Source organism: Nocardia aurantiaca, from assembly GCF_009708175.1.
Taxonomy (GTDB): Bacteria; Actinomycetota; Actinomycetes; order Mycobacteriales; family Mycobacteriaceae; genus Nocardia; species Nocardia aurantiaca.
The window spans coordinates 172677-403362 of the sequence record NZ_WMBB01000007.1; the positions used below are offsets into that span (position 1 = coordinate 172677).

A 230686-nucleotide genomic window follows, 5' to 3' on the forward strand; every position below is an offset into this window, starting at 1 on the left:
CCCTGATCACGACAGGCGAGCACGACGGTGGCGTCCGCGGTGGCCAACTGCCGGGCGATCTCGAGCCCGATGCCGGTATTGGCGCCGGTCACCACGGCGACGCGGCCGGCTTGACTCCCCGCCTCGGACACCGTCCATGGCCGTGTTCGTTCTGACATCGAATCTCCCAGTCTCACTTCCGCTTTCCCGCTGACCCGCGTGAACGGTAGCACGCGAACTGGAACGTGTTCTAGACATGAGTCCGGACTATCGCCCGCATGCCCGCGGCGCAACCGAGTCTTGTCGCACGCCGAGTACCGTAGTACTGTCCGGACACATGTCCATCATGTGTCTGGACAGATTTTCCGGGAAGGATTTCGAATGACACTCGTCAAGCCGCAGCGCGTGTCCGGGGGCCAGGACGAACACGGGCATCTGGAAGAGTTCCGCACCGATCCGATCGCGTTGATGCGCCGGGTTCGCGCCGAGTGCGGCGATGTGGGCACCTTCGAGCTCGCGGGACGCGATGTGATCCTGCTGTCCGGACCGGAGGCCAACGAGTTCTTCTTTCGCGCCAGCGACGAGGACCTCGACCAGGGGGCGGCCTACCCGTTCATGAAGCCGATCTTCGGCGAGGGCGTGGTCTTCGACGCTCCTCCCGAACGCCGTAAAGAGATGCTGCACAATCAGGCGCTGCGCGCGGACCACATGCGCGGCCACGCCGCGACCATCGCGCGCGAGGTGGACCGGATGCTCGGCCGCTGGGAGGACGAGGGCGAGATCGATCTGCTCGACTTCTTCGCGGAGCTGACCATCTACACCTCCTCGGCCTGCCTGATCGGGGTGAAGTTCCGCAATCAGCTCGATTCCCGCTTCGCGCACCTGTATCACGAGCTCGAGCAGGGCACCGACGCGCTCGCCTACGTCGATCCCTACGCGCCGATCGAAAGCTTCCGCCGCCGCGACGAAGCCCGCGCCAAGCTGGTCGAATTGGTGCAGGCGATCATGGATCAGCGCGAGGCGAATCCGCCCACCGGCAAGGACGACCGGGACATGCTGGACGTGCTGATCTCGGTGAAGGACGAGAACGGCGTCTCTCGGTTCTCCGCCAGTGAGATCACCGGCATCTTCATCTCGATGATGTTCGCCGGCCACCACACCACCTCCGGCACCGCGGCCTGGACGATCATCGAATTGCTGCGCCACCCGCAGACATTGGCCGCGGTCGTCGCCGAGCTGGACGAGCTGTACGCCGACGGGTCGGAGGTCGGTCACAACGCGCTGCGGCAGATCCCCAATCTGGAGGCGACGCTCAAGGAGACGCTGCGCCTGCATCCACCGCTGATCATTCTGATGCGTATCGCGCAGGGCGAATTCGAGGTGTGCGGTCGCCGGATCGCGCCGGGTGACATGGTCGCGGCCACGCCCGCGATCTCGAACCGCATTGCGGAGGACTTCCCCGAGCCGGACAGCTTCGATCCGGGCCGCTATATCGATCCGCGGCAGGAGGACATCGTCAATCGCTGGACCTGGATTCCCTTCGGTGCGGGCCGCCACCGCTGCGTCGGCGCGCCGTTCGCGCTCATGCAGCTCAAGGCGATCTTCTCGATTCTGTTGCGGGACTGGGAATTCGAGCTGGCGCAGCCGTCGGATTCCTATCACAACGACCACTCCAAGATGGTGGTGCAGCTGCAGCAGCCGTGCCGCGTCCGTTACCGCCGCCGGCGGCGGTAGTTCCCAGACATCCACTGTCCACAACGATGTCGGACTTTCAGGAGGAAGCTGTGCCAGCGCCGTCCATTCCCGCGGGATTCGACTTCACCGATCCCGCGCTATGGGAGACCAGAAACCCGGTCCAGGAATTCGCCGAGCTTCGCCGGACCGCGCCGGTCTGGTGGAACGCCCAGACCGACGACAAGTCCGGCGGATTCCGCGACGGCGGCTACTGGGTCGTCACCAAACATGAAGACATCAAGGAGATCTCGCGCAAGCCCGAGCTGTTCTCCTCGCAGCAGAAAGGCGCCGTCATCCGGCTGCCCGGTCAGATCACCCTCGAACAGATCGAGGTGACCGGCGCGCTGCTGGTGAACATGGACCCGCCCAAACACACCAAGCTCCGGCGCATCATCTCCAAGGGCTTCACCCCGCGTGCGGTGGAAGGGCTGCGGGCCGCGCTGGCCGAGCGGGCGAAGGCCATCGTCGACGCCGCCAAGGCGCAGGGTGGCGGAGACTTCGTCGAGCAGGTGGCATGCGAGCTGCCCTTGCAGGCGATCGCCGAGCTGCTCGGTGTCCCGCAGGACGACCGCCGCAAGCTGTTCGACTGGTCCAATCAGATGCTCAACTACGACGACCCGGAATACGGTGACGCCACCACCACCGACGCCTCCACGAACGCGTCGATGGAAATCCTGGGTTATGCCTGGAACATGGCCGAGCACCGCCGCGCCGACCCGCTCGACGATATCGTCAGCCAGCTGGTGCACGCCGGTGTCGACCAGGAGGCGCTCGGCTCGGACGAATTCGGCTTCTTCGTCATTCTGTTGGCGGTGGCGGGCAATGAGACCACCCGCAACGCGATTACGCACGGCATGAAGGCGTTCATCGATCACCCGGATCAGTGGGAGTTGTACAAGCGACAGCGCCCCCGCACCGCGCCCGACGAGATCGTGCGCTGGGCGACTCCGGTGACCGCGTTCCAGCGCACCGCGACCGAGGACACCGAGCTCGGCGGACAGCTGATCCGCAAGGGTCAGCGGGTCGGATTGTTCTACAGTTCGGCCAATTTCGACGAGGACGCCTTCGAGGAGCCGTTCACCTTCGACATTTCGCGTGACCCCAATCCGCATCTCGCGTTCGGCGGCACCGGCGCGCACTACTGTGTCGGCGCGAATCTCGCCCGGTTGGAGATCGATCTGATGTTCAACGCCATCGCCGACGCGATGCCGGACCTGGCCCAGTTGGGCGAACCGGAGCGGTTGCGCAACGGCTGGATCAACGGCATCAAGCGCTGGCCCGTCCGGTACGGGTCATGAGCGAAGCCGACTACGTCGTCATCGGGGCGGGCAGCGCGGGCGCCGTCATCGCGAGTCGTCTGGCGGAGTCCGGGGCGAGCGTGGTGCTGTTGGAAGCCGGACGCAGCGACGATACGCGACTGGTTACCAGTCCCGGGCTGATCACCATGGTCCACACGATCCCGCGGTTGAAGCAGCGGGTCTGCTGGAAGCAGTATTCGGTACCGCAGAAGAATGCCAATGACCGCACGATTCCGATGACCCGCGGCAAGGTGCTGGGCGGGTCCAGTTCGGTCAACGGCATGCTGTTCGTGCGCGGCAATCGCGCCAATTTCGACTCCTGGGCTGCCGAGGGCAACGCGGGCTGGAGCTACGAGGAGGTCCTGCCCGCCTACAAGCGTCTGGAGAACTGGCAGGACGGCGCCGATGACTATCGCGGCGCCGGCGGCCCCGTCGAGGTCACCCGCCAGCAGAACCTGACCCCGATCACCCAGGAATTCATGGTCGCCGCGGCCGAGACGCTCGGCGCGCCGATCATCGACGACTACAACGGACCGTCGCAGGAAGGCATCTCGATCTTCCAGCAGAGTGTCCGCAACGGCCTGCGCTACAGCTCTTCTCGCGCGTATCTCACCGATCGGCCGAACCCGGGCCTGCGGGTGCTGACGCGGGTGCAGGTGACCCGCGTCGTCATCGAGAACGGCCGGGCCACCGGTGTCGAGATCGCGGAAGCCGGGGGCGCTCGCCGCGTGGTCCGCGCGGGCAAGGAGGTCATCGTCTCCGGCGGCGTCGTGGGCTCGCCGCAAATCCTGATGCTATCGGGGATCGGCCCCGCCGCGCACCTGCGCGAACTCGGTCTCCCCGTGCACGCGGACCTGCCGGTCGGCCAGAACCTGCACGATCACATGTTCGTGCCGATGACGTTCGTGTCGAAAAAGGCCGTGCACCGCGGCATTCCGACCTACTTCGCCCGTGCCCTCGCCCGCGAACTGCGCCGGCCGGGCAGCTCCTGGATGGGCCGCACCGTGTTCGAAGCCGTCGGGTTCGTGAAGACCGGCTTCGCCGAGGGCGACTATCCGGACCTTCAGATCCACAGCCTGCCCTGGAGTTATCCGGTACCCAATCAGGACGAGGACAAGATGTACCTCGTGGAGCGGCGGCCCGCGCTGACCGTGCTGCCGAGCCTGATCTATCCGAGGAGTCGCGGCGAACTGCGGCTGGCCTCGGCGGATCCGTTCGCCCCGCCGCTCATCGATCCGGGCTACCTGACCGAGCCGCGCGACGTCGATTTCCTGATCGCAGGCGTCGAGACGGTACGGGAGATCATGGCGCACAGGATGATCGCCCCCGACATCATCGAAGAGTACGCACCGGGACCGGATTTCGCGGACGAGAGCGCGTTGCGCCGCGAACTCCCGAACCGGGTGCACTCCATCTATCACCCGGTCGGCACCTGCCGCATGGGTGTCGACGAGCGAGCGGTCGTGGATCCCACGCTCCGGGTGCGCGGGATCGAGGGTCTGCGCGTGGCCGACGCCTCGATCATGCCGAGCATCACCGGCGGCAATACGAACGCGCCGGCGCTCATGATCGGCGAGAAGTGCGCCGAACTGCTGACCGCGTCGAGCTCGTAGCGGCTCGCGCGTGAATCGACGTCGGCGCTCCACCGAAACCGCTTGGCAGATAGGCAGAATCATGACCGAAGCCGACTACGGTGACGTAGCCGCGCGTGACTTCCGGAACATGTCCGGGGGGCGAGGTGACCCGATGCGTATAGCGCTGCTGTCCTACCGCAGCAAGACCCATTGCGGTGGGCAAGGGGTCTATGTCCGGTATTTGAGTCAGGGGCTGGCGGAGCTCGGCCACGAGGTCGAGGTGTTCTCCGGCCAGCCCTATCCGGAGAACCTCGATTCGCGGGTACGGCTCACCGAGGTGCCGAGCCTGGATCTGTACCGCGACGAGGACCCCTTCCGCATTCCGCACCCCCGCGAGATCCGCGACAGGATCGATCTGCTCGAGGTCGCCACCATGTGGACGGCCGGATTCCCCGAGCCGCGCACGTTCAGTCTGCGCGCGGCCACACTGTTGCGTTCGCGCGCAGGCGATTTCGATGTCGTGCACGACAATCAGTGTCTCGGCTACGGCCTGCTCGATATCGCCCGGCGGCTGCCCGTGGTCGCCACGATCCACCACCCGATCACCCGCGACCGCGCGGTGGACCTGGCCGCCGCACCGTGGCGGCGCAAGCCGTTCGTGCACCGTTGGTACGGATTCCTCGGCATGCAGCAGACGGTGGCGCGGCGGATTCCGGACCTGATCACGGTGTCGTCGTCGTCGGCCGCCGATATCGTCGCGGACTTCCGGGTGTCGCCCGACCAGTTGCACACCGTGCCGCTCGGCGTGAACACCGAGCTGTTCCGGCCACGGGAGACGCCGCGAACCCGCGGGCGGATCGTCGCGGTCGCCAGCGCCGACAAACCGCTCAAAGGCATCGCGTATCTGCTGAAAGCCGTTGCCCGGCTGCGGCTCACCCACGATGTCGAACTGCGGCTGGTCGCCAAGCTCGAGCCGAACGGGCCCACCGAGAAGCTCATCGCCGAGCTCGGGCTCGCCGATATCGTCACCGCCGTCAGCGGATTGAGCGACGAGCAACTGGCCGAGCTGCTCGCCTCCGCGGAAGTCGCCTGCATTCCCTCGATGTACGAGGGGTTTTCCCTCCCTGCGGTGGAGGCGATGGCCAGCGGGACACCCTTGGTCGCCAGCCGCGCCGGAGCGCTGCCCGAAGTCGTCGGCGACAGTGCGGTCCTCGTGGAGCCCGGCGACGTGGAGGACCTCACCGTGGTGCTCGGCGACCTGCTCCACGATAGGCAGCGCCTGCGCCGCATGAGCATCGCGGGACGTACTCGCGCGCTGGACACTTTCAGCTGGCACGCGGTCGGCGCTCGCACCGCCGAGGTCTACCAGCGGGCGATCCACCGCCACGGCCGCCCCTCCCCGCCGCGGGCAAAGGCCCGGCTGTGAATCATCCCTTCCCTACCGGCACGCAGGAGGCCACATGCTGACCGTCGACTTCGACCGTCTGAACGTCGGGCCCGCGGCCCGCGTCATCGATGTGGGTTGCGGCGCGGGCCGGCATTCGTTCGAGGCGTACCGTCGCGGGGCCGACATCGTGGCCTTCGATCGGAATGCCGCGGACCTGGCCGACGTGGAGGTCATGTTCCACGCCATGGCCGAGGCCGGCGAGGCGCCCGAGTACGCCAAGGCGGAGACCGTGTGCGGCGACGCTCTCGAGTTGCCTTACGGTGACGGCGAATTCGATGTCGTGATCGCCTCGGAGATCCTCGAGCACATCCCTCTCGACGAGCAGGCCATCGCCGAACTGGTGCGCGTGCTGAAGCCGGGCGGCGCGCTGGCCGTCACGGTTCCCCGCTGGCTGCCCGAACGCATCTGCTGGGCGCTGTCGGACGAGTACCACGCCAATGAAGGCGGCCACGTCCGTATCTACCGCGCCGACGAGCTGCTCGACAAGATCACCGCCCGGGGCGTCCGCTACACGCATCAGGAGTTCGCGCATGCGCTGCACTCCCCCTTCTGGTGGCTCAAATGCGCGGTCGGCGTCTCGGACGAGCGGCACCCTCTGGTCCAGGCCTATCACCGAATGCTGGTGTGGGACATGTTCTCCGCGCCGGCTCTGACGCGCGTGAGCGAACGCCTGCTGAACCCGCTCATCGGGAAGTCCGTCGCGCTGTACTTCACGAAACCGGGCGGCGGCCGGTGAGCGCCGCCGACCTGCCGGTCATCCCGGGAGTCCTGACCCGCGGGGATATCGCGCGCACCGCTGAATCCATCGCGGCCGCACAGGAACCCGATGGCGCCATACCCTGGTTCGCGGGCGGTCATATCGATCCGTGGGACCATGTCGAGTCGGCCATGGCGCTGACGGTGGCGGGCCGGTGGGACGTGGCGCGCGACGCGTATATCTGGTCGGCCAAGAATCAGCGTGACGACGGCTCCTGGCCCATGCAGTTCCGACAGGGCGTCATCGAGAACCACGACGCCGACACCAACTTCTGCGCCTATCTGGCGACCGGCATCCTGCACTTCCTCAGCATCACCGGCGATTCCGAATTCACCGCCGAGCTGTGGCCCGCGGTGCGCGCCGGCATCGACTTCGTCCTCACCCTCCAGCTCGGTGATCACGGCGAGATCCATTGGTCCGCCGATGATTCCGGCAGTTCCGGCGAGGCGCTGCTGACCGGCTGCTCGAGCATCTTCCACAGCCTCGGCTGCGCGATCACGCTCGCCGAGCGCCTCGGCGATCCCCGGCCCGAATGGCGCCGGGCTCGCCGGCGGCTCGGTCACGCCCTGCGCGACCATCCCGGCGCCTTCCTCGACAAGAGCCGCTACTCGATGGACTGGTACTACCCGATTCTCGGCGGCGCGGTGCGGGGGACGGCCGCCCGGGCGCGCATCGATCGCTACTGGGACCAATTCGTCGTGCCCGACCTGGGCATTCGCTGTGTCTCCGACGCACCGTGGGTCACCGGCGCCGAAACCTGTGAACTGGTCCTGGCTCTCGACGCCATCGGCGACACCTCGACGGCGACCACGCTGTTCACCGACATCCAGCATCTGCGAGAACCGGACGGATCCTATTGGACCGGACTGGTTTTCACCGATGGCAAACGCTGGCCCGAGGAACGGACCACGTGGACCGCCGGCGCCGTCATACTCGCGGCCGATGCCCTCACCCGAACCAGTAAGGGGAACGGGATCTTCCGTGATGTCCGCCGCGACTGAGGGATGTCCCGTCAGCCTTGTGAGGGGGCGGTCAGGGCGAAAGGGCCGACCGGTAGCGGTCGGCCCTTCGTCAGCCGCGAACGTGCTCGCGCCGCAATATCCGAAGCGACCCGGTCACGGAGAGCATGCGGAACATGCCGGACTCCAGAGCGCGCCGGTAGATGTGGTACGGGGCTTGCCCACCGTCTGCCGGGTCGGGAAACACGTCGTGGATGGCCAGGATCCCGCCCTCCGCCACCCGGTGCGCCCAGCAGTCGTAATCGCGCTGCGCCGCTTCCTCGGTGTGGCCACCGTCGATGAACAGCAGGCGCAGCGGGGCGCCCCAGATGCGCGCGACCGCCGCGGAGGAGCCGATGACGCCGATCACGATGTCGGTCAGCCCGGCCCGAACGATACTGCGGCGGAAGGAGGTCACGGTGTCGAAGACACCGGTCTCGGTATCCACCAACGAGGTGTCGTGGTACTCCCAGCCGGGCTGATGCTCCTCGGAACCACGATGATGGTCGACGGTGAAGACCGTGGCGCCCGTCTCCCGCGCGGCCGCGCCGAGATAGATCGCGGATTTGCCGCAGTAGGTACCGATTTCGAGGATTACGCCGTCACCGGCGAAGGTGCGCGCGGCCTCGTAGAGAGCCAGGCCCTCGTGCGGCGGCATGAAACCAGGCACCTGTTCGGCGAGGGTGAACAATGCCTCGACGCCGCGTTCCTCGACTGGCTCCGCGTCCACCGTCACAGCACGACCACCGATCGCAGCACCAGGCCGGATCTCATGGTGCCGAACGCCTTCTCGACCTGGTCGAGGGCAATGCGTTCGGAGACGAACAGATCCAGTGGCAGCCGGTCCTGCCGGTAGAGTTCGAGCAGGGTGGGGAAATCCCGCTCCGGCAGGCAATCCCCGTACCATGACGACTTCAGTGCCCCGCCGTGGGAGAAGAAGTCCAGCAGCGGCATATCGATGCGCATGTCCGGCGTCGGCACGCCGACCAGCACGACGGTACCCGCCAGATCACGCGCGTAGAACGCCTGCCGCCAGGTCTGCGGCCGCCCGACCGCGTCGATGACCACGTCGGCTCCGAAACCCGCTGTGTACTCGCGAATTCGCTCTACCGCATCCTCGGCCGCCGCGTCCAGCACGATCTCCCCCATCAGGACTCCTTGTGCGGCACGGCCGTCACCAGGCCGCCGTCCACGACGAACTCCGAACCCGTCGCATACGAGGATTCGTCGCTGGCCAGGAAGAGCACGAAGGTGGCGACCTCCGCCGGCTGTGCGGGACGACCCAGCGGGATGGTGACCAGATCGTCGGGAATCCCCGCCGTCATCGGCGTGCGAATCAGGCCGGGGTGCAACGAGTTCACGCGAATGTTGTGCGGCGCGAGCTCGAGTGCGGCCGACTTGGCCAGGCCGCGCACACCCCACTTCGAGGCCACGTACCCGTGCGCCCAGGGAGCTCCCCGCAGACCCTCGATCGAGGAGACATTGATGATCGAGCCACCGCCCGCGGCGATCATCGGCTCCACGACGGCCCGCATCCCCAGGAAGGTGCCGGTCAGATTGACATCGATGATGTGGCGCCACTTGCCGAGATCGAACCTCTGCAGCGGGCCGCCATTGACGATCCCGGCATTGTTCACGAGTACGTCCAGCTTCCCGAACTCGTTCACCGCCGCGGCGACCGCGGTTTCCCAGTGCACCGGCTCGGTCACGTCGAGATGCACGTAACGGGCTGCGTCACCGAGTGATTCGGCAAGCGCCTTGCCGTCGTCGTCGAGGATGTCGCCGATCACGACCCGCGCCCCCTCGGCCACCAGTAATTCGGCGTGGGCGGCGCCCATCCCGCGTGAACCGCCGCTGATGAGTGCAACTTTGCCGTCTACACGTCCCATGGCGGCCACGCTAACATACCGACTGGAAACTGATCCAGACTACTGTCCAGAATTATGATCAGACTTTGGAACAGGCCCTTCGGTCTGGATCGAAACCGCGATCCACGAGGAGATTTCATGGCCATCCGCGTCGCTCATGTCGGCACCGGGAACGTCGGCCGACTGGCCTTGGCCGGACTGATCGAGAGCCCCCGCTACGAGCTGACCGGGGTGTGCGTCTCGACGCCCGGCAAGGTCGGCAAGGACGCGGGCGAGCTCGCGGGACTCGACGTCACGACAGGCGTCCGCGCGGTCGGCGACCTCGATACCCTGCTCGCCGCCGCACCGGACTGTGTCGTGTACTGCGCTATGGGCGATACCCGGATGCAGGACGCGATCGGGGATTGCCGCCGGATCCTGGCCGCCGGAGTGAATGTCGTGGGCTCGGCGCCGGGATTGCTGCAATATCCCTGGCAGGTCCTGCCCGAGAAGTACATCGCGCCGGTGGAAGCCGCTGCGCGAGAGGGCGGTTCGAGCCTGTTCATCACCGGCGTCGATCCCGGATTCACCAATGACCTGCTGCCCTTCGCACTGGCCGGAACCTGCCAGACGGTCGAACAGGTCCGCTGCATGGAGATCGCGGACTACGCCACCTACGACGGCGCGACCGTCATGTTCGACGTAATGGGGTTCGGCAAACCGCTCGACGAGGTCCCCATGCTGCTCCAGCCGGGCGTACTCAGCCTCGCCTGGGGTCCCGCCATCCGGCAACTGGCCGCCGGACTCGGCATCACCCTCGAGCAGATCACCGAGGACTACGAGCGCGTTCCCGCGCCGGAGGCGTTCGATATCGCGGCGGGCCACATCCCCGAAGGCGGCCTGGCCGCACTGCGATTCGAGATCCGCGGGATCGTGGACGGGCGGCCCGCGATCGTGATCGAGCATGTCACCCGGCTGCGCGAGGATCTGCGACCGGAGTGGACCCGGCCGGCGCAGGCGGGCGCTTCCTATCGTGTCGAAATCACCGGCGAGCCTTCGTATCTCGTCGACATCTGCCCCACCAGCCGCAAGGGTGATCACAACCACGCGGCCATCGTCGCCGCGGCGGGCCGCATCGTGAACGCCATTCCCGCCGTCCTCGGGGCCGCACCCGGCATCCGCACGACGCTGGACCTGCCACTGGTGACCGCGCCCGGCCGCTTCGCCGCGGCGGCTCCGCGCTGACGACTATTGCCGACGACCGGTGGCTAGAATAGCATTCGGACATATGTCCGATCTCTTGTCCAGTGCAGGGCGTACGCCGGAGCATCACGACCCCCGCGAGGCCGGCACGCTCGACCGGATCCTCGACTCGGCCCGCATCCTCGTCGCCCACCGTGGCTTCGAACGCCTCACCGTGCGCGACGCCGCCGCGGCGGCCGGGGTGACGGCCTCATCCGCCTATGTCTACTTCGGGTCCAATGCCCAGCTGATCTCGGAGATGTTGTGGCGCGGGCTGATCGCCTTGCCGACGACGCGCTCGGCGGCCAGGCGGCGCAAGTCCAAGAGCAGAGCCGACCTCCGGACCGAGGCGCTCCAGATCCTGGGCCTGCGGTCGCGCACCGCGCGCGAGGTCCAGCACCGCATCCACGCCGCGCTCGGCCCCGACGCGGACAACGCGGCCGTCCACCAGCTCGAAGCGCTGTACACGGCCGCGCTGTTCGATGCCGGAACAGGGTATGCCGCGGACTCGTTCGACGCCCGCTCCCCCGAGCAGGTGGTGCTCCGGATACTCGGCCGGCGCTGACCGAAGTAACGTCGGAACCACATCACGAAGGAGATAGCCATGAAGACACGCCTCAACTGCCCGTGCGGCGAGCACATTCGCGGGACCGACGAAGACGACCTGATCGAGAAGACCCGGGCCCACCTGGCCGAAAAACACCCCGATCACGACTACACCCGCGACGAGATCCTCTTCATCGCATACTGATTCGATCGAGGTGAGGCCAGCGCGCCTGCCCCGGATTCCGCATCGCGCGGAACCCGGGGCAGGGTGGTCCTACTTCGTCGGCAGCGCGTTCTGCAGGCCGCCCACCTCGGTGATCTTCCAGCCCGAGTCGCGGTCGATGACAAGCGAATAGGTGACGGTCGTCTGCGCGCCGTCTGGGGTCTGAGAACTGGTCGAGACCACGCTGAGGTAGGCGTTGACCTTGTAGATCCCACCGGACTCGAAAACGACGGCGGACGACAGCGGCGTCGCCTTCGAGGTCCACTGCAGCGGCAGGAGGATCTGCTCCAACTGCGGCTCGGTCGCCTCGAACTTCGCCGAAAGCTGCGGTGTGGTGGCGGATTTGAGCCGACCCAGCCAGGCCTTGATATCACGGTAGTCGATCGTCGACGCGCCGAGCGCGTAGTCCGACGCGATCTGTTCCGCGTGCCGGTCATCGGCAGCCTTGGACTCACCGACCGCGATCGTGGATCTGGCCGAGGTGTACAGCCACGCGAAGGTCACCGTCGACGCGATCAGAGCGAGGATGGCGACGCCGGTGAGCACGGTGGACAGCCGGATCGACAGCGTGCGAGGCCGCGGATCGCGGCGCTGCCGGTCGGTTTCGGCGGCACCGTCCGGCGGAGTATCTGTCCCGCACTCGCCTGTTGATCATCCGGTCGAATCGAACCGCCACCGGTGGTCGCCGAACCGCGTTGTTCGTCCGTGTCGCCGCGTCTCGGGGTGTGCTGGATCGTCGCCACAGGCGCTCCCCTCCGGTCCACACAGCCGCCTTCTTCCCGTGCCACGCGGGCGAGGCTATCATATGACGTGTACCACATTACAGACACCAGTCCAGAATTCTGCTCAGTTCGAGGGGCGCACCGCCACACCCCGGCGATCCGCGTCGTAGTGCTGAGTCAGACTCTCCCGCAAGGAATCTCGGGAGGCGATCGGAACGCCGGAGCGATCAGCTCTTGAAGCGTCCGGCGAAACTGCGCAGGGGTAGATCGGCGCTGGTGATGATGCCCGGACGCGCCGCGACGACCGATCGGAGCGCATTGAGGGCCGGGAGTCCGGTGACGGTCATGCCGATGGACGCGAAGTTCTCGGGGTTCGACAGGTCGAATCCCTTGGGCGGAAAGATCATGTGCTTGCTGTAGATGCTCGGGTCACCGGTGATCTGGGTGATGTAGCAGCCCTTGATGTTCCACGCGGGGTCGGTGTGGGGCGTCATCTGCCATTCGAGGTGGGACTCCACGCGCGCGACACCGTCGACCATGCCCTGGTATTTGATGTAGTTGGCCCCCAACGATCCCTTGGGCAGGACGTACCAGCCCAGATCGACGTCCTTCGTGCAGGCGCCGAGCTCGTAGCTGAAACGCACCTCGTCGAGGACGAGCCCGAACGCGTCGGCCATCAGATGGACCGAATCGGCGAAGACCGCGGTGTATTTGTAGAGCGAGTCCGGAATGGTCGGGTCGTCGATCGGGCGGCCGTATCCAACCGCCTTCCAGGTGTCGACCGAATGGTGGCAGGACACGTCCACCGATTCGGTGACCGTGACGTTCTCGATGTCGGCCACGTCGGCGGAGTGCACGATGCCGAGGATCTGGCATAGGCCCGGATTCATACCGGTGCCGTAGAAGGTCGACTTGCCACGCTCGCAAGCGGCCTGGATGACCTCGCTGACCTTGCGGCCGGACGGGTGCGAGTGGTTGGTGTCGCGGTGGAAGCCGGTGATCCAGTCCGCCGTGGTCACCACATTGATTCCCGCCTCGAGTACCTGCTCGTAGAGCGCTTCGTCCGGGAACACGCCATGGAAGGTGAGGACATCGGGACGGGCATCGATGATCTCGCGCACCGAACCGGTCGCGGTCACGCCGATCGGGCCGATGCCGACGATCTCGCCCGCGTCGCGGCCGATCTTCTCGGGCGAATAGCAGTGCAGCCCAACCAGTTCGAGATCGGGATGGTTGCGGATGCGGCCGATCATCTCGGTGCCGAGGTTGCCGGTCGCGACCTGGAAGACCCGGATCTTGTCGGAGGTGCTCATCAGTTGTTCCTTTCGGTGGGGTAGAACTGCCGTGCCCAGTCGCGCAGTGCGGTGAAGCCCTCGAATTCCTTGCGCGACAACGCCGGCGGATCCGAGTACCGCTGGTGCGCCCAGATCCGGATATCGGCCTCGAATTGTTCGATCACATACTCGGCCATGGCCTTGCCGTAGGTGGTGATCTCCGGACTGTCATCGCCGGGTTTGCGCCCGATCCACACGGTGAACCGGACATCGGAGGTGTACTCGTCGACCGGTGTCACCGCCGGCATCGTCCGGTTGTCGACCATGCCCCAGCTCTTGGTGATGGAGCAGCCCAGTCCGGCATTGATCGACTCCACCCCACTGTTGATCTCGTCCTCGGCCACGCCCGCGTCGAAGGCGATGGTGAAGTCGACGAACGACACCGGACCGGAGAAGTCGTGGCGGGTGAACTCCGGCACGAACGGCGTCTTGTGCACGAACGTGAAGTGCGCGAAGTCGACACCGTTCTCCAGCACGTACTGCGGATGCAACTCCAGATTCGGGCGGTACAGGGTGGCCGCCGGAACAGGCGGATAGTAGTCGGCGGCGGTCTTGCCGTCGCCGAACGCGGCGAAGAGGTCCGGTACCTCGAAATGCGGTGGGCGGCCGTCGATGTCGAACCAGATCCAAATTGCTTCATTGCGTTCCACCACGGGGTAGCTGCGGATGCGGCGGCCCTTGTTCGGGTGATTCTCGTAGGGAATGCACACATTCCGGCCCTCGCGATTCCACTCCCACCCGTGGAACGGGCACACCAGGTGCTCGCCGTCGACGTGACCGCCGTAGCCGAGGTGTGCTCCCAGATGCTCGCAGTAGGCGTCGAATACCGCGAGGCGGCCCGACGCCGATCGCCAGGCGACCATCTCGCGTCCGAAGTACTTCATGGTGTGCACCGCACCGACCACGATCTCGGTGGACCAGGCCACTTGGAACCAGCCCGTCGGCTGCATCGACAGGGGTGGTTTCGCCATCTCGATCCTCCTGGGCTGTCAAGGGCGACTCGACCGCGGTGGCGCGGCGATCCCTCGGCATCGGCGGCATCGAACACACGCGGCCACATCACCGTAGAACCGGCGCCACAGAAATACAAGAGCCCTCTTTGAAACTTGATCTCGCTGGTAGCCACTACAATCGGACCTCGTGACAGAGGCGGCAGTCGGCGGGCGCCGCGCGAACAGGCGCGGGATACAGTCGCGGGAGAGCATGCTCGAGGCGGCGATCGCCTCGTTGGCCACCGGCGATCCGGCCGCGGTCTCGGGCAATCGGATCGCCCGCGACATCGGCGCGACCTGGGGTGTGGTCAAGTACCAGTTCGGCGATATCGACGGACTGTGGGCGGCGGTGCTGCAGTACACCGCCGACAAACGCGGCGACCTGCCCGCCGCGATCGCCCGCGAGGGAACGCTGCGCGAGCGGGTGGGCGCATTGATCAACACGATGGCCGCGGGGTTGCGCAGGCCGGAGTCGCTGGCGATCGAGACGCTGCGGGCGGCGCTGCCACGCGACCACGTCGAACTCGAACGGGAGTATCCCCTCACCGCCGCGGAGCTCGCGTCGTGGAAGCCCAACTGGGACAAAGCCTGTCAGCGGGCCTTCGCCGACCTGGGATGCGATCCGGACAAGGTCCGCAAGGTGGCCGCGCTCATCCCCGCGGCCATGCGCGGCATCACCTCCGAACGCACCCTCGGCACCTACGGCGACCTCGATGACGCGCTGGAAGCGCTCATCGGCGGCATCGTCGCCTACCTGGAGAGCTGACCCGGGCTCAGGACAGCAGACGCCGCAGCAGCCGGTTGCCGAATCCGTAGCGCAGCAGGCCGTCGAGATCGCGAATCGTCTTCTCCGAGTACGGATACCAAATGCTCTCCCGCTTGGGCTGCCAGCGGTCGATGAGGATCGGCTGGGCGTGGGCGAAGCCGCGCAGCGCGTCGGTGCCGTTGACATGTCCGACACCACTGTCCTTGCGCCCGCCGAAGGGCGCCTCGGGGACGCCGTAGATCACGGCGGCGTCATTGTGGACGACCGAACCCGTGGTGAGCCGGGCGGCGATGCGGCGGGCCTTGGCCGCATCCCTGGTGAAAACCGATCCGCTGAGACCGTAGCGGGAGTCATTGGCGAGGCGGATGGCCTCCTCCTCGTCGCGTACGCGCATGATGGCCGCGACCGGACCGAAGGTCTCCTCGGTCATGAGGTCCATGGCATGGTCCGCGCCGACGACCACCGTCGGCTGGTAGTACAACCCATTGCCCGCGACGGGCGCGCCGCCCACGGGGATGTCGGCGCCCTTGGCCTTGGCGTCGTCGACGTGGCGGGTGACGATATCGAGCTGGCGGTCCCAGAACAGCGGGCCCAAGTCGTTATCGCCCGGACCGTAGGTGATCTCGGCGGCCTTGCGGGTGACCAGGCCGATGAATTCGTCGGCGACGGCCTCGACCACGTAGATCCGCTCGACGCTCATGCACACCTGGCCGGTGTTGAACATCGACAGGTACACCGCGCCGGCGGCGGCGCGTTCGAGATCGGCGTCGGCGCAGACGATCATGGCGTCCTTGCCGCCGAGTTCCAGGGTGCAGGGCAGCAGCCGTGCGGCGCAGGCGGCGGCGATCTTGCGCCCGGTGCCGACGCTGCCGGTGAAGCACACCTTGTCGATGTCCGAATTCACCAGGGCGGCACCGGTTTCCCCGTCACCGCGCAGGACCTGGACGACATCCTCGGGCACACCCGCCTCGTGCAGCACCCGGGCGACCCAGGCCCCGGACTCCGGCGTCACCTCCGAGGGTTTGAAGACCACGGCATTGCCCGCGAGCAGTGCCTGCACAACCGGATTGAGGGTCAGGACGAACGGGGCGTTCCACGGCGTGATGACACCGACAACGCCCAGCGGCTGATAGTGGATGTAGAGCTTCTTCACCGGACGCAGGTAGCCGTGCAGGCGCTGCCGGTGCGGGCGCAGATCGCGGCGCGCCCGGGCGGTCCAGTAGTTGAGGAAGTCGCAGGCGGGCACGATTTCCACGCCGAGGGCCTCGGCCCGCGGCTTACCGGTCTCGGCTCGGACGGTGTCGGCGATCTCCCCGCGGCGCGCGACGATCACGTCGATGGCGGCACGCACAATGGCGGCCCGCTCCCCGACATCGCGTGCGGCCCAGGCGGATTGGGCCGCTCGAGCGCGAGCGACAGCGCTGTCCACCTCGCCCGCGCCGTCGACGTCGAGTTCGCCGATCGGACTGCGGTCCACCGGACTGTCCAGTGCCAGCCTGCGGCGTCCCGCCTCGGTATCCGGGATTGCGCGAACGATGGCCATGTCATTCTCCTACATCGCAATTCGGCGTCCGAGACCAAACTGGACACTTGTCCGGACGGTACTACTGATACGTTGCCGCAGCAAGACCCCGTGCGCGGAGCATCGGCCGACCACGGTTTCAGGCTCGATCGATGCCCGCACCGGGCTGCGGAGCGCAGTACGTACGGATGACATGCTCCAGCCAGCGTTCCCTCGAGCGGATGGCTCGGCGGCTCACCTCGGCGGTGGAGACCATCCGATCGAAGCCGTGCCGGCATCCGGGATAGATCTCGAATTCGACCGGCACACCCAGGATCGGAGCCGCTCGAAGCCCAGACTCCTCTCATCGCGGAACGGCTCGAGATCGCCGACGTGGGTGAACGTCGGCGGCAACCCCCGCAGGTCGGTGGCCCGCGCGGGCGCCGCGTACGGAGGAACCCGGTCGGTGCCGTGGCGATCGCCGAGATGCTCCCATGCCGAGATCAGCGTCGTCGTGTCCCCGACGGCTGCGTCGTTGTCCCGCGCCGACTCGGTCGCCATCCGGTCGTCGATCATCGGATAGATCGGCATCGGGAAGGCGATGTTCACCTCGCCTCGGTCGCGGGCGAGGAGCGTGAGCGCGGTGGTCAGGCCGCCGCCGGCGCTCTCACCGGCGACGGCGATTACAGCGATCGCAGATCGGCGAGCTTGCCACTGAGCCGATCCAGATACCGCAGCACTTCCTCGGTGGAACGATCAGGAAGCCCGTAGAGCACGTCGGTGACACCGTCCGCCGCCCAGCGTGCGAGCTTGTCGGGATCCGGTGTGAAGTCCAGCGCCACGACTCGCGGTGATCCGGATCGCCCTGCGTCGGACCAGATCTTGCGCAACGACTCCAGCCGAGCCGAGATATCGGTTTCGGTCGGTGTGGTGATCCAGCCGTCGCCGGTGCGCGCGATCCACTGGAAGGTCTTCTCGGTGCCCGCGGCGCCGATGAGGACCGGGATATGGGACTGCGCGGGTTTCGGCCACGCCCAGCTCGGCCCGAAGCTCACGTGGTCACCGCTGTAGCTCGCTTCGTCCTGGGTCCACAGCTGCCGCATGGCCTCGACGTACTCGCGCAGCACGGTGCGCCGCTTGTTCGGCGGCACGCCGTGATCGGCGAGTTCATCGGTGTTCCAGCCGAATCCCGCGCCGAGGGTGACGCGACCACCGGACAGGTGGTCGAGCGTCGCGATGGTCTTGGCCAGCGTGATCGGGTCGTGTTCGACGGGCAGGGCGACGGCGGTGGACAGCTCGATGCGCTCGGTCACCGCCGCCGCCATGGCCAGTGACACCCATGGGTCGAGGGTGCGGGTGTAGCGGTCATCGGGCAGGGAGGCATCCCCGGTCGAGGGATGGGCGGCTTCGCGCTTGACTGGAATGTGGGTGTGTTCCGGTACGAAGAAGGACTGGAAGCCGCGCTCCTCGGCGGCCGCGGCCGCGGTCGCCGGGGCGATGCCGCGGTCACTGGTGAAAAGGACGATTCCGAATCGCATACGGGCACTATCTCTTTCGTGTTCGTTTCTCGCCCGGCTCAGCTCAGCGCCGCGGCCCGGCCCGCGCGGCGGCCGTAGAAGCTGCTGTCACCCAGCGAAGCGCCGCTGGCGTAGCCGCCGGTGCAGATGCCGGCCGTGCACCGACCGGCCGCGTACAGTCCGTGGATCGGCTTGTCCGCGATGTCGAGAACTCGGCCGAAGAGGTCGGTTCGCAGACCGCCCAACGGGAATCCCGCCGTGAATCCGCGCATGTCGAAGGCCGCGACCGGCGATCCGATCGGTTTCAGCCATTCCGGCTTCTTTCCCAGCAGCGGGTCCTCGCCGTTGCGGGCATGCTCGTTGTAGAACGAAACCGTTTGTTGCAGAGCGCTTTCCGGTAACCCCATCTCGTTCTCGAGTTCGGCGACCGTTTCGGCGACCCAGGTGGGCTGTGTCCGGAAGAACGGCGTGGCGGTTTCGGTCTCGCGGGCAGCCTCGTTGCCCTCGTCGTCGATGATCAGGTAGGCCTGATTGTCCTGCTCGATGAGGGTGGCCTGCCCGATCCGCCCCGGGTAGGTGTCCTCGGCGATGTAGCGCTCGCCGCGACCGTTGACCATGATGCCGCGGGCCAGCATCTGCGGGTCGCCGAAGAAGGCGACCTCGGTGGCGTCCATGGCCTCGACCTGCGCCCCGACCGCCTGCGCGACGCGGATGCCGATCCCGTCGTGTTCCTCGATCGCCGCCGCCGGACGCCCGATCAGGCGTGGCGCGTGGGTCGCGACCATCTCCTCGTTGTAGGCGAAACTTCCGGTGGCGAGCACGACGCCGCGGTGCGCGCGAATCGTCACCTCCTCTCCGTAGCGGCGTGCTACCACACCGACCACCCAGCCGGTGTCGTCGCGGATGAGACGCTGGATGCGGGTGTCGTATTCGACTCGCACACCGAGCTTTTCGGCGGTTTCGACCAGTGGCTTCATCAGCATGTAGCCGCCGCCCCGCTGACCGGTGCGCTTGTTCTGCATCTGCGGGACGTGACCGCGCGGCGCCGGCGCCACGATCGTGTTGAACGGTGCGGCGTTCTCACCGCCGGAGTACATCAGTCCCTCGTCGTGCGGAGGTTCCCAGCCGGGTTCGCCCCAGAACTCCTCCTTGAACCGCACCCCGCAGTCGACGAGCCACTGATAGTGGTCGATGCTGCCCTTGCAATAGTCGGCGATCCGAGCGTGGTCGGCGGTGGGCCCCACCGCGGCCAGGAGGAACGCCTCCATATTCTCCGGGCTGTCGTCGAATCCCAGCGCGCGTTGCAGCGGGGTGCCGCCGCCGAGGTAGACGAAGCCACCGGCCAGAGCCGCGGCGCCGCCCCAGCCGCCCGTGCGCTCGAGGAGGAGGACGTCGGCGCCGGCGCGGGCGGCCTCGATCGCCGCGCACACTCCGGCGATGCCGTACCCGGCGATGACGACATCCGCGCCGTCGGTCCAGTCGGAGACTTCCGACGCTGGTGTGGGCTCCACGTCTTTCGCGTCGACCATGGTCAGTTGCTGCCTTCTCGTTCGAGGGTGAACGTGATTCGCGCGCTCACGACTTCTTGCTCCGCTGCTGCGCCAGCACGGTGCCGACGGCGGTGTCGAGTTTGGTGCCGGCCGCCCATCCGATGTAGTGGCACAGGAAGATCGCGACCTCGCGCAGCTGCTCCTCGGACAGTTCGCCATTGCGCAGCGCCGCGCCGATCTGGATCTCGGCGACGTCGATGTGTCCCTGCGCCGACAGCGCGCCGAGCAGCAGCAGTCGCCGTTCGCGCACGGTCAGCGCGGGCCGCGACCAGATCTCGGCGAACAGGTGGTCCGCGGTGAGGGCGAAGTAATCGCCGGGACCGTCGGCGAATTCCCAGCCGTAGACTTCGCTCATCTTCGCGAGCCCCCGCGCGCGGGGGCTGTCGTCGGTAGCGGAATTTCCGGTCGCGGTCATGAGGGCTCCTTGTCGAGCAGCGGTCGGCCCACGCCGAGTCCGTCCGCCAGCCGGGTCAGTGCGAGTTCGGCCAACGGCAACGGCAGGTCGAGGCGCTCGCCGAGTGCGAGAGCGAGCGACAGGTCCTTCTCGCCGAGATTGCGCACGTGGGTGAGAATCGGCAGCCAGAAGTCGCCCGACGGGATCGGGGCGGTGGTGTCGCGCAACATGATCGAGCCCGGGCCGCCGGTCACGGCATCGGAATGCCGCACGACCTTCCCAAGATCGGTGATGCTCAGCCCGGCGGCCTCGGCCAGACACTGGGCCTCGGTGGCGGCGGTGAACGCGACGAAGTGGAGTAGGTTGCGCGCCAGCTTCATTCGCGTGCCCGCGCCAACCGGCCCGGCGTGCACGATCAGATCGGAAAAGCGTCCGAACGGACCTCGGACGAGTTCGAGCGCGGCGTCGCTGCCGCCGACCATGACGGCCAGACCACCGCGGGTGGCGGCGGCCGCGCCGCCACTGACCGGAGCATCGACGAATTCGACTCCGCGATCGGCGCATACGGCGGCGAGGTTCTCCGCCGTCCGGTCGCTGATGGTCGAGTGCACCGCGATGACGGTGCCCGGCCCGGCGGTGTTCAGAATCCCGGCCGGGCCGGTGACGACATCGATGACCTGAGCGTCGTCGATGACGGTGACGCTGATGAGCCGGGCGCGCGCGGCGAGCGCGGCCGGATCGGCGGCGCGGCTCGCACCCGCCTCGGTGAACGGCAACGTCGCCTCGGTGCGGACATCGCAGACCACGAGTCCGCCGGACCAGTCGAGCAACCGGCGCGCCATCGGCGCACCCATATTGCCCAAACCGATGAATCCGACCGGGGCGGAGGGTGATTCGGTCATCGGATGATCTGCCCGCCGTCGACATTGAGGATCTGGCCGGTGACCCATCCCGCGTCGTCGGAGAGCAGATACAGGCAGGCGCCCACCAGATCCTGCGGGGTGCCCATCCGCTTGATCGGAATGCGGGACACCATGTCCTTCACGATGCTCCCGGGGGTGACGGTCTGGGTGGCCTCGGTATCGATCGGTCCCGGCGCGATGGCGTTGACCCGGATCTTCGAGCCGCCCAGCTCGGTGGCGAGCTGCTGGGTGAGGCCGTTGATGCCGACCTTGGCCAGACCGTAGAAACCCGAGTACAGCCAGGCGGCCGTGGAGGACTGGTTCACGATCGAGCCACCGCCCGCGGCCACCATGGGCTGCCACACCGCACGCGTGACATTGAGCGCGCCGTCGAGGTTCACGCCCATGAACTTCTTGTAGTAGTCCCACGGCACGGTGAGCAGCAGGTCCAGTTTCATGTCGCCGTAGATGGCGGCATTGTTGACCAGATGGTTGATGGCGCCGAACTCGGAGACGGTGAATTCCGCCAGGGCCGTGGCGGATTCGGGATCGGAGACGTCGACCCGGCGGAAGACGGCGGTGCCGCCGGCGGCGGTGATCCGCTCGGCCGCCTCCTCGCCGCGCTCGGCGTTGAGATCGGCGACGACGACATTGGCGCCCTCGGCGGCGAGCGCGGCGGCGTAGGCCGCGCCGATGCCCTGTGCGGCGCCGGTGACGATGGCCGTACGCCCGGTGAAACGTGCCATGGTGGGTTCAACTCCTCGTAGTGGAATGTGGTGAATTCAGGCGGGGGTCGCGACCAATTTGGTCTCGAGGTACTCCTCGAAGCCCGCGACGCCCATTTCCCGTCCGATGCCGGAGTGCTTGTAGCCGCCGAACGGCGCGTCGGCGTGGTACCAGAGCCCGCCGTTGACACTCAGGGTTCCGGTGCGCACCCCCGAGACCACCCGCTCGATCCGCTCGGGATCGGTACCCCACACCGAACCCGACAGGCCGTACGGGGACTCGTTGGCCAGCCGGATCGCGTCGTCGTCGCCGTCGTGCGCGATCACGACGAGCACCGGGCCGAAGATCTCCTCCTGGGCGACGGTGGCGGTGTTGGCGACCCCGGTGATGAGGGTCGGTTCGACGAAGTACCCGCGTGCGGCGTTCTCGGGGCGGCCGCCACCCACCGCGATGTGGCCGCCCTCGGCGCGCGCGATCTCCAGATAACGCTCGACCCGCTCCCGCTGGCGCGCCGAAATCAAAGGCCCGCAGACGGTTCCGGGGTTGGTGGGATCACCGGCCCGCAGGCCGGACAGCGCTTCGATCGCGGCGGCGACCGCGTCGTCGTAGGCCGCCCTGGGCACCAGCAGCCGGGTGGTGAGCGCGCACCCCTGTCCGGCATGCACCGCCACCGAGAACGCGGTGTAGCTCGCGGCCGCGGCGATATCGGCGTCGTCGAGGACGATGGCCGCCGACTTGCCGCCGAGTTCCAGGAACGTGCGCTTGAGGGTGGCCGAGGCTGCGGCCATGACCGCTCGCCCGGTCTGGGTCGATCCGGTGAAGGTGATCATGTCGACCCGCGGATCCTCGACCAGCCGCGCGCCCAGACCGTGGTCGTCGGAGGTGACGATGTTGACCACGCCCGCGGGGATATCGGTGTGCTCGGCGATGAGCGGGCCGAGAACCGCTGCGCACCACGGGGTATCGGGCGCGGGCTTCAGCACGACGGTGTTCCCGGCGGCCAGCGCCGGGCCCAGCTTCGCCAGATTGATCTGGTGCGGGAAGTTCCACGGCGTGATAGCCCCGACGACGCCGACCGCCTCGCGGCGGATCACGCGGCGACTGGCGATGCCCATCTGCACCGCGGAGCCGAGATCGGTGTCCCACGTGTAGGTTTCGGCCAGGTCGGCCGCGAAGGACAGATCGGCGATCGGCCCCTCCAGCTGCGGTCCGCCGGTCAGCATGACCGGCGCGCCCACCTCGGCGACGGTGATCTCGCGCAGTTCCTCCACGTGCGCGCGCATCGCGTCACGCAGCTGCCGCAGGCAGTGCGCCCGAAAGGCATGGTCGCGCGACCACCCGGTCTCGTCGAAAGCGGCTCGCGCCGCGCCGATGGCCGCGTCCATGTCCGCGGCCGAGGCATTGGCCGCGTAGCCGAGAACCTCCTCGGTGGCGGGATTGATCGTCGCGAAGGCGCCCGAGCCGCCGGGCGACAACGTGCCACCGATCAGCAGGGACGTGCCCTCGGGAGGGACGAGGCCGTTCATGAGCAGACTCCGATACATGTCTGGACAGGTGTTCGGAATATAGTTTGGAAATCAGATCGAGCGCAAGCCACCGGAGACAACCGCGCCCCGCCGACGCCGATCGAAACCACGTTTCAACCTGCCCCGCAACGACATTCAGGGTTGCCGTTGTGGTGTACTACAGTCGGTGATACCGTCCAGACACATGTCCAGCTATGTGTCTTCCCGGCGAGCTCGTTCGGCCTGGTCACGGAAGTGCGCGCGACCGAAAGCGAGATATGCGTGATGACTTCGGCCTCCCTGGAACCGTTCACGTTCGACCCCTACGACTACCGCTTCCACGACGACCCCTACCCCACCTACCAGCGACTGCGCGCCGACGCTCCGCTCTTCCACAATCCGGAGCTCGACTTCTGGGCGCTGTCGCGCCACTCCGACGTCATCGCCGGTTTTCGCGACAATGGACGACTGTCGAGCGCGAACGGCGTCTCGCTGGATCCCGCGGCCTGGGGGCCGCACGCCCACCGGACCATGTCCTTCCTGGCCATGGACGACCCGCGCCATCTGCGCATGCGGCGGCTGGTCTACAAGGGCTTCACACCGCGGCGGGTCACCGAGATGGACAACCGCATCCACGAACTGACCCTCGAACACCTCGAGCCGGCCCTGGCGCGCGGAACCTTCGACTGGATCGAGGATTTCGCGGGCAAGCTGCCGATGGACGTCATCTCCGAACTCATGGGCGTACCCGGCCCCGACCGTGCCGAGGTGCGGCGGCTCGCCGACCTGGTCGTGCACCGGGAGGAGGGCGTGCTCGACGTGCCGGTGCCCGCCATCGAGGCGGCGCTGAACCTGATCACCTACTACGGCGACATGGTCGCCGACCGGCGGCGCAGCCCCACCGAGGATCTCACCTCCGCCCTGCTGGACGCCGAGATCGACGGCGACCGGCTGACCGACGAGGAGATCATCGGCTTCATGTTCCTCATGGTGGTCGCGGGCAACGAGACCACCACCAAACTCCTCGGCAACGCGCTGTATTGGGCGGCGCGCAACCCGGCCGAGTACGCCAAGGTGGTGGCCGACGCGGACCTGGTGCCGGATTGGGTGGAGGAGACTTTGCGCTACGACACCTCCAGCCAGATCGTCGCGCGCAGCGCCGCGACCGATATCGAGATGTACGGGCGCACAATTCCGGCCGGCGCGAAGGTGCTGCTGCTGATCGGCTCGGCCAACCGCGACGCGGACGTGTTCGAGGACGGCGACAGCTACCGGATCGACCGCGCCGACAAGGGCAACCTCGCCAGTTTCGGTGCGGGCGTGCACTTCTGCCTGGGCGCCCACCTGGCCCGGCTGGAAACCACGATCGCCTTGCGCGAGTTCGTCTCCCGCGTCCGCGACTACCGTCTCGTCGAGAGCGGTATCGAGCGGGTGCACTCGACGAATGTGCGCGGATTCGCCACACTCCCCATGACCGTCGAGGTCCGCTGATGCCACGATTCGAACCCCATCCCGACCGCCGGCCCGTTCTGATCGCCGGCGCGTCTTCCGGAATCGGCGCGGCCACCGCCGAGGCGCTCGCCGAACTCGGTTATCCGGTGGCGCTGGGCGCGCGCCGCGTCGAGCAGTGCGAAGCGCTGGCCGCGAAGATCGCCGGCAATGGCGGTGAAGCGTTCGCGCACCACCTCGACGTCACCGACACGGCCTCCGTCGATGCCTTCGTCACTGCGGCCGAATCCGCCCTGGGCGCAACGGAAGTCGTGGTGTCCGGCGCGGGTGACCTGTCATTCTCGCTGGTCCACGAAATGGACCCGGATCAGTTTCTGCGGCAGGTCAACGTCCACCTGATCGGTGTCCAGCGCCTGGCCCACCGCGTGATTGCGGGCATGATCGCCAGGCAGCGCGGCGATTTCGTCATGATCAGCTCGGACACCGCGAACAATCCCCGGCCGCGGTCGGGCGCCTACCCCGCGTCCAAGGCCGCCGTGGAAGTCATGGCGCGCCAGATGTGGATGGAACTGGAAGGCACCGGCGTCCGCGCCTCACTGGTCCGACCCGGTCCGACCATGACCGGCATGGGAATGGATACCACCGCCGAGATCATCGGGCCGGTGCTCGAGGATTGGGCCAAGTGGGGATTCGCGCGCCACCCGGAGATGCTGCGCGCTGCCAACCTGGCCGCCGCCATCGTCGCGGTCGTCTCCGCACCCCGCGGCGCGCACATCCAGCTCATCGAGGTGCAACCCGAAGCCCGAGTCCAGGCCACGAATTCCGGGAGCAACCGATGAAGATCATCGCCGATCTCGATCTGTGCCAGGGCCACGCCGCGTGCGAGGGCGAGGCGCCGGAGGTCTTCACCGTGCCCAAGCACGGCAAGGTCGAAATCCTCGACCCGAATCCAGGCCCCGAGGCCCGCGCCGCCGTCGATATGGCCATCCGTTACTGCCCCACCCGAGCGCTGTCGATCACCGACGGCGACGACTGACCACTCCGCGACCCCAGACCGAAAGGAAACTGCCATGGCCGATTTCGACCGCGCCGAACTCGACGAGATGGTGCGCCGCTGGCTGCAGGCCAACAAGGACTGCGAAGAGAAGGGCGACTGGCGACCGCTGGCCGACTTCTACACCGAGGACGCCACCTATGGCTGGAACTACGGGCCCAAACAGGAATTCATGGCCGTCGGACGCGACGAGATCCGCGATATCGCCGTCGGTTTGGAGATGGACGGACTCGAAGGCTGGACCTACCCCTACCAGGACTGGGTCATCGACGAGCGCACCGGCAACCTTATCGGCCTGTGGAAGCAGGTCTGTGAGAAGAAACGCGCCGACGGCCGCAACTACTCACCGGAAGGCATCGGCGGCAGCTGGTTCCGCTACGGCGGCGACTTCCAATGGTCGTGGCAGCGAGACTTCTTCGACTTCGGCAACGTCAGCGCGCTGTTCCTCGAGATGATCACCGACAACGCGCTCTCCGACGGCATGCACAAGCGCATCCGACGCGCGACCTCCGGCGAGAAGCTGCCCGGCTGGTACACCATCGGTGAAGCGCCGGTGCCCCTGTGGTGACCCCCGAATCCGGACGTCCCAGCGGTTTCGCGGACCTGACCCGGGACCAGCTCGCGGTCCTGGTGCCCGAACTGCTGCTCAGCGGGCACCTGATCGACCGCTCCGGGATGGCGCACAGCATCGCGGCGTTCGGCCGGGAGGGCATGGCCGCCGTGGCCATCGAGGAGTGGCAGGTGGCCAGCCCCGTCTACACCCGGCGGATGCAGCGCGCGCTCGGCTTCACCGGCGACAGCGTCGAGACCATCTTCAAAGGGCTGCAACTCGATATCGGCGCACCGCCGCAGTTCATGGACTTCCGGTACCGGGTGCGGGACCGCGACCACGGCGAGTTCTGGCTCGACCACTGTGGCGCGCTGGCCGACGTGGAGCCGATGGGTGAGGCGTTCGTCCGGTCGATGTGCCATGACATCGAGGACCCGACCTTCGACGCCACCGCGCTGGCGACCAACCCGCACGCCCAGGTGCGGCCGATCCACCGGCCGCCGCGGGTGCCGGCGGACCGGCATCCGGTATGCGCGTGGACCGTCACGATCGACGAGGCTCATGTGCCGCCGCCGACACCGGCAAACGCCGAGATCGCGGCCAACTCCCGGGCCGCGGGGGTCGAGCTCGACCCGATCGATCCCCTCGACCCCGGGATGGCGGACTACACCGGTCCCCTGCTGAGCGATTTGCGCTTCGCCGACTTCTCCCGGTCGGCGCTGATCCGCATCGCCGACGAGGTCTGTTTGCAGCACCACCTGCTGAACCTCGCGTTCCTCATCGCCGTCAACAGCCGCACGGATACCGATGCGGCGACCGAAATCGGCCGCAAGCAGTTCACCGGGATCGCGGGCCTCACCTCCGAACGCATCCGCAAGGCGCTCGGTCTCGGCGATGACGACGCCGCGCTCGCACGCGTGCTGACCTTGCATCCGGCATGGAACCCGTTGCGCTACACCGGAGCTCGTATCGACACCGGCGACATCGGTGTGCGGCTGCGCATTCCGAAGCAGAGCGGAGCCGCACAGGACCGGACCTGGCCCGCGCTCATCGACGCGACGCATCTCGCACCGCTCGAGGCCATGGCGCGCGGCGTCGATCCGCGCTACGCGGCACACGTGATCGGTGAGGACGAGAGCGAACTGAAGGTCTGCTTCCTCCGCGCCGACCAGCCCTTCGACGAATCCGGCGAGGTCGCCATCACCCGGTTCAGCACCGGCGCCGACTTCCGTTTCACCGATCGCGGCATTCCGCTGCCCTTGACCGTGATCTGACCCTCGAGAGACGAACTGCTATGGCCTGCAATTTCGCTGACCTGTTCGAGCACTCGGCCGACGCGATGCCCGATCGCATCGCGTTGATCCACGGCGACCGCCGGATCACCTACGCCGAACTCGACGCGCGAGCCAACCGATTCGCCGACCATCTCGCCTCCCTCGGACTCGGGGCCGAGGCGCATATCGGTTTCCAGATGCACAACAGCATCGAGACCATGGAAACCCTCATCGCCTGCTTCAAGCTGCGGGCGGTGCCGATCAATGTCAACTACCGCTACGGCGTCGAGGAACTGCGCTACCTCTACGACAATGCCGATCTCGCGGCCCTGGTGTACCACCGCGGCTATGAGCAGACCGCGCGGCAGGCGCTGACGCTGACGCCCCAGGTGCGTCACGCCCTCGTCGTCGACGATGATCTGGGCAGCGGGCACCTCGACAGCCGGGCGCAACCCTACGAAGCGGCCCTGGCCGATCGCTCGTCCGCCCGGCAGTCGGTCGACCGCAGCGGCGACGACCGATTCATGATGTACACCGGCGGCACGACCGGCGTGCCCAAGGGCGTGATATGGCGCCAGGAGGACATGTGGCGGGTGCTCGGCGGCGGCATCGACTTCTACACCGGTGAGCCGGTCGCCGACGAATTCCAGCAATCCCGGGTCGGCGCGCAGAACGAGCCCGGGACCTGGCTGATCCTGCCGCCGCTCATTCACGCCGCGGCGATGATGCCCACCTTCACGGCGCTGTGGACCGGCAATACCGTGGTGTTCGAATCGAAATTCGATGCGCCGCAGGTGTGGCGGACGGTGGAGCGAGAGCGTCCACAGGTCATGGTGATCACCGGTGACGCCATGGCCCGGCCGCTGCTCGACGCCTACCGCGACACACCGGCGGACGCGAGTTCGCTGGGGGCCATCGCCTCCGGTGCGGCGCTGCTGTCCCAGCCGGTGAAGAACGCTCTCCTGGAGCACTTTCCGTCGGCGGTGATCTCCGATTCCATCGGTTCGTCCGAAACCGGTTTCGGCGGCATCGGTTTCGCGACCAAGGACGACGATCCCGGACGCGGTCCGCGTGTGCGAACCGGCCGGGGCGCGGTCGTCGTCGATGAAACCGGACAGCCTGTCGCGGCCGGGCAGGAGGGCTGGCTGGCGAAGACCGGGTCCGTTCCGCTGGGCTACTACAAGGACAGCGCCAAGACCGAGCGCCTGTTCAAGACGGTCGACGGCAAGCGGATGGTGGTGACCGACGACCGCGCGCGCGTCGAGCCGGACGGCTCCATCACCCTCCTCGGCCGCGGCAACATGGTGATCAACACCGGCGGCGAGAAAGTGTTCGTGGAGGAGGTCGAAGGCGTGCTCAAATCGCACGAATCCGTCTTCGACGCCGTCGTCATCGGCATCACGCACGAACGCTGGGGACAGCAGGTCGCGGCCGTCGTCGCCGGAACCGGTGACGCCGCACCCGACTTCGAGGCGATGACCTCCCACGTGCGCCGCCACCTCGCCGGGTACAAGGTGCCCAGGACCATCTGGGTCGCCGAAACGATCGTCCGATCACCCAGCGGCAAACCCGATTACCGGTGGGCCAAGGACTACGCCTCGACACGGGAACCCGACCATCGGGTCGGCTCGTCCCGTTGATGCGTACGCGGCGCTCCCCGACCCTCGATCCGGTGCCGACAATGCCGCTCACCGACGCCGAAGCGGTCGCCGGGCACGGTGCGGGGCCGGATCGTCGTCCGTCGTGATCGGTAGCGGCGGCCTCGGCCAAGCCGCGATCCGGTTGCCGCGGCATCCGTCTCCGACCCTGGTCATCGCCCTCGACGTCACCGAGGACCCGCCCGACTTCGCGAAATCCGTTGGGGCACATGAGGCCGTGCTGTCGAAGGATCTGGCCGCCGAGGGTGCCCGAACCGGCCATGCTCACCGGTGCGCTCATCCTCTATAGAAAGTCCGAACGATCACCGGGTCCGGCGGCGCGCCTGGCACCGGATTTCGTCGGTTGCCGGCCGACCGTCGATAGCCATAGCGGTGGCGGGGCTGGAGTGCGACGTCACCACGCCGTCATCGTGCCCTGACTCCCGGCACCGGTTGGGCGTGGCGGCGTCCTGGGCGTGCGGGCTCCCGCCCGGTGGCGGAGCCCGCGCCACACTCGCGGACTACTCTCCCGCGGTCAAATACACCGGCAGAGAAGCGTGTCCGTTGGAGATGAAGCTGGGCAGGGCCGGGAGTTCGGCGGCGGGAACGGCCAGGCGCAGGTCGGGGAAGCGGTGGAAGAGCCGCGGGAGAGCGAGGTTCGCTTCCAGGCGGGCCAGCGGCGCGCCGAGACAGTGGTGGACGCCGTAGCCGAAGGCCATGTGGCTCTTGTTCTCCCGGGTGAGGTCGAACTCGGGGGCGGTGTCGCCGTGCACCTTCGGATCGCGGCCGGGGGCGGCGTAGCAGACGATGATGGGGTCGCCCTTGGCGATGCGCACGTCCTCGTATTCGATGTCCTCGACGGCGAAGCGCAGCGGCGCGTGCACAACCGCGGTGTCGTAGCGCAGTGATTCCTCGACCAATTCCGGCCAGGCCACCTCGCCGGCGCGCAGGGCCTTCAGCTGCTCGGGGTGGCTCAGGGCGGCAACGATGGCCTGGTCGAGCAGGTTGATGGTGGTCTCATGGCCCGCGCTGATGACCAGCAGCAGGGTGTCGACCAGTTCCTGCTCGGCCAGGGCCGAGCCGTCCTCGTCGTCGCGGGCGGCGATGAGCGCGCTGGTCAGGTCGTCGCCGGGCTCGGCGCGCTTGCGGGCGACGAGTTCACCGAGAAGGCGGTACAGCTCGAAGTAGTTGGCCGCCGCCTCTTCCGGACCGAGGGTGGTGTCGAAGAATCCGTCGGCGCAGACCCGCAGGCCGGGGAGCAACTCGTCGGGCACGCCCATCAATTCGGAGATGACGCCGATGGGTAGCCGATAGCAGAAGGCCTCGCGCAAGTCGACGACCTCACCGGCGGGCACGGCGGCCAGCGTGTCGAGCAGTTCCTCGGTGATGGCCTCGATCTGCGGCTGCAGCGCGGCGCTGCGGCGCGCGGTGAAAGCGGGGGCGACGAGCTTGCGCAGTCGCCGGTGGTCGGCGCCGTAAGCGGTGAACATGTTGTTCACCGCCACCCACGCGAACAGCGGCCAATCCGGCTGCACCTCACCGTTCATGAACGCGGGCCAGTGCTGGCGCGCGTCCTTGGAGACCCTGGAATCGGTGAGCAGCAGTTCGAGCAGATCGGTGTCGGTGATCGACCACGCGCGCACGCCACCGGGCAACTCCACCAGGGTGGCGGGTCCGCGCTCGCGAAGTCGTGCGATCTCGCCCTGGGTGTCGACCCCGGTGGTGTCGAGGGTGATCGGTTCGGTGATCATGGTGTTCCTCAGTTCACGCGCAGGGGCGGGGTCGGCGGGAAAGCGACTGGAAGTGCGGTCAGCGCTCGATGGAAAGGGCCAGGTCGCCAGATCAATTCGGCGTCGGGCACCCCGAGCCGCAGCTCCGGCAGCGCGTCGAGCAACTGGTCGATGGCATCCTGTGCGATGAGGTAGGCCGGGGACCTGGCCGGGCAGGCGTGCGGGCCGACACTCCACGCCAGATGGGCGCGGTTGTCGGTGAATTCGCGCGCACCGACCGCCGGATCGTTGTTGCAGGCGGCCATGCTCACCACCACCGGTTGATGGGCGGGCAGCCACACGCCGTCGACGAGAATCGGGTGCCGCGGGTAGCTGACGCAGTAGTTCGCGCCCGGCGGATCGGTGAAGAGCACCTCGTCGAGGGCGTCGCGCGTGGACAGGCTGCCGCCCAGCAGGTTTCCGGCGAACCGGGTATCGGTGAGCATGAGGCGCAGGGTGTTCACGATGAGGTTCTGCTCGGGTTCGATGCCCGCGCCGTAGAGGGTGACGATCTGGTGGATCATCTCCTCGTCGCTGAGTCCCTCCGGGTGCGAGACCAGCCGCGTCACGATGTCGTCGGCCGGCTCGGCGCGTTTGAGCAGTACCAGCTCCAGCACCGCCGCGGTCATCATCTGATTGCCGGCCTCGGCGTCGACGCCCTCCCAGATCGCCGCCTGCCCGGCCGCGATGCGCTGCCCGATATGCGGCGGGCAGCCGAGCATAGCGTTGATCACATGGAAGGCCAGCGGAAACGCGTACTGCGACACCAAATCAGCGCTGCCGGTCGAGCAGAACGTGTTGATCAGCGGCACCGCGACCCGCTCCACGGTGGCGTGCAGGGCGTGCGGATCCACGGCGTCGAGCGCGGTCACATTCGCCGTCCGATACCGCCGATGATCGGATCCGCTGCTGCGCAGCGCGTTGGGCCGCCACTCGAGCATGGGCATGACCGGGCTGTCCGGTGGCGCGGTGCGCTGCCACATCCGCGGGTCGGCGGGAAAGTTCTCGGGATCATTGAGGATTCGCAAGGCGGTGCGGTATCCGATCACCAGCGTGGCCGGGACCCCCGGCGCCAGCTCCACAGGGGCCAGCGAGCCGAAACGGGCGCGCAGCTCACGATAGATACGGTGAGGATCCGCCGCGAATTCCGGCGAGTGCATCGGCACGCGCGGCTCTGCGCCGGCGGCTCGTGCAGCATCGACAAAGCCGCCATGCGTCATGACCAGTCAATTCTCCTGTACTCCAGCCGATTCCGAGATCGGCCTTCGTCACCGTAACAGAACCGTCGATTCACCGAATGGCAATCGCGGCGAAGGCCGCCCGTTCGACAGGTCGGGCGGATTCAGCTCAGGTTCAGGCCGACAATCGGTATGGTCGTCGGCTGATCCGAGCCGCCCGCCGGCTCGACCGTGATGGCCAAGGTGTCCGCGGGGCCGAACTTCGTGACGAGAGGGCGGCTCGGAAGAGCCTCCAGAATCGAGGCCGAGCGCGGATCGCCGCCCACGGCGACGAGCCATACCTGATAGGCGCGGCCGAAAGGCGGTGCGGCGACGTCATCGAACGCGATGGACACCGCGCCCAGCGAGGGCGACGATTCGATCCACAGCTCGCCACCGCCCTCGACCGCGGCGGTGCGAGTCACCTTATCCGGTTGCGCGGCAATGACGGCGGCGCTCACCTCGGCGGGCTCATCATTGCCCGCCCGAGGCGTAGCGATCGGGAGACCAATGCCGAGCATGACAACGAGCAGGCCACTCGCGGCCAGCAGACCCCACCCGGAGGGGGCGCCGATGCGGAATCTGCGGTGGCCGTCAGGTCGAATGGCACGATCGAGCGCTCGCAGCAGCCTCGCCTCCAGTTCGGGTGGCGGCCTGCACGCATCGAGGACACTGAGTTCGGCCAGGGTCTCGCGGACCGCCGCCACGGTGGAGTCGAATTCCGCTGCCACCCGACCGTCCGCCGAGCAGCGTCGGCGCTCGATGGCGTCGCGTTCCTCTTCGGTGACGGCATCGAGAGCGTACGGATAGGCGAGATCGGTCAGCTCGGTGTCCGATCGGTCGGTAGTGGTCATCGTCGATCACCTCCTCCTGTCAGACATACCCGCAGGCGTTTGAGTCCATCTCGGATCCGGGTCTTGACCGTCGCGATGGGCACGTCCAGGTGGTCGGCCACGTCGGTGTAGGTGAGGCCGCCGTAGTAGGCCAGGTCGATGGTCTCGCGCTGCAGGTCGGTGAGGGTTTCGAGGCATCCGAGCACGGCGCGCCGATCGTCTCGCTCGCCGACCGTCTCGAAGACCACGTCGTGCTCGCGTTCCACATTCCTTCTGCCGTAGGCGATGTCGCGCGTTTCGAGGGCGTGATCGTGCCGCACCCGATCGACGGCACGCCGGTGGGTCAGCATCATCAGCCAGCCGATCGGAGTCGCACGGCGCTGGTCGTAGCGCGCGGCGAGAGACCAGGCCTGCAGATAGACGTCCTGGGTGATCTCCTCCGCGGTCGCCTGGTTGTCGAGCATGCGCAGGGCCAGGCCGTAGACGCGGTGGCTGGTCATTCGGTAGAGCTCCGTGAACGCACCACGGTCGCCGCGCGCGATCTCCGCGATGAGCCGGGCCGCCATGCGAGCGTGCTCGGAAGCCTGCGGGGGCCGTACCGGGCAGGACGCGAAGCCAGTGCCGTCCTGATTGACCCCCATTCGGAGCACGATCGGGTTCTCGTCGTCGGTCAACGTCCCACCTGCATTCCTCCGAGCTCGCGGATACCTGGGGAATTCGCACGTGTCAGGCTTAGAACCGCCTGTCGAAATCGAGGTGCGGCACAAGCGAGTCTGAAACGTTGTCATCTGCAATTTCGTCCAAACAACGCTACCATTCAGCAACTCGACATCCCCTGAACACCGTCAAAACTCGCATTCGAGACGATTTCGAACGACGTGGGATCTTTTCGGCAGGATCGGTGGGCGAATGTCCGACACCAAGCCCGACGCCGAACTCCTCGACCTGGCTGCCCATACGCTCTCAACGCCCCGTCAAACCAGGACTGTGAGATGGTCGAGCGTCTGCTCGGGCAGGCCGGGCGAAGCAACCGCCGCCGCCCTCCTCACCACGGTCCACGATCTGCGCGAGACGCCGGGCGAGCATGACCACCGTCCCCGCTCGGCCGAGCGCGGAGGCGCGGCGCACACCGGACGAGCGAGTTGGCAACTTTTAGGCAACCGCTACGAGCCGATCGCGGGTGGTCCGCTGTCCGGTCGGTTACCCGATGATCAGATCGGCGGCATTGCGCAAGCCCGCCACGGCGAAATCGGGGATCCGGGTGTCGTCGAGGGCACTCTCGATTTGGTTTCGACGGTGCCGGATCATCCGTTCCACTTCGAAACGCGCTGTGACGGAAAGGATGTCGCGGCAGATCGCGGCACCGGACTCGTCCAGGCGCGTATTGCCGACGAATCCGGTCAGGTCGTCTCGGCGCTCGGGGGTCGCATGACGCAGGGCCAGCGCGAGCAGGACGGTGTGCCTGCCCTCGCGCAGATCGCGCAGGCCGAATCGGCCGACCGATTCGCCATCCTGGAAGACGCTGCGCAGCTCGTCCTGGAGACGTGCGACCTCGCCGACCGGCCGGGCGTAGGCCGTCAGCGACCTCAACACGTCCGGGTCGGCAGCGGCCAGGGCCGCGCCGACATGCAGTGGCCGCTCCACCATGCACGCAACAGTCCGATAGCGGACGATCTCCCACGCCTGATCCAGGTCGGGCGTGGGGCGACCGCTGGTGACCAGTTCCAGGTATCGGCCGTAGTTCACCTCGGTGCGCAGGGTGTCGAGCACCGCCGAGACCGCCGCGCTCCGCGCCGGCGAGAGTCCCGCCCCGTGGATCAGTTCCTGGGCCCAGCCCAGACCGCAGTCGCCGAGGATGACGGCACTGCGCGCACCGAATCGTTCGGCCGCGCGCCCGTTTCTGACCCGTCGGCTGCGATCCGCGGCGATGCGATGCACCGTGGGTCGCCCGTCCCGGCTGTCGCGATCGTCGAGCAGGTCGTCGTGGATGAGCGTGGCGGAGTGGAAGAGTTCGACCGCGGCCGCGGTGCGCACCACCTCGTCCGGAAGATCGATGCCACCGCCCGCGTACCAGCCGAGGACGCAGAACAGGGACCGAATCCGGTTCCCGCCGGCGAACAGGAACGAGCGGACCGCGCCGACGACGTCCGCGGGCAGCCGGCACGCCGCCGCGGATTCGGCCTTGCGGTCGAGGAATTCGTGGAGGGCGGCATCGATCCGCCGGCGGATCGCGCCATGGTCCACAGGTGAATTGGCAACGGCCGACACCGTCATCACAGTCTCCGATCCCACGCGCCGAAGAATTCGAACACCTCCCCGCGTCCGGCCGGGCCGAACGGGACTGAAACCAAAGAGAGTGTAATGGATATTATGCAGACGGGTAAATGTCGCCCATAGCTCGCGGCATTGCCCGCAGTCGTGCGATGTCATGAATCCCTGTGTTGCGCACGGGAATAGACGAGCAACCAGACGCCCATTGCTCGCGGACCGGAACCCACGACCGCGGGGGCGATGTGAAGCACTCGATCATCGAGGTGCAAAATCGGGCATATGCCGCACTCCAATCCGATCAGCGCGTGGAAATCCCTTCGCGAAGGCAACGAGCGTTTTGTGCGGGGCTCCCAGGTCCACCCCAGTCAGGGCGCCGGGCATCGCGCCGAGCTCGTCGGCGGACAGCACCCGACCGCCATCCTCTTCGGATGCGGCGATTCCCGGGTCGCCGCCGAGATCATCTTCGATCAGGGCCTCGGCGACATGTTCGTGGTCCGCACCGCCGGGCACGTCATCGACAGCTCGGTCCTCGGCTCCATCGAATACGGCGTACACGTGCTCAACGTTCCGCTGATCGTGGTCCTCGGACACGACAGCTGCGGCGCGGTCAAGGCCACCCTCGACGCCCTCGACGGCGGCGCCGTCCCCGGAGGGTTCATCCGCAGCGTCGTCGAGCGCGTTACCCCGTCGATTCTGCTCGGCCGCCGCGAGGGTCTGAGCACCGTCGACGAACTCGAGGCCCGCCACGTGGCCGAGACCAGCCGCGTGCTCATGGAGCGCTCCCTGATCATCTCCCAGGCCGTCGAGGCCGGCCGCTGCGCGATCGCCGGTGTCACCTACCAACTCGACGACGGCCGCGCCCATCTCAATCAGGTCATCGGCGATATCGGCGAACAGCCTTGAGCGTCACCGCGCGCTGGTGATCTCACCCACATCGTGAGCGCACACCGCCGTGTTCTCGTTACCCTGACCGATATTGCGGCGGTGGGGCTCGCCGCTCCGGACTCACGGAACAACTGCGGCGAATCGGCCGCCAACAGTCCCTACCCCACCTCGACACCTCTCGGGTGCGCTGGAGTAGGAGAACTGTGTGACCGGTGACCTGGACTCGACCGACGACATCGAGATGATCGAACCGGTCGACTCGGATATCGATCTGCACCGACCCGAGCAACGGCAGGAACTGCTGCGGTCGCCCGGCGCGACCCTGGCCGTCGTCTCGATCGGCGGCGCGGTCGGCGCGCTGGCGCGGTACGGTCTCGCGCTGGCGTGGCCGACGCCGGCTGCCGGATTTCCCTGGACCACCTTCGCCACCAATGTGATCGGCTGCTTCCTCATCGGTGTGCTGATGGTGGTCGTGACCGAGATCGTCACCGCGCACCCGCTGGTGCGCCCGTTCCTCGGTGTCGGCATCCTCGGCGGATTCACCACCTTCTCCACCTACGCCAACGAAACCCGAGGTCTGATCCAACCGGGCACCGTCGCAACGGCATTCCTCTACATGGCCGCCACGCTGGTCTGCGCCCTGCTGGCCACACTGCTGGCGCTGCGCGTGACCCGCGCCGTGTACTCCCACCGGATCACCCGAGCCCGGGAGGTTTCCGCATGACCCCGCTGCTCGTCATCCTCGGCGCGATGATCGGCGCTCCGATGCGCTACCTCACCGACCGCGCCATCCAGACTCGCCACGACAGTGTCTTCCCGTGGGGCACCCTCACCGTCAATCTCACCGGCTGCCTCATCCTCGGCGCGCTCTCCGGCGCCGCGGTCTCCTCGCCCACCTACGCGCTCATCGGCACGGGATTCTGTGGCGCGCTCACCACGTACAGCACCTTCGGCTATGAAACCGTGCGGCTGGCCGAACAACGCGCCTACCTCTACGCGACGCTCAATGTCGCCGTCAGCCTCGTCGCCGGGCTCGGCGCGGCGTTGCTCGGCTACACCACCGCCCACGCTCTCGGCTGACTCCGGTCGGGACTGATCGATTCGGAGCGAGGCCGGGATTTCCGCGGGACCGTCGATGACGAGCAGGTGGCCCCGGTTGGGCACGACGTGCACGTGGGCGCCCCGGACGGACGCGGAGCATCGTCGGCGGCAATTGCCGTCGACCTCGCCGTGCCAAACCCGCACCGGCACGGTCACTTCGGCGCGCTCGAAACCCACGCGCGGGTGAAGACCAGGCGGATGTCGGTGGCGAAGCCGCGACTGCCCTGCTCGAAATCGCGGCGGTCGGACTACCTCGCCCCACATGAGCCGAGTTCGCGACATGGCGAAGTCGTCATCGCGGTTCGAGAACCACCATCGGGATGACCCGCCCGCATGCTGTGGGCAGAACGCGAAATCCGGCACCACGGCCACCAACTCCGCCCACAACCGCTCCCGTTCGTCCGGATTCGCCGCCCGCGCCCGCACCGCGCGAACCTGTCCACCGACCTGCATCACGGTCTCCGGCCGGGCCGCCAGATTGTCGAGCCACGCCGGATGCTCCGGCAGCCACGCCTCGGCCGCCGCGACAGCCACCGCCTCGCCGGCCGCCACATACATCGACGGCCGCGTCCGGCGATTTTCCGGCTACGAGCCCAACGCCTCTGACCAGTGTCGTTGCCAGAATCCCGAAACGACTGGACTATCGATGGGGACGGGCTCGACCTGGTCGAGAAGCGTTGGGGCAGGGTGGCCCACAGGCGCCATGAGGCGAAACTCGAGGAGCCGCCTCGCGTGTCGCGCTTGCGCCACACTGCCGGGCTGCCCCACAGTGAGACGGTCGCCGCCTGATGAGCGAATACACGGCAAACGCTGTGTGCGGTGTCGGTCACCGCTTCGCTTCGCGCCCGACACCGAGCCCGGCAGTGGAATTCGGCACGGAAGGATCGAAGGCGATGACCGACATGATGATCGACCCGGCAGCCGCCCGGACCCAGTTCGCCCGACCGGCGGCGGCTTCGGCACTACACGGCGGCCGCTACTCGGGACCGGCCGCCGTGTGGCAGGAGGCGAAAACGGTTCTGGTGACCAGAGCCACCGGACCACGGCAGCTGGCCACCGCGGCACGGCTGGTGGTTCCCATCGGCGACAACGGTCTCGCCTTCCGGGTCTCCTCATTCTCCGCCGAGGCAGAGCAACTCGCCCAGGACGGCCGAGTGCTGGTGCAGCCCGGCGACTGGCGCGGCAATCCGAAACTCGGCTCCCGGCAGTTGCAGGGACACGCCCGGCTGGTGAGCACCGGCGCCTTCGTGCCATGGGTGCAGGCCGAGATCGAGGCCAAGTACCGGTGGCGGATGTCGCTCGCGCGGGCCGCGCACCGAATGGCCAATGGGAACGCGCCGTACGGCAACCTCGTCGTGCTCGTGACCGTGTTCGAACCCGGTCCGCTCGCGCTGCCGCCGTATGACTAATTTTCCGCCGCAGCGGGTTTCACGACCGACCACTGAGTGACCGGCAGCTGTGGACGCCAGGCGGTGAACCCGCCCAACGGCTCGGCCCGGTACACCTGGAAGCGGCGCAACGCGCCACCGTGATGGTCGGCCAGGTGCAGCAGCAGCGCATCGGACTCCGCGGTCACCGCGCTCGCGACCAGACGCCCACCGGGACGCAGCCGTCCCCAGCAGGCATCGAACATGCCGTCCTGGGTGAGGCCGCCACCGATGAAGATCGCATCCGGTGCGGGCAACTCCGCGAACGACTCGGGGGCCACGCCGCGCACGTCGACGGCAGGCACACCCAACGCCGTCGCATTGTCGGCAATCTGCTTGCGGCGACTCTCCATTCGCTCGAAGGCGATCGCGCGGCAGGCCGGATCGGTGCGGCACCACTCGATGGCGATGGTGCCCGAACCGCCGCCGACATCCCACAGCAGCTCCCCCGGCGCGGGCGCGAGCGCCGACAAAGTCAGCGCGCGCACCTCGGACTTAGTGAGCTGACCGTCACCGCCGTAGACCTCGTCGGGCAGCCCCGGAATTCGCGTCAGACGCTGCGATGCCGGATCCGCGGCACAGTCGATGGCCACGATGTTCAAGGCATCCCCGGCCGGGTGATCCCAGTGCGCGGCAATGCCGTGCACGATCCGCTCGTCCGGCCCACCGAGCTGTTCCAGAACGGTGAGAGCCGACGCGCCGAAACCATTGCGCGCCAGCAGTTCCGCGATCCGGATCGGCGTGTGCTCGTCGGAGCTCAGCATGAGAACCCTGCGCCCGTCCGACAATTCCGGAAGGACCGTCTCCACCCGCCGCCCGACCGCGCTCACCACCGGTGTCTCATTGAGCGCCCACCCCAGCCGCGCACACGCCAGCGATGCGGACGACGGCTGCGGCAGCACCCGCAGGGCATGCGCCCCAACCAGTTTCGTCAAGGTCACGCCGATACCGAAGTACATCGGGTCACCGCTGGCCAGCACACCGAGCCGACGCCCCGCATACCGTTCCAGCAGCCCGGTCAACGCGGGCACCAGCGGCGAGGGCCACGGCACCCGCTCGGCCCTGGTCTCATCCAGGGGAATCAACGCCAATTGCCGTGCGGAGCCGAGCAATACCTCGCACGCGGCGATCTCGCGCCGCGCCACGCCGCCCAGGCCGTCCCAGCCGTCGGCCCCGATCCCGATCACCGGAATCGGCGCCGACGACAGTGGGGTTGCGTTCATCGCGGCATCCGGCGCCAGACCGAGTACGGCACATAGCGCATGGCCAGGAACAGCAGGCGAATCCGCCGCGGCACCGCCACATCCCGCACCCGCCGGTACAGCCCCGACACCACGGCGTCGGCCACCTGATCGGGTGTGCTCGATAGCGGGGCGGGTTCCATACCGGCCGTCATCCGCCCGATGACGAATCCGGATCGCACCATGAGGAGGTGAACTCCGCTGCCGTGCAAGGCCATCTGCAACCCGGTCGCGAATCCGTCGAGGCCGGTCTTGGCCGCACCGTACACGTAGTTCGCACGCCGTACCCGCACACCCGCGATGGAACTGAACACCACGATCTGACCGTCGCCCTGCTCGCGCAGCAGATTCGCCAGACTGGTGAGGACGCTCACCTGGGCGACGAAGTCGGTCTCCACGATCTCGACCGCGTGCGCCGGATCCTTTTCCGCCCGAGCCTGATCCCCCAGGATCCCGAACGCGACCACCGCCACACCGATACGCCCGTGCTCGGCGATGATCTTCTCCAACAACGGCTGATGCGACGCCATATCGTCGGCGTCGAACTCCACGCAGTGCACCGCCGCCGCCTCGGCGATCAGTAACTCCTTCGTCTGCTCCTGTAGCTGGTCACTGCGGCGCGCCGCCAGAATCACCACCCGGCCGGGCGACAGCCGTCGGGCCACCTCCAGCCCGATCTCACTGCGCCCGCCCAGCACCAGCACGACGCCCTTGTCGACGTCCCGCGATCCGAAACCCATGGCCCACAGTTTGCCACCCGGGCACCGCTGTTCGGTGCGCCCGAGTCCGGATTGCTAGCGTCGGGTCATGACCAGCACCGCCGCACGCCCCGAACTGTCCCCCGCCGCCGCCGACTTCGTCACCGAGCGCCACCTGGCCACCCTCTCCACCCTGCGCGCCGATGGCACTCCGCACGTGGTCGCGGTCGGGTTCACCTGGGATCCCGAGGCGGGGATCGCGCGCATCATCACCAATGACGGCTCGGTCAAGGTCAACAATGTGCGGCGCTCCGGCTATGCGGCGGTGAGCCAGGTCGACGGCCCGCGCTGGATAACCCTCGAGGGCCCGGCCACGGTGCTCGACGACCCGGACTCGGTAGCCGATGCCGTCGAGCGCTACGCCGGTCGCTACCGCCGGCCGCGCGAGAACCCGACCCGCGTCGTCATCGCCATCCAGGTGCGGCGTGTCATGGCCAGCAGCGTCTTCAAGGGCGACGTCCCCGCCGCGGGCCACTGACCTCGGCGCCCGATCCCGGCGCGGCCTGGATCGGGGCGACCGATTAACCTTCCGGCACACGGAACGTCCCCTCTCGAGTGCGGACGAGAGGATGGAAACGCGGCGGCCGGTGCGCCCGCGGTGGTCGCGGTTACCCCAAATCCGGTAGGCGGGTGAGTCCGTGCGGACGCTTGTTCATCGACTCGCAGCCGTCCTCGGTGACGATGACGATGTCCTCGATGCGTGCCCCCCAGCTTCCCGGGAAGTAGATGCCCGGCTCGATGCTGAAGGCCATACCCGCCTCCAGCACCAGGTCATTACCCGCCACGATGTAGGGCTCCTCATGCACGGACAGGCCGATGCCGTGGCCGGTCCGGTGCACGAAGTGGTCGGCGAGATCGGCCGCGGCCAGCACATCACGGGCGGCGGCATCGATGGATGCGGCGGTGACACCCGGACGCACGGCGGCCACCGCGGCGGCCTGGGCGCGTTCCAGTTCCGCGAACTGCGCGGCCACTTCCTCACTCGGCTCGCCGAGCACGTAGGTGCGGGTGGAGTCGGAGAAGTAGCCGGGCTCGACCGGGCCACCGATATCGACGACCACCACGTCACCTGGCTCGATCACCCGGTCCGACACCATGTGGTGGGGGTCCGCGCCGTGCGGGCCGCTGCCCACGATGACGAAATCGGCCTCGGTGTGGCCCTCCTCGACAATGGCGGCGGCGATATCCGCGCCCACCTCGGCCTCGGTGCGGCCTGGGCGCAGGAACTCGCTCATGCGGGCGTGCACCCGATCGATGGCCGCGCCGGCGCGGCGCAAAGCCTCGATCTCGGTGGGATCCTTCAGCATTCGCAGTTCCCGAAGCAGCGGGGTGGCCGAAACCGGTAGCGAGCCAAGCTGATCGGCGATGGGCAGCAGATGCAGGGCGGGCATGACATCGGCGACCGCCACGCGCGCACCGGCATTGAGCACGTTCCTGACAATGCGATACGGGTCCACCCCGTCCACCCAGTCCACGATCTGCAGCCCCAGTTCACCGGCCGCCGACCCCTTCAGCGAGGCCAGCTCCAGCTTCGGGATCACCACCGACGGCGTCTCCCCGCTGGCCGGGATCACCAAACACGTCAGCCGCTCGAAGGACTGCGCCCGCGATCCCATCAGGAACCGCAGGTCCGGACCCGGCGTGATGAGCAGCGCGTCCAGATGAGCATTGCGCGCCAACAGTGCCGCCCGCTCCAACCGCGCCCCGTAGACCTCCGCCGCGAACCGTGACTCGTCATGAGAGCTCATGCCCACCGACGCTACTCCCCAACCCCGCCACCCTCCAGCCACCGACCAACTTCGCACCCCTCGCGCCCTCACCACCGGCACGTCCCGATCCGACCCCGTTGCTGCCCATCATCTTTCGCCACACCGCCGCGCCGTCTGTGGCCCCATCCACGCCGGCGAGCCCCACCAGCGGCACCACCGGGCGATTCCACGGCGCACACGCGGGCCAGGCGCGGAGCAGAAGTCCCGAGCCTCACCGCCCCGGCCCGGACTGCCGTAGGAGCAGGCCAGAGTCTCGGTGGGTCCATGCGTCGCATATCTGCGACTCTCCTCCGGGTTGGACCATTTCGGCCACCGACCGGACGGACAGCACGCGACGGCGGCCCGGCGTCGCCCCCGCGACGCCGCGCGGTGATGTCGATGCCCACTCGGCCGGATCCGAGACGCCAATGTGTGGATCCCGCTGCGCCCCGACTCCCCCGGTCGCTGTGCGCCGACCTGTCGGCCGTGCCCGGTAGGGTCGAGCGCTATGAGCACCCCTGCCGCCGGTCCGCTGCTGCTGCTCGATGGGGCCAGTCTGTGGTTCCGGGCGTTCCATGCGATCCCGGAGAAGATCACCGCGCCCGACGGGCGGCCGGTGAATGCGCTGCGCGGGTTCACCGACATGGTCGCGGCGCTGGTCAGGCGGCATTCGCCGAGTCGACTGGTGGTGTGCCTGGATCTGGATTGGCGGCCGCGGTTCCGGGTGGATCTGCTGCCGTCCTACAAGGCGCATCGCGTGGCGGGGGGTGCGGGTGCGGCAGCCGCCGGGGTGGTGGCCGAGGAGGTGCCGGATGCGCTCACGCCGCAGGTCGACATGATCATGGAGGTGCTCGAGGCCGCCGGGATCGCGACGGCCGGAGCCGAGGGGCTCGAGGCCGACGACGTGATCGGCACGCTGGCCACCCGGGAGAGCGCGGACGAGGTGATCGTCGTCAGCGGTGACCGCGATCTGCTGCAGCTGGTGCGCGACACCCCGGCTCCCCCGGTGCGGGTGTTCTACGTCGGCCGCGGTCTGGCCAAGGCCGAGCTGTGGGGGCCCGCCGAGGTTGCCGCCAAATACGGTGTGCCGGAAGAGATCGCGGGATCCGCATACGCCGATATGGCCACTCTGCGCGGCGACGCCTCCGACGGTCTGCCGGGGGTGGCGGGCATCGGTGACAAATCCGCCGCCCAGCTCATCGCCCGATTCGGTTCGGTGGAGGCCCTGCGCGCCGCGGCCACCGACCCGGAGTCCGATCTCGCCAAGAGCGTGCGCGCGAAACTCGTTGTCGCCGATGACTATTTGAAGGCCGCGGCCCAGGTCGTCCGGGTGGTCCGCGACGCGGACGTCGAATACTCCGGCGCGGACCTGTTGCCCTTCACTCCCGCGGACCCGGATCGGCTCGCCCGACTGGCCGCCGGCTACAACGCCGAGAGCCCGGTCAAGCGGCTCGTCACCGCCCTGGCCGAGCGCTGATCAGCGCCGCGGCGGGCTTACCGGCCAGGTTTCGGGCTTGCCGTCCAGATCGGTGATGGCGGCCTCGGTGAAGTAACCGTCCTGCGGCTTGCGCAGGGTGATATGGGTGGTCGCGGTGGCGGTGCGGCCGGCCGCGCAGCTCGGCTGGCACACCCGCCGATGCTCGGTGCCGTCACCCTCGGCGCTATCGCGACCCCAACTGCTCCAGGTGATGTCGCGAACGCTGAGCCCGCCGTCGCCGCAGGCCAGCAACATGTCGGCAGGCTGCACCTCGGCCTGATTGGTGAGGCAATCGTTGACTGCCGGAGCCGTTGCGTCGGCCCCCGCGAACGGCGCGGACGCCAGCCCGGCACATGTCACAGCCACCACGGTCGCGGTCCAGCCCACGATTCGAACAGTCGGATTCACGATTCCCCCAGATCTCGATCAGCCAGAGAATTTCGACCCACTGTACCCGTCTCGAGCGATTAGCCAACCCCCGGCAAACGCGAAGGCCCGGACGCGATCTTCCGATCACGCCCGGGCCCGACACATGTGCCCCGAAACGAGTGCCCGAAAAGGATTCAGCTCGGGCGGCCGACCTCGTAGGTGCCGTCATCCTTGGTGATCTTGATGGTGACCTTCTTGCTCTCGCCACCCACCTTGAGAGTGCAGTCGAAGGTCTTGTCGACCTCGACCTTCTGGCCCGACGGGCAGCTCACATCCTGGACGTCGTCGATCCCGTAGGAGTCCTTGAGCACCTTCTGCACCCCGGACTGTACGGCCTTGTTGTCCAACTGGTCCTTGCTCAGCAGCCAGGCCAGGCCGCCGCCGGCCGCGGCCAGGACCACCACGACGGCGGCCACGATCCCGATGATCAGACCGGTCTTCTTCTTGCCGGGGGCCGGCTGCTGGGCCTGCGGCCACTGCTGACCCGCCTGGTTCCAGTCCTGCTGCCCGGGCTGACCCTGCTGCGGCCACTGCGGCTGCGACTGCCCCCACTGCTGGCCACCCTGCGGCTGCTGCCACTGCGGCTGACTCTGCCCCCACGATTGCTGCACGGGTTGCTGCGGCTGCGACTGCCCCCAGGGCTGCTGCGGCTGACTCTGCCCCCACGGCTGGGCCGGCTGCTGCTGTTGCGACGGGTCGCCCCACTGCGTGGTCGGCTGGGCCGGCTGCTGGCCACCCCACTGCTGAGTCGGTCCGGCGCCGGGTGCGGGCTGCTGGCCGCCCCACTGCAGCGTCGGATCGTTGCCTCCCCCTTGGCCAGGGGCGTCATTCGGTCCGTACGGGCCGCTCATCTGCTTGCCTCCAATAGCAATCCGTTGTACTCACGCTAGCCCCCCGAGCGGGAACACGCTCGTATTCCCACTGCGGTCGGTACATCCAAGAATCAAAGCACAGTCGTATCTACTACGCCGCGTCCACGGCTACGACACCCCGGCGGATGGCCCGCACCGCCTTGTTCGCGGTGGCCGCCACCTCGACGTCGTCGGCGGTGTTGTGAATCTGGTCCAGCAGATCGATGACCTGACGGCACCAGCGCACGAAATCGCCTGCGGAGAGCGGGTTTCCGCGATCACCGCTGGCGAGCAGGGCATCAGCGAGGTCGTCGCCGCGGGCCCAGGTGTAGACGCCCGTGACGAACCCGAGGTCGGGTTCGCGGGTGGGCTGCACCCGATGCCGCGCCTCATCCGAGCGCAGCTGCGACCACACCCCGATGGTGGCGTCGACGGCCCGGCGGATGGGCGCGGTCGGTCCCGAAGCACCCAGGTAGCCGCCCTCCTGACGGGACTCGTACACCAGGATCGACACCACCGCGGCCAGCTCGGCCGGGCCGAGCCCGCGCCACAATCCCTGCCGAAGGCTTTCGGCCACAACCAGATCCGCTTCGGCGTAGATGCGAGCGAGGCGGCGGCCGTCCTGGGTCACCTCGCCGTTCTCGACGTAGCCGCGCTCCTCGAGCAGCCCGAGGATGCGATCGAAGGTACGCGCGAGGGAGTTGGTGGTGGCCGCCACCTGCTGACGCAGGTGCTCGGTCTCGCGCTCGACCCGGTTGTAACGTTCACCGATGCGCGCCAGCTGCTCTCGATCGGGCCGCGAGTGCGCCGGGTGGTTGCGCAGCGCCCGCCGCAGGGTCTGCAGTTCGCGGTCGTCGGCGGCCTTGGACTTGCCACCGTGCCGCCCGCGCCGGGCCGCGGTGATACCGGTGGAGCGCAGCGCCGAAGCCAGGTCCCGGCGCACCCGCGCGGTGCGGTGGTCCACATGCTTGGGCAGCCGCAGCCGGCCCAGCGATTCGGCCGGAGTCGGGAAGTCGGCGGCCGAGACGCGGCCCGCCCACTTGTCCTCGGTGAGCACCAGCGGACGCGGATCACCCGGTGTCGCGTCGGGTTCCAGGATTACGGCCAGTCCCTGACGGCGGCCCGACGGGATCACCACCACATCGCCGCGCCGCAGCGCGGTGAGCGCCGCCACCGCCGCCTGCCGACGGTCGGTGCGACCCTGGCGTTCCAGGTGGCGTTCGCGTTCCCGGATGCGTTCGCGCAGCTGGATGTATTCGAAGAAGCTCTCGTCGCCGAGCTGCGAGCGCAGCTTGCGCAGCTGGCCCTCATTGCGTTCGATGCCCCGCACCAGGCCCACGACCGACCGGTCGGCCTGGAACTGGGCGAAGGACCGCTCCAGCAGCGCCCGCGACTCCACCGCGCCCATGCGATCGACCAGGTTGATCGACATGTTGTAACCCGGCCGGAACGACGACCGCAGCGGATAGGTCCGTGTCGAGGCCAGACCCGCCACCGCACTGGTGTCGACCTCCGGCTGCCACAACACCACGGCATGGCCCTCGACATCGATGCCGCGCCGCCCGGCCCGACCGGTGAGCTGGGTGTACTCCCCCGGTGTCAGCTCGGCGTGGCTCTCGCCGTTGAACTTCACGAGCCGTTCCAGCACCACGGTCCGCGCGGGCATATTGATGCCGAGAGCCAGTGTCTCCGTGGCGAACACGGCCCGCACCAGCCCGCGTACGAACAACTCCTCGACCGTGTGCCGGAAGGCGGGCAGCATACCCGCGTGGTGTGCCGCGAACCCGCGGTGCAGCGCCTCACGCCACTCCCAGTACCCGAGCACCTCGAGGTCGCTGCGCGGCAGGTCCCCGGTGTGCTTGTCGATGATGGCGTCGATCTCCTCGCGATCGTCCTCCCGCGAGAGGTCCAGCCGCGAGCGCACACACTGAGCTAGCGCGCCATCGCAGCCGGCGCGGCTGAAGATGAACGTGATCGCGGGTAGCAGTCCCTCGTCGTCGAGCCGCGCGATCACCTCCGGCCGCGGCATGGGCCGGAACGCGCCCCGCGGCCTGCCCCTCCCCCGCCCGGGCACGGCCCAATTGTCCATCCGGTCGACAGCTTCGCGGTGCTTGATGTAGCGCTGCAGGTCCTCGTCCACGATCACCTTGGTGTCACTGGACTTGGGGTCGAACAGGTCGAACATGCGCTTGCCGACCATGACGTGCTGCCACAACGGCACCGGCCGCGTCTCGTCCACGATGACCGCGGTGTCGCCGCGCACGGTCTCCATCCACGCGCCGAACTCCTCGGCGTTGGAGACCGTGGCGGACAGGCTGACCAGGCGCACCTCCGGCGGCAGGTGCAGGATGACCTCCTCCCACACCGCACCGCGGAAACGATCGGCAAGGTAGTGCACCTCGTCCATGACCACGTACGACAGTCCGCGCAGCGCATCGGAACTCGCGTAAAGCATGTTGCGCAGCACCTCGGTGGTCATGACCACCACCGACGCAGCGGGGTTGATGGACTGATCGCCGGTCAGCAGTCCGACCGTGTCGCGACCATAACGTTCGGTGAGATCGGCGAACTTCTGGTTCGACAGCGCCTTGATCGGCGTGGTGTAGAAACACTTCCCGCCCGAGGCCAGGGCCAGATGGACGGCGAACTCGCCGACCACGGTCTTGCCGGCGCCGGTGGGCGCGCAGACGAGCACGCTGTGCCCGCCCTCGAGCGCCTCACACGACTGCCGCTGGAACGGATCGAGCTCGAATTTCAATTCGGCGGCGAATGCCGCCAGTTCGCCAGTGAGCGACCTTGATGTCACTTCTCAGAGAGTATCGGAGTAATCCGACACGCCTCGCGTGGTTTTCTCCAGCGGTGTGGCGCTCACCGCTTCGGGCGTCGGAACCGGGGTCGGGGCGTCGACGCCGCCGGGCATGGTATCCAGCGGGGATGCTTCGTCGTCGGCGAGCTTGTCCCAGTTCTCGGCATTGCGGGCCCGGCGCTTGTCGTTCAGACGCGCGAACTGCACCGCGATCTCGAACAGCAGCGTCAGCGCGAGCGCCAGCGCCAGCATGGAGATCGGGTCCTGTGGGGTCACGATGGCCGCGAACACGAACAGGCCGAAGATCAGGCCGCGCCGCCACTTGGTGAGCCGCTGATAGGTCAGCACCCCGAGGAAGTTCAAACCCACGATGAGCAAAGGGGTTTCGAAGCTGACGCCGAAGATGACCAGCAGCTTGATGATGAAACTGAAGTACTGCTCACCGGACAGCGCCGTGATCTGCACGTTGTTGCCGATGGTCATCAGGAAGCTGAGCGCGTGGGCGACCACCCAGTAGGCCAGCACCGCGCCCGCGACGAACAGGGCCGCGCCCGCCGCCACGAACGAGATCGCGTACTTGCGCTCCTTGGCGTACAGGCCGGGGGTGATGAACGCCCACAGCTGATACAGCCAGAACGGGCTGGCCACCACCACACCCGCGGTGGTGCCGACCTTCAGGCGCAGAGTGAACTGCTCGAAGGGCGCGGTCGCGAGCAATCGGCAGGCGCCGTCGGGGCTCAGGCTGGCCCGCGAGGAGGCGGGCAGATCACAGTAAGGGCCGCGCAGGATCTCACCGAGACTCTCGATCCCGAAGATGGAATGCGAGTACCAGAAGAACCCGAACAGCGTTCCGACCGCCACCCAGGCCAGGGCGATGAGCAATCGCCTGCGGAGCTCCGAGAGGTGCTCCACCAAGGACATGGTGCCGTCGGGGTTCGTGCGGCGCTTGCTGCGCCGGGGATCGAACGGGATGCGCATGTGTGTGTGACTGCCTCCGCCTTGCGGCCAAAGAAGACGCGGGCGCGTGAACACGCCCCGGGCACTGCCTCACCCGGGATGAGCGGCGCTCATCCCGGACTATCGTGGCCTCAGGCCTTCTGCTGGTCGTTCGGCTGCGGCGCGGACGCGGGCGGCTGCACCGGCTGGGCGGGCGGCAGCTGAGCCGGCGGCTGCACCGGCTGGGCCTGGGCCTCGGGAGCGGCCTCGCCCGTCTTGCCCTCGTTCTGCATCTGGCTGACCTCGGTCTTGAAGATGCGCATCGAGCGACCCAGGCTGCGGGCCGCGTCGGGCATGCGCTTCGAACCGAAGAACAGCAAGAAGATCAGCACGACGATCAGCAAGTGCCACGGGCTGATGGCGCCTGTCATTCCATTACCTCCAAAGACTCTGGTGAGTCCGATGCTACCGGACCCGCATAAGGCGAACCTTGTTGTCAACCCTTTTCGCCGCGACGTCACGCGCGGCGTTCGTGAGCTGTTCCAGCAATTCCGGGCCCGACCAGGTGCGCTGGTCGCCCTTCTCAGCGGCTGTCACGAGATCGATCAGCTTCTGGTTCACCGGCGTGGGTATTCCTACCATGGCCCCGAGACCCACGATTTCGCCGCACAGCCAAGGGATTTCGGTTTTGCGTCCGGCGGCCAGGTCGTCGGCCATGGAGGAGCGGGCCACCGGATCGACTGCCAGCACCTTTCCGGCAACCCTGCGGAAGACGCCATCCGGCATGGTCAGCAGTCGCGCCATCATCTCGGGCGGCAGGGGTGTGAGCCGGGCCGGGCGGATGCGGGCCGCCGCCATGACCTCGAGGGCCTCGCGCTGGGCCAGGGCCAGGCAGCGGCGGTAGTCGCGGGTGCCGAGTTCCTCGCGCAGCGGGCGGCCGGAGAGCGCGTTGATGGGGTTGTTCAGGTTGAGCAGCAGTTTGGCCCACTGGATAGGCAGCAGGTCGGGGTGCCGTTCGAAGCCGAGCCCGGACTTGCGGAAGATCGCGCCGAAACGGTTGAGCGCCGAATCGTCGGCGATATCGACGGCGCCCGCGGTGCCGCGGTGGAAGCGGCCCTGGCCGCGGTGGACGACATTGAACATGACCATGCCGGGCAGCACCACGCAGGCGGGCAGGACCTCCCGGAGCACCACGTCGTTGCCGATGCCGTTCTGCAGGCTGATCACCACTGTGCCGGGTTTCACCAGACCGGCCAGTTCGGTCGCGGCGGCGGTGGTGGCCGCGGACTTCACCGTGATCAACACCAGATCGGCGTCATCGGTGGGTTCGGTGACCGCGCGGAAGGCGTTCGGCTCGACCCGCCCGTCATTGCCGTCCAGGTCGGTCAGCCGCAACCCGAAGGTGCGTAGCTCCTCCACCACGCGGGGTCGGCCGACGAAGGTGACCTCGGCTCCCGCCACGGCGAGCCGACCGCCGACATAGCATCCGATGCTGCCCGCGCCCAGCACCGTCACCCGGAAACTCAAGCCGGACCGACCTCCTCGAGCCCGGCGTAGGCGGCCAGGGCCGAGCCGGAGCGCTCGCGCACCGCGGTCACCAGTTCGGCCGGGCCGAGCACGGTGACCCCGGCGCCGAAGCCGAGCAACAGCCGCGCCATCCAGTCCAGGGTGGCGAAGCGCATGGTGGCCTCGACGCTGCCGTCCGGGTGGGTGGTGACCTTGTGCATCGGGTACTGCTCGAGCACCCAGGCGTAGTCGGGGCGAATCCGCAAGCGCGCCAGCGGAACCGCGGGGTCGTCGACGAACAGGTCCAGGGCCGCCGTCTCATCCGCGGCGGCCTCGGCGGGCGGGCGGGCCGGTTCGTCGAGTGCGGTGGCCTCCTCGATGCGGTCGAGGCGGAACAGGCGCACGCCCTCGGCCTGGCGGCACCATCCCTGCAGATAGCTGTTGTTGTCCACCAGCACGATTCGGATCGGGTCCACGACGCGCTCGGACACCACATCCCGGCTCGCCGAGTAGTAGACCAGGCGCAGGGCGTGATCGTGCTCCAGGGCGGAGCGGACGGTCGCCACGGCGGGGGCCTCCACCGGCACCGGCAGTGGTCCCGCGAATTCCCGTCCGGAGATGGCGGATTCGATCTTCGCGATGGCCGCGTGCGCCGCGCTGGGATCCACCATGCCGGGCAGATCCGCGATGGAACGGAGCGCTACCAGCAGTGCGGTGGCTTCCAGGGAGGTGAGCCGCAGCGGGCGGTCGATGCCCGCGGAGAAGGTGACCTCGATGCTCTCCTCGGAGAAGGACAGGTCGATGAGATCGCCGGGTCCGTAACCGGGCAGGCCGCACATCCACAGCTGATTCAGGTCGGTCATCAGCTGCTTGGTGGACACGCCGAGTTCGGCCGCCGCCTCGGCCGCGCTGATGCCCGGATTGGCCTGGAAGTACGGAATCATGTTGAGCAGCCGGGCCAGCCGGGTCGAGAGTCGGCTGGTGGTGGCCGTGCTCCCCCGCCGATCCTTCGCACCGTCCGAAGCCCGTGCACCGTCACCGGTTCCGCCATTGCGGGCGCTGTCGCCGTCGATCACACTGTCTCCCCGGCGTTTCCGTGGCGTGGTATCGCTCACGCCGACACCTCCGTCCGCTCCAGCACCGACTTCAGGCGCGCGATCACATTGTCGCGCAGGTCTTCCGGTGCCAGTACCAGGGCGTCCGCGCCGAGCCCGGTGATGAGCCGGGCCAGCCAGTCGCGGGATCGGATGGGCACCTCCACGATCGAACCCGGGCGGCCGCTCACGGTCCGCTCCTCCATGACCGGTCCTAGACGGCGGATCTCCTGACCGCGCCCCTCGGCCACCCACACCGTGGCCGAGCCGCTGATCGGCGTCTGAGCGGTGACATCGGCGACCACTGCCCGCAGGTCCAGGTCCTCGGGCTTGTGCACGGCATTGGCCGGGCCGTACTCGATGACATCCTCGTCGATGCGGGAGATGCGGAACACTCGCTGAGCGGCGCGCACATTGTCGTGGCCGACCAGATACCAGCGGCCGTGATGGGTGACCACGCCCCACGGCTGCACATCGCGCTCCACCGGATCCCCGTGGGACTGGCGGTGTTTGAACGTCACCGCCCGCCCCGCGTCGATGGCAGCGAGCAGTTTGCCGAGCACCGGCTCCGAGCCGCGGGTGCGGGCCGGGACCGCGGGCACCGCCGACACCCCGGCGTCGGGTTCCACGTGAACACCGGCCGCGCGCAGCTTGAGCAGCCCGCCCTCCGCGGCCGCGGCCAGCTCCGGCGACTCCCACAGCTGCACCGCCACCGCGACCGCGGCGGCTTCCTCGCTGGTCAGATCGATATCGGGCAGTTCGTACGCATCCCGGTTGATGCGGTAGCCCTCGACGCTCGAGTACCGGCTCACCGGACCGATTTCCAGGGGTATGCCCAGATCGCGCAGCTCGTTCTTGTCGCGCTCGAACATCCGGCTGAAGGCCTCGTCGCTCGCGGACTCCTCGTACCCGGCGACCGACTCCCGGATGCGCTCCGCGGTCAGGAACTGCCGAGTGGACAGCAGCGCGATAACCAGATTCATCAACCGCTCGACCTTGGATATCGCCACCCGATAGAGAGTAATGGGAGCGTCGCGCATGTGAAGCACGGGCAGTCGCTATTTCGCCCCGATGTTCTCCGAAGATACCGGACGGGGCGGGGCCGGACACGGCACGGGCCGCGAACCGTGGGGTTCGCGGCCCGCCGACGCGAGGATTCCGGGTTTCTCAGGGGTTCGGGGGCGAATCCTCGAGGGTCCCGAGAGTGGGTTCTCCTACATCGAGGCGATGAGGCGATCCACGCGCTCGTCGACCGAGCGGAACGGGTCCTTGCAGAGCACCGTGCGCTGGGCCTGGTCGTTGAGCTTGAGGTGGACCCAGTCGACGGTGAAGTCGCGGCCCGCCTCCTGGGCGGCGGTGATGAAATCGCCGCGCAGCTTGGCGCGGGTGGTCTGCGGCGGCGTGGTGACCGCCGCGTCGACCGCCTCGTCCTCGGTGATCCGCTTGGCCAGACCCTTGCGGGCGAGCAGGTCGAAGACGCCGCGGCCACGCTTGATGTCGTGGTAGGCCAGATCCAGCTGGGCGATCTTGGGATCGGACAGCTCCATGTTGTAGCGGTCCTGGTAGCGCTGGAACAGCTTGCGCTTGATGATCCAGTCGATCTCGGTGTCCACCTTGGCGAAGTCCTGCGCCTCGACGGCGTCGAGGGTGCGGCCCCACAGATCCACCACGGCGTCGACCTGCGCGTCGCGGTCGCGGTTGCGCAGATGCTCGACGGCGCGGGTGTAGTACTCGCGCTGGATGTCGAGCGCCGAGGCCTGCCGACCGCCGGCCAGCCGCACCGGGCGACGACCGGTGAGATCGTGCGACACCTCGCGGATGGCGCGAATCGGGTTGTCCAGAGCGAAATCTCGGAACGCGACGCCCGCCTCGATCATCTCCAGCACCAGCGAGGCCGTACCCACCTTGAGCATGGTGGTGGTCTCGCTCATGTTCGAGTCGCCCACGATCACGTGCAGGCGCCGGTACTTCTCGGCATCGGCGTGCGGCTCGTCGCGGGTGTTGATGATAGGCCGCGAGCGGGTGGTCGCCGAGGAGACGCCCTCCCAGATGTGCTCGGCCCGCTGCGACAGGCAGAAGGTCGCCGCCTTCGGCGTCTGCAGGACCTTGCCGGCACCGCAGATCAGCTGGCGGGTGACCAGGAACGGCAGCAGCACATCCGAGATGCGGGAGAACTCGCCGGCGCGCACCACGAGGAAGTTCTCGTGGCAGCCGTAGGAGTTGCCCGCCGAGTCGGTGTTGTTCTTGAACAGGTAGATATCGCCGCCGATACCTTCCTCCGCGAGCCGCTGCTCGGCGTCTATGAGCAGATCCTCCAGGACCCGCTCACCGGCCCGATCGTGAGTGACCAGCTGCACCAAGCTGTCACATTCGGCCGTGGCGTACTCCGGATGGGAACCGACATCGAGGTAGAGCCGGGCACCATTACGAAGGAACACGTTCGAGCTACGGCCCCAGGAAACTACCCGGCGGAACAGATACCGGGCCACCTCGTCAGGACTCAACCGACGGTGACCGTGGAACGTGCACGTCACCCCGAATTCGGTCTCGATCCCCATGATTCGTCGCTGCACCCTATCGACACTACAGCGGAGTTGTCCCCGGTAACGGGCTTGTCGGACAGCTGATGCAAACGTATTCACAACGATTTAGCACGGCGTGCAACGTGGCACGCACTCTACCCTGCGAAAAAGCAAGGCACTGCGTCCAATTTGCCTACGCTCCCGTTCCGGCCGGTTGGCGGCCCTGAAGGTCTCGTTCTCCCCTCCTCCGCTCCTCCTTTTCGCTCCCGCGAGCGTGGGAGACGGAGCGCGGTCCAGCACGACTCGGGCCGCGAACCGGAGAGGTCCGCGGCCCGAATCGGGAAATATATTCTCCTATGCCCAGGAGGGATCTCCAGTGCCTAGGAGGGGTCTCCGGACGAAGGTTTGTCCGCTTCCGCGGCGGCTATCGCGTTCGGGACCTGGCCGGTCACCAACTCCTGCAGTGCGGCGCCAAGGATGCGGCGAAACGCCCGCCGCGGGCGTGACTGCTCCAGGGTTGCCACCTCGAGCGAGGCGGAATTCAGGCTGCGCTGCTTGTCCTTGTCGGCCTCGGGGCCGGCCTTCTGCAGCGCGGCCACCGCCGTGGCGACGGCCGAGTGCAGGTCCATGCCCGCCTGATAGGTACCCTTGAGCGCGGTGACGATCGGGTCGGTGTTGCCGCCCATCACCACGAATTCCCGTTCGTCGACAATGGATCCGTCGAAGTTGATGCGGTAGAGCACCGAGCTCGACGACTGCTCCGGATACCCCACCTCCGCGACGCAGATCTCCACCTCGTAGGGCTTGAGCTGGTCGGTGAAGATGGTGCCGAGGCTCTGGGCGTACAGATTGGCCAGGAAACGGCCGGTCACGTCGCGACGGTCGAACTGGTAGCCGCGCAGGTCCGCCTGGAGGATGCCGCCGCGGCGCAGCGCCTCGAACTCGTTGTACTTGCCGACCGCGGCGAACCCGACCCGGTCGTACAGCTCACTGATCTTGTGGAGGGTGGCCGAGGGGTTCTCGGCCACGAACACCACGCCCTTGTCGTACACCAGCACCACAACGCTTCGGCCCCGTGCGATGCCCTTGCGCGCAAGTTCGGTCTTGTCGCGCATGATCTGCTCGGCCGACGCGTAATACGGCAGTGTCATGCTTCGCCGATCCCCTCTGCCGCCAGCGCGGCCCGCTCGTCCACCATGGCCGCCGTGATCTCCTTGAGGCGGGCGTCGGTGACCTCCTCGGCGCCCTCGGAGTCGATGACGATGGCGGTCGGGTAGATGTTGCGCATGGTGTCCGGCCCACCGGTGGCGGTGTCGTCGTCGGCGGCGTCGAAGAGCGATTCGATCGCGATCCGCAGCGCCCGGTCCTGGTCGATACCGCGCTGATAGGTCTTCTTCAGCGACGACTTGGCGAACAGCGAGCCCGACCCCACCGCGGTGTATCCGAAGCGCTCCTCGCTGCGGCCACCCACCACGTCATAGGACACGATGCGCCCGGCTTTGTCCGGATCCTGGGCATCCGGATCGAAGCCGACCAGCAGCGGCACCACCGCCAGGCCCTGCAGGGCTGCGGGAAGGTTGTCGCGCACCATCTTCGACAGCTTGTTGGACTTGCCGTCGAAGGTGAGGGGCACGCCCTCGATCTTCTCGTAGTACTCCAGCTCCACCGCGAACAGGCGGATCATCTCGATCGCCATGCCCGCGGTGCCGGCGATGCCGGCCGCGGAGTAGGTGTCGGTGATGTACACCTTCTCGATGTCACGGCTGGCCAGCAAGTTGCCCTGGGTTGCGCGGCGATCGCCGGCGATCAGCACACCGCCGCGGTAGCTGACCGCGACGATGGTGGTGCCGTGCGGAGCGATGTCCGACGGCACACCCGGATTCGGGTGCGTGCCGTCGGATCGGATTCCGTTGCCGGGCAACAGTTCCGGAGCGTGTAAACGTAGGTACTCGGAGAAAGAGGATTGGGCGAACCCCAACTGGAGCCGCAGGGGGTCACCTTGGGTCACTGGCCGCCCTTCTGCACGTAAGCGCGGACGAAGTCCTCCGCGTTCTCCTCGAGCACGTCGTCGATCTCGTCGAGCAGGTCGTCGGTTTCCTCCGCCAGCTTCTCGCGACGCTCCTGTCCCGCCCCACCGTCGCCGATCGGGCCCTCGTCCTCGTCGCCGCCACCGGCGCGCTTGGTCTGCTCTTGTGCCATAGCAGCCGACCTCCTCTGTGATCATCGGCGAGCATCGGAGAAGATCCGATGCTCGTCCCCCAACACTACCTATCAGCGCTGACAACGTGCCGGATTAAGCGTCATTGTGCTGTTGCCGCGATCTCCCGGCTGCCATGTCGCGGACACCAAAAAGGGGCACGGGGTTCAATTCCCGTCCCCCTTTCGCGTCGGCTAGTGGGTCAGCTGCTGTACCAGTTCCGAGGCGGTGTGGACACCGTCCAGGAGTTTGCCGACGTGGGACTTGGTGCCGCGGCGGGGTTCCAGGGTGGGGATGCGGACCAGGGAGTCCCCGCCGAGGTCGAAGATGACCGAATCCCAGCTCGCCGCCGCGATATCCGCGCCGAAACGGCGCAGGCACTCACCGCGGAAGTAGGCGCGGGTGTCGGTGGGCGGGTTGGTCATGGCATCGGTGACCTGCTGTTCGGAGACCAGGCGCTGCATGGAGCCGCGCGCCACCAGGCGGTTGTAGAGGCCCTTGTCCAGGCGCACATCCGAGTACTGCAGATCGACGAGGTGCAGCTTGGGCGCGGCCCAGGACAGGCCCTCACGGCTGCGCATGCCCTCGAGCAGGCGCAGCTTGGCGGGCCAGTCCAGCAGGTCGGCGCATTCGAGGGGGTCGCGCTCGAGCAGGTCGAGGACGTGGGCCCACTTCTCGATGACGTCCTTGGTGCGCTCGTCGTCGCTTCCGGTGCGGTCCATGAACTTCTCGACCCGGTCGAGGTAGATGCGTTGCAGCGCAAGGCCGGTCAGTTCGCGGCCGTCGGAAAGGGCAACGGTGGCACGCAGAGTCGGGTCGTGGCTGATGGTGTGCACGGCCGTGACCGGGCGGGCCAGCTGCAGATCCGAGAGGTCCTCGCCGGCTTCGATCAGGTCCAGTACCAGGGCGGTGGTGCCGACCTTGAGGTAGGTGGACCATTCGGCGAGGTTGGCGTCGCCGATGATGACGTGCAGGCGGCGGTACTTGTCCGCGTCGGCGTGCGGCTCGTCGCGGGTGTTGATGATGCCGCGCTTGAGGGTGGTCTCCAGGCCGACCTCGACCTCGATGTAGTCGGCGCGCTGCGAGAGCTGGAAGCCGGGCTGGTCGCCGGACTGGCCGAGGCCGACGCGACCGGAGCCGCACACCACCTGACGGGAGACGAAGAACGGGGTGAGACCCATGATGATCTGGTTGAAGGGGGTCTCACGGCTCATGAGGTAGTTCTCATGGGTGCCGTAGGAGGCGCCCTTACCGTCGACATTGTTCTTGTACAGCTGCATGCGCGGCGCGCCGGGCACGCTGGAGGCGTAGCGGGCGGCCGCCTCCATGACGCGCTCACCGGCTTTGTCCCAGATGACCGCGTCCAGCGGGTCGGTGACCTCGGGGGCGGAGTATTCAGGGTGGGCGTGGTCGACGTAGAGGCGGGCTCCGTTGGTGAGGATCATATTGGCCGCGCCGACCTCGTCGGCGTCGATCACCGGCGCGGGTCCGTTGAGCCGGCCGAGATCGAAACCGCGCGCGTCGCGCAGCGGCGATTCCACCTCGTAGTCCCAGCGTGTGCGCTTGGCGCGCGGCACGCCCTCGGCCGCGGCATAGGCGAGCACCGCCTGTGTGGACGTGAGAATCGGGTTGGCCGACGGCTCGGTAGGCGTCGAAATGCCGTACTCGACCTCGATTCCGATGATGCGCTGCATGCGTTCGAGCCTAGGCGAAGGGCACGCCCGGACGCGGGTGGACTGTCCGGGTTGGGGTCATTCGCGAGTCGTACGCCGGATCGTTCTCCCGGGCGATCCGTGCCGAACTGCGGCGACGGCACAATGACCGGCATGGTCGACTCGGCTTCCTCACCGCCTCCGGCGGCGATCTGGTCGCCTTCCGCTGGGATCACGTGCTGCTGTTCCGGCTGGAGCCGATCTTCATCTTCCCGATGTCCATCGCTCTTTTCCTGCTGGGCGCGCACCTGTTCCGCGCCGGGGTCTTCCAACCCGAGGGCGCGCGAATCCGCAAGCGCCTCTTGGTGATCGGGTTCGCGGTCGCCGCACCGATCGATCTGATCCTCGGCATGGTCGGCGGCGACCTCATCCTGGTGACCCGCTACGGCACCGCTCCGCTCGTCTCGCTCGGCATTCTGGCCCTGGTCGCGGAGTTCTACGCGCACCGCCCGGCTCCGGGCTTCGTGGCCCGACGCTTCGCCGAGGTGGGTCGAATGGCGTTGAGCTGCTACATCCTCCAGAACCTGGTGACGGGATTCCTCTGTTTCGGGTGGGGTCTGGGTCTGGGTCTGGTATCGGCGAATGCGCGGGTGCCGTTCACCGCCGGGATCTATGTGCTGGTCTGCGCGCTGATGCTGTGCGTCGCGCACCTCTGGCTGCGCCGCTTCGACCGTGGGCCGGTCGAGTGGCTGTGGAACCTCTCCTATCGTGCGCTCACCCGGCGCGGCGGCCGCTGATCGCGGATCGGATGCCGCCGGAGCCGGCGCCGGACACGGCCTGCGCGCGAGACAGTAGATCGCTCGCCACGGTGTCGCGGGTGAGCGGGACGTCCAGGCTGCGGGCATTGCCTTCCAGCAGGGAGAGGACCGATTCGGTGAGGATGCCCTCGACCTGCTCGGAGGACAGGGTGGGGGCGGCGCGCCAGCTGTCGACCACGCCGTCGACAAAGCCGACGATGCCGAAGGCCATGGGGCGGGCGCGATTCCGGTCGACGCCGAAGCGCTCGAGGGTGTCGGCGAACAGGTCCGCCAGCCGGCTGCCGATGCGGTCGCGGACGCCGGCCAGGGAGGTGGCGGATTCGCCGCGCGAGTCCGCGGCGGCGAGGAAGCGGTGCAGGTTCGGGTGGCGTTCGACCCAGCCGACATAGGCGCCGACGGCGCCGCGCACCAGATCGCGGACCGTCCCCTCGGAGTGCAGACGCGCAAGCACCTCGGCTGTCAGGGATTCCAGGATGCGGCGGCGGATGGCGTCGTCGAGGTCGGCGCGGCCGTCGAAATGCCGGTACACGACCGGGCGCGGGACGTGCAGGCGGTCGGCGATCTGCTGGACGGAGATCTCGGCGCCGTTCTCCTCGATGACCACCAGCGCGGTGTCGAGCATGTCGGCGCGGCGCTGGGCCTTGTGGCCGTCCCAGCGGGTGCTGCGCCCGTCTGCGGAGGGCTGCGCGGGTCTGCGTCGGGTGCCGGTCACGTGCGTCACGATACTCACCTCACCGTTGGCCGAGACGGCATGTACCACTAACCGGTTTCGGACTTACTTCGGCAGTCCGATGAGATCGGCCATGGTCTCCACCGAGTAGGCGAAGAACGGCCCGGCGGGATCCATCGTATTGTCCAGTTGACCGAACAGTTCGAAGGTCACCGCGCCGAACAGCTGGGTCAGGCCCACCATGGCGCGCGCCACGGCAGCCTCCGGCATCCCGGAGTTGAGAAACGCTGCGATCAAAGCGGATTGGGTCTCGAGTTCGGGAGTGAGCGTTTCCGCGGGCGTGGCCAGGGTGCCCGCCTGCCAGGCCCCGTGCACGATGCCGAGGGCGGCCAGCGGTCCGCGCGACGCGGGTCCGACCGTGGTCTGCGGGGCGCGGTAGCCCGGAACCGGGGATCCGTACACCAGCGCGTACTCGTGGGGGTGCGCGATCGCCCAGTCCCGTACGGCGTTCGACAGGGCCCGCCACTGCGCTCGGGGTGCGGTCCGGCTCGCGACCGCCTGTTCGACGGTATCGCCGAGGGCGTTGTAGGCCTCGATGATCAGCGTCGTCAGCAGCTCGTCGCGGCTCGGGAAGTACCGGTACAGGGCCGAGGACACCATGCCCAGCTCGCGCGCGATGGCTCGCAGCGACAGCGCGGGGGCTCCGGATTCGGCGAGCTGCCGCCGCGCGGCGTCGGTGATCTCGCGGGTGATCTCGGCTCGGGCCCGTTCACGGGCGGTACGGGGCACGCTCATTCCGACAGTGTGCCACGAATCGGATCGCCGCCATATTTCGAGAGCACCGCTCTTGACAGCGCGTGGCCGAACGCGCACACTGATCTCAATAGAGAGCACCGATCTCGCTATCGAGAAGGAAAAGCACATGGACGCCGAAACCGCCGCCACCCGCTACATCGGCCCGAAGGGCCTGGACCCGTACATGAACCGCTTCTTCAACATGCTGCCCAAACTCGGCATCAGCATCGCCGGCTCGCGACTGCTGGCGGTACGCGGCCGCAAGTCGGGTGAATGGCGGACCACCCTGGTCAATGTCCTGACCACCGACGATGGCGCCCGCTACCTGGTCGCGCCCCGCGGCCACACCCAGTGGGTCCGTAACCTGCGCGTCTCCGGCTCCGGCGAACTGCGCCTGGGCCGCAAGACCGAGCCCTTCACCGCCACCGAACTCCCCGACGCCGAGAAGATTCCGGTGCTGCGCGCCTACCTCGACCGCTGGGGCTGGGAGGTCGGCCGCTTCTTCGAGGGCGTCACCAAGAACGCCACCGACGCCGAATTGGCCGACATCGCACCGGGATTCCCCGTGTTCGCGCTGGCCTGACCACTATTCCGCGAAACCTGGCCAGGCCGTCGACGGCTCGGGCCACGACGACGCGAGCGGCGGCATCGACGCCGCGGCGGCGGTCCGCCCGACACCGCGCTGTCGCGTCCGGACATACTGTTCGGCCGCCGCGTCGTCTCCGGAGTCGGGCGCGAATTCCAGCTCAGCGCAGCTTGTTCAGCGCTTCGACGTCGCGGGCCAGGAACGCGCGGCCGTCGGCGGTGAAGACGATAGGGCGCTGGATCAGCCGCGGATGCGCGGCCAGGGCCTCGATCCAGCGGTCACGGTCCGCGGGCGTCTTGCCCCAGGTGGCGACGCCCAGTTCCTTGGCCTCGGGTTCGGCGGTGCGCGTGATGTCCCACGGCTCGAGGCCCAATTTGCTCAGGGCGGCGCGGATTTCGGTGGCCGAGGGCGGGTTGTCGAGGTAACGGCGCTCGACGTAGTCGGTGCCGGTCTCGTCCAGCACCCCCTTGGCCGTACGGCTCTTGGAGCACTTCGGGTTGTGCCAGATTTCGGTCGCTGCCATGAGCTCAGCCTAGGCGGCGGCCGCCGGACCAGCGATCACCGGCGCGTCAAACCCAGTCCACGACCCAGCGGTAGGGGCGCATCCAGTACAGGCCGCCCTCGGAAACGGGCGCGCCCCAGCGCTGTTCGGCCTGGGTGAGCTGCCAGCGGTATTCGGGGGCGGGTTCGCCGCCGTGGATCTCGTAGAGATGGCGGCGCCAGGTGTTGATCATGGCGGGCACGGCCTGCCGATCGTTCTCGTAGGCCCACTCCACGTTTCGCATCATGAGGTTGTCCACGGCGTGGTTGGCGGCATTGGGGTCGCCGGTGCTCAGTGAGTGCAGGAAGGCGGCCACCAGGTTGTAGGCGATGGCGTCGTGCACCGAGGTCTGGCCGTTCTCGAGCGACCAGATGCCCAGGTAGGTGGGCCCCTGCTCGTCGATCCACACCGAGTGCGCCTCGCCCACCCGATTGTCGAAGATGAGCGCGGTGAGCAGGCCGAGTGTGGCCTTGCCCATGATGAGCGGATCAGGCCGCCCGGTTCCGACGGCGTCGTCGATGAGCGCCCGGTAGGCGGCCGCGGCGATGCCGGGGCGGTTGGCGTCCATGAGCGCGTCGGCGGTCTCGCCGCCCGCGAGCTGCTCAGCGGGCGGCTGGGTGGGTCCCGTGGTGGCCTGGGGCCCGCCGTCGCCGACGCGCAGGTACCGGGTCTGCATGGCGTCGAGGCCGGCGGCCGGACCGGGCTGCGGCAGGCCGGGATCCGGCAGCGCCGCGTCGGGACCCGGCAGGGACGGGCCGAGATCCGAGAGCGGCATGCCACTGCCCAGCGGATCGTCCAGATCCAGGTTGACCGCGAGGGGTTCCTGCAAAGCGGGTGCGGTTTGCAGGTATTCCAGCGCCACCCGCGCGAATTCGTTGTCCTGGGTCTCCAGCCATTCGCGCCCGGCGCGCAGCGTGTCGATCAGGTGGCCGCCGACGCCCTGCTCGATGGCGGCGCACAGCGCGTAGTAGCCGTAGCCGCGGTAGTCGTCGTGACCGACGCCCTCGGTGATCAGCAGTTGCGCATATCTGCTTGCCAGATCGTGTCTTTCGACATCGCCGAGGAGCGTGCAGGCGGTCATGGCGGCCATCAGCACCTCGGCGTGTTCGCCGTGGGCGCGGCGCAGCTCGATGCAGCGGTCGGCCATGATGACGGCGCTGTCGGACAGGCCCTGCTGGGTGGCGGCCTCGACGGCCATGGAGTACATGGTGGCCAGGGTGGCGGGCGGAATGTCGGCCGGGTAGCGGGCCGGGCCGTGTTCGGCCAGGTGCAGGGCCTGCGCGTAGTCGCCCGCGGCGAAGGCGGCTCGGAAACGGTAGGACACGATCCAGCCGTATTCCTTGGGTTCGGGAGCCGCGTCGAGCCCGTCGTCGAACGCCGATAACCGAGCCAGCGCCTCGTCGGCTCGACCGGCCTCCAGCATGCCGCTCGCCTCGTTCATCACTTCGACGAACGCATTTCGATCCATGGCCTACTCGCCTTCCCGCATATGTCAGCCCCGGATCGTATGACCGTGCCACCACCCGGCGTGGCCAGTGAGGTCAAGGTCATAGTTTGACTCCACCCCACATGACCACGCGTCGTCGTTCGCGTGGCACGTTGTGTCACAACGATATTCCCGCACCCCACCGCGAACCCGCCTCCCTGCGGGCCATTCTCGCGGCGCGGCCGATCCGTCCGGACCCAATCTAGCGACAACACGCCAACCCGCCACGCAACTCACCCTCGGCGCGTCGAGACGGGGAAATCGATGTCCCCGTCTGGCACAGAGGCCGGCACCCGCCTGTTCTGGTTCATCGACGTCGGGCAGCGGGACGTGTTGCCGGGCGTCTTCGCCGAGGAGGTCACCTTGGACGGGCGGACAGAGTCCAGCCATAAGGATTCGGAGGGGAAGGAAGCAATGGAGAGGATTCCTTGTCCTCTCCCTTTCAACGTATATCGCAGTGGGGGGCTTGCGGCAAGGCCCGGGTCTCGGCGCACAATCGCTGGCCGAGGGCTGCAACCTGCGCGGATGGCGCGCGAGCGGCGACGGGGATCGGCTAGGCGGGAAGGTGTGGTGGTGCCGGTGTCGGATCAGGGATACGAGAAGGAACTGCGCGCGGAGCAGGAGTATGTGACCGGGCTGTACGCGCGGCTGGATGCCGAGCGCGCGCGGGTGAAAGGCCGCTACAGCGAGACGCTGCGCTCGCGCGGCACCACGCTGGTGGAGCGCGATGCCGAGGCGCGGGCGCTGGCCAAGGAGATCAAGCGCCTGGATGTGGCCGACAACGGGCTGTGTTTCGGCCGGCTGGACAGCGTGACCGGTGCGCGTTCGTATATCGGGCGCATCGGAATCTACGACGACGCGAACGAATTCGAGCCGCTGCTGCTGGATTGGCGGGCGCCGGCGTCGCAGGCGTTCTACATCGCGACCGCCGCGAGCCCGCAGCGCATGCGGCGGCGTCGCCAATTCCGCACGCGCGGGCAGCAGGTGGTGGATTTCACCGACGAGGTCTTCGGCCATCCGGGTGACGGCGAGCGCGGCGACGCGGCCCTGCTGGCGGCGGTCAACGCACCGCGCGGCGAGGGCATGCGCGACATCGTGGCGACCATTCAGGCCGAGCAGGACCGGATCATCCGGCTCGAGCATCCGGGCGTGCTGGTGATCGAGGGCGGGCCGGGCACCGGCAAGACCGTGGTGGCGCTGCACCGGGTCGCGTATCTGCTCTATACGCAGCGTGAACAGATGGAGCGCAATGGTGTGCTGGTGGTGGGCCCGAATACGGCCTTCCTCAGGCACATCGGGCGTGTGCTGCCGTCGCTCGGCGAGACCAACGTGGTGTTCACCACCGCCGGGGATCTCGTGCCCGGACTGAGCGTCACCGCGGAGGACGGACCGCAAGCGGCACGGCTCAAGGGTTCCCTGCGGATTCTCGAGGTGCTGAAGGCCGCGATCGCCGACCGTCAGCGGGTGCCGGAGGAGCCGGTGTCGATCGAATTGTCGGATGTGACGGTGCGCGTCGGCGCGGATATCGCCGACTGGGCGCGGGAGGAGGCGCGCGGTAGCGGGTTGCCGCACAACCAGGCTCGCGCGACGTTCCTCGAGGTCCTCACGTGGGCGCTCACCGAGCGCGCCATCAAGCGGATCGGCGAGGGCTGGCTGACCCGCGAGGACCGCGAGGCGTGGGAGAACATGCGCGCGGACCTGCGCACCGAACTCGCCGAGCACGAGGGCTTCGCCGAACTGCTGGACGAGTTGTGGCCGGTGCTGACGCCGGAAACGCTACTGGCGGAACTGTATTCATCGACAGACCGGCTCCGGGCAGCCGGCGCCGACGAGGCGCTGTGGCGAGCTGACGGCGACGCATGGACGGTGTCGGACGTGCCGCTGCTCGACGAACTGGTGGATCTGCTGGGCCGCGACACCTCCGCCGAGGAGGCCGCGGCCGAACGGGAGCGCAAGGCGCAGGCCGCATATGCCGAAGGCGTGCTCGATCTGCTGGTGAATCGTGCCGACCACATGGACGATGAGGATCACCTCTTCGCCACCGACCTGCTCTACGGTGAGGACCTGGCCGAGCGCTTCGTCGAACGCGACACTCGTGAACTCGCCGAACGCGCTGTCGCGGACCGGGATTGGACCTACCGGCACATCGTGGTCGATGAGGCGCAGGAGCTGTCGCAGATGGATTGGCGGGTGCTGATGCGCCGCTGCCCGAGCCATTCCTTCACCGTGGTCGGCGATCTCGCGCAGCGCCGGTCCGCGGCGGGCGCGACGTCGTGGGAGGCCATGCTGGAACCGTACGTGCCCGGCCGCTGGCTGTACCGGTCGCTGACGGTGAACTACCGCACCCCGGCCGAGATCATGGCCGTGGCCGCCGCCGTGCTGGACGACTTCGCGCCCGAGGTGAAGCCGCCGGAGTCGGTGCGCTCCTGCGGCGTCCAGCCGTGGGCGCGACAGCTCACCGTCGATGAGATGCCCTCCGCCATTGAGGAATTCGTCCGCGACGAGGAGTGCCGCGAGGGCACCAGCATCGTGATCGGCCCGCCCGGCATGCCGGGCACGGTCCCCGCCTCCGAGACCAAAGGCCTCGAGTTCGACGCGGTGCTGGTGGTGGAGCCCGAGCACATCCTCGCCGACGGCCCACGCGGCGCGGCCGAGCTGTACGTCGCGCTCACCCGCGCCACCCAGCGCCTCGGCGTCCTGCACGAGGGCCCACTCCCGCCGGCCCTCGCCGGTCTCTACACGTCGAAGTAGAGCTCGAATTCGTAGGGGTGGGGGCGGACGTTGATCTCGGCGATCTCGCAGTCGCGCTTGAGGCGGATCCAGGTCTCGATCAGGTCGTCGGTGAAAACCCCGCCCTGCGTGAGGTATTCGTGGTCTGCCTCGAGACGGTCGATGACCTGTGCGAGGCTGTCGGGGGTCTGGGTGAGCCCTGCGCTCTCCTCCGGCGTCAGCTCGTAGAGGTCCTTGTCGACCGGCAGGGCGGGCTCGATCTTGTTCGTGATGCCGTCGAGCCCGGCCATCATCATGGCGGCGAAGGACAGGTACGGGTTGCCCGAGGAGTCGGGGCACCGGAATTCGAGGCGTTTGGCCTGGGCGCTGGCGCCGGTCACCGGAATGCGCACGGCGGCGGAGCGATTGCGCTGGCTGTAGACCAGATTCACCGGCGCTTCGAATCCGGGCACCAGGCGCTTGTAGGAGTTCACCGTCGGATTGGTGAAGGCCAGCAGGGACGGCGCATGGTGCAGCAGGCCGCCGATGTAGTGGCGGGCCAGGTCCGAGAGTCCCGCGTAGCCGGCCTCGTCGTAGAACAGCGGGGAGCCGTCCTTCCACAGGGATTGGTGCACGTGCATACCGGAGCCGTTGTCGCCGAACAGCGGTTTCGGCATGAACGTGACGGTCTTGCCGGACTCCCAGGCGGTGTTCTTGACGATGTACTTATAGAGCATCAGATCGTCGGCGGCGGCGAGCAGGGTGTTGAATTTATAGTTGATCTCGGCCTGCCCGGCGGTGCCGACCTCGTGATGCCCCTTCTCCAATTCGAATCCGGCGCGCTGGAGATTGGTGCACATGCGGTCACGCAGGTCCACGTCGGCGTCATAGGGCGCGACCGGGAAGTAGCCGCCCTTGGCCCGGACCTTGTAACCACGGTTCGGGGTGCCGTCGGGATTCACTTTCTGGCCGGTATTCCAGTCCGCCGATGACGAATCCACCTCGTAGAAGGCCCCATTCATGGTGGTGTCGTAGCGCACCGAATCGAAAATGTAGAACTCGGCCTCGGGCCCGAAGAATGCGGTGTCGGCAATACCGGTGGAGCGCAGGTATTCCTCGGCCTTGCGGGCCACATTGCGCGGATCGCGACTGTAGGCGGCACGGGTGTGCGGGTCGTGGACGAAGCAGTTGATATTCAGGGTTTTGGCGGTGCGGAACGAATCCAGTTGCGCGGTGCGCAGATCCGGTAGGAGCAGCATGTCGGACTCGTGGATGGCCTGGAAACCCCGCACCGATGAACCGTCGAAGGCGATGCCGTTCTCGACCAGATCCGCGCCGAACATCCTCGCCGGGATCGAGAAGTGCTGCTGGATACCGGGGACGTCGCAGAATCTGATGTCGACGTATTCGACTTCCTCGGCGTCGATGTAGTCCTGTACTCCATGGGTGGTAGGGGTGATCACCGCTCGCTCCTCGTGGCCGCGCACGCCTACCCGATCGGACGGCCCGGTCGGGGTCCGGCGGTCCTGCTCGTGCTACCACGATACGTCGCGGGCATACGTGAGGGACACGAATGAGTTTGTCCAACAGGAGCGATACCGACTCCCCGAGCCCTCAGCGCATCTGCCTGCGCCGGACACGTTCTCACCAGTGCCCGGGACGGCCGCGGCACCGCCGGTGCCGCGGCCGTCCCCCGGTGCGCGCGAAGCCGCCGCCATCATGACCGCGTCCAGCAAGTTCGGTACTCGCCGCCGCCCGATTCGGCGGCCGCCACAGCGCGCGACCGCGCGATCTATACTGGGCACCGATATGACTGCCGCACAACGCGTTTCAGCGAAGGAGTCCGGCGTGACCGAGCAAATCCCCGACACCAATCCGTACGGGACCCCGAGCACCAGCGGCCCGGAGCCGATCCGCTCGTATCAGAACCTGGTCAACACGTTCATTCGCAGCCTGCTGAAGGTGCCGGTGCTGTCCGCGCAGGTCGGCAAGCGGCTGTGCGTGCTGCACGTGGTGGGCCGCAAATCCGGCAAGCCCTACGACGTGCCCGTCGCCTACACCCGCTACGAGGGCGACATCCTGGTGGGCACCGCCAAGCGCCCGTGGGTGAGCAATATCCGCAAGGGCGTGCCGATCGAAGTGTCGTTCGGCGGCCCGAGGCAGACCGCCGACGCCGAGGTGCTCACCGACGCCGACTCGGTGGTGCGACTGTCGGAGGTCATCGCCCGCGACAACAAGCAGTGGGCCAAGTTCAACGGCATGGGCACGGACGCGGCGGGCAATCCGAACAAGGCCGACGCCTACCAGAGCTGGCAGCAGGGCTGCGTCATCATCCGGCTCACCGTGCGCTGAGCCAGTCAGTCGGCGCGCCGGGCCTGGACGTAGTCCTCGGCGTTCAGGCCCACCAGCACCTGCCGCACCAGTGGCGGTGCCCAGGAGGCGGAGGCATCGTGCCCGACCACCGGATCGGTGAGGGTCACCGTGCGCCCGCGCGTCTCCAGCTCGAAACGCCCGGCCGCGCGAATGTTCTTCAGCCAGTCCACGTCCCGTCCGTAGGTCAGCGCGATGCGGTAGCCGCCGTCGCGCTCGAAGACCATGACCGGGGAGCGGTACTCCCGCCCGGACTTGCGGCCGCGGTGGATCACGATGCCGAAACACGGCGCCACCCGGGCCGGCACCCCCAGAACGGGGTTGCTGACCCGCCGATTGATCCTCGCGAATGCCCGCGGCAGCGGCATGGTCTCGTCCTCCCTGACGAAAACGTTTGCGCCCCTGAGGCTACGCCGACCGCGGTGTGCCTGCCCGGAATCGCTACTGTTCACAGCAGGGCGCCGGGTCCCGCGGCGCGGTCGGAAGGAGAGCCCGGGTCCATGTCGGAGATGATCGCGGTGTACGACGCCGCCGGCCGCGAGATCGGCGCGCAGGAGCGCGCGGTGGTGTACGCCGAGGGCCTCTGGCACGCCAGCGCCGGCGTGCTGGTGCGTTCTCGCGACGGTTCGAAGGTGTATGTGCACAAGCGCACCGACACCAAGGCGGTCTTCGCCGGCATGCACGACTGCCTGGCGGGCGGGGTACTGGCGCCGGGAGAGGATCCGGCCGCGGCGGCCGTCCGCGAACTGGGCGAGGAACTGGGCATCGAACTCGGCGCGCATGACGACCAGCCGCTGCCGCTGGCCAGCGCGTCCTGGGACGGCGAGTGGGCGGGTCGGCCGATGCGCTGCCATCTGTTCGCCTACGAGCTGCGCTACGACGGGCCGATCCGGCATCAACCGGAGGAGATCGTGGACGGCTGGTGGTGGACCGACGAGGAGCTGCGCTCGCATCTGGAGAATCCGGCCTGGCCGTTCGTGCCCGACACGCGCGTGCTGATCCCGGATCTGCTGCGCTGACAACGCCCTCCGGAAACGCCGACGGCCCATCGAATCCCGCGCGATTCGATGGGCCGACGTGCTACTGCGGTTCAGGCGGTCGGTGTGGTGCCACCGGCACTGCCGCTGAACAGACCCTGGATGGTCTTGATCAGAACCGACGCCAGGAAATCCGAAGCGGATCCGGACACGTGCAACTCCTCATCTTTCAAATGACATGTCGGGCATGTGAATCATGCACGGTTCACATTCGATGGAGGCCATTTCCTGGGGAAATTTTTCCCAACCCGACGGGAGCTACACGGTAGAACGTGTTTCAGCTGGTTTTATATCAGTTCGATTAAATTGTGACTTACATCACAACCCCCCTGGGGCGGCGCTACCTTCCGCCTTCGGCGAGGGCGACCGGCTGTGCGACGTAGGAACTCCCGGTGACATCGACGCCCTGGGACCTCAGCAGGTCCAGCGCCTTGGTGACGTACTCGACGGTGTAGTCCGCGGCGTCGGGGTCCTTGGTGAGGACCGTCTTGCCCTCCTGGTTGCGGGTGTTCTTCGCGATGTTCACCGTTCGGTCCCACGCGGTCTTGTCGATCATCCCGATGCCGTCCGGGGACGGCCAGATCAGCTTGTTCACCTCGGTGATCTGCCACTGCTGATGGCTCGCGCCGAGAGTGGAGCCGGCGGCCACGGTGAGGTCGCGGCATTTCTCGACATTGTCGCGGCAGTACGCCCAGCCCTTCAGCGAGGCGGCGATGAACTTCACCGTCTGATCGGCGTACTTCGAGTCCTTCAGCTTGTCGGTATTGGCCCAGATGGCGTCCTGGAGCATGGCCACGCCCTGGTCATTCCAGTCGATGGTGGCGAAATCGTTTGCGGTGTACAGCTTTCCGGTGGCCGGGTTCTTCACCTCGAGCAGCTGCGCGTACTCGTTGTAGGACATGGCCTGGGCGGCGTCGATGTCGTGAGAGAGAAAGGCGTTCATGTCGAATTGCTGTTGCACCAGAGCGACGTCCTTGGCCGGGTCCAGGCCCGCCTTGGTCATGCCCGCGAAGAGTTCGAACTCATTGCCGTAGCCCCAGTTTCCGACCTTCTTGCCCTTCAGATCGGCGGGGCCGTCAATGCCGGCGGTCCTGAACGAGACCTGTTTGGTGCCGGAGCGCTGGAAGATCTGGGCGACATCGGTGATGCCCGCACCGGCCTCACGGGAGGCGAGGGCCTTGGGCACCCAGGCGATGGCGTAGTCGGCCTGACCCTGGGCGAGAACGGTCTGGGGCACGATATCGGTTCCGCCGTCGAGGATTCGAACGTCGAGGCCCTGTTCCCTGTAGTAGCCCTGGGACGCCGCGGCCAGGTAGCCCGCGAACTGGCCCTGCTTGAACCATTGCAGCTGGAGCTTCACCTTGGTGAGTCCGTCGGCGGTGGTCGAGGAGTTGTCGGTGGTGCTGCATCCGGACAGCGCCGCCACCGCCAGGGTGGCGGCGGCCAGGACGGCCCGGATCCGGAATCTGTGGGTGGTGGTTCTCATTTCGATCTCCCAGGGAGGGTGCGGGGTCTGCGGGTGAGCTGTTCGAGCAGCAGCACGACGGCCAGGAACACCAGGCCCAGGACCATGGCGGCGACCACGTAGGCCCAGGCACGCGGGTAGGCGGTAGTGGCGGCCGCGGAGGTGATGCGGCTGCCGAGGCCGTGCTGCAGGCCGCCGAAGTATTCGGCGATGATGGCCGCGATCACCGCCCCGGGCGCGGCGATCCGCAGCCCGGTGAACAGGTGCGGCAGCGCGGCGGGCAGTCGCACGGTGCGGGTGATCTGCCAGCCGGTGGCGGCGTAGGCGGTCATCAGGTCGGCATGCACACGCGGGACCTGACGCAATCCCCGTGCGGCGCTGACGAAGACGGGGAAGAACACGACGATGGTGGCCACCAGCCGGCGCGGCAGCTCGGTGGTGGTGGAGTACATGGAGTTCAGCAGCGGGGCCAGCGCCACGATGGGCACGGCGGCCGCGCCCGCCGCCAGCGCGCCGAGCACGCCGTCGACCACCCGGAAGCGGACGGCCACCATGGCGGCGGCCACGCCGAGCACCGCGCCCGCCAGCAGGCCGGCCAGGGCGTTCTCGCCGGTGGCGACGTCGGCCTCGAGGATGGCGTGGTGGTTGTCGGCGAAGGCTCTCCCGATGGCGCTGGGTGCGGGCAGCAGGAACGACGGGACGCCCGCCGCGACCGTCAGCACCTGCCACAGCGCCAGCAGGACGCCGCCGAAAAGCACCGGCGGCAACCAGGATCGGAGTATACCGGTCATCGCAGGTCCTGACCGGCGGTGCGCTTCGGCGTGCCCACGCGGCCATGCCCCTCATGCAGAGCGGCGCGAACCTCGGCCACGGCGGTGAAGAATTCGTCGCTGGAGCGCACATCGTCGTCGGTGTCGCGGTCCCAGCCGCCGGTGGACAGCACGGCGGTGAGGTGACCGGGGCGCGGGGACATGACAGCGACGCGGTCGGAGAGGAAGACCGCCTCCGGGATGGAGTGGGTCACGAAAAGCACTGCGGCACCGGTATCTTCGGCGATGCGCAGCAGCTCGCCCTGCATGCGTTCGCGGGTCATCTCGTCGAGCGCGCCGAAGGGCTCGTCCATGAGCAGCAGCGGCGGCTTGCGGGCCAGTGCCCGCGCGATGGCGACGCGCTGCTGCATGCCGCCGGACAATTCGGCGGGGAAGCGACGCGCGAAGTCGGTCAGACCGGTGATCTCCAGCAGTTCCGCGCTGCGGGCGCGCCGCTCCCGTTTCCCTACCCCGTGCAGTTGCAACGGCAGCTCGATGTTCTCCTGCACGGTCCGCCAGTCGAGCAGTCCGGCCTGTTGGAAGGCGATGCCGTAGTCCTGATCGAGCCGAGCTTGTCGCGCTGTCTTCCCGTGCACCACAACGGTTCCCGCGCTCGGATGTTCCAGGTCTGCCACGATGCGGAGCAGAGTCGATTTGCCGCACCCGGACGGGCCGATGAGCGAGACGAATTCACCGGCGATGACGCGGAGGGTCACATCCTGCAGTGCGTTCACCGCACCGGCGCTGTATTTCTTTCCGACACCGCGTAACTCGATGGCGGACACAGTCCCGGCCGGGGCCGCATCCTGTGCGGCATCGGATGTCTCGACGGTCACGGGGCACCTCCGAACGAAAGGGGCAGAGTTGAATTCACCGCGCGGACCCCGCGGAAAGACCGGGCCGGGCATAGCGCCGCAGCAGCACTTCGGCGAGCGACACCAGCCCGGTGAGAACCACACCCAGCAGTGCCGCCGCGATCACCGCCGCGTACAACCGCGCCGCATTGCCGGTGGACTGCTGGGAGAACACGATGATCTGCCGTCCGATCCCGCCCGCGGTGCCGGTCGAGATCTCCGCCACCACACTGCCGATCACCGCGGCGGCGGCCCCGAGCCGCAGCGCCGGCAGGATGTGCGGCACGGCCGCGGGGAGCCGCAGATGCAGCAGGGTGGCCCACCATCCGGCGGCACAGCTGTGCAGCAACTCCACCGACGCCTCGGCCGGGGATTGCAGTCCGCGCAGGGTGCCGATGGCGACCGGGAAGAACACCAGGTAGGACGCGATCACCACAATGCTCATCCACGGCTGCCAGGGTTGCCCGGCGATGACGATCTTCCCGCCCCAGCCCGCGACCAACGGAGCCAGCGCGATGAGCGGGATAGTCTGGGACACAACCACATACGGCATCAGCCCGCGTTCCACGAGCTCGAATCGCTGCATGAGCACCGCGAGCGCGATACCCACCAGCGTACCCAGACCCAGTGCCAGCAGCGCGAGTTCGAGCGTGAAACTCGCGGTGTGCGACAGAGTCGCGCCGACGGTGGTCCTTCCGTCCGGCTCCCTCAGTACGGTCAGCACCGCCCAGGAGTGCGGCAGTGCGCCGTCCGACGTGCGCGGGAGGACTCGCTGGCTTCCGACGCTCACCCCGTTCGCGGGAACCACGGCCTTCACCAGTTCCCAGACGGCGATGAGGAGCGCGAAAGCAGCGATCGGATACAGCAGCCGCCAGATGCGACCACCGGCCGCCGGCACCGATCGAGGCATCGAAATACTCTGCGGCTCGGTCACATTCGCGGACGATGCCGGAGCCGAGGTCGTCGTCAGGCTCATGACCCGGTCACCGTCGCCTCGATCGGGGGCGCCAGGCGGGGCAGCACGGACTCGCCGTACGCCTCGAGGGTCGAGGTCTTGGCGTCGTGCTGCAGGTAGACGGCGAACTGGTCGACGCCGAGAGCTTCGAGCTCGCGCAGGCGGGTCAGGTGCTCATCCGGCGTGCCGAGAATGCAGAATCGGTCCACGATCTCGTCGGGCACGAACTCGGCGTGGGTGTTGCCCGCGCGGCCGTGCTCGTTGTAGTCGTAGCCCTGCCGCCCGGCGATGTACGCGGTCAGCGCCTTGGGCACGCCGGAGTCGGAACCGTATCGGGCGACGATGTCGGCGACGTGGTTGCCGACCATGCCGCCGAACCAACGGCACTGCTCCCGTGCGTGTTTCAGCGCCGCGACGGTGCCGTCGGTGATGTAGGCGGGGGCGGCCACGCAGATGGTCACCGCCGCCGGATCGCGGCCCGCACGTTCGGCGGCCGCGCGCACGCGGGCGACGGTCCAGGCGGTGATGTCCGGATCGGCGAGCTGGAGGATGAACCCGTCGGCCACCTCACCGGTGAGATCCAGTGCGCGCGGACCGTATCCGGCAACCCACACCGGCAGCCGGGACGCCTGCGCCCACGGGAAGCGAACGGTGGTGTCGCCGACTCGCGCACTGCGGCCGTTGCCCAATTCTCGGATGACAGCGATGGATTCGCGCAGCCTCGCCAGCGTGGCGGGCCGTCCGCCCAGGGCGCGCACGGCCGAATCCCCGCGCCCGATACCGCAGATGGTGCGGTTTCCGAACATGTCATTGAGGGTCGCGAAGGTGGAGGCGGTGACCGTCCAGTCGCGGGTGGACGGATTGGTCACCATCGGGCCCACCACGACTCTCCGGGTCACGGCGAGGATCTGGCTGTAGATGACGTAGGGCTCCTGCCACAGCAGGTGCGAGTCGAAGGTCCACACGTGCGAGAACCCGTGTGTCTCCGCGATTCTCGCCAGTTCCACCACCCGCGACGCGGGCGGCGTGCACTGCAGCACCACTCCGATGTCCATGCGGCACTCCCCTCGTTGCTCGGACCGGTCAGATAAGGTTCTGGGACAGTCCGCGTTTGACGAACCGGCCGTGGCCGGCGCTGCCCAGGTACTGCCCGGCATCGACGAGGACCCGCCCGCGCGAGAGCACGGTGTCCACGTGGCCGTCGATTTCGAAGCCCTCGTAGGCCGAGTGGTCCATGTTCATGTGATGGGTCCTGCCGAGGCCGATGCTGGTGTGCCCGTCGGGGTCGTAGATCACCACGTCGGCATCCGCGCCGGGGCTGATCACGCCCTTGCGCGGGTAGAGCCCGAACATGCGGGCCGGGGCCGTGCAGCACACCTCCACCCATTTCTCGAGGGAGATGCGGCCGTCCTTGACGCCCTGGAACATCAGGTCCATGCGGTGCTCGACGCCTCCGATCCCGTTGGGGATCTTGCTGAAATCGCCGAGGCCGAGTTCCTTCTGGTCCTTCATGCAGAACGGGCAGTGGTCGGTGGCCACGGTGGTGACATCGCCGGTGCGGATGTAGCGCCAGAGCTCGTCCTGGTGGCCTTCCGCGCGGGCGCGCAGAGGCGTCGAGCACACCCATTTCGCGCCCTCGAAACCCGGGGCGCCCAAATTCTCTTCGAGCGATAGGTACAGATACTGCGGGCAGGTCTCGCCGAAGACGTTCTGCCCCTTGCCTCTTGCCTCCGCGATTTGTTCCAGAGCCTGTTTCGCCGAGACGTGCACGATATACAGCGGGGCACCCGTCAAGTGCGCCAGCATGATCGCGCGGTGGGTGGCTTCCTCCTCCATCTGCCAGGGGCGTGTGACACCGTGGTGGTACGGCGCCGTCTCGCCTCGCGAAAGCGCCTGCTCCACAAGCACATCGATGGCTATCCCGTTCTCGGCGTGCATCATGAGCACCGCGCCCAGATCGCCCGCGGTCTGCATGGCGCGCAGGATCTGGCCGTCGTCGGAGTAGAAGACGCCCGGATACGCCATGAACAGTTTGAAACTGGTCACGCCCTCGGACACCAATTCGCGCATACCCTCGAGGGATTCGCCGTCCACCGAGCCGACGATCTGATGAAAGCCGTAGTCGACGGCGCACTTCCCGGCTGCCTTCTCATGCCACAGCGCCAGGCTGTCCTGCACCCGCTCCCCTGGCTTCTGCACGGCGAAGTCGACGATGGTGGTGGTGCCGCCCCACGCGGCGGCGCGGGTGCCGGTCTCGAAGGTATCGGAGGCCTCGGTGCCGCCGAAGGGCAGCTGCATATGGGTGTGGCCGTCCACCCCGCCGGGAATCACGTACTTGCCGGTGGCATCGATGACGGTGGCGGCGGTGGCGGCCAGGTCGGCGCCGAGCGCGGTGGAGCCCGGCCGCACCACGGCGGCAATGGTCTCGTCCTCGATGAGGACATCGAGGGGTTGGGATCCGGTGGCGGACACCACGATTCCGCCGTGGATGAAGGTTGTGCTCACGGCTCCACCAGCTTCCCGTAGGCGTCCGGACGCCGGTCCCGATAGAAGGCCCAGCGGTCGCGCACCACCTTGATCAGGTCCATGTCCAAGTCGCGCACCATGAGTTCGGCGGCGGTGTCGGAAGCGACCTCACCCACGAACTGGCCCTCCGGGTCGACGAAGTAGCTGGTGCCGTAGAAGTCGTCGTCCCCGTACTCCTCGATGCCGACCCGGTTGATGGCGCCGATGAAGTACTCGTTGGCCACCGCGGAGGCGGGCTGCTCCAGCTTCCACAGGTAGCTCGACAGGCCGCGCGAGGTGGCGGAGGGATTGAACACGATCTCCGCCCCGGCCAGGCCCAGTGCCCGCCAGCCCTCCGGGAAGTGCCGGTCGTAGCAGATGTAGACGCCGATCCGGCCGACGGCAGTATCGAACACCGGCCAGCCCAGGTTCCCGGGCCGGAAGTAGAACTTCTCCCAGAACCCGTTGACGTGTGGAATGTGGTGTTTGCGGTATTTGCCGAGGTAGCTCCCATCGGCGTCGACCACCGCCGCCGTGTTGTACAGCAGCCCCGGCTGCTCCTGCTCGTACACAGGCAGCACCATGACCAGGCCCAGCTCCCGGGCCAGCGCCGCGAACCGCTCGACGGTCGGCCCGGGCACCGATTCGGCGTAGTCGTAGAACTTGGTGTCCTGGAGCTGGCAGAAGTACGGCCCGTAGAACAGCTCCTGGAAGCAGATCACCGTGGCCCCGGCCGCAGCCGCCTGGCGCGCATAGTCCTCATGCGCCTTGATCATGGACTCTTTGTCGCCGGTCCAGTTCGTCTGCACCAGCGCCGCTCGAACAATCGCCATCTAGAGATGTTGCACGCCAGATCAATGCGACCACGTTAAAAACGGCGACGAACAGGAAACAATTCCGCGAGTCCTCCGCTCGCCAGGCGAGCGGATTCCTGGCACACGCCGCCGCTCCGCCTGTCGGGCGGTCCACTCTTCCGCGATCAGCGGCGGCCGGGGTGAAACCAGCCCGGAGAAACGCCATCTCGCCACCGCCGCGAAGGCCGCGACGACCTATCGCCGGGCACGGCCGCGACCGAGGACCGGTCTCACCCAGCGGACGACCACACGTCCCGCTCGGCCGGGGGTACTACAAACGATCGTGACCCGTCATATCGAGGAGACCGCATGGACCACCTGGAAACCCGGCTCGCCCTACGGGAGCTGATCGAGCGCTACGCGTCGTATGCCGATCGCCGCCGCGACGCGGATATTGCCGAACTGTTCACCGAGGACGGCACATTGGTCATCGAGCGGGGTGGCGAGCAGCCCACCAGCACGATGCGGGGCCGCGCCGAGATCGAAGCGGCCATGAAGCCGCTCGACCGCTATCGCGTCACCCAGCACGTGGTCGCCAATCAGCTGCTCGACTTCTCCGGCGATACGGTGCGGGGCGAAACCTATTGCACCGCTTCCCATGTCTACGACGACGCCAACGGCCCCCGGGTCCTCGTCATGCACATCCGCTACGCCGACACCTTCGCCCACGAGAGCGGGAAGTGGCGGTTCCGACAGCGCCGGCTCCTCGTCGACTGGACCGAGGATCGCCCCTCCCGTCTGTGATCACGGCCACCGGTCCGTTACAGTCGCCCCGCAGGCAGCAATGCCTTCATCGATGCTCACTGTCAATCGACGTTCCATGGAGGGGTACATGAACACGATCACCCGCAGCGTCAGCGGCCTGGCCTCCGCGGCAGCCCTCACCGTAGCCGCTCTCGTCCTCGGCGCCGGCCCCGCCGCGGCCGACGATTGGCCGGTCCAGCAGCCGAACAGCCCGATCTACGTTTTCGAGACCCACGACTTCCTCACCCCCGGCGACGTCGACTTCTGGAACCCGCTGATCAACCGGGCCCGCCTGACCTCCCCGTACGGCAACTCCACCCGCATCGTCTGCGCCGGATTCCACGGTGTCACCACCAACTGCGTGCAGGCCGACGCCGACGGCAATCCGCACGAGCTGAAGCGGCTGCCGTTCAACTTCCCGAACGTGAGCGGCTCCGGCGCTCCGGGTGGCGGCGTCAGCCACTGGGTCTACCCCGGCTTCATCCCCGGAATCAGCTGACCGGCAACAGCTTCCACGCGAGCGAAGAGGCTCGCATCCGAAAGGATGCGAGCCTCTTGCCGTTTTTCCGGGCGCCGCCGGCCTTATAGGTACTGGCCGGTGTTCGACTCGGTGTCGATGGCGCGGCTGGCGCTGGCGTTCTTGCCCGTCACCAAGGTGCGGATGTAGACGATGCGCTCGCCCTTCTTACCCGAGATGCGGGCCCAGTCATCGGGATTCGTGGTGTTGGGCAGGTCCTCGTTCTCGGAGAACTCGTCAACGATGGAATCGTAGAGATGCTGGATGCGCAGACCCGGATTGCCGGTTTCGAGGACGGACTTGATGGCGTACTTCTTGGCGCGGTCCACGATGTTCTGGATCATGGCACCGGAGTTGAAGTCCTTGAAGTAGAGGACCTCCTTGTCACCGTTGGCGTAGGTGACCTCCAGGAAGCGGTTGTCCTCGCTCTCGGCGTACATGCGGTCCACCACGCGTTCGATGGTGGCCTGCACGCACTTGCCACGATCGCCGTCGAACTCCTGCAGATCCTCCGAGTGCAAGGGCAGCGTCTCGGTCAGGTACTTGGAGAAGATGTCCTGCGCGGCTTCGGCGTCGGGGCGCTCGATCTTGATCTTGACGTCGAGGCGACCGGGCCGCAGGATCGCGGGGTCGATCATGTCCTCGCGGTTGGAGGCGCCGATCACGATCACGTTCTCCAAGCCCTCGACACCGTCGATCTCCGAGAGCAGCTGCGGCACAACGGTGGTCTCCACATCGGAGGAGACACCCGAACCGCGGGTGCGGAAGATCGAGTCCATCTCGTCGAAGAACACGATCACCGGGGTGCCCTCGGACGCCTTCTCACGCGCCCGCTGGAAGATGATCCGGATGTGGCGCTCGGTCTCACCCACGAACTTGTTGAGCAGCTCGGGACCCTTGATGTTCAGGAAGAACGACTTGGCTTCCTTGGCATCCTCGCCGCGCGCCTCGGCGATCTTCTTGGCGAGGGAGTTGGCAACCGCCTTGGCGATCAGGGTCTTACCGCAGCCGGGGGGACCGTAGAGCAGTACGCCCTTGGGCGGGCGCAGCGCGTACTCGCGGAACAGATCCTTGTGCAGGAACGGCAATTCGACGGCGTCGCGGATCTGCTCGATCTGGCGGGAGAGGCCACCGATGTCCTCATAGCCGACATCCGGCACCTCTTCGAGCACCAGGTCCTCGACCTCGGCCTTGGGAACCCGCTCGAAGGCGAACCCGGCCTTGGTGTCGACCAGCAGCGAATCACCCGGCCGCAGTTTGCGAATCGGCCGATCCGGATCCTCGAGATCGTCGACATCGACCAGCGCGGACAGCGGCCCGGACAACCAGACCACCCGCTCCTCGTCGGCATGCCCGACGACCAGCGCACGACGGCCGTCGTCGAGAATCTCACGCAGCGTGCCGATCTCACCGATGGAGTCGAAACCGCCCGCCTCGACCACGGTCAGCGCCTCGTTGAGACGCACGGTCTGCCCGTAGTGGAGAGTGGTGGTGTCGATATTCGGCGAACACGTCAGCCGCATCTTGCGCCCGGAAGTGAACACATCGACCGTCTGATCGTCGTACACGCCGATGAGCACGCCGTAGCCCGAGGGTGGCTGGCCGAGGCGATCCACTTCCTCGCGGAGAGCGACCAGTTGCTGGCGCGCTTCCTTCAAGGTGTCCATCAGTTTGGTATTGCGAATCGTCAGCGAATCGATGCGCGCTTCCAATTCCCGTGTGCGATCTGGCGTATCGGCGAGTTGCCTCCGGAGTGCAGCTGCCTCGGCACGTACTGCCTCGAGTTCCCTCCAGGCTGCCGAATCCGAATGTTCGATGGGGCTCATGATGCTGCTCCTCCCAGTCCCGGTCTATCAACGCTACCGGGCTCTAACCGTTCCCGCTTTCCGACATGGTTTCGTCGTGATCACATCTAGGCTGCGGCCGACAGGCCGGACGGGCATGTTAGCCTGCCCTAATCTGTTTCCGGCGAGTTAATCGCCGGCCGAGCCGAAAGGCGCCGTTGATGCTCCTTCCCACCAGTCGTACTCCTGGTATACGCAACGTCACGCGGACGCTTCGTGTTTCCGTGGCTACCATCGCGGCCCTCACGGCCCTTATGGCAACTGTGACCGGCTGCGGCTCCGACGACAAGGGTTCTTCGTCGTCGAAAACCACCGTCTCGGCTACCGCCGCCGCGCCCGCGCCGACCGCGGAAGCCCTGCAGCGCGTCCTCACGGCCTTCGCCGACCCGGCCGAACCGACTGCCGACAAGGCCAAACTAGTCGTCGACGGCGACAAACGTCTCGGAAATATCGACACTATGAATCAGGGGCTGGCGCATTACCAGGTCAGCTTCACCGTCGGTGAGATCAAACAGGACGGGACCAAGGCCGACGCCAAAGTATCGGTGACTTCGCCGCACGGCGCCATGCCCGACGTCCCGATGACCTTCCAGTACACCGACGGCGCATGGAAGCTCTCCGAGGCGGGAGCCTGCACCATCCTCGGCATGGCCCGCGCCGCCTGCCAGTAAACAGCCATCACGAAAAACCCGAGCGGCACACCGACGTCGGCTGGCAGCTGTCGGCGAACACCGGCCGCGCCATCCTGGCCATGGGAAAGACGTCCCGCCGACCGGGCGAAACCGCACCGAGACCGACTGAAGTCGCCGGCGCGCCCCCGCCCCCGCCCTTCAGGGCGGGGGCGCGTTCGTATCGTGGCCGGATCCGGCCTCGAGAGATGCCTTTCGGCGCGCGCTAGCCCTTCGAGGGACGGCGCTGCGGCTTCGGGGCCGTGACACCGTCGGCGAGGCGGCGGGCCTTGACCAGGAAGGCGGTGTGGCCCTGCATGCGGTGTTCGGGGCGAACGGCCAGGCCGACCACGTGCCAGGGGCGGACCATGGATTCCCAGGCGGTGGGTTCGGTCCAGCAGCCCTGACGGCGGAGTGCCTCGACCACCTCGGAGAGCTGGGTGGTGGTTGCGACGTAGGCGAGGAAGACGCCGCCGGGGATCAGGGCCTTGGACACCGCTTCGAGGGCATCCCAGGGCTTGAGCATGTCGAGGACCACGCGGTCGACCTGTTCGCCGGAGTAGTCGGCGACGTCGCCGAGGGTGAGTTCCCAGTTGGCGGGGCGTTCGCCGAAGAAGCGCTCGACATTCTTGACGGCGTGCTCGGCGTGGTCGTCGCGGATCTCCCAGGAGATGACCTTGCCCTCGGGGCCGACCGCGCGCAGCAGCGAGCAGGTCAGCGCACCCGACCCGGCGCCGGCCTCGAGGACCTTCGCGCCGGGGAACATGTCGCCCTCGTGCACGATCTGGGCCGAGTCCTTGGGGTAGATCACCGCCGCGCCACGCGGCATCGACAGCACGTAGTCGGTCAGCAGCGGGCGCAGGGCCAGGTAGGGGGTGCCCTTGGCGGAGTTCACCACGCAGCCCTCGTCGGCGCCGATGAGGTCGTCGTGGTTGATGTGGCCGGCGTGGGTGTGGAACTCCTTGCCCGCCTCCAGGATCACCGTGAACTTGCGCCCCTTGGCGTCGGTCAGCTGTACCCGGTCACCGATCTGGAAAGGGCCGGTCCGTCTGGCCGTCATGAAACTCCGTTCTGCGTGGTTCGTGGTTGTGGTGAAGTCGTGCGTCGCCGCGATTGTGCTGCGCCGGATTCGTGCGCACCTTGTCGGTGCCTGCGTTTAGCCTGCCAGGTATGTCGGTTGACGTGATCAGTACCCCGGAGACAGAGCGGTTCGCTCCGCGTGGTCCCGCCCTTTCCCCTTCTCGCGCAATCGATTTCAAACAGTGTCCGCTGAAGTACCGGCTGCGCGTCATCGATCAGATTCGGGAGCCTCCCTCACGGGTGGCGGTGCGCGGCACGGTGGTCCACGCCGTGCTGGAGGCGCTGTTCGGGCTGCCCGCCACCGAGCGTGGTATCGAGGCCGCGGCCGCGCTCATCGAGCCCGCCTGGGCCGGGGTGCGCGAGTCACGGCCCGAGGTGGAGGCGCTGATTCCCGAGGCGGAGCTGCACGCCTTCCTGGCCGAGGTGCGGACGCTGGTGGGCGTCTACTTCCGACTGGAGGATCCGACCGGTTTCGATCCGGAGTCGTGCGAGACCTATATCGAGGCCGAGCTGCCCGACGGCACGCCCCTGCGCGGGATCGTGGACCGCATAGACCGCTCGGACGATGGAGAACTGTATGTCATCGACTACAAGACCGGCCGCGCGCCGGGCCTGACGTATGAGACCCGGGCCCTGTTCCAGCTCAAGTTCTACGCCCTGGTCCTGCTGCGCACCCAGGGCCGGGCCCCGGCGGAACTGCGGTTGATGTACCTGGCCGACGGCGTCACCCTCACCTACACGCCGGACCCGGAGGAGCTGCTGCGTTTCGAGCGGATCCTCTCGGCGCTGTGGGCGGCCATCGTGACCGCCGCCGAGACCGGGGAGTTCCCGCCCAGTCCGAGCTGGCTGTGCGAGTACTGCGATTTCAAGCGACTATGCCCCGAATTCGGCGGCACCCCACCGCCTTTCCCGTCCGGCGAGGACGAGGCCGACGCGATCACACCGGAGCCCACCGCATCCTGACCGGGACGCGCCCGCCGCGGATGGCGGCGGGCGCCCGGAATCAGAATGCGCGGCAGGACCGGATATCGGTGGCCAGGATGGCCTTCGCGCCCAGATCGGCGAGCTGGTCCATGAGCTCGTTGCCGTTCTTGCGCGGCACCAGAGCGCGCACCGCGACCCACTCGGGATCGGTGAGCGGGGACACGGTCGGCGACTCCAGGCCCGGGGTGATCTTGACGGCCTCTTCCAGCAGCGCCTTGGGGCAGTCGTAATCCAGCATCAGATACTGCTGGGCGAATACCACGCCCTGGATGCGCGCGACCAGTTGGTTGCGAGCCTTGTCGCGCTGGTCGGCGCCCTTGGCCTCGATCAGCACGCCCTCCGAGTGGCACAGCGAGTCGCCGAAGGCGACCAGGTTGTGCTGGCGCAGGGTACGGCCGGAGCCGACCACATCGGCGATGGCGTCGGCGACACCGAGCTGAATGGAGATCTCGACCGCGCCGTCGAGTCGGATGACTTCGGCCTCGATGCCGCGCTTGGCCAGATCGGTCAGCACCAGGTTCGGGTAGGAGGTGGCGATGCGCTTGTCGTAGAGGTCCTCGACCTTCCATTCGCGCCCGGCCGGGGCGGCGTAGCGGAAGGTGGAGCGGCCGAAGCCGAGCGCGAGCCGTTCCTGCACGGGCGCACCGGAATCCAGGGCCAGGTCGCGGCCGGTGATGCCGAGGTCGAGCTCGCCGGAGCCGACGTAGATGGCGATGTCCTTGGGCCGCAGGAAGTAGAACTCGACCTGGTTGACCGGGTCCAGCACGCTCAGCTCGCGGGAATCGGTGCGCTTGCGGTAGCCCGCCTCGGCCAGGATGCCGACGGCGGATTCGGACAGTGCGCCCTTGTTGGGGACGGCGACGCGAAGCATGGGAGGTCCTTTCGGAACGGGGAGGGAAGACGTGTCGACACGGGGATCGGTGAACGGTGCGCCGCAGGTCAGTGCGGCGCACCGGCACATCACAGATGTCGGTACACGTCCTCGAGCCGCAGCCCGCGGCCCACCATCAGCACCTGCACCCAGTAGAGCAGCTGCGAGATCTCCTCGGAGAGTTCCTCATCGCTCTGGTACTCGGCCGCGATCCAGACCTCGCCGGCTTCCTCGAGCACCTTCTTGCCCTGCGCATGCACGCCGGCGTCCAGGGCGGCGACGGTGCCCGACCCCTCGGGGCGGTTGGCGGCACGGTCCTGCAGCTCGGCGAACAGGGCTTCGAAAGATTTCACGGGGAGTGATTCTCTCAGACGGGCGCACACTCCCCGCAATCGGTTATACGGTGAGCAGTTCTGCGAGTTCGGCCACGGCTCCGCGTAGCTGGTCGGCGAAGTCGTGCATCTGCTGGGCGACATGCTTGGGCGTGGCCAGGTAGAGATTCCAGCGGTCGGGCAGCAGCACGTAGGCGATGCCGATGCACTTGGGGCTGGTGGAGCCGAAACCGAAGTACTGGATGTTCACCGACGGCGCGGAGCTGGTGCTCAGGTAGTCGTCGCGGGTGATGGTCCATCCGGGGCTGTCGTAGAACGGCATCGGGGCGGTGGCGCCGAGCTGTTCGCCGCGGCGGCGCTGGATCCACTGCAGTTCCCACAGGTGCTGCTCCGGGGCCTCGCCGCGCTGGCATTCCTGGGCACGGCGCACATGCGCCTCCGCGGCGGTGCGCAGCGCCACCAATTTGCGGTCGCGGTCCACGGCCGGATCCTCCATGGCGGCAACGAAATCCAGCATCTCCTGGGTGATCACGCGCATGGCCTCGGTGCGGCCGTTGCGGTACTGCCGGGTGGCGATGGATTCGTAGGTGGCACCGTTGAGGCCCTTGCTGCGCCGGTGCGCGAGCTGATAGCTCAGCTGCGCGAAAGCGTCCGGGGAGATGCCCAGGCGCTTGGCGCGGTTGGTGCCGAAGTCGAACGACACCGTGGTGGTCGCGTTGTCGGCGGCGTACTGCGCGAAAGAGGCCGCGGCGGAGGCGATCTCTGTCTTCGATTCCGGGCCGAGAGTGAATTCGACGGGCTCGATGGCGGGCAGCCCCTGCGGCTGCGCGCCGGACTGTTCGGCGTGGTCGGTGACCGGCGCTTCGAGCAGGGTGTCGACGAAGGACAGAATGGTGGTGCCGTCCAGGCCGCAGTGCTCGACATTGATGCCGGCCTCGCCGTCGGCGAAGACGATGAACGACACCGACTTGTCGAACCAGCGGTTGCCGCTGTCGCCATGCAGCAGCTGGTCGCAGGCGTGCAGGGTGTCGCGGGGCGCGAAGTCCTCGAGGCACAGACAGAACAGCGCGGTCTCGATGGTGTCGAAGGCGGCGGCATTGGCGGGGCGCAGGGCGGCGTAGACCGGCGCCCAGTCGGCGCGGGCCAGGGTGGTGAGGTGTCCGGGCGAGACATTGGTGGCGGCGCGGCGCGCACCGGCCTTCATGACGGCGCGCAGCCCGTCGGCGAGGTCCCCCGGGGTGTGGGGTACCCCATTGGGGCCGATGACGTCCATGCGGAACATATTGCCGCGGTAGAAGACCACGATATGGCGGGCGTCCGAGGGTCCGGGCCATTCGTCGCTGTAGGGTACCCGCACAGTGTCCTGCGGCGCGCCCGGAATGCGGGTCTCGGAGAACAGGAACTTGTTCTGCGCCATATTGAGTCGCGTCCCGCGCTGGATGGCGGGCGGGATCTCCTCCTTGTCCAGGCGCAGCTTGTAGTTGACCGTCGCGGCGATGAGGGCGGCGGCGCGTTCGCTCTGGTCGGCGCTCGTCGAGGAGGCCAGCGCGGTGTCATCGCGGAACAGGAAGAAGAAGTTGGCGTTCAACGCGATTCGGTCGCGGCGGCCCAGATAGCGGGACGGCCAGAACTCATCGAGCCAGCTGCCCACGCCCGGGGTGTTGTCGAACCGCTCCAGATCGGCGTGCAGAACGCGGGCGGGGCTGTCGGGGCGCAGCAGGTCCTCGACGGCGGCCTCGGTGGCGGCGTACTCGTCGGGGGTCAGCAGGGGCGCGCACCAGTGCAGGAAGCGGGTGCAGCTCTCCTCCAGGGTGGGCAGCGGAACGCGGGGCAGCTGCTCGTCGAAGGCGAAGGTGCTGTCGCTCAAGGGGTGTCCTCATGGGTCGATGGGTAGGGGCAGCCTGGCTTTTGCACACATGTGACCGTCCCCCGTCCGATCACGGCACCTATTCTTGCCGTCGAAACCGTCCGCGCGCCAGCCTTTCGCTGGAAACCACACGGTCGGACGGGATGTGCATTTACTGCGCTACAACAGTTTTCATGCGAGTGCCGAGGTCAGTCCGGGTCACCGAGCCCCTTCAGGACCCGAGGGACCTCGTCGGCCCGCAGGTAGCAGCCGGACTGTTCGAAGCCGCCGATGGTGTGGGTCTTGTAGTCGCCGTAGCCGATGCGCAGGAAGTCGTCGCCGCTGAGCCCGTGCACGGTCCAGTCGAAGGCCACCCGGGCGCGGGCGACCGCGGTGCGCAGGGCCATCAGGTGGTAACCGCGGGCGACGAACTGCGCTGGGACACCGCGCAATCCGATGCCGAGCGGGCGGGCCAGCGCGTCCCGGCCGCCCAGGTCGACAACCATGCCGAGATCGGGATGCCGGTAGGGCTCGGGCCGCCCGCCGCGCAGGGTCGCCAGGAGGTTCTTGCCCATATGTCTGCCCTGGCGCATGGCGTGCTGTGCCGTGGGCGCGCACACCTTGTCATCGCCCTCGGCGACATCGGGCACCGCCGCCGCGTCACCCATGGCCCACACGCCCTCCAGGCCCGGCACGGACAGATCGGCCTCGGCGACGATGCGGCCCTTGACCGTTTCCGCGCCCAGGTGCGCGGCCAGCGGGCTCGGGGTGACACCGGCCGTCCACAGCACGGTCCGGGACGGGATGAATCTGCCATTGGTGAGTTTCACCCCGTTCGCGGTCACCTCCGCCGCCGACGTCCCGACGATCAGTTCGATACCGCGTTCGGCCAGAATCCTTTTCGCTTCCGCGCCGAGCCGCTCCCCCAGTTCCGGCATGATGCGGTCGCCGTGAGTGACCAGATGCCAACGCACCATACCCGCCTCGATCTCGGGAAAGAATCGCTCGGCCGCGGCCTTGCACACCTTGTTCAGCACCGCGGCGGTCTCGGTCCCGGCGTATCCCGCGCCGATAGTGACGAAGTTGAGCCGCTCCCGATCCTCCTGCAGCCCGCCCCGCAGGGCGGCGACATCGAGCTGCCGCAGGACGTGGTCACGCAAATACATGGCCTCGGGCAGGGTCTTCATGCCGAAGCCGTGCTCCTGGAGCCCGGGCACATCGAGGACACGGGTGATGGAGCCCGGGGCCAGGACCAGATGGTCGTAGTCGAGGGCGAGTTCGCGCCCCGGGGACCGGCGCACCACCACCCGCCTGGTGTCGTGATCCACGCCGATCACCATGCCCGGCACGATCTCGGTGCGCCGCAGCACCCGCCGCAGCGACACCGAGACCGACCGCGGGTTGAGGGTGCCGGAGGCGACCTGCGGCAGCAGCGGCAGATACAACAATCCGGCGTCGGGGGAAACAAGTTGGATGAACGCCTCGTCCGGCCTTACGCGGCGCTCCAGATACCGGGCGCACTCGACGCCCGCGAAACCACCGCCGATGATCACGATCTTCGCTGGTGCCACCGATTCACCGTAACAATCGCGGGCAGTTTCGAGGTGGATCCCGCCTGTGAATTCCGGGCTCGACGGTGATCAGTCCTCGGTCGCGATGCCGAATTTCGGCCGTGACAGATACAGCTGGGCGTAGAGCCACCCGTCCGATTCGTGACCGGCGGTGTCGATGCCGCCGTCCGCCAAGGTGTTCAGCACCCGCGCCTGCTCGTCCGCGGAGGCGAAGCGTCGCTGCCGGAAGCAGCCGGGTGCGCGTTCGGTCTGGTAGCCGAGGGTCTCGAGGTGAGCGGCGATGGGGTCGAAGGAGAACATGCGCAGCACGAAATGCGCCATCCAGGGCAGTTTTCCGCCATGGGCGCGGGCCACGCGCAGCAGGGTGCGTTCGGTGATGTAGCCGACGCAACCGGTGGAGATGACCAGGTCCGCGGCGGCCAGGGTGCGGCGCTGAGCCTCGGTGGGCTCAGCGGATTCCAGGTCGGCGTGCACGGTGTCCTGGAGGAGTCCGGCGGCGCGGGCGTAGTCGAGGGCGGGGCGCGAGGCGTCCATGCCGATGAACCGGACACCGGGGAGCTGGTCGTGGGTGCGCAGGAGGTGCCGGTCGCGGTCGATGAGCGCGGCGGTGTCGTCGCCGTCGCGGCCGCGGTATCGCTCGGCCAGGTCGGGCATGGTGGTATCCAGGCGCAGGAGGGCCGCGTTCACGCCGTAGGAGCAGCCGATATCGAGGACGGCGGGGGTGGCGATGCCGGTGGCCGACCGGTACTCCGCGAGCAGCCGCTGGAAATGCGGCTTCGCCAATTCCGGTATCTGATAGTCCAGTTCGGCCATGCGCGCGTAGTACTCGCGTGGATCGGGCCGATCGTAGATGTCGTCGAACGAGGCTTTTCCGGTGGAACTGTGTAACGAAACCGGCACGCGCTGGTCCCCTCTCAGTCGAGCAGTCGATCGCCGCGGGCCTCGCCGACGGCCAGATGATCCGGCAATACCCGCCCGAACAGCTGCCGGGTCCGTTCGGCGGTGCCGATCAGTCCCGGGGTGTCGCTGTAGGCGAAGATCGCCGAATGCCGTTGCACCGTGCCGCCTACGGGCGAGACCCGGTGCAACGAGAATCTCCCCTGGAACAGCTGCAGATCCCCCGGCCGCAACTCCAGCCGCCGGATTAACCGCTCCCCGTGCCCCGTCAGCACCGCCCGCACGTCCGCGAAGTTCTCCGCCTCCCGTGAACGGATGCTCGGGCAGTATTCGAACACCCCGCCGCATTCCGGCTCCTGGGTGAGCATGCTGACGGTGAACTCGTTGGTGTCGAAGTGCCAGGGATGCGACATCCCCGGCGCGACCACATTGAGGCACAGCCCCGCCAGCGGATCGGTGTACTCGTGCAATTCCGCCAGCCCGAAGCAATCCGCCACGAACCGCTGGAACCGGGCATCGGTGTACAGCCGCTGGATCAGTGCCTCGGCCGGAATGAGATCCCTTGCCACGAAGGCGTTCCCGCGCCGCAGAACGATCCGTCCCGGATGGTCGGGCGGTAGATCGGCATCGAGGGGAATGTTGTAGGCGTTGACGTTCTCGACCGTGTAGTACGCGTGCGGTGCCAGGGCCACCCCCTCGTCGCGCAAGGTACTCACCAGCTCAGGTTTGATGAACCCGCGCAGCACGCAGCATCCTTCGGCCGCCAACTCGGCGCGCGCGTTCCGCACGGCGGCCAGCCACCCCTCGTTCCCCGGCGTATCCAGCGGGTACTTCCCGACGTCCACCCCGGGCACGGGCTGCCAGCCCGCCACGCCGTCGGCTTCACACGCGTCTGCCCGACCCCCGACCGCAACCATGAAGCCCATTCTTGCCGCCCGGACGCCCGACACGCCCGAGATCATCCGCGATTGTGAATACTCACTATTCCTGCGCCTCAGCAGGTCTCATGCGGTAGCGGTCGCCCGCTTCGGAGTAGACGCTTCAGCCGTCGCGGCCGTACGCCATCCGGATCGGCCCGTATCCACGGCCCGGCCGGGTCCGTCGCCCACCTCGGCGACACGACCATCCGGCGGTCGATTTCGGATGCGCTACAACTGGATTCATGAACGGTGACAATGTTCCTCGACCGGGGGCGCGGTCGTGAGAGGACCGACAGCATGGGCGGTCGGGGATCGTGGGAAGCGTCGCCCAGACGCCGAATCGCGTATCCGGACCGGCGAACTCGCCGGGCCGCTTCCGCGTCACCGCGATGCCAACCGCCGATCCGCCTCCGCCACACGCCGTTTCGCCGCCACCATTCGATAGGCGTCCTCGACGATCTCGGCGAGCTCCGTCCAATCCAGCGCCATATCCACATAATTCCAGCACGCTCTCCACATCGGCAGGCTGGACGACGAACACGCGGCAGCCTTGGACGAATGGGAACCGTGATTCAGGAATTCGCGCGCACCCGCACCAGGCGCGCCAGATCCGCGACGCTCAACCCGACGAGGCTCTCACGGAAGGTACGGTCCGGCGCATCCGGAACGGCAACCTCGCACGGCACCACCAGGAGCGCGCAGCCCGCCGCCTGGGCGGCGATCGAGCCGGTGGGCGAATCCTCGATGGCTACCGCGTTCTCCGGGACGATATCGAGGAGTTCGGCGGCGCGGAGGTAGACGTCCGGAGCGGGCTTGCCGTGGGGCACCTCGTCGGCGCACACAGTGGCTCCGAAGAATTCGCGGCCGATGGTGTCGAGGCCGTACTCGGTCAGCGATCGCTTGGTGTTGGTCACCAGGGCCATCGGGATTCCGGCCGCGCGCACCATCTCCAGGGCTTCGCGGGCGCCGGGACGCCAGGGCACCGGGCCGTGGAACAGCTCGGTGACCCGGCGCTCCATCCACTCCGACGCCTCGGCGACGGCCTCGGGGGTGTGTTCGATGCCCAACCCCGCGAACAGGATCCGGAAGGCATTGGGGCCGGATGCCCCGATGAGCGCGTGCCGGACCGGATCGGTCAGCTCGCGACCGTACTCCTCGGCCAGTTCACGCAATGCCATGTCCCAGAGCTTTTCCGAGTCCAGCAGCGTCCCGTCCATATCCCACAACACCGCGTCCAACCGCGCCACCGGCTCGAACTCCTTCCACACACCCCGACCATGAACAAACCGGCTCCGCCGCGGGGCGGAGCCGGTTCAGCCTATCGGGGGCCGATTACAGGCCGGAGGCCGCGATGAGGAGATGGCCGGTCGAGGAGTCGACCTGGATCCAGCGGTTCTCGGTGGACACCTGGCCGTTCTTGGAGACGTAAGTGAGGGTGACGACCGCCCGGTTGTCGCCATTGGGGGTGACCCCGCCGACGCTCACCGAGGAGATGCCGCCCCAGAACTGCGCGTAATTGTTGTAGCCGCCGGTGGATGCCTGGTAGCTCGGCGACAGCATGGACCACGCGCCGCCGACATTGCCGGGCAGCATGCCGTAGTAGCCCTGGATGAACGAGGCTACGGAGGTGGCGGCCGGCGGGCCGAAGGGCGTGGTCGAGGCGGGCGGCGTCGTGCTCGGGCGTGCCGAGGAGCTCGGAGCGGCCGAGGACGATGGCGCGGGCGTGGTGGTCGGGGCGTGCGTGGCCGCTCCGGCCTCGCCGCTGCGCGCGGGCTGCTGGCCGCCGCTGTCGGCCTGGCCCATATTGTCCGGCGACGTCGCCGGACCGGGTGCGGCCGAAGCTGTGACCGAAGCCCCGTTGTCCGCCTGCGGCGTAGGACCGCTTCCGCCATTGCGGCTGACCGCCAGGGCGACCACCGTGACCACGATGAGGACGCCCACCACGCCGACCGCCGCCAGCATGAGCTGGCGCGGATTCCGATCCCCGCCACCGGCTTTCGCCCCGGCGGGCCCGCCCGGCGGCGGCGTGTTCGGCACCGTGCCGCGCGGCGTCGACGCGCCCTCGGACATGTCGACGTGCACGGTGGCGTCGGCGGCATTGCTGGGCGCGCCGCTGCGCGAGCCGGCCATCACCGTGGTGGCGGCCGAACCGTCCACGACGGCAGCGGCGTTCATCGAAGGCAGCACCTTGGTGGGCTGGATCGGCGCGGCCGGGGCACGCCCCTCCGCCACCGCGTGCAGCCGTTCCGCCGCCTGCACCATGGTCGGCCGATCCGCGCCATCGGCGGCGAGCAGGTCCATGAGGACCGGCCCGAGCGCCGCGGCATGCGTGGGCCGCGGCACCTGGGCGCGCGCGACCGAATGCAGCACGGCGAGAGGATTGTCGCCCTCACCGAATGGCGGCTTGCCCTCCACGGCAGCGTAAAGCGTTGAGCCCAGGGCGAATACGTCGGAGCTGGGCTCCGGGTTCTCGCCGCGCGCGACCTCCGGCGACAGATACGCGGGCGTGCCCGCGAGAAATCCTGTCGAGGTGACGGTCACGTCCCCGGTGGCCCGGGAGATACCGAAGTCGGTGATCTTCACCGTCCCGTCGTCGGCCACGAGGATATTGGCGGGCTTGACATCCCGGTGCACGATCCCGGCCTTGTGGGCCGCGGCCAGCGCCTCGGCGACCTTGGCCCCGATCCGCGCCACCTCGACCGGTTCGAGCCGGCCCTTCTCCCGCATGAGCGCTGCCAGGCTGACGGCGTCCACGTATTCCATGACCAGCCAGGGCTGGCCGTCCTCCTCCGCCACATCGAAGACGGTGACGGCATTGGGGTGATGCAGCCGCGCCGCGATGCGCCCCTCGCGCATCGCGCGCATCCTGGCCTCGACGGCCTGAGACCGGGTCAGCCCCGGTGTCAGGAGCAATTGCTTGACCGCGACCGTGCGCCGCAGTCGAACGTCGGTCGCGCGCCACACGACCCCCATTGCACCGGTGCCGATCGGATCCGTTAGTCGGTATCGCCCCGCAATCAGCCGGTCTGCGCTCATGTGGTTGTGCCCCTCCTGCTGGCTTTCGCGCCGAGCACCCCTGCAACTCTGCGCGAAAGCCCGGAAATCTGGTGAAAATATTAGGCGTTGAAGTACTTGGCTTCCGGGTGCAGCAGCACGAACGCATCCGTGGACTGCTCCGGATGCAGTTGCAGCTCCTCCGACAGCATCACTCCGATCCGGCCGGCGTCCAGCAGCTCCACGAGTTTGGCCCGATCCTCCAGATCCGGGCAGGCGCCATAGCCGAACGAGTACCGTGCGCCACGGTATCCGAGTTTGAAGTAGTCCAGCACATCGGCGGGATCCTCGTCGGCGACCGAATGCCCTTCCAGTGTGAGCTCTTCCCGGATCCGGCGATGCCAAAACTCGGCGAGGGCCTCGGTGAGTTGCACGCCGATGCCGTGCACCTCGAGGTAATCGCGGTAATTGTCCCCCGCGAACAGTGCATTGGCGAAGTCGGCGATGGGCTTACCCATGGTGACCAGTTGGAACGGCAGGACGTCCACCTGACCGGTTTCGGTCGCGTGCTCGCGCGAACGAATGAAATCGGCGATGCAGAGGAACCGGTCGCGTTGCTGACGCGGGAATGTGAACCGGAAGCGTTCCGGCGCATCGGGTTTCGGTTCGGTGAGAACAATCACATCATCGCCCTCGGACACCGCCGGGAAGTACCCGTACACCACCGCGGCGTGCTGCAGCACGCCCTCGGCGGTGAGCCGGTCCAGCCAATACCGCAGGCGCGGACGGCCTTCGGTCTCCACCAGCTCCTCGTAGGAGGGCCCGTCGCCGCCGCGCTGTCCGCGCAGGCCCCACTGGCCCAGGAACAGCGCGCGCTCGTCGAGCAGAACGGAGTATTCGTTGACCGACAGACCCTTGACGATGCGCGAACCCCAGAACGGCGGCGTGGGCACCGGCAGGTCCGCCGCCACGTCCGAGCGCTCCGGCACCTCGACGGGCACCTCGGCAGCCTTGCGCTCCCGGGCGATTCGTTTGGACCGCTCATGCCGCGCCTTGCGCTCGGCGGCCTTCGCCCGGGCCTCGATAGCCTCCGCGGAATCCGGATCGAGGCCGCCGCCGCGCTTGACGGTCATGATCTCGTCCATGAGCCGCAGGCCCTCGAAGGCATCGCGCGCGTAGTGCACCTCACCGTCGTAGACCGCGGTGAGATCGTTCTCCACGTAGGCACGGGTCAGCGCCGCGCCGCCGAGGAGCACCGGGAACTGCTCCGCGACGCCGCGGGTGTTGAGTTCCTCGAGGTTCTCCTTCATGACCACGGTGGACTTCACCAGCAGCCCGGACATGCCGATGACGTCGGCCTTCTTGTCCACCGCCGCGTCCAGGATGGCCGAAATCGGTTGCTTGATACCGAGATTCACGACCTCGTAGCCATTGTTGGACAGGATGATGTCCACCAGGTTCTTGCCGATGTCGTGCACGTCGCCCTTGACGGTGGCCAGCACGATGCGGCCCTTGCCGGAGTCGTCGGTGGCCTCCATATGCGGTTCCAGGTAGGCGACCGCGGTCTTCATGGTCTCGGCCGACTGCAGCACGAACGGCAGCTGCATCTGACCCGAACCGAACAGCTCGCCAACGGTTTTCATGCCCGACAGCAGGGTCTCGTTGATGATCTGCAGCGGCGGGACCTCGGCCATGGCCGCGTCCAGATCGGCCTCCATCCCGGCCTTCTCGCCGTCCACGATGCGCCGCTCGAGCCGCTCGAACAGCGGCAGCGCCGCCAATTCCTCGGCACGCGAGGCCTTCGACGAGGCCGCGGACACGCCCTCGAACAGCGCCATGAGCTTCTGCAGCGGGTCGTAGCCCTCGGTGCGCCGGTCGTAGACCAGATCCAGCGCCGTCTGCCGCTGTTCCTCCGGGATCCGCGACATGGGCAGGATCTTGGACGCGTGCACGATGGCCGAATCCAGGCCCGCCTCGACGCATTCGTTCATGAACACCGAGTTGAGCACCTGCCGCGCGGCCGCGTTCAGGCCGAAGGAGATGTTCGAAAGACCCAGCGTGGTCTGCACATTCGGGTGCCGCTTCTTGAGTTCGCGAATGGCCTCGATGGTTTCGATGCCGTCGCGGCGCGACTCCTCCTGGCCGGTGCCCAGCGTGAAGGTCAGCGTGTCGATGATGATGTCGGACTCTTCAAGTCCCCAGTTGCCGGTGATGTCGGCGATGAGCCGCTCGGCGATCTCCACCTTCTTCTCGGCGGTGCGCGCCTGGCCCTCCTCGTCGATGGTCAGCGCGACCACGGCGGCGCCGTGCTCGGCCACCAGCGCCATTGTCTGCTGGAACCGCGAATCCGGCCCGGCGCCGTCCTCGTAGTTCACCGAGTTGATGGCGCAGCGGCCACCCAGGTGCTCCAAACCGGCCTTCAGCACCGGGGTTTCGGTGGAGTCCAGCATGATCGGCAGCGTGGACGCGGTCGCCAGGCGCGAGGCCAGCTCGGCCATGTCGGCGGTCCCGTCACGGCCCACGTAGTCCACGCACAGGTCCAGCATGTGCGCGCCGTCGCGGGTCTGGTCCTTGGCGATGTCCAGGCACTTCTGCCAGTCCCCGGCCAGCATGGCCTCACGGAATGCCTTGGAGCCGTTGGCATTCGTACGCTCGCCGATCATGAGGATGGAGGCGTCCTGCTCGAACGGCATCGAGCTGTAGATGGAGGACACACTCGGCTCGTGGACCGGATCCCGCTTGGCCTGCTCGACCTCGCGCACCGCCTCGGCCACCTGCCGGATGTGCTCGGGCGTGGTGCCACAGCAGCCGCCGACCAGCGACAACCCGAACTCGGACACGAACTGGCTCAGGGCGACCGCCAGCTCCTCCGGAGTCAGCGGGTACTCCGCGCCCTTGGCGCCGAGAATCGGCAGACCGGCGTTGGGCATGACCGACACCGGCAGCTGGGCATGCTTGGACAGATGCCGCAGGTGCTCGCTCATCTCGTCCGGACCGGTGGCACAGTTGAGCCCGATCATGTCGATGCCGAGCTTCTCCAGCGCGGTCAGCGCCGCCCCGATCTCGGAGCCGACCAGCATGGTGCCGGTGGTCTCCATGGTCACGTGCGTGATGATCGGGATCCGGCGACCGGCCCGGTCCATGGCCCGGTGGCTGCCGGTCACCGCGGCCTTGACCTGCAGCAGATCCTGGCAGGTCTCGACCAGGATGGCGTCGGCGCCGCCGTCGAGCATGCCGAGCGCGGCCTCGGCGTAGGCGTCGCGCAGGGACGCGTAGGGCGCGTGGCCCAGGGTCGGGAGCTTGGTGCCCGGGCCCATGGACCCCAGCACGTACCGCGGCGTGCCGTCGGCCGACGGGCCCATGTCATCGGCGACCTCGCGGGCGAGGCGAGTGCCGCGCTCGGACAAATCACGAATTCGATCGGCGATGTCGTAGTCGGCCAGGTTGGGCAGATTGCATCCGAAGGTATTGGTCTCGACGGCGTCGGCGCCGGCCTCGAAATAGGAGCGGTGAATATGGCGCAGCACGTCGGGCCGGGTTTCATTGAGGATTTCGTTGCATCCCTCGAGGCCACGGAAATCGTCGAGCGTGAGATCCGCGGCCTGCAGCATCGTGCCCATCGCACCGTCCCCGATCACGACACGCCGTCTGAGCGTGTCCAAGAGGGTGGTGTCGAATTCGGCGCGGCTGCGTACAGACATGTACTCAAGAGTAGTGGGAAGGCACGACAATCCCCGCGTCGGTGTGGCTGTATCCGATCTGCCCTCCGCTTCGCTCCCCCGCTCCCAGGCGGGGCCTATCGAGCCGCATTCCAGCATCGAGACGGTCGCGAACCGACCCGGCCGGCGCTCTTGCGCGTCGGCGATACGCGTGTGGACCGCACCCCGTAGGCTGACCGGGTGAACGCCAGTGAATCCCCGGTGCCACCCGAATCGGACCTGCCTACGCTGCGGGATCCGGTGCTCGTGGCCGCCTTCGAAGGCTGGAACGATGCCGCCGACGCCGCCAGTGGCGCGGTCGAGCATCTGGAACTGATCTGGGACGCGCAGCCGCTGGCCGAGCTCGACTCCGAGGACTACTACGACTATCAGGTCAACCGGCCGACGGTGCGGCAGGTTGACGGGGTGACCCGCGAGATCCAGTGGCCCTCGGCCATGCTGTCGGTCTGCTCACCCCCGGGCAGCGATCGGGACGTCGTGCTCTTGCGCGGAGTCGAACCGAATATGCGGTGGCGCAGTTTCTGCAATGACATCCTCGAATTCGTCGAACAACTCGGGGTGTCCACGGTGGTGATCCTCGGCGCGTTGCTGGCCGATACCCCGCACACCCGCCCGGTTCCGGTCACCGGGACCGCCTATAACAAGGAAGCCGCGGAGCGCTTCAACCTGGAACAGACCCGTTACGAGGGACCGACCGGAATTACCGGAGTGCTGCAGGACGCGTGCGTGCGCGCGGGTGTCCCGGCCATCTCCTTCTGGGCCGCGGTGCCGCACTATGTCTCTCAGCCGCCCAACCCCAAGGCCATCATCGCCCTGCTGCACCGGGTCGAGGACGTGCTCGATGTCGAGGTGCCGCTCGGCGGCCTGCCCGAACAGGCCGAGGAGTGGGAGGGCGCGGTCAACGAGATGACCGCGGGCGATGAGGAGATCGCCGAGTACGTGCGCTCGCTCGAGGAGCGCGGCGATGCCGAGGTCGATATCAACGACGCCATGGCCAAGATCGACGGCGACGCCATCGCCGCCGAGTTCGAGAAGTACCTGCGCCGTCGCGGCCGCGGCGGCTTCGGCCTCTGATAACCGACTCCGGCATCGAAACCTTTGTCGCACCTGCGTTTCGGCGCAGGTGCGGCGTCGTTTCGACGGCTAGTGCTCTACGGCCCAGATCTTGGCGGAGGCCTCGTGCGCCAGTTTCGCGATCAGAAGGTCGCGCGGAATGGTCTGGCCCGCAAGGTGATCGAGCGACGGCACCACGACGTGGTGGGCGTCGGCACGCTTGAGTTCGGCGGTCAGCTCTGCGAACGCGGTGCCATCGCCAGGGGTCGATTCATGGAACGTCGCGGCGAAGCAGAGGCCGGCGGATCGAGCGAGCCCGCACATGGCGTTCTCCAGCTCTTCGCTGCGGCCGTCGGCCAGATCGTCACGCACATACCCATAGATCAACGCTTCCACCCGAACCTCCGTTGGATTGGGGATCGCTGCCATAAGTGTGCCCTGCCAAACAGCTTGGCGTAGTCACGAATGCGATTGCAGATGTCAACCCACTGACATCCAGATGCCCTATCCGGGTCCGTCCGGCGTTAACTGGTGAGATACTACAGAGCGTGTCCGCCGGTGACGATCGACCTGTTTGGGCTGTCCGAATGCGTACCGAACGTGATGCTCGGGGGTGGTCTCAAGCGGATGCGGTGCGCGCCATGCGGTCCAAGTCGAGCCACAATCTGCCAACCGACAGCACACTTTTGCGCAACTGGCGGCGCTGGGAGTCGGGTGAGTCACGGCCGGACGATTTCTATGCCCCGATCATCGCGGCGGCTTTCGACACTGTGGCGGCGGCCTTCTTTCCCAAGTCCCGGCCCAATAGGGATGACGAGATGCTCTCGGCGACCGGGATGGACACGCTGGAATTCATTGGGCGGCTACGCATGTCCGATGTGTCCGCATCCACACTCGATGCCATCCACATCACCGCCGATCGGTTGTGCTCGGAGTATCCGTGCGCGGACCCCCACGAGTTGCACACCGAAGGCACGGCGTGGCTACGGCGCATCACTTCCCTACTGGACGGTCGCTTGACGCTGGCGCAGCATCGGGAGGTGCTGGTCCTGGCCGGATGGGTCGCCCTCCTGGTCGGCTGCGTCGACTACGACCTGGGCTGGCGTACCGCCGCCGAGGCGACCCGCCGGGCCGCGCTGTCACTGGGCCGGGAGGCCGAGCACGCCGAAATCATCGGCTGGGGAGCCGAAATGGCCGCCTGGTTCGCGTTGACGCAGGCCAACTACAAGGGCGCGATCGAAACAGCCGAGGCCGCGCACGCGACCACCGCAAGGCTGGGCGTCGGCGTCCAGCTGGCGGCACAGCGGGCCAAGGCCTGGGCACGGCTGGGCAATCGCCGCGAGGTGGAAAAGGCCCTCGCTCAGGGCCGTTCGATCCTGGACACCATCGACCACCCGTCCAATCTGGACAATCACTTCGTGGTCGACCCGCAGAAATTCGACTTCTACGCCATGGACTGCTGCCGGGTAGCCGGTGACGACCGGCTGGCGGAAGACTATGCGCGCCAGGTGATCCTGACCTCCACCCGCCCGGACGGCAGCATCCGCAAACCCATGCGCGTTTCCGAGGCGCATCTGACCCTGGCGGTGGTCGCCATTCGCGATCGCAATCTCGAACTCGCCCTCGACGAGGGCATGCGCGCCTTCACCGGCAAGCGCCGCTCGCTGCCCTCGCTCATGTGGATCGCGGGCGAGACGGCGCGGGAGATGATCGAGCGCTTCCCTGGCGATCCGCGCACCCGAACCTATCTGGACCAGTTGCGCGCACTGGCCGCGGGCTGAGACACCCGGCCGCGGGGCGACGCCCGCGTCGCCTCCCCCGGTCCGCGCCCACCGGTTACGCTCACGCGCATGGACTTCAGTCTGTGGACCTGCGCTGCCCGAGGTCACGAGACCTATGCCCCCACCGAGCCCGAGCTCGCGGCACGCCTCCACGTCGCCACTCCGGCGGGCGAATCCTGGCGGTGCCTGCGCTGCGGTGATTTCGTACCGGGCGAGCCGCGCCGCAGCGGTCCCGCCGACGACGCGCCCGAGGTGCCGCGCGGACATCTGCTGCGCGACCGGATCATCATGCGGCTGCTGGCGGCCGAGCGGGTCGGCCGCGCACTGGTGCTGATCCTGCTGGGTGCGGGAGTGTTGAAGCTACGGGGTTCGCGTGAACACTGGAAGGCCGACTGGGACAAGGATCTTCCGCTGATCCGTCAACTGGCGGACCAGATCGGTTTCAACCCCGACCATTCGAAGATCATCCGTGGCATCGACAAGGCATTCACGCTCTCGCCGAACATCCTGATCTGGATCGCCGTCGCCCTGTTCGCCTACGCGGCGATCCAGCTCGTCGAGGCGGTCGGCCTGTGGCTGGTCAAGCGGTGGGGTGAGTATTTCGCGGTGGTGGCGACCAGCATCTTCCTGCCGCTCGAGATCTACGAGCTCACCGAGAAGGTCACGTTCCTGCGCGCTGCCGCGCTCGTGGTCAACCTGGCCGCGGTGATCTGGCTGCTGTGGAGCAAATCCCTGTTCGGCCTCAACGGCGGAGCCGCACGGTATTACGCGGAGCATCACTCCGAGAGCCTGATGACCGTGGAGCGGGCCGCGGTGGCCGAGCAGGTCGAGGAGCCCACGCAGCGCATCGTCACCCAGCGCCGGCACTGAGCGCGGGGTTCACTCGGGCAGGCCGAGGCCGGGCCAGGATTTGATCAGCTCGTCGCCGAAGGCGACCCGGGCGTGCGACCCTCGAGATGGATGGTGAGGTCGAATCTGCCCATACCGGGACGCCACATTCGTTCACCTATGTCGCGGCGTGATGCCCCCGGCGACTCTCGTCACGCCACGACGATCCACCTCGCCGACTACGGGGTAACGATATTGAAGCTCGGGTCCGGCTTGTCCATCACGTTCTCGAGCTGCTTCAGCTTGGTCGGATCGCCGGTGACCTTGACCGCGCCGGACTGAATCTCGTTCACGATGGCCTTGGCGCCGGTCATGATGGCGATGAGTTCCAGCCGTGACAGGGTGAAGGTGGCGTCCGGGGCCGGGCCTTTGAAGCCGGCCGGGACCACGTAGTGGATGAGCACGCCATTGTGCAGCTCGGTGCGGTAGGTCTTGTTCTCCTCCGGGATGATCCAGTCGTTCACCAGGTGCACGTCCCATGCCTTGGGCCCATTGATCCGGAAGGCCGCCGAGTCGAAGACCTGGTCCACACTCAGCGCGCTGATCATGTCGGCGGAATTGGCCTTCGTCGGCGTGCCGAAGGTGCCGTTGCGCAGCTCGTAGGCGCCGGAGAGGAAGAAGTTGCGCCAGGTGGCGTTCTCCGAACCGTAGGCCAGCTGCTCGAAGGCGCTGGCCTGCAACATCTTCGCCTTCTCATTGCCGGGGTCGGCGAAGATCAGGTAGTTGAGAACCTGGACGCACCAACGGTAGTCGCCGTCGGAGTAGGCCCTGCGGGCGACCTTCAGCACGCCGCTCGCGCCGCCCATGGCGTCCACGTGGCGCTTGCCGGAATCCACCGGCGGGTGCTCCCACAGGTGTGCCGGGTTGCCGTCGAACCAACCCATGTAGCGCTGGTACACGGCCTTCACGTCGTGGCTGACCGAACCGTAGTAGCCGTGGTTGTACCACTTCTGCTCGATGGCCGGCGGCATCTGGATCATCTCGGCGATCTCGATGCCGGTGTAGCCCTGATTCAGCATGCGCAGGGTCTGATCGTGCAGATAGGCGTACGTATCCCGTTGCAGCGACAACCATTCGGTGAGCTTGTCCGAACCCCAGGTCGGCCAGTGGTGCGAGGCGAAGGCGACATCGGAGACGCCGGCGAACATCGTGATGGTCTCGGTCAGGTACTGCGACCACACGTGGGCGTCACGCACCAGCGCGCCGCGCAGGGTGAGCACATTGTGCAGTGTGTGGGTGGCGTTCTCTGCCATGCACATGGCACGGAAGTCGGGGAAGTAGAAGTTCATCTCCGACGGCGCCTCGGTGCCCGGGGTGATCTGGAAGACGACGTGCACGCCGTCGATGGTCTCCTCCTGCCCGGTGCGGGTGACGTCCTTGTTCGGCGGGATGAGGCTCACCGTGCCGGTCGAGGTGGTCATGCCCAGACCCGCGCCGACCTGACCCTTCTCGCCACGCGGCAGCGCGGCGCCGTACATGTAGGCCGAGCGGCGCGCCATGGCGGTACCCGCGAAAACGTTCTCGGCCACAGCGTGTTCCATGAAACCCTGCGGCGCGATCACCGGAATGCGGCCGGAGGCAGCGTCTTCGGCGGTGATGACACCCAGCGCGCCGCCGAAGTGGTCGACGTGCGAGTGGGTGTAGATCATGCCGGTCACCGGCCTCTGCCCGCGATGGGCGAAGTACAGGTCCATGCCGGCCTTGGCGGTCTCGGTGGAGATCAGCGGGTCGATGACGACGACACCGGTCGCGCCCTCGATGATGGTCATGTTCGACAGATCGAGGCCGCGGATCTGGTAGATGCCCGGAACCACTTCGTAGAGGCCCTGTTTCACTACCAGCTGCGACTGCCGCCACAGCGACGGGTGCACCGAGTTGGGGCAGTTGCCGTGGAGGAAGCCGAAGGACTCGTTGTCCCAGATGACATTGCCCTTGGCATCCTTGACCAGGTCGGGTTCGAGTTTGGCGATGAAGCCCTTGTCGGTGTCGGCGAAGTCCTGGGTATCGGAGAACGGCAGCGAGGACCGGGCCTGCCGCTGCTGGTCGACGATGTGGGCGCTCGGATCGACCGGATCCTTGCCGGTCCTCTCGGCGTCCGAGCCGTCGTCGCTTCTGCTGTCGCATCCCGTGACGGCCGCGCCCACTCCGGCGGCCACCAGCGCGGCCGCACCCGCCCCGAGCACCCCGCGCCGGGACACCGTGAAGCCGCCGGGCTTGCGGTTGCCGCCGTTGTTCGTGAGGTCCTCGTCGGTCATCAGCGCTCTCCTGTCTCCGTGCGATCGACGTGAGTGGCAGAACCGAATAACGATCGTTCGCCGCCATTCCGCCGCGGCTGCGACAATACCCACTATTGCAGTACTACTGCAATATAATCAGTGGGTGACACCGCCGTATCGCCCGAGAACCCCCCGGACCTGCGTGCGCGGGCTCCGGCCAGATGTGATCGGATTCTCGGTATGAGCGAGGGAAAGGGCGACGGCCCACGGCGGCGGCGCAACCCGGAACAGACCCGCAAGGCGATCATCGAGGGTTTGCTGTCGGCGGTCCACGACGGGGAGTTCGACCCCACCACCCGCAGCATCGCCGAGCGCGCCGGCGTCTCCGAACGCAGCATCTTCGTGCATTTCCCGACCCGGACCGCGCTGATCACGGCCGCGGTGGACCAGCAATCCGAGCAGGTGGAGGCGCTCATCGCCGATGTCGACCCGGAACTGCCGCTGGACCAGCGCATCGACGCGGTGGTGCGGCAGGGCGAGGCCATCTTCGCGTTGCAGCGCGAGCCGCGCGTTCTCGGCCTCATCGAATCGCTGCGCACCCCGGCCGTCGACACCCGCATGCGGTTGACCGACAAGCGGATTCGCGCCGCCCTGGCCCGCGTCTTCGCGCCCGAACTGGACCGCAACGAGGGCGAGCAGTTGCTCGATCTCATCGACGCCACCATCGGCTGGCCCTACCGCCATCACCTGATGGACCGGCGCGGACTGTCCAAGCGCGCCGCCTCCGAGGCCGTCCGCCGCGCGCTGACCGCCATGCTCAGCCGGCAGCGCTGAGCGCGCCGCCGTACGGCGCAGACCGGCGTGAGGATTCCTCTCATGAAACGGGCCGGGCGGCGCTGAACGAGCCGTGCCTGATCACCGCGCAATGGAATCACGGCGGCCCACCCGCTTTCGGCGCTCGCCCATCTCCTGAATCTCGGCAAGTCTCGAGCTGATCGACTTCCCCTCGCTTGGCACGCCGGTGCCACTGGGCGTAGGCAACACCTATTCGGCGGGTCGGCAGTGAGACCGGCCCGACCCCATCGGCCATCAACTGCGGGCATTTGCCCGCAATTGATGGCCGCCGTCCCGTACCATCCCGGTTTACCTGCCGAACAACAGACTTCATGCCGGAGGCACCCATGCAGTATCAGCCCACGGCACCGGAGTTGCTGACGGCGCTCGCGGAGCTCCTGGAGACAACCCTCCTCCCCGCTTTACCTCCCGAGCTGCGGCATCAGGCCCGCGTCGGGGCTCATCTGGCACGGATGCTGGAACGGGAACTCACACTCGAAACGCCGCCCCCGCACGTGCCCGACCCGTCCGACGACGAGGTGCTGTGGGCGGCCCTGGTCCCGATCGTCCGCGCCGACCTGGCCATCGCCAAACCCGGCTACGACGTCTGGGAGAAAGAATGACCGGCGATCTCGCGGCCGGCCTCGCCCGATTTCTGTCCGAGGACATCGGCCGGACGGTGATGATCTCGGACATCCAGCCGCTCTCGGCGGGCGCGCGGCGACGCAATATCGCCTTCGACGCCGATCTGGGCGGCTGCGTGTTGCGCCTGGTCGCCACCTTGGTGCCGGGCAGCATTCAACTGCTCCCGGTCGACGTCGAGGCGGGCGTGCGCGAACTCGCTCGCGAACACGGGGTCCCGGTCCCCCACGTGCTGGCGGTGTGCACCGACACCGGATACGTCGAGGAACCGTTCATGCTGTCCGAGCGTCTCGACGGCGAGACCGTGCCACGTCGAGTCCTGCGTCTGGTACAGGAAACCGGCATCGGCGACCTCGTCGGCGAGCAATTGGGTCGCGCCATGGCCTTATTGCACGCGATCGATCCCGAGAAAGGCTCCCCCGACCTGCCCGGCAGCGCCGAGGACGATCCCGCCGAATCGTTTCTGCGAGAGGCCGAATCAACGGTCGCGCACTTCCTCCCCGACCGCCCCGTCTTCGCCCTGGCCCTGCGCTGGCTGACGCGCCACCTCCCCGCGCCGCCGGACCGACTCACCTTGATCCACACCGATATTCGCAATGGCAACCTCATAGTCGGCCCCGACGGCATCGAGGCGATCCTGGATTGGGAAGGCACCCAACGCTTCGGGGACCCCATGCGCGACGCCGCCTGGCCTGCCCTGCGCATGTGGCGCTTCGGCGTCGACGACCGCGAATTCGGAGGCTTCACCGACCGCGCCACCTTCGTCCGCGGATACACCGCTGCCGGAGGCGATTTCGACGAGGACCGCTTCCGCTGGTGGAAGGTGGCCTGCACCCTCGCCTGGGGCACCATGCTGGCCGCGCAGGCGGCCGCGTTCCTGGACGGCACCGTACCCAGCATCGTCATGGCCGCCAGCGGGCGGCGTATACCCGAGATCGAATGGGATCTGCTCATGCAGATCCGCCCGACTGGATCGAGATGACCGCCATGGATTTCGAGCTACCCGACCATCTGCGGAAGTACCTGGCCGAACTGGACGAGTTCATCGAACGCGAAATCGTCCCCTTGGAACAGAGCGATGACAATATCCGCTTCTTCGACCACCGCCGCGAGGACGCCCGCACCGACTGGCACCGCGACGGCCTCCCGAACGCCGACTGGGAAGACCTGCTGACCGAGGCCCGCCGCCGCTCCGACGCCGCAGGCCACCTCCGCTACGCGTATCCGGCCGAGTACGGCGGCCGCGACGGCTCCAATTTGGACATGGCCGTCATCCGGGAACATCTGGCCCGCCGCGGCCTCGGCCTGCACTGCGACCTGCAAACCGAGCACGCCATCGTCGCCAACAATGTCGGTCTGCTGCTCATGCACGAATATGGTTCGCCCGCACAGAAATCAGAGTGGATCACCGACCTGGCCACCGGCGAGAAGTTCTTCGGCTTCGGCATCACCGAACCCGACCACGGCTCCGACGCCACCTTCATGGAAACCACGGCCATCCGCGACGGCGATTCGTGGATCATCAACGGCGAGAAGACCTTCAATACCGGCATGCACCGCGCCGACGCCGACCTGATCTTCGCCCGAACTTCGGGCAGCCCCGGAGATGGCGCGGGAATCACCGCCTTCCTGGTCCCGGTCGGCACGCCCGGCTTCCGGATCGCCGAGTTCCTGTGGACGTTCAATATGCCCACCGACCACGCCCATGTCGTCCTCGAGGATGTGCGGGTGCCCGCCGCGGCGATATTCGGCGACGAGGGGCGCGGGCTGGCGGTCGTCCAGCACTTCTTCAACGAGAATCGGCTCCGGCAGGCAGCGTCCAGTCTCGGAGCGGCCCAGTACTGCATCGACCGATCGATCGCATATGCCAAGGAGCGCAAGACCTTCGGGACTGCGCTGGCCGCGAATCAGGCGATCCAGTTTCCGTTGGTGGAGCTGAGCACTCAGTGCGAGATGCTGCGGAGTTTGATCCACAAGACCGCGTGGGCCATGGATCGCTATGGGCCGTTTACGCAGTCGGCCCAGGTGTCCATGTGCAACTACTGGTCCAATCGGCTGTGCTGTGAAGCGGCCGACCGGGCAATGCAGATCCACGGTGGACTCGGCTACTCGCGACACACGCCGTTCGAGCACATCTATCGACATCACCGGCGATATCGGATCACCGAGGGCAGCGAGGAGATTCAGATGCGGCGGGTGGCCGGGTACCTGTTCGGTTTCATGCGACAGGCTGCGCCCAAAGGGCTGTGAAAACAACGACGAGGCGAGGAATTCACATCGACAGGCGGTGTACATCGGCGACAGCAACCGCCGCAGCTCGATCATCGACGCCACCGCGCCCGGCGCCTGCGTTCAGGACAACCTGTTCCTCGCGGCCGGCGCTCCCGTGACCGCCAAGGGTGGCGCTCCGATCGCGGACATCGGTGTCGCGCGGGCGCTGTCCAACTCGGCCTCGCCGCGGCCGGCGATGGACGCGCCGATGGCGATGTCGGCTCCGAGCGGGAAGTTCGCGCAGGCAGGTGTGGCCGCGCTCGGTAGCTGAGCAGCAGCCGTGAGTCCCGGAATCGGCCACCGGGGGCCGGATCGGGCGCGCCGACACTCGACACCATTCCGAACCGGTCGGCAGGGAGTACTACCCTTCTCCCGGTGACCGAGTCAGCTGACGGATTGCTGCCCGACCCGAGGGGGGTCGGGTCCGAGGAGATTCCGCATGCCGACCGGCTGCGCCTGTTCTCCTTCGCCACCGCTGAGAAACGGGCCGATTACCTGTGGGTGTTGCGGGCCTTCGACGCCGCCCGGGCCGCCTACGTGGTGCTGTTGCACGCCTCCGACGTCGCCGACACGCTCGATCGTTGCCCGGGCGCACCCGCGCTGACCGCCACCGAGGTCGGTCCGCTGCTGGAACAGTTGCATCAGTGGGGTGTGCTGGAACGGAGCTACGACGGGACCCGGGCGGCCACGCTGGCCGAGTATCGGAACCGGCATTTCGTCTATCAGTTCTCACAGGCGGGTTATCAGGCATATCGGGCGGTTTCGGATGTGCTGGAGGCGCGGCTCGACGAGGCGGCGCTGTCCCGGCTGGTGTTGCCCGAACTCTTGGCCGATCTGCACGCGCTCGCCGAGGCGAACAAGAGCGGGGACGCGCCACGTGTCTACCGGGTGCTGAACCGGCTGGACCGGGCGCTGTCCGACCTCGCCGAGCGGGCGGCGCACTTCTATCTCACACTCGGCGATCTGGTGCGGACCACCGAGGCCACGCCAGAGGCATTTCTCGCGCACAAGGACGCGCTGCTGGCGCACATGCGCGAATTCTCCATGGACCTGGCCCGTTTCGCGCCGCGACTGGCCACGGCCATTCGAGAGGTCGAGGCGACCGGAGTCGAGGATCTCATCGAGCGCGCGACCCGCTGCGACGAGCGCGTGCTGCTGAACACCGTTGAGCGCCAAGCGGATTGGCGGGCACGCTGGCAGGGTCTGCGCGGCTGGTTCATCGGTGACGGCGAGGGCGGGCTCACCGAATGCGAGCGACTGCGCGAGGCCACGATGAGCGCGATCGCGGCCGTGCTGTCGCTGCTGCGGCGCGTGACCGAGACACGCAAGGGCGGCGTCAGCCGGGAATCGGCACTGCGACATCTGGCCGGGTGGTTCACGGCGGCACCGACCGCCGACGCGGCCCACGCCCTCTATGACGCGGTGTTCGGCCTGGGCCGTCCCCGCCATCTGGCCATGCATCACCCCGACGCCGATGTCATTCCCGCCATCCGATCCTGGTGGGACGCACCGCCTTTGGAGATCGCCCGCACGCTCGCCGAGACCGGGCGACCGCCGACGCCGGGTGCGCCCGCGCGGCTGCAACGCAATGACGCCGGGATCCGTCGCCTGCGGCAGACGCAGCTCGACGCCCAACGCGCCCGCGCCGAGGCCGCGCGGTCGCTGGCCGCCGCCGACCTCCACGGCCGAGAACTCGACGAGGGCGAGACAGAGGTGCTGCTCAAATTGCTCGACGCCGCGTCCACCGCCTGGGTGCCGGTCAGCGGAAGGGTGCCGGGGACCTCCGGCTCCGACAGCGGTGTGACGCTCACCGTGTCCGAACACGACGGCTCCACGCTGGTCCGCACGTCCAAAGGCGTGCTGCACCTCAACAACCGACGCCTCGAGGTTCGCGAGACCGCCCCTCTCCGCGGCCGTCGATCGCCTGCCGCGCAGCAGAATCGCGCCGACGAGTCGACAACAGCGGCCCGACCCTCCGATGACATCGGCGAGGAGGTCGGCTGATGCATGCGCGAACCATCGATTCACTGACCCGGGACAGTTACCAGCGCGCGGCGCGAGTCATCCTCGCCAATCACCTCGTGACCCGCACCTACCCGGATCGCATCGCGCTGCCGCTGCTTCGACGGTGGGCGACGGAACTGCGCGAGGATCTCGCGGAGCTGTTCGGGTATCGGCTCGAAGTCACCGAGACCACGGCGCGGCTGTTCCCGGTGCTGGACCAGCTCGATGCGGGGCGACCCGCGCGAACCACCGGCGACCGGGTCTTCGACCGCCGCCGCTACGCCTATCTCGCGCTGGCGCTGGCGGCGCTGGGACGGGCCGGGGATCAGATCACCTTGTCGGAGTTGGCCGATCAGGTGGCCGCGTACACCGAGCGGGTGGACGGGCTCGAGCTCGCGCCCGACCGAGCCGCGGACCGCGATGCCTTCGTGGACGCGGTCGGCTGGCTGGCGGCCCGCGGCGCGGTCACCCTGGCCGACGGTGACGCTGGAGGCTGGGCGAGCGATCCCGAGGACGGTGAGGCGCTCTACGACATCGACCGGTCGGTGGTGTTCGCGCTGTTCCGGCCGCCGCGCGCGCTCCAGCACCTCCAGAGCGTCACCGGCCTGCTGGGCGAAGAGGCAGGCGGATCCGATACCCGCTCCCCCGCAATGGCTCTGGCGGCCCGGAAGGTGCGGCGCGCGCTGGTCGAGCGGCCGGTCGTCTACGCCGACGACCTCGACGAGCCGGAGCGGTCGCTCCTGGCGCAGGAGAAGCTCGTCACCGAGGTCGAGTGCCTCACCGGCCTGCGGGCCGAGCGGCGCGCGGAGGGCGTCGCCCTGATCGACAGTTCCGGGCGCTTGTCGGATGTGCGCTTCCCCGGCACGGGCACCCTGGCACAGGTCGCGCTGCTGCTGGCGGGTGAAATCGCCGATCTCGTCCTGGATATCGACAATCCGATCGACCGCAGACCTCGGCCCGAGCGACCGCTCACGGATCTGGTGGAGCAGCTCGACACCGCTATTCCGGCGACGACCGTATTCGCTCCGCTGGCCGATCCGGCGGAAATCCTCGGGCCGCACGAGGATTCGGACGAGCAGGCCGCGGAGTCCGGGATCCCGGACTTCCCGTTCATCGAATCCTGCTGGATCGGCGACACCGTCGAGATGCTCACCGGCCGCTACGGCAATACCTTCGCCGCCCAGTGGCAGGCCGACGTTCCGGGCTTGACCGCCGAGGTCGTGTCCCTGCTGGAGCGCCTACGGCTCGTCGAGCTGGTGGACGGCGGGCTGCTCGTCCTGCCCGCACTGGCCCGCTATCGGGGCGCCATCGTCACCATTCGCACGCGCGCGGAAACCGAATTGTTCATCTCCCCCACGCAACTCGGCGCGGACGACGCGGCAGAGCCCGCGGACAGCTCGACACAGAAGGGATCCGGGAACTGATGGCCGACCACATTCACGGTGGAGTGCGCTTCGTCCCCACCCGGGCGGGCATCATCAACCTCTGGGACTACCGCGACCAGGAGTTCTGCTTCGCGGACGGGCGCCTGGTGCTGCGCGGGCCCAACGGCTCGGGCAAGACCAAGGCCCTCGAGGTGCTGTTCCCGTTCGTCCTCGACGGGCGGATCGAGCCGCGGCGACTCAACCCGTTCGCGGGTGAGGAACGCACCATGAAGTCGAACCTGCTGTACCGCAAGCAGGAATCGGCCTACTCGTATGTGTGGATGGAGTTCGCACGCGGCAGCTGGGCCGAACCGGAGACGGTCACCATCGGCATCGGCATGCGCGCCACCCGCTCCAACGACAAGGTGACGCGCTGGTATTTCGTCGCCGACGGCCGTGTGGGCGTGGACTTCTCGCTGCTGGGCCCCGACGACCGGCCGCTGACCCGCAAGCAGCTGGCCGAGCAGATCGGCTCCGACGCCATCGTGGACCGGCCCGTGGAATACCGGGCGGCCATCGACGCCCGCATGTTCGGGCTCGGGCAACAGCGCTACGACCAGCTCATCAATCTGATTCTGACGCTGCGCCGCCCGCAGCTGGCCAAGAACCTGGATCCGCGCGGGCTCTCGCAGGCGCTCACCGACGGCCTGCGGCCGCTGGACGAGCAGCTGATCCTGGATGCCGCGCGCTCCTTCAGCGATATGGAGGAGGTCGGCCGCACCCTCGAGGGCCTGGTCCAGGCCGACACCGCGACCCGCGACTTCGTCAACGTCTACCGCAAATACCTTGCCGTGCAAGCGAAGACGGATATCGACCAGGTGCGCGTGCGCCTCGACGCGGTCACCCACTCCAGCACCGCCCTGCACGCGGCCGCCGCCCTGCGCAGGCGCCGCGACGCCGAGCGCGCCGCCGCCGAGACCCGCGCCGAGGACGCCGACCGCGCCTACGAGCAGGCTCTCGCCGACCGCGAAACCCTCCAGCGCTCCAGCGCCTACGAGGGCAAGCAGCAGCTCGACGACCTCGCCGACGCGGTCCGCCGCCTGGAGACCTCCGCCGCCGTCCACACCGACAAGGCCCTCAAGTCCCGCCAGACCGTCGACCAGCGCCTCGAAGAAGCCGAACGCGCCCAGGCCGCCGTCGTCAACGCCGCCTCCGCCCTCGCCCGCGGCGAGGACGAACTCCGTTCCGCCGCCGAAGAAGCCGGCATCGCCTGGACCTCCCTCCCCGAATCCGCTCGCGCCGACCATCTCACCGCCACGGTCCGCTCCCACGCGGAGGAACGCGATGCCGATGTCCGTGCCGTCCGCCGCGCCCTGACCCTGGTCGACCAGGCCGTCACCGAACGCTCCCGCGCCGAACGCGCCGCCCAGCGCGCCATCGAACTCCGCGATTCGGCCGCCGCGGAACTTGCTGAAGCGGAAGCCGCAGTGGCCCTGGCCCGCTCGGACACCGCCGCTTCTCTCCGCGACTGGTGGGACACCCATCGGCAGGTTTACACACCCATCCGCACCGGCCTGTTCGAGGCGCTGAACGACGCCCTCGGCCGGGTGGGAACCGAGCACGCCCCCCACCCGCGTCGCGGCGACGACAAGTCCGCGAAGGCGCGCACCGGCGGCGATGCGAAGGGGCCGGACGCGACCGGCGCGGTGAGCGGAAAGCGTTCGGCCGCAACCGGACCGGATGGCGGCGGCCAACTCCGCAGTGCCGTCCCGGCAGGTCAACGGTCCACGAACGCCGTCGAGGATGGGTCCGTCCCGGCCACGCCCTCCGAAGTGCTCGCCGAACGCGCCGAGCCGCTGACCGAGGAGATCCGAGCGCGCCGTCAGGAGGCTCGCGCGCGCGTGGTTCAGGCCGAGGCGCGAGCCGATGAGCTGCGGGCCGAACGGGAGCAGGTCGCGGCCGAACGGGATGACGCGCCACCGCCTTTCGCGGCGCGCACCGACGCGCGGCCGCCTCGATCCGGCGCTCCGCTATGGCGATTGGTTCGATTTGCCGACGATGTCGGGGCGAGGGAGGCCGCCGGGATCGAGGCGGCATTACAGGCCGCGAACCTCCTCGACGCGTGGGTGAGCGCGGATGCCGAACTGCCGGAGCATACTTCGGACCAATTCCTGGTCCCACTACCGATCGCGGAGCGGCCGACGGGGCCGACGCTCGCGTCCGTGCTCGACGTCGAGGAGGACACCGACGCGCTGACGGTGCCGCGCCGGACCGTGGCCGATGTACTCGCTTCCATCGCACTGCACCGAGCCGCTCCATCGGCCGCCGAGGCGGACTCCGCCGCGGCAGGAATCGGGCAAGGCGCCCGGCGGCGCGCCCGCGCCGAAGGCGAGTCCGCAGCCGACACCGGCGCGCGTAGTGCGCCGAATGCCGGGGCTTCCGGCGCGGACGCACAGCCGGTCGCCGTCGGTGGCGGCGTGACGATCGCCACCGATGGCCGGTATCGGCAGGGCGTGCAGGTCGGTCGTCATCTCAAGGCCGACGCCGAGTTCATCGGCGCCACCGCTCGCGCGCGGCGTCGCGAGTTGCGGCTGGCTGAATTGGCCGCTGCGATCCGCAAGGCCGAGAGTGAGGCCGAGACAGCCAGGACCGAGGAACAGGCCGCTACCGAGGAACTGGGGCGAATCTCGGCTGCCGCCAAGGCGCTTCCCCGCACCACCGCGGTGACCGCCGCGCTGCGGAGCGTGGCCGAGGCGGCGGGCATGCTGCGATCTCGGGCCGAGGCCGCCTCGCAGGCCGAGCGCGATCTGGATCAAGCCGTGGCGGAATACACCAACGCGGACAAGAAGGTTCGGGCCATCGCGGCCGATCATCGAGCGCCCCGGGATCCGGCCGAACTGGATGCGTTGGCGGCCGCTGTACGGCATTTCGAGAATGTGGGGACGGCGCTGCTGCGGTTGCGCGGCGATCATCAGCGCGAGCACGAACGGGCCCGCGAAGCCGGGGACCGCCTCGAAGAGTCCAAGGGTCTGGCCGAGGCGTTCGCGGAGGAGGCAGAGGCCGCGCGGACCGGATACGAGGAGCAGCTGCGCAAGCTCGAGACGCTGCGCGAGGCGCTCGGCGCCGGTGCCGCGGATATCGATCGCGAGCTGGAAGCGGCCCGCGAGAAGATCGATGCGGCGCGCGCCGAGCAGAAGGCGGCCCGCAAGGCGGCCGCGGAGGCCATCGAGGCCGTCGGTACCGCTGAGGGCGCGCATCGCGCCGCGCACGACGCCCTCGGCACCGCGCTGACCGAATTGCTGGCCGACGTACGCCATTTGGCCCCCTACGCGCGCCCGGACCTGCTGAGCCTGCTGGGAGCGCCCGCCGACGGCCGCTGGCCCAGCAGCGACGCCGCCTGGTCGACGCCGGAGCAGCTGCTGTACCGGATCGAGAACGCCGATCCGGAGCAGCAGCCCACCGTACTGCCCGACGAGGTGTCGGCCCTGTTCGAGAACCTCGCCGCCGCAACCGGTTCGGTGCGCGCGGGCGAGGCGGCCCGCAAGTCGACCCGCAGCGCGGTCACCGCCGCACTGCAGGAGTTCGACGCCGCCCTGACCGCCGCCCGCCAGGACTACCGCCTGCACTGGGATGCCGCCGACGGCCTCACCGTGGTGCAGGTGCACGATGACCACGGCCTGTCCGCGCTCGCCGATTTCGCCCAGCGCATCGGTGCTGCCCGCCGCGATCAGGAGCTGCTGCTCACCGACGCCGAACGCCGCATCCTCGAGGACGCGCTGCTCACAGGTCTGGCCCAGCAGATCCACGAACGCACCTCCGACGCGCGCGATCTCATCTCCCGCATGGGCGCCGAGATGAAGCAGCGTCGCATGTCCTCCGGCAACACCATCGGCGTGCACTGGGTCCTGGCCGACCACCTCCCCGAGTCGGCGCGTGCGGTCTGCAAGCTCCTCGACCGCGACTCCTCCGATCTCACCCCCGAGGACCTGTCCGCCATCCGCGCCTACTTCGCGGCGGAGATCCGCGGCGCCCGCGCCGCGCACCCGGAGCGCTCGTTCCCCGAAATCCTCGCGGCCACCCTCGACTATCGCACCTGGCGCGTCTTCTCCTTCACCATCGTCACCGCCGACGGCACCGAGGACCGTCTCACCGTCGCCCGCCACAGCGCTCTCTCCGGCGGCGAGCAGTCGGTCTCCCTGCACCTTCCGCTCTTCGCGGCCGCCCACGTCATGCTCGACTCGGCGGACCCCCAGGCGCCCCGCCTGCTGGCCCTCGACGAGGCCTTCGCCGGCGTCGACGACAACGGCCGTAGCGAACTCCTCGGCCTCTCCGTCCAATTCGATCTCGACCTCTTCATGACCGGCTACGACCTCTGGATCACCTACCCCCACGTCCCCGCCTGCGCCCACTACGACCTGGCGCACTCGGCGGCCGAGAACACCGTCAGCGCCACCCTCCTCGTCTGGGACTCCGGCGACCTCCTCGCCGAGCACGACGGCACCGACCTCACCACCGCCCTCGGCTCCCCCAACCGCCGCCGCCTCCCGCACGGCCTCGAGGGCGCCGTGCCGCTCGACGAAGAACTCGAGCTGACGAACTGACATCGGCTCCCGGACAAGCCGTCCAGCGAATCCCGGCACGTCCGCCCGCGAGAGCATGTGCGCAAGATCCCACCGGTCCGATCCGCAATCGGATTGCGCCCGAATCGAGGTCGGCAACCCCGCTGGACGGCTGGTCGGAAGGGGTACCCGTACTGCCCTGACGGACACCTTGTTCCGCGTGTCGCAGCGCGGCACGCCGTAAGGATTGGACCCATGGCAAATGAACAGTTTCGCGGTTGGGCGTGTATCGACTAGAAATGTTCTCCGTGCCTACCGGAATCACCTGTCAGCCATCGGGACTCCCTGGACGGGGGACCAATTGACGATCGAACATCCGCGCGAGGACGAGGTCACCCAGCTGGCGCAGCGGGTCGAGAAGGCCCGGGGACGGCTGGCATACCAATACGATCCCGCTCTCACCGACGCGCTGTCGGAGACCGAGCTCGTCGCCGAACGCGAACTAGCCGAGCGCATCCGCGAGCAGGAGCGAGCGCAACGCTGGAAACAGGCCGAGGCCGCGGCATCCGCGGCCGATCGCGCCCGGCAGACCTCCGAAGAGATTGAGAAGGCCGACATTCGCGACTTGCTGCTGGCCCGCAAGGCGATCGCCGCACAGCGGCGGGAATCGAGTCCGCACGCCAAACTGGCCTCCCTGTACAAACATCGGGCGTGGAGTCAGCGCGCGCTCGCCGGTGTCGTCGCGGCCGGCATGCTCTGGTCCGCGGTCAACGTGCAGCACAATATCGCCCCGGGCGGGGCGAGCGATCCGCTGTACTGGTTCAGCTATCTGCTCGAAGGCATGATCAGCGTCTGCCTCGTGATCATCATGATCGGCACCAACAAGGTCGCCGAATGGGGTGTGATCGACAGCCGCAGGCAGGTCGTGGTGGCCGAGGCGGCATTGCTGGCCCTGACCGTCATGCTCAACACCTACCCGTACCTGAAGAACGGCAGCTGGTACGAGGTGGCCGTACACGCCATCGCGCCGGTGATGATCGGTGTGGCGCTGCTCATCCACAATGCCGCGGCCGGCCGGTACGGCCTGGCCATCGTGCGCGCCACGGACCAGATTCGAGATCTGCCAGACCCGGGCGAGCAACTGCGCCGCTCCATGCCGACCGTCGTGTCCTGGCCCGGCCGCCCTTCTCCCTCGTCGGTGCCGACTCCGACCCCCGCACTTCCCGCGGCTCTCGCTGAGCCCGAGAAGACCGTCGACGCCGAAGCCCAGGTGGTCGAACCCCACCTCGCCAAGGCCGAAACCCAGTCGGACACCGTGAAACCCGCCGACCAGGAGCGCCGCTCCGCCACCGGCAAAGCCCGCAAGACCGAGGAGGGCGACCGTTCTCCCCTGGCCGATCTGGCCGACCCGGTCCCGCCGCTCAATGTCTACGACACCGGCCAGTTCCGGATCGCCGAGACCCTCGAACAGGAACTCGCCGAACTGCAGGCCGCCCGTCGCCGCGCCCGCGCCGCGTCGCGCTCCCGCAACGGCAGCTCCCTCGACGACTGACAATCCAACATTCCGAACCCGAATCGGCCGCCGCTCCAAGAGTTTCGGCCGATCCGCCCGCTGGCACCCCGGTGTCCCGCAGCAGCCAGCGGCACCGGGGTGGCAACGTCGTACGGGCTTCTTCCCGCACCGCCGCAGTCCGTCCGGGATGCGAGACGCTATTCGCTCACGGGCGCGCATCGTGCGCTGCATCGGTTTCCGGGGCGGTATCGCCACAGGTCCGGCAAGTTCGCCGCAGGTCCCGAAAGACGCCGGGCCCGTGCGGAACCGAGTCAGTGGCCGCCCGGCCCAGCGGTTTCGGCGGGCGCCACCACCGCCGACCGCGGCTGGGCCGGCGTGCCCGCGTGCTGGAGGTAGCCGAGCCAGCCGGTGCCGACGAAGACTGCCAGCAGGACGGCGGTGGGTAGGTCGAAGATCAGCCACCCGGTGGCGACGAGGACATCGTGGGCCGGGTCGGCTGGACGGCGGGTCACGCGGACGGGCGGGCGCTGGTGCTGGAGTGTGCCGTGATTCGAACGGTACTGCCTGGCCTGCCTGCCCACCATGCCTCCGTTGTCAGAGAAGTGCCGAACCCAGGATGCCGAACCGCGGCGCGCACCGCGCCGAATGAGCGGACACCGTGATGTCCGGTCGGGCTGCGGTGATTCGCCAGGAGATCCGGCGCGCGCTCGCACCAGGCAGTATGCCGAACAGGACGTACATCGGGGTCGTATTGACCCGACACACCGGCCTGGCAACCGGTGTGTCGCTGATCAACGCGCTGACGGCTCCGCGCGCAGGCCGGAGAAATCGCGCCGGACAACATGATTGCGGTCGACGCAGCTGCCCAGTGCGTGATCCGGGTGCAGTCCCAGATATTGACTGCGGGTTCGCGTGCTCCAGCGGCGCGCCGCCTCCGACCGCGTCTTGTAGAAGTTGACCATGTATCCGCCCTCGTGGACACGCAACAGGGTGTATCCGCCCGGATACTCCTTGACCGCGCCCACCTCGAGGAACTCCACGCCGATCCCGGAATCGGGGCGGCTCAGCCGGTTCCGGTGCGTGTGCCCGCTGTGGTGCAGGAACACCCCGGGCGCGGTCGCGTACAGGGCGTGCAGCGCGGCCGCGTTGAACCGGTCCAGCACGAAGCCGGGCCCACCCGGATTGCTGACCGCCGCGTGCCGGGTCACCGGATGGTGGCCGAAGATCAGTGTCGGCCGGTCAGGTTCGCCGCGCAGCAGTTCGCGCAAGTACGCCAACTGCGGCGGGCTGATGGTGCCGCCCGCCCCACGCGGACGAGTGGTGTCGAGCCCGATCAGCCGTAGGCCGCCCACGAAGTATTCGACGAGCCGCTCCCGGGCGTGGAACACCTCGCCCCAGTGGTCGGTCCCCTCCTGCGAGCGGACATCGTGATTTCCCCTGCACACGAAGTAATCCCGGCCCAAACTGCCCCATTCGTCCAGACTTCCGCGGACTCCGCGCGACTGCTCGGCCGTGCCCGAATCGGTCAGATCACCCGCCACCACCAGGTGGTCCGCAGCGCGATCGGGTAGCCGCAGATCCTCGAGCATGGCGCGCAGCATGAACTCCGGGTACTGGTCGGTATTGTGCCGCAGGCCTTCGAACAGTCCCGCGAACAGACCACTGGCCGGTTCACCATAGTGCAGGTCGTTGGCCAGGGCGATCGTCCGGAGGAGGCGGCCCGGTGGCGGCGTCGCAGTAGTGAAAACACCGGTGGATTCGGGGGTTCCGGACCGCCGCGTGACCAGGGTCCGCGCGGGCACCGCGCGCTGCCCGTCCGAATACGCCTCGAACCGATAGGCCCGCCCCGGTTCCAGATCCCTCACCTCCGCGTAGTGGTACGGCGTCCGCAGCCCCTCGAAGACCCAGGTGCGCGCCTCGCCGCGCCCGTCGGCGGGCGCGATCCGCACCTCGGTGTCGGCGGGCGCCGGCCGCAGCCGCCCGGCCCGGTTCCGGGTCCGGGTCGTCCAGGTGATGACGGCCGAATGATCGGTCACCGTCACGACTTCCAGATCCGACGCCACCACGGTCTCGCGTTGCGCCCGCCGCACCTCGGCGGCGAAGACAGGGCGCGGCGTGCGCACGGCGACGGCCGCCGCCCCGCTCGCCGCATTGGCCAGCCACATGGTCCGAAGTCGCGGTTCCAGCATCACATCTCCGTCCGCCGTGATCCCCCCGGGCGCGACGGTACGGTGACCAGTTGAACCCCCAGGTTCCCGAACATGACCGATCAGCTTCCGATTCCGGACATTCAGATCGTCCCCGGACGGACCGGGCGTCAGAACTGCTTGGCGGGCAGGCACTTTCCGTCCAGGGTGACGACCGCGCGCTCCCCACCCTCCGGATCGACGACCTTCCTCACAACAGGGCATTCAACGTGGCGCCGTAGACTGGCGCATCTCGTGGAAGCGGTAGATGGCCGGTCCCGCTGGGCCCAGCCCGCCCCCTCCCGCCGCACCTCCGCTGCGCAGACCCCCGACGACACCACCGGCTGCTCGATACAGGCCGCCAACGCCGAACGCGCCTTCGTCACCGCCTGGAATCCCCCGGCCACCGCCGACAATCTCCCGACCGGATGGCGGGCGATAGCTGAATCGGCCTCAGCGCGTGCGGAATTCGGGTTCGACGGAGCTCAGCGGTCGCTGGCGTCGGGGAGGCGGGCCGGGCAGGGGGCATCGGGGGCGGTGGCGAGTTCGAAGTGCCACCATTCGTTGTCGTACATGCGGCACAGGCCCCAGTGATTGCCATTGGCTTCCAGCCACGCCGCGCCCTCCTGGGGGCCGACGTCGATGGCTCGGCCGGTGACGTGGGTGGATTCGTTCGGGGGGAGGACCCAGCGGCGGGCGGCGTCGGGACTGCCGTAGGTCTGCAGGCCGTCCTCCCAGAGGGCTTCCTGCTCGGCGGGGGTTCGGTAGCCGGAGGTGATCCACAGGGAGACACCGGCATTGTGGGCCTCATCGGCGGCAGCGCTGTAGGCGGCGGCCAGGTGCGGGTCGAGGCCGTCGGTGCCGGCGGCGATCGCCTTGGCGGTGGGGACGCCCTCACCATTGCGGGTCGAGTCCGAAAGCTGCTGGGCGGCGGCCTGGGCCGCGGACACGACGGCCAGGGAGCCGCCCACCAGGCCGGCGCTGGCCAGGACGGCCACCGCGGCCGCTCTGCGCGTTCCGTGGGGACGCCGCCAAGCGGGCGACGGGTCGGGGCTGACGGTAGGCATGGACTGGCCTCCTGGCTCGAAGTTCTCTGTCACCGGCTGCTGGCGTCGGGCCGGCGAGCGGGGCAGGCGAAGCCGGGCAGGGTCGCCAGCTCGAAGTGCCACCATTCGTTGTCGTACATGCGGCACAAGCCCCAGCGATTGCCCTCGGCCTCGAGCCACGCCGCGCCCTGCTGGGGGCCGACATCGATGGCCTGACCGGTGACGTGGGTGGACTCATCGGGCGGCAGCACCCAGCGGCGCGCGGCGTCCGCACTGCCGTAGGTGCGAATCCCGTCCTCCCACAGGGCTTCCTGCTCGGCGCGGGTGCGATACCCCGACACGATCCACAACGGAACACCCTGGCCCTGCGCTTCGGTCAGCGCGAGATCGTAGGCCAGGGCGAGCCACGGATAGAGGCCGTCGGTCTCGGACGCGACCGCCGTGGCCGAGACAGCGGGAGGGGCAGCCGAAGCGGGCGCCGCGGAAGACTCGGGTGCGGTGATGACGGCGACGGTCGCCATCACCGCCACGGCCGCGCCCACCGCGGCCGTGATCCTGCGCATCGGTTCGCGGTGGTCCGCCCGCATCGACTGGCCTCCTGAGTCAGACGCGCTCCTTCGAGCGGGTACGCACCCGCAGCGCGATCGGCTTCTGGGTCTCGGCGAAGAAGTCGCTGCCCTTGTCGTCGACGACGATGAAGGCGGGGAAGTCCTCGACCTCGATCTTCCACACGGCTTCCATGCCGAGTTCAGGGTATTCGAGGACCTCCACGGACTTGATGCAGTCCAGCGCCAGTCGCGCGGCGGGACCGCCGATGGAGCCGAGATAGAAACCGCCGTGCTCCTTGCACGCCTTGGTGACCTGCGCGGAGCGATTGCCCTTGGCCAGCATGACGTGCGAGCCGCCCGCGGCCTGGAACTGGTCGACATAGGAGTCCATGCGGCCCGCGGTGGTCGGGCCGAAGGAACCGGAGGCGTAGCCGTCGGGGGTCTTGGCCGGACCGGCGTAGTAAACAGCCATGTCACGCATGTACTGCGGCATGGGCTCGCCCGCGTCCAGGCGCTCCTTGATCTTGGCGTGCGCGATGTCGCGCGCCACGACCAGCGGACCGGTCAGCGAGAGACGGGTCTTCACCGGGTACTTCGACAGCTCCGCACGAATCTCCGACATCGGCCGGTTGAGGTCGATCTTGACCACGTCGCCGCCGAGGATCTCGTCGGTCTGCTCCGGAAGATACTGCGCCGGTTCACGTTCCAGCTGCTCGAGGAACACGCCCTCGGGGGTGATCTTGGCCAGTGCCTGGCGGTCGGCCGAGCACGACACCGCGATGGCGACCGGGCAGGAGGCGCCGTGGCGCGGCAGGCGGATGACGCGCACGTCGTGGCAGAAGTACTTGCCGCCGAACTGCGCGCCGATGCCGAAGGACTGGGTCAGTGCGAAGACCTTTTCCTCGAGCTCGAGGTCACGGAAGCCGTGCGCGGCCATCGAGCCCTCGGTCGGCATGTTGTCCAGGTAGTGCGCCGAGGCGTACTTGGCCGTCTTCAAGGCGAATTCGGCCGAGGTGCCGCCGATGACGACCGCCAGGTGGTACGGCGGGCAGGCCGCGGTACCGAGCGAGCGGATCTTCTCGTCCAGGAACTCCAGCATGCGGTCCGGGTTCAGGATGGCCTTGGTCTCCTGGTACAGGAAGGACTTGTTGGCCGATCCACCGCCCTTGGCCATGAACAGGAACTTGTAGGACGGGTGGGCGGGATCGCCTGCGGCGGAGTACAACTCGACCTGCGCGGGCAGGTTGTTGCCGGTGTTCTTCTCGTCCCACATGGTGATCGGGGCGAGCTGCGAGTAGCGCAGGTTCAGCTTGGTGTAGGCGTCGAACACACCGCGCGAAATCCATTCCGCGTCATCGGCTCCGGTGAGCACCCCCTCGGACTTCTTGCCCATCACGATGGCGGTGCCGGTGTCCTGGCACATGGGCAGAATGCCGCCCGCGGAGATATTGACGTTCTTCAGCAGATCCAGTGCCACGAATCGGTCGTTGCCGCTGGCCTCCGGATCGTCGATGATCTTGCGCAACTGGGCCAGGTGCGCCGGCCGCAGGTAGTGGCTGATGTCGTGCATGGCCTCAGCGGTGAGCATGCGCAGCACCTCGGGGTCCACCTGCAGGAACGTCCGCCCGCCCGCCTCGAACGTGCGCACGCCCTCGGTGGTGAGCAGCCGGTACGGCGTCTCGTCCTTGCCGATGGGCAGCAGATCCGAGTACAGGAAATCAGGCGCGGTCACGAATCGCACTCCTCGAGCAGGGGCTGGGGGCTGGTCAGCCGACGGTTCAAGCAGAGTGACTGTACCGAGCCGCGCCTGCGCGCCGATGGGCAGGCCGCGCACGTTCGCTCATCGGCATCGGCATTCGGTCCTGCGCACGGCGCGCCGACGGGCACCATGGGTCGTGGTCGAGGACAGCGATCGCGTCCGATATCCCGGGCGGCCGAGCGCAATGCGCAACAGGCCGCCGCGAACGGGCGCCGGTTGCACCTTCAACGACCAGGTGTTATCCATGATGCGCTTGTCGGCGGCGGGGAGGACTCAGCATGACAACGGAACCCGGGAGTGGAACTGTGACCGAAACCCGTTGGCTCGATGACGTCGAGATGCGCGCGTGGCTGGGATTCGTGTTCACCCGCGACCTCATCGCCGCCGCTGTCGGGCGCGACTCGCTGCGCGAGTCCAATCTGACCTATGTGGAATACACCGTGCTGGCCCGCCTCGCCGACGCCCCGGACCACCGCCGCAGCTTCGCCGAACTCGCCGCCGTGCTGGAGTGGTCGCAGAGCCGGCTCTCGCATCAGATCACCCGGATGGAGAAGCGCGGTCTGGTCGCCCGCCAATCCGTTCCCGACGACGCCCGCCGCACGGCCGCCGTGCTCACCGGCAAAGGCGCGCAGGTGCTCGATTCCGCCGCGCCCTCGCATGTCGAGAGTGTGCGACGTCACATGATCGATGTGCTCGATCGTGGCCAGCTCACGGCTCTGGCCGATATCTACGACACGCTGTTGGCCCACCACCGAAGACCGGAAACCCGCGACGAGCACATCTCATAGCGAATTCCCAGCCCACCTCGGTTTGGGTTTGGCACCCACCGGGTACTGGGTAAGACTAGGCTCGACACCGGCTTCCGACGGCGGTCGGCACCGAGCGCACGGCGGTGATCGGCCGTCGAAGTTGAGCACCCGACCTGGCCTTAGAAAGGGGCAGGAGTTTTCATGTCCGACGTGTCCATCGGTCTCTCGGCGGATTCGCTGCCCGTGGGTTCCGTCGACAACCTGCTTCCGCAGCTTGTCGAGCACCTGCGGCAGAACCGCACCGAACTGCGCGAGGAGTGGGCCCGTCGCATCACCGATGCCCAGCTGCTCACCGCGATGACCCCCGAGGAGATCTTCTCGGAAGCCACCTCCGTCTACGACAACTACGTCGAGGTACTCGAGACCGGTAGCGTCGAAGCCCTGCAAACCTATGCCCGCGACCTCTCCGAACGCATCATCCCCAGAGGCGTCGAGACCGACGAGGTCGTCGGCATCGTGCTCCTGTTGCGAGACGTGCTGGCGCGCAGCCTCTTCGAGAAGTACCAGTCCGACTTCGAGCTGCTGAAGCTGGTGCTCGACGCCTACGAACCGGCCGCCAACCGCATCGCCAACACCGTGTCGGTGTCCTTCGTGCAGGAGCGCGAACGCGTTATCCGCCAGCAGCAGGAGGCGATTCGCGAGCTGTCCACCCCGGTTCTGCAGGTGCGCGAGCAGCTGCTGATCCTCCCCATCATCGGCGTGCTGGACTCCCAGCGCGCGCGTCAGCTCACCGAGCAGCTGCTGCGCGCCATCCGCGCCAACCGCGCCAAGGTCGTCGTCATCGACATCACCGGTGTGCCCGCGATCGACTCCACGGTCGCCAACCACTTGGTGCAGACGGTCGACGCGTCCGGACTCATGGGTGCGAATGTCATCATTACCGGCCTGTCGTCGGAGATCGCGCTTACCCTGGTGACCATCGGCCTGGATCTGTCGAAGATGAATGCCGTCGGCGATCTCCAGGGTGGCATCGAGGAAGCTGAGCGCTTACTCGGCTACGAGGTGTCGCGCGTCACCGACCGCGACGGACGGTAATCAGGGCGGGGCAGATGCCGGTACCCATTCTGAAGCAGGGCACCTACCTCATCGCGTCGGTGCAGTCGGCACTCACCGACGCGGATACCGAACGCCTGCAAGACGATCTGATGACCTACGTCAGCAGATATCGCGCCCAGGGCATCATCGTCGATGTCACCGCAATCGACGTGATGGACTCCTTTGCCGCCAGATCGCTACGTACCATCGCCCACATGACCAAGCTGCGGGGAGCGGAAACGGTCATCGTGGGCCTGCAGCCCGAAGTCGCCTTCGCCATGGTGCAATTGGGGCTCACCTTCGAGGACATGCACACTGCGCTGGACCTCGAGGAAGGCCTGGCCTGGCTGAACAAGAAGACCCAGAGTCGCAGCCAACGAGACGGTCGTGATCGTGGCCGCTGACGACGTGGTGATCGCGGTGAACGTGTCGAACGACATCGTGACCGCTCGGCAGGCGGGGCTGGAGTTGGCTGCCAAACTCGGCTTCTCGCTCTCCGATCGCACCATGATCGCGACCGCCATTTCCGAAGTGGCGCGCAATATCACGAGCTACGCCGGCACCGGGGAGATCCGGCTCGCCGTGCAGGATCGTGACGGCCGGCGCTCGATGGTGGTGCAGGCCAAGGACAATGGGCCCGGCATTCCCGACATTCCGCGCGCCATGGAGGACGGGTTCTCCACCGGACGCGGGCTGGGTCTGGGTCTTCCGGGCGCCAAGCGACTGATGGACGGCATGGTCATCAATTCCCAACCGGGGCACGGCACACTCGTCGAAATGTGGAAGTGGGTGCCCACCGGTGCGTGAGGACGGTTTCGTCGGCGCGGTCGAATGGGCCGTCGCCGGTCGCGCGCTGCCCGGGCAACGCGTTTCGGGCGACCGGTCGGTCGTGCTCGACGCGGGCGGAGGCTCCGTGCTCTTCGCCGTGCTGGACGGTCTGGGACACGGCGCGGCCGCGGCCGACGCCTCGGATCGGGCGGCGCAGGTGCTGGCCGAGAACCGCGCCGAGCCACTGGATGTGCTGTTGCTGCTGTGTCATCGCGCCATGTCCGACACCCGCGGCGCGGCGGTGTCCCTGGCGCTGTTCGATTCTCGTGACCGCGTGCACTGGTTGGGCGTCGGCAATGTCGAATCCCGCATCGTCGCAGCCGCTCCCGGCAAACCCGCCGTTCGCGCAACGGCCCTGCTGTCCGGCGGCATCGTCGGCTATCTGCTGCCGCCGAACCTGCAACCGCAGACCGTGCCGGTGCGTCCCGGCGACCTGCTGCTCATGTCCACCGACGGCATCACCAGCAGCTTCGCCGATGGCATCGACCTGTCCAAGCCGACCGCGGAGATCACCGCCGAGATCCTGGCCCGCCACGCCAAGGACACCGACGACGCGCTCGTCCTGGCCGCCCGCCATCGCGGGCAATCCCATTCCTCCCAACCCATTCCGAGTGTGAAGCCATGAGCGAGATCACCGGCTCGAGGGGGCGAGGTCCGCAGGCGCCGCTTCGTCTCTGTGCGCTTGCCCGCGCAACCACGGACAGCCTCCGCACACGCCGATGGAGCAGAGCGTGAGTGCGGTACTGGCCGCTTTTCGCGAGGCGTACGCCGCCGCGCTCCGGCTGCACCTGCGCGCCCCCAACCAGAACACCCTGGCCGAGGGCTACGAGCTCGGACGGCGGGCGCTGGTGGAGGGCGTGAGCATTCTCGACCTCACCGAGCACCACTTCCGGCTGCTCGAACTCGAGGGTCTGGTGCCCGCCGCCGATGGCACCGACCGCACCGAGGCGGCGCTGGAGTTCCTGCTGCAGACCATGGCGGCCCTCGACGTCGCCACCCGTGGCTTCCTCGACGGGACCCGCCGCTACGAGCAACAGCGTTCCCGCGCCGACGATCTCGAAGGGCGCGACGCCTTTCGCACGGCGCTGGTGGAGTCGCTGCAGGACGGGTTCTTCGTCGTCGATTCTCAGGGCACGCTGATCGAGGTCAATTCGGCGTTCGGGGCGCTCACCGGCTATGGGCCGGACGGCATCCCGTACGCCGTCCCCCACCCCTGGACCATTCCCGAAGCCCCGCGCTACCCGGATCTGGGCACCGATGCGGCGCGCTTCGTCATGCCCATCCGCCACCGCGATGGGCGACAACTGTGGCTGGCGGTGTCGACCTCCTCACTGGTGAAACCCGAGGACGGCGAACGCATCTTCGTCGGCACGCTGCGCGATGTGACGGCCGAGCACGATGCCCAGGCCCGCGACCAGGCCGTCTCGCGTCTGGCCACCGCTGTCGGCGCGGCGACCAGTGTCGTCGAGGTGCTCACGGTCGGTCTCGAGGAGCTGCGGCGGGCCGTGGGCGCGGAGGCCGCCGTGGTGTCGGTCTGGCCCAATCACCACACCGGGCCGGAACTGTATGTCTCCGAAGACAATCCGTACACCGGCGCGGGCCTGGCCCCGCACGACACCCAGCCCATCCCGCGGCGCGGCAAACCCGAGCCCGATGGCGGTCGCGAATCGCGGCGGGTCCTCGATGCCCGGGCTCGCGCGCTGCTCGATCGCGCCCGATTGCAGCCGGGTCGCACCATGTTCGCCATCCCCGAAGGGGTTTCCAGCTCGGAGGGCATCGTCGCGCCGCTGGGCGAGAGCGGAGATGCGGCGCTGTGGCTGCGCTTCGCGGCGCCCCGCGTGATCACGCCCGGCGACTGGGCGCTGTTCTCGCTGCTGGTCGGGCATCTGAGTCTGGCGGTGCAGCGAGCCCGTAACTTCGATCAGGCGCGCTCGACCTCGCTCACCCTGCAGCGCGCCATGCTCGGCCCGATCGAACTGCCGCCGCGCTTCTCGGTGCACTACGAGCCCGCGCTGCCGCCGCTCGAGATCGGCGGCGACTGGTACGACGTAGTGCGCCTGGAGGACGGCACCATCGGCGTGGTCGTCGGCGACTGCGTCGGCCGTGGTCTCTCGGCCGCGGTGGTGATGGGCCAATTGCGCACGGCGGCACGGGCTTTACTGCTGCGCGGCGCGGGGCCCGCGCAGTTGCTGGCCGAACTTGACACCGTCGCCTCCCGTATTCCGGGAGCCATGTGCACGACCGTGTGCGCCGCCATTCTGGATCCGGTGCGGGGGCTGGTGCGCTACTCCAATGCCGGGCACATGCCGCCGGTCCTGGCCGATCCCGGCAAGCAGGGCAGGCTGCTGGAGGGTGGACGCGCATTCCCCCTGGCCACCTTCGACATTCCACGCCGCCCGGAGGCCACCACCGCCATGGCCCCCGGATCCACACTGGTCCTGTTCACCGATGGCCTGGTGGAGCAGCGCGGCGTCGATATCGGCGACCGCTTCATCGAACTCGCCGATGAATTGGCGCATGTCGCCGGGAAATTGCCGCGTGAGGTCGCCGATTCGGTGCTGTCACGACTGCGGCCCGCCGCGGGTTACGACGACGACGTGGCCATGGTGGTGTACCGGCAGCCGCCCAAGTCCCTGCACGTGGACGTGCCCGCCGAGGCCCGTGAGCTGTCCGGTATCCGGCGCGCGCTGCGCGCCTGGCTGAGCGCGGCGGCGGTGCCGCACGATACGGCGGTGGACCTGGTGTCGGCCGCGAACGAGGCATGCAGCAACAGCATCGAGCACGCGTATCTCGGCGGCGAGCCGGGCCGGGTGCGGCTCACCGCCGATTGCGGGCTGGACAGCCTCACCCTCGAGGTGTCCGACACCGGCGTGTGGCGGCCGCTGCCCGCGGATCCGGGTAACCGCGGCCGCGGCATCGCGATGATGCGCGCGCTCACCGACCATCTCGACATCGACAGTTCGGGCCCGGGCACACGGGTCCGGATGTCAGTGCGACTGATGGCCGTTTCATTTTCGGCGGCCGGGCGCATGTGAATCAGGGTCCGCCGGGACGAGTTCGGCGGGCGGTTTCGGAGGACTCCGAAAGGGTACGGTAGCTGCGGTTTTCCCGGTAACGCCACTACCGAACCAGTACCGATGTGGTAGACGATGCAGCACGAACGGACGGAGCGTGGCAGATTTGACAAACGTGACCAATACTTCCGGAGACGGCTACCCATTCGCCGACACGATGACCACCTCGGTCACCCAGGCCGACGGCGCGACCGTGCTCACCGTGGCCGGCGAGGTCGACCTCGCGACGGCTCCCGCACTGGAGAACGCCATCGACGCGGCCCTGGCGGGCAAGCCCGCCGCGCTGGTGATCGATCTGACCGCGGTCAGCTTCCTGGCCTCGGCGGGTATGGCGGTACTGGTCGGCGTCCACAAGCGCGCCGGCGAGACCCACCTCATGGTGGTGGCGGACGGGCCAGCCACCAGTCGCCAGTTGAAGATGACCAGCCTTGACCAGGTGTTCTCGCTGCATACCACGCTGGCGGAGGCGCTCAGCGCCCTGCGCTGACGCCCGGGGTTCCGAAGACGACGAAGCCGAGTCCGGTACACCCGGACTCGGCTTCACGATGTTGAGGCTCGGTCAGATGAGCTCGCGCAGCTGCTCGATCAGCTTCACCCGCTCGGCCGGGGTGCCGGCCATCGGGACCACGTTCAGGACGGTGACACCGGCCTCGCGGAAGGCCGCGACCCGCTCCTTCACGAACCCGGCCGACCCGATCAGGTTCGTATCGCGGACCAGGTCGTCCGGAACCGCCTTGGCGGCCTCTTCCTTCCGGCCCGCCAGGTACAGCTCCTGGATCCGGTCGGCCTCGGCGCCGTAGCCGTACTTGGTGGCCAGCGCGTGGTAGAAGTTCTTGCCCTTGGCGCCCATGCCGCCGATGTAGAGGGCCAGGTGCGGCTTGACCCCGTCGCGCCAGCTGTCGACATGGTCGCCGATGGCCAGCGCCGGACCGGCGAACACCTCGAGGTCGCCCAGCGCCGGATCACGCTTGGCCAGACCGGCTTTCACCGAATCGCCCCAGACCAGGTCGGCCTTCTCCGGGAGGAAGAAGATGGGCTGCCAGCCCTCGGCCACCTCGGCCGCCAGCTCCACGTTCTTCGGGCCCAGCGCGGCCAGCAGCACCGGAATGTTCTCGCGCACCGGGTGATTGATGAGCTTGAGTGGCTTGCCCAGGCCGGTGCCCTGCCCCTCGGGCAGCGGGATGTTGTAATACTTGCCGCTGTGCTCGAGGCGCTCGCGCTTCCACACCTTGCGGCAGATCTCGAGCACCTCGCGGGTGCGGCCGATCGGAGCGTCGTAGGGCACGCCGTGGAAGCCCTCGATCACCTGCGGGCCGGAGGCGCCCAGGCCCAGGATGAAGCGGCCGTCGGAGACGTAGTCCAGGCCCGCCGCGGTCATGGCGGTCAGCGTGGGCGTGCGGGTGTAGAGCTGCAGGATGCCCGAGGCCAGCTGCACCCGTTCGGTCTTCGCAGCCAGGTAGCCGAGCGCGCTCACGGCGTCGAACGAATACGCCTCGGGCACGAACACGATGTCCAGGCCCGCCCGTTCGAGGTCGGCGACCTCGGCGGCGATCTCCTTGAAGCCGTCGGTGTAATTGATCGACAGTCCGATACGCATGTGCGGGACCTTACCCACCTATTGGCACAACGACAGCGGGCGGGTTGCCGGTGACGGCCCAGGGACCGGTACGGTAGGCGGCGAAATCACCCGAATTCCCCGTACTGCCAAGGGAGGCCACCCCTCATGACTCAGGACAGCACCACCTTCGGTGACTCGACACTGCGGGGGTACCTGGGTGAACTGGCCGCCAAGGTGCCCGCCCCCGGCGGCGGCGCGGTCGCGGCCCTGCACGCGGCTCAGGGCGCGGCGCTGGTGGCCATGGTCGCGCGCTACACCACCCGGGCCAAGGACGCCGACAATCGCCCGGTCATCGACCGGATCATCGAGGCCGCCGATACCGCCCGCGAGCGCTCGCTGGCCCTGGCCGACGCCGATGCGGCCGCCTTCACCGCGGTCGGCAATGCCTACAAGCTGCCCAAGGAGACCGAGGCCGAGCAGACCGCGCGCGGCGAGGCCATCACCGCGGCACTGCTGCGGGCCGCCCGGGTGCCCGCGGCCGTGGTCGCCGAGGCCGACGAGATCGTCTCTCTCGCAATGGAACTGCTGCCCATCGGCAACCCGAACGTGGTCACCGATATCGGCGCGGCGGCCGACTGCGCACGAGCGGCGGCGGCCAGCTCGCAGCTGAACATCGCCATCAATGTCGCGGCCCTGGACAGCGCCGCGGGCGCGGAGTTCGCGCCGGTGCTCGAGCAGATCGAAAAAGTCATCGCCCGGGCCGACGCCCTGCACGACGATGTGGTCGCGGCCATCGCCCGCTGACCGTCGTGAATCGGACCTGCGCTGTGCCCCGTTCCGTTATGGAACGGGGCACAGTCAATTTTCCGCCCTCTACCTGGCGATACGAAGTACGCAAAGCTCCCACGCCGGGACAATGGTTACGAACCGGGTACATTTCCAGATGGGACTGATGATCAAGCCATAGTCTGTGGAACCTAGCCCTACACCCCCTCGAAGGGATGCAAGAATGCGGAAAGCGATCCGCTCCCTGTTCGTCGCGAGCGTCGTCGTCGCGGCGGCCGCGTTCGGTACCGGAGCCGCCGGCGCGGCCTCCGTGACACCCGATCTCCCAGCGGTACAAGCGATTACGCCAGGCCCAGGCCAGGTGGTGGGCATCGCAGCCCCGGTGACCGTGCAGTTCGCGTCCGCCGTCACCGACCGCGCGCAGGCCGAGCGCACCGTCGACGTCCGCGCGGAGAACTCCCTCGCGGGGCACTTCACCTGGCTCGACGACCGCCAGCTGATGTGGCAGCCGACCAAGTATTTGCCCGCCTCCGCACCGATCAGCGTCTCCGCCGGACGCGAGCACATCAAGTTCCAGACCGACGGCGGCACCTCGGCCGACGCCGACATGTCGGCGCACACCTTCACCGTCTGGGTCAACGGCGTCGCACGGACCATGCCCGCGTCGATGGGCAAGCCGGGGCGCGAAACTCCGGTCGGAACCTTCCCCGTCCTGTCTCGTGAGCGCTCGGTCACCTTCGACTCCCGGACCATCGGCATCCCGCTGAACGATCCGGAGGGCTACCTGATTACCGGTGAGTTCGCCGAGCGCCTGACCTGGGGTGGCGTCTACGTCCACTCCGCGCCCTGGTCCGTGGATTCCCAGGGCGTCGCGAACGTCAGCCACGGCTGCATCAACCTCGCCCCCGCCGACGCCGAGTGGTACTACGACAACGTCAACGTCGGAGACCCCGTCACCACGCACTGGTGAGCACGGGATCAGGGAGCTCTCAGCGTCAAGAATCGGATTCCGCGCCGAGAGCTCTCTGATCTTGGTTGTCAGCGGGCGGATTCGGCAGCCTGGACCACGTGACGCATGAGGAGCGCGGTGGTGACGGGGCCGACGCCGCCGGGGACGGGGCTCAGGGCCGAGGCCTTGCCGGTGACCGAGTCCGCGTTCACGTCGCCGGTGATGTTGCCGTTCTCGTCCTCGTTCGTGCCGACATCGATGACGACCGCGCCCTCGCGGACATGGTCGGCGGTGATCAGACCCGCGCGGCCGACCGCGGCGACGACGACATCCGCGGCGGAGGTGACCGCGGGCAGGTCGATCGTGCGCGAGTGGGCGATGGTGACGGTCGCGTTCTCGGCGAGCAGCAGCTGAAGCAGGGGCTTGCCGACCACGTTCGAGCGGCCGACGACCGCGACATGCCGACCGGCGAGCGGGATTTCGTGGAATTTCGCCAGTTCCACCACGGCCTCGGCGGTGGCGGGCGGGAAACCGGGCAGACCCGCGGCGAGCAGGCCGAGGGACAGCGGGCTGACACCGTCGACATCCTTCGCGGACGCGATGGCCGAGCTGACGTCGTCGAGGCCGACGCCCTTCGGGAGCGGGGTCTGCAGCATGATGGCGTCCACCGACGGGTCCAGCGACAGCTCGGTGAGCTTGGCGCGGATCTCCTCGGCGGTGGCGTCGACGCCGAGATCGACGTTCTCGCAAGCGATTCCATTGCGCTCGGCGGCGCGGTTGAGGGACTTCACGTACCAGGCGCTGGCCGGGTCGTCATTCGGGATCACCAGGGCCAGGCGGGGCGCGGCGCCGGTCTCGGCGAGGGCGGCGGCGCGCTGCTTGGTGTCGGCGTTGATGGCGGCGGCGAGTTCCTTGCCGATGAGCGAAGTCGTATCCACGGATGCACAGCTTATCCCGAGTCCCGAGTGCGCCCTCCGTGCGCACACCAGCGGACGTCCGGTGATGCGGCCGAGAGGCCGATAGGCGACGCGGCACGCCTCACGCGCGTTTCACTATGACTTCGATCAAACGCGAAATCCGTCCGGCAAATACCCGACAAGTGCCGTGGGCAGTCGTATCGTGTCTCCATCCAGTACTGGGACAATAGCCAGCTAATTCCATGGATAGCCGGCAACAGCAATGCGTGACACGCCCCGAAAGGTCGACAGCAGTGCAGATCGCCAGGCGTTTTTCCACCCTGCTCGCGGCGGCGGCCGCTACCCTCGCCATCCTCGGCACCGGCACCGCGCACGCGGACACCGCGGCGCTGTACAACTCCGCGCAAGACAATTTCACCAGTGGCGATGAGGCTGCCGGGCTCGCCGATCTGCGCCAATTGCTCGCCGAATCACCGGATGACGCCCAGGCGCTGGCGCTGCAGGCCATCTGGTCGGATTACACCGGGGACGTCATCACCCGCGAGATGGCGTTGAACCGGCTCAATGGCGTCGACGGTCGGCTCGCCGACCGGACGCGGAGCGTCTTCCGGGCCATCGGCGCCGCGATCGGCACGCTGCCCAACCCGATTCCGGCGATCGCCGGGCCGCAGACCGGCATCGCGGTGCTCGGCTATGGCCTGCTGCCCGACGGATCCATGCGGCCCGAACTGGTGAGCCGGCTGCAAGCGGCGTGGCTGCAGGCGATCGCCTCGCCCATGTCGCCGATCCTGGTGACCGGCGGCAATCCGCAGAACGGGATCACCGAGGCGGCCGCCATGCAGGGCTGGCTGGTCGGCCACGGCATTCCCGCCGATCGCATCCTGGCCGAACATCGCGCCGATTCGACCGTGCAGAATGCGCTGTTCGGCGCGCAGATGCTCAGGGACGCGGGCGCGACCAGCGCCATTGTGGTGACCTCCCCCAACCACATTCGGCGGGCGGTGGCCGACTTCATCGTGGCCGGTATCCCGGTCATCGGCGCGACCACCTCCCTCGAACAGCTGGTCTCGCAGCTGCCCCCGCCGGCCCGCAGCGGCCAGCGCGGCATCTATCTCGACACCATCCGCACCCTGCGGCTCCCGACCGAACGCTGATCTCACCACGCCCGGACCCGCCCGCATCGGGCATTTGTCCGGGCGTGCACAATGACGCGGTGAGTTCTTCCGGTACGGATGTCCTGGTCGTGCGGCTCCGCGCGGCCGGATGCGTGTTCGCGGAGGAGGAAGCCGCGTTGCTGCTCGGCGCGGCCACCGACGCCGACCACCTGGAATCGCTTGTCACGCAGCGCATTGCCGGGTTTCCGCTGGAACATCTGCTGGGGTGGGCGGAGTTTCGCGGGCAGCGCGTCACGGTCGCGCCCGGGGTCTTCGTGCCACGGCAGCGGACCGGATTCCTGGTCGAGCAGGCAATCGAGCTGGGGCGCAGCGTGATCCGACAGCGGAATGCCGACGCGGGCGCCAGCCCTGGAGCACCGCGGGACGATCTCCGCGCCCCCGAGAATACGGCGCCCGATGTGCCACCGCGGGACGGCTTGCCGCACACGCCTTCGGATCGCAGCGGTATGCCTTCAACCCTTGCTGCCGAGCCCTCGGCCCCGTCTCAAGGCCCACTAATCGCGCTCGATATGTGTTGCGGCTGTGGGGCTTTGGGATTGACGCTGACGAAGGAATTGGGGGACGAAGGGATTCGGGTCGAGTTGACGGCGGCCGATATCGAGCCGGCGGCCGTGGTCTGCGCGCGCGAAAATCTCGCGGGGGTCGGGGGGCGGGTTTTTCAAGGCGATCTGTTCGAGGCGGTGCCTTCGGATCTACTCGGGCGAGTGGATGTGCTGCTGGCGAATACGCCGTATGTGCCGTCGGCGGAGATCTCGTGGATGCCGCCGGAGGCGCGAGAGCATGAGCCGCGGCGGGCGCTCGACGGCGGGGCCGACGGATTGGATGTCCTGCGCCGGATCGCGGCCGTCGCGGGTGAATGGCTTGCTCCGGGCGGGCGGCTGCTCGTCGAGGAGAGCGAGCGGCAAGCGCCGATCGCGGCGGAGATCATGCGGGCGCACGGGCTGGCGGCCCGGATCGCGGAGTGTGAGGAGATGGGGGCCACCGTGGTGATCGGAACACGGGCATGACGATTCGCGGTGTGCTGTTCGACGTCGATGACACGCTCATCGACTATTCGGCGACGGCGCGGATCGGGCTCCTGCGGCATCTCGCGGCCGAAGGGCTGCTGGACCGGTTCGAGTCGCCGGATGCGGCGGTGGCGCTGTGGCGGGCGATCGAGGAGGAAGAGTATCCGCGGTTCCTGGCCGGCGAGCTGACCTTCAAGGGGCAGCAGCGGGTGCGGACCGAGCGATATCTCGCGCACATGAGGGTGGCGGCCGAGGACCCGGTGGCGTGGTTCGCCCGCTATGCCGTACTACGGGACGCCGCGTGGGCCGCGTTCCCGGACGCCGCGCCGGTGCTGCGGCGATTCGACGGGCGGATGGCGCTCGGGATCGTGTCGAACGCCTCGCTGCCGTACCAGACCCGGAAACTGCGCACGGTCGGGCTGCTGCACCACTTCGGGGAAGCGATCCTGTGCTCGGACGAATTCGGTGCGTCCAAACCTGATCCGGCGATCTTCCTCGCGGGATGCGAGATGCTCGGCCTGCCGCCGGATCGGGTCGCCTATGTCGGCGACCGGTACGACTGGGACGCGCTCGGCGCGAGAAATGCCGGGCTGCGGGCGTATTGGCTGGTCCGCAATGGACACAGCGGCATGCCGGACGATGGAATCACCGTCATTCGCTCACTGGCGGAACTGGATACGCCCGCCGGGTGACCCGCTGCGGTCGACCTCGCCACTGCCTATCAGCTCGATCGAGCGTATGACGAGTTTCTTCGCCTCCTCGTTGTCCGTCACGATCCCCTCCGGGCCTCGACACAATGGTTTGCTCACGCGGTCGGCGTGCTCACCACGGGGATCGCAGCGGTTCCCGGCCTCAGCTCGCCTCGAGGGATCTGCGGATCTCGGCCTGGATCTCGAGCTGCGCGCGCGCCGCCGTCAGGCCCGCGTTCACGTCGGCGGCGGTGCGCTGCGTCGCGGCCGAAACGTACTGCGCCACCGCACCTTCGATGGATTCCACCGCCTTGGTCGCGGTCGCCAACTGGTCCCGGCGGGCAGCCACGGGCAGGGCGGCCATGGCCACCAGACGGTCGTCCCAGGCCAGGGCGGCCTGCTCGAGTTCGGCGCGCAGGACGATGGTGGTGCCGTCGTCCAAAGAGTCGGCGGTGTGCAGGGCTCGCACGGCGTCGCGCAGGCGGCGGTGCAGGCGCGGCTCAGGGTCGTGCGAGCCCGCCCACGAGGCGGGGGCACGCGTCGCGATACCGGGAACGACCTGGTTGGCGGCGGCCGTCGCGCTCTTCTGACGGGAGGACAGCAACAGGACGCCACCGACCGCCGCCGCCACCAGGATCACCACGATCAGCACGAGAATCAGCACGGTCGGATCACTTTCGTCGGGCGGTCATCGATGGCTGGTGGGGCGCGGCGGGGCGACCGTGGAGTGGGCGGGGCCGCTCGGATGGGCGGGAGTGTGATGGCCGTGCAGCTTGCTGTACACGAGGACCACCGCGAGGATCACGGCGAGCACCGCCAGGATGGCGGCGATGATCTTCACCTTGCTCCACGGGCGGTCGCCGGACACCTGGCCGGTGAGGCCATTGATGTACACCTGATAGGTCGTGTCCATGTAGACGACCGTCAGCAGCCAGATCGGCAGCAGCAGATGCTTGTACGCCAGCCAGTTCCAGTTCGTGTTCAACTGGTGGATGCGCTGGTGGTCACCGCCGATATCGGACCGCACCGTCGATTCGATGGCCGACTCGATCCGCTGCTGCGCTTCCGGAAACGATTCCTCGGCGTCCTTGTCGTAGGTACGGCACAGGTGTCCCGCCACGAATTCCGGCGAATAGGCCCGTGCCTGCTCCACCGGCCACGGCTCCAAGGCCCGAATCCGATTGCGGTTCAAATTGTCATTGGCCAGCACCGGCAGATCGGCGAAATCGTTGGCGACCTCACCCGCCACCGGATACCAGCGAGTCCTGGTCTCATAGATCGGCTCCCCATCCGAATCCGTCCCGACCCGAACCTGATAGTCGTCCCCGCGCTCCCCCTGATACCAGCTCTGGGTGTCCGCGTCATAGGTGAAATATGCCGTATACAGGCTCGAGAACGCCCCGATCCGCCGATACTTCCGGAAATTCGACGGCGCGAACCACCGCTTCGAAACCCACTTCTCGACCAGCTCCCGAGCCTGCTTCTCTCCGATCTGGAAAGGCAGCACTCCGTCCACCGGCAACCGAGCCGGCGCATTGTGCACATCGTCGCGCTGAATAGGTGTAGCGCAATACGGGCACCGAGTAGCGGTGAGGCTGCCATTGAATCCGGTTGTCCCACCACAATTCTGGCACTTCACCTCCCACTCCCCCGTCACCTGCGGCCCCGACGCCTGCGCCTGCGTCTCCCGCAGCGCCGCGATAGCGGGACCCAGTTCCCGAGCCTCCACGGGAACATTCGGCGCGGCAACCGCCGACCGATTCCCGCAACTGGGACACAACAAATCCTGCCCCACCGGATCGAACACCAACTGCGCCCCACATGAGGAGCACGGATAGGTCCGAGTCGACTCGGTCTGATGCACCATCGCCCGATCCGGCACCCCCGCCTGCGCCTGCGGCACAGGGTTTTCCGCGCCCGCACCCCCGACATCCGTGCCCGGCACAATCACCGGAGCCACGATGACCGGCGGCCCCTGCACCGGGAGCGGCGGCGGGGTCGTCCCCTGCGGCGGCATCGCATGGCCGGAGCCGGAGTTCGGAAGTGGCGGCGGCACGGCCGTTCCCGCACCAGAAGCGACGGGCGGCGGCCCGACGATCTGCGGCGGCGAACTCGATACGGCTTGCGGCATCGGCGGCACTCCGCCTTGTCCACGTCCGGCGGCTGGAAGTGGCGGCGGCCCCGAGGCAGCGCCGGTTCCGGAAAGCTCGGATGGCGCAACGGTTCCAGGTCCGGCGGCGGTGAAAGGCGGCGCGGCGACCGATGCTCCACCCGGCAGCGGCGGCGGGGTCGCACCGGGCGGCGGCATGGCCGGAATTCCGCTCTGGGCGGGTCCGGCAACCGGAAGCGGCGGCGGGATAGGGGATCCCGCGGTGGGGCCGCCGGGGAGCGGGGGTGGCGTGGACGGCAGACTGCCTCGGGCCGGATCGTGGCCGGCCGTCTGCGGCGCGGGCTGGTCGGTACCCGGAAGGGGCGGTGGACCGGAGGGGTGCTGGGGCTGGTTGTCGTTCATCGGGGCTCACTCGGTGCGGCGGACTCGACGGTCGTGCCATTGCGGTGGAAGGAGATTCGGGACGCACCGAGTTGTCGGGCGTTCGGCGAGGGCCGGGGATTCGGCGGAGGCGGGTACGGCACCGCACCCGTCGGCGGCCGGGTGGGCGCCGACGAGTGTGGCCTGGCCGGGCTCGGACAGACCGGATGTACTCTGGCGGCGCTACTGCGGGGGCAGGGGCGGCGGGGTGCCGGGCAGCGGGGGCGGGGTGGCGAAGAGCGGCTGCAGGGCGGGGACGGAGTTGGCGGGTTGCCAGCCGGGCATGCCCTCGGTCCAGACATTGGTCTCGCGGGTCAGCTGGCCGGCTGAGATGTATTGGCGCAGTTGGTCGATGGGGAAGGGACCCGCGGGCTGGCCGCCGTTGTCGAAGTGGAACTGCTGCTGGCCGGGCAGCGGCGGTGGCGCGGGCTGCTGGGGGGCGGCGGGTTGCTGCGCGTAGCCGCCCTGCTGGGGCTGGCCGTAGCCGGGCTGCTGCGGCTGGGCGATGCTGCCCTGCATGGCGCCGGCCATCTGGCCGCCGAGGACCACTCCCATGCCGGCCTGCATGGCGGCTCCCATGCCGCCGCCGGGGTTCTGGGCGGCGGCGAGCATGGCGTCGGCGGCCTGCATCTGCTGGTAGCGGTTGAGGTCGACATTGTTCATGAAGCCGCCGGCTTCGACACCGCGCGCCACACCGCGGGTCATGGCCTGCTGGATTTCCTCCGGCAGGGAGATGGTCATGGTGACGCCCTCGACGCCGACGCCGAATCCGGCCAGGCGTTGGCCCACGAATTCGCGCAGCTTGTCGGAGAGTTCGACCTGGCGGCCCTGGAGATCGATGGCGCCCAGGCCGGAGGCCAGCACCATGTCCGAGAAGGCCAGTGCGACGTTGGCGCGCAACTGCTCGCTGAGCACCTCGGCGTCGACCTCGGCATTGGTGCCGATCATCTGGCGCAGGAACACCTCGATATCGGTGACGCGCACGTTCGCGGTGCCGTTGGCGCGGATCTGCACCATGCGGAAGTCGGGGTCGCGCACGGTGACCGGCTGCGGTGTGCCCCAGCGCATGTCGGTGACCGCGCGGGTGTTCACGAAGTACACCTCGGACCGGAACGGGGAGTTGAAGCCGTGCCGCCAGCCCTGCAGGGTGGACATGATCGGCATGTTCTCGGTGGTCAGCTGGTAATGACCGGGCCCGAACTTGTCGGCGAGCTGTCCGCGGTAGACGAAGACGGCCTGCTGCCCCTCCCGAACGATCAGCTCCGCGCCGTTCTTGATCTCGTTCTCGTAGCGGGGAAACCGCCACGCCAGCGTGGTGCGGGTGTCATCCAACCATTCGATGATGTCGACGAATTCGCCGCGGATCATGTCGAACAGGCCCATTGAGTTCTCTTTCCTCCCTCGGGCGCTGCGCTCGCCCGGGCCGAGTATGGCACAGGTTTGCTGGCGTGCGCCGTCACCGTCACGTGGCTATCGAGCCAACCGCAGGCAGCGTTAATCGTTCATGAACGACCATGGCCCGCACGAGGTTTGCCGCGCGGGCCATATCAATTCGCTACTACGACTCCGCCATGCCCCGAAGTCATAGCCGCCATCCCGCCGCCGAACGGCGGGTCGACGCTGGCTTTGGTGTCCGTGCTTTTCGCCGGTGCGGGTCCTGTCCAGTCCGGGCGAGAACGCCACGATCGCGGCGGGCAGGGGCACGCCTGCGTCGCGGGCCGCGAGACACGTGGTGACAGTCAGGCCGCCGCCGGCGGAATCGCCGGCCAATACGATCGCCGAGGGATGTTCACCGCTGTCGAGCAGGGCTCGGCAGGCGCTCAGGGCGTCGTCGATCGCGGCAGGGAAGGGACGCTCGGGCGCCAGCCGGGAGTCCACCGAAAAGGCGCGGAAACCACTGCGGGTCACCAGATTCGCGGTCGGTGACGTCGCTGTCCGGGGTGAGCCGTAGACGAAGCCGCCACCTCCGGCGGTGGCTTACCGAGGCGTCGACCCGCTCGACACGTTATGTGACACCTATGGTTTGGCCGAGGAGGTGATCGGCGTTCCGGCCGGTGTCCCGGAGTCCGGCACCCCTGCGTAATCGGGCAGCTCGATGCCGTTGATGGCGCGCTCGATCAGCTCGGGGAGCCACTCGACGTCGGGCTCGGTGCTCGGCTCGGCGCCCGGACCGGGGACGGAGCGGCTGTGCGCGTGCAACCGGCCGATCTCCTGGTTGGCCTCGACGAACGAACGCATTCGAGCCTCGTAGCCGGCGAACCCGGCCTCCGGGTCCCACCCGGCGGTGGCCAGCTCTCCGGCCAGCAGGTAAGCGCCGACCAGGGCCAGCCCGGTGCCCTGCCCGGACATCGGCGACGAGCTGAAAGCCGCGTCCCCGAGCAGCCCCACCCGCCCGCTCGACCAGCGGTCCATCACCACCTGGGCGACCTGGTCGAGGTAGAAGTCCGGGGTGTCGTCGAGGTGCGCGAGAATGCGCGGAGTCAGCCAGCCCATGCCGGTCATCCGCTCGCGCAGCAGGCGCTTCTGGGCCGCGACGTCGCGGTAGTCGACATCGAGGTCGGCCGAGGAGAAGCAAAACATGGCCATCGCCCGGGTGGTGTCCTGGATGGGCCGCAGGCCGGCCGAGCGCCCGGACTCCTGGTAGTCGATCAGCCAGCGGTCCAGGCCGAACTCGTTGGGCACGCTGTAGAAGGCCAGCACATGCCCGAGGTGGCGGACGAACCGCTCCCGCGGCCCGAAGACCATCGCCCGCAGCGCCGAGTGCAGTCCGTCCGCCCCGACCACCAGGTCGAAGCGTCGGCGGTCGCCACCCGCGAAAGCCACGTCGACCCCGTCCGCGTCCTGAGTGAGCTCGTCGATCCGATCACCGAAGACATACTCGACACCGTCGCGGGTGTCGTCGTAGAGCACCCGGGACAGGTCCCCGCGCAGGATCTCGATCTCCGAAATGTACCCGTCGCCGCCGTCATCGTCCGCGCGATAGGTCTCCAGCACCTTCCCGTCCACGTCCACGGTGTACGCGCCCGCGGTTTCGGTGCGCGCCACTCGCACCGCCGCGTCCAGCCCCATCCGCCGGATGACCTCCTTGGCAACCCCGCGCGCATCCACCGCCTGCCCACCGGGACGCAACTCGGGGGCCCGCTCCACCACGGTCACCTCGGCCCCCCGCCGACACAGCCAGTGGGCCAGCGCGGGCCCCGCGATACTCGCTCCCGCCACCAACACCTTGGTACCGCTCACCGCGCCTCCCGCTCACCCGGATCACTGCCCGGATCGATTGTTTCTGCTCTGGCCCACCGCTGTCGGTGTATCCAGAGGTATCGACGACGGATCCACCCAGAATTCATCGGTGCGGCCGAGATCGTGTCCACGCTCCTGCGAACACCCTGGACAGGGACTGTCGGAGTTGAACCGACACTCCGCCTAATGGGCTGGCCACTCCGATCTCCCGGCCATCGGCATGAAGGCGCCTCCGCCCCGGATCGGCACGGCCGGTTGATCTTCGGCTGCCCCGCGCTGGCCGGTTCGGACAGCGCGATCAGCGGTATCACCGTGCGACCCGTCACGTGCGCGACCTGGGTGCGCATCAGCGCTTCGGCGACAACCAGCCCGCGCGGATCAACTGCTGTGCCAGCTCGTCTGCCTGGCGAACGCCCATTTGGAACGCTACCGGCCAGCTCGCGAGAACGTCCGGATCGGTCGCGAACGCCTTGAAAACGTCGATCGTGGCCCCGTCCGGGCCGAACCGCACGACGGTATCGGCCACCGTCGTCGCGAGTTCGGTCCGAACGTGTTCGGGCGGGACCCGGTGCGCCAACGGCTCAACGATCAGAACGAGGTCCGCGTCCGCGGCGAGATCCGCATTGGTGGGTGACCACACCCCGCCATCAATGTAGTAGCGGTCTCCGACGACAACAGGCGGGAAGGCTCCCGGAAAGGAACGGCTCGCGGTGACAGCGGTCGCGAGGGGCACACCGCTGCCGCTGTCCCAGACCTCGCGCTGACCACTGGCCGCGTCCACGACGACGATCCGCAGCCTGTGATCCGGCCAGTCGTTGCCACCGACCAGCCACTCCATCGGTTCGATATGCGCCGGTTGCGCCGGCTGCTCGGCCATCGCCATTCGCCCCAGCTTTCGCCGCGCCGTATCACGATCCAACGTCCGGTCGAACAGCACCGAGAAAGCAGTGGCAAGCAGCTCGGGCTTCACCACCGACGGTGGTTGTGTGCTGCCGGGGGGACGTGGATCGTCGGCGAACGAGTACAGATCCCGCCCCGTTATCAGCGCGGCCCCGACGACCGCGCCTGCGGACGTGCCGACTATCGTGTCGGCAGAGCCCAAATCGATTCCACGGCGGCGTAATTCGGCGGCCAAACCCGCCATCCACGCCGAACCGGGTACGCCGCCCCCCACCCAAGACAACCGAACGCCGAACGGTCTCACCAGACGTTCGATCGACAATGCGACTCGCCATGCCGCGATCCTAACGATACTCACCATCGTCGCAGGCCTTATGACGCTCTGCCCGTTGATCTTTCGCAGTCCCGCGCTGATCGCTCCGAATCGCATGAGTAGCGGCGTGGCCCGACGTGCGAAGCCGGTCCAAGTCGGCCCTGATGCTCAGGGTCCCGCAACTGGCAATCGGTTACCGAGTCACGGGGCCGATACGACCAGGATGCTCTCATTCGTCCTCGTCCTCGTCGTAGTCATAGCAGGAGGCGTTCGACTCGCCCCTCCATCTTTGATCGAGGGGATTGAGAAGACGGGTCGGGCTGCCGAGTCCGACATCCAACGGAAGCACTAGGCTGGTCACCGGGGTTTCAAGTCGCTTGCTTCGCAACGGTATTCGGAGGGGTCGTGATCCATCGTCGACGGATCGGCAGGACGATTGGGTCCATCGCCGCATTGCTTTTCGTCGCCTATCTGGACGCGGGCTGTGGCACCGACGCCGATTCCTCGGCGTCGGTGCCACCGATCGGAGACGTGACGACCTTGGATCCCTGTGGATTCATCGCACCGAGCGCCTTCGCCGATCTGAAGGCCGTCGATGCCGCGATCACAATCGAACCGGCGGACTTCGTCAGGTGCAACCTCAGCCTGAGCCTCGTGGGCAAGGATCAAGGACGCATAGCGGTCTGGACGATCCTCGGGGCCCACACTGCCGACCTCGCCTCATCGGATGCGGTGTCGACCGACCGCGGGCCGATACACATCACCAAGGGCACATCCCGGAACGGCGCCCGGTGTGACGCGACGGTTCGGCTGGCCGGCGGCGAGGGAGTTCTGCTGCACGCGAGCACCGACCGAAATGGTCAGCGCCTCAACGATGTCGATCCGTGCCCGGCACGAGATCATGCGGTCGATGCCATCGTCGCGACCATGAAGAGTGGGCGGTATTCGCACATCGCCTACCCGAGCGACTCACTGCGCGGATACGACCTGTGCGGCTCGATATCCCTGCCGGAGGTCGAGACCGCATTGAATCTGACCGGCCTCGCCGACAAGTCCACGCCTTCCGAACAGGACTGTCAGTGGCGCGCCGACGACGGTTCCGACACTCCTCCCGGAGCGATGGTGTCGGTCATGATCAACGACCCGAACCTGTTCATGGGTAAACGCTCCACCATCAACGGATTCCCGGCACGCGTGTGGGATATCAGCAAGACGAGCGGGCCCGGCCGATGCGTCATCACCACAACGACAAAGCGCTGGGACACCTGGCCCGGCCAACATCGTTCGGACACCGGCGAGGCGTTCAGCGAACTCCTCTACACCCAGGTCATCCTCCCGACCCAGACCGAACCCGGACAGGCCTGCCAAGCCGCGACGTCGGTCGCGACCCTGGCTCTGTCCCATCAGTCTCCGAACCAGACGGTCTCGGAGCGTCCCGCCGATGTGCCCTCGCAGGATTCGAACCTGCAAACGCAACCCACACCGGCACCGCGCCCATAGAAATCGCCAGCGCCGACGAGTCTCGTCATCGACTGTCCCGCCACGGCGATCGCCAGCTCAGCAACGCCCTGCACACGATCGCGTTGACGCAAGTGCGCATGCCGGGCAACAGAGGACGGATCTACTACGACGGCAAGGTCGCCTTTCACCCAACGTTGGGACCATTCCGCCGCAATCACACTCGGCGCAACGGATATCGACACCACGGCGCTTCGCGTGGCGTCGCCCGGGGCGCCGTCGAGGGTGATGCAGCTGTCGTCTCCCTCATGGCTCCAATAGGTGCCTCCGCAGCTCAGCGAGCGTTCGGCCAGGCCGAGTCCGTATCAGCCGAGGGCCAAAGCTGTTGGAGCTCCGTGTTCACCGGGACGGTCTGCTTCATCTGAGCCAGCTGCGCTGCCGGTAGCAGCCGAATGCCGAGCAGCGCGCGCAAGAAGATGTTCTCGTCGCGCGTGGTCGTGATCCACGAACGTTACGTAAGTCGGATCTACTTTGCGGTGCTCGAGTCCATGAACCAGCGCACGGCCAGGGCGGTTCCGCCGATGCCGGAACCGTTGTGGTCCACCGGGCCCACATCGGTGATCGAGGCGTCGACGCCGCGTCGGCGCAGCGCGGTCTGGCAGTCGACGCTGTTGTTCGCGGAGACGTCGCGGTCCTGGCTGCCGGTGTAGAGCCGTACAGGCATTCGGGGTGTCCAGTCGCTGCAGGTGCTATCAGCGATGTTCATGGCGGCGGCGAGTGGGCCGGTCGGATTGCGCAGCATATCGATGCCGTGCGGGGTCAGCAGGTGATCGACATCCGGCGCCAGGGCCCCTGCGATGTCCTCGAAGGAATGCAGGCCATCGAACAGTTGCTCAACGGTGTCGTCGTAGGGTGCCTGGAACACCTCGCTCGGCGAGCTGTACAGACCGTGTGGGCGATTCCAGGACACCAGCAGGTACGCGCTGTAGAAGGAGCCCGCGCCCGGGTCCAGGGTGCCGTCGAACACTGCGGGCAGTTCGCCGTTTCGCAGGTCGAACGGTCCGCTGATCGCGGCGACCGCGGTTGCCCGGAAGTCGGTGTCCGCGCCGCTCTGCAGTGCGCGCGCCAGTCCCATCGCGGCCGGTCCGCCCTGGGAGAATCCCACGATGTCGACGTCGTTGCCCAGCCGGCGGCCGAGGGTTGCGGCCTGGGTGCGGGCGGCGCGCAGCATGTCCACCGATGCGGTGGTCTCGGAGGGCAGGTCCAGGTACGGGTGCGGGTTCGGTCCCGATCCCAATCCGAGGTAGTCGGGTGCGACGCCGGCGAAGCCAGCGGCCGCGTAGGTGATTGTCGCGGCGCGGTCGCCGCTGTCCTCGGCCACCGATGGGGCTTCGGACTTGGTGGGCTGGGTGCCGTGCTCGTAGGCCACCGTGGTCAGGTCGCGTTTGTCGTTGCGGGGTAAGGCGAGCAGTCCGCTCGCTGTCGTCGTCCGACCGTCTGTGCCGACCGTGTCATAGGTGAGTCGATACGTGTCGATGCCGAATTCCACTGTACTGGAGTCGAATTCGCTGGCGGTGAGTTCCCTTCTGACATCATCGGGTGCGTATGTGCGCAGGTGCTCGGCCTTCACGAGTCGTCCGCGCTCGGCGTCTGCCGGGGCCGGTGCCGGTGCCGGTGCCGAGTGCGTCGACTCCGGTGAACTGCCGCACCCCGCCGTGAGGGTCGACGTCCCGAACAGCAGTGCGGCGCCCGCGACTGCGGCGGTCACCCGGATTCGTCGGGCTCGCGGAAGACGGTGAGTCACTGTGATCATGCAGAAAGCTCATCGCCGAAGACCAGATTGGATCAATCACTCCTGAGAGTGATCACTCCCCGAACCCTCACCCAGTGGTATGAGTCCACCTGAAACACGCGAGCGCACGGATTGTCGTCACAGCGACAACCCCCAGCCGACCGACACCTGGGCGAACCGCAGTACCCAAACGCAGCCATCTCCATCGACCTCCCGTCTGTCGCTGACCCGCACGCCGGAATCCCCAACAGAGGTGCGACCGGAATACGGCAGAAACCTGCCGTCAAACTGTAGGGGTCTGTCCAGCTAACGGCTCTGTCCCTCTTTCGGCGGTAGCGGATAGCCGGCTATGCCAACAGGATTCGATGTCGGGGTAGCCCTGGAAGCCGGCCCTGCCATACATCTGCCGCTTGACCAGCTTGGTTTTCGTGTTCACGCCCTCGATCGGGCCACTGCTGTAGGGCAGGGTCAGGCCGGCGACGGCGGCGTCGTGGTCTTGATCGAGACCGGTCAAGAAGGGCGCGAGTTGGGGTAATTCGGCCTCGCGGACCTGTTTCATCCAGCAGTCGAGCTCGCTGCCGCGGCGGTTGCTCATTTTGTCGATTGGAGGCGCGGTGTTCCCGAACGACCGGTATGCCGGCAATACAGTGCGTTCGCTGCCCATTGGCGATCGACGGGGAAAACTTTCCGAACTCATCTGGGATTTTGAGGGATGCCCCGTTCGCGATCAAGCGATCGACAACGCTCCGCAGATGGGCTTGGTAGTCGGTGATTGTCCAAAAACCAAGCACTTGTTAGGGTTTCGGGATGGAGCTTTCCGGTCCGGTGGCTGGTCCGATCAACCTGATCACAACATTCTTCCCACTGTCCGATGTCGGTTATGTCGCCGAGGAGTACTTCCTGTCCGGTACGGCTGGGTCCTACCGCCTGACCGGCTCGGCCGGTGACGACGGGGAGTGGGCGACCGAGCCGGACGGCCTCGCACCGTTCACGACCAGATTCGTGGTGTACCGACCGGTCGAGGGCTACTGCGGAACCGCTGTCGTGGAGTGGCTCAACGCATCCTCCGGTGCGGACGCGCCGCCGATCTGGCTGCTGGCACACCGGCATCTCGTCCGGGCCCGGATGGCCTGGATCGGGGTTTCCGCGCAGTACGCGCCGATTCACGGCGGCAGCGTCATGGCCGCGGCGGCCGAGGGGGACGACACCTGGAACTCGGTCTTGCTGCCGCCGCTGAAGCAGGTGGATCCGGTGCGCTATGCCGATCTTTCGCATCCTGGCGATGCCTACTGCTACGACATCTACCGGCAGGCGGGAGAGGTGATTCGAAGACTGCAGCCGGGGACCCGGCAGCTGCTCGCGGCCGGGCAGTCGCAATCCGCGGCCACGCTCGTGACATTTGTGAATGCCATTGCGCCGCATGGCTCGCCGTACGATGCGTACCTCATCGACGGGCGGCCGGGCCGCCCTGCCACGCTGACCGGCTTGGTGGACCCCGAGGCGCTGGACGGCGGTACGCGGGTGCGTGCGGATTCGACCGCGCCGGTGCTCGTGCTCCAAACGGAGTTCGAGGTCGTCGGTCTCATGCGCTCGATTGCCGCCCGCCAGCCCGACTCCGACCGGTTCCGGCTCTGGGAGCTGGCCGGCGCCGCGCACGCGGACTCGTACACCGTCGGCGCATCGTTCACCGACTCGGGTTCTCTGACCGCGGAGGAACTGGCCGAGCGGATGGCACCGCGACGCAATCCACTAGGCGTCGAATTCCCCGAGCCGATCAATTCCGGTCCGCAACATCACTACGTCGTGCAGCGCGCCCTCGCGGCGCTGTCCCAATGGGCTGATGGCGGACCCGCTCCGGCGCACGCCGATCGGCTCACTGTATCCGCCGGGGAACTGGTGCTGGACGCAAATGGCAACGCGCTAGGCGGCATCCGCACACCGTGGCTGGACGTTCCATTGGTGGTGCTGTCCGGGCTCGGACAGGAGGACGGCGGTCCGGCGATCATGTTCGGCTGCACGCGACCTCTCCCCGGACCCCCTCCGGACGACTACCTCCAAGCATTCCGTGCGGCAACCGAAAAAACGGTCGCGGCAGGCTTCCTGCTGGCCGAGGATGTACCGGAAATCCTCGCCACGGCAGCCGCGAATCAGCGGAGAGCGTTGTTGCTGGCGGGTGACGACATCCCATAGGGGCCACTCGCGGACGGCGATCGCAGGTTGCACAAGCGTGTCGCTGTCGGGAAAACGGCACCGACACGGCGCTGGCTCATCGGCTATTCAGCAGCGCCTGGCCGAGAACTGGGACGACTGGGTTGCCCGTGCGGCACCGCTCGGCGTGGGTCCGGTACTGCTCGTCGACACCACCCGCGAGGTCGATCACGCCGCCCTCGCGTCGCAGGTGCAAGGGCTCACCGATTCCTAGGCAGGAATGCAAGCCCCGCGCTGGCCGGTTCGGTCAGCGCGACTTGGCGCATGACAGCGCGTTCGAGATACATGATCGAAAACTGTTGCAGCCCTGCGGGAGACAACCCGGTAGCCAGAAATTCTGTGGTTGGGTCAGTGATCGTGTGGTCACACTGCACCAGTGGTGACGACGGGAAAGGCGGGACGAACGCCGATCCGAGCCCGGGCGACCGGCTGGAGCGTGATCTCGTGGGTATTGTTCGCCAGCTCCGGGCCATTGGCCAAAGCGGTGATGGTGACGGGCTGGTCCCCGGCAGCGGTGACCTCGGTCCGGATCGCGGTGGCTGCGGTACTGCTGATGCCACTGGTTGCGGTGGTGCGACCGCGGGCGCTGCGGTTCGCTCGTGCCGATCTGTGGTTGCTGGTGGGCTACGGGACACTCGGGGTCGCTGGGGTGCAGCTGTTGTTCTTCGTTGCGGTGGCCCGGGTTCCGGTGGGCGTGGCGATGGTGCTGGTCAATCTGGCGCCTGCGCTGGTCGCGGCGTGGGTACGGGTGGTGCGGCACACACGGTTGCCTGGGTCGGTGTGGCTGGGCATCGGGTTGACGGTGGCCGGGTTGGCGTTCGTCGCGCAGGTCTGGCGCGGTGCCGAGTTGGATGTGCTCGGTGCTGCTGCTGGGCTGGGTTCGGCGATCTGCTCGGCGGGGTACTTCCTGCTCGGCGAGCACGGTGCCGGCAGGCACGACTCGGTTGGGCTGACTGCGGTCGGATTGGCCGTCGGCGCGGTAGTCGCGGCGGCGTTCACCCCACCATGGACACTGCCCTTCCAGCTGTTCACAGCCTCGACGGTGCTGGGTGATCTGAAGGCACCGGTATGGCTGGTGCTGGTGGTACTGGCCGTGGCTGGCACCGTACTGCCCTATCTGGCCGGGCTCCGAGCCCTGCGCGATCTGCCCTCGGCTCTGGCCAGCGTGCTAGCTGTGACCGAACCCCTGGTTGCGGCCGTGCTGGCCTGGCTACTGCTCGGCCAGTCCCTCGGGCTGCCCCAGATGGCCGCAGCGGTACTCGTGCTGATCGGTGCGATGCTGGTGCAACTGACCATGCCCGAAACCGTTCCCCGAACTTCCGGGACGAATGTTTGAGCCAAAGGGGGGTCGTGGGTGCACACCATCGGCTGATAGCTACGAGGGCGCCCGCGTCATGGCCACGATGGGTCAGGTTCGGGCCGGACCAGGCGGGTCGACGTCCCACATCCGACCGGAGTTGACAGATCTTCCACGCACCCGCGCTGGCCGGTTCGGTCAGCGCACTATGCGGCATAAGGCGTTCGGTGGGAGGCGATCAATGTTCGGAGCCGACGACGAGGCTAGGGCGATGCCGGCGAGGTAGGTAAGCGACGGCTTGTCGGAGGTTGTTGCCTCCGTAGACATTTGCCCGAGCCTCCAAGACCTGCTGGTCAAGGTACTGTACGCGATCAGGAGGGGATCGGATGACAGATACGGATACTCGGCGAGGGCGCGGCCGTGCGGTTCGACTGGGCCGGGTCGCGATTGCGGCGGTGGCGCTGGTGGGGCTCCCGGTGTTCGGAAGGTATCGGCTTCACCAGTGGCAGGACCGTCCGGTCGAGTCGGTGCGGATCGCCGATGAGGTGACTGTCGCCGGGTTCGAGCGGCTCGCGGTCATCAGTTGGTCGCCGGGCGACGATCTGCCCGAGGGTTTGGCGTATTTCGCTGGGCCGCAACCATATCCGGATCCGGTAACGGCAGTGTCGGTGCCGTCGATTCCACTGCGGCCCGTCGATCGAGTCCGGGAGAGCGCGGCCGAAGAGATCCAGACCGCGAGCGGGTCGCGCCCTGATCACTGCGGTGCTTCGGTGTATTTCAACCCCAACCCGTGGACGCACACCGTGGGCAACCAGGCAGTGCGGGCGAAATTGACCGCTGCCCGTAGCGCTGGAAAGCTCCTCATCCTGGTACACGTCCGGGGCTGCGGAGTATGACCGTCGAACAAGGGCAGGTCGACTACAAGCGTGCCCGAGCCAACACCTTCGCGGTCTGCACAGTGGTGGTCGGCCTGCTGGTTACGCTCTTCACCGCAGTCGTATCGCTGAGTGTGATGGCGAGCTACTCGGACTTCATCTACGGTGGCGGCGACTGGCATCGGCTCACTACGGGCGCGGCGAAATCGGTACCGGCGCAGGCGTGCCTGTGGATGTCCTGGTTCATCGCGGGGCTGACCTGCATGTACCTCGGCGGGCGCGCCGTCGTGCGCGGTCGGAATATCGTGTGGGCATTCGTGATCGCCCTGATCGTGTATGAGATCGGACTGGATGCGACCGTCGAGATCGCAACACGTGGAGTCGATGCGGCCTACCGGTCGTGAGCGTCACGGTGCGATAGAAAGACGTTCTGTGCCATCGCATCACCTCACCGTTCAGCCGTGCCCACTGTGTCGGCCTTCACGAAATGCCTTCTGCCGCAGGCGATTCCGACATCGAGACCGTATGTATGCACGCTAGGTCGAGTCGTGCACGGGTCTCGCCTCGTCACCGCGTCGGCCATGGTTTCGTCATCACCACCGACACCACCGCGCGCTGACCCGAGCGGGGGCGAGATGTTCTGCGAAGACCACGCCGATCGATGGGTCCATCCGACGATTCGCTGGTGAAGCGAACCCCCGTCCGAGCGGCGGCTCACCCTGCCTTCGGCCTTCCCGACCAGAGAACGGCACCGGGTCGGTGCCGTTGATTCTGCGGGCACCGACCTCGGCTCGATCGACTCGCTTACTTTCAGCCGGTCCGGCCCGAATTACGGTTTGCGGCCCGTGAATTCGTCCATCGAGTGATAGACGCCCACCGTATTGAGGTAGAAGTCGCGCACCTTCAGCGGCAGCAGGCCGGAGATGGCGCGGTTGAGGCGGGAGGTCCAGGGTAGGACCACCAGGGCGGAACCCTTCTTCATCTCGGTCCAAGAGGTGTCGACGACGTCCTCCTGCTCCAGGATCGGGGTGAACCAGAATCCCTTGGCGCCGTCGAACATTCCGGTATTGATGTAGGTGGGGCATACGGTGGTGAACTTGACGTGCTCGTTGCCGGACTGCTCCAGCTCCAGGCGCACCGAGTCCGACCAGCCCAGCGCCGCCCACTTGGACGCCGCGTACACGCTCATGCGCGGGTTGGCCACCAGACCGGCCGAGGAGGCGATGTTGAGCACACGCCCCTCGACGCCCTTGTTCGCCACCATGGCGGGCAGGAACTCGAGCGTGATGTACATGGGCGCAAGCGAATTGATCGCCATGGTCTTGTCGATATCGGCACGGTTGTCGGTTTCCCAGAAGTATCCGTTGCCGCGCACGATGCCCGCATTATTGACCAGCACGTCGATGTCACCGACTTCGGCGCGCACGGTCGCGCCCGCCTCGGCGATGGCGTCGCGGTCGGACACGTCGACCACGTAGTGGTGGATTCGGCTGCCGCCGAGCGCGGCCAGCTCGGCCGCGGTCTCCTTCAGCGCCTTCTCGTTGATGTCCCACAGCACCACATCGGCGGCCCGCTCGGCCACCGCGCGCTGCGCGAACGACTTGCCCAGCCCCATGGCCGCCCCGGTGACCAGAACCTTCTTGCCCGCTACGGTCTTCATACCCCTCTGCACCCCTGTCGAATGATCGGCGGAATCACTTCTGCCGCAGTGTCTTCATGACGCCCAGGTAGAGCGTCATGGTCTTGGCCCACAGCTGTTCCGACATGCCCGGCAGCGGCGCGATGGGCAGGACCCGCTGCACCGCGATGGTCTGGGTGTCGATGTATTTCAGCAGGCCCTCGGGCCCGTGCCGGCGACCGGTGCCGGAGATGCCGAGCCCGCCCGACGGCGCGGCCACCGAGCCCCAGGCGGCGATGAAGCCCTCGTTCACGTTCACCGATCCGGCGCGCACCCGTGCGGCCACCTCACGCCCGCGTGCGGTATCGCGGCTCCACACACTGGCATTGAGGCCGTAGGCGGTGTCGTTGGCCTGGGCGACGGCCTCGTCGTCGCTGGTGACGCGGTAGACCGACACGACCGGGCCGAAGGTCTCCTCGCGGTAGACGGTCATGCCCTCGACCACGCCCTCGAGAATAGTGGGCTCGTAGAAGTAGAGTCCGAGGTCCGGCCGCGCCTTGCCGCCGGCGAGCACTGTCGCCCCCTTGGCGACCGCGTCGTCGACGTGCTTGCTGACGGTCTCGATCTGGCGCGGGAAGGTCAGCGACCCGATCTCATAGCTGAAGTCCAGAGTCTTGCCGAGGCGCAACTCCTTGGTGTGGGCGACGAATTCGGCGACGAACCGGTCGTACACCTTGTCGTGCACGTAGATTCGCTCGATCGATTCGCACAGCTGCCCGGCCGAGGCGAAGCAGGCCCGCACCGCGATCTTGGCCGCCGCGGACACGTCGGCGTCCGCGAGCACCAGCAGCGGGTTCTTGCCGCCGAGTTCGAGCGAGTAGCCGATGAGCCGTTCCCCCGCCTGCTGGGCGATGGTGCGCCCGGTAGCGCTGGACCCGGTGTAGTCGACATAGTCGGCGCGGGCGATGACCTCGGTGCCGACCACCGCGCCGCGCCCGAGCACGGCCTGCCACAGACCCTTGGGCAGACCGGCGCGCTCGGCGATGTCGATGGCCCACAGCAGCGTCAGCGCGGTCTGGTTGTCCGGCCGACCGATGACGGCATTGCCGGCCAGCAGCGCGGGCAGCGCGTCCGAGGCGCCCAGCGCGAGAGGGTAGTTCCAGGGCGAGATGACCGCGACCACGCCCTTGGGCCGGTTGCGCACCTCCACCTGGGTGAGGATCGGCATGACGCCGCGCGGCTTGCGGTGCGCCAGAATCGATTTGCCCTCGGCCGCGTAGTAGCGGGTGTTGACCGCGACGTCGGAGACCTCGTCGAAGGCGTGCACCCGGGACTTGCCGGTCTCGAGCTGGATGATGTCGAGGATGGTGTCCTGCTCGGACAGCACCAGGTCGTGAATGCGCCGCAGCAGCGCGGCCCGCTCCCCGACCGGCACCTGCGCCCATTCCTGCTGGGCCTTCCGCGCGGTGGCGAAGGCGGCCTCGATATCGGCGACCGAGGATTGCGGCAGGTCGGCGATCTTGGCGCCGGTGGCGGGCGCGAGCACTTCCACCGAGGGCGCGCCGCCCGCGACGGCATGGCCGAGCAGACGCTGGACCAGGTCAAAAGGCAGCGCATCGGCGGCGGCGAGCTGCGGGGCAGTCGTCATTGGTCGCCCTCTCGAGGAGTCGTGTGCGGGTGGAACCCACTATTAACTGAACATCGGTGTTACATGAACACTGGTGTTAGATTAATGGACGTGACGCACACCATGTCAAGCCTTCCGGCGGGCAAGAGCACCCCCGCCCGTCGCGGCCGTCCGCCGCAGACGGAGAAACAGGCCGACCAGGTGCGCGCCCGCATCGTGCTGGCAACCGCCGAGGTCTTCGCCGAACAGGGTTCGCGCGGGCTGAGCGTGGCGCGCATCATCGAGAAAGCCGGGCTGGCGCGGCCCACCTTCTACCGGTATTTCGCCAATGCCACCGAGCCGCTGCACGCGGTGCTCACCATCTCCAACGAGGATCTGGTGGGCGGCATCCGATCCGCTTTGGAACGCACCGAGCAACCGGTGGAACTGGGCATCAACATGATCGAGGCGTACCTGCACTGGGCGGGCGGCCACGGCTCGATGCTGGCGCCGTTGTTCGCCGAGTTGCACGACCCGGGCTCGCCGGTGTCCGCGTACCGCGAGCAGGCGATCGAGGACATTCGAGTCCTGGTGCGCGCCAAGATCGCGAGCCTGGGGCGTCCGGCCCCCACCGATCTGGATCTCGACACCGCGCTGCAAACGTGCGAGTTCGTCGTCTACCGCATTTCCGCGGCCGCGCCACACGGCGAACCCGATCAGGCCACCATCGATGCCGCCCGCCTGACCATGATCCGTGGCGTGCTCACCATGCTGGGCACCCGCGAGGACGTCGAGTACGCGCTCACGATTCCCGGGCTGTTCGAATCCACCGCGAACTGACGCACTCCAGGCAGTCAAGGAGATCCGGGGGTTGCGGACTAGGCTCGGCCCATGCCGGAAACCCCACCGCCCCAACCCTTCTCAGCCGCCACCCGCGCCGTCGTCCAGGACGTGCGGGTCTCGCCGGCCAAGCACACCGAACGCATCCAGACCCGCCGCATCTTCATGCCCGCGGGCACGGCGGCCGGGCTGCACACGCACAACGGTCCCGTGGGCAGCATCGTGTCCGGCTCGGTGGCCTATCGCCTCGAGGACGAACCGCTGGTCGTGCTGCGTCCCGGCGATGTCTTCTTCGAACCCGAGGCGGTGCGCATCGCCCAATTCGACGCGCTGGACGAGGATGTGGTGTTCCTGGCCCACTTCCTGCTCGGCTCGGATCAGGATCCGGCGATCGAATTCCCCGAGAATTAGCCGACTGGAAATGCACCCTTCGTCATGGGCTCATGCGTCCCGAGGTTTGTCCCCTCTCGACGGCGCGAGCAGGAGGCTATCCGGGGTTCAGACTCACGATCGCCTCGGCGATGACTGTGATCTGGTCGTCGAGATCGAGAATCCGGTCCTCGATCGCGGCGGTGGCGAGTCCGGCCGCCAGTGCGGCTTCGAGCTCGTCGTGCGCGCGTGCCCGGGCCGCCCGCAGCGCGGCGAGCGTGCCCTCGACCGTCACCTCTTGCCCGAATTGCCTAGTGCGAGTGAGGGATTCGCAGTCGGTCATGCGCTGGCCTTCGTTCGTGCGGGTGCGGATGTCGGGGCGGGTATGGGCGGCAGGCGGCCCGAATGGTGAATTGCTATCGACTCAGCGGTCCCGCGAAAGGCAGGACGACCGTGCAGGAGACAGGTGCGGCGTGCGCGGGGTCGAGGGCATTGAGGACCACGCGCACCGTGACCGGATCAGCGGGCAGCTCGTAGTGCTCGGTGTAGTCGGTCGGGCAGAGGTCCTGCAGCACCACGTCGTCGACATTGGGGCCGTCCAGCAGGCCGGTGGTCCAGGGGGTGGCGATCTCGTCGTAGCGGGAGACCACGGTGGTGAACCGGATGTCCGGTGCGAGGGCCGGATCCGCGTTCAGGTCGACAGCGACCTTCGAGCCGGGCGAGAGCTGGCACGGCCCGCACTGCGCAGCCAGTTCCGCTCCGAGCGCGGTGGATTCGAGCAGCGGCTGCAGGTTCGCGAGGCCGCTGACCGTGGAGCCGTGCAGCGGCGCGGCCAGCGCCACGTAGCGGTCGATCTTCGGGATGGCGCCGAAGTGGTTCAGGGCGTAGAACGGCACCGCGCCGCCCATCGAGTGACCGACGAGATCGACCTTGTCCGAGCCGGTTTCGGAGCGCACCCGGTCGACGAAGTCGGAGATCTGCCGGGCGCTGGTCTCGACCGGCGTGATCGCGCCCATGACCGGGCCGAGCGCACCGGTGCCGTAGGTCGTGGTGAACACGCAGTAGCCGGCGTTCACCAGGACCGCGGACAGGGTGTTCCAGGTGACGGTGTCATTGGACAGCCCGTGCAGCAGCACCACCGGATTCGGGTGCGCGGCAGCGGGTTTGCAGGACCAATCGTTCGCGCCGGGCGGGGCCTGCCCGGGCGCGATGAGCTCGGCGGCCAGTCCGCCGAAGTAGCTGTAGGACGGATCCGGCTCGTCGGCCGCGGCCGGGCATACGGCGAGCGCGGCGGCGAACAGGACGGCGGCGGTGAGGCAGCGGGTGGCCGATCGCATGGGTACTCCCAGGGGATTCGTGCCGGTCGGCCCCACGATGCCCCCTACGCGCCGCGCATGACCGACCGGTCGGTCATAGGCTAGCCGTTGTGTACTCTTCGGGGAAGAGACAGCGCAGGAAAGGATTTCGGCCATGCCCCGACCCGCGGAACCGGGCCGCAACGCCCTGCTCGACGCCGGGGCGGAGGTCGCCGCGCGCACAGGCCTGGCCGGACTGTCGGTCAATGCCGTGGTCCAGGCCGCCGCCATGGCGAAAGGCACCTTCTACCATCACTTTCCGGATCGGCGCAGCTACCTGGTCGCGCTGCACCGTCGGTATCACGACGAGCTGACCGGTCTCGTCCTCGCCACCGTCGGCGACCTCGCGCCCGGCCGCGAGCGACTGCGCGCCGGCCTCACCGCCTACCTCGACGCCTGCCTGGCCACCCGGGGCACGAAAGCCTTTCTCGCCCAGTCTCGCACCGAGGCCGATCTGCTCGACGAGGTGACCGCCCGCAATCAGCTGGTCGCCGCGGCGATCTCACCCGATATCGAACAGCTGGGCTGGGCGAACCCGCCCGCGGTGGCGCTCCTGGTCATCGCCATGGTGGCCGAGATCGCGCTCGCCGAACTGTATTCCGGCGCGGCTCGCCCCGACCTGCGCGCCGCGCTCACCGCATTGATCGAGCGCACGCCGGACTGACCGCCGTCGCGGTCACCGCCCATAGTCGGCGAGTCCGGCCCAGACAAAGAGGTGGGCCGATCAGCGAATGAGGCCACCGAGGGTCCAGTAGTAACCACGCGAAAAACAACACATTGGGGCTTGGCCCCAGATGACGGCACGTCGCCCACGGCTGACGCGGTATCGCTGCACGCCGGCGCGTGCGCTGCCCCGGATATGGCTGTTATCCGGGGCTCACCCGGTGACGACGCGCGAGCGTCTGCGCGCGATCCCCGCACCTGTCCTCGCCGACCTCGTCGGCTGCAACCCCCGGTTCGCTGCCGAACGAGCCGCGACCCTCGCGACTGACCGGAACAGCTACGCCGCCCTCCGAGCCCGCGGGTCACCCGCACATCCCTGACTCTCGAGGGGCATACGAGCCCGCCGAATATGGGATCTCACCAGTCAGGTGGCTTTCGTCCGGGAATCCATCCGCACGTAGCCGACCGATGATCGCGCGTCTCATCGACGCGGGCAGCTGCGTCCCCGGATCGGTGTGGTCGATCTGCTCGCCGAAGCGGTGAAGCCGTTCAGCGCCAAGGCCGCCGGCGGCATAGCGGGCCGGATGGCCTCCAGGGCTACCCCTACGCCCGTTCGAACCGCATGGCCGAGTCGGTGATCCTGCCGTAGCGCAGTGTCGGGAGGTCGCGCAGGTAGTTCATGTGCAGCTGCCACGGCGCACGGTCGCCCCGCTTGGGCAGGATGTCGAGGGACCGGAGCACATAGCCGGGCTCGAAGTCGAAGAAGGGCGCGGCGCCGACCGAGGGGTCACGCACCGGCATGGCCTTGGCGTAGCCCTCGGCATCCATGTGGCGCAACAGCCGGACCACGTATTCGCACACCAGATCCGCCTTGAGCGTCCAGGAGGCGTTGATGTAGCCGAAGACGAACGCGAAGTTGGGGACCTCGGACAACATCATGGCCTTGTAGACCATCGTGTCGGGCAGGTGGATCTTGCGTTCGTCCACCACCAGTTCGACGCCGCCGAACGGGATGAGATTCAAACCCGTTGCGGTGATGATGAGGTCGGCCCCCAGTTCACGACCCGACTCGAGGCGCAGCCCGGTCTCGGTGAAGGTCTCGATGCGGTCGGTGACCAGGTGCAACTCGTCGCGGCGGATGGCGAGGAACAGATCGCCGTCGGGGGCCAGGCACAGTCGCTGATCCCAGGGTTCGTAGCCGGGGTTGAAGTGGGTGTCGAGGTCGTAGCCCTCGGGCAGCCAGTGCTCCTGCCAGCTGCGGATCCAGATCCGCATGCGCTTCGGATAGCGTTGCGAGAGTTGGTACATCAACGTGCTCAGCGCCACGTTCTTGGCGCGGGCCAGGGCGTAGGCGGCACGCGCGGGCAGGAACTTGCGAGCGCGATCGGCGAATCCGTCGTATGCGGGCCTGGGGATGATGTACGACGGCGAGCGTTGCAGCATGGTCACGTGTGCGCCCTGCTCGACCAGGGCGGGTCCGAGGGTGACCGCGGTGGCGCCGGAGCCGATGATGATCACCCGCTTGCCCTCGACATCGACGTGCCCGGGCCAGTGCTGCGGATGGATCATCGGGCCGGGGAACCGTTCCGTGCCCGCGAAGTCCGGGGTGTAGCCCTCGTCGTAGCGGTAGTAGCCGGAGCAGCTGAACAGGAAGTTCGTGGTCATGGTGACCGTTTCGCCGTCATGGTCGGCGGTCACCGTCCAGCGATTCCGCGCCGAGGACCATTCCGCCCGCACCACCTTGTGCCGATAGCGGATGTGCTGATCGATTCCATTCTCGGTAGCGGTATCGCGCACGTACGCCAGAATCGAGTCGCCGTCGGCGATGGCCTTCTCCCCCAGCCATGGCCGGAATCGGTAGCCGAGAGTGAACATGTCCGAGTCGGAGCGAACACCCGGGTAGCGGAACAGATCCCAGGTGCCGCCGCTGGCGTCGCGCATCTCCAGAAGGGCGTAGGTCCGCCCCGGGAAAGCGCGCTGCAGATGGTAGGCGGCATCGATGCCCGATAATCCGGCACCCACAATGAGCACGTCGACGTGCTCGGGTGTAGTGGCCATGAGCCCAGGGTATCGACCCCGCGGTCTCGGAGTGACCCAGGCCACTACGAACGCGACAAGAATTCGCCCACCACTTCGGCCACCCGCTCGGGGTCGCCCTTGTCGATGCCGAAATGGTCGAGGCCGGGCACGGTGGCGCGCTCGCAATGCGGGATCACCGAGGCCAGCAGGCCCTGCTCGGAGGCGGTCCATTCCCGGCGATCCCGGTCACCGTCGAGCAAGAGCACTTCGGCGGTGATCTCCGCGTAATTGCGATAGGTACCGTCGAGCCGCACGTACTGCCGGTGTTCGGTGAGGTTTTGCGGCAATTGCCCGATGACCGTGTCCGTGTCGGACGCTTGCATGAACCTGGGCAACATGCGCCGGAACATCCAGCGCGGCACCTTGCGCATGCCCTCCGGGCCGATCGCGCGCACGAATTCGACGAAGGCATCCAACGGTTTGCCCTGGGCCAGGTATTTCTCGTACGGGCCCATCCACGCGGTCGGCATCGACCCGTTCACCGACAGCGCCGGCTCGTACACCGCTACCTTCCGGACAACCGGGTTGCTCCGTGCCGCCTCCAGGGCGACCAGCGCGCCGTACCCGTGACCGACCACGAACGCCGCCCCCGTCTCGTCCTGGAGCGCGCGCAGGTCCGCGCAGTCGTCCTCGATACTGTGATCGGGCCGCTGCGGGCCGCTGCCCCCGTGCCCGCGCCGCTCGATGGTGTGCACCGTGAACGCGGTGGCCAGCGCCTCCGCGAAACGCGTGTATCCCCGCGCCACCGACAGCACGCCCGGTACGACGATCACGCCCGGTCCCAAGCCCGTGGTCAGGTACGCGATTCGCGTACCGTCCTCGGACACCACGCTATCCGCGTACCCGTCGCCCTCCTGCTCGGCCATGGACACCCTTCCGCTTCCGATCGCACGCGCGCCGAAAGGCCACGGCGACAGCCGTATTGGGCGCCATCCACGCTACGCCGATCCGATGGCCGAGGACCGCGCCGACCGCATGTCACCAGGTCGTCGCGGCGAGTCATTCCCGGTTGCGCAGGCCGCTGGCGCGCAGCACCCGGCGGGCGATGCCGGAGCGGATGGATTCCTCGGTGCCGAGGATGCGCACGTGACGGCGAGCGCGAGTGACGGCCGTGTACAGCAGTTCTCGCGTGAGCAGCGTGGATTCGGGGCCGGGCAGTACCACCGAGACGGTGTCGTACTGGCTGCCCTGGCTGCGGTGGATGGTCATGGCGTAGACAGTGGTGACGCCGGGGAACTGGGTGGGGTGCACCAGGTACGGTTCGGCGCCGCGCTGCAGGGCAGCGCGCAGGGTGCCGTCGGGGGCGCGGACGATGACGCCGGTGTCGCCGTTGTAGATGCGGGCCTCGTGGTCATTGGCGGTGACCAGCAGGGGCTGACCCGGGTACCAGTGCCCGGCGCCGGGATCGGCGCTGATGCCCGCGGTGGTGACCCACCCGGCGGCCAGGCGATCCCAGCGTTCGACGCCGTAGGGGCCCTGCCGGTGCGCGCACAGCAGGCGATGCGATTCCAGTGCGGTGAGCGCGGCGGTCGCGTCACCGTCGATTGCGGCGTCGGTGGCCTCGCGGGCCGCGCGCAGCACATCGGCGCGCACCTCGACGATGTCCTCGGGTGCGTGCAGCGACAATTCATCGCCACCGTCGGCGAGCAGGGCCAGAGCGGCATCCGCGTCACCGGCCCGAATCGCGACGGCCAGTTCCGCGATGCGGCCGCCGAAGCGTCGACCCCGGGTGAGCCGGACGATGCCGCCGCGCAGGCGTTCGCGCTCGCGGGCGGACAGGGCATCCGGGTGCGCGGCGGTGGCGCCCAGGTCGCCGCCCAGAATCCGGTCCAGCGCCGGATTCGCCTGTCCCGGAACGGGTCCGGCCACCAGATCGGCGAGCACCGCGCCCGCGTCGACGGACGCCAGCTGGTCCGGGTCGCCGACCAGGACGAGGCGGGCGTCGGGGCGCACGGCGGCCAGCAGGCGGCTCATCATGGTCAGCGACACCATGGAGGTCTCGTCGACCACGATCACGTCGTAGGGCAGCCGGTTGAACTCGTTGTGCTTGAATCGGCCCGCACCGCCGCGCTGCCAGCCCAGCAGGCGGTGCAGGGTGGCGGCGGTGAGCTCGGGCAGGCCGATATCGCCCGCCTGTTCGCGCACCGCCTCCTGCATGCGGGCGGCCGCCTTGCCGGTCGGGGCGGCCAGGGCGATGCGCAGGGCGGGCGCGCCGGGCACGGCCAGCTGATGCGCGACCAGCAGGGCCAGGACGCGGGCAATGGTGTGGGTCTTGCCGGTGCCCGGGCCACCCGCGACCACGGTCGTCCACTGGGTGGCGGCCAGGGCCGCCGCCAGACGCTGCCGGTCCGGTGGTTCGCCGGGTCCGGCGTGGTCGGGGAAGAGCCGATCCAGTTCGCGCCGCACCAGTTCCGCGTCCACCATCGGGTGCGTGGCGGCGCGTTCGGTGAGGACGCGACGGATGGTCTCTTCCTGCCGGTAGTAGCGGTCGAGATAGAGCAACGGTCCCGAGTCGCCGCCGCCGGGCGGGTCGATGAGCCGCAGCGGGCGCAGCGGCCCGGCCGGGCTGCCGGTCACCAACGGGCTCACCCGCAGAGCCGCGATCACCGATTCCACCTCGGGCCACGGCAGGGTGGCCGGGTCGATGGCCGATTCCTCGGCGCCCTCGGCGTCGACGCCGATCTCCCGCATGCGCCGCACTTCCAGGCACACCGACCCGGATCGCACCGCGCGCACCGCCAGGGCGGTGGCGAACACCACGGCCTCCGACCGCTCGCGGCCCAGACGCGCGAGGCGCAGTGCCACATGCACATCCGCCGCCGACAACACCCCGGCGGCGTTGAACACCTGCAACAGTCCGGTACCCCGCTGCGCCAGTTGAATCGAGGTCACCGCCGCACCGCCTGCGTGTCTCCGGCGAGCAGGGCGGACAGCTCGACGATCAGCTCCGCGGGCGGAAGCCAGTCGAAAACCCCGCAGCCGTCCGGGGTTTCGGGTCCGATCATGCCGCGCACGAACAGGTAGCGGATACCGCCCAGGTGCTCGGCCGGATCGTAGCCGGGCAGCCGCCAGCGCAGATACCGGTGCAGGGCAACCGAATACAGGATGGCCTGCAACGGGTAGTGCGAGCGCATCATCTCCGCGGCCATGCGGTCGCGGGTGTAGTGGGCGACGGTGAGGTCGCCGGCGCCGAGCCGGTTGGTCTTGTAGTCGACGACGAGGAATCGCGGTCCGGTGGTGCGCAGGACGGCGTCGATGCTGCCGGTCAGGTAGCCGCGCAGCGGGGTGTCGTCGAGATGCGCCAGCTGATCGGCGTAGGGGGCGAAGACGTCGTCGGCGGGCAGGTGGCGACGCAGCAGGTCGGCGATGCGCGGGACCGTCACCCGGGCGGCGACGGGGGTGTCGCCGCCGGCCAGGGGCAGTTCGAAGTCGAGTTCGCTCAGGCGATCCCGGGTCGAGAAGTCGGCGAGGGCCCCGAACCCGATCGGTGTGCGCATGACGGCCAGCAGCGCCCCGGACAGCACGTCCGGGTCGGCGTCGAACATCTGCTCGTTCACCGAATGGAGGCAGCGGGCGTGGATTTCGGCGGCGAGATCGGGGGCGTCGGTGTCGACGTACTCGAGGACCTCGTGCACGAGCGTGCCGAATTCTGCGCCGTAGGGCAGTGAATTCATCAGCGAGGGCGCGGCTCCGGCGAAGACGGTGAGATCGTCGGCGAGCACCGTCGGGGTGGCCGGTTCGTCGGCGATGCCGGCGCCCTCGGGCAGGTCTGCGGCGGGCAGCGCATCGTGCGCTCCCGCGGTGAGCGCCGAATACGAGGTGCGCCGCCACGCCTGGTCGAGGGTGCGACCGAAATGCGCGGCCGCCAAAGCCTCGGTGGCGGTGGCGGTGTCGTCGATGGGCAGGCGGGCGCGGGTGATCTCGCGGACCGGTTCGATGGCGATCACGCCCGGCTCGGCGGTGGCGGCCCACTCCCGGATGCGTTCCAGCACCACCGAATCCGCGGGCACCGGCACCTTGTCGGCGACGGCCGGGCTGCCGGGCTCGCGGCCCAGCAGCATGCGGTGCAGGGGCGCGGTCTGGGTGTCGTAGGCGGGGGCCCACCAGGCCACGACCTGCGCGCCCGCACGAGTCAGCGCCACGTACAGCAGGCGCAGTTCCTCGGCCCGCTCCTCGGCCTCGGCGCGCAGGCGGTGGGAGCCGTAGCCGGGTGCGTCCGGGCCGCCGACGTCGAGGACGCGGCGACCCTGCTCGTCGTGGAACAGCAGGGTCGGCGGATTCCGCGGTTTGGCGGCGTCCCAGGCGAAGGGCAGGTAGACGACCGGAAATTCGAGGCCCTTGCTGGCGTGCACGGTGGCGATCTGCACGGCCGCGGCATCGCGGTCCAGGCGGCGGCTGCGGTCGGCGACGCCGCCGGAGGCCGGATCCCGCACGCGGTCGGCCAGCCAGCGGGTGAGCGCGGACAGGCCCAGGCCTTCGCGCAGGGCGGCGTCGTCGAGCAGCTGGGCGATCTGACGGAGGTCGGTGAGCTGGCGTTCGCCGCCTTCGAGAGCCAGCAAACGCGGTGCCAGTTTTGTTTCGGCACTGAGCTTTTCGGCGACAGCCGCGAAGCCCGCGCGGGCGAACAGCCGCGCCGCGTCGCGCAGTTCGGCGCTGAGGCGGCCGACCAGATCGGCTCCACCGCCGTCGATCTCGTCCGCACTGAGCCCGAGCAGCGTGGTTCCGGCCGCCAGGCGGACCCGGTCGGCGCGGTGTGGCTGTTCGAGAGCGTGCAGCACCCACAGCCATTCGGTGGCGGCGGGCGTCCCGAAGACGCTCGCACCACCCGCCAGCACCGAGGCGACGCCGGCCGCTTCCAGTTCTCCGCGCACCATCTCGAGCTGGTTGCGGTTGCGGACCAGCACCGCGATATCGCCCGGGCCGAGCGGCCTTTCACCGGGCGCCCCGGCATCGATGAGCACCCCGGACTCGAGCAGGGCGACGATGTCGGCGGCCACATCGATGGCGACTCGTTCCCGCTGACGGCCCACGGTCGGATACCCCGACTTGTTGAGCGGCCCCGCACCACTGCGCGGCAGGCACCGCAGCCGCATCGGCGTCACCCGTTCCGGCGCACCGGAGAGCCTGGAGAACGGCCGCGTCGCCGCCACCCGGTGCACGGTGATCTCCTTGTGGCCCAACGCCGCACCGCCGTGCACATGTTCGAGCGCGGTCAGCAGGCCCGCGTCACTGCGCCGGTTGGTGGTGAGCTCACGCTTGCTGTCGGCGTGGGCGACAGCGTCCAGATAGCTCAGCACCTCCGCGCCGCGGAAGGCGTAGATGGCCTGTTTCGGGTCGCCGACCAGCACCAGGGTGGCGTGCCCGTGGAAGGCGCGGCGCAGGATGTCCCACTGCAGCGGATCGGTGTCCTGGAATTCGTCGACCAGCGCCACCCGGTACCGGTCCCGGATGCGCTGACAGGCGCGGGGCCCGTGGTCGGGATCGGCCAGCACCTCGTGCAACAGGACCAGCAGGTCATCGAAGTCCCGCAATCCCGAAAGCCGTTTCCGCCGAGCAGTTTCCGCCCGTACGGCCTCCGCGAACGCCACCCGCTCGGCGGCCGGATCGTCCTCGCCCTCGGCCTCCGGCAGCAGCTTGGCGTGCGGATCCCCCACCGCCGCCGCGGCCAGCCGCTGCGCGTCCGCGGGCCCGAACGGCGCACCGCCGCGCGCGTACCGGCTCAGATACAGATCATCCGCGACCGTGGACACCACATCCTCGATCCCCTCCACGAGTCGCACTCCCGGATCCTGCTCACCCGCCAACCCCAATTCGTCGAGCATGCGCTGGCAGAAGCTGTGCGTCGTGGCGATGGTCCCCGCGTCGAAATCCGACAGCGCAGCCAGCAACCGCTCTCGCCGTGTCGCGATCTCCCCCGGAGTCCCCTGCGCCAGATGCCGGATCAATTCGTCCTCCGACGCCAGTGCCCGCTCCGGATTCCCCAGCGCGGCCGCCACGCCCACGAACCGATCCCGGGTTCGCTCCCGCAGCTCCTGCGTCGCCGCCCGGCTGAACGTCACCAGCAGCAACTCCGAGACATCCGCCCCCATCTCGGCCACGAACCGCACCGCCAATCCCACAATGGCGTACGTCTTCCCGGTTCCCGCACTCGCCTCGAGCACCGTCGTCCCCACCGGCAGCGGCCCGGTCAACTCGAACCGATTCCCCGAATCCCCCACCGCGCCGACCGAACCGTGACCATCGATCGAATCGGCGGCGGCGTCCACGGGCTCATCAGCGGTCGCCTCGGCCTCCCACAGTCCTGCTGGCCCATCCGCGTCCATGGTCACCGCTACCGGCGCCGGGTCGGATGCGGGCGCCGGGGTCTGCTCGCCGGCGGCGAAAAGGGCGCCCTCCGCCGCCGGCGCGGCTTCTCCGTGACGGCGCGGTTTGCGGGCCGGGCCGTCGCTGCGGCGGGTGCGCGGGGCGGGGCGGGGCGTCAGGTCGGGGTCGGTCAGGGAGAACAGGTCGTCGGTCACGCGGGGCTCCCGGGAGCGGTGACGGGCAGGGAGTTCCTCCTCGGGGTGGTCATGGCTGGCCTTGATTCTCGTTGGTGAGCAAGGGATTCCAGAGACGGCGCGCCAGTTCGCCGAAACGGGTGGGTTCCGCGTCGACGCCCGGGGGCGCGGGGGCGGCGGCCTCGCTGAGCTGGTGGAAGCGGGGGGCCGGGCCCAGAATGTGGCGGAAGTAGCGGTCGGTGTGTTCGCCGAAGCGGTCGTCGAAGTCCTGCTCGGCGGCGCGCAGGGCCTCGTCGGGCGAGGCGCCGGCGAGGCGGCGTTCGGCGTAGGTGGCCGAGGCCGTCGGTGCGATGGGAAGGGGTTCGGTCAGGCCCTCGTCACGCAGGAGGGTGAGGTCGCGCAGGATGCCGCGGGCCAGTGGCGCGGCGGGGGCGATGAGGGTGGACTGCCACGCGGGGCGGTGGTGCTTGCCGCGGCCGATGGTGATAGCGCGCCAGGACTGGTGCGTCCCCGTCGCGGCCAGGGCGAGCAGGCGAATCCACGCCGCCATCCGGTGTTTCGGCGCGAGCCGCGAGAATGTGGTGCGCAGCAGCGCGTCATCGTGGACGTCGGGGACAGTGCCGGTCAGGCGGCGGCCGTCACCCAGATCCACCGCGATATCGATGGTGCGCGCGGGGATCTCGTGCAGCGGCCGGACCACCCGGACCAACTGGTCGACGGTGCCCTCCACCTCGTCCAGCACGGCGGCGCCCATGGCGAAGGGTGGCAGCGTGCCGCGTCGCCATTCGGCCGCGCGCAGCACAGTCGGGTCCACGCCGGTCAGGCGGGCGGTCAGCATGCGCTCGCCCATGTTCCATTTGGTCAGGCCGTCGAGTTCGATGGGGAGCCGGTCGGCGATCTCCTCCTCGTCCTCGGGCACCCGGATTCCCAAGCGCTGCCACAGGAATGCTCGCACCGGATGCTCGGCGAAGGCCACCAGATCTGCGAGTTCGACATCGCCGCGCGCACTGCCGGGCAGCGGTGTCGGCAGAAACAGCGGCCGCGGCCGCGGCGCGCGTCCCGCGGCGCGCGCGCCCGCCAGCGCGACGGTGTCGAAGCTGAACGGCCGGTCGGGCTGGAAGTTGCGACGATCGAAGGGCTGCAACGGGTGTCGCGTCACCACCCGCTCCATGGCGGCCACGCCGACATGCGCGCGCACGGTGTCGAGCAACTCGGCCAGCGGAATGGCGGGCGGGCGGTGTGCGCCCGATACCGGATCGGATCCGGTGTGCAGCACGACGAGTCGCTCCCCGGCGGCCATGATGGCGTCCAGCAGCAACTGCCGGTCCTCGCTGCGCGGGTCCCGGTCCCCGGGGCAGCGGTGCCGGGCCAGCGCGTCGTCGCCGTCCACGCCGCCCGCGCGCGGGAAGACCTCGTCGTCGAGGCCGAGCAGCACCACCACCCGGTGCGGCACCGACCGCATCGGCACCATGGTGCACACCGTCAACTCACCGGTGCGGAAGTTGGCGCGTGACGGCCGTCCGGCCAGCCGGGCCGTCAGCAGCGCGCCGATATCGCTGAGCCGCAGCGGAATTCCGCCCGCGGGCTCCAGTGCGGTCGCCAATTCGCGACGCGCCTGCACCGCCATCCAGCCCTGGCTCGCGGGCGCGTCGGTGAGCAGGTCCAGCGCCCGCCCCAGTACGGCCGCCCACTCCGCCGCCGGCCGCGCGCTCCCGGCCGGTTCCTCCAGGGTGGATCCACGCAGATCCCGCAGGCACACCGCGAGCCGGTCCACGAATTCGGCGAACCGCCCGGACAGATCGATGTCATTGCTGTCCACGTCGTCCAGCGGCAGCACCAGATCCAGCCAATCCTCACTGGATTCACCCGCCGCCACCCCGAGCAGAATGCGATCCACCGCGGCATTGAGCGTGTTCTGCGCGAAGTCGCCGAGCCCGAACGCCTGTCGCTGCCGCTGCCCGATCCCCCAGCGCGCCCCGGTCTCGGCGGCCCATTCCCGCAGCCGCTCGATATCGTCGTCGTCGAATCCGCAGCGCACCCGAACCGGTTCGGCCGCACACAGATCCAGCACCTCGGCCACGGTGACACGCCCGTCGGCCAGCTCGAGCAATGTGCCGACCACATCCAGCACCGGATTGACCGCCCGCTGCGCGCGATCGGCCAGTCGCACCCGCAGCCCGTGCGCCGGATGTCCCGGCTCGGCCGAGGGTTGGCTGGGGGACGAGGGCGCGAGGGACCACTGTCCGAAGGCCGCGCGCACCAGCGGCGCGTAGCTCTCCACGTCCGGGCACATGACGATGACGTCGCGCGGCTCCAGGGTCGGGTCGGCGGCGAACAGCCCGAGCAGCGCGTCGCGCAGCACCTCCACCTGCCGCGCCGGCCCATGGCAGGAGTGCACGGCGATGGTCCCGTCGGCCAGGCTCGCTTCCGGCATGATCGACCAGCGATCTTGCCGCACGCCGGCCTGCAACTCGGCCAGCAGCGTGCGCGGGCCCGGCGTCTCCGGGGGCGGGTGATAGGTGTCGATGTGATCGTACCCGGACAGCCGCTCCTGCAGCTCCCGCACATCGCGGCCCAGCGCCGCCAGCAGCGGATGCCGCACGCGCACACCGGAATTCGGGATCACCTCGGCCTCGGCCAGCTTGGTCCAGAGCGCCGGGCTGGGATGCACCAGCCACAGGTGCACCTGCCGCCCGGCCGACAGCGCCGAGAGCACCTCCAGCTGATCGGTGGTCAACCGGGTCACACCGAACAGCGAAATCCGTTCCGGCAGCGATACGATCGACGGCTCCGCCCGCAATCGCGCGCACGCCGCCCCCAGCCGCTCGGCGGGACCGGCCACCCCGACCACCTCGCGCAGCCGCCGCCACAGCATGGGCTGCCACACCAGGTCCGAGGGCAACGCAGCGCCCGCCCCATCGGAATCACGGCCCTCGGCCCAGTCGGTGATCATGGCCGGGCGCTGGGTGGCATAGCTGTCGAACAGCGCCGCGATCCGCGCGGCCGTCGCATACCGCCGCCCGACCCGGTGGCCGCCCGCGTCCCCGTGTCCGAGATGCCGGGCCGGCACCGCGGCCCACGGTTCGGCCAGCACCCCGTCCAACACCGGCAGCAGCGTCCACACCAACCGCTCCGGGGACCACGGATCATGGTCGGGATCCACGCCCGTCGCCTCGGCGAGCACCGCCGCGACCAGCGCGGCCGGATCCGCGAAATCGATATTGGCCGAAATGCCATCGGTCCCCGCACCGCTGCCGAGCACCATGGCCAGCCGCTGGTTCAGCCAGCGCTCGATTCCCTTGGCGGGGACCGCCACCACCTCCGGGGTGAACGGATCGCCGAGCGGTTCGGCGAGCAGCCCGGCCAGCGCGTCGGCGAGCGTATCCGCTCGTTCGGCCCGGTGAATGTGCACGAGCTGTGTTTATACAGTCGGCGAACGACATGCAAACACCCGGCGCCGCGGCTCGCCGGGTGACACCTGCCACACGCCCGCGATTTGCTAGGGCGCGTCACCGCGAATTTCGAGTGTGGTATGCGACAGTGCCTTTCGGGGAGGTTCGAAGTTCTCCGGAAAGGCTGGTCCGCGACGATGTCTGCGTCGGTGATTCCCCTGGTACCCAAATCCGGGTTCACGGTTCGCCGGGTGGGAGACCGCTGGGAGCTCATCAACTCCCGGCACTACGGCCGCGGCGTGGTCCTGCAGAGCTGGCCGCGCGATCGGCATACCGAGGCATTCGAGCACTGCTATCGCCTCAATGGCCGCAGCATCGAAGAGCTACAGGCGGCTTTCCACTGACGCACGCGAATCTCACTGCGACAGTGTCGATTCGATAAACGATCCTCCGCGAGGCGTGCGTTTCGGGCATCGTCCCCTCTATTGTGTTCCCTCGTGCGTTCCCCCAAGGCCCGGCGCGTGGCCTCCTCCGCTTGTGTCCTCGCAGCCGCGGCTCTCATTCCGGCCGCCCCCGCGTTCGCTCCCGTGGCCGGTGCGATACCCGTGCATACCCAGGGCCCCATCGCGGGATTCGACGCCGATATGAGCAACCGCATCGCCGCGGTCGACGCTTACCTCGGCACCCGCCCGGGCATCACCGGCTATGTGATGCGCGACCGCGTCACCGGCGGCATCTATCGAAATGGCAACGCGGACACCAACTTCTGGACCGCCTCCACGATCAAGCTGGCCATCGCGGAGGATCTGCTCAACCGCGCCCGGATCGGCGCCATCCAGCTCGGCCCCGACGACCGCGCGCTCATGGAGTCCATGCTGGCAACCTCCAATGACAACGCCGCCGACATCCTGTGGAACAAGTACGCCGGCATAGACCGCATGTCGTTCAACAACGCCTTCCGCGCCAACGGCATGACCGGTCTGGTCCCGATGCCGCCGACCACGTCGCTGGAACAGGTCAAGCTGTTCCCGGACTGGGGTTTCCAGCAGTGCTCCCCCGCCGACCTGGACCGGCTCATGGACAACGTCCTGACCAGCATGCACCCCGACGACCGCGCCTACCTGCTCGACCGCATGCGCCACGTGGACACCAACCAGCACTGGGGTGTGTGGGGCGCGGGCGCGGCGATGAATCCGGGGCTGAAGAACGGCTGGTCGGACGAGCAGGGTGGCTGGGTGGTCAATTCGGTCGGTTTCGCCGGTCCGGGTGAGCGCTACACCCTCGCCATCATGACGGAACAGGGTAATCAGGGCGGTTACGCCGATGGCGCCGAAACCACCACGCACGTGGCGCAATTGCTGTTCCAGGGCCGCTGAGCGAATTCCGGGAAAGGCTGTTGAGCGGGGCGTTTCCGGCACTGCCGGATCGTCCCGCCGCGTTCGTCGCCACAATCCACGCTGAACGACCGCCCATATTGTATTTTTGAGAGAGTTTTCTAAAAGGTCTGTTTTCAGTCGGTCCTGATTGGTCTGCGCCACTCACACTGCACTACCGTTACGGGTGAGTTGTCGTACTTTCACCGTCTGGCGAGGAGCAGGAACTAGATGAACGCCGAGAAATCCGTCGCACAGCGTCATCGCGTGGTGGTGATCGGGTCCGGGTTCGGTGGACTGTTCGCCTGCAAGCAGCTACGCAAGGCCGACGTCGACATCACCCTCATCTCGAAGACCTCCACGCACCTGTTCCAGCCGCTGCTGTACCAGGTCGCCACCGGCATCCTCTCCACCGGCGAGATCGCCCCCGCCACCCGCATCGTGCTGCGCAAGCAGCGGAACGCGCGCGTCATCATGGGCGAGGTCACCGACATCGACGTCGAGAACGGCACCGTCACCTCGCGCCTGCTCAACCAGGACTACGTCACCCCGTTCGACAGCCTCATCGTGGCCGCCGGCGCGCAGCAGTCCTACTTCGGCAACGATCACTTCGCCACCTACGCGCCCGGCATGAAGACCATCGACGACGCCCTCGAACTGCGCGCGCGCATCCTGGGCTCCTTCGAAGAGGCCGAACTCGCCACCGATCCCGAAGTCCGCGACCGCTTCATGACCTTCGTAGTGGTCGGCGCGGGCCCCACCGGCGTCGAATTGGCCGGTCAGATCGCCGAGCTCGCCGACCGCACCCTGGACGGCTCGTTCCGCAATATCGACACGCGCGACGCGCGCGTCATCCTTGTCGAGGGCGCCGGCGCCGTGCTCGCCCCCATGGGCCCCAAGCTCGGCGGCAAGGCGCAACAGCGGCTGGAGAAGATGGGCGTGGAGATCCAGCTCAACGCCATCGTCACCAACGTCGACGCGCGCGGCGTCACCATCAAGGACCAGGACGGCTCCGAGCGCCGCATCGAATCCGCCTGCAAGGTGTGGTCGGCCGGCGTGCAGGCCAGCGGACTGGGCAAGATCCTCGCCGAACGGTCCAAGGGGACCGAGGTGGACCGGGCCGGACGTGTCATCGTCGAACCCGACCTCACCATCAAGGGTTATCCGAACGTCTTCGTAGTAGGCGACCTGATGTCGGTACCGGGCGTGCCCGGGCAGGCGCAGGGCGCGATCCAGGGCGGCACCTACGCCGCGAAGGCCATCAAGGCCGAAGTCGAGGGCAAGCAGAAGGTGGAGGACCGCAAGCCCTTCAAATACTTCGACAAGGGCTCGATGGCCACCGTGTCGCGGTTCAGCGCGGTCTGCCAGGTGGGCAAGCTGGAGTTCAGCGGCTTCTTCGCATGGCTGGCCTGGCTGGGCCTGCACCTGTGGTACCTGGTCGGCTTCCGCAGCCGCTTCGTCACCGTGCTCGAATGGTTCGTCTCGTTCCTGGGCCGCCACCGCGGTCAGATGGCGGCCACCGAACAGTGGGTGTTCGCACGCCTGGCGCTCGAGGCACTCGACGATCCGGTCGAGGCGCGTCAGCTCGCCAAACAGATCGGCGGCGAAAGTTCTTCGGGTAACGGCAAATCCGTGGCGAATGCGGAAGCGGGGAAATCCTCGCAGCAGCGCGCTGGCTGACAGCACGCCGCCGACAGCGGCGGAGGGCTGGGCTCGCGGTGGGAACCGGCGGTGAGCTGCGGTTCCCATGAGCCCCGCCGTCCCACCGCCGATACGGGCCACGTTCTCGGTCAGTAGGGAATGGGTTTGTTCGCCTCGGCCCAGTCGCGCTCGACAGGGCTGCCGGGTGCGGGCGGGAACAGTCCACCGATCATCCAGGTGTCCCGGGGTACCTCGTTGATATTGAATTCGAGATGCAGCCCGCGATCGTGGGTGTACGGGGCCATGAGGTCGTGCAGGCGCTCGCTCATCCGCTTGCGCAGATCGGGGTCGTCGAGTTGGCGTGCCAGATGGTCGATGGTGATCCGCACCGCGGGGATCGATACGCCGCCGACATAGAAGGAGTCGGCGGGGATCTCATGGAAGAGCGCCACCGCGTAGAACTCCGGCAGCCCGAAGCGCGCGTAGTAGGCGGTGATGTCCTTGGCGAAATTCTGTTTGTCCTCGGCCGTGAAGGTGTCGGCGGGGTGGTAGATGTGCCACAGCGGCATGATGAACTCCCTTGAAAGAGAAGGATTTTCAGCGAACGAACGGCAGTGCGAGGCCCTCGACCGGACCGGACAATGTGGCCTTCACCTGCCTGGCGAAGTCGTCCACGAGCACCTCGGTTGCCCCCTGCTCCAGCCCGTCGGCAACCGCCAACGCCACCTCGGCGGGGCTGATCTTCGGCGCCGCGATGGCCTTCACCATGTCGGTGTCGGCGAACCCGAGGTGCACACCGACCACCTGCGTACCCTGCCCCGCCAATTCGATCCGCAGGGAATTGGTGATCGACCACAGCGCGGCCTTCGACGCGCCGTACGCCGCCGCCCCCGAACTCCAGGACAGCACCGAGTGGATGTCCACCAGCGCCCCACCACCGTTCGCGGCGAGGATCGGCGCAAAAGCCCGTGCGATCCGCAGCGGCCCGAAGACATTCGTCTCGAACGTCTCCACCACATCCGCCATCTCGGTCTGCAACAGCGGAGCCGGCCGTAACACCCCCGCATTGTTCACTACGATGCTCACATCACCGGCCCGCTCCGCCACCGCGGCAATCGAATCCGGATCGGTGACCTCCAACTCGACCGGCACGATCCGCGGATCGCCACTCGACTCCGGCTTGCGCGCGCTCACGTACACCTTCGCCGCGCCCCGGTGCAGAAACTCCCGCGCGAACGCACGACCCAACCCACGCTGCCCGCCCGTCACCAGAACATTCGCACCCTCGATTGTCGTCATATCTACTCCCTGATTCATTGAGGCATCTGACTATACTTCACTATAGCCATCTTGGCGAGCGGGAGCAGGTCGCGGATCCGCCGTCGTCGAGATGGGCATCGATTTCGCCGTCGAGTGGTCGACGATGGTGCTGATCATCGCCGAGGTGCTGACCGCGGTCGTGCCCCTCGTGGTACTGCTGGCCCACCGCGTGAATCTGAAGACGCTCTATGTGATCGGCGCGCTGCTGGCGGTCGTCGGCGCAGCGGGGGCGGCTGCGGCGGATTCCGGTGGGACGGTGCGGGATTGGTGCCAGCTGGTGCAGATCGCCGGGGGCGGGACGCTGTTGCCGATCGGCGTCATGATGCTCGGCCGGGCTGATCGGCCCAGGCGGGTCGTCGCGCCGCTCGCCATGGTCGGAGCGACACTCGGCATGGGCTTGGTCACAGCCCTGGCGGGCAACGCACTCATGCACCACCTGGCGCGGTGCAGTGTCGCCGAGGCTGGCAGTCTTCCCCTCCTCAGCTTCGACCGAACGGGGATATTCCTTGTAGGACTGGCATTTTCGACGGTGGCACTGGTCGCGGCCGACTTTCTGCCCACTGTCCGGTACCGCGCCGGCGCACGTCCCGTGTCGCCGCCGACCAATCCGCCTCACTCACCCGAGCTCGGGGATGGTCTCCCCGAGAAGGTGATTGCCGGTCAGCGGGTCAACAGGCGACCCGTTCGGGTGAACAGGGTGCCGCCGGCGGCGAGGGGTAGGAGGGCTGCGTCCAGGCCGGTGGTGTCCACGGGGCGGTCGTCGGGGTAGGTGAGCACGCTTTCCAGCGCGCGCGGGGACGAGAGGGGGTCGTCAGTAGTGGTGTCGGCGCCCAGTTCGAGGCGGTGGCGCAGGAGTGGGGTAGCGCCGATGTCGGCGGTGAGCTCGCCGCTCCAGCAGCCGTGGTCCTCGCCGGTGCGGCCGATCTGAATGCGTTCCCGAATGCGCAGGCGCGCGCCCTTTTCCAGTCGGACGGTAGTGAAGGTGTCGTGCTCGGCGCCGCCCGCGATCACCGTCGGTTCGGGGTCGACATCGAGTTCGCCGCCAGCGGCCACGTCGAAGCGCCAGTGCGCCATAGACTTCCGAGTCTCGTGCCCGGGCAGCGCGATGGTGGCGGCCACCGACCGGACCGTCAACCGTGCGCCCGCCCCCACCGAGACGGCGATATCCAGCACGTCGCCGCCGAGCGGTGTAGCGGCGGTGCCGATGATATGCACCGTGTCCACACCGGTGCGCCGCGCAGCCAGGCCGCCGACCGCGTGGATGTGCGGCAGCGTCCCGGCGGTCGCGGTGATGCGGAGTTCAGTGCGAATGGGCACTGCCCGCCGCCGCATCCTGTTCGGCGGCCAGGCGGAGTTGGTCGCGCACCCACGCCAACACCGGTGTCGCCGCCGGGTCCTCGGTAAGGGAGGTGAAGACGAAGGGGCGGCCCTCGCGCACCCTGGTCGAATCCCGGTCCATGACCGACAGATCCGCGCCGACCATCGGGGCCAGGTCGGTTTTGTTGATGACCAGGAGGTCCGACCACGTCACACCCGGACCGCCCTTGCGCGGGACCTTGTCGCCCCCGGCCACGTCGACCACGAAGATCTGGGCGTCGATGAGGCCGGAGGAGAAGGTGGCGGTGAGATTGTCGCCGCCCGATTCGACCAGGATCAGGTCCAGCGGCGGGTTGGCCTCGATGAGATCGTCGATGGCGTCGAGGTTGGCGGTGATGTCGTCGCGGATGGCGGTGTGCGGGCACCCGCCGGTCTGCACGGCCGTGATCCGCTCGTCGGGCAGCACCGCGTGCCGGCGCAGGAAGTCCGCGTCCTCGGTGGTGTAGATGTCATTGGTCAGCACGGCCAACGACAACTCATCACGCAGCTGCCGGCACAGTGCGGCGGTCAGCGCGGTCTTCCCCGACCCGACCGGTCCCCCGATCCCGATCCGCAGCGGCTCCCCGGGCGTGCGCTCCCGCTTGGGCCGGTCATGGCTGTGATCGTGCGGTTCACCATCGATGAGGTGAGGTGGCATGTTCGGCTCCTTTCCCCCTCATCGTGACCCAGCCACGTGAACCCGCTGTTACCAACCCTGTGACCAGCCATGTGAGAGAACTCGGTGGGCGGTCGCGTGCGCCGGCCTGGGAAAGGGACTCCCGGTATGAAACGAATTTCCAACCGAGACGTCACTCGACCGCGTCGGCGACCGATCCACCTGGTTCGTCGGAGGCTCGCTCAGAACATCCCATTCGGGATCTGATCGGCTTCGGGCACGGGCTGGACGACATCCCAGTGCTCCATGATCTGTCCGTCCACAAGCCGCCAGATGTCCACGACGGCGATGCCGCGCTCGTCGCCCTCCGGCGTCATGCGGTAATGCACGACCACGTGGTCGTCTTCGGCGATGACCCGCCCGAGGTCCAGATGTGCCCCGGCGACCGGCGCGGTGGTGATGAACTCGATGAACTCATCCCGCCCGCTGGGGTTTCCGGGGCTGTGCTCGATGAAGTTCTCGTGCAGGAGTGTGCGCAGCACCTCGACATTTCCCGCCGCGAATTCTCGGAATCCGTCGATCACCAGTTGCTTGTTGGTCTTGTCCATGGGGTGACTGTCGCGGATTCGGGCCGGGCGCGTCGATTACATGCCGGGTAATGGCGGCGGCGTTCGGCGGCGGAGCAGACTCGGGGCATGACGAACGATCGTCCCGTCGGGGAACTGCTGCGCGAATGGCGGCACCGCGGTCGGCTGAGTCAACTCGACCTGGCCATTCATGCGGAGGTGTCGGCTCGGCACATCAGTTTCGTCGAGACGGGACGCACGATTCCCAGCAGCGCGATGGTCCTTCATCTGGCCGAGCGGCTCGGCGTGCCTTTGCGTGAGCGCAACCGCTTGCTGGTCGCCGCCGGGCACGCGCCCGTCTTCCGCGACCGCCCCTTGGATGACCCTGATCTGGCGCGGGCGCGGGAGACCGTCCAGCAGGTCCTGTTGGGGCACGAGCCATATCCGGCGCTCGCGGTGGACCGTCGATGGAATCTCCTCCTGGCCAACAGCTCGGTCGAGGTATTCCTGCACGGAGCAGACCCGGCGCTGCTGAGGCCGCCGATCAACATGATGCGGTTGGGGCTGCATCCGGACGGGCTCGCGCCGAGACTGCGCAATGTGGAACAGGTGCGCGGGTATCTGCTGCCCCGGCTCGCCCACCAGGCCGCGCGCAGCGGAGATCCGCAACTGCACTCGCTGTACGAGGAATTGGCGGCGTTCGGCCCTGAGCCCGAGCCCCGGCCACCCGACCCGACCGAGATCGCGCTGCGTATCCGGCTCGCGCATCGCGGAACCGAATTGTGCTTGGTCAACACGGTGACTACCTTCGGCGCGGCCTTCGATATCACGCTGGACGAGATCGCCATCGAAGCCTACTTCCCCGCTGACGTCGAGACCCGCCGGTTCTTCCGGACGAGGCAGAACGCCGGATAAGTCCAGAGCGTGAGCGAGTTGAGCACGAACGCGTGAGCTCGGTCCTCGGACTCGCTCTACGACGCGAACAGCGGCATATCCCGCCGCAGGTGCCGTTCGGCGAGCACATCCTGGAGCGGATCAGACAGCGCGGCAAGGGATTCGGCGGCTGCCCGGGCGGTGACGTCACACACCTCGGCCAGCCGAATCGTGCAGGCGGCCACCGCGGCCGGATCCAGGGCCAGCAGTCGCTGGGCGGCGGTCGCCGCTCCCGTCATGGTCGTGTACACCGTGACCGCGGCGATGTCCTCGGGCGTGGCGCCGCATACGGTACCGACCACCCCGAACACCGTGGACAGATGCGGCCGAGTGCCGAGGTCGCGCCAATCGGTGTGCGGCCAGACCTGTTTCGCCAGCCGGAGCAGTCCGCGCCCCTGGGCACGGGAGGCGGTCCGGGCTGCCGGCGAGGGCGTCCGCGCATCGGCTTCGAGCTCGGCCCGGGCCGGGTCCAGCGTCCCCGCGCAGACGGCGGCGGCCAGCGAGGCCGCCACCAGTCCGGAGGTGCGGATGCGCCGCCGCAGATAGAGTTCGACGCTCGGCACATCGCGCAGCAGCCCGGACGTGACGGCCTCCTCGACCCCGCCGGAATGCACGTGCCCGCCGATCGGGAGCCGGGAATCGGCGAGGGCGAGAAGGGTCGCCAGGCTCATCGGCGCACGTCCGGGTATCGCATGGCTCGATCCTAAGCGGCACCCGTTCGCACGATTCCGCCTAGGTGAGCAGGCAGGGCATCGATGCCGAGAAGGTCTTCAGCGCACAGGTGATCGAGTTGTAGGCGCCGGCCGATCCGGTCTCCGGGACCAGCCCGGCCACCGGGGCCACGCTGGCGGTCTCGGGCGCGGCGGGTTCCAGGCCCACGGGCGCGGCCATGGCCGGAGCAGCACCGAGTCCCGAGGCGATGGCGGCGACGGCACAGGCTTTCAGCACAACGGTTTTCATGAATTTTCCTCTCTCACAGCATCCTCACAGGATGTGATCGCAGCGAGACTAACCGACAAGCCACGCATGTGACTGAAATTCGTTTCAAAACGGTCGGATTCCTCGCCGCCGAACGCACCCACTGGGGCTTGACCTGAAGCAATATTGAGGTTGCAAACTGGGTGCGTCCGCAGCCGAAACAAGGAGTTGCCTTGCGTGCCATACATCTTCATGAGTTCGGGCCTGCCGAGAACCTGCGATACGAGACCGTCCCCGATCCCGAGCCCGAACCGGGACAGGTGCGGATCGCAGTGCGGGCGGCCGGCGTGCACCTGCTGGACACCTCGCTGCGCCAGGGCATCATCGCGGCCGGGCCGATGCCGCTGACCGCGCTGCCCACGATTCCGGGACGCGAGGTGGCTGGAACGGTGGACCGCGTCGGACCCGGCGTCGACGAAAGTTGGCTCGGGCGTTCGGTTGTCGCGCATATCGGGCAGGTGCCGGGCGGATACGCCGAACTCACGGTGACCGAAGCCGAACGGCTGCACGAGATTCCGGCGGGTCTGGATCCGGGCGCGGCGGTCGCCATGATCGGCACCGGGCGCACCGCGCTGGGGATCCTCGGATTCACCGACATCACCGCGGACACCGTGGCCATCGTGCCGTCCGCCGCCGGCGGCATCGGTACGTTGCTGGTCCAGTACCTGGCCGAGGCGGGCGCGACCGTCATCGGGCTCGCGGGCGGGAAGGTGAAGGCCGATCAGGTGTACGAGAACGGCGCGGACCTCGCCCTGGACTACCTCGATCCGTCGTGGCCCGATGCCGTGCGCGCCCGCTACGGCGAACACCCCGCCACCCTGCTGTTCGACGGCGTCGGCGGCGAGATCGCCCGCACTGCGGTCGATCTGCTCGGCAAGGGCGGCCTCCGCCTGGTGTTCGGCTGGTCCGGCGGACGGATCGAACTCGACGATCGGGCGCTCGCCGAGCGCGGTGTCACTTCGCGGGAGGTGCTCGGCGCGCCCATGTTGGAACGCTCGGGCGGCCTGCGCGCCTTGGAGACTCGCGCACTGGCCGAGGCCGCGGCGGGCCGCCTGCGCCCGGCCGTCCATCCCTTCCCGCTCGCGGAAGCCGCTGCCGCGCATCGCGCATTGGAGACCCGCGCGACCACCGGCAAGGTCGTGCTACTCCCCTGACCTGCGCCCGAGACCGCGCTCCATGAACCGTTGCGCGGCTCCGCGCCGCAGGTCCGACAGCGCCTGCACCGGACCGGTCCACCAGGGCGAGATCTCGATCGGCCGCGCGACGACGGCATGGCAGATGAGATCGGCCGCCTCCTCGGCGGTGAGCCCGGGCACGCCGGAGAAGTCGGTGGGGGCGCTCATGCGGGTGTGCACCAGCGGCATATACACCGAGGTGGTGGTGACGCCATCGGCGGCGATCTCCGTCGCGACGGTGCGCAACCAGATGTCGAATGCGCCCTTGGACGCACCGTAGGCTGCCCACCGCGGCGCAGGCGGCATGCGCAGTCCCCAGGTGGAGATGTTCACGATGTGCCCGTGCCGGTTCTCGCGCATGCTCGGCAGCAGGGTGAGCAGCAACCGCACCGGGCCGAGGTAGTTGACGTCCATGGTCCGGGTGAAATCGTGGAACCGGTCATAGGATTCGTCGATGGGGCGTCGAATCGAGCGGCCCGCATTATTGATGAGCACATCCACCCGGCCGTGCTCGGCCAGCAGCCGCCGCCCCAACTCCTCGACCGCGTCGAATTCGGTGATGTCGCATCGGTACACGTGCGCACTGCCGCCTCCCTCGCGAATATCGGCGGCCACCTGTTCGAGGTCCTCCAGCGAGCGAGCCACCAGTAACACCGTCGCGCCCGCGGCGGCGAGCTTCTTCGCGGCGGCCTTGCCGATGCCGTGCGAGGCGCCGGTCACCAGGATGACGCTGCCGGAAACCGCGTTGCGCAGCGCTTTCTCGCGCGGTCGGGAGGTCGGGTAGAAGATTCTGGTCGCCACCCGTTCCGCCAGGGGGCGGCCGTTCGACCCGGCCGATTGCGCACTGTTCGGGGCGTCTTCCTCAACCACGCTTCCGAGCCTAACCGGCGGACCGGTATGTGATCGGGAACTGAGTGGAAATACCCTGGCCGCCGTGCGCTCTCCTGCACCAGGATGGGGCGGTCATTCGGGGGAAGGAAGCCGTCATGTCGACTCGAGCGCCGGAACAGCCGACGCCGGAACAGGTCTCGATCTGGGGTTGGTGCGCACGTACCGTCGTGCTCATGGTGTTCGTGCCGCCGCGGCTGGCGTGGGAGGTGATCAAACGCGTACCGCGTGCCATCGCTGCGGCAATCACCCTGTTCAACGACCACTTGCTGAGACCGCTCGTGACCTTGTTCCGAGACTGGGTAATTCGGCCGCTGCGCGATTTCGTCCGCAACTACCTCTGGCATCTGCTGATCCAGCAGTTGCTGTTCGGCATGGTCCTCACCCCGCTCGGCACGGTCCTGCTGGCGTATTTCCTGCGCCCGATCCAGCGCGCCATCGAGGAGTGGCTGTGGCGACGCGTCCTGCGTCCGAGCATTCCGTGGATCTTCCGCACTGCGGTGAAACCGATCGCCGACGCGATGGGCTGGGCGGTCACCATGACGTGGAGGTGGCTCGTCGCCGTCCCGATCTCGGCCCTGTGGCAGCGAATGCTGCGCCCGGGCGGCCGCTGGCTCCTGGTCGCCGTGATCGAACCGCTGGTCACGTGGCTCCTCGTGTGGCCCGCGAAGCGGCTGCGGCGCTGGGTCCTGCGCCCGCTGGCCTACGCGGTGGTCGTCACGGTCCTGTTCGGCTGGCGGGTGGCCACCACCGTCGTCCGCATCACGGTGGTGACCCCCTGCCGCTGGTTGCACCGCACTGTCCTGCAACCACTCCTCGCCGCCGTCGCCCGCGCTTGGCGCGCGCTCTCAGGCCCGGTGCGCTGGGCATATCAGCGCGTGATCATGCCCTGGCGGGCCCGGATCACCGAGGTATGGACCGCGCTGTTCGGCGGCTAGTGCACCGAACCGGCCGCAACCGCGGCGCTTTTCGCGGTGGCCTCGGATTTCGCGAAGAAGGCGATCACCGCCATGCCGGCCAGCAGGACCGCGCCCGTGGTGGTCGCGACGTGCATGCCGGTCACGAAGGACTCGCGCGCCGACTCTGCCAGGGCGGTGTTGTCCCCGGTCCGGGCGATGGTCTCGCCCAACGTCGGCCCGAAATCGCCGCCGGAGCGGAATACCAGGGCCGCGAGGGATCCCAGCAACGCCAGGCCGAGACCGTTGCCGAGCTCGAAGCTGGTCTCGGAGATGCCGACCGCGGATCCGGCCCGCTCGGTCGGCACCGACGACACCGCCACCTCAGACACCAGCGTGAACGCGATGCCGAAGCCCGCGCCTGCGACCACGGAACCGGCGATGTACCAGCCGATCCCGCCGTCCACGCCGACCCCGAGCAGCATGAGATTGCCCAGCGACGCCATGCTCAGCGCGAGCACGAAGGTGCTCTTGGTACCGAGCCTGCGCCCGATCCGCGCACCGGACATCGAGAACACGAACACCACCACCGCGCCCGGAATCCCGAGCAGCGCCGACTGCAGAGCGTCGCGTTCGGTCACCGATTGCAGGTACATGCTGGTCAGATAGCTCATCCCGGCCAGCGCCAGCATGCCGACCGTACTGGATCCGATGGCCACCGAGAACAGCCCGCGCCGGAACAGGCTCAGATCCAGCAGCGGTTCGGACAGCGTCCGCTGCCGCCGGATGAACGCGGTCAGCAGCAGCACGCCGATGATCCCGATGCCGATGGCCGGTAGCTCGAATCCCTCGGCCGCGCAATGTTTGATCGCGTACACGATGGGCAGGATGCCGCCGATCGACAGCAGCACGCTCACCCAGTCGAGGGGTCCACGCCCGGCCGCGCGATGCTCGGGCAGCAGCAGCGGGCCGAAGACCAGCAGCACCAACAGCACCGGCGTATTGATAAGGAAGACCGAGCCCCACCAGAAGTGGTGCAGCAGTACGCCGCCGATGATCGGCCCGACCGCTGATCCGCCCGCGAAGAACGCGGTCCAGACGCCGATGGCGGTGGCCCGTGCCCGGTCATCGGGGAACAGCGTGGAGATCAACGCCAGGCTCGATGGCAGCAGTGTCGCGCCGCCGATGCCCATGAGCGCCCGCGCCGCGATGAGCACGCCCGCGCTGGGTGCGACGGCGGCCAGCACCGACGCGGCGCCGAATACCGTGGCGCCGGCGAGCAGAATGGTGCGCCGGCCGATGCGGTCGCCCAGATTGCCCATGGTGATGAGCAGTCCGGCGATCATGAACCCGTAGATGTCGAGGATCCAGAGCTGTTGTGTCGCGGACGGATCCAGGCTCTGGGTGAGGATCGGCATGGCCAGGTAGAGCACCGACATGTCCATGGACACCAGCAGCACCGGCAAGAGCAGCACCGCCAGTCCCGCCCAGGCGCGGCGCGGCGTCTTCGCGTCGGGACGCGCGAGCGTACTCGTCATGACCTATCCTTCGGGCTGATTTCGGGCTTGCATGAGAATGCGCGCGTACGTTGTACGCACGAGGGCGAGTACAGTGTACGCATACCCCGCGCGGGAAGGGAAGAATTCGTCCGATGACCGAGGCCAAGCTCACCCGGGCCGCCATCGTCGACACCGCCATCACCCTGGCCGACGAGTCCGGACTCGAGTCCCTGTCCATGCGCCGCATCGCCGACCGCATGAATTCCGGCGCCATGTCGCTGTATCGGCACATCCCCAACAAGGACACGCTGCTGGCCGCTATGACCGACGAGGTCTCCCGCCGCAATCCCTACCCGCCGGCCGAGGATCAGGACTGGACCTGGCGCGATCGGGTGCACATCGCGGCCGAGGTCGATTGGCGGCTCTACCAGGAACATCCATGGGTGCTGTTCACCTTCGCGGTGCCTCGCTACAACTTCGGCGAGCACAGCCTGGTGGTGTTGAGCTGGCTGGTCGAGGGCTTCGCCGAACTCGGCGTCGACACGCGCGAGGCGACCCGCATGTCGCTGTCGGTGTGGAGCTATATCGCCGGGGTCGCGCTCCAGGAGGTCAGCGCGCGACTGCTGCAGGGCCGCGACAGCGGTGCCGACGAGCGCTCCGGCCTCACCGCGGTCCTCGACGGCGACCCACGCTGGCCCGTCCCGCCGGCGCTGGCCGACCTCGAGGGATCCGGCGACACCTCGCTCCTGGATCCGGAGCACCTGCTCGAAACCGGTCTCGCCGCTCTCTGTGACGGGTTCGAGGCCCGCGCCGCCCGCTGATCCGCCCGATATCGGTGTCACGGGCACCGAGGAATACCGCTGCCCGGCATCACGCGCGCCTTTGCACAGGCTGCAATCCCGCGCCGTGTGCGCGTGCGCATATCCGATGCGACCTTCTCGATCACGGTCGTCGGCCGATCAGTCCTCGATCACGCCGTCGACGTAGACCCACGCCCCGTGGTCGCGGCGGAAGCGGCTGTTCTCGTGCAGCGCTCCCGCCGCGCCATGGGCGCGATAGTGGGCACGGAACTCCACCGTGCCCTCGACGTGGAACAATCCACCGCCGGTCGCGCCCAGGATCTCGAGCCGGTCCCACCGCAGTTCCGGATCGAAAACCACGTCGGCGGGCCGTGTTTCGGGATCCCAGCTGCGCAGCAGATACGCCTCGTCACGAACGGCGAAGGCACTGAAGCGTGAGCGCATGAGCTGCTCGGCGGTCGCCGCCTGCCCTTCACCGCGATGCAGCCGGCCGCAGCAGTCCGCGTAGCTCGCGGGCAGCCCGCACGGGCAGTCGTTCGGAATCGGCGGGGCTTTGCGGCGCTTCGACATGGGGCTAAGCGTAGAAGCTACGCCCGCCCAGCCCACCGGACACCGACCACACCTCGACGATCTGCCCGTTCTCGAAGCGCAGGATATCGGTGCCACTGAGGTCGCGAAGGACGGCGCCGTCCGGATCGGTGACGCGGGCCCCGTACGGCCGGGCGATGAATCCGGTACGGGCGTCGCTCATTTCGACGACCGGCTCGCCCTGTGCGGAGAACACCAGGCCGGGCCGTTCGGCACGGAACTTGTCGATCGCGGCCGCGAAGGCCGCGCGGTCGTGGATGTCGTCGTAGATGTCCGCGCCGGGCTGGGCGTAGCGGAGGGTGAATTCCGGAGCCATGATCTCGTCGGCCAGGGCGAGGTCGCCGTTCCACATCCCGGTCCAGCGGTCGAACAGGTCGATGGCGTAGTCGCGCATTTCCACTCCAATAGTATCATTGATATCGTATGACCGACATGAAGGTATAGTCTCAGCGGTACGATGTCAACTGAAAGGGGTTGCCGAATGGCCGAACTCGGCCCGCAGGACCACATAGTGCTGGGTCTCATCGCCCGACACGGACCGCTGACCCCCTATGACCTCAAGGTCCGCCTGGAGGAGAGTGTCGACAAGTTCTGGCCGATCCCTCACGCCCAGCTCTATCGGGTACCGCCGCGGCTTGCCGAGCAGGGCCTGCTGCGCGAGGAGGCCGAGGAGAGCGGCCGCCGCCGCCGCGTCTTCCACCTCACCGACGCCGGCCGCGCCGAACTCACCCGTTGGCTGGGCGACCCGACCTCGCCGCAGCCGGAGACGCGCGATCCCGCGCAGCTGAAGCTGTTCTTCGCCGATCTCGGCGCACCCGGCGACGTAGTGGCGCTGGCCCGCCATCAGGCCACTGAGCATCGTCGCTGGCTGGAGCTATATCGAATGCTGTATGCCGAGATCGACCCGAAGGACAGCGTGCGCGCGACTTCGCGCGCACGCGTGCTGCGGCTGGGCATCATGCATGAACAGGCGTACGTGGATTATTGGGAAGAATTGGCCGCGAACCCGGACGAGGCGCACGGCGCGCGACAGTGATCGCCCAGCAGGGGTGTTACGAGGCGTGACCCGCTGGGCGCACCGGGGCGACCTCCGGCTCAGTCGTCCTCACCGAGCACGACCGCATACGCGAAGCCATCCCATCCCTTCCCGCCAACGGTCTGCAATACGGTCCCGTCCAGACGCGGCTCGGCGGCGATCAATTCGATGACCTCGCGGCTGGCCCGCACCGCCACGTCCGTCGAATCCGCGTCCGCGATGGCGCCGTTGCGCACGACATTGTCGACGATGATCACCGATCCGGGCCGGGTCAGCCGCAGCGCCCACCGCACATAGTTGGCGTTGTTGACCTTGTCTGCGTCGATGAAGACGACATCGAACGGCTCCGGCTGCTCCTCGGCCAGCACCGGCAGCGAATCCAGCGCCGCGCCGACCCGGATGTCCACCCGCTCCCCCACGCCCGCGCGTTCCAGATTGACCCGCGCGACCTCCGCATGCTTCGGCTCGTATTCGAGGGTCACCACCTGACCGGACTTCCCGACGGCCCGCGCCAGCCAGGTGGTGCTGTACCCGCCCAGCGTGCCCACCTCGAGCACCCGCCGCGCCCGCACGGATTTCGCGATCAGATAGAGGAATTTGCCCTGCGGCGGCGAAACGTCGATGGCGGGCAGCCCCGCCGCCGCGTTCGCCCGCAGGGTCTCCGAATCCCCGTCTCCCACCAGGGTTTCGACGAGATAGTGATCAACTTCGGCCCAGTCGGCAGTCGTCATATTCGAAGTCTGCCACCGCCTCGGGCGTACTCCCAGCATTGCGCTCGCGCCGAGAGATTTCACACTCCGGAATCGGCCGCGGCAGTGCCACCGCGGATTGCGATGCTCGACCTCCATGGGCTGGTCGGCGTCGCAGATATCGCTGATCACCGGGGCAGGGTCGTGCGATCCGGTGTGCGACAGGGTGAGCGCACCGAGCTGGGTATCGGTGTCCATCGGCAGCGACGAACCGTCAGAACAGGAAGTACCGCTGCGCCATGGGCAGTTCGGTGGCGGGCTGCTCGACCCACACCTCCCCGTCGATCCGCACGGTGAAGGTGTCCGGCTCGACCTCGATGCGGGGCATGGCCTCGTTATTGGGCAGATCCGCTTTGGTGCGCGCGCGAACATTGGCCACGGGCACCAGCTTCCGGTTCACCCGCAGCCGGTTGGCGAGCCCGTCCTCGATGGCCTGCTCGGACACGAAGTGCAGCGAGGTCCCCGCCGCGACACTCGGCGCGGACCCGAACATGGGGCGCGGCAGCACCGGCTGCGGGGTCGGAATGGAGGCATTGGCGTCGCCCATAGCGGCCCAGGCGATCGCGCCGCCCTTGATGACCGCGTGCGGGCGGACCCCGAAGAACGCGGGCTCCCACAGCACCAGATCGGCCAGCTTGCCCACCTCGATCGAGCCGATCTCGGCATCGAGGCCGTGCGTAACCGCGGGGCAGATGGTGTATTTCGCGACGTAGCGCTGGACCCGGTTGTTGTCGGCGGCCCCGTCGCCCGGCAGCGCGCCCCGACGGCGCTTCATGACGTGCGCGGTCTGCCAGGTGCGCATGACGACCTCGCCGATGCGCCCCATGGCCTGGGCGTCGGAGCCGATCATGGAGATCGCGCCCAGATCGTGCAGCAGATCCTCGGCCGCGATGGTGGAGGGCCGGATGCGGCTCTCCGCGAAGGCCAGGTCCTCGGGAATGGACGGGCTCAGGTGATGGCAGACCATGAGCATGTCCAGATGCTCGTCGAGGGTGTTGATGGTGTGCGGACGCGTCGGGTTCGTGGAACTGGGCAGCACATTGAGATGCGAAGCGACGGTGATGATGTCGGGCGCGTGCCCGCCGCCCGCGCCCTCGGTGTGATACGAGTGGATGGCCCGACCCCGGATGGCGGCCAGGGTGTCCTCCACGAATCCGGCCTCGTTCAAGGTGTCCGAGTGCAGCGCCACCTGCACGCCGGAGGCGTCGGCCACGGTGAGGCAGTGGTCGATGGCGGCCGGGGTGGTGCCCCAGTCCTCGTGCAGCTTGAAACCGCCCGCGCCGCCGCGCAATTGCTCCCACAGCGCGTCCTCGCGCACCGTATTGCCCTTGCCCAGCAGCAGGATGTTGATCGGCCAGGAGTCGGTGGACTCCAGCATGCGGGCCAGATGCCAGGCTCCCGGGGTGACGGTGGTGGCCTTGGAGCCCTCGGCCGGGCCGGTGCCGCCGCCGACCAGGGTGGTGATGCCGCCGGCCATGGCCTCGTCGAGGATCTGCGGGCAGATGAAATGCACGTGGCAGTCGATGGCGCCCGCGGTGACGATGCGGCCGTTGCCCGCGATGATCTCGGTCGAGGGACCGACCACGAGGTCCGGGTGCACCCCGCTCATGGTGTCGGGATTGCCCGCCTTGCCGATAGCGACGATACGACCGTCGCGAATACCTATGTCGGCCTTGACGATTCCCCAGTAGTCCACGATCACCACGCCGGTGATGACGGTGTCCGGGGTGCCCTCGCCGCGCGTGGCGCGGGCCTGGCCCATGGATTCGCGCAGTACCTTGCCGCCACCGAACACGGCCTCGTCGCCGGCGAGTCCCGGTCCGCCGCTGCGGTCCTCGGTGATCTCGATGAGCAGATCGGTGTCCGCCAAGCGGATCCGGTCGCCGACGGTGGGCCCGAACAGTTCGGCGTAGCGGGCGCGGGACAGTTCGGCCATCAGGCATCCAGCTTTCCGGGTGGGGTGAGGCTGATTCCGTGCACTTCGCGGGCGCCGCCCAGCGGAACCAGCGAAACCCGCTGCCCCAGACCGGGTTCGAAGCGCACCGCGGTGCCGGCCGGAATGTCGAGGCGGCGGCCGTGGGCGGCGGCGCGGTCGAATTCCAGCGCGGAATTGGCCTGCGGGAAGTGCACGTGCGATCCGATCTGGACAGGGCGGTCACCGGTGTTGACGACATCCAGTTCGATGCGATCGGCACCCGCGTTGAGCTCGACAGCGCCTTCGGCACAAAGGTATTCGCCGGGAATCATCGCTCATCCGATCGGGTGGTGGACGGTGACGAGCTTGGTGCCGTCCGGGAAGGTGGCTTCCACCTGAACGTCGTGAATCATCTCCGGCACCCCGTCCATGACGTCTGCCCGACTGAGCACGGTGCGCCCCGAGGCCATCAGCTCGGCGACGGTACGGCCGTCGCGCGCGCCCTCGAGCACATGGTCGGTGATGATCGCGACCGCCTCGGGGTGATTGAGTTTGAGTCCGCGGGCCTGTCGCCGCCGGGCCAGCTCGGCCGCGTAACTCAGCAGCAGGCGCTCCTGCTCGTGCGGCGACAGTCGCATTCGGACTCCTCGTGGAATCGCGGGGACGGATCGTCGGCCATTCTGGCACGACCCGCGTTACCAGCGTGTTTCAGTGAGACGCGATCCGCTGTCCCGGTTCGACGATTCCGGTTCCGCGCGTTCAGTTCTGCGGGCTGAGGTTCTGCAACCGCACCTGCCCGCGCGCCACCGTGCGATCCTGCTCGTCGGTGATCACTACCTGCCACAGTTGCTGCGAACGCCCGCGATGAATCGGGGTCGCGACACCGGTCAGCTTGCCCTCCCGCACGGCTCGCAGAAAATCGGTGTTGTTGTTGACCCCGACCACCGACCCGCGATCTCCCAGCCACACCCCCGCCGACACACTCGCCAACGTCTCGATGACAGTGCAGTACACCCCGCCGTTGGTAATCCCCGCCGGCTGGTGCTGCTGCGGTGTCACCACCCATTCCGCGGTCGCCCCGTCCGCGCTCAGCGCCGTGAACTTCAGCCCGAGCAGGTCGGTGAAGGTGCCCTCGCTGAACTTGTTCATCAGCTCGGGGGTCACGTCGGCCATGGACTTGATCGAGGAGAACTCGTCAATTCCGCTTGTTGCATGCTGCTGCTCAGGGCTCATGTACTGGAGCTTAGCCAGCCCCCTGATTCATGGGACGACAGGGAGAAGCCCCAGAGCTCTTGTCTAGTTAGGTAAGCCTGGCCTATTCTATGTGCGGCGTCAGGATCGAGCGAGGCCCCGAGGGCTGCGGTGGCCCCGATCCCCTGCCAGGCGGTGGGCTCCACAGTCACGAATTCCCGTGGAGCCCACCGCCTCTTCACCTTCCGGTGCCGACGACCACGTCGAGCCCCCAGCGCACAGCCGTGGTGGCGGCGACGGTCCGGTTGGGGGCGTTCAGTTTTCGCAGTATGCGCTCGATATGGGTGGCGATGGTGGAGGGTTCGACCCCCAGGTCCGCGGCGATGCGGGCATTGGAGCCGCCCGCCGGTAGCAGCGCGAGCACCTCGAGTTCACGCGGGGTGAGGGCGTGGGGCGGGTCGATCCGGCGGTAGGCGACGCTGGTGCCGCCCGAGCGGACCGGACGCATGCGGGTCCGGTACACGTCCCCGCCGACGAGCAGCAGATGGTCACGCGGACAACCGGATTCGGCGACCGACCGTGCGAGCTCGAATCCCGCGGTGCCGGCGGCGAACAATGCGGGCGTGGCGGACTCCGTCACCGCGCGCACGGCACCGCCGGGGCCGACGAGCACGACCGATTCCCCCGGATCGACTGCGGCCTCGGCGCTGCGGCACGGATCGAGCGCCGCGCCGACCACGTCCGCGAGCAGGGCGAGCGCCGTCATCGACGACCGCGAGAACGGCACGCCCGCGGTCCCGCTCATGTTCAGCATGCCCAGATAGCGGCCATCCGCGCCGAACAGCGGCTGGGTGAGGCCCTGCCGGTAGCCGAGTGGCACGATGACCCGCTCGAATACCGGGCCGGAGCGGGCCGGGGCCGGAACCTCACCCAGTTCCAGCGGTACCCGCTCGTGCCGCAACCGGGTGAACATCGGGTGCGCATGCAGGCAGTCGTCGATGACCTCGAGCGCGGCCGGCGGATAGCCGACACTGGCCGCGGTGTGATGAACCCTGGCGACCGGATCGAACCGTGACAACGCCGCGTGTTCGTAGGCGACGACCCGGGAGAGCTCGAACAGCACCCTTCCCAGCCCGGATCGGTCCGGTGTCGCCGCTTCGATCGACGCACGGACCCGCAGGGCGACGGCGGGGTTCAGCTCCCTATCAGATGCGGCAACCATCGGGCCAGTATGACGCCGGTCACGATCCCAGCGACCCGAGGGCGACTCTCAGAGGGAGCATCCGCGCCGATTCACCGCGTCCGCCGATCGACGGACGCGGCCCCCGCCGCGCCGACCTACGGTCTGGCCCACCAGCAGACAGCACCGGGAGGTTTCCGATGGATATCGCCGACTACGCGGCACACGACGCGACCGCGCTCGCCATGCTCATTCGCCAGGGACAGGTCGCCGCCGCCGAGGTCCAGGCCGCGGCGGCGGCCGCGATCGCGCAGGTCGATCCCGAACTCGGCGCGGTCGCGGGCGAGATGTTCGAGCGACCGCTGGACTACGACCGGTCCGGACCGTTCGCCGGTGTGCCGTTCGCGATCAAGGACCTGATCATCCATGCCGCGGGCGTCCCGCAGCGCAGTGGCAGCCGGTTGTTCGGCGACGGCGTCGCGCACGCCCACGACACCGCGCTCATGACCCGCTTCCGGCGCGCGGGCCTGGCGACCATGGCGGTGACCACCTCCCCGGAGCTCGGTTTCAACGCCACCACCGAGGCCCGCGCCTACGGTGCGCCCACCCGCAATCCGTGGGACCCGGCGCGCAGCGCGGGCGGATCCAGCGGTGGCGCCGCGGCGCTGGTGGCCGCCGGGGCGCTGCCGGTCGCGCACGCCAATGACGGCGGCGGGTCCATTCGCATCCCGGCGGCCGCGTGTGGACTGGTCGGGCTCAAGCCGAGCCGCGGCCGGGTCTCCGCCGGTCCCGATTACGCCGATCCGCTGCTGGGCATGGGCGTGGAGTTCGCCGTCACCCGCACGGTGCGGGATTGCGCGGCGCTGTTGGACGCCGTGCACGGCAGCGAACCCGGGGACAAGTACCTCTTCCCCGCCGAACCCGTCGATTTCCGCATGGTCATCACCCGGCCCGCGCCCGTGCTGCGCATCGCCGTGACCGCCGATATGTCCCAGGCCCATCCGGACTGCGCACGAGCGGTCGCGGACGTCGCCGATGAGTTGGCCGCCATGGGGCATCACGTCGAACAGGCCGATCCCGCAATCGATTACGCGGCCTTCCACCGCGCCAATCTCGACGCCTGGTGCAGCTTCCTCGCCGACGCCGTCACCACCGCCGCGGCGGCGCTGGGCGTCACGCCGGGCGCCGAGCACCTCGAGGCCACCACCCGCGCCTGCGTCGCCTACGGCGCCACCCGCACCGCGGCCGATCTCTACGCGGTCGAGTCGACCTTCAACACGGCGCGCCGCGCGGTGGCAAGCCTGCTCACCGGCTACGACCTCTACCTCACGCCCACCACCGCCCACCCGGCGCTGCCGCTGGGTCACCTCGACGCCGACGACCCGGCACTCACCGCGCCCGAGTGGTATCGCAGGATCTTCGAATTCGCCCCTTACACAGCCCTGTTCAACGCGACGGGCAATCCGGCGATCTCGCTGCCGCTGGGCCGTACGGCCGAGAAACTTCCTGTCGGGGTGCAGTTCGTCGCCGGCTACGGCAGCGAGGCCACCCTGCTCGCGATCGCCGCGGACCTGGAGCGGCGACTCCCCTGGCACCAGCATCGCCCCGGTGTCTACGCCCACTGATCCTCCGTCGATGCTGGATTCCGCCCATGAGGAGTTCACCGAGCGCCCGATCCGCGCCCTCACCCCGACCTTTCGCCCGGGTAGGTCGGCGAGCAGCGCTGATGGGAATTGCCTCTCATGCGCTGAATTCCCCTGACCTCCAAGCGATGCGCGCCGGAACGTGTTAAAAACCAAATCTGCGGTTTTCGCCGCGTTTGCCCGCACGAGAGAGACGCATCCGCATGGCCGGCCCGGTGAAGGTCGAGTACTCCCTGTTCGGCGCGATCGAGGCGCGCGTCGACGGCGCGGTGACGACGCTGGGCGGGCCGAAACAGCGGTGTGTGCTCGCTGTGCTGCTGGCCCAGCGCGGCACGGTGGTCAGCGTGGACCGGCTCACCGACGCGCTGTGGTACGACGATCCGCCCGCGAAGGCCCTGGTGTCGTTGCGGTCGTACGTCTCCAATCTCCGCAAATGCCTGACGGCCCCCGATGCGGAGGCCGATTCGGGGATGGCGCGCCTGCAGACCTGGCCGCTGGGCTATCAACTGACCCTGTTGGCCGGAGACCGGCTCGACCTGGCCACCTTCGAGCACCTCGTCGAGGACGGCCGTGCGGCCCTGGGCCGAGACGATGCGGGCACCGGGTTCGACAAGCTCACCCTCGCGTTGAAACTGTGGCGTGGAACGCCTTTCGGAGAGTTCGCCGACCGCGATTTCGCGTACGCGGAGGTGCTGCGCTACTCGGCGCTGCGCAGGCTCGCCATCGAGGCGCGGTTCGACGCCGCGCTGCGGTTGGGCGGCTCCAGCGAGCTGATCCCCGAGATCGAGGCGGCGCTCGCGAACGACCCTGTGCACGAACAGCTCTGGGCGCACCTGATGCTCTCGCTGTATCGGGCCGGGCGCGGATCCGACGCGCTGGGCGCCTTCGAGCGAGCCCGCGAAACACTGGATCGTGAGGTGGGTGCCCCGCCCGGAGCGAACCTGCGCGCCCTGTATCGCCAGATCGGCGACAACTCCGCCGATCTACCGCTCGAAACGCGCGCTCCTGCCTCGGCCGTCGCGACCGACCCGGCAGCCCGGGCCGCTCCGGCACTGGTCGGCCGCACTGCCGAACTCGAGTCGCTGACCGCCTCGGCCGCTCGCGCCCGCGCCGGGTCCGGCACCCTGGTCGTGGTGACCGGCGAGAGCGGCATCGGCAAGACAGCCCTGGCCGACGCGGTGACGGTCACAGCCCGGAGGGCCGGCATGGCGGTCGCCTGGGCCGCGCATCCCGCCGGAATCCGGGTCCCGCAACTATGGATGTGGATCCAGATCCTGCGCCGGCTCGGCGACGAGTTCGGCGAGCCGGGCCGGAACGCGGTGCGCCGCGCCGTTCCCAGTGTCGTCGACGCGCTGGTGCCGGAATGGAACGCCGCCGACACCGCGGCCGCCCCCGGGGCCGCCGCGACCGGCTTCCACCTCTTCGAGGGCATCGTGACGGCCTTGGCCGAGCTGGCCGCGATGCGCCCGCTGCTGCTGGTCGTCGACGACCTGCACCTTGCGGATGCCGCGTCCGGCGGCGCGCTGCTGCTGCTGGGCGCCCGCGTCGCGCGCCTGCCCATACAGATCGTCGGCACCTGGACGTATTTCGGCAGTGGCCGTCCCGTCAACCGCCACCTGCACGAACGACTCATCGGGGCGAGCGGGATCGTCGCCGTGCGGTTGCGCGGCATCGATCGCGACGCGGTCGGCGACCTGATCGAACAGCTCACGGGGGTTCCCGCCACTCCCGAACTCGCAGCGCACCTGTGGACGCACGCACGCGGAAATCCCTTCTACATCAAGGAATTGGTCCGGGCGGCCAAGGCCGGCGAACGACCCGTCGGAGCCGCCGGACCCGACCCCGACGCCATACCCGACGCCATCAACGCGGCGGTCGGCCGGCGGCTGGCGGTCCTCGACAAACCTGGCCGGCGCGCGCTCGCCGCGGCCGCGGTAATCGGCCCGGAGTTCGATGTCGCGACGCTCTCGGACATCCTCGACTCCCCCGTCCCGGCTGTCCGGGCGCGGCTGCGCCCGGCCTACGAGACCGGTCTGCTCGACGAGCATCGGGAACGGCCGGGCGTGTTCTGTTTCAGTCACGGGCTGCTGCGCGATGCGGTACTGGCGCGAATCCCGGTGGCGGAGCGCACCGCCGTGCACGCGGCCATCGCGTCCGATCGTGCGGCCGCGCTGGCGACCTCGCCCTACGAGGAGGCCATCGCCGCCGCCGATCACGCCTGGCGCGCCGGCACCGAGCTCAATACTCATGCGGCCCTGGAGATCCACGAGACCGTGATCCAGCGCGCGCTGGCGCGATCCGCCTACGCGGACATCGTCACCCTGGCCGAGCACGCGCTCCAGGCCTGCCGCAGGCTACCCGCCAAACCCGAACTGCTGAAACGGCAGTCGGCGCTGTGGCTGCATCTGGCCGGGGCCCGCGGGATCCTGCACGGACAGACCAGCGCGTCCGCACTGGCCGCCGTGCAACGCGCGTTCGAACTAGGCGAACAGGTCGACGGGCGGGACTTCTACGGTGCCGCGGCCATGCGCTGCATGATGCTGTGTGCCCGTGGTCGGCTCGACGAGGCCGAGGTCGTCGCGAACGGTCTGCGGGCACGGTACGCGATGTCGAACGATTCCGGCGCAGGGGTTGCGAGTCACTTCGTGGACATCATGATCACCGCGCTGCGGGGCGACATGGACGCGATGCTGATCCGAGCCCGCCACATGCTCGCGGCCTTCCCGCCGCCGGAGACGATCAACGACCCGACGCATTTCTTCCATCCCCGGGTGTACTGCTGGATGGGGTTGATGGAAGCGCTGCGCGGCGACCGCGACGCGGCTGTCGAATGCTGCCGAATGTCGTTGGAGCTGGCCCGGACTCGCGGCGACGTCTTCAATATCCTGGCCGCCAGGCTGACTCTCGTGGAGGTCTACGCGGTGCTCGGCGTCGTCGCGGGAACGGCGGACGCCGCCGCGGTCGTTCACCGGGATCTCAGCACCGCAGGAGGCGAGCAGTGGGCGGCCTGCGCCAAGGTCGTCGAGGTGTGGGCGCGCACGCTGGCCGCCGAGAACGCCGATCCGGCCGCCGCGTTCGAAGCGTTCGAGGCCATCACCGCGGACGGCAGCACCGTCATGGTGCCGTTCTTCCTGGCCTTGCTCGCCGATATCGAGTCGCATCACCATCGGACCGATCAGGCGCTCGGACTGCTCGCCCGCGCGCGGGACATCGCGGACGCCACCGGCGAGCACGTCTGGGATCGGCTGCTGTCCGACCGCGTCGACACCCTTCACCCGGACGCTGATCCCGAGTGACCCGAATACCGTTGCCCGGCGGGTGTTCACGCGCCGGGCATGGCACCGGTGCAGGACTTCGCGCCAGTGCGCAGGCCGTCCCGATACGCCTCGACGCGAGGTGTAGCCGCTGCCCCGCCGGTCGGTCGAGTCGTGGCCGCGGAAGACGAGCAGCGCCGCCGGCGCCCTGTCCGGATCGCCGGGCGACATACGGATATTCACCGGCGGATCGCCGGCTCCGCGGACGGTATCCGGCCGGGATCGGAAGCGGCTTGGATGCCGGTTCCAATCGAATCCCAATCACCCGCGGCTACCTTTCGACGGCTCGATTCGACAGGGAGGTGCCAGATGACGATGGGAAATCGCGGCCTGATCGGGGTCGCCGTGGCGGCAGTGGCGGTGAGCGTCACGCTCACCGGATGCAGCAGCAAGGACCGCGCAACGAGCGTCTCGACCTCCTCGGCGTCGCCGAGTTCGAGCGCGGCCAGGACAACCGTGGCGGGGAATCCGGGCAACAGCAAACTCGCCCCGCGCACGCTGGACACCACCGGCGGCTCGAACTACACGATCGCCGACTACATCAAAGACCAGCACATCACCGAAAGCCAGGTGCACAACGGCGATCCGGGGGCGCCGGCGATCGGTCTGCCCTACCCCGACGGCTGGGCCAATGCGGGAGCCGACACCCCCGACTACGCCATCGGCGCGATCGTCTACAGCGGTCCGGACACTGCCGGGGCGAACTACACGCCGAATATCATCGCGTTGATGTCGAAACTGCAGGGCAAGGTCGACCCGCAGAAACTGATCGACGATGCCGCCGGCGAGATCAGGAACCTGCCCGGCTTCAGCCAGATCGGCGCTGGATCGGTCACCACCGTCTCCGGGTTCCCGGCCTACCGGATCGCGGGAACCTACACGCTGCAGGGTATTCCGGCGGTGTCGGCGCAGGAGACCGTGGTCATCCCGGGCGCCGGCGGCGCTTACTACGTGCTGCAACTGAACGCCACCAGCAATCAGGATCAGGCCGGGCTGCTGCAGTCGGCCATCGAGACCATCGACCAACAGATCACCATCACCGTCTGATGGACCCGACAATGCCTGCCCCGGAACCGGATTCGACCGCTGCCGCCCCGGAGAAGCCGAGCTCGCTCGGACGCATGTTCCTGAAGGTCTCGGGCCTGCCGTTCGTGCTGTCCCAGGCCGATGACCAACCTGTCGGCGTCCGGCAGTTCCTCCAGCTGTGCCTGATCGTGCTCTATCCCGCGTGGCTGGTGCTCATGGCCACGGTCGCACTGATCTACGGCATCCTGTGGGTTCTGCTCTGGCCCTTGCATTCTCGATCGCGGGGGCCAGTCGGGTGAGTACCGGTCGAGACCCCACTCGGGTCTCGACCGGTGAGACGGCGCTCCGGAGCCTCGGCCTACCTGTCGAAGCAGGTTCGGCGGACCGGAAGACCGCGGTCCTCGAACGCCGCGAGCATGGTATGCCCGCGCCGCGCGCCCTCCGACGAGGAGGTGCGGGCCAGAGCGGGGACATAGGTCGCCGCACCCACGACCGATTCGGCCACCAGACTCCAGAAGCGCCGGACACGCAGTCCGGCGCAGCGGGTCATCGCCTCCTGGACCAGGGTGAGGGCCGGGAGGCAGCGGTGGGCGAGCCAGACGTAGAGGGCGGGCTCGCAGGGCAGGGCCACGACGCCGTCCTCCCCGGTGAGAGGGTCGCCGTCGATGACGCGGATCGTGGTGTCGGACAGGCCCGCCCAGTCGATGCCGCCGTCGTTGTCGGTGTGGATCCAGAGGTTCTCCAGGCCCGGGTCCCAGGCGCGGCCCTCGGCCACCACCATGGCCATCACTCGTCCGATCACCGCGTGGATCAGGGCCGTGGCCACCACTTCGGCGGCGATGTCGGCATTGCTCATTTCGGCTGCGTGCCGCCGGTACATCACCTCGATGCGACCCTCGCGGATGCCGTCGGCGAGCCGCCACCATCGGCGTTTTCCCTGGTCTGCCATGGCCGCCACGGCGTATACGCGCGGGTGGTCGGGTTGCAGGGCACGCAGGCGGGTACAGGCAGTCCCGAAGGCGAGCCTGGAATCGCGCGGCGGGCACACGATTACGGGTTCGAGCATCGAACCTCCTCATTCATCGACTATTCGGCCAATGCATGGACAACGAGCACAAAAGATAGGTTAGGCTTACCAGACTTTTCGAGCAATGAACGCGTCAGGAGTAGTTCGTCACCGTGCCCGCCGTAGTCACCACCAGACGGCGACGTCTGTCCGGACTTCTCGTTCTCGCCGTCCTGTTGCTGTGCGCTATCGCGGCCAGCATTGCCCTCGGATCCCGGAACCTGGGCCTCGGCACCGTCTCTGAGGCGCTCATCTGCCCTGGTGGACTACCACTTTCGTGCCCGGCGGAGAGCTCGGCCGCGCAAATCGTGCGCGAATTGCGGCTCCCGCGAACCGGACTCGCCCTCATCACCGGCCTCGCGCTCGGCATGGCCGGAGCACTCATCCAGGGCTACACCCGAAACCCGCTGGCGGACGCGGGATTACTCGGTATCAATGCGGGCGCGGCGTTCCTGGCCGCCCTGAGCGTGCACTTACTCGCTCTCACCACGCCCGCGCAGTACATCTGGTTCGCCATCGCGGGCGCAATGCTCGCGGGCCTGGTCGTCTTCGGCGTCTCGACACTCGGCGGCGGCAAGGCGAGTCCATTGAGCCTGATCCTCGCGGGCGCGGCCGTCACCGCGTCCCTCCAGGCCATGACCAATATCGTTGTCCTGCTGGACGGCACGGCCCTCAACACCTACCGCTACTGGGTGGTCGGTGACGTGGCCGGACACGATGCCTCGACCTTCCGCCAGGTTCTACCGTTCCTCATCCTGGGCGCGATCCTGGCGCTGACCTCCGCGCCCAGCCTGAACCTGCTCGGCCTCGGCGACGACGTGGCCCGCGGCCTCGGCGCCGATGTCACCCGCAGCCGGGCCGTCGGGCTGGCCGCGGTCGCCCTGCTCGCGGGCGCGGCCACCGCCGCCGTCGGCCCGATCGCCTTCCTGGGTCTGATCGTCCCGCATCTGGCCCGCGCCCTGACCGGCCCGGATTACCGCTGGCTGCTCCCCTGTTCGGGCCTGATCGGCGCGGTGGTCCTACTTCTGGCCGACATCGCCGGTCGTTTGATCGCGCGCCCCGGTGAACTCCAGGCGGGCGTCACCCTCGCGGCTCTGGGCGCACCGTTGTTCATCGTGCTCGTCCGCCGCCGAAAGCTGGTGAGCCTGTGACTCTTCCGACACCTCTCACCGACGCGATGGCCACCGTGAGCCCTGGCCACCCCACGGCAAACTATCCCGGAAGCGCCGAATTACCCGCCACCGAGCCGACACCGGCCAACTCCGATCACCCCGGTGCGCCGGACTGCCGGCCACCCGCCGGACCCGATGACCATGCGGCCGAACCGGATTCGCCCACCACACGCGCGGCGGGCCTCGACGGGGCCGGATTCGGGGTGCCGCGATCCGGTGGCGACACGGCCGAGACCGCGCGTGCGCACACGCCGACAGAGCCGGCGCGACCGCGCCCGGCCCGCGGGGCAGTACCGGTCGTAGCGGCTGGGGACTGCGCCCCGGCTCGGGTCGACGAGGTGCGCGCCGTCCGGCCCGCGGTGCGGATGGGTGGGTTCTCCGCGGTGCTGCGGGTCGGCGGGCTATTCACCGTGATCACACTGGCGGTCCTGTTGTTCGGGCTGTTCGCGCTGGATATCGCGGTGGGCGAGTTCCGGATTCCGGTGGGTCGGGTGCTGGATGCGCTGGGCGGCGGAGGGACTCGGGCGCAGCGGTTCGTGATCATGGATTCTCGGCTGCCCAGGGCGTTGACGGCCGTGGTGGTCGGGGCGGCGCTGGGTTTGGGGGGCGCGGTGACGCAGTCGATTCTGCGCAATCCGCTGGCCAGCCCGGATCTGCTGGGCATCACCTCCGGGGCCGGCTGCGGCGCGGTGGCGGCGATTGCCGGCATGGGCGGGGTCGGCACCGGTGCGGCTGCGGCGTCGGGGATTTCGGCCGCGGCTCTGGCGGGCGGCGTGCTGACCGCCGTGCTCGTCTATCTGCTGGCCTGGGGCCCGACCGCGACCGGGGACAGCGGGGTCATGGGATTCCGGCTGGTGCTCATCGGGATCGGCGTGAACGCGGCGCTGCTGTCGATGGTGAGCTGGCTGCTGACGCGGGCGTCGCTCACCGATGCCGCGCACGCCCAGCAGTGGCTGACCGGGTCCCTGAACGCCTCGGACTGGTCGACCCTCGTTCCCGCGGCGATCGGACTGGGCCTCGCATTCCTCGTCGCCGTGTTGTCCACTCGGACGCTGGCCGCGCTGCGATTCGGCGCCGACACCGCGCGCGTCCTCGGAGTCCGCATCCAGACCCAGCAGGCGATTCTGATTGCCGCCGCGGTCGGTTGCACCGCACTGGCGACCGCGGCGGTGGGTCCGCTGAGCTTCGTCGGCCTGGCCGCGCCGCAGGTCGCGCGGCGGCTGCTGCGCACTCCCGGTGAGCCGGTGACCGCCTCGGCCCTGGTCGGAGCGATCGCCGTGGTCGGCGCGGACCTGCTCGCGCGCACCGCGTTCCCCGTCTCGCTGCCGGTCGGTGTGGTCACCGCGGGGGTCGGCGGACCATTCCTGCTCTCACTACTCGTTCGCACCAACCGGAAGGCGACCCTGTGATTCTCTCCGCGGACAACATCACCCTCGGCTACGGCGACCGGGTCATCGTCGATGGACTGTCGGTGGAGATCGAGCCCGGGCTGGTCACCACGATCATCGGCCCGAACGGCTGCGGCAAGTCGACGCTGCTGCGCTCGCTGGGGCGACTGCTGCGTCCGACAGCGGGTCGAGTCCTGTTGGACGGCAAGGCCATTTCCACCATGAAGACCAAGGACATCGCGCGGATCATCGGCATGTTGCCCCAGACGCCGGTCGCACCCGAGGGGCTGACGGTGGCCGATCTGGTCGCCCGCGGCCGTCATCCGCATCAGTCCTGGCTGCGGCAGTGGTCGGCCGACGACGAGGCCGAGGTGGCGAACGCCCTGCAGCAGACCGGCATCGCGGATCTGGCCGGACGCACCCTCGACGAACTCTCGGGCGGCCAGCGCCAGCGGGCCTGGATCTCCATGGCCCTGGCCCAGGGCACCGACATCCTGCTGCTGGACGAACCCACCACCTATCTCGACCTCGCGCACTCCCTCGAGGTGCTCGACCTGGTCGACCGCCTGCACGACGACGTCGGCCGCACGGTGGTCATGGTGCTGCACGACCTGAATCTGGCCATTCGCTACAGCGACCGCCTCATCGTCATGCACGCCGGGCGCGTCGTCGCCCAGGGCCTGCCCGCCGACATCATCGAGGCCGATCTGCTGCGCGAGGTATTCGGCCTGCACGCCGAGGTGCTCGAATGCCCGGTGTCCGGCCGGCCCATGATCGTGCCCATCGGGGCACGTCATGCGCGCGACTCCAGACCCGTGACGGCCGAGGCCGGGCTATGAGCAATACCACACCGGCAACTCGCCGGTTACGACGACCTGTAGTACGCATTCCTGTCGTTGCCTCCGTAAACTTGTGGGATGGCAGGTCTTGGTGAACTCGAGAAAGCGGTCATGGACCAGTTATGGTCGGCCGACGAACCACAAACGGTCCGGCAGGTCCATGAAGCCCTCGCTGAGCGTCGCGAACTCGCGTACACCACGGTGATGACCGTTCTGCAGCGCTTGGCGAAGAAGAATCTGGTGGTCCAGCAGCGCGACGACCGCGCGCACCGCTACGCGCCCGTGCATACCCGCGACGAACTCGTCGCCAGCCTCATGGTGGACGCGCTGCAACAGGCCGACGAAGTCGGCAGCCGCCGTGCCGCGCTGGTGCACTTCGTCGAACAGGTCGGTGCGGACGAGGCTGCCGCCTTGCGCGACGCACTCGCTAAGCTCGAAGCCACCGAGGCGACACGCAAGGCCGACAAAAAGTCCGAATAGCTGTAGCCTCGGCCCGAGCCCCACAACGCAGTGAGCTGAGGACATGGACTGGACAGCGCCGGTTTTCGCCGGTCTCGCCCTGTTATTGGCGGGACCGGTGCCAGCGCTGCTCAGCCGGGCCACGTGGCCCTATCGCAGTCCCCGTGCGGCACTCGTGCTGTGGCAGGCCATCGCGCTGGCCGCGGTGTTGAGCGCCTTCGGCTCCGGCCTCGCCATCGCCTCGCGGCTGCTCGTCCCGGGCGACGACGGCCGCCCGACCACCACCCCCAGCAAGGAAATCGACGCGCTCGGCCTGCCGCTGTGGCTGGCCCTCGTTCTGGTGTTCGCGCTCACCCTGCTCGTCGGGGCGCGGCTGATCTGGTCGGTGATCCGCGTCGGCATCCACACCCGTCGTCGCCGCGCTCGCCACCGCATGCTCGTCGACCTGCTGGATCAGTCCAGCGTGCGACGCAAATCGGCGGATATCCGAGTGCTGGCCGCCGCCGAGCCCATCGCCTACTGCCTGCCCGGCCTGCGCCGGCGCGTGGTCCTCAGTCAGGGCACCGTCACCAACCTGTCCGACACCGAGCTGACCGCTATTGTCAGCCATGAGCGCTCCCACCTGCGCGCCCGCCATGACCTGGTGCTCGAGGCCTTCACCGCCGCGCACGAAGCCTTCCCCCGCGTGGTCCGCTCCAAGTCCGCCCTGGACTCGGTGAAGCTGCTCATCGAACTCCTCGCCGACGACTCCGCGGTCAAGGTCACCGGCCCTACTCCCCTGGCCCGCGCCCTCGTGGCCTGCTCCAATTCCCCTGCCCCGCAGGGCGCCATGGCAGTCGGCGGTCCCACGACCCTGATCCGCATCCAGCGCCTGGCGGGCCCCATCGGTGATCTCCGCATCGCGGTCGCCGCCTATCTGGCCGCCGCCGCCATCCTCGTCGTCCCGACCCTCGCCGTCGCGATCCCCTGGCTGGTCGAGCTCAGCCGCCTGGTCAGCCGTGCCTGATCCCCATCTACCCGCCCCCGAATCCGGCTCGGGCGCGCCGCGATCCGCCATGCCCGCAGCCGGAATCGACCGGGGCGAACCAACCGCCCCACCGCGCGCGAACAGCGATGAGTCGCTGATCCCCGCATCCGTCCCAGCCCAGGAGGCCACCATCGACATCGACTCGTCGCCCGCAACCGAGGCCGTGCCCACCGACCCGGCGACCGCGGCCGACCGCCGGGTCGGCGGCCGGGACCAATGCGGCACTGCTGGGCCCATGGGCGCGGCGGACGGCGAGGCGAGCGCGGCGGAGGCGAGCGAGCCGGAGCGCCGCGGCACCAAGGCGGGGTCCCGCCATGGCCAGGTCACGACAACCGCATCGCCGCGGGCCGCCGCGGGCGGTGAGGCGCGATTCGCGGATCTGGGGCTGCCTCCGGTGCTGGTGCAGGCGCTGCGGCGCGGGGGGATCGACAGGCCGTTTCCTATTCAGGCGGCCGTGATTCCGGACATTCTGGCCGGGCGTGATGTATTGGGCCGGGCGGCAACGGGTTCGGGTAAGACCCTGGCGTTCGGGCTGCCGTTGCTGGTGCGGCTGTTCGGTGCGCCGAGTTCGCCGCGACGGCCGCGCGGGTTGATTCTCGCGCCGACGCGGGAGCTGGCGATTCAGATCGAGACGGCGCTGGACGAACCCGCGCGGTCGCTGGGGTTGCGGTTGGCCACGGCGGTCGGTGGGTTGCCGATCAAGAAGCAGGAGGAGCGGCTGGCGCGCGGAGTGGATGTGGTCATCGCGACGCCCGGGCGATTGACCGATCTGCTCGGGCGCAAAGCGGTGCAGCTGGGCGATATCCGGGTCGTCGCAGTCGACGAGGCCGATCACATGGCCGAGCTGGGATTCCTGCCGCAGCTCACGGCGCTGCTCAACAAGGTTCCGGGCGAGGCGCAGCAGCTGCTGTTCTCGGCGACCCTCGACGAGACGGTCGACGGGCTGGTGCAGCGGTACCTGCGGGAACCGGCCACGCACGCGATCGGCGCGGGTCCGGCGGTCGCATCGATCGCGACTTCGCCGGGCCGGGCCGATACTGCTGCGGCAGGCGAGGATTCGACCGAGGAGCTGGGGAGCGTCGCGGCCGGACCCAATATCGCGCATTTCGCCCTGCATGTCCGGCGGGCCGACAAGCGGGCGGTGGTGAGTGAGATCGCCGCGCGGCCAGGCCGGACACTGCTGTTCGTGCGGACCCAGCACGGAGCGGACAAGCTGGCCCGCAAGCTACGGGAGATCGGCGTCGGCGCGGTCGCGCTGCACGGCGGGAAGGCGCAGAATCAGCGCTCGCGCACGCTGGCCGCTTTCGCGGACGGCACCGCGCCGGTCCTGGTCGCCACCGATGTCGCCGCGCGCGGACTGCACATCGATGACGTCTCGCTGGTCGTGCACGTCGATCCGCCCGCCGACCCGAAGGACTACCTGCACCGCACCGGCCGCACCGCCCGCGCGGGCGCCTCCGGCACGGTGGTCACGATCGTCACCCCGGACGACCGCGACGAGGCCGCCCAGCTGGCCCGCCGCGCCGCCGTCACCCTCACCGATGTCGAGGTTCGTCCGGGCGACCGTAGGCTCGCCGAGATCACCGGCGCGCGCCGCCCCTCCGGCCGTCCGCTGCTCGAGCCGTCGACTTCCGCTGTCCCCCAACCCGATTCAAGCGAACGATCGCGATTCCGGCCCCGTCCCAAGGGGGAGAGCCGACCGCACAACAAGAAGCGCAAGCCGGGCGCGGCCCGCCGTTCGTCACGCTGACGCCGACACGTTTGGATGTTCCTACGACACGCGCGCGAAATCGACCAGGATTTCCGGCAAATCGGACGAGATTGAGATGACTCCGAGCCTGAAAATAGTCGCAGCAATCTCATAGCAAACATGGATTCCATGGCTCCGGCGACGGTTGATTCCGCCGCGGGGTCGGCGGGCAGTGTCCGGTCCATTCCCCGCAGGGAATCGCGAACGCACCATCGGAGCGCGAGCATCGAGACCATGACCGAGCCAAAGAACCTGCGCTACACCGTGATCGAATCCACCGCCGACGGCGGGTCGGTATTCGCCGATGCCGAAATCCCTTTGGCGGATCGGACTCTGGCGGTCGGCGTACCCGCCATGGCGGTCGGCGGCATGCCATCGGCCACGGGCGTTTCCTACCTGCGCAGCGCAGGCTTCGACAGCGAGCCGCATCCCGCCCCGGCCCGGCAGTGGGTGGTCATGCTGCGCGGCGCGATCGAGGTGATCACCTCCGACGGCAAGCGTCGCCGGTTCGCACCCGGGGATCTGGTGCTGGCCGCCGACACCGAGGGCCGTGGCCACACAACCGTCGCGGTGGGCGAACCGCCCTTCGAGGCCCTGTTCATTCCCACCGCGTCCTGAAACCCGGCTCAGACCAGATCGGCGTTGCCGTCGATGACCTTCAACTTGTATTCGAAACGGTCGATGCGCCAACCCTTCTCGGTGCGCCGCACACCCAGTACATAGCTCCCGACGAACCACCTGGTGGTGCCGCCGGCGGCGTCGTTCTTCACATGCACGGCGATGGCGTCGGCGTGGGCCAGCGCGGTGTCGCCGGTGATGTCGATGAGATGATTCCCGGCCTGGTGATGGACCGCGTCCAAGGATCCGAGCCCCGCGGCCCAGGCGTCGACGATGTCGGCGCCGGGCTGCGGCCCGACGGGTCCGCCGAAGCCGTTGTCGAAGAAGACCTCCTCCGCGAGCACCGACTCGCGCAGGTCGGCCCAGCGGGCCTGATCGCAGTAGACGAAGAGTTTGGTGATGGTTTCGCTGACATCCAGTCGATCGGCGAGCGCCGCAAGATCAGTCACGACTCAAAGTTAGGAGACCCCGCTGGCACCTGCCCGGCATTTTCACGGAGCGACCGCACCGCGAACTCCCAGCATTCAGCTACCATGGGCCAACGTGCAGTTTCTTCCCGGGCAGACTCCGCCCTACGACCTGACCTACGACGACGTCTTCCTCGTCCCCCGCCGGACGGATGTGGCGTCCCGGTTCGATGTCGATCTCTCCACCGCGGACGGGACCGGCACGACCATTCCGCTCGTGGTCGCCAACATGACCGCCGTCGCCGGCCGCCGCATGGCCGAGACAGTCGCCCGCCGGGGCGGCATCGTCGTGCTGCCGCAGGATCTTCCGATCCCCGCGGCCTCCGACACCATCGCCTTCGTCAAGAGCCGCTCGCTCACCGCCGACACCCCCGTGGTGCTGGATCCCGAGCAGTCGGTCTCCGACGCGCTGGCCCTCATCCACAAGCGCGCGCACGGCGCGGTCGTAGTGATCGAGAACGGCAAGCCGATCGGGGTGGTGACCGAGGCGTCCTGTGCCGATGTCGACCGCTTCGCCCGCCTGAGCACCGTCGCCGACGCCGACTTCGTCTCCGCCCCGGCCGACGCCTCACCGCGCGACGTCTTCGATCTGCTCGAGGCCGAGCACGCCCACCTGGCGGTGCTGGTCAACGCCGACGGCACCCTCGCGGGAGTGATGACCCGCACCGGCACCATCCGCACCGGCATCTACACCCCGGCCGTCGACGCCGACGGCAAGCTGCGCATCGCGGCCGCCGTCGGCATCAACGGCGACGTCCCGGCCAAGGCGAAGGCCCTGGTCGAGGCGGGTGCCGATGTGCTGGTCATGGACACCGCGCACGGCCACCAGGAGAAGATGCTGGAGACGCTGCGCTCGGTGGCGAGCTTGGACCTGGGTGTCCCGCTGGTCGCGGGCAATGTGGTCTCCGCCGACGGCACCCGCGATCTGATCGAGGCCGGCGCCGACATCATCAAGGTCGGTGTGGGTCCCGGCGCCATGTGCACCACCCGCATGATGACCGGTGTGGGCCGCCCACAGTTCTCGGCCGTGGCCGAATGCGCTGCTGCCGCCAGGGAATTGGGCAAGCACGTATGGGCCGACGGTGGCGTGCGCCACCCGCGTGACGTGGCCCTTGCCCTGGCGGCCGGCGCCGCCAACGTCATGATCGGTTCCTGGTTCGCGGGCACCTACGAGTCGCCCGGCGACCTGCGCGTCGACCGCGACGGCAACCGCTACAAGGAGTCCTTCGGCATGGCCTCCAAGCGTGCCGTGGCCGCCCGCACCGCCACCGACTCGGCCTTCGACCGAGCCCGTAAGGCGCTGTTCGAGGAGGGCATCTCCTCCTCGCGCATGCGTCTGGACCCGGAGCGTCCGGGCGTGGAGGACCTGATCGACCACATCACCTCCGGTCTGCGCAGTTCCTGCACCTACGCCGGCGCCCGAACCCTGGGCGAGTTCCATGAGCGCGCCATGCTGGGCGTGCAGTCGGCCGCCGGTTTCGCCGAGGGCCGGCCGCTGCCCTCCGGTTGGTGATCACTAGCGGGCACCACGCAGCGGGAACCCGGCGGGTCCCTCTCTCGGATTCGCCGGGTTCCGCGTGTGCGGACCCGGCTGTGCTCGCGGTCGTGGGCTTCGATGCCGGCCACGCGGACGTCCCGGCCGGCCGTTCCGGGCCGTCGCCCGATGTGATATGGCACCGCTGTGCGGAACGCGTAAAAGCCAGCCGGTAGCATGGCCTGACCGGACCCAGCACATGGGTATCCGTGGCGTAGATCCGCTAGCAACCCCTGCGAAAGGAACCAGTTGTCACCCGCGTCCAAGGGCGCTTCACAGGAGGGCTCCTCTACCGAGCCGGGTGACGAACCCGGCTTCCCCGCAATACCGGCACGACGAACGGTCGGGTGGTGCTGACCGTGTCGGCCGTGCTCACCGTTCTCAGTCTGCTCGGATTCATCGCTCTGACCGCCGGCACCGCGCTGTTCGTCGCCGCCGAGTTCTCGCTCACCGCCCTGGAACGCTCCACCGTGGAGGCCCACGCCCGCGAGGGCGACCGCCGGGCCCGGCAGGTGCGACGGGCGCATCGCACGCTCTCGTTCCAATTGTCCGGCGCCCAGCTCGGCATCACCATCACCACCCTGATCACCGGCTATATCGCCGAACCCGTGCTGGCGCGGCTGCTGGAGCCGATGTTCCGGGCCCTCGGGGTGAGCGCCGGTACAGCACACGGGATTTCGCTGGCGTTGGCGCTGATCATCGCGACCTCGCTGTCGATGGTCTACGGCGAGCTGGTGCCCAAGAACATCGCCATCGGCGCGCCGCTGTCCGCCGCGCGGCTGACCGCGGGCCCGATGATCGCCTTCGCCACGGTCTTCAAGTGGATGATCAATTTCCTGAACGGGGCCGCCAACTGGGCGGTGCGCCGGCTGGGCATCGAACCGGCGGAGGAACTCCGCTCGGCGCGGTCGCCCCAAGAACTGGGTTCACTGGTGCGTACCTCCGCGCTGCACGGGGCGCTCGATCAGCGCACCGCGCAGGTGGTGGATCGCTCGCTGCAGTTCGGTGAGCGCACCGCGGAGGAGCTCATGACGCCGAGGATGACGATCGAATCCCTGGATCAGGACTGCACGCTCGCCGATCTGGTCGACGCCGCCCGCGAGACCGGTTACTCCCGGTTCCCGGTCATCGACGGCGATCTCGACAACACCCTCGGCTTCGTGCACATCAAACAGACCTTCGTGCACCCGGTGAAGGATCGCCGCAGCATCACGTTGAAGTCCATCGCCCACCCGGTGCCGATCGTGCCGGCCAGTCTCGACGGCGACGAAGTGCTCGACCGGGTGCGCCGCGACGGCATGCAGGTGGCGCTGGTGGTCGACGAGTACGGCGGCACCGCGGGCATCGTCACCATGGAGGACCTGATCGAGGAGATCCTCGGCGACGTGCGCGACGAGCACGACGAGGAGGAGCTCGATGTACGGCGCACGCAGCACGGCTGGGACTGCTCGGGTCTGCTGCGCATCGACGAGGTGTCCCGGACCACCGGATACGACGCGCCCGAGGGCGAGTACGAAACCCTGGGCGGCCTGGTGCTGACCCGACTGGGCCGGATTCCGGTGACGGGCGATGAGGTGCTGCTGCCGCAGCCCGGCAATCACCAGCTGGAGCACATGCACACCAAGGGCGGCTGGATCGCCAAGGTGGAGCGGATGGACGGCCGTCGCATCGACCGTGTGCTGATCCGGCCCGTCGACGCCGAGGCCCTCGCGAGCTGGGAGCACAACCATGGGTGACCTGTACGCCGTCCTGTTGACGTTCCTGCTGCTGCTGGGCAACGCGTTCTTCGTGGGCGCGGAGTTCGCGCTCATCTCCGCGCGCCGCGACCGGCTGGAAGCGCTTGCGGCGCAAGGGAAGCGGAGTGCCAATACCGTCATCGAGGCGGGCCAGAACCTGTCGATGATGCTGGCGGCCGCGCAGCTGGGCATCACCATCTGCTCGATCCTGCTGGGTCGCGTGGGTGAGCCCGCGGTGGCGCATCTGCTGGAGAAGCCGTTCGATCTGCTCGGCGTGCCGGATTCGCTGCTGCATCCGATCTCGTTCGCGCTGGCGCTGGCCATCGTGGTGGTGTTGCACATCCTGCTGGGCGAGATGATTCCGAAGAACATCGCGCTCGCCGGGCCGGAACGGTCGGCGCTGCTGCTGGTCCCGCTGCATCTGTGGTGGCTGCGCATCGCCAAGCCGGTGATCGCGATCTACAACTTCGCGGCCAATATCACCCTGCGCGCGTTGCGGATCGAGCCCAAGGACGAACTGGATTCCACGGTGTCGTCGGTGGAGTTGGCCGAGATGTTCGGTGAATCCCGGTCCGAGGGTCTGCTGGACGAGGAGGAGCACCGCCGCCTCACCCAGGCGCTGGGCTCGAGCGACCGCATCGTCGCCGATGTGATGGTGCCGCTGGCCAAGGCCCGCTCGGTACCGCTGCGCGGGGACGGTACCACGCTGGGCGATATCGAATCCGCTGTCGCCGAAACGGGTTTCTCGCGCTACCCGGTGCGGGCCGCCGACGGTTCGCTGGTCGGCTACCTGCACGTCAAGGACGTCCTCGACCTGACCGCCGACGACAACGCGGGTCCGGGCACCCCCATCCCCCGCACCGATATCCGCCCGCTGCCCACACTCAGCATGGGCACCACCCTGTTCGAGGCGCTGGCCCGCCTGCGCCGCACCAACTCCCATCTGGGCCGCGTGGTCGACAGCCGCGGCAATACGGCCGGCATCGTGGCGTTGGAGGACCTGGTGGAGGAGTTCGTCGGCACGGTCCGCGACGCCACCCACCGAATCGCGGAATGATGAACGCTCGCACCGATCCGACCGTGCTGTCCGGCCCCGCTTGGCGGGGCCGGGCGGCCGCCCACCGCGACCGCGTCGACGCCCTGGTCGGCCCGTATCTCCAGCGCCGAGCCGCAGGTTCGACACACCCGGTGATCGACTTCCTGTTCACCTACTACGGCCACAAGCCCGCCCAGCTGAAGCGCTGGCACCCCGGCTTCGGTGCGGTCCTCATCGATGCCGACGACTACGCGGGTTCGCGCGGCTACCACGAGGTCTCGGTCACCGCCCGTGAAGGCGGCCTCATCGCCGGCTGGACCGCGGACCCGGCCTTCCTCGAAAAGCGCCGCGACACCATCGAATTCGTCGCCCGCCTGCTCTCGGCCACCGCCACCCGCCCCGCCCAGCTGTCCTGCTTCGGCCTTCACGAATGGGCCATGGTCTACCGCACCGACGACGTCCGCCACCAGCAGGTCCCGCTCCGCCTGGGCCCCGAAGGCACCGACGCGGTCGTCGAGTCGATGCAACTCCGCTGCACCCACTTCGACGCCTTCCGCTTCTTCACCCCGGAAGCGGCCCCCCGCAACGCCGAACCCCTCACGCGCGAGTCCCAAATCGACCGCGAACAACCCGGCTGCCTCCACGCCAACATGGACATCTACAAGTGGGGCTTCAAGCTGACTCCCCTGATCAGCTCCGACCTGCTGTTGGACGCCTTCGAACTGGCCTGCGCCGCCCGCGAACTCGACATGAAGGCCAGCCCTTACAACCTGCTCGACTTCGGCTACGCCCCCATCCGCATCGAAACCGCCTCCGGTCGCGCCGAATACGTGCGCGCGCAAGCCGAAATCTCCGCCCGCGCCGAGATCTTGCGGACGCGGCTGCTCGATGTCTGCCGAGAACTTCTGGCCACCGCTGATCAAGCACTCGGCTTCCGGCGATAAGGGTCGGGAGCAGTCCGTTCAAAGGGTGCCATGTACTTCTCGCTGCACCCGCACGGACAACGCATGGTCGGCGGATGGATCGGCCTGTCGTATGCCGCACCCGGTCCGCGGCCGGGCCGCTATCGGGCATGAGCGCGAGCAGCCGGAGGATCTGATATCCAACTCTGTGGCACTGAGGAAGACTTCCAGGCATGGCCGAAGATGAACTCGTAGACATCAGCATCACAGGACCAGACGAAGAGAAGCTCGCCGAGTTCACTCGCAAGCTTGTCGACAGCAGACTTGCTGCCTGCGGCAACATCATTCCGTCGATCCGGAGTATCTATCGGTGGGAAGGTGAGGTGCGGGACGAGCGTGAAGCGCTGGTGGTGCTGCACACCCGACAGTCGCTTGTCAAGGCCATCATCGACTTCGCGGACAAGGAGCACCCGTATGACACTCCGCAGGTGCTCGCGGTTCCGGTGACGGACGTGCATCCCGGCTACAAGCAGTGGGTGTTGGACTCGACCCGTCAGACGACGAAAAGACCCCTCCCACAAGGGGAAGGGTTTGCGGCCACCCCACCGGCGAAGCGGCCACCAAAGGACCCACGCTGACCATCCGCGTATCGGCTGAGTCGAATCAGCCGTAGCCCATGGTCGAGGTTCCCACGGTCGCTCACTACTGCGTGACCGGGTGGATTTTGAGGTTGCAGGTGGACAGGGATTCGGGGATTACTCGGATGTCGGTCGAGTTGGGTGCGGTTACTTCGACTTTGGTGACTGTGGGGTCCGGTTTGCCATAGACGCCGCAGGATACGGCCTCGGCGATGGCGCGGGCCGGGTGGCCGGATTTGACTACTACTGTGGGCGCCTTGTCGGTGCCGGCGGGAAGGCCGCCCATGTATCCGTTGGGGGTGCGTTCGGCGTGGATGACCTCGCCGGTTTCGGCGGTTTCGTCCAAGCCTGGATAGCCGGTGAGGGTGCAGGCTTGGGCGGGGTTGGCGATCGAGAAGACGAGGGTCAGGCCGTGGTGGTTGGTGGCCGCGCCCATGCCTTTGACGGTGATGTCGACCTGACCGGGAGCGCAGGCGGCGATGGAGGTGTCGGTGGGCTGCGGCGCGGTGGATTCGGGCGTTCCGGTCGCCGGGGAGTCGCCGGGGTTGGCGTTGCCGGAGGGGACGCCGGGAGTGCTTGCTGCGGCGGGGGTGGCCGGGGTTCCGGATTGGACCGGACCGGGCGAGGTCGAGGTGGAGCAGGCGGCGGCGCTCAGTACCGCGCAGGCCAGCAGTGCCGTGAATCCTGTCGTGCGCATAGGCTCACCTATCCCCTTCGATGATCAGAACATTGTCGAAATCGCCTGGGCGAGCACCCCTGTTACACACTATGGCAAGGGGTTTCGCTGTTTTCCGGAACGTTCACGCGTCGCGGACCCCAAGTGTCACAGACAATTTCGAGTTCACACCCACCAAGCAACAGTCGATGGGTTAACGTTCCGATAAGTAACCGCGACCACATCGCGCACCCTTCTGTGCCGCCGGTCACGGATCGTTACGACGGAAGACGGGGGGTTACCGCATTGAAGCGGTTCACGAGCTTGCGCCGGTCCACGCCGGCGGCGGTGTTGGCGGTGACGCTGCTGGGGGCGGCCGTGCTGCCGATGCAGGGCGCGTCCGCGGATCTGCAGTCCGACATCGCGAATCAGGTCCAGCAGTTCCTCGATGTCGGGCGGACCTCGGTGCCGCGCGCGGACTGCGGGGACGACGCGTTGCCGGAAACTGGTCTGCAGGGCGATGTTCCGGCCGAGGACCGCGACAGCGGGCGCAGCACGCTGGGGTATCGCTGCAATCTGTCGTTCGTGGGCGGGTATGTCGGCAAGGGCGCGGGCATCACCTCGGCCACCTACGACCACTGCTCCTACACCGGTTCGCTGTTCCCGGGCAATATTCTCGGGCCCGCGCAGGGCGTGCAGGTGCTGGACGTATCGGATCCGGCGAATCCGGTGGTGACCGGCAGCCTCACCGAGCCCGCCATGCTCGCGGGCACCTGGGAGTCGCTCAAGGTCAATCCCGAGCGAAAACTGCTGGTGGGCACCGGCGTTCCGGTCGCCGAGGGCGCCGGATACCTCTCGGTCTACGACATCTCCGACTGTGCGCACCCACGATTGCTGAATCCGGGCGCCGGCACGAATCTGCTGATGCCGCTGCCGATCACGACCCATGAGGGCGGGTTCTCGCCGGATGGGCGCACCTACTGGGCATCGGGCATCGCGCCCGGCTTCGTCAGCGCGGTCGATCTGACCGACCCGACGAACCCGCACGTCATCTGGCAGGGCCTCACCGGCATCGAGGCGCATGGCTTCGGCATCAGCCCGGACGGCAACCGCATGTACCTCTCGGCGCTGGCCGGTTTCACCGTCCTCGATATCAGCGCTGTGCAGCGCCGCGACCCGAACCCGCAGGTCAATCACCTGGGCCGAGTGTTCTGGACCGATGGCTGGGCGACCCAGCACAGCATCCCGGTCACCTATGACGGCAAGCCCTACCTGTTCACCGTGGACGAGGGCGGCGCGGGCGGTGTGAAACTCATCGACATCTCCGACGAGACGAACCCGACGGTGGCGGCCAAGATCAAGCTGGAGATCAACCTGCCGGAGAACCAGGACTCGGCGATGGCCTCGGCCATGGGCGGCTCGTTGTTCTCCTATGACGCCCACTACTGCGCCGCCGACCGCCCCGACAATCCGACCGCGCTGGCCTGCGGCTGGGAGGAGGCCGGCATCCGGGTGTTCGATGTGCGGGATCCGTTCCATGCCAAGGAGATCGCGTACTTCAATCCGCCGGCGCGCAAGGGCCGCAACCTGGAGCTGTGGAATTCGCCGCACGCCCTGGCCTCGATCATCGGCGTCCCGGCGATGGAGTTCCCGTCGGCGGCGCGGGCCATGCTGGAGGGCAAGTTCGACCCGAACCAGGCGCTCTCCTCGCGGACCGGCATGGTGGCCCTCGGCGACTTGTCCACCGACTGGTGCTTCTCGCCGCCGGAGTGGCACGGAAGCCAGTTGTGGACCACCTGCAATGACAACGGGTTCATGGTGCTGCGGCTCGCGGACGATGTGTACACGCCACCCGCCGATCAGCGATCCGTGGTGGGGTCGTGACGGAAACCACCGCCCGTCAAGGTAACCGGGTCCGGCGGTCATCGGGATCCGCCGTTCTCGTCCTCGCCCTGCTGGCGGCCGGTGTCCTGTTGCGCCCGCTGTTGATCCCCGAGAGCCATTCCGCGCCACAGGTTCTGGGCCAGGTCGAGATCGGCTTCTGCGAGGACATGGCCGCCCACCACGAGCAGGCGCTGCTCATGGTGCAGCGCTTGGATTCCGGCGTCGACCCCACGGTGCGCCGGCTGGCCCAGCAGATCGGCGATGCCCAGCGCATGGAGATCGGCACCCTGTTTGGCTGGCTGCGCCTGGCCAATGCCTCGCCGGACTCCAAGCATCCTATGGCCTGGACGAACTCGGCTTCGACTGCCGCCCATGACCATTCGATGCCTGCCATGACCGCCGCCGGTACCGCGATGCCGGGCATGGCCACCCAGGCCGAACTCGACTCCCTGGCTGCCGCGCGCGGTAAGGACGCCGAGATCCTGTTTCTGCAACTCATGCTGCGCCACCACCGCGGTGGCGTGGCCATGGCGAAGGCGGCCGACGAGCTCATCGGGTCGGGTCCGGTGAAGGAAGCCGCGCGCGGCATGATCACGACCCAGTCCCAGGAGGCGGGGCTGATGACGATCATGCTCGCCCAACGCAATGCCCAGCCCCTGTCCTGAGATCCGAGACACCCGGTCGCCGCGGCTGAATGTGCTGTACTGACGGCATGATCGAATCTGGTGGGTTGACCGCGGTGGTCGAACAGTCGTTGCTCGGCGGCCCGCGCCGGTACACCCGCACCCAGGTGGCCGAACTCTCGGGTGTTCCCGTCGACCGGGCCCGGAAATTGTGGGTGGCGCTGGGCTTTCCGGCCGCGGCGAGCGATGACGAGGTGGCGTTCACCGACAATGACGTCGCCGCCGTCCGCGCCTTCGCCACCCTGAATCCGACCTCGGTCGCGAGTGAGCACAGCCAGATCGCCGCCGCGCGCACACTGGGTCAGGCCATGGCGCGGCTGGCCGAGTGGCAGGCGGATCTGATCACCCGCGAGATCGGTGGCCACCTCGCCGCCGATGGCGGGGAGCCGACGCCCGAGGCGCGCCGGGAGGCCATCGCCCGGGCCATCGCGGTCCTCGCCGATCTGCAGGACTACGCCTGGCAACGGCACATGGCCGCCGCGCTGAGCCGCTCGCACGAGTCCGGCGGCGCCACAAGGCAATTGCTGGTCGGGTTCGCCGATATGGTCGGCTACACCCGGCTGTCTCGGCACCTCGACCCCGACGAGCTCACCGAACTGCTGGAGACCTTCGAGGCCACGACCACCGAGGCGATCACCGGCCATGGCGGCTGGGTGATCAAGAACGTCGGCGACGAAGTGATGTTCGCCGCCGAGAACGCACGCGACGGCGCGCGTATCGCGCTGGACATGAACGCGGCGATCAGCCGTGCGGCCCAGGCGATTCCGGAGATGCCCCAGATCCGGGTGGGCCTGGCGTACGGACCGGTCCTCACCCGTTTCGGTGACCTCTACGGCACCGTGGTCAATATCGCCGCCCGCCTGACCGGCGTGGCCCGGCCGGGCACGGTCCTCGTCGACGACGGCGCGGCGGCCGAACTCGACGACGACGCCGACCTGACCCTCCGCCATTTGCGCAGCGTGCGAGTCAAGGGCTTCTCCCGCCTGCGTTCCCATGTGGTCCGCGAGCGCAAGCGTCGATAGCCCGGGCGACAGTTCACCCCCTAGCGCCCCCGGTCCTGCATCCGCGGACCGGACGCTACCGGACGGACCGGATCCGCGAGATCCCCGGCGTGGACCACAGCGATGCCGACCGGGTGCTCGACCCTCATCATCGCCCTCGCGCGCGAGTGCGAAATTTCACCGACAGCGACCGGGTCCGCCCTGGGTATGGTCGAAGTGTCGATCGGCCCCTCCGGCCGGGAAAGGCTGGCTCACACGATGACCCAGGCGCAAGCGCTCACCATCCCCGCGCACATCCACGGCTATCCGCAGGTGGCTTTCGGCGGCTACCTGGCGGGCCTGCTCGCGGCGAATACCGGTGCGGATACCGTGCGCGTGGATTTCCGCCGCGTGGTCCCGGTCGGCACCCCGATCCTGCTGTCCCGCCCGGAGCCGGGCCACGCCGCGCTGACCGCCGTCGACGACGCCCTGCTGGTCCAGGCGAGCCCGGCCGCCCTCACCCTGGACCCCATCCCGGCGCCTCCGTGGTCCGACGCCGTAAACGCGGTCGAGGCCGCCCTTTCCTCCCCGCACCGCGCCGTCACCGACTGCTACGGCTGCGGCGTGGCCTGCGATCCGGGCCGCGGCCTGCGCCTGTTCCCGTGGCGCGTACCCGGCACCGAGATCATGGCCGCCGCCTGGACCCCCGATCCGGGTCTCGCGGACGACAACGGCGAGCTGCCGCCGGAAGTCGTGTGGTCGGCCCTCGACTGCCCCGGCGGCCTGGCCGCGTTCATCTTCTCCAGGATGGGTCAGGGCGCGTTCACCGCGGCCATGACCGCGACCCAGCTGGCCCCGATCACGGCCGGATCCGATTACATCTCCCACGCCTGGGCGATGCATCACGACGGCCGCAAACACACTGTCGGCGTGGCTCTTTCCACTTCCGACGGCGACCTGTGCGCCCTGTCCGAGGCGCTCTGGATCGAGCCCCGGCAGCCCTGAGCGCGAGAGCGTGCACAATACGGACCGCGTGGCAGGTGTTCCGCATCGCCGAAAGCACGGACCGATTCCATAGCCGCGGTCATCGATCGGAACACTGTCGGCCGCTGTAGGAGGGCTGGAAATTCGTTGCGGGCGCGGACGATTACGCCGACGGCCCGACCGCCGCGAATGCCACGATATTCATCACGAACATCGAGTTGCCGCCGCTGTCGACTGCACCGACACCGATATCCGCACGATCGACGAGCCCACGCCCGCAGACTGATTCGTCAGAGGTTGGCGATGGTGTGTTCGAGCCGTTCGGCCACCAGCTGTCGGGCCTCCTCGACCAAGGCTGGCCGGTAGCCGCTCGGGTAGACCGGATCGCCGGGTGCGTAGGCCTTCAGCACCTCCCTGGCCAGGGTGATCTTGTGGACCTCTGTCGGCCCGTCGGCGATGGCCATGATCTGCGCGTAGGTCATCATGTCGGTGAACGGCAGGTCCGTGCTCACGCCGATCGCGCCGTGCAGGTGCATGGCCCGCTGGGCGATGTCGTGCATGACCTTCGGCATCGCCACCTTGATGGCCGCGATGTCGTGACGCACCTTCAGATAATCCTGCTCCTTGTCGATGCGCCACGCGGTGCGCAGCACCAGCAGCCGGAACTGCTCCATCTCGATCCAGGAGTCGGCGATCTTCTCCTGCGTCATCTGGAGACCGCCGAGCACGCCCTTGCGCATGGGACGGGAGACCGCGCGCTCGCACATCATGTCGAAGGCCTTGCGCACCAACGCGACCGTGCGCATGGCGTGGTGGACACGGCCGCCGCCCAAGCGGGTCTGGGCCACGATGAAGCCGAGGCCCTCGGTGCCCAGCAGCGCGTCGGCGGGGACACGGACGTCGGTGAAGCGCAGGTGCCCTTCGTGCTCGCTGAAGCCGGGCACCGTGAAGTTCTTCACGATCTCGAGGCCGGGGGCATCGGCGGGGACGATGAACATCGACAGCCGCTGGTGCGGCGGCGCTTCCGGATCGGTCACCGCCATGACGATGTGGAAGGTGGCGAATTCGGCGGCGGAGTTGAACCACTTCTCGCCGTTGATGACCCACTCGTCGCCGTCGCGCACCGCGCGGGTGCGGAAGGCGGTCGGGTCCGAGCCGCCGGTGGGTTCGGTCATCGCGTAACACGAGCCGATCTCGCCGTCGAGCAGCGGCCGCAGGTATTTCGCCTGCTGCTCGGGCGTCCCGAAATGCGCGAGGATCTCGGCGTTGCCCGAGTCCGGTGCCTGGCAGCCGAAGACCAGCGGAGCCCACATGGAGGTGCCCAGCACCTCGTTGAGCAACGCCAGTTTGAGCTGCCCGTAGCCGGGACCGCCCAGTTCGGGTCCGAGGTGGCAGGCCCACAGCTGCTGGTCCTTCACCTTCTGCTGCAACGGTTTCATCAGCGCCCGGATCTCGGGGTGCCGGCGGTCGTAGGGGTTGGGGTAGATCAGGTCCAGAGGTTCCACCTCGGTCCTGACGAACTCCGCGACCCAGTCCAGTTTCTTCTGGTACTCCGGGTCCGTCTCGAAATCCCAAGCCATGATCAGCCTTTCGTGCTCGTACGCGGTTGGATGAGTCCATCGAGGACGGTGGTGCAGAGGATGTCGGCGATCTCGTCGGGCGTGTGCTGCCCGCCGGGCCGATACCAGAGGGTCACCGTATTGAGCATGCCCAGCACGCCGTTGGTGACCACGTGGTCGGCGGTACGCAGCACGCCCGCGGCCTGGCCGGCGTCGATCACCCGCTGCCACAGGGCTTGGATGCGGTCGCGCAGCTCCTGAAGTTCGCGCGCGCGGTCGCCGCTCAGCGCGGTGACGTCGCGCAGCTGGATCGCCACGGCCGCCCGGTTGTCGATGATCAGCCGCACGTGGCTGTGAATCAGGCTGCGCAGCTTGGCGGCTGGATGGTCCGAGCCGCTCGCTATCTGCTCGGCCTCGGCCAGCATGAGCCGGGTGTAGTCGGCGAGGATCTGCCACAGCAGCTCCTCCTTGGATCCGATGTGGTAATACAGCGCACCGCGCTGCACATCGGCCCGGTCCCCGATCTCGGCGACGCCGGTGCCGTGGAAACCCTTCTCCGCGAACAGCTCCAGCGCCGCACGTACGATCCGCTCCCGGGTCTGCCCCGGCCCGCTCGCCGAGGCGGGCGGGCGGCCGCGGCGGCGAGCGGGAACCGCGGCGGTCATCGGAATCCACCGTCCAGGGCGAGGGTCGCGCCGGTGCAGTAGGCGGAGGCGTCGGAGGCGAGGAATACGGCCGCCCCGACGATGTCGGCGGGCAGGCCGATCCGGCCGAGTGCGGTGTGTCGCGCGAGTTCCGCGCGCATGTCCTGTGGCCACGCCTTGGCGATATCGGTGTCGAACGGGCCGCAGCGGATCGTATTGACACGCACCGCCGGCCCGTAGGTGTGCGCCAGACCGACGGTCAGGTTCTCGAGACCGGCCTTCGCGGCCGCGTAGGGCACCGCCAGCGGTTCCGGATGCGCGGCCTCGATCGACGATATATTCACGATCGACCCGCCACCCGACGCGGCCATGCGCGCGCCGATGAGCGCCGAGAGCCGGAACGGGCCCTTCAGATTGGTGGCGATCACCTTGTCGAACATGGCCTCGGAAACCTGATCCAGGCTGGGATAGAGCAGCGACATCCCGGCATTGTTGATCAGCACGTCGACCGTGCCGAACTCGCCGTAGGCCGCGTCGGCCAGCGTCTCGCACTGGTCCCAGTCGCCGACATTGCAGGCCACCGGCAGCGCCCGCTGCCCGGTCTTCGCACGCACATCGGAGGCTAGTTCCTCACATGCGTCGAGCTTGCGGCTGGCGATGACCACGTCCGATCCGGCCTGGGCGAGGGCGAGCACCATCTCCCGCCCGAGCCCGCGGCTGCCGCCCGTTACCACAGAGACCTTGCCCGACAAGGGTTTTCCCATCAATCGCACCTTCGCCACGAACCGCTGAATAATGTTCTACTCGGTACATTAAATGTACCGATCGATACAATCAACCCCCATCCTTCGAGGCGCCAACCCCGAGGCCGGGAAATACCGTTCGGTAACCGCGAGTAATATGACGCGCGTACTATTTCCACCCGGCTTCTCGAAATGAGGCAGTAGATGACAGAGCGGATTCAGGTCGGCGGGCTTCAGGTTGCCAAGGTGCTCCACGATTTCGTGGAGAACGAGGCCCTTCCCGGCACCGGTGTTGATTCCGCCGCGTTCTGGTCGGGTGCCGAGGCCGTCATCAATGACCTCGCTCCCCGCAACCGCGCTCTGCTGGCGGAACGCGACGACATCCAAGCCAAGATCGACGAGTGGCACCGCGCGAACCCGGGCGCAGGCTACGACAAGGCTGCCTACAAGCAGTTCCTCACCGAGATCGGCTATCTCCGTCCCGAACCGGCCGACTTCCAGATCGGCACCGAGAACGTGGACGCCGAAATCGCCACCCAGGCGGGACCGCAGCTGGTCGTGCCGGTGATGAACGCCCGCTTCGCCATCAATGCCGCGAATGCGCGCTGGGGCTCGCTCTACGACGCCCTGTACGGCACCGATGCCATCTCCGAGGCCAATGGCGCGGAGAAGGGTTCGGGCTACAACAAGGTCCGCGGGGACAAGGTCATCGAGTGGGCCCGCAACTTCCTCGACGACGCGGTGCCGCTGATCACGGGTTCGCACGTCGGCTCCACCAAGTACTCGATCGAGGACGGCGAGCTCGTGGTCGGCCTCGAGGACGGCACCGACATCGGCCTGGCCGACGCGGACGCCCTCGTGGGCTACCTGGGCGATCCCGCCGACCCGACCTCGGTGCTGCTGAAGCACAACGGTCTGCACATCGAGATCCAGATCGACCCGGCCTCCCCGATCGGTTCCACCGACACCGCCGGCGTCAAGGACGTGGTGCTGGAGTCCGCGGTCACCACGATCATGGACTTCGAGGACTCGGTCGCCGCGGTGGACGCCGAGGACAAGGTCCTCTGCTACCACAACTGGCTGGGCCTGATGAAGGGCGATCTGGCCGAGCAGGTGTCGAAGGGCGGCAAGACCTTCACCCGCACCATGAACCCGGACCGCGTGTACACCGCGCTGGACGGCAGTGAGCTTGTGCTGCACGGCCGTTCGCTGTTGTTCGTGCGCAACGTGGGTCACCTGATGACCTCGGACGCGATCCTCGACGCGCAGGGCAACGAGGTGCCGGAGGGCATCATGGACGGCCTGATCACCGTGCTGATCGCCAAGCACGCCCTGGTCGGCGACACCCAGCTGAAGAACACCCGCACCGGCTCGATCTACATCGTCAAGCCGAAGATGCACGGCCCGGACGAGGTGGCCTTCACCAACGAGCTGTTCGGCCGCATCGAAGAGGTCGTGGGCCTGCCGGTCAACACCCTCAAGGTCGGCATCATGGACGAGGAGCGCCGCACCACGGTGAACCTGAAGGCGTCCATCTTCGCCGCCAAGGACCGCGTGGTGTTCATCAACACCGGCTTCCTGGACCGCACCGGCGACGAGATCCACACCTCTATGGAGGCCGGGCCGATGGTCCGCAAGGCCGAGATGAAGGCCCAGCAGTGGATCAAGTCCTACGAGGACTGGAACGTCGACACCGGTCTGGCCACCGGCCTGCCCGGCAAGGCGCAGATCGGCAAGGGCATGTGGGCCATGCCCGACCTGATGGCCGACATGCTGGTCCAGAAGATCGGCCACCCGCGCTCCGGAGCCAACACCGCCTGGGTGCCCTCGCCCACCGCCGCCACCCTGCATGCCACCCACTACCACCTGGTGGACGTGTTCAAGCGGCAGGCCGAGATCGCCAAGGGCGGCCCGCGCGCCACCGTCGACGAGATCCTCGAGATCCCGCTCGCCCCGAACACCGACTGGTCCGCCGAGGAGATCCAGCAGGAGCTGGACAACAACTCGCAGAGCATCCTCGGTTACGTGGTGCGCTGGATCGACCAGGGCGTCGGCTGCTCGAAGGTGCCCGACATCCAGGACATCGGACTCATGGAGGACCGCGCCACCCTGCGCATCTCCAGCCAGCTGATGGCCAACTGGCTGCGCCACGGCATCGTGACCGAGGCGGATGTCATCGCCTCCCTCGAGCGCATGGCCCCCGTCGTCGACCGTCAGAACGCCGGCGACTCCAACTACTTCGCCATGGCGCCGGACTTCAACGCGTCCATCGCCTTCCAGGCCGCGAAGGACCTGATCCTCGAGGGCGCCAAGCAGCCCAACGGCTACACCGAGCCCATCCTGCACCGCCGCCGCCGCGAGGCCAAGGCCGCCGCCAAGTGCGTGTAGGCCCCGAATTCGGTTGAGCCTTGAAGGGATCCCCGGTCGACCATCGTCGACCGGGGATTTTCCTTTACATGCCGGCCAAGCGGGACAGCGCGAACGAGATCGGGAACGGCTCGGACTTCTGTGGTCACCACAACCTCGTTTCCGCCGGTGTACCCGGCGGGATGTTCCATCGTGCGTACGTGTAGTGCGGGTCGACGGTTATCACGTCGGCGACCCGCACCAGTTCGTCGGGCACGGTCCCGCCGAGGTGGTCGAGGTTCGGTAACGAGATGTCCGGCGATGGTCCTCCATTATTGTTGTGCCGCAATGCGGAATTCATCGATACGAAAATCCGCATGGGTCAGCCGCCGTAGAGTCGGGCCATGGCGGCGGTTTGGGTGGCGATACGGCGGCGAAGCTCGTGGGGGCCGAGGACTTCTGCGCCCGCACCCAGACGAAGAATGTCGGAAAGGGCGCGGTCGAGAGATTCGATGGGGAGGTATACCTCACGAAAGCCATCGGGGTCGGGGTCTTTGGCGGAGTCGCGGGCAGCTTGGGCCGAGGCCGGATCAAGGAGTTCGGATAGTCGCTCGAATGTTTCGGCGGCCAAGCGGAGGAGGGCCGAATCACGTCGGCGGCGTTGGTCGAATGACTTCAAGTAGGTGGACCAGTAGGTTGCCAGGTCGAAGTCCGCGGGACGGGTGACGGGAATGTCGAGAATCTGGAGTTCCATAATTCGGGAGATCCGGTAGGTGCGGATTTGGAGGGCGGTGTGGCCAACCAGGTACCAGTTGCCGGATTTGAGGACCAGGCCCAGGGGTTCGGTGGTGCGGGTGACCAGATGCGGTGTGGCCCAACGGATGTAGTTGAAGCGCACAGAGTGCTCGTTCCAGACGGCGTCGGCGACAGCGGTCAGGAAGGGGGTGGGTTCTGCCTCGGCATACCAGCCCGGGGCATCCAGGTGGAAGCGTTCGGCGACACGGCCTGCGCGATCTCGTAGTTCTGGGGGCAGGGCGGACATGACTTTGAGGTTGGCGGCGGTGGCGATGGCTCCGAGGCCCAGATCGGAGGCGGCGCTGGGCAGTCCGGCCAGGAAGAGAGATTCGGCTTCGTCGGTGGTCAGGAGGTTGAGTTTGGCGCGGAAGCCGTCGAGGAGGCGGTAGCCGCCGTCGTGGCCGGGATCGCCGTAGACGGGAATGCCTGCGGCGGAGAGGGATTCCATATCGCGGTAGACGGTGCGGACGGAGACTTCCAACTGGTCGGCGATCTCCTGGGCGGTGACCCGGTCGCGCGTTTGCAGCAGCAACAGGATCGACATGAGACGGCTGGCGCGCATATCAAAAATTGTGCCGGAATCCACTGACAGTAGATGTCAGTGAAGCGCGCATACCGTGCTGCTCGTTCCGAACGGATCAAGTCCGATATCGAATGAGGAGACACCGCAATGCCTTTCATCGAGACACGCACCGGCACGTCGCTGTTCTACCGAGACTGGAGCACCGGACGACCGGTCGTGTTCTGCTCCGCGTGGGGCATGGACAGCACCGAGGCACGGGGTGTGATGGCCGATCTGGTGGCGCACGGATTCCGCGCGATCGCCGTGGACCGGCGTGGCCATGGACGCTCGGATGATCCCGGGCTGGGCTACGACTACGACACGCTCGCCGACGATCTGGCCGATGTGCTCGATCACCTGGATGTGCACGAGGCGATGCTCGTAGGTCACTCGCTGGGCGGCGGGGAGGTCGTGCGCTATCTCACCCGATACGGCACCACCCGGGTCGATCGGATCGTCCTGGTCGCGGCTGCCTTGCCGTTCCTGCGTAAGACTCCCGACAATCCGGATGGCGTTCCAGCGGAAGCGGCTGAGGCGCTGCGGGATTCGTGGCGGCACGACTTGGATACCTGGCTGACCGATAACGCCGACCCCTACATCGGCGCCGGCCTACCCGGCTGCGAGGTCTCGCAGTTCGCGCGCGACCGAGCGGTCGGCTCCATCCTGGGTACCTCGCTCCAGGCCGCGATCGAGTGCAATCGCGCGGTCACCGACACCGACTTCCGCGCGGAGTTGCGCGCGATCACCGTGCCGACACTGATCGTCCACGGCGACACCGATGCCTCCATCTCACTGGAACTGGGCGGCCGCAAACAGGCCGATCTGATCCCCGGCAGCGAACTGATCGTTTACGAGAACGCCCCGCACGGCCTGTACCTCACCCATGGCCCGCGCCTCACTGCCGACCTGCTCGGCTTCCTCGGCGATTCACCTTTGCGCCAACCCATGTCGGTGCCCGACGCGGTCGGATACGCTCCGCAGCGTCAACTCCCCCGAGCATGAGGAATTATCGATGGGTTCAACCGTCCTCGACGTCGTCAACGTGATCCTGACCCATGTCAACGCGACCTGGTCCTGGCTCACCTCGGGCTCCTCGGGCCCGATGCCGCTGTAGAACCGACGCGGACGATTTCGCGCACCCCTCCGCCGCACCCGCGGCGGAGGGGTGCGCGCGTTCTGGCTGGATTTCCGAGGCGGCGAAGAACCATCGGTCGTCGCGATGCCACGCCAGATCCTGGTGCCGGTCAGGATGCTCTGCGATGCTCGTCGTTCTCGTGGTGGGCGATGACGGCAAGGATCTCGCGCACCCAGGCGGGCCGCTGCTCACCGGTTCCGCCCTCGGCCACATCACGTTCGATCAGCGACCGGATATAAGCGGACTGCGACATGCCGAGATTGTCGGCGCGAGCTTTGCACGCCTGGTCCAGTTCGTAGGGCATCTTGATGGATCGGGGAACGAACACCGGTGGCGCGTGTGGACCGACTTCGATCCCGAAATCGGCCTCGGTCACTGTTTCGTCGGTGAACTCGAGGCGGTCGATCATCGCGGCCACATCGTCGGGGGTCATGTTGTCCAACGGGTCAGTCATTGCGGGTCGCCTCCCATTTCTCGAACTCGGCGATCTGGTCCGGACCGAGGTAGCGGGCCGCGTACACCTCGGTGTCGCTGCCTTTGCGGTGGGCGTAGACGGCGGTCAGGGTGCCGCCGCCGGGGCGGCCCCAGATCACGAACGTCGTCAACCCACTCGCCGGGTCGGTCGCGGTCCGGAACCACACCGGCCGTTTCGCGGTCACCCATGCGTCGATCACGTCGAACACGTCGTCGGGGTCTACTCCGTATCGCTCCAGCATCCTGGTCAGGGCCCAGAACCACGTGATCGCCACGCGACAAGACTACCGTAAAGACTACCCGAGCGATTGCGCTGTCGCCCGTGGTGCCGCGGCGAACCAGATGCGCCGGCCGTTGCTGAGAGTGTGACCGAAGGCCTCAGGCAGGCGTGAACCCCACCCGCAGCGATTCCAGCCCCCGGATCACCACATTCGGCTTGAACGGCGGGTTCTCCGAGATCAGTTCCATGGCACCGACTTTGCGCAGCATCACATCGAGCAGCACCTCCATCTCCAGCAGCGCCAGCGGCGCACCGAGGCAGTAGTGGATGCCGAGGCTGAAGCCCAGGTGCTTCTTGGCCGGGTTCATCGGATCGCAGTAGCGCGTCACGTCGGTGCGGTCCGGATCGGGGAAGACCCGCTCGTCGTGATTGGCCGAGTTGATCAGAACCACCACCCCGTCGCCGGTCGCGAAGTCGTGCCCGGCCACCGTGATCGGACGGGTGGCGGCCCGGGTGGTGATCTGCACCGACGGCTCCAACCGCAACAGTTCGTCCGGGGCCGAGGCCGTCAGCTCGGGCCGCTCACGCATGGCCTGGATCTGGTCGGGGGCACGCAGCAGCCGCAGCATGCCGGTGCCGATGAGGTTGGCGGTCGTCTCGTGCCCGGCCACGAAGGTGGTGATGCAGGTGGCGAGGAGCTCCTGTTCGGTGAGCACATCGCCGCGGTCCTCGACCAGCGAGAGCGCGCTCAGCAGATCATCTTTCGGGTCCGCACGGCGCTGGTCGAGCAGTTCCCGGAAGTAGCCCATGAAGCCGCGCGAGGCCGCGCTGCGCGCCGTCAGGCATTCCGCGGGCAGCGTGTAGTCGTGATCGAAGCCGCGCGCCAGGTCCTGCGACCACCGGTGCACCTGCTCGTAGGCGTCCGCTGGCACGCCGATGAGCTCGCAGGCGATGATCAGCGGCAGCGGATAGGCGATGGTCTCGACCAGGTCGAACTCGCCTTCCTCGAGCGCGCGGTCGACCAGCTGTTCGGCGAGTTCGGCGATGCGCGGCCGCAATCGGGTGACCATGCGCGGGGTGAACCCCTTGGTGACGAGGTTGCGCAGCCGGGTGTGGTCCGGCGGCTCCATCCACAGGAAGGAGGTGGGCAGTTCCTCGGGTGCGTCCTCGGGGGCGACGGTCGGGTGCATCATGCCGGCCTCCTCGGCATGGCTCCACGCGGTGGTGGACAGCACGGCCGCGCAGTCCTCGTAGCGGGTCAGCACGTGATGGCCGAGCGGGGTCAGGTGGATGGGCCCGGCGTCGCGCAGGACCCGGGCAGGGGTGTAGGGGTCGGATCGGCCGTCGGGCCCGAACAGCTGGGCCATCGCGGCCAGTACGGCCGGATCCTGTTGCTCGACTGCGGTGTTCACCTCGGGGGCGACCATAGCGGTCCTCCTGGTTTCAGTGGCGGTCTGGCGGTGTGGACGCGGCCCCGTTGCCGCGCAGCATGATTCGTCCCACGTTTATCGGATGCGCCAGTGCGGCAGGCGGTTCGACCAGGTGCGCGACCCGCATGAAGGCGCGCGCCACCCGGGGATCGTGGTGGGCGGCGCGATGCGCCCGCCGCACATAGGCGTTGGTGAGCCGGGTGCGCAGGGTGCGGGGCCCGCTCACCCCTGGATGGCTCAGGTCGGAGGAGGCGGCCAGGCGCCAGGCCAGCGCCACCGAGTCGGCGGCCGTGGCGTAGAAGCGCGCGGGCAGTCGCGCGGGCGCCGGATCGGCGCGCAGGGTGTCCCGCAGGGCGGCGGCCTCGAGCGCGGCCACGGTCATGCCCTGGGCATAGAGCGGATTGAACGCGCACTGGGCGTCGCCGAGCACGATCAGGCCGGCCGGGACCGCGGCCTGCCGGTCGAAGCGGCGTCGCACCGAGGCCCGGAACCGATAGCGCACCGGATCTCCGAGAGGTTCGGAGCCGGTGACGATCTCGTGGATATCGGGCGCGGAGAGGTCGGCGGCGTAGCGCTCGAACTCCTCAGGCTCGACGGACGGATGATCGCCGAGCATGCCCGCGAGGGTGACCAGCCAACGGTCGCCTTCGACCCGCACCGCTCCCCCGCCGCGCCCGTTCGCGCCGGTCGACACGATGACCGACGCCTGCCCGTCCAACTGGCCGGGCCGGTGCCGGTACAGCCGTGACGCGTAGCCCAGATCGACCTCGAGGCGCTCCTCGTCGGGCGGTTCGGCTCCGATTCCGCTGAGCCACTCCATCACTCGCGATCCGCGCCCGGTGGCGTCGACCACCAGATCGGCGGCCAGGATCTCCGGCCCGTTCACGCCGATCGCCCCGACGCCGCTCACCCGTCGCGCGTCGCCGACCAGCCCCTGGCCCGCGATTCGTTCGCGCACTTCGATATTCGGCAGCTCTCGGGTGCGTTCACGCAGCACCGACTCCATCAGCGCGCGAGTGGCGATGACGGAGGTGAGCCCGGTCGGAGTGGGCGTCAGCCGGGATCCCGCCACGTACCAACGGGTGTCGACCAGCACCTCGGCCACGCTCGCGCCACGGTGCACCAGTTCTGCGGTCCAGCCGGGGTAGAGCTCTTCGATGATGGCCCTGCCCCGGTCGAGCAGCCCGTGCAAGTGACGGCTCTGCGGAACGCCGCGCCGCCCCGCGCCCGCACGGTCGTCGCCGTCGTCGCGCTCGAGAACGGTGACGCGGTAATCGCTTTCGGCCAGCACCCGTGCCGCCAGCAGTCCGGCGATGCCCCCGCCCAGCACCAGCGCGCGCGGCCCGGCCGTGCTCATATCGTGACCGGCAGCGACATGACGCCGCGGTGGATGAGGCTGGGCCGGTACTCGACGCTGTCGGTGGCCGGCCGCAGTCCGGGCGCGCGCTCGAGCAGCGCGCGTATGGCGGCCGCGGCCTCGATGCGGGCCAGCGGCGCACCGACACAGTAGTGGATCCCGAGGCTGAACCCGAGATGCTTTCGCGCGGGCCGGGTTCCGGCGTAGCGGGTCACGTCGAAGCGGTCGGCGTCGGGGAAGACCCGGTCGTCGCGACTGGCGGAGGCGGTGAGCACGACCACGCCGTCGCCGCGCCGGAACTGCCGCTCGCCCACGACGGTGTCGGTCAGCGCGACGCGAATGGTGAATTGGGTGGGCGCGTCGTAGCGCAGCATCTCGTCGAGCGCGGGTTCGACGAGATCGGGTCGCTCGCGCAGGAATCGGAACTGTTCGGGATGTCGCAGCAGCGCGAGCAACCCGTTGCCGATGAGGTTGATCGAGGTCTCCATGCCCGCCACCAACAGCAGCAACGACATGCCGATGACCTCGGCCTCGGTCAGCGTCTCGCCGTCCGCGCCCACGGTGAGCGCGCTGAGCAGATCGCTGCCGGGCTCGCGCTTGCGGCGTGCGACGAGTTCACCGAAGTAACCCATGCACGCCAGGGCCGCCGCGCCGCGCGCGGTGACGGCGTCGTCATCGAGCAGTGCGTCCGGGTCGCTGCCACGGGCGATGGCCAACTGCCACTCCCGGAATCGCGCGCCGTCGGCCGGGTCCGCACCGAGCAGCCGCACCGGGATCATGGCGACCGCCAGCGGCACCGCCAGATCCTCGAGGACGTCGAAGCCGCCGCGCCCGAGGGCCGCGTCCACCAGTTCGTCGACCACCTGTCCGGCGACGGGCGCGAGGTCGGCGACCATGCGCGGGGTGAACGCCTTGGCCACCAGCTTGCGGTAGCGCCCGTGCTCGGGCGGGTCCATGCGCACGAAGGAGCCGGGTATGGCCGCGGTGGTGTCGCGGAAGGGACTGATCCCGGCCGCGTAGCCGTGCCCCCAGTCCGCGCCGGTGAGGATCGCCGCGCATTCCTCGTAGCGGGTGACGAGGGTGACGGGCACATCGCCGAGCCGGTAGGGGAACAGCGCCGCGGCGTCGCGGACGCGCCGGTAGGCCGGGTAGGGGTCGGCGCGGTGGCCGGGATCGAAGGCGTCGAAGGTGATCTCGGGAACGGCGGTGTCTCTCATCTGCCCTCCACACGGACATGAAGTTCGGACATTCCGCGCACGACCACATTGGGCCGGTACGGCGGCTCGGCCAGCAGGCTCAGGCCGGTGACGCGAACGCCCAAGGCGCGCAGCACCGTTCGCATCTCGAGCCGGGCCAGGGGCGCGCCCAGGCAGTAGTGCAGCCCCAGGCCGAAGGACAGGTGGCGTTCGGCGCGGCGCCCGGGCAGATAGCGCCCCAGGTCGAAGCGGTCGGCGGCGGGAAAGGCGGCCGGATCGCGGTTGGCCGAGCCCAGCAGCACGATCACCGCGTCGCCGGGGGCGAAAGTCCGTCCACCGATGGTGAGCTCGGCGCGCGCGGTGCGGGTGGTCAGGTGTACGGGCGCGTCGTAGCGCAGCACCTCGTCGACGGCCGGGCCGGCCAGGTCGGGGTCGGCGCGCAGCCGCCTGAATTCGCCGGGCTCGCGGATGAGCGCCAACACGCCATTGGCTATCAGGTTGACCGAGGTCTCGTGTCCGGCGACGACGAGGATGAGCAGAGTGCCGATGAGTTCGGTGTGGGTCAGGCGCACGCCCGCTTCCTCGGCCTGGACCAGGGCGGTGATCACGTCCGGTTGCGGGTTCTTGCGCCGCTGCTCGACCAGATCGCCGAAGAACGCCGTGAATTCGTGCACGGCGGCAGTGCGCGCGGCCAGTTCCTCGGGACCGAGCAGCACGTCGGGGTCGAGGCCGCGCGCGATTCCTGCCGACATGGACCGCACTTGCGCGTGGGCCTCGGTGGGCACGCCCAGCATTTCGCAGATGAGGGTGAGCGGTACCGGATAGGCCAGGGCCTCCAGCAGATCCACCTCGCCGGCGGTCAGCATCGCGGTCAGCAGTTCCTCGACCAACTGTTCGGCGCGCGCCCGCAGGGCGGTGACTGTCCGAGCGGTGAACGCCTTGCCGACCAGTCCGCGCAGTCTGGTGTGGTCTGGGGGCTCCATCCAGAGGAAGGAGCCCGGTAGTTCCACGTCGCTGTCGCCGTGCAACAGATCGGGCTCCTCGGCGTGGCTCCAGCGCGGATCGATCAGGATGGCCTGAGCCTCGGTGTGGCGGGTGACCAGGTGGGTGTCGTGCGGTCCGGGCACGAACGGACCGGCGGTGCGCAGAATCTCGTAACTGTCGTAGGGGTTGTGCCGGAATTGCGGCGCGACGCTCTCGATGACGGCCTGTTGCACCCGGGTCGTTTCCGCGACCGCGGCGGGATCGGAACTCACCGGCGACTCCTGAATTGTGCGGACCGATTTCGGATTCATCCTCTCGGCCGCTGCCCGCCTACCACCCGGCCATTGCCGACGCCTATCGACCGATCGCTGTATCCCTTTATTGCGCAGCGTAATTGGACGATCGACGGTGTTTATCACCGCTTATGATTAACAACGAGTTCAGCGCACGGACACAATTCGCTGTTGTCGTCATGGTCATGAATTCCATGAATTCGGAAGGCACGCTGCCGGATCGGCTGGCCGAGATCGCCGCCGCGCATCCGGGAGTCACCGCCACATTCTGGTCGACCGGTGAGCGTCTGGAATACGCGGAGCTACACCGCCGGTCGCTGGCGTGGGCGGCGGAGCTGGTGCGGCGCGGTGTGGGCCGCGGCGAGCCGGTCGGCATCCTGTGCCCTAACGCGCCCGAATTCCTGGTCGGCTTCTTCGGCATCGCGGCGGCGGGTGGTGCGGCCACTCCCCTGCCGCTGCCCGCGAGTACGCGCAGGGCGGGCGGCTATCCGCAGCAGCTGGCGGCGATCACCGCGGCGGCGGGCATGCGGACGGTGCTGGTGTCAGCGGCCTTCGCCGAGCTGGTGCCGCCGTTGCGCGGCAGTGTCGAGGTCGAATTCGTGGACACCGGCGCACTTTCCGGCGACAATGCCGAACCCGCCGCGCTGCCCCTGCCGGAACCCGGCGACCTCGCGGTAGTCCAATTCACCTCGGGCAGCACGGCATTGCCCAAGGGTGTGCGCCTGACGCATCGCCAGGTGCTGAGCGGGCTGGCGGCCATTCGCCGCGGCATCGCGCTGGATCTCGACGATCAGGGCGGCTTCTGGCTGCCGCTGTTCCATGATATGGGCTTGTTCGGCACGCTCTCGGCGATCCTGCGCGGCATTCCGGCGCACCTGTGGTCGCCGCTGTCGTTCGTCAAGGATCCCGCTCGCTGGCTGCGCGAGTTCGCCGCGAGCGGCACCACCATCACCGCCATGCCGAGTTTCGGCTACGAGGCGTTGCTGGCGGCGGTCGAGCCGGAGCAGGTCGCTGAGCTGGACCTACGGCACTGGCGCATCGCCTTCAATGGCGCGGAGCCGATTTCGCAGGATGTGGTGGCGCGGTTCCTGTCGCGTTTCGCGCCCGCGGGGTTCGCGCCCAGCGCCATGTTCGGTGTGTACGGGATGGCGGAGGCCACCCTGGCGGTCGCCTTCCCGCCGCTGGGACGAGAGCCGGTCTTCGAGTGGGTTGATCGGGCGCTGCTCGCGGATGCCGCTGTCGCCGAGCCTGTTTCGCCCGATCAGCGGGGTGCGCGCGCGGTGGCGGGGGTCGGCGCGGCGGTGGACGGCCTCAGCCTGCGGGTGGTCTCGGCCGAAAGCGGTGTCGAGCTGCCCGACGGCCGGGTCGGCGAGATCCTCATTCGCGGCGCGTCGGTGACCGATGGCTACCTCACGGCCGATCCGCTGTCGGTGGCCGATCGCTTCGCCGACGGCTGGCTGCGCACCGGAGACCTCGGATATCTGCGCGGCGGTGAGCTTTTCGTCACCGGCCGCTGCAAAGACATGATCACCGTGCGCGGGGTCAACCACTACGCGCAGGACGTGGAGGCGGCGGTGGCCGGTATCGACGGCATCTACAAAGGCCGCTGCACCGCCGCCGCGGACCCCGACGCGGACGTGATCGCGGTGATCGCCGAGTCCGAACGCACCGGCGACGCCGCGCACGCGCTGACCCGCGCCATCAAGGACCGCATCGCCGCGGACCTGGGCCTGGCCGCGGTCGAGGTTCACCTGGTGGCCCCGCGCACCATTCCCCGCACCAGCAGCGGCAAGCTCCGCCGGCTCGCCGCCCGCGACCTCATCACCCAGCGGCGATGACGCCCAACGGCATTCACACCTCTCGAACCGGAGTACCCCGTGCACAGTTATGACGTCTTCCGCCACTACGAGCGCCTGCACTGGAAGCTGAGCGACCTCGCCCTCGACGCCGTCGACAAGGACCTGGTGCGACCCGAGTACATCACCTTGGCCAAGAGCGCGGCCATGGGCGAATCCAATGTGATCGCGGCCGTGCACGGCTTCCTGGCGGAGTTCGTGCACGACTACGACTTCTCCACCTTCGCGGTCGTATGGGGCTATCAGGAAGTCCAGCATCACTATGCTTTCCGCTCCTGGCTGCGGGCCATCGGCGAGGACGTGCGGGACAACGCGGTGGACGCCATGCGCGAGCCCTACGCCCCGGGCACCACACCGTCGGCGACCCTGGCCACCAACATCATCTCCGAGCTGACGGTCAACCACGTCTATCGGGCGGTGTCCTCCTGGGTCGAGGAGCCGGTGCTGAAATCGCTGCTGCTCAATGCGAGTCGCGATGAGGCCGGGCATGCCCGCGAGTTCATCCACTACGCCACGGAACGGCTGGGGCGGCGTCCCGAGGAGCTGCCCTCGGTGCTCGAGACGCTGTATGTGTACAGCTCCGAGGCCAAGATCAAGCATCCGGTGAGCACGTTCAAGGCCGGGATCGCCGACCTGAGCGACCACGAGACCATCGACACCGGTTTCGAACTGTTCCTCGAACAGGTCGCGGCCGAGGGCGAATTGGAGGTGCTGCACGATAAGGTGCGGCGCACCTTCGGCACCATGACCGGTCTGGATCTGTCCAGCAATGCCAAGGTCCGGCGCGCGCTGGCCGAGGCCATCGCCTAGGCCGCGCGATGTCCGCGCCCGCCGATCCGGCCGCCGTGCGCGTGCCGTGGTCGGTCATCCCCGACTACCACTGCTTCGGATGTTCCCCGCACAACGCGTCCGGGCTGCGGCTGACCTTCACCCCGCACGGTGACGGGTTGCAGGCCCGGTTCCGGCTGGACCGGTCCTTCGAATCGTATCCGGGCATCGTGCACGGCGGCCTGACCGGCGTCATCTGCGACGAGGTGATGGGCAATCTGATCGTACTGGCCCGGCACGCGCCCGCCTTCACCGTCTCCCAGCGCACCCGCTTCCTCACCCCGCTCTTGATCGACCGCGAATACCGCTGCGTGGCAGAGCTTTCCGGCTCCGGCTCGGAGAATCTCATCCACGCGTCCGCCGAGATCCGCGACGCCGACGACGCCGTGTGCGCCGCCTCGGCCGCCACCTACCGGCCCTTCGCGCTCGACGCGGTGCGTCATCAGCTGTCCCTGCGCGACGACGAGGTCGCCCTGCTCGACCAGGCTCTCACCACGGCAAACGCCCTGTCCCCGAATGGAGTTCCGTCATGACCACCGACGACATCCTGCGCACCGTCACCGACATCGCCGCCGCCGAGACGGGGCTGCCCGCATCGACCCTCACACCCGACGCCGACCTGCGCGGCATGGCAGGGGTCGATTCGGTGCGGGTGCTGCGCATGATCGCCCGCATCGAGCGCACCTACGACATCGAACTCGAGGATGAGGACGTGTTCGGCACCGCCACCCTCGCGGATGTGGCCGCGGTGGTCGGCAAGGCGCTGCGGGAGGCGGCGTGAGCCCGGCAGGACACGGCGTGAGCGTCACCGCCGATACCAATCAGCACTACGACCTCGATCCGGAGATCTTCGGCCAGTTCCTGGATCCGCTGCGCAAGTACAGTTCCGGGCTCTACGAGTCCGGCAGCGACACCCTCGAACTCGCGCAGCGCAACAAGCTGCGGTTCGTCGCCCAGCGGCTGGGCATCAACGGCGGCGAGCGGCTGCTGGACATCGGCTGCGGGTGGGGGTCGCTGATCCTGTTCATGGCCCAGGAGTACGGCTGCGACACCCTGGGAATCAGTCCCGCCCCACGCCAGCACGAGTACATCGCGGCCGAGGCCGCCGCCCGGGGCGTGGCCCGCCAGGTGCAGACGCGCGTCGGGTATTTCGAGGAAATGGACCTGCCCGCGGGCAGTCGGGACGCGGTCACCATGCTCGGGTCCATCGTGCACATGCCGGATCTGGATCTGGTGTTCCGGCGGGCGCGCACGGTGCTGCGCCGGGGCGGTTCGCTGTACGTGTCGGAGAGCTGTTTCCGCAACGCGGCCGCGCGCCGCGCCTTCGACGAGCGCGCGGGCACGGAGTTCGTGCGCAACGACATCTTCGGATGGGGTTCACTGCGGCCGCTGTCGGAGCTGATCGCCGCCGCCGAGGACGCCGGGTTCTCCCTCACCTCGGTCGACGACCTCACCGACCAGTACCGGCGCACCATCGAGGACTGGATCGCCAATGTGGACGCCGCGGCCGACCGCATCGACGCCCACCGGCCCGGGCTTGCCGCCAAGCTGCGGCACTACC

Annotated in this window: 217 protein-coding genes and 3 pseudogenes (2 of these 220 only partly in view); 102 read left to right on the forward strand and 118 right to left on the reverse strand. The window is 68.2% G+C overall.

Annotated elements, in window-relative coordinates:
• A protein-coding gene (locus GLP40_RS16390) for an oxidoreductase (RefSeq protein WP_154788792.1) crosses the window boundary here: on the reverse strand, positions 1-158 show its beginning. 793 nt of this gene lie to the left of the window's left edge; the window shows 158 of its 951 coding nt (coding positions 1-158); the start codon lies at positions 156-158; its stop codon lies beyond the left edge, outside the window.
• A gap of 202 nt (positions 159-360) precedes the next feature.
• Here GLP40_RS16390 and GLP40_RS16395 point away from each other — a divergent pair, with 202 nt between their 5' ends.
• The 6 genes from GLP40_RS16395 to GLP40_RS16420 all read left to right on the forward strand — a co-directional run bounded on the left by GLP40_RS16395 (position 361) and on the right by GLP40_RS16420 (position 7790).
• Positions 361-1713, forward strand: a complete 1353-nt coding sequence (locus GLP40_RS16395) for a cytochrome P450 (RefSeq protein ID WP_154788793.1) — start codon at positions 361-363, stop codon at positions 1711-1713.
• A 50-nt stretch (positions 1714-1763) separates the two neighbouring features.
• Positions 1764-3011 carry a cytochrome P450 gene (locus tag GLP40_RS16400; RefSeq protein WP_328290241.1) on the forward strand — a complete coding sequence of 416 codons (1248 nt, stop codon included), beginning with the start codon at positions 1764-1766 and terminating at the stop codon, positions 3009-3011.
• Positions 3008-4624 carry a GMC family oxidoreductase gene (locus GLP40_RS16405; protein ID WP_154788795.1) on the forward strand — a complete coding sequence of 539 codons (1617 nt, stop codon included), beginning with the start codon at positions 3008-3010 and terminating at the stop codon, positions 4622-4624. The genes GLP40_RS16400 and GLP40_RS16405 overlap by 4 nt, the downstream gene beginning before the upstream one ends.
• A gap of 133 nt (positions 4625-4757) precedes the next feature.
• Complete coding sequence (locus GLP40_RS16410) at positions 4758-6011, forward strand: glycosyltransferase family 4 protein (protein WP_154788796.1); 1254 nt, start codon at positions 4758-4760, stop codon at positions 6009-6011.
• 34 nt (positions 6012-6045) lie between these two features.
• Entirely contained in the window at positions 6046-6768 is a 723-nt protein-coding gene (locus GLP40_RS16415; RefSeq protein WP_154788797.1) for a class I SAM-dependent methyltransferase, read from the forward strand.
• Complete coding sequence (locus GLP40_RS16420) at positions 6765-7790, forward strand: prenyltransferase/squalene oxidase repeat-containing protein (protein WP_328290242.1); 1026 nt, start codon at positions 6765-6767, stop codon at positions 7788-7790. The genes GLP40_RS16415 and GLP40_RS16420 overlap by 4 nt, the downstream gene beginning before the upstream one ends.
• A gap of 70 nt (positions 7791-7860) precedes the next feature.
• On the opposite strand, the gene GLP40_RS16425 is transcribed toward GLP40_RS16420, so the two are convergent.
• The 3 genes and pseudogenes from GLP40_RS16425 to GLP40_RS16435 all read right to left on the reverse strand — a co-directional run bounded on the left by GLP40_RS16425 (position 7861) and on the right by GLP40_RS16435 (position 9676).
• Positions 7861-8445 (reverse strand): class I SAM-dependent methyltransferase, encoded by a 585-nt coding sequence (locus tag GLP40_RS16425; protein WP_154789027.1) that lies wholly within the window; start codon positions 8443-8445, stop codon positions 7861-7863.
• A gap of 74 nt (positions 8446-8519) precedes the next feature.
• Positions 8520-8921 (reverse strand): annotated as a pseudogene (locus GLP40_RS16430) (zinc-binding dehydrogenase); the annotation flags it as partial.
• Positions 8922-8935: 14 nt separating this feature from the next.
• Positions 8936-9676, reverse strand: a complete 741-nt coding sequence (locus tag GLP40_RS16435; protein ID WP_154788798.1) for a glucose 1-dehydrogenase — start codon at positions 9674-9676, stop codon at positions 8936-8938.
• Positions 9677-9793: 117 nt separating this feature from the next.
• Between GLP40_RS16435 and GLP40_RS16440 the strand changes: the two genes are divergently transcribed.
• Genes GLP40_RS16440 through GLP40_RS16450 form a run of 3 tightly spaced genes read left to right on the forward strand, consistent with a single transcriptional unit; the run spans position 9794 to position 11627 of the window.
• Positions 9794-10879, forward strand: a complete 1086-nt coding sequence (locus tag GLP40_RS16440) for an NAD(P)H-dependent amine dehydrogenase family protein (protein ID WP_154788799.1) — start codon at positions 9794-9796, stop codon at positions 10877-10879.
• A gap of 43 nt (positions 10880-10922) precedes the next feature.
• Positions 10923-11441, forward strand: a complete 519-nt coding sequence (locus GLP40_RS16445; RefSeq protein ID WP_154788800.1) for a TetR family transcriptional regulator — start codon at positions 10923-10925, stop codon at positions 11439-11441.
• 39 nt (positions 11442-11480) lie between these two features.
• A complete protein-coding gene (locus tag GLP40_RS16450) occupies positions 11481-11627 on the forward strand; it encodes a DUF1059 domain-containing protein (protein WP_154788801.1) in 147 nt (48 codons plus the stop codon).
• A 69-nt stretch (positions 11628-11696) separates the two neighbouring features.
• Here the strand turns inward: GLP40_RS16450 and GLP40_RS16455 are convergent, their stop codons facing one another.
• The 3 genes from GLP40_RS16455 to GLP40_RS16465 all read right to left on the reverse strand — a co-directional run bounded on the left by GLP40_RS16455 (position 11697) and on the right by GLP40_RS16465 (position 14672).
• Positions 11697-12191: a hypothetical protein gene (locus GLP40_RS16455; protein WP_328290243.1), complete on the reverse strand. Its 495-nt coding sequence runs from the start codon at positions 12189-12191 to the stop codon at positions 11697-11699.
• Between the two features lie 403 nt (positions 12192-12594).
• Entirely contained in the window at positions 12595-13680 is a 1086-nt protein-coding gene (locus tag GLP40_RS16460) for an NAD(P)H-dependent amine dehydrogenase family protein (RefSeq protein WP_154788802.1), read from the reverse strand.
• Complete coding sequence (locus tag GLP40_RS16465) at positions 13680-14672, reverse strand: Rieske 2Fe-2S domain-containing protein (protein WP_154788803.1); 993 nt, start codon at positions 14670-14672, stop codon at positions 13680-13682. The genes GLP40_RS16460 and GLP40_RS16465 overlap by 1 nt, the downstream gene beginning before the upstream one ends.
• 169 nt (positions 14673-14841) lie before the next feature.
• Between GLP40_RS16465 and GLP40_RS16470 the strand changes: the two genes are divergently transcribed.
• Entirely contained in the window at positions 14842-15459 is a 618-nt protein-coding gene (locus GLP40_RS16470) for a TetR/AcrR family transcriptional regulator (protein ID WP_328290244.1), read from the forward strand.
• 7 nt (positions 15460-15466) lie between these two features.
• Here the strand turns inward: GLP40_RS16470 and GLP40_RS16475 are convergent, their stop codons facing one another.
• The 9 genes from GLP40_RS16475 to GLP40_RS16515 form a co-directional block, all read right to left on the reverse strand.
• The gene (locus GLP40_RS16475) at positions 15467-17002 is read right to left on the reverse strand and encodes an aldehyde dehydrogenase family protein (RefSeq protein WP_154788804.1); all 1536 of its coding nucleotides are present in this window, start codon (positions 17000-17002) and stop codon (positions 15467-15469) included.
• Positions 17003-17120: 118 nt separating this feature from the next.
• Positions 17121-17288: a hypothetical protein gene (locus tag GLP40_RS16480; RefSeq protein ID WP_154788805.1), complete on the reverse strand. Its 168-nt coding sequence runs from the start codon at positions 17286-17288 to the stop codon at positions 17121-17123.
• Entirely contained in the window at positions 17216-17653 is a 438-nt protein-coding gene (locus GLP40_RS35090; RefSeq protein WP_407671614.1) for an alpha/beta hydrolase fold domain-containing protein, read from the reverse strand. Before GLP40_RS35090 ends, GLP40_RS16480 begins: the two co-directional genes overlap by 73 nt.
• Entirely contained in the window at positions 17644-18498 is an 855-nt protein-coding gene (locus GLP40_RS16490) for an LLM class F420-dependent oxidoreductase (RefSeq protein WP_154788806.1), read from the reverse strand. The genes GLP40_RS35090 and GLP40_RS16490 overlap by 10 nt, the downstream gene beginning before the upstream one ends.
• Before the next feature lie 38 nt (positions 18499-18536).
• A complete protein-coding gene (locus GLP40_RS16495; RefSeq protein WP_154788807.1) occupies positions 18537-20006 on the reverse strand; it encodes an FAD-dependent oxidoreductase in 1470 nt (489 codons plus the stop codon).
• A gap of 46 nt (positions 20007-20052) precedes the next feature.
• Complete coding sequence (locus GLP40_RS16500) at positions 20053-20442, reverse strand: carboxymuconolactone decarboxylase family protein (RefSeq protein WP_154788808.1); 390 nt, start codon at positions 20440-20442, stop codon at positions 20053-20055.
• The gene (locus GLP40_RS16505) at positions 20439-21323 is read right to left on the reverse strand and encodes an NAD(P)-dependent oxidoreductase (RefSeq protein WP_154788809.1); all 885 of its coding nucleotides are present in this window, start codon (positions 21321-21323) and stop codon (positions 20439-20441) included. Before GLP40_RS16505 ends, GLP40_RS16500 begins: the two co-directional genes overlap by 4 nt.
• Entirely contained in the window at positions 21320-22069 is a 750-nt protein-coding gene (locus tag GLP40_RS16510; protein ID WP_154788810.1) for an SDR family oxidoreductase, read from the reverse strand. Before GLP40_RS16510 ends, GLP40_RS16505 begins: the two co-directional genes overlap by 4 nt.
• Before the next feature lie 36 nt (positions 22070-22105).
• Entirely contained in the window at positions 22106-23575 is a 1470-nt protein-coding gene (locus GLP40_RS16515; RefSeq protein WP_154788811.1) for an aldehyde dehydrogenase, read from the reverse strand.
• 264 nt (positions 23576-23839) lie between these two features.
• Between GLP40_RS16515 and GLP40_RS16520 the strand changes: the two genes are divergently transcribed.
• The 7 genes from GLP40_RS16520 to GLP40_RS16550 all read left to right on the forward strand — a co-directional run bounded on the left by GLP40_RS16520 (position 23840) and on the right by GLP40_RS16550 (position 29828).
• Positions 23840-25045 (forward strand): cytochrome P450, encoded by a 1206-nt coding sequence (locus GLP40_RS16520; RefSeq protein WP_154788812.1) that lies wholly within the window; start codon positions 23840-23842, stop codon positions 25043-25045.
• Positions 25045-25842 (forward strand): SDR family oxidoreductase, encoded by a 798-nt coding sequence (locus GLP40_RS16525; RefSeq protein ID WP_154788813.1) that lies wholly within the window; start codon positions 25045-25047, stop codon positions 25840-25842. The genes GLP40_RS16520 and GLP40_RS16525 overlap by 1 nt, the downstream gene beginning before the upstream one ends.
• Positions 25839-26039, forward strand: a complete 201-nt coding sequence (locus GLP40_RS16530; protein WP_154788814.1) for a ferredoxin — start codon at positions 25839-25841, stop codon at positions 26037-26039. Before GLP40_RS16525 ends, GLP40_RS16530 begins: the two co-directional genes overlap by 4 nt.
• Positions 26040-26073: 34 nt before the next feature.
• Positions 26074-26625, forward strand: a complete 552-nt coding sequence (locus tag GLP40_RS16535; protein ID WP_154788815.1) for a nuclear transport factor 2 family protein — start codon at positions 26074-26076, stop codon at positions 26623-26625.
• On the forward strand, positions 26619-27881 hold the full coding sequence (locus GLP40_RS16540; protein WP_328290245.1) for a hypothetical protein: 1263 nt from the start codon (positions 26619-26621) through the stop codon (positions 27879-27881). Before GLP40_RS16535 ends, GLP40_RS16540 begins: the two co-directional genes overlap by 7 nt.
• Before the next feature lie 20 nt (positions 27882-27901).
• Positions 27902-29521 carry an acyl-CoA synthetase gene (locus GLP40_RS16545; RefSeq protein WP_154788816.1) on the forward strand — a complete coding sequence of 540 codons (1620 nt, stop codon included), beginning with the start codon at positions 27902-27904 and terminating at the stop codon, positions 29519-29521.
• A gap of 103 nt (positions 29522-29624) precedes the next feature.
• Complete coding sequence (locus GLP40_RS16550; RefSeq protein WP_154788817.1) at positions 29625-29828, forward strand: hypothetical protein; 204 nt, start codon at positions 29625-29627, stop codon at positions 29826-29828.
• Positions 29829-30039: 211 nt separating this feature from the next.
• Here GLP40_RS16550 and GLP40_RS16555 read toward each other — a convergent pair whose 3' ends face one another.
• From GLP40_RS16555 to GLP40_RS16575, 5 genes are all read right to left on the reverse strand, one after another.
• Positions 30040-31269, reverse strand: a complete 1230-nt coding sequence (locus GLP40_RS16555; RefSeq protein WP_154788818.1) for a cytochrome P450 family protein — start codon at positions 31267-31269, stop codon at positions 30040-30042.
• Between the two features lie 8 nt (positions 31270-31277).
• The gene (locus tag GLP40_RS16560; protein WP_154788819.1) at positions 31278-32507 is read right to left on the reverse strand and encodes a cytochrome P450; all 1230 of its coding nucleotides are present in this window, start codon (positions 32505-32507) and stop codon (positions 31278-31280) included.
• Positions 32508-32629: 122 nt separating this feature from the next.
• On the reverse strand, positions 32630-33358 hold the full coding sequence (locus tag GLP40_RS16565; protein ID WP_154788820.1) for an anti-sigma factor: 729 nt from the start codon (positions 33356-33358) through the stop codon (positions 32630-32632).
• Positions 33355-34011 (reverse strand): ECF RNA polymerase sigma factor SigK, encoded by a 657-nt coding sequence (gene sigK / locus GLP40_RS16570; RefSeq protein ID WP_230329636.1) that lies wholly within the window; start codon positions 34009-34011, stop codon positions 33355-33357. The genes GLP40_RS16565 and sigK overlap by 4 nt, the downstream gene beginning before the upstream one ends.
• A gap of 526 nt (positions 34012-34537) precedes the next feature.
• Positions 34538-35629: a polyprenyl synthetase family protein gene (locus GLP40_RS16575; protein WP_196054702.1), complete on the reverse strand. Its 1092-nt coding sequence runs from the start codon at positions 35627-35629 to the stop codon at positions 34538-34540.
• 258 nt (positions 35630-35887) lie between these two features.
• On the opposite strand from GLP40_RS16575, the gene GLP40_RS16580 reads away from it, so the two are divergent.
• The 3 genes from GLP40_RS16580 (at position 35888) to crcB (GLP40_RS16590) (ending at position 37573) form a co-directional block, all read left to right on the forward strand.
• The gene (locus GLP40_RS16580) at positions 35888-36511 is read left to right on the forward strand and encodes a carbonic anhydrase (protein WP_154788822.1); all 624 of its coding nucleotides are present in this window, start codon (positions 35888-35890) and stop codon (positions 36509-36511) included.
• A gap of 187 nt (positions 36512-36698) precedes the next feature.
• Positions 36699-37217 carry a fluoride efflux transporter CrcB gene (gene crcB / locus GLP40_RS16585; RefSeq protein WP_328290246.1) on the forward strand — a complete coding sequence of 173 codons (519 nt, stop codon included), beginning with the start codon at positions 36699-36701 and terminating at the stop codon, positions 37215-37217.
• A complete protein-coding gene (gene crcB / locus GLP40_RS16590) occupies positions 37214-37573 on the forward strand; it encodes a fluoride efflux transporter CrcB (RefSeq protein ID WP_154788823.1) in 360 nt (119 codons plus the stop codon). Before crcB (GLP40_RS16585) ends, crcB (GLP40_RS16590) begins: the two co-directional genes overlap by 4 nt.
• 381 nt (positions 37574-37954) lie before the next feature.
• Here crcB (GLP40_RS16590) and GLP40_RS35095 read toward each other — a convergent pair.
• A pseudogene (locus GLP40_RS35095) lies at positions 37955-38158 on the reverse strand (nitroreductase/quinone reductase family protein); the annotation flags it as partial.
• Between the two features lie 329 nt (positions 38159-38487).
• Here GLP40_RS35095 and GLP40_RS16600 point away from each other — a divergent pair.
• The gene (locus tag GLP40_RS16600; RefSeq protein ID WP_154788824.1) at positions 38488-39003 is read left to right on the forward strand and encodes a hypothetical protein; all 516 of its coding nucleotides are present in this window, start codon (positions 38488-38490) and stop codon (positions 39001-39003) included.
• Here the strand turns inward: GLP40_RS16600 and cbiE are convergent.
• Together cbiE and GLP40_RS16610 are read right to left on the reverse strand one after the other, a co-directional pair.
• The gene (cbiE, locus tag GLP40_RS16605) at positions 39000-40244 is read right to left on the reverse strand and encodes a precorrin-6y C5,15-methyltransferase (decarboxylating) subunit CbiE (RefSeq protein ID WP_154788825.1); all 1245 of its coding nucleotides are present in this window, start codon (positions 40242-40244) and stop codon (positions 39000-39002) included. The two genes, GLP40_RS16600 and cbiE, sit on opposite strands and share 4 nt — an antisense overlap.
• On the reverse strand, positions 40241-41002 hold the full coding sequence (locus GLP40_RS16610) for an SDR family NAD(P)-dependent oxidoreductase (protein ID WP_154788826.1): 762 nt from the start codon (positions 41000-41002) through the stop codon (positions 40241-40243). The genes cbiE and GLP40_RS16610 overlap by 4 nt, the downstream gene beginning before the upstream one ends.
• 67 nt (positions 41003-41069) lie before the next feature.
• Here GLP40_RS16610 and GLP40_RS16615 point away from each other — a divergent pair, with 67 nt between their 5' ends.
• Positions 41070-41498: a PPOX class F420-dependent oxidoreductase gene (locus GLP40_RS16615; protein WP_154788827.1), complete on the forward strand. Its 429-nt coding sequence runs from the start codon at positions 41070-41072 to the stop codon at positions 41496-41498.
• Positions 41499-41628: 130 nt separating this feature from the next.
• On the opposite strand, the gene GLP40_RS16620 is transcribed toward GLP40_RS16615, so the two are convergent.
• Positions 41629-42768 (reverse strand): M24 family metallopeptidase, encoded by a 1140-nt coding sequence (locus GLP40_RS16620; protein WP_154788828.1) that lies wholly within the window; start codon positions 42766-42768, stop codon positions 41629-41631.
• A gap of 508 nt (positions 42769-43276) precedes the next feature.
• Here GLP40_RS16620 and GLP40_RS16625 point away from each other — a divergent pair.
• The gene (locus tag GLP40_RS16625) at positions 43277-44245 is read left to right on the forward strand and encodes a 5'-3' exonuclease (RefSeq protein ID WP_154788829.1); all 969 of its coding nucleotides are present in this window, start codon (positions 43277-43279) and stop codon (positions 44243-44245) included.
• On the opposite strand, the gene GLP40_RS16630 is transcribed toward GLP40_RS16625, so the two are convergent.
• From GLP40_RS16630 to dop, 13 genes are all read right to left on the reverse strand, one after another.
• Entirely contained in the window at positions 44246-44653 is a 408-nt protein-coding gene (locus GLP40_RS16630; protein ID WP_154788830.1) for a hypothetical protein, read from the reverse strand.
• Between the two features lie 155 nt (positions 44654-44808).
• Positions 44809-45525: a DUF4333 domain-containing protein gene (locus tag GLP40_RS16635; protein WP_154788831.1), complete on the reverse strand. Its 717-nt coding sequence runs from the start codon at positions 45523-45525 to the stop codon at positions 44809-44811.
• 112 nt (positions 45526-45637) lie between these two features.
• Positions 45638-48331: a DEAD/DEAH box helicase gene (locus tag GLP40_RS16640; protein WP_328290247.1), complete on the reverse strand. Its 2694-nt coding sequence runs from the start codon at positions 48329-48331 to the stop codon at positions 45638-45640.
• 3 nt (positions 48332-48334) lie between these two features.
• On the reverse strand, positions 48335-49309 hold the full coding sequence (gene tatC, locus GLP40_RS16645; RefSeq protein WP_154788832.1) for a twin-arginine translocase subunit TatC: 975 nt from the start codon (positions 49307-49309) through the stop codon (positions 48335-48337).
• Between the two features lie 110 nt (positions 49310-49419).
• The gene (tatA, locus tag GLP40_RS16650; protein ID WP_154788833.1) at positions 49420-49698 is read right to left on the reverse strand and encodes a Sec-independent protein translocase subunit TatA; all 279 of its coding nucleotides are present in this window, start codon (positions 49696-49698) and stop codon (positions 49420-49422) included.
• Positions 49699-49732: 34 nt separating this feature from the next.
• Positions 49733-50794 carry a 2-dehydropantoate 2-reductase gene (locus GLP40_RS16655; protein WP_154788834.1) on the reverse strand — a complete coding sequence of 354 codons (1062 nt, stop codon included), beginning with the start codon at positions 50792-50794 and terminating at the stop codon, positions 49733-49735.
• Entirely contained in the window at positions 50791-51717 is a 927-nt protein-coding gene (locus tag GLP40_RS16660) for a helix-turn-helix transcriptional regulator (protein WP_154789034.1), read from the reverse strand. The genes GLP40_RS16655 and GLP40_RS16660 overlap by 4 nt, the downstream gene beginning before the upstream one ends.
• A 167-nt stretch (positions 51718-51884) precedes the next feature.
• A complete protein-coding gene (locus tag GLP40_RS16665; protein ID WP_328290248.1) occupies positions 51885-52877 on the reverse strand; it encodes a helix-turn-helix transcriptional regulator in 993 nt (330 codons plus the stop codon).
• Between the two features lie 204 nt (positions 52878-53081).
• On the reverse strand, positions 53082-54440 hold the full coding sequence (pafA, locus tag GLP40_RS16670; protein WP_328290249.1) for a Pup--protein ligase: 1359 nt from the start codon (positions 54438-54440) through the stop codon (positions 53082-53084).
• 329 nt (positions 54441-54769) lie between these two features.
• Entirely contained in the window at positions 54770-55540 is a 771-nt protein-coding gene (gene prcA, locus GLP40_RS16675; RefSeq protein WP_154788835.1) for a proteasome subunit alpha, read from the reverse strand.
• Positions 55537-56397 (reverse strand): proteasome subunit beta, encoded by an 861-nt coding sequence (gene prcB / locus GLP40_RS16680; protein WP_328290250.1) that lies wholly within the window; start codon positions 56395-56397, stop codon positions 55537-55539. The genes prcA and prcB overlap by 4 nt, the downstream gene beginning before the upstream one ends.
• Complete coding sequence (locus GLP40_RS16685) at positions 56394-56588, reverse strand: ubiquitin-like protein Pup (protein ID WP_040857423.1); 195 nt, start codon at positions 56586-56588, stop codon at positions 56394-56396. The genes prcB and GLP40_RS16685 overlap by 4 nt, the downstream gene beginning before the upstream one ends.
• 192 nt (positions 56589-56780) lie before the next feature.
• Positions 56781-58280, reverse strand: coding sequence for a depupylase/deamidase Dop (gene dop, locus GLP40_RS16690; RefSeq protein WP_154788836.1), 1500 nt, complete (start codon positions 58278-58280; stop codon positions 56781-56783).
• Between the two features lie 194 nt (positions 58281-58474).
• On the opposite strand from dop, the gene GLP40_RS16695 reads away from it, so the two are divergent.
• Complete coding sequence (locus GLP40_RS16695; protein WP_328290251.1) at positions 58475-59035, forward strand: DUF418 domain-containing protein; 561 nt, start codon at positions 58475-58477, stop codon at positions 59033-59035.
• Here the strand turns inward: GLP40_RS16695 and GLP40_RS16700 are convergent.
• Entirely contained in the window at positions 59013-59777 is a 765-nt protein-coding gene (locus GLP40_RS16700; RefSeq protein ID WP_328290252.1) for a TetR/AcrR family transcriptional regulator, read from the reverse strand. The genes GLP40_RS16695 and GLP40_RS16700 overlap by 23 nt on opposite strands.
• A 54-nt stretch (positions 59778-59831) precedes the next feature.
• Positions 59832-60521: a TetR/AcrR family transcriptional regulator gene (locus GLP40_RS16705; protein WP_154788837.1), complete on the reverse strand. Its 690-nt coding sequence runs from the start codon at positions 60519-60521 to the stop codon at positions 59832-59834.
• A 127-nt stretch (positions 60522-60648) separates the two neighbouring features.
• On the opposite strand from GLP40_RS16705, the gene GLP40_RS16710 reads away from it, so the two are divergent.
• Positions 60649-61104 carry a nitroreductase family deazaflavin-dependent oxidoreductase gene (locus GLP40_RS16710; protein ID WP_154788838.1) on the forward strand — a complete coding sequence of 152 codons (456 nt, stop codon included), beginning with the start codon at positions 60649-60651 and terminating at the stop codon, positions 61102-61104.
• A 163-nt stretch (positions 61105-61267) separates the two neighbouring features.
• On the opposite strand, the gene GLP40_RS16715 is transcribed toward GLP40_RS16710, so the two are convergent.
• Both GLP40_RS16715 and GLP40_RS16720 read right to left on the reverse strand, forming a co-directional pair.
• Positions 61268-61630: an arsenate reductase family protein gene (locus tag GLP40_RS16715; protein ID WP_154788839.1), complete on the reverse strand. Its 363-nt coding sequence runs from the start codon at positions 61628-61630 to the stop codon at positions 61268-61270.
• Positions 61631-61676: 46 nt separating this feature from the next.
• A complete protein-coding gene (locus GLP40_RS16720; protein WP_154788840.1) occupies positions 61677-63116 on the reverse strand; it encodes a hypothetical protein in 1440 nt (479 codons plus the stop codon).
• A 597-nt stretch (positions 63117-63713) separates the two neighbouring features.
• On the opposite strand from GLP40_RS16720, the gene helR reads away from it, so the two are divergent.
• Positions 63714-65885 (forward strand): RNA polymerase recycling motor ATPase HelR, encoded by a 2172-nt coding sequence (gene helR, locus GLP40_RS16725; RefSeq protein WP_328290253.1) that lies wholly within the window; start codon positions 63714-63716, stop codon positions 65883-65885.
• On the opposite strand, the gene glnA is transcribed toward helR, so the two are convergent.
• Entirely contained in the window at positions 65870-67306 is a 1437-nt protein-coding gene (glnA, locus tag GLP40_RS16730) for a type I glutamate--ammonia ligase (RefSeq protein WP_328290254.1), read from the reverse strand. The two genes, helR and glnA, sit on opposite strands and share 16 nt — an antisense overlap.
• A gap of 385 nt (positions 67307-67691) precedes the next feature.
• On the opposite strand from glnA, the gene GLP40_RS16735 reads away from it, so the two are divergent.
• Complete coding sequence (locus GLP40_RS16735; protein ID WP_328290255.1) at positions 67692-68195, forward strand: nitroreductase/quinone reductase family protein; 504 nt, start codon at positions 67692-67694, stop codon at positions 68193-68195.
• 5 nt (positions 68196-68200) lie between these two features.
• Here the strand turns inward: GLP40_RS16735 and GLP40_RS16740 are convergent, their stop codons facing one another.
• Positions 68201-68581, reverse strand: a complete 381-nt coding sequence (locus tag GLP40_RS16740; protein WP_154788843.1) for a nitroreductase family deazaflavin-dependent oxidoreductase — start codon at positions 68579-68581, stop codon at positions 68201-68203.
• 132 nt (positions 68582-68713) lie between these two features.
• Between GLP40_RS16740 and GLP40_RS16745 the strand changes: the two genes are divergently transcribed.
• On the forward strand, positions 68714-69232 hold the full coding sequence (locus GLP40_RS16745) for an NUDIX hydrolase (protein WP_230329637.1): 519 nt from the start codon (positions 68714-68716) through the stop codon (positions 69230-69232).
• Positions 69233-69590: 358 nt separating this feature from the next.
• Here GLP40_RS16745 and GLP40_RS16750 read toward each other — a convergent pair whose 3' ends face one another.
• From GLP40_RS16750 to GLP40_RS16780, 7 genes are all read right to left on the reverse strand, one after another.
• Positions 69591-70736, reverse strand: a complete 1146-nt coding sequence (locus GLP40_RS16750; protein WP_154788844.1) for an ABC transporter substrate-binding protein — start codon at positions 70734-70736, stop codon at positions 69591-69593.
• The gene (locus tag GLP40_RS16755; protein WP_154788845.1) at positions 70733-71506 is read right to left on the reverse strand and encodes an ABC transporter permease; all 774 of its coding nucleotides are present in this window, start codon (positions 71504-71506) and stop codon (positions 70733-70735) included. The genes GLP40_RS16750 and GLP40_RS16755 overlap by 4 nt, the downstream gene beginning before the upstream one ends.
• The gene (locus GLP40_RS16760) at positions 71503-72360 is read right to left on the reverse strand and encodes an ABC transporter ATP-binding protein (RefSeq protein ID WP_328290256.1); all 858 of its coding nucleotides are present in this window, start codon (positions 72358-72360) and stop codon (positions 71503-71505) included. Before GLP40_RS16760 ends, GLP40_RS16755 begins: the two co-directional genes overlap by 4 nt.
• Before the next feature lie 34 nt (positions 72361-72394).
• Positions 72395-73288 carry an ABC transporter permease gene (locus GLP40_RS16765; protein ID WP_154788847.1) on the reverse strand — a complete coding sequence of 298 codons (894 nt, stop codon included), beginning with the start codon at positions 73286-73288 and terminating at the stop codon, positions 72395-72397.
• A 62-nt stretch (positions 73289-73350) separates the two neighbouring features.
• Positions 73351-74388 (reverse strand): TIGR03842 family LLM class F420-dependent oxidoreductase, encoded by a 1038-nt coding sequence (locus tag GLP40_RS16770; protein ID WP_154788848.1) that lies wholly within the window; start codon positions 74386-74388, stop codon positions 73351-73353.
• Between the two features lie 28 nt (positions 74389-74416).
• Positions 74417-75838, reverse strand: coding sequence for a dihydropyrimidinase (hydA, locus tag GLP40_RS16775; RefSeq protein ID WP_328290257.1), 1422 nt, complete (start codon positions 75836-75838; stop codon positions 74417-74419).
• Positions 75835-76671, reverse strand: a complete 837-nt coding sequence (locus tag GLP40_RS16780; RefSeq protein ID WP_154788850.1) for a nitrilase-related carbon-nitrogen hydrolase — start codon at positions 76669-76671, stop codon at positions 75835-75837. The genes hydA and GLP40_RS16780 overlap by 4 nt, the downstream gene beginning before the upstream one ends.
• 330 nt (positions 76672-77001) lie before the next feature.
• Between GLP40_RS16780 and GLP40_RS16785 the strand changes: the two genes are divergently transcribed.
• Both GLP40_RS16785 and GLP40_RS16790 read left to right on the forward strand, forming a co-directional pair.
• The gene (locus GLP40_RS16785) at positions 77002-77436 is read left to right on the forward strand and encodes a nuclear transport factor 2 family protein (RefSeq protein ID WP_154788851.1); all 435 of its coding nucleotides are present in this window, start codon (positions 77002-77004) and stop codon (positions 77434-77436) included.
• Positions 77437-77524: 88 nt separating this feature from the next.
• A complete protein-coding gene (locus GLP40_RS16790; RefSeq protein WP_154788852.1) occupies positions 77525-77935 on the forward strand; it encodes a hypothetical protein in 411 nt (136 codons plus the stop codon).
• 83 nt (positions 77936-78018) lie between these two features.
• Here GLP40_RS16790 and arc read toward each other — a convergent pair whose 3' ends face one another.
• Positions 78019-79779 carry a proteasome ATPase gene (gene arc / locus GLP40_RS16795; protein ID WP_154788853.1) on the reverse strand — a complete coding sequence of 587 codons (1761 nt, stop codon included), beginning with the start codon at positions 79777-79779 and terminating at the stop codon, positions 78019-78021.
• Between the two features lie 272 nt (positions 79780-80051).
• Between arc and GLP40_RS16800 the strand changes: the two genes are divergently transcribed.
• Positions 80052-80468 carry a hypothetical protein gene (locus GLP40_RS16800; RefSeq protein ID WP_230329638.1) on the forward strand — a complete coding sequence of 139 codons (417 nt, stop codon included), beginning with the start codon at positions 80052-80054 and terminating at the stop codon, positions 80466-80468.
• A gap of 223 nt (positions 80469-80691) precedes the next feature.
• Here the strand turns inward: GLP40_RS16800 and GLP40_RS16805 are convergent, their stop codons facing one another.
• Positions 80692-81525: a tRNA (adenine-N1)-methyltransferase gene (locus GLP40_RS16805; protein WP_154788855.1), complete on the reverse strand. Its 834-nt coding sequence runs from the start codon at positions 81523-81525 to the stop codon at positions 80692-80694.
• 110 nt (positions 81526-81635) lie between these two features.
• Between GLP40_RS16805 and GLP40_RS16810 the strand changes: the two genes are divergently transcribed.
• Complete coding sequence (locus GLP40_RS16810) at positions 81636-82508, forward strand: RecB family exonuclease (protein WP_154788856.1); 873 nt, start codon at positions 81636-81638, stop codon at positions 82506-82508.
• Between the two features lie 40 nt (positions 82509-82548).
• On the opposite strand, the gene hisG is transcribed toward GLP40_RS16810, so the two are convergent.
• The 9 genes from hisG to metH all read right to left on the reverse strand — a co-directional run bounded on the left by hisG (position 82549) and on the right by metH (position 95661).
• Complete coding sequence (gene hisG / locus GLP40_RS16815; RefSeq protein ID WP_154788857.1) at positions 82549-83400, reverse strand: ATP phosphoribosyltransferase; 852 nt, start codon at positions 83398-83400, stop codon at positions 82549-82551.
• An 89-nt stretch (positions 83401-83489) separates the two neighbouring features.
• Positions 83490-83753: a phosphoribosyl-ATP diphosphatase gene (locus tag GLP40_RS16820; protein WP_033085388.1), complete on the reverse strand. Its 264-nt coding sequence runs from the start codon at positions 83751-83753 to the stop codon at positions 83490-83492.
• Positions 83754-83796: 43 nt separating this feature from the next.
• Complete coding sequence (locus GLP40_RS16825; protein WP_154788859.1) at positions 83797-85599, reverse strand: choline/carnitine O-acyltransferase; 1803 nt, start codon at positions 85597-85599, stop codon at positions 83797-83799.
• Positions 85600-85787: 188 nt separating this feature from the next.
• The gene (locus tag GLP40_RS16830) at positions 85788-87149 is read right to left on the reverse strand and encodes an NAD(P)/FAD-dependent oxidoreductase (protein ID WP_328290258.1); all 1362 of its coding nucleotides are present in this window, start codon (positions 87147-87149) and stop codon (positions 85788-85790) included.
• A 69-nt stretch (positions 87150-87218) separates the two neighbouring features.
• The gene (locus tag GLP40_RS16835) at positions 87219-88049 is read right to left on the reverse strand and encodes a class I SAM-dependent methyltransferase (protein WP_328290259.1); all 831 of its coding nucleotides are present in this window, start codon (positions 88047-88049) and stop codon (positions 87219-87221) included.
• A gap of 14 nt (positions 88050-88063) precedes the next feature.
• Positions 88064-88963 carry a HalD/BesD family halogenase gene (locus GLP40_RS16840; protein ID WP_230329639.1) on the reverse strand — a complete coding sequence of 300 codons (900 nt, stop codon included), beginning with the start codon at positions 88961-88963 and terminating at the stop codon, positions 88064-88066.
• Between the two features lie 575 nt (positions 88964-89538).
• On the reverse strand, positions 89539-90234 hold the full coding sequence (locus tag GLP40_RS16845; RefSeq protein WP_328290260.1) for an HAD family hydrolase: 696 nt from the start codon (positions 90232-90234) through the stop codon (positions 89539-89541).
• A 64-nt stretch (positions 90235-90298) separates the two neighbouring features.
• Complete coding sequence (locus GLP40_RS16850; protein ID WP_154788860.1) at positions 90299-92002, reverse strand: serine/threonine-protein kinase; 1704 nt, start codon at positions 92000-92002, stop codon at positions 90299-90301.
• An 80-nt stretch (positions 92003-92082) separates the two neighbouring features.
• Positions 92083-95661: a methionine synthase gene (gene metH / locus GLP40_RS16855; protein ID WP_154788861.1), complete on the reverse strand. Its 3579-nt coding sequence runs from the start codon at positions 95659-95661 to the stop codon at positions 92083-92085.
• Between the two features lie 198 nt (positions 95662-95859).
• Here metH and GLP40_RS16860 point away from each other — a divergent pair, with 198 nt between their 5' ends.
• Positions 95860-96753, forward strand: coding sequence for a PAC2 family protein (locus GLP40_RS16860; RefSeq protein ID WP_040857388.1), 894 nt, complete (start codon positions 95860-95862; stop codon positions 96751-96753).
• A 69-nt stretch (positions 96754-96822) separates the two neighbouring features.
• On the opposite strand, the gene GLP40_RS16865 is transcribed toward GLP40_RS16860, so the two are convergent.
• Positions 96823-97128, reverse strand: a complete 306-nt coding sequence (locus GLP40_RS16865) for a hypothetical protein (RefSeq protein WP_328290261.1) — start codon at positions 97126-97128, stop codon at positions 96823-96825.
• Positions 97129-97373: 245 nt separating this feature from the next.
• On the opposite strand from GLP40_RS16865, the gene GLP40_RS16870 reads away from it, so the two are divergent.
• A complete protein-coding gene (locus tag GLP40_RS16870) occupies positions 97374-98513 on the forward strand; it encodes an XRE family transcriptional regulator (RefSeq protein WP_154788863.1) in 1140 nt (379 codons plus the stop codon).
• Between the two features lie 69 nt (positions 98514-98582).
• Positions 98583-99383 (forward strand): DUF2127 domain-containing protein, encoded by an 801-nt coding sequence (locus GLP40_RS16875; RefSeq protein ID WP_154788864.1) that lies wholly within the window; start codon positions 98583-98585, stop codon positions 99381-99383.
• 197 nt (positions 99384-99580) lie between these two features.
• Here the strand turns inward: GLP40_RS16875 and GLP40_RS16880 are convergent, their stop codons facing one another.
• A complete protein-coding gene (locus GLP40_RS16880; RefSeq protein WP_154788865.1) occupies positions 99581-101656 on the reverse strand; it encodes an alkyl/aryl-sulfatase in 2076 nt (691 codons plus the stop codon).
• A gap of 201 nt (positions 101657-101857) precedes the next feature.
• On the opposite strand from GLP40_RS16880, the gene GLP40_RS16885 reads away from it, so the two are divergent.
• The 9 genes from GLP40_RS16885 to GLP40_RS16925 all read left to right on the forward strand — a co-directional run bounded on the left by GLP40_RS16885 (position 101858) and on the right by GLP40_RS16925 (position 114843).
• Complete coding sequence (locus tag GLP40_RS16885; protein WP_154788866.1) at positions 101858-102451, forward strand: TetR/AcrR family transcriptional regulator; 594 nt, start codon at positions 101858-101860, stop codon at positions 102449-102451.
• A gap of 347 nt (positions 102452-102798) precedes the next feature.
• Positions 102799-103074, forward strand: coding sequence for a hypothetical protein (locus tag GLP40_RS16890; protein ID WP_154788867.1), 276 nt, complete (start codon positions 102799-102801; stop codon positions 103072-103074).
• Positions 103071-104075 carry a phosphotransferase family protein gene (locus GLP40_RS16895; protein WP_154788868.1) on the forward strand — a complete coding sequence of 335 codons (1005 nt, stop codon included), beginning with the start codon at positions 103071-103073 and terminating at the stop codon, positions 104073-104075. Before GLP40_RS16890 ends, GLP40_RS16895 begins: the two co-directional genes overlap by 4 nt.
• A 5-nt stretch (positions 104076-104080) precedes the next feature.
• Positions 104081-105343 (forward strand): acyl-CoA dehydrogenase family protein, encoded by a 1263-nt coding sequence (locus GLP40_RS16900; RefSeq protein ID WP_154789045.1) that lies wholly within the window; start codon positions 104081-104083, stop codon positions 105341-105343.
• A gap of 37 nt (positions 105344-105380) precedes the next feature.
• The gene (locus tag GLP40_RS16905) at positions 105381-105635 is read left to right on the forward strand and encodes a hypothetical protein (protein ID WP_154788869.1); all 255 of its coding nucleotides are present in this window, start codon (positions 105381-105383) and stop codon (positions 105633-105635) included.
• Between the two features lie 179 nt (positions 105636-105814).
• Complete coding sequence (locus GLP40_RS16910) at positions 105815-107368, forward strand: TIGR02677 family protein (protein WP_154789046.1); 1554 nt, start codon at positions 105815-105817, stop codon at positions 107366-107368.
• Positions 107368-108792: a TIGR02678 family protein gene (locus GLP40_RS16915; protein ID WP_154788870.1), complete on the forward strand. Its 1425-nt coding sequence runs from the start codon at positions 107368-107370 to the stop codon at positions 108790-108792. The genes GLP40_RS16910 and GLP40_RS16915 overlap by 1 nt, the downstream gene beginning before the upstream one ends.
• Complete coding sequence (locus GLP40_RS16920; RefSeq protein ID WP_154788871.1) at positions 108792-113333, forward strand: SbcC/MukB-like Walker B domain-containing protein; 4542 nt, start codon at positions 108792-108794, stop codon at positions 113331-113333. Before GLP40_RS16915 ends, GLP40_RS16920 begins: the two co-directional genes overlap by 1 nt.
• A gap of 319 nt (positions 113334-113652) precedes the next feature.
• A complete protein-coding gene (locus tag GLP40_RS16925; protein ID WP_154788872.1) occupies positions 113653-114843 on the forward strand; it encodes a hypothetical protein in 1191 nt (396 codons plus the stop codon).
• A 272-nt stretch (positions 114844-115115) separates the two neighbouring features.
• On the opposite strand, the gene GLP40_RS16930 is transcribed toward GLP40_RS16925, so the two are convergent.
• From GLP40_RS16930 to GLP40_RS16955, 5 genes are all read right to left on the reverse strand, one after another.
• Positions 115116-115388, reverse strand: a complete 273-nt coding sequence (locus GLP40_RS16930) for a hypothetical protein (protein ID WP_154788873.1) — start codon at positions 115386-115388, stop codon at positions 115116-115118.
• A 207-nt stretch (positions 115389-115595) separates the two neighbouring features.
• Positions 115596-116993 carry a metallophosphoesterase gene (locus tag GLP40_RS16935; RefSeq protein ID WP_154788874.1) on the reverse strand — a complete coding sequence of 466 codons (1398 nt, stop codon included), beginning with the start codon at positions 116991-116993 and terminating at the stop codon, positions 115596-115598.
• Positions 116994-117475: 482 nt separating this feature from the next.
• Positions 117476-118057 carry a M15 family metallopeptidase gene (locus GLP40_RS16945; RefSeq protein ID WP_154788875.1) on the reverse strand — a complete coding sequence of 194 codons (582 nt, stop codon included), beginning with the start codon at positions 118055-118057 and terminating at the stop codon, positions 117476-117478.
• A 29-nt stretch (positions 118058-118086) separates the two neighbouring features.
• Positions 118087-118599: a M15 family metallopeptidase gene (locus tag GLP40_RS16950; RefSeq protein ID WP_154788876.1), complete on the reverse strand. Its 513-nt coding sequence runs from the start codon at positions 118597-118599 to the stop codon at positions 118087-118089.
• 40 nt (positions 118600-118639) lie between these two features.
• The gene (locus GLP40_RS16955; protein ID WP_328290262.1) at positions 118640-120316 is read right to left on the reverse strand and encodes a fumarate hydratase; all 1677 of its coding nucleotides are present in this window, start codon (positions 120314-120316) and stop codon (positions 118640-118642) included.
• Between the two features lie 332 nt (positions 120317-120648).
• Here GLP40_RS16955 and GLP40_RS16960 point away from each other — a divergent pair, with 332 nt between their 5' ends.
• The 7 genes from GLP40_RS16960 (at position 120649) to GLP40_RS16990 (ending at position 126576) form a co-directional block, all read left to right on the forward strand.
• A complete protein-coding gene (locus tag GLP40_RS16960) occupies positions 120649-121131 on the forward strand; it encodes a MarR family winged helix-turn-helix transcriptional regulator (RefSeq protein WP_328290263.1) in 483 nt (160 codons plus the stop codon).
• Between the two features lie 162 nt (positions 121132-121293).
• On the forward strand, positions 121294-122187 hold the full coding sequence (locus tag GLP40_RS16965; protein WP_154788878.1) for an STAS domain-containing protein: 894 nt from the start codon (positions 121294-121296) through the stop codon (positions 122185-122187).
• Positions 122188-122201: 14 nt separating this feature from the next.
• Positions 122202-122591 carry an STAS domain-containing protein gene (locus tag GLP40_RS16970; RefSeq protein WP_040857366.1) on the forward strand — a complete coding sequence of 130 codons (390 nt, stop codon included), beginning with the start codon at positions 122202-122204 and terminating at the stop codon, positions 122589-122591.
• Complete coding sequence (locus GLP40_RS16975; protein ID WP_328290306.1) at positions 122581-122994, forward strand: ATP-binding protein; 414 nt, start codon at positions 122581-122583, stop codon at positions 122992-122994. The genes GLP40_RS16970 and GLP40_RS16975 overlap by 11 nt, the downstream gene beginning before the upstream one ends.
• Entirely contained in the window at positions 122987-123640 is a 654-nt protein-coding gene (locus GLP40_RS16980; protein WP_328290264.1) for a SpoIIE family protein phosphatase, read from the forward strand. Before GLP40_RS16975 ends, GLP40_RS16980 begins: the two co-directional genes overlap by 8 nt.
• A 106-nt stretch (positions 123641-123746) precedes the next feature.
• Positions 123747-126050, forward strand: a complete 2304-nt coding sequence (locus GLP40_RS16985) for a SpoIIE family protein phosphatase (RefSeq protein WP_328290265.1) — start codon at positions 123747-123749, stop codon at positions 126048-126050.
• 196 nt (positions 126051-126246) lie between these two features.
• Entirely contained in the window at positions 126247-126576 is a 330-nt protein-coding gene (locus GLP40_RS16990) for an STAS domain-containing protein (RefSeq protein ID WP_154789050.1), read from the forward strand.
• Positions 126577-126648: 72 nt separating this feature from the next.
• Here the strand turns inward: GLP40_RS16990 and GLP40_RS16995 are convergent, their stop codons facing one another.
• A complete protein-coding gene (locus GLP40_RS16995; RefSeq protein ID WP_154788880.1) occupies positions 126649-127686 on the reverse strand; it encodes an LLM class F420-dependent oxidoreductase in 1038 nt (345 codons plus the stop codon).
• Between the two features lie 126 nt (positions 127687-127812).
• Here GLP40_RS16995 and GLP40_RS17000 point away from each other — a divergent pair, with 126 nt between their 5' ends.
• Positions 127813-128451: a cyclodeaminase/cyclohydrolase family protein gene (locus tag GLP40_RS17000; RefSeq protein WP_154788881.1), complete on the forward strand. Its 639-nt coding sequence runs from the start codon at positions 127813-127815 to the stop codon at positions 128449-128451.
• 205 nt (positions 128452-128656) lie between these two features.
• On the forward strand, positions 128657-129403 hold the full coding sequence (locus tag GLP40_RS17005; protein WP_154788882.1) for a L,D-transpeptidase: 747 nt from the start codon (positions 128657-128659) through the stop codon (positions 129401-129403).
• 68 nt (positions 129404-129471) lie between these two features.
• On the opposite strand, the gene GLP40_RS17010 is transcribed toward GLP40_RS17005, so the two are convergent.
• On the reverse strand, positions 129472-130320 hold the full coding sequence (locus tag GLP40_RS17010; RefSeq protein WP_328290266.1) for a bifunctional 5,10-methylenetetrahydrofolate dehydrogenase/5,10-methenyltetrahydrofolate cyclohydrolase: 849 nt from the start codon (positions 130318-130320) through the stop codon (positions 129472-129474).
• A 272-nt stretch (positions 130321-130592) separates the two neighbouring features.
• Between GLP40_RS17010 and GLP40_RS17015 the strand changes: the two genes are divergently transcribed.
• From GLP40_RS17015 to GLP40_RS17030, 3 genes are read left to right on the forward strand one after another with little or no spacing between them, the layout of a single operon-like run.
• Positions 130593-131453 carry a YdcF family protein gene (locus GLP40_RS17015; protein ID WP_328290267.1) on the forward strand — a complete coding sequence of 287 codons (861 nt, stop codon included), beginning with the start codon at positions 130593-130595 and terminating at the stop codon, positions 131451-131453.
• A gap of 59 nt (positions 131454-131512) precedes the next feature.
• A complete protein-coding gene (locus GLP40_RS33875) occupies positions 131513-132481 on the forward strand; it encodes a methyltransferase (protein ID WP_328290268.1) in 969 nt (322 codons plus the stop codon).
• Positions 132478-133173: an HAD family hydrolase gene (locus GLP40_RS17030; protein ID WP_154788885.1), complete on the forward strand. Its 696-nt coding sequence runs from the start codon at positions 132478-132480 to the stop codon at positions 133171-133173. The genes GLP40_RS33875 and GLP40_RS17030 overlap by 4 nt, the downstream gene beginning before the upstream one ends.
• A gap of 160 nt (positions 133174-133333) precedes the next feature.
• Here GLP40_RS17030 and GLP40_RS17035 read toward each other — a convergent pair whose 3' ends face one another.
• The 6 genes and pseudogenes from GLP40_RS17035 to GLP40_RS17060 form a co-directional block, all read right to left on the reverse strand.
• Positions 133334-133834 carry a hypothetical protein gene (locus GLP40_RS17035; RefSeq protein ID WP_154788886.1) on the reverse strand — a complete coding sequence of 167 codons (501 nt, stop codon included), beginning with the start codon at positions 133832-133834 and terminating at the stop codon, positions 133334-133336.
• Between the two features lie 24 nt (positions 133835-133858).
• Complete coding sequence (locus GLP40_RS17040) at positions 133859-134899, reverse strand: hypothetical protein (protein WP_196054704.1); 1041 nt, start codon at positions 134897-134899, stop codon at positions 133859-133861.
• Positions 134900-135883: 984 nt separating this feature from the next.
• Complete coding sequence (locus tag GLP40_RS17045) at positions 135884-137083, reverse strand: SPFH domain-containing protein (protein ID WP_154788887.1); 1200 nt, start codon at positions 137081-137083, stop codon at positions 135884-135886.
• A gap of 111 nt (positions 137084-137194) precedes the next feature.
• Positions 137195-137653 (reverse strand): annotated as a pseudogene (locus GLP40_RS17050) (alpha/beta hydrolase fold domain-containing protein); the annotation flags it as partial.
• A 63-nt stretch (positions 137654-137716) separates the two neighbouring features.
• Positions 137717-138940: an FAD-dependent monooxygenase gene (locus tag GLP40_RS17055; protein ID WP_328290269.1), complete on the reverse strand. Its 1224-nt coding sequence runs from the start codon at positions 138938-138940 to the stop codon at positions 137717-137719.
• 346 nt (positions 138941-139286) lie between these two features.
• The gene (locus tag GLP40_RS17060) at positions 139287-140270 is read right to left on the reverse strand and encodes a patatin-like phospholipase family protein (protein WP_154788888.1); all 984 of its coding nucleotides are present in this window, start codon (positions 140268-140270) and stop codon (positions 139287-139289) included.
• A gap of 288 nt (positions 140271-140558) precedes the next feature.
• Between GLP40_RS17060 and GLP40_RS34855 the strand changes: the two genes are divergently transcribed.
• Together GLP40_RS34855 and GLP40_RS34860 are read left to right on the forward strand one after the other, a co-directional pair.
• The gene (locus GLP40_RS34855) at positions 140559-141653 is read left to right on the forward strand and encodes a hypothetical protein (protein ID WP_196054715.1); all 1095 of its coding nucleotides are present in this window, start codon (positions 140559-140561) and stop codon (positions 141651-141653) included.
• 32 nt (positions 141654-141685) lie between these two features.
• Positions 141686-142036 (forward strand): hypothetical protein, encoded by a 351-nt coding sequence (locus GLP40_RS34860; protein WP_328290307.1) that lies wholly within the window; start codon positions 141686-141688, stop codon positions 142034-142036.
• 101 nt (positions 142037-142137) lie between these two features.
• On the opposite strand, the gene GLP40_RS17070 is transcribed toward GLP40_RS34860, so the two are convergent.
• Both GLP40_RS17070 and GLP40_RS17075 read right to left on the reverse strand, forming a co-directional pair.
• Complete coding sequence (locus GLP40_RS17070; protein ID WP_230329640.1) at positions 142138-143379, reverse strand: alpha/beta hydrolase family protein; 1242 nt, start codon at positions 143377-143379, stop codon at positions 142138-142140.
• 307 nt (positions 143380-143686) lie between these two features.
• Positions 143687-143998 (reverse strand): transposase, encoded by a 312-nt coding sequence (locus GLP40_RS17075; RefSeq protein WP_196054706.1) that lies wholly within the window; start codon positions 143996-143998, stop codon positions 143687-143689.
• Between the two features lie 212 nt (positions 143999-144210).
• Between GLP40_RS17075 and GLP40_RS17080 the strand changes: the two genes are divergently transcribed.
• From GLP40_RS17080 to GLP40_RS17100, 5 genes are all read left to right on the forward strand, one after another.
• On the forward strand, positions 144211-145593 hold the full coding sequence (locus GLP40_RS17080) for an alpha/beta hydrolase domain-containing protein (protein WP_154788890.1): 1383 nt from the start codon (positions 144211-144213) through the stop codon (positions 145591-145593).
• A 37-nt stretch (positions 145594-145630) separates the two neighbouring features.
• Positions 145631-145825 (forward strand): hypothetical protein, encoded by a 195-nt coding sequence (locus GLP40_RS17085; RefSeq protein ID WP_154788891.1) that lies wholly within the window; start codon positions 145631-145633, stop codon positions 145823-145825.
• Between the two features lie 162 nt (positions 145826-145987).
• Complete coding sequence (locus tag GLP40_RS34865; protein WP_328290270.1) at positions 145988-146947, forward strand: EamA family transporter; 960 nt, start codon at positions 145988-145990, stop codon at positions 146945-146947.
• A 347-nt stretch (positions 146948-147294) separates the two neighbouring features.
• Positions 147295-147804, forward strand: coding sequence for a hypothetical protein (locus GLP40_RS17095; protein ID WP_154788892.1), 510 nt, complete (start codon positions 147295-147297; stop codon positions 147802-147804).
• On the forward strand, positions 147801-148187 hold the full coding sequence (locus tag GLP40_RS17100; RefSeq protein ID WP_154788893.1) for a hypothetical protein: 387 nt from the start codon (positions 147801-147803) through the stop codon (positions 148185-148187). Before GLP40_RS17095 ends, GLP40_RS17100 begins: the two co-directional genes overlap by 4 nt.
• A gap of 425 nt (positions 148188-148612) precedes the next feature.
• On the opposite strand, the gene GLP40_RS17105 is transcribed toward GLP40_RS17100, so the two are convergent.
• Entirely contained in the window at positions 148613-149443 is an 831-nt protein-coding gene (locus tag GLP40_RS17105) for an SDR family oxidoreductase (RefSeq protein ID WP_154788894.1), read from the reverse strand.
• Positions 149444-149477: 34 nt separating this feature from the next.
• Positions 149478-151049 (reverse strand): succinic semialdehyde dehydrogenase, encoded by a 1572-nt coding sequence (locus tag GLP40_RS17110; protein WP_154788895.1) that lies wholly within the window; start codon positions 151047-151049, stop codon positions 149478-149480.
• A 90-nt stretch (positions 151050-151139) separates the two neighbouring features.
• Between GLP40_RS17110 and GLP40_RS17115 the strand changes: the two genes are divergently transcribed.
• Together GLP40_RS17115 and GLP40_RS17120 are read left to right on the forward strand one after the other, a co-directional pair.
• A complete protein-coding gene (locus tag GLP40_RS17115) occupies positions 151140-151847 on the forward strand; it encodes a TetR/AcrR family transcriptional regulator (RefSeq protein WP_328290271.1) in 708 nt (235 codons plus the stop codon).
• Between the two features lie 51 nt (positions 151848-151898).
• A complete protein-coding gene (locus GLP40_RS17120; RefSeq protein WP_154788896.1) occupies positions 151899-152258 on the forward strand; it encodes a cupin domain-containing protein in 360 nt (119 codons plus the stop codon).
• A 76-nt stretch (positions 152259-152334) separates the two neighbouring features.
• Here GLP40_RS17120 and GLP40_RS17125 read toward each other — a convergent pair whose 3' ends face one another.
• Complete coding sequence (locus tag GLP40_RS17125; RefSeq protein WP_154788897.1) at positions 152335-152559, reverse strand: hypothetical protein; 225 nt, start codon at positions 152557-152559, stop codon at positions 152335-152337.
• A gap of 73 nt (positions 152560-152632) precedes the next feature.
• On the reverse strand, positions 152633-153553 hold the full coding sequence (locus tag GLP40_RS17130; protein ID WP_154788898.1) for an esterase/lipase family protein: 921 nt from the start codon (positions 153551-153553) through the stop codon (positions 152633-152635).
• Between the two features lie 133 nt (positions 153554-153686).
• Between GLP40_RS17130 and GLP40_RS17135 the strand changes: the two genes are divergently transcribed.
• Positions 153687-154235 carry a TetR/AcrR family transcriptional regulator gene (locus GLP40_RS17135; protein WP_154788899.1) on the forward strand — a complete coding sequence of 183 codons (549 nt, stop codon included), beginning with the start codon at positions 153687-153689 and terminating at the stop codon, positions 154233-154235.
• A 602-nt stretch (positions 154236-154837) separates the two neighbouring features.
• Here GLP40_RS17135 and GLP40_RS17140 read toward each other — a convergent pair.
• From GLP40_RS17140 to recC, 5 genes are all read right to left on the reverse strand, one after another.
• Positions 154838-156292: a flavin-containing monooxygenase gene (locus GLP40_RS17140; protein ID WP_154788900.1), complete on the reverse strand. Its 1455-nt coding sequence runs from the start codon at positions 156290-156292 to the stop codon at positions 154838-154840.
• 44 nt (positions 156293-156336) lie between these two features.
• Positions 156337-157179, reverse strand: a complete 843-nt coding sequence (locus GLP40_RS17145) for an alpha/beta fold hydrolase (RefSeq protein WP_154788901.1) — start codon at positions 157177-157179, stop codon at positions 156337-156339.
• Between the two features lie 133 nt (positions 157180-157312).
• Positions 157313-159205 (reverse strand): exodeoxyribonuclease V subunit alpha, encoded by a 1893-nt coding sequence (gene recD / locus GLP40_RS17150; protein WP_328290272.1) that lies wholly within the window; start codon positions 159203-159205, stop codon positions 157313-157315.
• Positions 159202-162831: a UvrD-helicase domain-containing protein gene (locus GLP40_RS17155; protein WP_328290273.1), complete on the reverse strand. Its 3630-nt coding sequence runs from the start codon at positions 162829-162831 to the stop codon at positions 159202-159204. Before GLP40_RS17155 ends, recD begins: the two co-directional genes overlap by 4 nt.
• 49 nt (positions 162832-162880) lie before the next feature.
• The gene (gene recC / locus GLP40_RS17160) at positions 162881-166222 is read right to left on the reverse strand and encodes an exodeoxyribonuclease V subunit gamma (protein ID WP_328290274.1); all 3342 of its coding nucleotides are present in this window, start codon (positions 166220-166222) and stop codon (positions 162881-162883) included.
• Between the two features lie 177 nt (positions 166223-166399).
• On the opposite strand from recC, the gene GLP40_RS17165 reads away from it, so the two are divergent.
• The 3 genes from GLP40_RS17165 to GLP40_RS17175 all read left to right on the forward strand — a co-directional run bounded on the left by GLP40_RS17165 (position 166400) and on the right by GLP40_RS17175 (position 169255).
• Positions 166400-166606 carry a hypothetical protein gene (locus tag GLP40_RS17165; protein ID WP_154788902.1) on the forward strand — a complete coding sequence of 69 codons (207 nt, stop codon included), beginning with the start codon at positions 166400-166402 and terminating at the stop codon, positions 166604-166606.
• 81 nt (positions 166607-166687) lie between these two features.
• Positions 166688-167578: a serine hydrolase gene (locus tag GLP40_RS17170; protein WP_196054707.1), complete on the forward strand. Its 891-nt coding sequence runs from the start codon at positions 166688-166690 to the stop codon at positions 167576-167578.
• A gap of 228 nt (positions 167579-167806) precedes the next feature.
• Positions 167807-169255 carry an NAD(P)/FAD-dependent oxidoreductase gene (locus GLP40_RS17175; RefSeq protein ID WP_154788903.1) on the forward strand — a complete coding sequence of 483 codons (1449 nt, stop codon included), beginning with the start codon at positions 167807-167809 and terminating at the stop codon, positions 169253-169255.
• Between the two features lie 110 nt (positions 169256-169365).
• Here the strand turns inward: GLP40_RS17175 and GLP40_RS17180 are convergent, their stop codons facing one another.
• Positions 169366-169785, reverse strand: a complete 420-nt coding sequence (locus tag GLP40_RS17180) for a tautomerase family protein (RefSeq protein ID WP_154788904.1) — start codon at positions 169783-169785, stop codon at positions 169366-169368.
• 28 nt (positions 169786-169813) lie between these two features.
• Positions 169814-170515 (reverse strand): SDR family oxidoreductase, encoded by a 702-nt coding sequence (locus GLP40_RS17185; RefSeq protein ID WP_154788905.1) that lies wholly within the window; start codon positions 170513-170515, stop codon positions 169814-169816.
• Between the two features lie 91 nt (positions 170516-170606).
• Here GLP40_RS17185 and GLP40_RS17190 point away from each other — a divergent pair, with 91 nt between their 5' ends.
• The gene (locus GLP40_RS17190; protein WP_154788906.1) at positions 170607-171305 is read left to right on the forward strand and encodes a hypothetical protein; all 699 of its coding nucleotides are present in this window, start codon (positions 170607-170609) and stop codon (positions 171303-171305) included.
• Here GLP40_RS17190 and GLP40_RS17195 read toward each other — a convergent pair.
• The 3 genes from GLP40_RS17195 to GLP40_RS17205 all read right to left on the reverse strand — a co-directional run bounded on the left by GLP40_RS17195 (position 171197) and on the right by GLP40_RS17205 (position 173116).
• A complete protein-coding gene (locus GLP40_RS17195; protein ID WP_407671615.1) occupies positions 171197-171847 on the reverse strand; it encodes an urease accessory protein UreD in 651 nt (216 codons plus the stop codon). The genes GLP40_RS17190 and GLP40_RS17195 overlap by 109 nt on opposite strands.
• The gene (gene ureG / locus GLP40_RS17200; RefSeq protein WP_154788908.1) at positions 171837-172550 is read right to left on the reverse strand and encodes an urease accessory protein UreG; all 714 of its coding nucleotides are present in this window, start codon (positions 172548-172550) and stop codon (positions 171837-171839) included. The genes GLP40_RS17195 and ureG overlap by 11 nt, the downstream gene beginning before the upstream one ends.
• A 200-nt stretch (positions 172551-172750) precedes the next feature.
• Positions 172751-173116 carry a nuclear transport factor 2 family protein gene (locus GLP40_RS17205; protein WP_154788909.1) on the reverse strand — a complete coding sequence of 122 codons (366 nt, stop codon included), beginning with the start codon at positions 173114-173116 and terminating at the stop codon, positions 172751-172753.
• 87 nt (positions 173117-173203) lie between these two features.
• Between GLP40_RS17205 and GLP40_RS17210 the strand changes: the two genes are divergently transcribed.
• Positions 173204-173989 (forward strand): helix-turn-helix domain-containing protein, encoded by a 786-nt coding sequence (locus tag GLP40_RS17210; RefSeq protein WP_154788910.1) that lies wholly within the window; start codon positions 173204-173206, stop codon positions 173987-173989.
• Between the two features lie 56 nt (positions 173990-174045).
• On the opposite strand, the gene GLP40_RS17215 is transcribed toward GLP40_RS17210, so the two are convergent.
• Together GLP40_RS17215 and GLP40_RS17220 are read right to left on the reverse strand one after the other, a co-directional pair.
• Positions 174046-174678, reverse strand: a complete 633-nt coding sequence (locus tag GLP40_RS17215) for an urease accessory protein UreF (protein ID WP_154788911.1) — start codon at positions 174676-174678, stop codon at positions 174046-174048.
• A gap of 61 nt (positions 174679-174739) precedes the next feature.
• Positions 174740-174967: a hypothetical protein gene (locus tag GLP40_RS17220; RefSeq protein ID WP_154788912.1), complete on the reverse strand. Its 228-nt coding sequence runs from the start codon at positions 174965-174967 to the stop codon at positions 174740-174742.
• Between the two features lie 191 nt (positions 174968-175158).
• Between GLP40_RS17220 and GLP40_RS17225 the strand changes: the two genes are divergently transcribed.
• The gene (locus GLP40_RS17225) at positions 175159-176139 is read left to right on the forward strand and encodes a zinc-binding dehydrogenase (RefSeq protein ID WP_154788913.1); all 981 of its coding nucleotides are present in this window, start codon (positions 175159-175161) and stop codon (positions 176137-176139) included.
• On the opposite strand, the gene GLP40_RS17230 is transcribed toward GLP40_RS17225, so the two are convergent.
• Entirely contained in the window at positions 176128-177030 is a 903-nt protein-coding gene (locus GLP40_RS17230; protein WP_328290276.1) for an SDR family NAD(P)-dependent oxidoreductase, read from the reverse strand. The genes GLP40_RS17225 and GLP40_RS17230 overlap by 12 nt on opposite strands.
• Positions 177031-177146: 116 nt before the next feature.
• Between GLP40_RS17230 and GLP40_RS17235 the strand changes: the two genes are divergently transcribed.
• Complete coding sequence (locus GLP40_RS17235; protein ID WP_154788914.1) at positions 177147-177986, forward strand: hypothetical protein; 840 nt, start codon at positions 177147-177149, stop codon at positions 177984-177986.
• Here the strand turns inward: GLP40_RS17235 and GLP40_RS17240 are convergent.
• On the reverse strand, positions 177983-179482 hold the full coding sequence (locus GLP40_RS17240) for an MFS transporter (protein ID WP_154788915.1): 1500 nt from the start codon (positions 179480-179482) through the stop codon (positions 177983-177985). The genes GLP40_RS17235 and GLP40_RS17240 overlap by 4 nt on opposite strands.
• A gap of 113 nt (positions 179483-179595) precedes the next feature.
• Here GLP40_RS17240 and GLP40_RS17245 point away from each other — a divergent pair, with 113 nt between their 5' ends.
• Positions 179596-180264 (forward strand): TetR/AcrR family transcriptional regulator, encoded by a 669-nt coding sequence (locus GLP40_RS17245; RefSeq protein WP_154788916.1) that lies wholly within the window; start codon positions 179596-179598, stop codon positions 180262-180264.
• Between the two features lie 138 nt (positions 180265-180402).
• Here GLP40_RS17245 and GLP40_RS17250 read toward each other — a convergent pair whose 3' ends face one another.
• Both GLP40_RS17250 and GLP40_RS17255 read right to left on the reverse strand, forming a co-directional pair.
• Positions 180403-180813 (reverse strand): YchJ family protein, encoded by a 411-nt coding sequence (locus GLP40_RS17250; RefSeq protein ID WP_154788917.1) that lies wholly within the window; start codon positions 180811-180813, stop codon positions 180403-180405.
• Between the two features lie 4 nt (positions 180814-180817).
• Positions 180818-181225, reverse strand: a complete 408-nt coding sequence (locus GLP40_RS17255) for a nuclear transport factor 2 family protein (RefSeq protein ID WP_154788918.1) — start codon at positions 181223-181225, stop codon at positions 180818-180820.
• An 87-nt stretch (positions 181226-181312) separates the two neighbouring features.
• Between GLP40_RS17255 and GLP40_RS17260 the strand changes: the two genes are divergently transcribed.
• Entirely contained in the window at positions 181313-181867 is a 555-nt protein-coding gene (locus GLP40_RS17260; RefSeq protein WP_196054708.1) for a PadR family transcriptional regulator, read from the forward strand.
• Positions 181868-181926: 59 nt separating this feature from the next.
• Here GLP40_RS17260 and GLP40_RS17265 read toward each other — a convergent pair whose 3' ends face one another.
• The 6 genes from GLP40_RS17265 to GLP40_RS17290 all read right to left on the reverse strand — a co-directional run bounded on the left by GLP40_RS17265 (position 181927) and on the right by GLP40_RS17290 (position 186944).
• The gene (locus GLP40_RS17265) at positions 181927-182598 is read right to left on the reverse strand and encodes an O-methyltransferase (RefSeq protein WP_154789061.1); all 672 of its coding nucleotides are present in this window, start codon (positions 182596-182598) and stop codon (positions 181927-181929) included.
• A 232-nt stretch (positions 182599-182830) separates the two neighbouring features.
• Entirely contained in the window at positions 182831-184552 is a 1722-nt protein-coding gene (locus GLP40_RS17270; RefSeq protein ID WP_154788920.1) for an urease subunit alpha, read from the reverse strand.
• A complete protein-coding gene (locus GLP40_RS17275) occupies positions 184552-184863 on the reverse strand; it encodes an urease subunit beta (RefSeq protein ID WP_154788921.1) in 312 nt (103 codons plus the stop codon). Before GLP40_RS17275 ends, GLP40_RS17270 begins: the two co-directional genes overlap by 1 nt.
• Before the next feature lie 3 nt (positions 184864-184866).
• Positions 184867-185169, reverse strand: a complete 303-nt coding sequence (locus GLP40_RS17280) for an urease subunit gamma (protein ID WP_154788922.1) — start codon at positions 185167-185169, stop codon at positions 184867-184869.
• 121 nt (positions 185170-185290) lie between these two features.
• Positions 185291-185704, reverse strand: a complete 414-nt coding sequence (locus tag GLP40_RS17285; RefSeq protein ID WP_154789062.1) for a PaaI family thioesterase — start codon at positions 185702-185704, stop codon at positions 185291-185293.
• Positions 185705-185960: 256 nt separating this feature from the next.
• Positions 185961-186944 carry a helix-turn-helix transcriptional regulator gene (locus tag GLP40_RS17290; RefSeq protein ID WP_154788923.1) on the reverse strand — a complete coding sequence of 328 codons (984 nt, stop codon included), beginning with the start codon at positions 186942-186944 and terminating at the stop codon, positions 185961-185963.
• A gap of 158 nt (positions 186945-187102) precedes the next feature.
• Here GLP40_RS17290 and GLP40_RS17295 point away from each other — a divergent pair, with 158 nt between their 5' ends.
• The 4 genes from GLP40_RS17295 to GLP40_RS17310 all read left to right on the forward strand — a co-directional run bounded on the left by GLP40_RS17295 (position 187103) and on the right by GLP40_RS17310 (position 193184).
• The gene (locus tag GLP40_RS17295; RefSeq protein WP_154788924.1) at positions 187103-188527 is read left to right on the forward strand and encodes an amidase; all 1425 of its coding nucleotides are present in this window, start codon (positions 187103-187105) and stop codon (positions 188525-188527) included.
• A 221-nt stretch (positions 188528-188748) separates the two neighbouring features.
• Positions 188749-191841, forward strand: coding sequence for a BTAD domain-containing putative transcriptional regulator (locus tag GLP40_RS17300; RefSeq protein ID WP_154788925.1), 3093 nt, complete (start codon positions 188749-188751; stop codon positions 191839-191841).
• A 327-nt stretch (positions 191842-192168) separates the two neighbouring features.
• Positions 192169-192906: an LpqN/LpqT family lipoprotein gene (locus GLP40_RS17305; protein WP_154788926.1), complete on the forward strand. Its 738-nt coding sequence runs from the start codon at positions 192169-192171 to the stop codon at positions 192904-192906.
• A gap of 11 nt (positions 192907-192917) precedes the next feature.
• The gene (locus GLP40_RS17310; RefSeq protein ID WP_154788927.1) at positions 192918-193184 is read left to right on the forward strand and encodes a hypothetical protein; all 267 of its coding nucleotides are present in this window, start codon (positions 192918-192920) and stop codon (positions 193182-193184) included.
• A 59-nt stretch (positions 193185-193243) separates the two neighbouring features.
• On the opposite strand, the gene GLP40_RS17315 is transcribed toward GLP40_RS17310, so the two are convergent.
• The gene (locus GLP40_RS17315) at positions 193244-193951 is read right to left on the reverse strand and encodes a hypothetical protein (RefSeq protein WP_154788928.1); all 708 of its coding nucleotides are present in this window, start codon (positions 193949-193951) and stop codon (positions 193244-193246) included.
• A 113-nt stretch (positions 193952-194064) separates the two neighbouring features.
• Between GLP40_RS17315 and GLP40_RS17320 the strand changes: the two genes are divergently transcribed.
• The 7 genes from GLP40_RS17320 (at position 194065) to GLP40_RS17350 (ending at position 201204) form a co-directional block, all read left to right on the forward strand.
• A complete protein-coding gene (locus GLP40_RS17320) occupies positions 194065-195102 on the forward strand; it encodes a FecCD family ABC transporter permease (protein WP_328290277.1) in 1038 nt (345 codons plus the stop codon).
• Positions 195099-196532, forward strand: coding sequence for a FecCD family ABC transporter permease (locus GLP40_RS17325; RefSeq protein WP_328290278.1), 1434 nt, complete (start codon positions 195099-195101; stop codon positions 196530-196532). Before GLP40_RS17320 ends, GLP40_RS17325 begins: the two co-directional genes overlap by 4 nt.
• Complete coding sequence (locus GLP40_RS17330; protein WP_328290279.1) at positions 196529-197350, forward strand: ABC transporter ATP-binding protein; 822 nt, start codon at positions 196529-196531, stop codon at positions 197348-197350. Before GLP40_RS17325 ends, GLP40_RS17330 begins: the two co-directional genes overlap by 4 nt.
• A 78-nt stretch (positions 197351-197428) precedes the next feature.
• Entirely contained in the window at positions 197429-197830 is a 402-nt protein-coding gene (locus tag GLP40_RS17335) for a BlaI/MecI/CopY family transcriptional regulator (RefSeq protein WP_154788929.1), read from the forward strand.
• A gap of 43 nt (positions 197831-197873) precedes the next feature.
• Positions 197874-198815 carry a M56 family metallopeptidase gene (locus GLP40_RS17340; RefSeq protein WP_154788930.1) on the forward strand — a complete coding sequence of 314 codons (942 nt, stop codon included), beginning with the start codon at positions 197874-197876 and terminating at the stop codon, positions 198813-198815.
• Between the two features lie 421 nt (positions 198816-199236).
• Positions 199237-200586: a DEAD/DEAH box helicase gene (locus GLP40_RS17345; RefSeq protein WP_407671616.1), complete on the forward strand. Its 1350-nt coding sequence runs from the start codon at positions 199237-199239 to the stop codon at positions 200584-200586.
• 234 nt (positions 200587-200820) lie between these two features.
• A complete protein-coding gene (locus GLP40_RS17350) occupies positions 200821-201204 on the forward strand; it encodes a cupin domain-containing protein (RefSeq protein WP_154788931.1) in 384 nt (127 codons plus the stop codon).
• 8 nt (positions 201205-201212) lie between these two features.
• Here the strand turns inward: GLP40_RS17350 and GLP40_RS17355 are convergent, their stop codons facing one another.
• A complete protein-coding gene (locus GLP40_RS17355) occupies positions 201213-201653 on the reverse strand; it encodes a nuclear transport factor 2 family protein (RefSeq protein ID WP_328290281.1) in 441 nt (146 codons plus the stop codon).
• A gap of 94 nt (positions 201654-201747) precedes the next feature.
• On the opposite strand from GLP40_RS17355, the gene GLP40_RS17360 reads away from it, so the two are divergent.
• The 5 genes from GLP40_RS17360 (at position 201748) to cutA (ending at position 207517) form a co-directional block, all read left to right on the forward strand.
• Positions 201748-203184, forward strand: coding sequence for a GuaB1 family IMP dehydrogenase-related protein (locus GLP40_RS17360; protein WP_328290282.1), 1437 nt, complete (start codon positions 201748-201750; stop codon positions 203182-203184).
• 380 nt (positions 203185-203564) lie between these two features.
• Complete coding sequence (locus GLP40_RS17365; RefSeq protein WP_328290308.1) at positions 203565-204941, forward strand: hemolysin family protein; 1377 nt, start codon at positions 203565-203567, stop codon at positions 204939-204941.
• Positions 204934-205998 carry a hemolysin family protein gene (locus GLP40_RS17370; protein ID WP_154788933.1) on the forward strand — a complete coding sequence of 355 codons (1065 nt, stop codon included), beginning with the start codon at positions 204934-204936 and terminating at the stop codon, positions 205996-205998. The genes GLP40_RS17365 and GLP40_RS17370 overlap by 8 nt, the downstream gene beginning before the upstream one ends.
• The gene (locus GLP40_RS17375) at positions 205998-206921 is read left to right on the forward strand and encodes a 3-methyladenine DNA glycosylase (protein ID WP_230329641.1); all 924 of its coding nucleotides are present in this window, start codon (positions 205998-206000) and stop codon (positions 206919-206921) included. The genes GLP40_RS17370 and GLP40_RS17375 overlap by 1 nt, the downstream gene beginning before the upstream one ends.
• A 191-nt stretch (positions 206922-207112) precedes the next feature.
• Complete coding sequence (gene cutA / locus GLP40_RS17380) at positions 207113-207517, forward strand: divalent-cation tolerance protein CutA (RefSeq protein ID WP_154788934.1); 405 nt, start codon at positions 207113-207115, stop codon at positions 207515-207517.
• A gap of 64 nt (positions 207518-207581) precedes the next feature.
• Here the strand turns inward: cutA and GLP40_RS34500 are convergent, their stop codons facing one another.
• Positions 207582-208214 (reverse strand): DUF4232 domain-containing protein, encoded by a 633-nt coding sequence (locus GLP40_RS34500; protein WP_154788935.1) that lies wholly within the window; start codon positions 208212-208214, stop codon positions 207582-207584.
• 264 nt (positions 208215-208478) lie between these two features.
• Here GLP40_RS34500 and GLP40_RS17390 point away from each other — a divergent pair, with 264 nt between their 5' ends.
• The 4 genes from GLP40_RS17390 (at position 208479) to GLP40_RS17405 (ending at position 212724) form a co-directional block, all read left to right on the forward strand.
• The gene (locus GLP40_RS17390) at positions 208479-210056 is read left to right on the forward strand and encodes an LVIVD repeat-containing protein (RefSeq protein WP_154788936.1); all 1578 of its coding nucleotides are present in this window, start codon (positions 208479-208481) and stop codon (positions 210054-210056) included.
• On the forward strand, positions 210053-210721 hold the full coding sequence (locus tag GLP40_RS17395; protein WP_328290283.1) for a DUF305 domain-containing protein: 669 nt from the start codon (positions 210053-210055) through the stop codon (positions 210719-210721). The genes GLP40_RS17390 and GLP40_RS17395 overlap by 4 nt, the downstream gene beginning before the upstream one ends.
• 47 nt (positions 210722-210768) lie before the next feature.
• Entirely contained in the window at positions 210769-211761 is a 993-nt protein-coding gene (locus tag GLP40_RS17400; RefSeq protein WP_196054709.1) for an adenylate/guanylate cyclase domain-containing protein, read from the forward strand.
• A 237-nt stretch (positions 211762-211998) separates the two neighbouring features.
• Complete coding sequence (locus GLP40_RS17405; protein WP_154788938.1) at positions 211999-212724, forward strand: PaaI family thioesterase; 726 nt, start codon at positions 211999-212001, stop codon at positions 212722-212724.
• A 269-nt stretch (positions 212725-212993) separates the two neighbouring features.
• On the opposite strand, the gene GLP40_RS17410 is transcribed toward GLP40_RS17405, so the two are convergent.
• From GLP40_RS17410 to GLP40_RS17420, 3 genes are read right to left on the reverse strand one after another with little or no spacing between them, the layout of a single operon-like run.
• The gene (locus GLP40_RS17410; RefSeq protein ID WP_154788939.1) at positions 212994-214283 is read right to left on the reverse strand and encodes an acyl-CoA dehydrogenase family protein; all 1290 of its coding nucleotides are present in this window, start codon (positions 214281-214283) and stop codon (positions 212994-212996) included.
• Between the two features lie 2 nt (positions 214284-214285).
• Complete coding sequence (locus GLP40_RS17415) at positions 214286-214927, reverse strand: TetR/AcrR family transcriptional regulator (RefSeq protein ID WP_154788940.1); 642 nt, start codon at positions 214925-214927, stop codon at positions 214286-214288.
• On the reverse strand, positions 214924-215670 hold the full coding sequence (locus GLP40_RS17420; RefSeq protein ID WP_154788941.1) for an SDR family NAD(P)-dependent oxidoreductase: 747 nt from the start codon (positions 215668-215670) through the stop codon (positions 214924-214926). The genes GLP40_RS17415 and GLP40_RS17420 overlap by 4 nt, the downstream gene beginning before the upstream one ends.
• A gap of 183 nt (positions 215671-215853) precedes the next feature.
• Here GLP40_RS17420 and GLP40_RS17425 point away from each other — a divergent pair, with 183 nt between their 5' ends.
• Positions 215854-218037, forward strand: coding sequence for a malate synthase G (locus GLP40_RS17425; RefSeq protein WP_154788942.1), 2184 nt, complete (start codon positions 215854-215856; stop codon positions 218035-218037).
• A gap of 340 nt (positions 218038-218377) precedes the next feature.
• On the opposite strand, the gene GLP40_RS17430 is transcribed toward GLP40_RS17425, so the two are convergent.
• Positions 218378-219352, reverse strand: coding sequence for a helix-turn-helix transcriptional regulator (locus tag GLP40_RS17430; RefSeq protein WP_154788943.1), 975 nt, complete (start codon positions 219350-219352; stop codon positions 218378-218380).
• Positions 219353-219460: 108 nt separating this feature from the next.
• On the opposite strand from GLP40_RS17430, the gene GLP40_RS17435 reads away from it, so the two are divergent.
• Positions 219461-220354: an alpha/beta fold hydrolase gene (locus GLP40_RS17435; protein ID WP_154788944.1), complete on the forward strand. Its 894-nt coding sequence runs from the start codon at positions 219461-219463 to the stop codon at positions 220352-220354.
• 242 nt (positions 220355-220596) lie between these two features.
• Here the strand turns inward: GLP40_RS17435 and GLP40_RS17440 are convergent, their stop codons facing one another.
• The 6 genes from GLP40_RS17440 to GLP40_RS17465 form a co-directional block, all read right to left on the reverse strand.
• Complete coding sequence (locus tag GLP40_RS17440) at positions 220597-220941, reverse strand: hypothetical protein (protein WP_154788945.1); 345 nt, start codon at positions 220939-220941, stop codon at positions 220597-220599.
• Positions 220934-221236, reverse strand: a complete 303-nt coding sequence (locus GLP40_RS17445; protein WP_154788946.1) for a hypothetical protein — start codon at positions 221234-221236, stop codon at positions 220934-220936. The genes GLP40_RS17440 and GLP40_RS17445 overlap by 8 nt, the downstream gene beginning before the upstream one ends.
• 103 nt (positions 221237-221339) lie before the next feature.
• The gene (locus GLP40_RS17450) at positions 221340-222608 is read right to left on the reverse strand and encodes a cytochrome P450 (protein WP_154788947.1); all 1269 of its coding nucleotides are present in this window, start codon (positions 222606-222608) and stop codon (positions 221340-221342) included.
• 16 nt (positions 222609-222624) lie between these two features.
• A complete protein-coding gene (locus GLP40_RS17455; protein ID WP_154788948.1) occupies positions 222625-223968 on the reverse strand; it encodes an FAD-dependent oxidoreductase in 1344 nt (447 codons plus the stop codon).
• Positions 223965-225185: a cytochrome P450 gene (locus tag GLP40_RS17460; RefSeq protein ID WP_154788949.1), complete on the reverse strand. Its 1221-nt coding sequence runs from the start codon at positions 225183-225185 to the stop codon at positions 223965-223967. Before GLP40_RS17460 ends, GLP40_RS17455 begins: the two co-directional genes overlap by 4 nt.
• Positions 225182-226420 (reverse strand): cytochrome P450, encoded by a 1239-nt coding sequence (locus GLP40_RS17465; protein WP_328290284.1) that lies wholly within the window; start codon positions 226418-226420, stop codon positions 225182-225184. The genes GLP40_RS17460 and GLP40_RS17465 overlap by 4 nt, the downstream gene beginning before the upstream one ends.
• 206 nt (positions 226421-226626) lie before the next feature.
• Between GLP40_RS17465 and GLP40_RS17470 the strand changes: the two genes are divergently transcribed.
• The 5 genes in view from GLP40_RS17470 to GLP40_RS17490 are tightly spaced (at most 39 nt apart) and all read left to right on the forward strand, a layout consistent with a single transcriptional unit that may run on beyond the window.
• Positions 226627-228279 (forward strand): AMP-binding protein, encoded by a 1653-nt coding sequence (locus tag GLP40_RS17470; protein WP_154788951.1) that lies wholly within the window; start codon positions 226627-226629, stop codon positions 228277-228279.
• 39 nt (positions 228280-228318) lie between these two features.
• Positions 228319-229107: a ferritin-like domain-containing protein gene (locus GLP40_RS17475; protein ID WP_328290285.1), complete on the forward strand. Its 789-nt coding sequence runs from the start codon at positions 228319-228321 to the stop codon at positions 229105-229107.
• 8 nt (positions 229108-229115) lie between these two features.
• Positions 229116-229658: a PaaI family thioesterase gene (locus GLP40_RS17480; RefSeq protein ID WP_154788952.1), complete on the forward strand. Its 543-nt coding sequence runs from the start codon at positions 229116-229118 to the stop codon at positions 229656-229658.
• Complete coding sequence (locus tag GLP40_RS17485) at positions 229655-229906, forward strand: acyl carrier protein (RefSeq protein WP_154788953.1); 252 nt, start codon at positions 229655-229657, stop codon at positions 229904-229906. Before GLP40_RS17480 ends, GLP40_RS17485 begins: the two co-directional genes overlap by 4 nt.
• On the forward strand, positions 229903-230686 hold the 5' portion of the coding sequence (locus GLP40_RS17490; protein WP_328290286.1) for an SAM-dependent methyltransferase. Its footprint extends 71 nt past the window's final position; the window shows 784 of its 855 coding nt (coding positions 1-784); its start codon is at positions 229903-229905; the stop codon falls past the right edge of the window. The genes GLP40_RS17485 and GLP40_RS17490 overlap by 4 nt, the downstream gene beginning before the upstream one ends.

Excerpts from the sequence above, each read along its gene's own strand:
- GLP40_RS16395 (WP_154788793.1), top strand. The coding sequence starts at position 361 with ATGACACTCGTCAAGCCGCAGCGCGTGTCCGGGGGCCAGGACGAACAC.
- GLP40_RS16405 (WP_154788795.1), top strand. The coding sequence starts at position 3,008 with ATGAGCGAAGCCGACTACGTCGTCATCGGGGCGGGCAGCGCGGGCGCC.
- GLP40_RS16410 (WP_154788796.1), top strand. The coding sequence starts at position 4,758 with ATGCGTATAGCGCTGCTGTCCTACCGCAGCAAGACCCATTGCGGTGGG.
- GLP40_RS16415 (WP_154788797.1), top strand. The coding sequence starts at position 6,046 with ATGCTGACCGTCGACTTCGACCGTCTGAACGTCGGGCCCGCGGCCCGC.
- GLP40_RS16425 (WP_154789027.1), bottom strand. The coding sequence starts at position 8,445 with ATGCCGCCGCACGAGGGCCTGGCTCTCTACGAGGCCGCGCGCACCTTC.
- GLP40_RS16435 (WP_154788798.1), bottom strand. The coding sequence starts at position 9,676 with ATGGGACGTGTAGACGGCAAAGTTGCACTCATCAGCGGCGGTTCACGC.
- GLP40_RS16440 (WP_154788799.1), top strand. The coding sequence starts at position 9,794 with ATGGCCATCCGCGTCGCTCATGTCGGCACCGGGAACGTCGGCCGACTG.
- GLP40_RS16445 (WP_154788800.1), top strand. The coding sequence starts at position 10,923 with ATGTCCGATCTCTTGTCCAGTGCAGGGCGTACGCCGGAGCATCACGAC.
- GLP40_RS16450 (WP_154788801.1), top strand. The coding sequence starts at position 11,481 with ATGAAGACACGCCTCAACTGCCCGTGCGGCGAGCACATTCGCGGGACC.
- GLP40_RS16460 (WP_154788802.1), bottom strand. The coding sequence starts at position 13,680 with ATGAGCACCTCCGACAAGATCCGGGTCTTCCAGGTCGCGACCGGCAAC.
- GLP40_RS16465 (WP_154788803.1), bottom strand. The coding sequence starts at position 14,672 with ATGGCGAAACCACCCCTGTCGATGCAGCCGACGGGCTGGTTCCAAGTG.
- GLP40_RS16475 (WP_154788804.1), bottom strand. The coding sequence starts at position 17,002 with ATGGCCATCGTTCGCGCAATCCCGGATACCGAGGCGGGACGCCGCAGG.
- GLP40_RS16490 (WP_154788806.1), bottom strand. The coding sequence starts at position 18,498 with ATGCGATTCGGAATCGTCCTTTTCACCAGTGACCGCGGCATCGCCCCG.
- GLP40_RS16495 (WP_154788807.1), bottom strand. The coding sequence starts at position 20,006 with ATGGTCGACGCGAAAGACGTGGAGCCCACACCAGCGTCGGAAGTCTCC.
- GLP40_RS16500 (WP_154788808.1), bottom strand. The coding sequence starts at position 20,442 with ATGACCGCGACCGGAAATTCCGCTACCGACGACAGCCCCCGCGCGCGG.
- GLP40_RS16505 (WP_154788809.1), bottom strand. The coding sequence starts at position 21,323 with ATGACCGAATCACCCTCCGCCCCGGTCGGATTCATCGGTTTGGGCAAT.
- GLP40_RS16510 (WP_154788810.1), bottom strand. The coding sequence starts at position 22,069 with ATGGCACGTTTCACCGGGCGTACGGCCATCGTCACCGGCGCCGCACAG.
- GLP40_RS16515 (WP_154788811.1), bottom strand. The coding sequence starts at position 23,575 with ATGAACGGCCTCGTCCCTCCCGAGGGCACGTCCCTGCTGATCGGTGGC.
- GLP40_RS16520 (WP_154788812.1), top strand. The coding sequence starts at position 23,840 with ATGACTTCGGCCTCCCTGGAACCGTTCACGTTCGACCCCTACGACTAC.
- GLP40_RS16525 (WP_154788813.1), top strand. The coding sequence starts at position 25,045 with ATGCCACGATTCGAACCCCATCCCGACCGCCGGCCCGTTCTGATCGCC.
- GLP40_RS16530 (WP_154788814.1), top strand. The coding sequence starts at position 25,839 with ATGAAGATCATCGCCGATCTCGATCTGTGCCAGGGCCACGCCGCGTGC.
- GLP40_RS16535 (WP_154788815.1), top strand. The coding sequence starts at position 26,074 with ATGGCCGATTTCGACCGCGCCGAACTCGACGAGATGGTGCGCCGCTGG.
- GLP40_RS16545 (WP_154788816.1), top strand. The coding sequence starts at position 27,902 with ATGGCCTGCAATTTCGCTGACCTGTTCGAGCACTCGGCCGACGCGATG.
- GLP40_RS16555 (WP_154788818.1), bottom strand. The coding sequence starts at position 31,269 with ATGATCACCGAACCGATCACCCTCGACACCACCGGGGTCGACACCCAG.
- GLP40_RS16560 (WP_154788819.1), bottom strand. The coding sequence starts at position 32,507 with ATGACGCATGGCGGCTTTGTCGATGCTGCACGAGCCGCCGGCGCAGAG.
- GLP40_RS16565 (WP_154788820.1), bottom strand. The coding sequence starts at position 33,358 with ATGACCACTACCGACCGATCGGACACCGAGCTGACCGATCTCGCCTAT.
- GLP40_RS16580 (WP_154788822.1), top strand. The coding sequence starts at position 35,888 with ATGCCGCACTCCAATCCGATCAGCGCGTGGAAATCCCTTCGCGAAGGC.
- crcB (WP_154788823.1), top strand. The coding sequence starts at position 37,214 with ATGACCCCGCTGCTCGTCATCCTCGGCGCGATGATCGGCGCTCCGATG.
- GLP40_RS16600 (WP_154788824.1), top strand. The coding sequence starts at position 38,488 with ATGACCGACATGATGATCGACCCGGCAGCCGCCCGGACCCAGTTCGCC.
- cbiE (WP_154788825.1), bottom strand. The coding sequence starts at position 40,244 with ATGAACGCAACCCCACTGTCGTCGGCGCCGATTCCGGTGATCGGGATC.
- GLP40_RS16610 (WP_154788826.1), bottom strand. The coding sequence starts at position 41,002 with ATGGGTTTCGGATCGCGGGACGTCGACAAGGGCGTCGTGCTGGTGCTG.
- GLP40_RS16615 (WP_154788827.1), top strand. The coding sequence starts at position 41,070 with ATGACCAGCACCGCCGCACGCCCCGAACTGTCCCCCGCCGCCGCCGAC.
- GLP40_RS16620 (WP_154788828.1), bottom strand. The coding sequence starts at position 42,768 with ATGAGCTCTCATGACGAGTCACGGTTCGCGGCGGAGGTCTACGGGGCG.
- GLP40_RS16625 (WP_154788829.1), top strand. The coding sequence starts at position 43,277 with ATGAGCACCCCTGCCGCCGGTCCGCTGCTGCTGCTCGATGGGGCCAGT.
- GLP40_RS16635 (WP_154788831.1), bottom strand. The coding sequence starts at position 45,525 with ATGAGCGGCCCGTACGGACCGAATGACGCCCCTGGCCAAGGGGGAGGC.
- tatC (WP_154788832.1), bottom strand. The coding sequence starts at position 49,309 with ATGCGCATCCCGTTCGATCCCCGGCGCAGCAAGCGCCGCACGAACCCC.
- tatA (WP_154788833.1), bottom strand. The coding sequence starts at position 49,698 with ATGACAGGCGCCATCAGCCCGTGGCACTTGCTGATCGTCGTGCTGATC.
- GLP40_RS16660 (WP_154789034.1), bottom strand. The coding sequence starts at position 51,717 with ATGATTCCGTACTTCCAGGCCAATCCGGGCATCAGCGCGGCCGAGGCG.
- prcA (WP_154788835.1), bottom strand. The coding sequence starts at position 55,540 with ATGACACTGCCGTATTACGCGTCGGCCGAGCAGATCATGCGCGACAAG.
- GLP40_RS16685 (WP_040857423.1), bottom strand. The coding sequence starts at position 56,588 with ATGGCACAAGAGCAGACCAAGCGCGCCGGTGGCGGCGACGAGGACGAG.
- dop (WP_154788836.1), bottom strand. The coding sequence starts at position 58,280 with ATGCAGCGCATCATCGGAATCGAGGTCGAGTACGGCATTTCGACGCCT.
- GLP40_RS16705 (WP_154788837.1), bottom strand. The coding sequence starts at position 60,521 with ATGAGCGTGCCCCGTACCGCCCGTGAACGGGCCCGAGCCGAGATCACC.
- GLP40_RS16710 (WP_154788838.1), top strand. The coding sequence starts at position 60,649 with ATGGACGCCGAAACCGCCGCCACCCGCTACATCGGCCCGAAGGGCCTG.
- GLP40_RS16715 (WP_154788839.1), bottom strand. The coding sequence starts at position 61,630 with ATGGCAGCGACCGAAATCTGGCACAACCCGAAGTGCTCCAAGAGCCGT.
- GLP40_RS16720 (WP_154788840.1), bottom strand. The coding sequence starts at position 63,116 with ATGGATCGAAATGCGTTCGTCGAAGTGATGAACGAGGCGAGCGGCATG.
- GLP40_RS16740 (WP_154788843.1), bottom strand. The coding sequence starts at position 68,581 with ATGCCGCTGCCGCGGGCATTCGCGAGGATCAATCGGCGGGTCAGCAAC.
- GLP40_RS16745 (WP_230329637.1), top strand. The coding sequence starts at position 68,714 with ATGTCGGAGATGATCGCGGTGTACGACGCCGCCGGCCGCGAGATCGGC.
- GLP40_RS16750 (WP_154788844.1), bottom strand. The coding sequence starts at position 70,736 with ATGAGAACCACCACCCACAGATTCCGGATCCGGGCCGTCCTGGCCGCC.
- GLP40_RS16755 (WP_154788845.1), bottom strand. The coding sequence starts at position 71,506 with ATGACCGGTATACTCCGATCCTGGTTGCCGCCGGTGCTTTTCGGCGGC.
- GLP40_RS16765 (WP_154788847.1), bottom strand. The coding sequence starts at position 73,288 with ATGCCTCGATCGGTGCCGGCGGCCGGTGGTCGCATCTGGCGGCTGCTG.
- GLP40_RS16770 (WP_154788848.1), bottom strand. The coding sequence starts at position 74,388 with ATGGACATCGGAGTGGTGCTGCAGTGCACGCCGCCCGCGTCGCGGGTG.
- GLP40_RS16780 (WP_154788850.1), bottom strand. The coding sequence starts at position 76,671 with ATGGCGATTGTTCGAGCGGCGCTGGTGCAGACGAACTGGACCGGCGAC.
- GLP40_RS16785 (WP_154788851.1), top strand. The coding sequence starts at position 77,002 with ATGGACCACCTGGAAACCCGGCTCGCCCTACGGGAGCTGATCGAGCGC.
- GLP40_RS16790 (WP_154788852.1), top strand. The coding sequence starts at position 77,525 with ATGAACACGATCACCCGCAGCGTCAGCGGCCTGGCCTCCGCGGCAGCC.
- arc (WP_154788853.1), bottom strand. The coding sequence starts at position 79,779 with ATGAGCCCCATCGAACATTCGGATTCGGCAGCCTGGAGGGAACTCGAG.
- GLP40_RS16800 (WP_230329638.1), top strand. The coding sequence starts at position 80,052 with ATGGCAACTGTGACCGGCTGCGGCTCCGACGACAAGGGTTCTTCGTCG.
- GLP40_RS16805 (WP_154788855.1), bottom strand. The coding sequence starts at position 81,525 with ATGACGGCCAGACGGACCGGCCCTTTCCAGATCGGTGACCGGGTACAG.
- GLP40_RS16810 (WP_154788856.1), top strand. The coding sequence starts at position 81,636 with ATGTCGGTTGACGTGATCAGTACCCCGGAGACAGAGCGGTTCGCTCCG.
- hisG (WP_154788857.1), bottom strand. The coding sequence starts at position 83,400 with ATGCTTCGCGTCGCCGTCCCCAACAAGGGCGCACTGTCCGAATCCGCC.
- GLP40_RS16840 (WP_230329639.1), bottom strand. The coding sequence starts at position 88,963 with ATGGTTGCGGTCGGGGGTCGGGCAGACGCGTGTGAAGCCGACGGCGTG.
- GLP40_RS16850 (WP_154788860.1), bottom strand. The coding sequence starts at position 92,002 with ATGAGCGCAGACCGGCTGATTGCGGGGCGATACCGACTAACGGATCCG.
- metH (WP_154788861.1), bottom strand. The coding sequence starts at position 95,661 with ATGTCTGTACGCAGCCGCGCCGAATTCGACACCACCCTCTTGGACACG.
- GLP40_RS16870 (WP_154788863.1), top strand. The coding sequence starts at position 97,374 with ATGCGGTCCAAGTCGAGCCACAATCTGCCAACCGACAGCACACTTTTG.
- GLP40_RS16875 (WP_154788864.1), top strand. The coding sequence starts at position 98,583 with ATGGACTTCAGTCTGTGGACCTGCGCTGCCCGAGGTCACGAGACCTAT.
- GLP40_RS16880 (WP_154788865.1), bottom strand. The coding sequence starts at position 101,656 with ATGACCGACGAGGACCTCACGAACAACGGCGGCAACCGCAAGCCCGGC.
- GLP40_RS16885 (WP_154788866.1), top strand. The coding sequence starts at position 101,858 with ATGAGCGAGGGAAAGGGCGACGGCCCACGGCGGCGGCGCAACCCGGAA.
- GLP40_RS16890 (WP_154788867.1), top strand. The coding sequence starts at position 102,799 with ATGCAGTATCAGCCCACGGCACCGGAGTTGCTGACGGCGCTCGCGGAG.
- GLP40_RS16895 (WP_154788868.1), top strand. The coding sequence starts at position 103,071 with ATGACCGGCGATCTCGCGGCCGGCCTCGCCCGATTTCTGTCCGAGGAC.
- GLP40_RS16900 (WP_154789045.1), top strand. The coding sequence starts at position 104,081 with ATGGATTTCGAGCTACCCGACCATCTGCGGAAGTACCTGGCCGAACTG.
- GLP40_RS16915 (WP_154788870.1), top strand. The coding sequence starts at position 107,368 with ATGCATGCGCGAACCATCGATTCACTGACCCGGGACAGTTACCAGCGC.
- GLP40_RS16920 (WP_154788871.1), top strand. The coding sequence starts at position 108,792 with ATGGCCGACCACATTCACGGTGGAGTGCGCTTCGTCCCCACCCGGGCG.
- GLP40_RS16930 (WP_154788873.1), bottom strand. The coding sequence starts at position 115,388 with ATGGTGGGCAGGCAGGCCAGGCAGTACCGTTCGAATCACGGCACACTC.
- GLP40_RS16935 (WP_154788874.1), bottom strand. The coding sequence starts at position 116,993 with ATGCTGGAACCGCGACTTCGGACCATGTGGCTGGCCAATGCGGCGAGC.
- GLP40_RS16945 (WP_154788875.1), bottom strand. The coding sequence starts at position 118,057 with ATGCCTACCGTCAGCCCCGACCCGTCGCCCGCTTGGCGGCGTCCCCAC.
- GLP40_RS16950 (WP_154788876.1), bottom strand. The coding sequence starts at position 118,599 with ATGCGCAGGATCACGGCCGCGGTGGGCGCGGCCGTGGCGGTGATGGCG.
- GLP40_RS16965 (WP_154788878.1), top strand. The coding sequence starts at position 121,294 with ATGTCCGACGTGTCCATCGGTCTCTCGGCGGATTCGCTGCCCGTGGGT.
- GLP40_RS16970 (WP_040857366.1), top strand. The coding sequence starts at position 122,202 with ATGCCGGTACCCATTCTGAAGCAGGGCACCTACCTCATCGCGTCGGTG.
- GLP40_RS16990 (WP_154789050.1), top strand. The coding sequence starts at position 126,247 with ATGACCACCTCGGTCACCCAGGCCGACGGCGCGACCGTGCTCACCGTG.
- GLP40_RS16995 (WP_154788880.1), bottom strand. The coding sequence starts at position 127,686 with ATGCGTATCGGACTGTCGATCAATTACACCGACGGCTTCAAGGAGATC.
- GLP40_RS17000 (WP_154788881.1), top strand. The coding sequence starts at position 127,813 with ATGACTCAGGACAGCACCACCTTCGGTGACTCGACACTGCGGGGGTAC.
- GLP40_RS17005 (WP_154788882.1), top strand. The coding sequence starts at position 128,657 with ATGCGGAAAGCGATCCGCTCCCTGTTCGTCGCGAGCGTCGTCGTCGCG.
- GLP40_RS17030 (WP_154788885.1), top strand. The coding sequence starts at position 132,478 with ATGACGATTCGCGGTGTGCTGTTCGACGTCGATGACACGCTCATCGAC.
- GLP40_RS17045 (WP_154788887.1), bottom strand. The coding sequence starts at position 137,083 with ATGGGCCTGTTCGACATGATCCGCGGCGAATTCGTCGACATCATCGAA.
- GLP40_RS17060 (WP_154788888.1), bottom strand. The coding sequence starts at position 140,270 with ATGCGATTCGGAGCGATCAGCGCGGGACTGCGAAAGATCAACGGGCAG.
- GLP40_RS17075 (WP_196054706.1), bottom strand. The coding sequence starts at position 143,998 with ATGAGCAACCGCCGCGGCAGCGAGCTCGACTGCTGGATGAAACAGGTC.
- GLP40_RS17080 (WP_154788890.1), top strand. The coding sequence starts at position 144,211 with ATGGAGCTTTCCGGTCCGGTGGCTGGTCCGATCAACCTGATCACAACA.
- GLP40_RS17095 (WP_154788892.1), top strand. The coding sequence starts at position 147,295 with ATGACAGATACGGATACTCGGCGAGGGCGCGGCCGTGCGGTTCGACTG.
- GLP40_RS17100 (WP_154788893.1), top strand. The coding sequence starts at position 147,801 with ATGACCGTCGAACAAGGGCAGGTCGACTACAAGCGTGCCCGAGCCAAC.
- GLP40_RS17105 (WP_154788894.1), bottom strand. The coding sequence starts at position 149,443 with ATGAAGACCGTAGCGGGCAAGAAGGTTCTGGTCACCGGGGCGGCCATG.
- GLP40_RS17110 (WP_154788895.1), bottom strand. The coding sequence starts at position 151,049 with ATGACGACTGCCCCGCAGCTCGCCGCCGCCGATGCGCTGCCTTTTGAC.
- GLP40_RS17120 (WP_154788896.1), top strand. The coding sequence starts at position 151,899 with ATGCCGGAAACCCCACCGCCCCAACCCTTCTCAGCCGCCACCCGCGCC.
- GLP40_RS17125 (WP_154788897.1), bottom strand. The coding sequence starts at position 152,559 with ATGACCGACTGCGAATCCCTCACTCGCACTAGGCAATTCGGGCAAGAG.
- GLP40_RS17130 (WP_154788898.1), bottom strand. The coding sequence starts at position 153,553 with ATGCGATCGGCCACCCGCTGCCTCACCGCCGCCGTCCTGTTCGCCGCC.
- GLP40_RS17135 (WP_154788899.1), top strand. The coding sequence starts at position 153,687 with ATGCCCCGACCCGCGGAACCGGGCCGCAACGCCCTGCTCGACGCCGGG.
- GLP40_RS17140 (WP_154788900.1), bottom strand. The coding sequence starts at position 156,292 with ATGGCCACTACACCCGAGCACGTCGACGTGCTCATTGTGGGTGCCGGA.
- GLP40_RS17145 (WP_154788901.1), bottom strand. The coding sequence starts at position 157,179 with ATGGCCGAGCAGGAGGGCGACGGGTACGCGGATAGCGTGGTGTCCGAG.
- GLP40_RS17165 (WP_154788902.1), top strand. The coding sequence starts at position 166,400 with ATGTCTGCGTCGGTGATTCCCCTGGTACCCAAATCCGGGTTCACGGTT.
- GLP40_RS17175 (WP_154788903.1), top strand. The coding sequence starts at position 167,807 with ATGAACGCCGAGAAATCCGTCGCACAGCGTCATCGCGTGGTGGTGATC.
- GLP40_RS17180 (WP_154788904.1), bottom strand. The coding sequence starts at position 169,785 with ATGCCGCTGTGGCACATCTACCACCCCGCCGACACCTTCACGGCCGAG.
- GLP40_RS17185 (WP_154788905.1), bottom strand. The coding sequence starts at position 170,515 with ATGACGACAATCGAGGGTGCGAATGTTCTGGTGACGGGCGGGCAGCGT.
- GLP40_RS17190 (WP_154788906.1), top strand. The coding sequence starts at position 170,607 with ATGGGCATCGATTTCGCCGTCGAGTGGTCGACGATGGTGCTGATCATC.
- ureG (WP_154788908.1), bottom strand. The coding sequence starts at position 172,550 with ATGCCACCTCACCTCATCGATGGTGAACCGCACGATCACAGCCATGAC.
- GLP40_RS17205 (WP_154788909.1), bottom strand. The coding sequence starts at position 173,116 with ATGGACAAGACCAACAAGCAACTGGTGATCGACGGATTCCGAGAATTC.
- GLP40_RS17210 (WP_154788910.1), top strand. The coding sequence starts at position 173,204 with ATGACGAACGATCGTCCCGTCGGGGAACTGCTGCGCGAATGGCGGCAC.
- GLP40_RS17215 (WP_154788911.1), bottom strand. The coding sequence starts at position 174,678 with ATGAGCCTGGCGACCCTTCTCGCCCTCGCCGATTCCCGGCTCCCGATC.
- GLP40_RS17220 (WP_154788912.1), bottom strand. The coding sequence starts at position 174,967 with ATGAAAACCGTTGTGCTGAAAGCCTGTGCCGTCGCCGCCATCGCCTCG.
- GLP40_RS17235 (WP_154788914.1), top strand. The coding sequence starts at position 177,147 with ATGTCGACTCGAGCGCCGGAACAGCCGACGCCGGAACAGGTCTCGATC.
- GLP40_RS17240 (WP_154788915.1), bottom strand. The coding sequence starts at position 179,482 with ATGACGAGTACGCTCGCGCGTCCCGACGCGAAGACGCCGCGCCGCGCC.
- GLP40_RS17245 (WP_154788916.1), top strand. The coding sequence starts at position 179,596 with ATGACCGAGGCCAAGCTCACCCGGGCCGCCATCGTCGACACCGCCATC.
- GLP40_RS17250 (WP_154788917.1), bottom strand. The coding sequence starts at position 180,813 with ATGTCGAAGCGCCGCAAAGCCCCGCCGATTCCGAACGACTGCCCGTGC.
- GLP40_RS17255 (WP_154788918.1), bottom strand. The coding sequence starts at position 181,225 with ATGCGCGACTACGCCATCGACCTGTTCGACCGCTGGACCGGGATGTGG.
- GLP40_RS17260 (WP_196054708.1), top strand. The coding sequence starts at position 181,313 with ATGGCCGAACTCGGCCCGCAGGACCACATAGTGCTGGGTCTCATCGCC.
- GLP40_RS17265 (WP_154789061.1), bottom strand. The coding sequence starts at position 182,598 with ATGACGACTGCCGACTGGGCCGAAGTTGATCACTATCTCGTCGAAACC.
- GLP40_RS17270 (WP_154788920.1), bottom strand. The coding sequence starts at position 184,552 with ATGGCCGAACTGTCCCGCGCCCGCTACGCCGAACTGTTCGGGCCCACC.
- GLP40_RS17275 (WP_154788921.1), bottom strand. The coding sequence starts at position 184,863 with ATGATTCCCGGCGAATACCTTTGTGCCGAAGGCGCTGTCGAGCTCAAC.
- GLP40_RS17280 (WP_154788922.1), bottom strand. The coding sequence starts at position 185,169 with ATGCGACTGTCGCCGCACGAGCAGGAGCGCCTGCTGCTGAGTTACGCG.
- GLP40_RS17285 (WP_154789062.1), bottom strand. The coding sequence starts at position 185,704 with ATGGCCGACGTGACCCCCGAGCTGATGAACAAGTTCAGCGAGGGCACC.
- GLP40_RS17290 (WP_154788923.1), bottom strand. The coding sequence starts at position 186,944 with ATGGTTGCCGCATCTGATAGGGAGCTGAACCCCGCCGTCGCCCTGCGG.
- GLP40_RS17295 (WP_154788924.1), top strand. The coding sequence starts at position 187,103 with ATGGATATCGCCGACTACGCGGCACACGACGCGACCGCGCTCGCCATG.
- GLP40_RS17300 (WP_154788925.1), top strand. The coding sequence starts at position 188,749 with ATGGCCGGCCCGGTGAAGGTCGAGTACTCCCTGTTCGGCGCGATCGAG.
- GLP40_RS17305 (WP_154788926.1), top strand. The coding sequence starts at position 192,169 with ATGACGATGGGAAATCGCGGCCTGATCGGGGTCGCCGTGGCGGCAGTG.
- GLP40_RS17310 (WP_154788927.1), top strand. The coding sequence starts at position 192,918 with ATGCCTGCCCCGGAACCGGATTCGACCGCTGCCGCCCCGGAGAAGCCG.
- GLP40_RS17315 (WP_154788928.1), bottom strand. The coding sequence starts at position 193,951 with ATGCTCGAACCCGTAATCGTGTGCCCGCCGCGCGATTCCAGGCTCGCC.
- GLP40_RS17335 (WP_154788929.1), top strand. The coding sequence starts at position 197,429 with ATGGCAGGTCTTGGTGAACTCGAGAAAGCGGTCATGGACCAGTTATGG.
- GLP40_RS17340 (WP_154788930.1), top strand. The coding sequence starts at position 197,874 with ATGGACTGGACAGCGCCGGTTTTCGCCGGTCTCGCCCTGTTATTGGCG.
- GLP40_RS17350 (WP_154788931.1), top strand. The coding sequence starts at position 200,821 with ATGACCGAGCCAAAGAACCTGCGCTACACCGTGATCGAATCCACCGCC.
- GLP40_RS17370 (WP_154788933.1), top strand. The coding sequence starts at position 204,934 with ATGGGTGACCTGTACGCCGTCCTGTTGACGTTCCTGCTGCTGCTGGGC.
- GLP40_RS17375 (WP_230329641.1), top strand. The coding sequence starts at position 205,998 with ATGAACGCTCGCACCGATCCGACCGTGCTGTCCGGCCCCGCTTGGCGG.
- cutA (WP_154788934.1), top strand. The coding sequence starts at position 207,113 with ATGGCCGAAGATGAACTCGTAGACATCAGCATCACAGGACCAGACGAA.
- GLP40_RS34500 (WP_154788935.1), bottom strand. The coding sequence starts at position 208,214 with ATGCGCACGACAGGATTCACGGCACTGCTGGCCTGCGCGGTACTGAGC.
- GLP40_RS17400 (WP_196054709.1), top strand. The coding sequence starts at position 210,769 with ATGATCGAATCTGGTGGGTTGACCGCGGTGGTCGAACAGTCGTTGCTC.
- GLP40_RS17405 (WP_154788938.1), top strand. The coding sequence starts at position 211,999 with ATGACCCAGGCGCAAGCGCTCACCATCCCCGCGCACATCCACGGCTAT.
- GLP40_RS17410 (WP_154788939.1), bottom strand. The coding sequence starts at position 214,283 with ATGGCTTGGGATTTCGAGACGGACCCGGAGTACCAGAAGAAACTGGAC.
- GLP40_RS17415 (WP_154788940.1), bottom strand. The coding sequence starts at position 214,927 with ATGACCGCCGCGGTTCCCGCTCGCCGCCGCGGCCGCCCGCCCGCCTCG.
- GLP40_RS17420 (WP_154788941.1), bottom strand. The coding sequence starts at position 215,670 with ATGGGAAAACCCTTGTCGGGCAAGGTCTCTGTGGTAACGGGCGGCAGC.
- GLP40_RS17425 (WP_154788942.1), top strand. The coding sequence starts at position 215,854 with ATGACAGAGCGGATTCAGGTCGGCGGGCTTCAGGTTGCCAAGGTGCTC.
- GLP40_RS17430 (WP_154788943.1), bottom strand. The coding sequence starts at position 219,352 with ATGCGCGCCAGCCGTCTCATGTCGATCCTGTTGCTGCTGCAAACGCGC.
- GLP40_RS17435 (WP_154788944.1), top strand. The coding sequence starts at position 219,461 with ATGCCTTTCATCGAGACACGCACCGGCACGTCGCTGTTCTACCGAGAC.
- GLP40_RS17440 (WP_154788945.1), bottom strand. The coding sequence starts at position 220,941 with ATGACTGACCCGTTGGACAACATGACCCCCGACGATGTGGCCGCGATG.
- GLP40_RS17450 (WP_154788947.1), bottom strand. The coding sequence starts at position 222,608 with ATGGTCGCCCCCGAGGTGAACACCGCAGTCGAGCAACAGGATCCGGCC.
- GLP40_RS17455 (WP_154788948.1), bottom strand. The coding sequence starts at position 223,968 with ATGAGCACGGCCGGGCCGCGCGCGCTGGTGCTGGGCGGGGGCATCGCC.
- GLP40_RS17460 (WP_154788949.1), bottom strand. The coding sequence starts at position 225,185 with ATGAGAGACACCGCCGTTCCCGAGATCACCTTCGACGCCTTCGATCCC.
- GLP40_RS17470 (WP_154788951.1), top strand. The coding sequence starts at position 226,627 with ATGAATTCCATGAATTCGGAAGGCACGCTGCCGGATCGGCTGGCCGAG.
- GLP40_RS17480 (WP_154788952.1), top strand. The coding sequence starts at position 229,116 with ATGTCCGCGCCCGCCGATCCGGCCGCCGTGCGCGTGCCGTGGTCGGTC.
- GLP40_RS17485 (WP_154788953.1), top strand. The coding sequence starts at position 229,655 with ATGACCACCGACGACATCCTGCGCACCGTCACCGACATCGCCGCCGCC.